The sequence below is a fragment of the Rahnella sp. PD4 genome (assembly GCF_049199325.1).
Lineage (GTDB): Bacteria > Pseudomonadota > Gammaproteobacteria > Enterobacterales > Enterobacteriaceae > Rahnella > Rahnella perminowiae.
In genome coordinates, this window is record NZ_JBLZQF010000001.1 from 1 (window position 1) to 230,686 (window position 230,686).

Sequence of the window (230,686 nt, forward strand, 5' to 3'; positions counted from 1 at the left end):
TTTCAGGACGGCGATGATCTGGTGCTCAGTGAATCGGATCTTACGCATAGCGATCTCCTCAGGGGACATAATCAGTATGTCGGAAGATCTCTAAAAGTGAATGGGCCGTTTTGGTGGGATACTTACAGGTCAGTTTCTCTATTCATTCTGGAGTCCTGTCTGTTCTGATTTTGGGTGAGTATTTCGAGGGGTATTATTTCGGTCGTTGCGCTGCTGGTTGGGTGGGGTGGGACTTTAAGTGATACAGAAGAACTATATGCCGTGGTCTAAATCGAGCCGTTGCAACTCGTCGAACGTATAGATGCGGAAGACATTCCGGTGGCGGGTTTCCAGCGGGATGTGCTGGTGGTTAACGATGACGTGCCTGATGCTGTCAAATAGCCGTTCAAGACCGCGCTTTTTCTGCGGGTCCGGCACGATATAAAAAACGTAAATCCAGTCTTTACGGGTTCGGGCAAGCAAATGGCTGGCGATGATCGACTGATAACGGGCTTTGGTTTTCAGACGACGCTCGGTCTCAATGGCGATCACGGTGCCGCCGGGCAGAGTGACCAAGCCGTCAGGCCGGTGACTGACCTGATAGCGGCTGAGGAAGGTTGTGCGATCGCCGTTTATCCACCCGGATACGCCTTTTTGCTCAAGGATGATACGGGCGGTCTGATTATCAAGGTGATGCTCCAGCGTCCAGCCGGTGATTTTTGACGGCTCAAAGCGCGCCGGGAAAAGCGCATCGTCTGGGGTTAACACTACGGCCAGTCCGTTACTGGTTATGCCCCACAATGAAATTTTCATGGTGCGCGATACCAGGACGTGCTTTTGTATTAAGCCCATGTCCTCGACTTTTGAAAGCAGGGAATACATCGATTTATGATCCCTGAAGCCGAACAGCAGCATCAGTGTTTTAAAATCACTGTACGTTTCTTCCTTCAGAAAATTCAGCAGTCGTTGTATTTTTTCGCGATGTCGCGCCTGGCGTTCGCTGTATGCGGTGATGAGCATCATTCCCCCTTTAGAAATCCAGCAATGACGGGTTTTCCTCTTTATCGGCATTCGGTATTGTCGTGTCTTTTTCGCCCGAATCATTAAAAAAAAGATCGGGCCGCGTTGTGGTGATATCCGGCGTTGATGACGGTCCGGGGGATGTTTCCTCCTCGCTAAAATCCAATGCGATGTTTATCGTTGCGGCGGTGGCGGCAATCGCGGGCGACACGGCACAGATCTCCAGTTCGCGTTTTTTCACCCTGATGGGCGAGATCAGAGAAGCAGAGGGGAGTGTTTTTGTCGTAAAAATGAAGCTGACAAAATCGGGGAGGTTCAGGATCATATTGCTGTCGGTAAAGAAACGCTCGGCCTGCCTGATGGTGCGTTCACTGTCGATGGTCTCTGTCAGCACGGCGTCGGTTTTCGCTTTGCGGACCTCATCATCCACTAATATAGTACCGGACATTCTAGCCACCCATTCAGCGGTGTCCGGATCCATGACACGATAAACCAGTTTGAATTTGGCGTTCTCAACGACAGCGCCGACAACGGCGTCACCTTTCAAATCTGCCGGGCAGTCTTTTAAATCGGCAATCGACTGATGGTCCATAATAATATGCACGCCTTTATCGCGTGCCGCGCCCAAACCTTCCAGCGCTGGCCGGGATAAATGGTATTTCAGTTCGGAAAGATAAATAGCAATGGGGCGGGGCACATTTTTCACTCGCTCGCGCCTTTCTGCCAGCTGGTACAGGCGAACCAGCAGCATGCGCTGCGCGGTAATGATTTTGCTGTTGCGCATTGAGCCAATCACATAGCAGCAACCGCCTTCCTTAAATATCGTATTAAGCGAAAATCCTGTCGGCGCATTAATGGCATTGAGCAAGGCCAGCTCTTCAATTTTCCCGAAAAAGGCTTTTATCTTATCTGCAATACCCTGAACATAGTCGCCGTAATACACATCCCGAATGGTTGCGGTGGTATTACGGGTGACGAACTGCGCGGCTATCCGGGCCGCTTTCCGGTCGTCAATGCGATAGAAGTCAGACTCTTGGCCTTTTTCCGCCAGGCTGAACCCGGCAACAAAAAGCTCTTCCAGTTCATCGGCGGTGATCTCTTCAATCAGGTTTAACTGGTATTGCGGTTTTCGCAGGTCAATTAAGGCGAAAGGTTTTCCTGCATCCTCGCAGGCTTTACGGTAAAGGTGGGGTGCCCATTCATCATCCTTGGGGTCCATCACAAATACGCCTTCACCAGCCAGAATGCTTTGATATAGTAATATGCCGGTGGCAACCCCTTTGCCGGCCCCGGTGGTGCCGATAATATCCGCGTGTTGTTTTTGCCAGTCTTTTAAGGGCAGGTACATCGGCTGAATATCGCGGTCCATGCCGATAAATAACCCTTTGTTCAGGTCGATATAATCCAGCGGGTCATAATGCAGTGTTTCCGGCAGCAGGGATTTCACCGTGCGGACATCGGTGCGTAATTCCCGTTCAAGCGTTGTTTTTCTGACGAGGCGTTTCTTTATTTTGTCTAATTCAGGGGTTAATACCCTGCGCAGCAGAATATGCAAAATAAAACCCGTTACGGTAAAGCCAATCAGCACCGGCCATGCCAGAACGGGAATACTGGCGACTACACGGCCTTTATAAAGCCACTGGAAAATCCATATAACAACCGGGGCCATCGTACCGGAAAGAAAACACAGCATTGAAAAAGCAATAATCAGCTTTTGCCACAACGGGGCTTTTTGCCGTTCATCGCTTTTCATCGACGCGAAAAACGGCATCGTCAGCCCCGATAACAGCGCCAGCATCAGCTGATGCTGTTGTATAAAAGCAATGAAGGTCAGCGCGTCATTCACTATCGGCGACAGTGAAACGGCCAGCTTATTCAAAATCACGATGCCTCCTTCGTCAGCGGTTCGCCCCATGACATCGCCCCATCAGTTCGCCCCGCGGTGTCGGGCGAAAAGGCGGGGCGAACGTCCGGGGTAAAGAAGGTAGCCGCTGTACGGCCATGTGCAGGAAAGCATGCTTCCCTGCACGACACGGCGTGCGCCAGTTCATGCGGGCTGGACGCCCTTATGATATGTCGCATGGGGGTAATGTCGCAGCTGGACGCCACGCCAAAACCCCCAACGTCAACGGCGGCACACCGTCGCCCGCTACGCGCGACCACCCCCTTTAAGACGGTCGCTTTCGCCTTTTTCTTCCCTTAGCTCGTTCCTCGCAGCGGGAATAAAAGGGAAGCTGACCTTTAAAGAGGGTGGTCGCGCCACGCTACCGGCTTTTGGCCGGAGACTTAGCCGCGACGGTGTGCGGGGCGATGCCCCCCAAATAAACCGCTGTCGTGGGCGACAGCTTTTCGCTCGCCGGGGCGGCGAAATTTATTCGGCTCCCCCCGGCCGGCAAAATCCGCGTGGGCGCGGCTGTTTGCCGATGAGACGCGGTGCCTGAACTATTTTCGCTCCTTAACCCGCGAAAATAATTCTGTCCGCTGCCTCATTTTTACGGCCCGCATTTCTTCACGCCTTAATTCGCGAAAAATGTGCTGGGCCGTAAAAATCTGAAAACCGCCAGGTCTTTAACCGGACTCGGCTGAAATATTTTGGCGCTATAGGAGACGTGCGAATAAAATTAAGGGAGGGGTTAATAGTGGCTCTCGCGGATTTCCCTGATGATGTTGGAATAACACTGACGACTTTCTTTAATGCTGGTTTCATCAAGCGTAAAGCCACGCCGGTTAGCTTCTTCTGTCAGCGTTACTCTGTCGGTGGCGTTCAGCGTTTGCAGCAACTGCAATAACCGGCATATAACTCGGTAGTGATAAATTTCATAATAAAGGCCGCATCCGCACATTGCCTCATTTTCAATGTGCTCAATAACACAGGCTGCGCTCATGGAATCCCCACGTTGACGTGTCCAGGGATGCTGAATAAAACCCGGTTTGGTCATAAACATAACCTCGGCTAATTAACCACGCATGCGGCCAAATTTACTGATTATCTGGCTGATAATTTTCGGGTCTGCCGAGTCACATTCAAGTAAAAATGATTTTCTGGCATCGGCAGTGTGGTCGGGCAGAAAACCGTGCCTGTTCTTTTTGACGATATTAAAGAATGTGCGTTCAGCAGAATGGCATTCATTTCCGCCGCCGTTACCGGTGGCTTTACCGTACATGCATAACACCACTTCACAGGCGTCAGCGGCCATGACGGAGGTTGAATATGACGCCATAATGCAGAGTAATAATGCGGAGGATATTGCTTTTTTCATTTCGGTCACCTTCATATTCAAACGAGTATTGCGTAATTCGATAAGTTATTTATTGAAGTTCTTTACTGAATACACCTCTCATGCCATTAAGATTAAGGGGTTTAAAATAAATATCACTCATGCGGCGTATGTCACCGTGAATATCAATGCTGACTATCACATCAATGCTCTTAAGCACCTTGCGTAACAGCACGTCGAAAGGCATGTTCCGGCAGTCGGGGTTTTCATAGCAGCGGTCAATTAACCCTTCAATACATTCTTCCGGGCTGCCCGCATGCAGGGAGGTTATCAATCCCTCATGCCCGGAACCGACGATTTTCAGTGCATCCCAGGCTTCTTGTCCGCGAATTTCAGCCAGTAATATCCGGTCAGGGTTCATACGATAATTGGCGCGTATCAGTCTGCCGGGCGTGACAATGGCATTATCCCCGGCATCAGCCGGATAAAAGAGATGGACATAGTTGGTGTGGCGATAGAAGCGGATTTCGGGATTATCCTCGATGGTGGTCAGCCTGAGGTTCCGGGGAATAGAGTGCAGCAGCGTTTTCATATAGGTGGTTTTACCGGAGCCGGTTTCACCGACGATAAAAATCGTCTTGCCGTATTCCACCGCTTTTTCCATAAAGCGGGGAATATCCTCACTCTGATAGTAGCGGGTCAATTCAACATCTTTGCCTTCCGTTCGCTCCTTACCGGTCACCCGGTTATAAAATCCCGCATCAATCCATGACTGATGTGTTTTCTGCCCAAATGCGGGCTTGCGCAGCGTAATAGACACGGTGTTACGCTCACAGGCCGGGGGAATAATGGCCTGAATGCGCTCGCCTGATTCAAGCGTGGCGGAAAGGATCGGCGAGGTGTCGTCGATATTATCGTCCTGCCACGACGCCAGCGCTCTGGCAAAGGCGTAACACTGGCGCAGCGTAATGGGGGCTTCATGTCTTCGCCATTTCCCCCGAATTTTGGTATGCAGTTCACCCGGCCGGTTAACGGCAATTTCCGTCAGGCCGTCCTGCGCAATAAAATCACCAAACAGCTGGTTTTTCATAAAATCCAGCGACAGGTTTTCAGCGTTCATACCACCTCTTTTTCAGTCGCAGCTGCCAGACGGATGAGAAATCAATATCGGTACCGGTCATGATGCCAATGACATCACCCTGATTCAGGTACAGGGTGGGCGGGATATTGATGCTGTTGTCCAGCGTCGTTTTCGCCATTTCCGCCGTGGCGGCGCGGGTGTTCTCGGTGTAGTCGGTATTGCGGTCTTTCCCCGGGGCAGCATCCGACGCCGCCGCAGCCACGTCCTGCACGGTACTGAGCATCAGGGCATTGCCGAAGCGCTCCCAGAAGTGATTGTCGATCCAGCCTGAGATCCCCGCCTCGCCGAGCGGGCCGCTGGCCTGCGTATTGCTGAGCGGGATTTGCAGGCTTCCGGGCTCAGGCGTACGCAGCTCCGTCCACAGCACAAACATCCGGCTGCGTCCGTGTTGCAGCGCCCCGGTGCGGTAGATGCCACGGGCGACCGTTCCCGCCGGGATCAGCGTCACATGGTTGCTGGCGCTGTAAACATCTTCACTGATCAGGCAGGAAATATGCCCCCCGACATCGGACACGAAGCGCCACATCATCGAACACGGGATATAACGGTCCACCGGGATATAGAGATCAGGATCGAGACCCAGCCGTCTGACGCCGGTGACACGGGCGACGCCCGGATTGTCGTTATTACCCGTTTCCGGCGAGGCAGTCTCCGGGCAGCGCAGGCGGCCATCTTTACCTCTGGTCAGTACTGACGTACAGGATGTGTACGTCGTGGATGATGACGGACTGTCGGACGTTTCTGCGTTGCTGCGCGTTTCACCCGGGGACGTGCGTACATTATCGCCCTGCATTGTTCGGGCGTTGTTCAGCCCGTCTGCCAACGCAACTGCCTTGTTCAGGGCGGGTGGTGCCGGTGGCTGCGTTGGTGCGGGAGTGACGGCCTGGCTGACAGGTGCTGTTCCGTCCTGTGTGTGCGGCCCGAACAAGCCAAACGGGTTACTGTCCATGCCCAGATTTTGACGCTCATGCAGAGTCTTCCCGGCGGAGGGCGGCAGCGCGGTGTCGGCTTCTTTCTCATTACGCCCTTTCAATGCACTGAAAATCCGATCGCCGCCGGATGCCAGGGCGATCACCAGAGTCAGACTCAGTACGGTGACGATCAGCGTGCGGCGGCCGGATGTCTTACGAAAACGGGTCACTTCCGGCTGGCCGGGCGGTGTTTTCTGCTCCGGCTCCTGATACGCCATTGCCGCACGCGCGCGTTCGCGGGCTTCCGCTTCCCGCTCTGCGGTGGTTTTTTCCGGTTCATCCGGGACAGGTTTATCGGTCATCTGGCCTCCAGCGTAACGGACGGTGAAACAGTGTCGCTGCGGGTTATTGGGATGCGCCCGAATCCGTCGTTTTCGATCCCCACCACCGAGGTGCCGTAACGCAGCACCAGTTGTGGTGATGCAGGCACCACCATCACGGTGTAATTACCCTGCTTAACCGTCCGGGGCGTGACTGCCTGCTCCCGTCCGTTAACCACCCGGAAAACGGAAGGCAGGGTTCTGATGGGGGAAAAACCGATATAAGCAAAACGACCATCATCCCAGGCAAAATCCGGTGCGATGGAGGCTGAACCGGCGGCGACCCGTTTGGTGTAGCGCCAGTTGCGTGGCGTGCTGGCCTGTCCGAATGCCGCTGCTATCTGCTGCTTCTCCTGTCTTTCACGCTGCTGCGTCTGACGTGCGGCGCTGGCGGCGGCGGATTGCTGGCGAGCCTCGGTCGGATAGTGGTAACGGATAACGAACGCCTGCGCGGGTGAATCGTGATCCAACACATTCAGCTCCAGACTGTAATCACGCTTTGAGGTCACCACGAAGAGGTTGGTCTTCCAGTCCTTCGCCGTGGGCAAAAATACCTGACTGACGTTGTTGCCGCTGGCGTCCGTCACCGGCTGGGTGATGGGGTTCGGGCTGACGCCGACCCGGTTATCACTTTTCGTGACCGTCCAGCCTTTTGGAAAACCCGCTTGCGCATCAATCACAGCTTCATCGTCGTCAAACAGCAGCGTGGTGACGTAGCCGGGGCGGGTGTTCACCACGGTGGCGTTCTGGCTGTTATACGATACGTTCTGCATCCGGCTGTCATAGCCGCTGCCGCGCGGGGTGGCGGCGCTCCATGTCGCGCATGACGCGAGTAAGCCTGTCAGGAGCAGGATGTTTTTCAGCATCATTCGCTCCTCAGTTCTTTATCGCGCTGGTAGCTGGTGACGATAAAGCCCAGCGGGTTCACTTCACGCTGACTGTCCGTCAGTTGCTGATGCGGGACATAACGATAAGTGAGGCGGATATTCCAGAAGTCCGTTTTCACTGAATTATCAGAAATACGACGAAGGGTGCGCTTAATACGCAGTGTTGCCAGGTTGTCCGGTCCGGTGGCAGGCGCATGCACATTAGAAATAATGTCGATATAGACGACATATTCGGTTTTATTAAAAATAACGTCCGGTGCCTGGTCGCCGTTAAACCCATCCAGATAATCCCGGTTCACGCTGTCGCTGTTAAATAACTGTACGTCGTTGTAATCACGCTGGAGGGAGAAATAATTATACCCTTCGCGGAGTCTGACATAGTGTGCCGCCAGTGAATGGGCCAGCGCTTTTTCAGACGCAATATCCCGCTCTTTAATACGGGTCATATACTCATAACGACCGGTCTGTTTATCCACCGACCACAATTCAATGTCAGTGGTTTTCAGCGGCAGCAGAATAATAATGGCCGTGATCGTCAGTGCAGCCAGAATCAGCCCGGCAGCGGCCACCCGCCAGGCAGTTTTGCGGGAACGCTCTTCCTTTTCCAGCAGGATGGATTCAAAAGAGCGCGAGACATTGATGATGCGCTGAATATCAGACATGGTGAGTAAGCTCCTGAATTATGGCGGGGGAATTAACCGGCTGGGGATCGCCGGACACCGGCGGGAGGTCGCCCTGATGCTGCGCGCAGCCCGTAAGCGCGCACAGCACCAGAAGCAAGATGCTGAATTTCATGGAAGCCTCTTATCGGATAAATGCAGGAAGGCCTCACCGCTGGTAGAGGCCACGGCGTGACGGAGAAAAGAAATTAGCGGTCGGGAGGATTAACGATGACGCTGCTGATTCTGGCGTTTCATGCTTTCAATGGCGGTGGCACGTTTCTGCCAGGCGCTCACGGTTTTGCCCGCCCCTGCGGCAATGAACCTGCCGGTTGTCGCGGCTGCGGCCATGCCACCTTTGGCGGTCAGTCGGCCCCCGGTCTTTATGCCGGGTTTGGCGACGTCGGCAGATTTGCTCGCCAGCCCGCTCAGTCCGCTCATAGCTGCACCCTGTAACACGGCCTGCACGGCGGCACCGCTCAGCGAAGTGGCTATTTTCGCTGAAAAATACACCACGACGCCTGCGGCAATCCCGGCCAGCAAACATTGCGCCGCCAGGGTCACCATATTGCTTTCTGCAGACGTTGCTGTGGCGGCATCCAGTATTTTATTCAGGTAGTTGATGGCGATCCGGACAGACAGGGCAGAGAACATGATCGTTAAGATTGCGGTAAATAGTGTTTTCAGCCAGTTATCAAACATGGGTTTAAGAAAACCGTACAGCAGGCAGAAAATAAAGAGTGGGGCGGTGGTGGTCATTAACAGAATGGTGATTTCGGCGAGCAGGTTGACAAAGGTTGCAGCCAGTAACAGAACGATTGCACCGCCCCAGACCAGCACCTCGGCAAAGCCGCCATTCATTTTAACGTAGGTAGAAGTGTCCAAATTGAACAGCGTTTGCCCCAGCGCTTGTGCCTTTTCCCACACCGTGTCGAGCAGCGCCCAGACATTATCATCGCCACTGATGCCGTCCTTAAGCCCTTCAATGGCCGCAATGATGGCATCCAGCCAGCCATCGCGGTTTAAAACAAAGGTGGTGATCAGCAACATGCGGCCCACATCCCAGACAACATCTTCAACAGGTGTCTGGAGTTTGCCGCCAAGGGTCTGATACCCGCGATACGTAATAAATAGGGTAAAGGAACTGACGATAATCACACTGATTAGGGTGCCGTACGTAGAAGACTGACCTTCTAACAAGGCATTGAGTCCATCCATGATGTTTTTGTCCATACCAACAAAAATACCACCGGACATGGTGCCTCTCATTAGTCAGGAACAGACAGGGGATAAAAACAGGGAAGGACCCCTGTTTTTGTTGGTGGGGATCTTACTGAGTGACGGATTTTCTTTTTTGGGCTTCCTGCTGAAACAGTGTCTCGAATTTTTCCCTGATGCCGGGTTTGCCTGTCTGGGCAAACATGAGTGCTGCCCGGTGCGCAAACTCGCAGTTGCCGCTTGCCTCACCATCCATGAGGCATTGCGTATAGACTGTATAGGTTTCATCGGGATGTTCTTTATACCAGGCTTCTGATTTCGTCTCTTTACAACCGGATAAGACGAGAATGCCTGACATGATGCATAAGGTTAATACGGGTTTTAACATGTTAACCTCCCTATAGAGAGTTCAGATCGGCAACGGGCGCAGTTAATTGCTGTTGCTCAAAGGCTTTCTGTTTTTGCTGTTCCAGCAGCGTTGTTCGCTGTTCAGCCTGTTTGACTGACATTTCCCACTGGCTGGTCAGCGCATTTAATTGTACGCTTTTGGCCGCGATGGCGTTAGCCAGGTCCTGCGACTCTTTCGAATCCTGCGCATTAGCAATACGGTCTGATAAATCTGATATATCGCCGAGCGTGCCCGTGATCTTGTTTTCAACCTCGGACGTATTTTCTATCGCTACGGCCTGATTCAGGATCATCTGTTTGCAGCTGTCCAGATAGCGTTGTGAAGCGCTGGACGGGTTACAGGTATCGAACGTTTTATATTTGTTATACAAGCTATTAAGTTCAGACGAATATGACCCGCTTTGGTTGCTCAGCAGGTCATCCAGTGAAATACCGTGCTGACGAAGATTATCAATATCGGTTTTCAGACTTTTGGCCTCGCGGAGAAATGCCTGAACGTCACGCACGCCCGTTGCCGTGGCTAATTGCTGCTTGTAGGCATCAAGTTCACTTCTATAGTGGGTAACGGTTTCCTGCCACTGCTGGAGTTTCTGGATCCACTGATTCATGGATTCGGTATTCTGTACGGCGTCGAATACCGGTATTCCGGCGCTCATCGCCTGGGTGGACATCAACAGCGAGAATGCCAGTATGAGTTTTCTGAACCGCATTTTCATTACCTCCGTCATGAATATTACAGGGCTTGTTCAAGGAAGGAGGCTTTCCAGTCATCAGGCGGCATTCCCTCCTGATACAGGGTGTCGAACAGTCTCAGGTTGTCTTCGCTCCCGCTCAGCATTTTGGTGAGTTCCCCGAGGCCCGATAAATCCATTTTCGCCATCGCCACAAAAGGCCGGGTTTCACCTGTGCGTAACGGCGTTTTCAGGACCACCATAGAGCGCTCACCCGGATCGAGGTTTCTGACGATGTCGTACACGCTTTCCGGCACTTTCATCTTTTCCACGTAATCACCCCGGCTGGCCTTCGGGTTGGCGAGAAAAATCTGCGTGCTGCACTGCTCGATAATCGCCGGGGCAATCGGGTGCTTGACGATTTCGTCAGGCGACTGCGTGGCGGGGACGAAGATGCCGTTCAGTTTGCGGATCACTTTCAGCATATTGAGCGAGAAGCGGGAGAATTCGACATCGGCCAGCCATTTCCAGAACTCGTCCATGAACATCACCAGCCGGCGACCGTCCAGCAGGCTGGTGACGCGGTAAAGCAGATAAAACGTGATGGGGCCGCGAATGTTGTCATCATCGAGAAATTCCGTACCGTCGATACCAAAATTTTCGACGTCGCTGATATTGAAGGTGTCCTCCTCATTGTCGAATACCCAGCCGAACTCGCCGCCCTGCGCCCACTGTTTAAGGCGAATACGTAGCCCGTTGATGCGGGCGTCGGGGGTTGGCGGCTCCGGCAGGACTTCCAGCAGCCGGGTGATACCGAACTTGCGGTATTCCGGCGGGTAGTCGAGCATAATGGTATCTACGGCGGCACTGATCCGCTCCTCATCGCGCGGATCGAGCGGCTTGCCGTTGCGGCCGCACAGCATGCGCACCAGTCGTTTGATAAAGCTGATATTCCGCCGGGTCGGCGCAAGCTTAAACGGGTTAAACCCGGTGGGCGTGCCGGTACGGATACGGAAGTAGCGTCCGCCCATCTGGCGTATCGCCATCTCCGCCGCCCGGTCCTTGTCGAAATACACGGTGGTTAGCTGCTTACGGGGGGCTGATTCAGAGAACGTCGCCGGATTGCGGTACTTCTGCATTAGTTGCTGCATCATGGTCATCAGCATCGTTTTCCCTGAGCCGGTTTTACCGATAATCGCCGTATTACCCGGCGTTTTTTCGTTGAAGTCATCCCGCCCGCTCTGGCTGTCGTGCAGGTTCAGGTAATACCCGCCACCGCCAGGGGATTTGAGTATCGCGATGGCATCGCCCCAGGGATTGCCGTTTCGTTTATGAGGATGAAAATTGTGCAGGCTCGCCAGGTCGGCAAAGTTCTGGCTGCTGACGGCCACCAGACGGGGGCGCAACATATACACCCCCGGCAGTTGCGCCAGGTACGCGGCGGGCAGCGACAGCGTGGACAGCGTCGTCATGATGCCGAGGTCGGCGAAGGGCTGCGCCAGCGCGTTGGTGTCTTTGACCACCTGGTCGGCGCTGTCTGAAGATACCAGCAGGGAAAAGTGGTATTTTCCGCAGGAGACATGCCCGGACTGGAGCAGGTCACGCAACACAATCAGCTCTTCGCGCTGCGAAATGGCGTCGTCATCCGCCGAAGTCAGGCGCTTTTCCGCCAAACGAATATGCTTCTGCGCCTCATCGCGGGCCATGCAGGTGAAGGACTGCGTCAGCACATACTCGCTTTCGGCATACAGCAGCGCGTCCAGCAGGCCGGTCGCGGTTTCAGGCGAGTAATCTTTGATTTCCAGACTGCGGAAAAAACGGGAACTGCCGACGGTCTGGCACTCGGCGGTGTCGGTGGTAAAAAAGACATCCGGCGTGCTTAATGTTTCATAAAACGGCGCAGGCGTGACCGCCACCTTTTGCCACTTGCCGGTGAGCAGGCGGTGATAAAAGGACAGCTGGGCGGAATACACCCGCCCGTTGCCTTCATACATCCCCAGTGGCGTCGCCGTATAGCGGGACAGCGCCGAAGCCAGCGCATCCCGGTGTTCCAGCATTACTTTCAGGGCATCATCCAGCACCGCTTTGCGTTTACCTGACGGCTGCGCCTTCATGGCCTTTTTCTCCAGCGGAGAGAAGGGCGCATAGCAGACGGTGAAAAACAGCCGGTGCCGCCAGAACGGCTTTTCGTTGATCGGCTGGGAATACACCCGGGTCACTTCATCAGAAAAGGGAATACCTGAATTTGCATCAAAGGCATCGTGGTATTTTTCCCGGATACGGTGAAGATAGAAAGTAACCGGCAGGCCTTCATATGCACGAATCACGTTATTGAGATGCGTCGCCATTAACGTCAGGTGATGTTCGTCCTCGCATTCAAAAACGGTGCCCTCCAGCTCCCAACTGGCAACCAAATCACCCTGGCGGTTTCTTATTACCTGGGGATGGATATGGGAGGAGTAGGGAATATGCTTATCCAGCGTAACGCGCTCGTTTAACTTCATCTTTTCAATAAACTCCGAAACGTCGATGGCGTCATAGCGGTTTGCCAGCAGGGCATTGGCACCAAAATGTTTATTGGTGCCAAACCGGCCACGGGTTTTAAAGGCCAGCCAGAGCAGCCCGAAATAGTGAATATCGGTTCTGGCCTTTGCCTTCATCTCCAGCCAGGCGGGAATAACCAGTAATATCAGGTAATAGTTGACATAGACCGCCAGCAGGACGATGGCCCCGCTGACCATCACGAACGGCACGAGGGGAATACCGGCTATGGCGGCAGGTCGCGTCAGCGCTTTGTTCAGCGTAGCCATCGTTGCCTCCCTTATGACGCCCAGTAGGCACCGAAACCTGACGCACCGACGATAAGGATGGCGCCAATGATGACGTTGCGCATGTCATGGAGGCTCTTGCCGTCAAACAAGACTTTGTATCCCACCCACATGGTGGCCAGCGTGATGGTGACGGCGGCCAGTCCGAGCAGGCCGGTAGAGGTGTTGCTCAGCGTCTCATTGGCTTTATTAAACCCGCTGTCTGCTGCCAGCACCGGGGTTGTCATTAACAAGGAAGAGAGGACGGGCCAGTCATACTGTATTCGTTTCATCATTGTTCCTCCTGGGGGCCGGGGATGGGTAACGCGCCGCGTATCACGGCGTTGGGGTAGCGCAGGGATGTCAGAACTGGCGTGGCGTTATCGGTAACCTCGCCACGCATGACGGCGGCGGGGTAATGGATTTCCGGCAGGGCCTTTTCGGCTGGAGGTCGCTGCCGGTCTTGCCGCGTTGACGGTACGGCGTACCCGATGCGCTGGATGTAGCTGGTCTGGTTAAACGCAGATTCCGGCTGTTGGCCGGTCGTGAAATTTCCTGAGTAGTAGCAACTGAGCGCACGCTTGAGGGAACCGCCGCGGCGGTAGCAGTCGGTGAGGATGTGCTCAAAGACGGACAGGTTGGTACAGGGGGCAAGAAGGTCACGGGCGGTCAGGCCGTAATGACGGAAATTGGTGCTGGTGATTTGCATCAGCCCGACCGAATAGCGTCGGCCCTGAGCCTTCAGCCGTCCGGCGAGGCTGATGGCCTCATTCCTGCTGGCGGGAAAATGTGAAATCACGCCTTTGCCACCGGGCAGGATTTCAGCAATGGCATACGGATTCAAACCGGATTCGACCCGTGCCACATCAAGTGCCGTAGACGGGTGAACGCTGGCGGCGCACTGCATGGCCGCCGCCAGAAATACGGTTGGGGAAAGCATGGTGGCCTCGGAACGGTAAACCGGGCAACGCGTACCGCCATCAGACGGCGCAGGGCCGGGAAAAGGGATAAGGGCGGTTAAATGGCCTGAGTATCCTGTGTCGCCTCGCCGTCATCCCTGGGCTCAAGGAGCACCAGCTTTCCGGAAACGGCAATGCCGGGTGTCAGTACCACGTTCAGGCCGGGTTTACCGTGATGGGCAAAAGCCACGCCGACTTTCGTCCACCAGGTGTTTTTTTCACCCAATGGGTCGGGCTGACTTCCCTGGGTGACAAATACGTGATAAATGGGTTTTCGCATGTGGCCTCCTCTAATAAAAACAACGATGAGTTAAATAAATGTCACATCCCAATTCTGCATTCCGGTTTTAACGGGTCAGCGAGAACATTCAGCGGCACCCTGAATTGTGGTTTCGTGACAGCCCGAACCTTATTTTTAAAGAGCAATGCCTGATTCAGGCGAATTAACGTCAATACGGGTAACTATTATGTAATGACGCTTTCAGGATCAGATATCCGGTGCGGTATATAAACGATAAATTCAAAGTTAAAATGAGAGAGATAAATTAGCGGTGGAAGGGGATAAGCTTTGGGGTAAATAAAAGGAAGTGAAATATATAATAAAGACGACTGTGGATTTATAGTTAATGATAGAGACATGCAGGAGAAATATTCCTGCATGTCTCTGTGACCATTATTAACGTCTTCGGCGTTCAAGTTTTTCCTGACATTCCGTGCAGGTGGTTATGCCCGGAAGTGCCTGCCGTCGCTTTTCAGGAATGGGCTTTCCGCATATACGGCAATGGAATAATGATGGTGTAGACCCTGGCTTAAAACGACTCTGTTCAATCATCTCTTCCAGTCGTTGCTCATTAAATTCCTGATCGCGGTCGATCTCATCCGGCATGTGTGGCCCTCCGGTCTGACGCCTCCCGTTCGCAAAGTGCGATACGCTTCCAGACGATGGTCAGTGACAACCCTTCGACTTTCGGCAGCAGGGTTTGCGTTACCTGCATCATGGCGACCAGCGCATCGGTCGATTCCAGGTTGGCCACCCGGCATTGTTGCCATTGCAGCCAGATGGCTGCATCCGTATCTTCGTCCGGCTCTGGCGTCCGGCCATAAGGCACACGGACGCCCAGTAACCGGCGGCGAAGGCAAACTTCGTTGGAGGTGAGGCCAAAATACTTGTTGAGTAGCGCAATTGACCCACCCAGCCGGATTGCGTGGTTGATACGCTGTTGCTGCAGAACCTCTTCACGGGATTTAGCCAGAAGCAGGCGTAATGCGTCGTGATGAACCGTCACAGCCAAAAACTGCGCAGACTCCCGACTGATGATAAACAGTTCGTCAAGTGACAACTGGTTAAGGGCATTCATTTCGTCGAAAGTGAATCCTAGCGATTCACAGTAACGAATGTTGCCATCCTTCAATGCATGCAAGGCATCGGTTAAAACGGCGTAATTCAGTGACGGGATAATCATGGTGTTTTCTCCCTTCAGCCTATTGAGCGGCGAACTAATTTAATATTGATCCATTCGTCAATTTCCGATTCGAGCCAGGCGACACTGGCTGGGCCAATCTTGATTGAGCGAGGGAAGGTACCGTCTTTCATATACAGATAGATTTGAGAGCGCTTCAGGCCCGTTTTTTCTTCAACCTGTTTCAGGCGTAATAACTGATGAGATGTCACGGTATTCTCCTGTGGCAGATATAGCACTAGCCGGGAGAACACACGACAACACAAAGTCGTGGAGTGGATAAAGTTGATGAGCCCGTATTACGGAAAATACAATCCTTAATACGGGTTTTCATAGCGAAGGGCATCATCTTACTTTTGTGTTGGTAGGGAAGGGGGCGAGCCGCGCTCAAGCGCAGTTTTGAGCGTGTCGCCACTGAATCGATCGGTAATGCCTTCCTCTGATGCCCATTGTTCAAAAATGGACAATAGTTTATACGGTTGCATGATTAACGGACTGATAGTTTCATTATTTTTGCAGGCAAGCCAGAAGAGGCGTGATAGAGGGGTGGATATTCGAGTTGGAGACGGTTGAAGTATTTCTTTTTCGATCGGTTTGTTGATCAACTTATCAAGTTCACTTTTTCTGAGGACAAAGCAGGCATCACTCGGTAATTCATGCATAGGAAAATAATATTTATGCGAATCTTTCTTTGTGGCGTTTAGTATTATATCTTCGTAATCATCTGATGAAATATCTTTAGGTAGCCTTTTTACGTGTCGTTCGATTCTTTCATGCCATGTCATCTTTTCGAAAAGTTGAAACGTTTCCCCCAATAAACAAACAGTAATGCCATAATTATTCGACTTTGCTCCTGTTACAGGTGATGGTATCTTTAATGAATGTGCAAGTAAACGCTGTATAAGGACATATTCATAGCCGAGCAATGTTGTGTCAATGACTCTTTGTACAGGGTGGATATATCTTCCTTCAGTACTGAAAGTTAAATTGTTTTCGCTGACAAAGGAACTTTCGGCAAGCGTGAATGATTTCATCATTGACGAACTTTTTATTGGTCTTAGCTTTAATTTATGATTTTGTGATTTAATTTTCCTCAATATTACAGGGGATTGAAAATATATTGAAAACCGAATTTTCCCTTGCAGAGCAAATCGATAAAAATCACTTTTTCTTATTTTACACCCATTCAATCCACTGAGAAGTCTTACCGCCTCCCTGATAGTTATCCAGTCTGGAATTCCATCTCTAATGTTTAGGCAAGTTGGATTGTCTGACATAATACATCTCCTTTCACACAATGATATTGCTGATGAATTTCGCTGTGCTTTTGAAAGATGTTTAAAGTTCTGATTGATATGAAATAGATCAGAATGATATAGGCTGATTTTATAAAATAAAAAATAACCTGTGTTTGGTTGTGACATTTTTCAAAGAGGTAAAATAAAATGGCTCAGTGATTTGGTGTTCACTGAGCCATTTTAAATGCTATGTGTACTATCAGGAGTAATCTGAGGTGGTGCGTCTTTTATTAGAGTTTATTTGTAATAACATCCACAAAATACCAACGATTACTACTCCGCCTCCAACCCAAGTAGGGCTTGTAAGACCAGTAACATCCAGTGCTACACCCCCCAATAGCGACCCTAATGCAATTCCTCCGTTAAAACCGGCAATATTCAGTCCTGCTGCCACAGCTGGAGCTTCAGGTGCATGTATGTGAGATAGCCCTATCACTCTTGCTTGCATTGAGGGGACCGCTGCGTATGTCAATGCTCCAAGCAACCCAATAAACAGTGCCATTAACATTAAGGATGAGACAGAGAACCACATAGCAAAGAGGACGATCGCCAGACCAATAAGAATTGTCATCACGGCACGGTCTGCACCTTGCTTGTCAGTCAGGCGACCACCCCAGACATTCCCGATAGCGGCCATCACGCCGTAGACCAACATAAGCAAACTACTCGTACGCTCGTCTACATGCGTTACCTGAAGTAGAATCGGGGAAATATACGTATACAGGGCAAAAGATCCTGCATAGGCCAAAACTGTAATTCCTGCTCCCGCAAGCAGTAGTGGGTTGAACATGGCTTTTAAACCGTCCATGGCTTTTGCTTGCAAGGAGGGATCATTTTGATCCGTGGGCATCAGCATTGCCAATCCAATGAAACCGATCGCTCCACTTGCCGTTACTGCCATGAATATAGACTGCCAACTCAACAGACTACCGATGTAGGTACCAAGTGGTACGCCTAATGCCAACGCAATTGTAAGACCGCCAAAAACGACCGAAACAGCGGCGCCAGCACGATGTCGCCCAGCCAGTTGGGTTGCCACACTTGAAGCAACAGCAAGAAACACTCCGTGCCCTAAACCGGAAGCAAATCGTGCAATCAACATAGGCGTTAGGGACTCAGACGCACTGACGATACCATTGCCAACTGTAAACAGGCCCATAGCAACAAGTAATAATCTTTTACGAGGCCATCGTGTTGCCAACGCAGTTAATCCCGGAGCACCAATTACGGCACCGAGGGCGTAGGCTGTCACCGCTGTACCTATATGACTGACACTGACGTTTAGATCAGCTGATATCCTGGAAACTAAGCCGATCGTGACAAATTCAGTGAATCCCAAAGCAAAAGCGCAGAGTGCAAAGACATATATAACAAAAGGCATGCGTTCTTTCATAACTCAGGCTCTTCTATTTTCAATAGAAGCCAACAAAGGCAGCATTGCCTCAGCGACTCCTTTTGCGGAAGCGGGATTCTGTCCGGTCACTAATCTCTCGCTGACAATCACCTGTGGCTGAAAATTTGCGGCTGCAAGATGCTCAGCACCTCTTTGCTTCAGCGTGTCTTCAAGTAAGAATGGAACAATGTCGTACAACCCTACAGCACGTTCTTCATCGTTGGTAAAAGCTGACACCTTTTTGCCCGCAACCAGATATTCATTATCGGAAAGCCGAATATTCACCAATCCGGCGGGGCCATGACAAACCGCAGCGACAATGCCACCCTTTTCATAAATTCGTGATGAAACACCCGCCAACTCTATATTGTCAGGGAGATCCCACATCGTCGCATGCCCTCCTGCATAGAAGACGGCGTCATAGACGTCAGGATCAATCTGCGAGGGTTTTAATGTGGTTTTAGTTGCCTCGCGTAAGGAATCATTATTCCAAAAGGAGGCGTTAACCGGATCACTGAGGTCTAAACCGTCAACATGTGTCTTGCCCCCCTTGGGACTCACGAAATCAATTTCATATCCTTCTTTTGTGAGTACATCGTAGGGGTGAGACACCTCAGAAAGATAGAAACCACTGGGTGCGGCATCTTTACTCTCGGCTTGACCTTTACGGTCATGGCTGGTCAATACAAACAGGATACGTTTAGGCATTTTAACTTCCTCTATATGGGGGGACTTAAAGCAAAATTCTTCTGACTGCATGCGACATAACAGACTTGTCATATTGAGTCTTATTGTGGAACAATCTATTTATCCTTTAAATAGACCTAAACGGACAAACACTTACCCCAAAATGAACAAAATAAACTTGAGAAATGACGACCTTGAAGTGTTTTTACACGTCGTCGACAGAAACAATTTCTCTGCCGCAGCACGAGACCTACAGATACTCCCCAAGATGGTGAGCAAGCAGATAGCCAGGCTGGAAACTGCACTTGGCACTACCCTTTTTGAAAGAAACACCCGTAATCTACGTATTACAGACGAGGGCAGAGCTATAGCTGAGAAGGCTCGCGTAGCGTTGGCCGTTCTGGATGAGATGAAGGAACTTTCCCGAGGGGATAGTGAGGAGTTAAGCGGAAATATTCGTTTGACTGCGCCCGCACCGTTTGGCCGAAAATATGTTGCTCCTGCGATAGCTGCATTCTGCCAAGTACATCCGAGGGTGGGCTTTGATTTAAGGTTATCTGACCAAATCCAGGATCTTTACAGTGGTGATTTCGATCTGGCTATTCGTATGGGGGATCTGGCTGATTCTCGCCTTCTGGCCAGAAAAATAGCAAATAATAGACGTATTCTCATCGCATCGTCCGAATATCTGAAGAATCATCCACCCATTGAGCGACCAGAAGATCTTTTAAATCACAACTGCTTAGTATTCGCTTACCCGGGTTTTTTACACAATTCATGGACTTTACGTAAAGCCGGTCATGAAAGAAGCATCAGCGTTACTGGCAACCTTATCAGTGACAACGGAGATGTATTGCATGCCTGGAGTTTGGCGGGGCTTGGCATATCTCTTCGAGAAACTTGGGATATTCATGATGAATTGAGGGCTGGGAAATTTTGCCGAGTTCTGCCTGATTGGGAAGCAAACACATCTCAGATCAGTGTTGTCCGGGCGCGGCGAGAACCTATACCCCGTAGGCTAAGTGTATTTATCGATTTCATGACTGAAAAATGGAAACGGGCACCATGGGATGATGATTAATGTTCCGAAAGATAGTCCGAACCGGTCTAACAGAAGCTAACCGCTTCGCTGACCAACGGAATTTGTGATAACTCGATTTGAGTTGAGGTTGTCAACGTTAATAGATAAAAATACAATGATTGTTTAGCCAATTTAAAGGTTTAGCGACTATCAATCCCCAGAGTATATTATAGAGAATAACACGCCAATCCGAACCTTATGGCATGCGTGAAACCTTAATGCTAACCAGATATAATACACATAAAATATAATAATATCAATGTGTTATATTGCTGTATGCTATCCGTACCCTATAAGAACCTTTAATTGTTAAAATAAGTTAATATGTGTAGAAGTATTAACGAAACATGTTTATAACATAATACTGTGCAGGCTTTCGATTTTATGCCGTAATCGGAGAGCTTCAAGCTCTTAAGGGTGCGCAGTATGAGCTATCTGGTTCAGTTACGAAGTTTTGTTGAAGTATACAAAGCTGGTTCGATTTCAAAAGCGGCAATGCGGTTGGGCATAAGCCAGCCTGCAATGTCTGCCCACATTCATTCACTTGAGGCCTTTACCGGGTGTGTTCTCTTTACTCGTCGTTCACATGGTGTGGTGGCTACAGTGGATGGGGAGGAATTGGCGAGATTGGTGGCTTCAGATTTAGAAACGATTGAACTGAAGTTGTCGATGCTTAGATCACGTACAAGAAAGTCCTCGGGGACAGTATCTTTCATCGGGCCAGCAGAATTAATGTGGTCAAAATTACCGTACTTGGTGAAAATACTATTCAATGAAGGTATTAAATTTAAAGTTTTGACAGGAAATAGGAAGCGCATATACAGCTGTCTTCTGGACGGAAGTTGTCAATTAGGTTTCACGACTTCTATACCGGATAAACAAAAGTTTGGATATGCTGAAATTGGAATGGAAAAGTTAATAGTTGTGGTAGCGTCACTTATAGCAGATAACTTCAAAGAAAACGAGGACGTGATTGATACGCTGTCGAAGCTTCCTCTAATAGCTTACGATGAACAGTTACCCTTGATAAGGGAGGTTTTCCAGGATTCTTCGCGATTTTTTGCACTGCTTCGTCCGTCTATTACTGTACCGGATTTGCGGATTTTAGAAAGAATGATCCGAGAAAATATTGGTTGGACTGTGATGCCTGAGTATTTATGCGCCCAAAGCATAGCAGGAGGTCAGATCGTTGAAGTCAATGTCCATGAGAGACTCCCCGTAAATTCAATCTATTTGGTATGGATTGATAGCTCATTACGTAACCCACTCGTTTCAGGAATCAGAGACAGAATCCTCGAACTATCAAAAAATAGCGGATTTATGGTTTGAGATACATAAAATAGGCAGCCTTATCGGCTGCCGTGTCATTATTTTATCCGTGGCGATCGCTTGGCATAGTCATCTGCAATGTCATTCAATTTTAGGAATTTCACCCCTGGATGACCAAGCATATGAGTTAAGAGGCGTTCGAGCATCATTAATACGTGCGGGCGTCCAGATACGTCCGGGTGAATCGTAAAAGTAAAGATCGCATATTCATGCTCACGGTAGACCCAATCGAATTGATCCCTCCACAACTGTTCGATGTCCCTGGGATTCATGAAACCTTGGCTGTTGGGTTTTGTTTTCATGAACATGAAAGGAGGAATATCGTCGATTGTCCAACTGGCTGGTAATTCAATGAGGTCCGTCTCTTCTCCGCGTACCAGCGGTTTCATCCATTCGGTCGGTGTCTTGGAATAATCTATCTTGGTCCAGGAATCACCTTTCCTGACATAATAAGGCTGATGATCATGATGCATTAGTGAATGGTCATATTTGATGCCATTTTCTAATAGAAGATCTGTGGTTACAGGAGAAAATTCCCACCATGGAGCGACATACCCAGTAGGTCTCTTCCCTGTTAATTTTGTGACCATGTCAATGCCTTTTAGAAGGACTTCTCTTTCTTGGTCAGGCGACATAGATATTGGGTTTTCATGACTGTAATTATGAACCCCGACCTCATGTCCAGCATTGACAACTGCTTCCATTTGCCGAGGAAAGGTTTCAATGGAATGACCAGGCATAAACCAGGTTGTGGGGATATTAAACTGGTCAAATAGATTCAGAAGACGCGGAGTACCTACTTCGCCAGCGAACATACCGCGAGATATATCGCTTGGAGAATCTTCTCCCCCATAAGAAGATAGCCAGCCTGCAACGGCATCTACACCCACTCCAAAACCACATAGTATTTCTTTCGCCATGAGTTATTACTCCTCATACAGAAAAATTGAAATAATATTGCGTTAAGAGGATTTCTTGACTAATTTCAAGAGAGCCTCGGTATCTAATTCATTAATTCCTTTTTTTAGGGCCATTAATTTATGCTCAGGGATGTTGTATCCCCAATTAGCCCAAAATGATTGAATGCCATGATCTAATGCATCAATAACATTTTGGATATTGTCATCAATAAATAGAATATCCTCATTTTTATCGAAGGCTATTGATTTTAGCAAGGTAAGAGTCTTGTTTTTGTCGGTCACCCTCCCATATATTTTATTTGCGGGTATGTTTAAACCATATTTACTTAGAATGAATAATATAGACTCTTCATCCTTTCCTGATACAATATAGATATCATTAGCTGTTTCAAATAAATTTGAAACATCCAATAGCGGACGGTGTAGTTCAGCCCAAAAACCAGGGTAGATACTTCTTGCCAGCTTCCTATAATGAATGAACTTATCCCTGAATATTTTCTTATCTTCAGTTGGAATTGATTCATATATAGTAGTGAATCTGTCATTATCTATAGCTTCGTTACCAAATTCAGTGAATGAGGCAATAAAGTGACCGTCATGGCGTACAAAATTCCTTAATTTCCTGAACCGTTTAGCCATCAGGCGTGGGATGTTTTGAAGTACATCTTGGTTAAAATCACTGAGAGGTCTGTCATGTAATACATTCCATGTAATTAGCATGCATTCGTCTACTCCATCAACCACGACCCCGTCGAAATCCATTGCTATTAACATCGAATTATACCACCAGCGGTTCTTTAAGGGTTTCGCCGCGCTTCCATCTATCTATTGCATCGAATGTCTGACGCATAAATTTTCCACATTCGGCATAATAGGAGCAAGTTATGATATTCCCGTCGACAACTACATCTGCTTCAATTACATTGGCGCCGGAATTAACCATATCGTCTTTCAGACCAACATAAGCGCAGGCGAGTTTGTCTCTTAGAATACCGGCAGAAATCATAATCCAGGGACCATGGCAGAGCCCAGCCACAACTTTCCCCTGTATTACCATCTGCTTTAGAAAATCTTTAACTCTCTGATCTTGGCGAACTCTATCAGGCGCTTCATGACCGCCAGTGAGAATAACAGCATCAAAATCAGTGGCGTTGAGTTGATCGAAATTAATATTGTCTTTGGATCTTTTATCCATAGGAACAGTGATGCCATATTTCCCTGTCACTGCACTTCCATCCTTTGTTGCAATAGATATATCGTATCCTTCCTCTTTAGAACGATAGTAAGTATAAACTACATCGTGATCCTGAAAACCTGGACCAGTGATTATCACTACTCGTGTCGGATTAGACATGTTATTTTCCTTCTTATTGCGTTACGGGACGTTAATTAAAAATACATTCTGACCACAGTACATTTCTGAGATGGCATCTTTAGCTCGTAGGATATGAATCTTTCCCATTAGATGGCTTTTTACATCTAATGAAATAAAAATAAAATCATCCTCGTCATTCAACATTTTTCTATCAAGATTTTTGACGGAAAAGTATGCTAATTTGTGTAGGTCATGTTCTCTGATCAATGTGCCTGCAGCTATCTGTTGCAAAGGAGGTAAAAGATCATGTTCCTGTGATTTCTTTTCATATGCCATATTTTGCCGGCCATAATTATCTTTAAGTCTGAGTAAGTCGAATTTGTTTCTTGGATTTTCAACTTCAATTAACTCGATACCTGATTTTCCCGAAATAGTCTGATGGAATACACCTTTTGCAATATATATGCTGTCGCCAGATTTTAACGCCTGATGTGTACCATCAAGAAATCTGGTCTCGCCATCACCATGTAGGCATATAAGGACGGTGTCTTTCAGTATATGACAATGCATTGAAGTGGATTGATTCTTTGATATATGAAGGCGCCATACATCAAAAATAGAATCACAATAAACTCTATACTCATATCCCCATGGTTTTTCTATGAATCCATTGAGATGTAAGTCTTTCTCAAATGACTCACCATTATTTGAAGTTGAAAGTAGGATTTTGTTTATTTCAAGCAAGTCATATACATTTGGAGTCCGGTTGTGGATTTCCATATGGTCGCTCCCCCGCTAATTGAATTGCTGAATGTTGATTTCACTTCGGTCAATCGTTCTGTGATTTCAGTCTATAACGGTTATTTAGTTCGAGAGAAATAACTTTTATGATGATTACCTATATTGTTTCTTTTGATCAGTCCTTCATACTCAATAATTACTGAAAACTATGCTTCTATACTTGGGTACTGTTAAAGATGCATAGATTCTATGCCGTCAGGAGGTCATAGCTCACAAGCGATTAAGATGCTCAGCAAGATGCCGAACTCGGACGTCAGCACGATACAGCTCATGATATATGTATTCGATGTTTACCAGAGGCCGCTTTATGTGATCCGGTAGGGACGGGGTACAGGTCAGTAAACCAGTCTGTCTCCATCAGTAGCATGCATGCCGAACCTGGGGACATTGTGGAGGTCGATACCAGCGGAGTGGTGATTGTCCTATGCGCAAAAGCTGAAGATGTCGCCAGAGTCTCTCATGAGATCGAGAAAACGAAGTCGCGGATAAGTGCATTGGACAATGAGGGTACCAGAGCGAATACGGAAAACCTGACGCGCCTTTTATGCCAGCTCAATGCAAGGTGCTTAAAGAATTTTCCTGGGGGGTGGGTAGTATGTTCTGGCCAATAACTTAAGTATGGCATCACGTTGATGCCGGACGTCAGCCAGAGAAACATCGGAATAAGCGCTTAAGGCACCGGAGCATGAAAAGCAAGAAGCCCGTTTACTAGACGTGCTTCTGAAATTTGGCCTCACTGATCGGGATCATCTTTGAAAGTAACTGGCTAATAAGTAAGCTAAAACTAAGTTTCCTTTCTGTTAAGACCACGAATTGTTGCGGGTAACATAAATCTGGGTTGAGCAATCCCTGGCATGTGTTGATCGTTTCTATCGTGTTCTTTGAAAAGGAAGCGTAGCTAGAGCGAACATTGAAGAGTCTGTTCTAAGATAAACTGTGTCCATAGAGGTTTGACTATCTGCTCCGTGCCAGAAGCGGACGTTTTCTTTGAGCCTGAACTGCCAAATTTCTATCAGTATCAAAACCATTAAACTGTGTGTGCCGCAAAGCGGTTTTCAGGTAATCCGGGACTGAGATCAGATTTAGCTTTGAGCAATGCACCGTCATATTCAGACAGCGTAGTGAGTCCCACTGTAGCCGTAGTGCAATAGAGACGGGTAAAACCCTCACCGGCGAGTGTCGGACAGGTGCTCTGGATTCCAGGTGACGTCAGAATAGCGTCTGTGGTCCCATCCGGGCGGTAACGGACAACACGGTTCCCCCCCCATTCAGCATTCCATAGATAGCCCATCTCATCCACGCAGGAGCCGTCAGGCGCGCCGCTGCCTTCGCTTTCGGCGAACACGTGCTGGTTCTGCAGCGAGGGGTAATCACAGCACATTATCCGACCCTGCATCGAGTCACAGTAATAGAGTGTGAAACCATCGGGGCTGAAACAGATGCTGTTCGGTATAGCGACATCGGGCAGTCCAAGCGTCTCAACAGTCAGCGTTGCCGCGTTGAGTCGATGAAACTTACCGATGACTTTAACGGGATAACCGTCATCCATCGTCCCGAAGACAAAATTACCGGCACGGTCACATCGTCCATCACCTATGCGGTTGCCGGTGTCTCCCGGTGAAGCGGCCACTGGGGTAATTAACCCGCTGTTGAGATCATAGAAAGCCAGCCTTGACGCGAATCCCATCAGCAGAATGTGACTTTGTTCAGTCAGTGCAAAGGAGCCAAGGCGTTCAGGCAGCGACCAGCGCATCACAGCATCATTGCCTTCTTCTATGGCGAGCAGTTCACTGGCTTCAATGTCCGTCCAGTAGAGCCTGCGGGTTCTTTCACACCACAGCGGGCACTCTCCGAGCGTATTCCTGACCTCAGCTGCAATTGAAAACATGATAATCCTCCGGATATAAAGGTCGTACTGCACGATGGCAAAAGTGGATAACGCAGTTACTGTAGAAAATGTGCAGAGAGCCGATCGCCGAAAAGCATGACGGCAAGTCCGATCAGCATGACAACCATTCCCCCCAGCCTGAGTAACGAAACCGGACGCCGCACCGCGCCCAGCAAGCCAAAATGGTCAATCATCTGCGAGGAAAGTAACTGTCCGACAATCGCCAGCCCGAGCAGAGCTGAAAACCCGATTTTCGGCGCAAGCACGACATAGCTGAACAGGGCACATGCGCCTATCATTCCGCCCGCCAGACTCCAGAGGGGTTGCGACGGGATCGCCGCCAGCGATGTCATCAACCCACCCCGCAGCAGCGCGTAAATCCCCAGACTGAACGCGCCCGCCGTAAATGAAAACAGCGCCGCAGTGACCGGGTCGCCGCCCAGTCCCTTTGCCAGCTGGCTGTTCAGGGTCGTCTGCAGGGTGATCCCCAGGCCTGCGGCAAAAGCGATTACGTAATAGATCATACCCATGCTTTTCATCCTGGTCAGTCGGCCTGCACCAGCGGCAGGAAGGTGTCAGCAAAAATGTCAGGCTGGTAGCCAGAGGCTGCAAAAAGGTGCTCACGCGACTCATCAATCGCCGCACGTAGTCGCGCGCTGTCTACGCCCAGCACCTTACCGTTCTGTTTAACGATGCGTCCGCCGATCATGACGGTGTCGATGTTGCTGCGCTCGGCGGCATGAACCACCGTGCCAAAGGCATTGCCGGACGGGTAAAGATTGAGATCACTGACGTTAATCATCACCAGGTCGGCTTGTTTGCCTGGCGTCAGGCTGCCCACTTTGTCCTGCAGCCCTGCACAGGCAGCGCCATCAAGAGTCGCGGCTTTAAGGAGTTGCGCCGCCGGAAGCGTTTTCAGCGCATGTTCAGAATCGCAGCACTGCTGCTGATGCATGCCCATCACGCGCTGCAGGTAAAAGGCGACGCGCATCTCCATAAACATATCGGTGCTGTACGACGTTTCATTGTCTACGCTCAGGCCAGGGTTGATGCCATGACGCTGCGCGGCCTCAATGGCGAACATCCCGCTTTCGATGCCATAGTGCGAATCTGAGCGCGGGCAGACGTTCACCCTGACACCGGCCTCCCGCAGAATTTTCCATCCCCGGTCGGGCAGCGCCGTGCAGTGATTGAAAATATTGTCCGGACCCAGCAGCCCCTGCTGATGCAGCAACTCAAGTTCAGACCCCATCTCAGCGCCAAAGAACTCAGTGACAATCGACAGTCCCAGCCTGCGGGCCTCGGCCCACAACTCCGGCTCCAGCTGGGCCATGACGGCGAGAGAGACCAGGCTTTCAGGGTTGTCGGTGAAATACTTATCCTGCAGACGCTGCCAGTTTCCCGGCCAGTGCGCTTTATCCCATTCGCCAGCTACCGGTGCGCCGGAAGCATGAATGGCACGAATGCCGGTATCAAGCAGGGCCTCGACGGCGGCATCGGAATGCGCTGCGGTTCGGCTGTTGTGCGAGTTATCGATCATCGTGGTGATGCCCGCGTCAATAGCGCCCAGCGCCGTCAGCAGGTTGCCAACATAGATATCGGCAGGACGGTAATATTTAGCGAAGGAGAAGTGCGTGGCGTTGCTGTAGTCGTCCAGGCAGGTGGCGTTTGGGTTAATTCGGCGCAGCTGTCCTTCCCATGCGTGACGATGAGAATCGACCATTCCCGGCATGGCGATCATGTTGGTGGCATCAATGACATGCGCACCCGGCACATCAAGGTTCTGGCCGACGGCGGTAATCGTTGAGCCGTTGATGAGAATATCGCCGCGCTCAATGTTACCGACGTTCCCGTCCATGCTCAGTATCGTCGCGCCACGAATCAACGTAGCCTGTGAAGTGACATTCTGATTGTTAACAATATTTCGGATGTAGTCGGTCATTAAACCTGCCTCTTTCCTGATTAATGGGGGAACGATACGCCACGTCATTAGCCTGAAAAAGATGCTTAAAGCGTTTTCATAATTCATAATTCGCGAATAATCAGACTCACTTTTACCCAGGAGCAGGACGATGGATCGGATTCAGGCTATGCAGGTTTTTATAAGGGTTGCTGAAGCCGGAAGCTTTGTGCGCGCGGCAGAGACACTGTCACTGCCAGCTTCCACCGTCACCAGCACGATTAAAAATCTGGAGAAATACCTGCAGGTGCGTCTGCTTAACCGGACGACGAGGCGGGTCAGACTCACTCCTGAAGGCCTGCAGTATCTTGCGCAGTGCCGGGAAATCCTTTCACTGATTGAACACACGGAATCCAGCCTGACCGATTCCGTCAGGCGGCCCCAGGGGCGACTGCGGATAGATATGCCCGGTGGGATCGCCCATTTTATCGTCATGCCGAATCTGAAAGATTTTTACCGGCTCTATCCGGATATTTATCTGATGATTGGCGTCAGCGACCGGCAGGTTGATCTTGTTCAGGAAGGTGTGGATTGCGTCATCAGAACCGGGGAATTAACCGACTCCACGCTGGTTGCCCGTCCCCTTGGCCGGTTTCGCTGGGTGACCTGTGCCTCGCCGGACTATCTCAGGGAGTACGGTATCCCTGAGACGCCGGAAGCGTTGTCACAGCATCGGGCAATCCATTACTTTTCCGGTTCGGGAAGACGGACCAATGAACTGCGTTTTACGCGTGGCACTGAGATGCTTTCAGTTCCGGTAGAAGGAGACGCAGCCGTTAACGAAACGGGACTCTATATCAGACTGTGTCTTGAGGGTTTTGGGCTGGCGCAGCTTGCTGAGAATGTGATTTCGGAGAATCTGCAGCAAGGCAAGCTGGTCGAGGTTCTGGCGGACTGGCAGCCACCTTCAGTGCCGGTGACGATGCTCTATCCGCATCAGCGTTTTCTCTCTCCCGCAGTGCGTGCTTTTGCTGACTGGGTCGCCGGGCTTTTTAACGATGGCGCAGGTCAAAAACGGTCTTCTCTGTAAAAGGTCGCCTTAAGTAGCAGGGATATTTATGGGAACGATAATGGAGAGTATCCGCAGCAGGAGAACAGAGCGCTCTCCTGCTGTGTCGGCAAATTCAGCCCGGCTGCTGTGCCGGTTCCAGGTGTGCATTTCGTCCGGCCGCCATTCCGGTGCAGGCACCAGCGACCGCGATTGCTGCGGTCATCAGTAATGGCAATGTCCAGCCTCCGGACAACACCTGTACTTTGCCCAGCAGCAGCGGCCCCATCGCCGCCATCAGATAACCGACGCTCTGCGCCATGCCTGACAGCGCGGCAGCGTCACCGGCATTTTTGGTACGTAGCCCGATGAAGGTCAGGCCCAGCATCATACTGGCACCCGAGCCGAAGCCGAGAAGAGCAGCCCACAGCATCCCCAGATTCGGCAGGTACAGGATGCCGATAAAGGACGCAGCGGTTAACAGGCTGACGCCGGCAGCGGCTGCTTTCTGATCGTTGAGGCGACGCAGCGTGGCCGCCAGAATCAGGCCGGGAATGGCGGTGGTCAGCTGAAGAATGCCGTGTACTTCACCGGCCTGGGCTGAGGAGAGTCCACTGTCCGTTAGAATGGCGGGCAGCCAGCCGACAGCAACATAAAACGGCATCGCATTCAGGCCCATAAACAAGGTGACCTGCCATGCCAGAGGCGAGCGCCAGACCGCGATGGTCGCCGTTTTTTTCTCACCCGCTGCTGGCAACTGATGCTTCATCTTTAACTGGGGCAACCATAAAAGCAACGCAAGCAGCGGTGCAATAACCAGCATGGCTAACGCGATGTTCCAGCCCCAGCTCTGCGTCAGAGGAATGACAACGGCTGAACCAATAGCACCAGCCGCGCCCATGGTGATGGAATATGCCCCCGTCACGGAAGCCACGTTGCCAGAAAAGTCGCGTTTGATAAGGCCAGGCAACAGGACATTGCCGAGCGCAATCCCGATACCTATCAATATGGTCCCGCCATAAAGCGCCCAGACACTGCCTGTGGAGCGAAGCAGGATGCCCGCTGAAATCACGACCAGGGCACCAAAAAGGGTGCGTTCAAGACCGTACTTGTGTGAGATGGATGCGCTCAGCGGTGAAAAGGCGGCAAAGGCCAGTAAAGGCAGCGAGTTAAGCAACCCAACGGCAGTAATACTTAGCCCAAAATCATGGCGAATAGACTCTAAAACGGGTGCGATAGCGGTAAAAGGAACACGCAGGTTGATAGCTATAAAAAGGATGCCGGTCACAAGTATGATTGAAGACCACTTGTTCGTAGTGTGGGACATAAATTTTGCTTTCTCTGGTAAAAAGAGAGACTTTAAAGGACGCATGAGTTACAGAATATAGATAACCTGACAACATATAACTAAATCATGCCAGTTAATAAAAAACCGGTGACCTCACCGGATGAGTTTAATGCCGATGCTTTCAGTCAGGCTGCTATCGCGCTGCATGTATCATCGTCAGGCGAGTATGCAGGTCAGAGTCCGCACGCTCACCGTAAGGGACAACTTATTATCTCTTTGCGCGGTGCAGTGAGCTGTGAGGTTGAGGATGCGCTGTGGCTTGTTCCACCGGGACATGCTGTCTGGGTTCCGGGTGAAATATCCCACAGTTGCCGGGTCACGAAGAATGCAGATACCTGCTTTCTTTTTATCGAACCCGGCGCGGCAGCGATGCCGGAAATCTGCTGTACCCTGGCGATTACTTCTCTGGTCCGCGAGCTTGTTCTGTATCTGGCAGAGCAGGGACAGGCTTATTCACCTGACAGTAAAACCGCCAGGCTCGCAGCGGTGCTGCTGGAGCATATTCCGGATGTGCCGGTTGAAGCGCTCCATCTTCCCGTATCCGATCATCCTAAAATCCGGAATATGGCTGAGGCACTTTTTAATGAGCCTGATGATCGGCGAACGTTAAAGCAGTGGGCTGCACATCTGGTCACCAGCGAACGATCGCTGGCCAGGCTGATAAAAGAGGCGACAGGAATGAGCTTTGGTCGCTGGCGTCAGCAACTGCATTTGATGATTGCCCTGAGCCATCTGGCTGAAGGTCAATCCGTGCAGCGCGTAGCCGGAACGCTGGGATATGATTCTGTCAGCGCGTTTATTACGATGTTCAGAAAAGCGCTGGGGAAATCACCGACGCAATATTTTTCGTCTCTAAACTAATGCAAAACAACACAAACCGAATTTTTATAAAGAATGCCAGCGTCCGCTGTTCGCTCATAACTGACCTAATCCGTTTCCGTAGATAGTTCTAAATGATAAGCGGAACTCACACTTTCGATTCACGCAGGTCAATTCGGTTGAAGATGCTCATAAACGGCTTAACAATTTATATGAACTGAAGCCAGAAAAATGCCGTACCAGTACAGACTGATACGGCTATTTTTGTGGTTTATTTTGTCAGAGGGGTTATCCCATTGTGCAACTGATTTCCTTCCCACAAATATAAGGTGGGGCATACGCTCTCCGGCACATATCCAGATAATCCGACCACCATTGCATCATCGCTTTACGGGCATCAAGATATTCTGCTTTATGGATGTAAGCCGCTCGAACGCTGTTACGCTCCTTGTGACTCATCTGCCGTTCAACCGCATCCTGTGCCCATAGGCCAGACTCCATTAGGGTACTACATGCCATTGCCCGAAATCCGTGGCCGCAGATTTCATCTTTTGTGTCATAGCCCATCAGGCGTAGCGCCTTATTGACTGTGTTTTCGCACATCGGTTTATACGGATTATGATCGCCGGGGAATACCAACACCTGATGTCCGGATATTTCCCGTATCTGTTGCAGAATAGCAATAGACTGGCAGGAGAGTGGAACGATATGTGGAGTGCGCATTTTTGCACCACGGCCAGAGTAGCGGACGCCGGGGATGGACTCGCGAGTGGCAGGAATGGTCCAGATTCTATTTTTGAAATCGATCTCAGACCAACGGGCGAAACGCAGTTCGCTGGAACGGATGAATAGGTGAAGGGTGAGTAATACGGCCAGGCGGGTTAACTCTCGTCCTTGCTGGTAGTCCTCAATGCGAGCTAACAGTTCCGGTAGCCGCTCCAACTGAAGGGCGGGGTAGTGACGTTTAACGGGCGGGGCAATGATACCCTCCAGATTTGCTGCCGGATTGTGCTCTATCAACTCCTGATGTACGGCATGACGCATGATGTTGCACATATGCTGCCGGGTACGTGCTGCGACTTCCAGCAGACCTTTTTGCTCAATGCCTTTCAGAAGGTCGATAAAGTGACGAGGTTTCAGTTCAGCTACCGGCAAGTGTCCAATCACAGGGAATATATGATTGTTCATGCTGGCAAGCAGACGGGAGGCGTGGTTCTCTGACCATGTCCGGTTGCTTTTATGCCAGTCCAGTGCCACATACTTGAAAGTTTTTTCTGGCGAGTAAGTGGCTCTTTCAGCAGAGCGCTGTTGTGCTGGATTGATATTATGCGCCAGCAATTTACGGATACCATCACGCTGTTGACGAGCATCAGCCAAAGACACGTCGGGGTAGGCGCCTAAGCCAAGTCGAGATTCTTTTCTACTGATACGATATTTGAGATACCAGAGACGTGAACCGCCTGGATTAACCAACAGGTACAGACCATGGGAATCGGAAATTTTGAAGGGTTTAGCGGATGGTTTTAAGCTGCGGATTTTTGTGTCGTTAAGAGACATTTGGGGGTCACTCCGTCATCGAACCAACATGACCCCAAATCTGACCACCAAATTCTCCCGATGCGGAGAGAAAACTAAAAATGCATCGGGAAGATTTTTCACACTAACTCGTTGAATCTAAATCGTATAAAGATTCGTGAAGATGCATGAAAACATAAATTTGGCTCCTCTGACTGGACTCGAACCAGTGACATACGGATTAACAGTCCGCCGTTCTACCGACTGAACTACAGAGGAATCGTGTGAACGGGGCGCATAATATCCAGAGGGCTCCGGAGTGTCAACGCTAAATTCGTTAAAAACATCCGACTGCTCAGCAACTAATCAATATGGATGCAAAAGGGCAGGTTAGTGCGAAAAAAAGTCCTTCAAAACGGGATTTAACAATCGCAACGCTGACCGCGCAGCTGCCTTGCCAGCGGGTCTTGTTGGTAAAAACGGGTAAAATGGCCGTATACCAGCGGAAAACGCTCTGAAAGTAATTCTGGTGCACTGAAGAAATATTCGGATAGCACGGCAAAACATTCGGCAGCATCGGTCGCAGCATAGGCGTCCATGCTGGCAGCGTCTTCACCGACTGTATCGATTTCATCCTGCAGGTTTTGCATCGCGGCGTGTAAATCGTGCTCCCACGACACTACTTCACGCAGCGGAATAGGCGGAATACCACTGACTTCACCGCCGTTGCGCATATCCAGTTTATGCGCCGCTTCGTGGATGATCAGGTTAAAACCCGAGTTGTCGAATGAGTCCTCGATGTCCTGCCAGTTGAGGACAATCGGCCCCTGATCCCAGCTTTGTCCGGCGTGAATTTGTGAACCAGCATGTACCAGCCCGTTTTCATCCTGCCAGGGAGCATCAACCACAAAAGGGGAAGGGTAGAGCAGGATCTCGTGAAAACCGTCGAGCCAGGCGGCGCCCAGTTCCATGACAGGCAGCGCAAACAGCAGCGCGATACGCGCCTGCATCAGCTCCGTCAGGTCAACGCCTTGCAAAGGAACCAGCCGTTTTTGTTGCAACAACTGGCTGGCAACCTGAATCAGACGCAATTTTTCATCTTCGTTCAGGCAAGACAAAAGTGGGATATTCAGCGCATCGTTCCATACGTCTGATTTCTCAATTTTCAGTTCATTCGCTTTCCACGGCCACTTAATCATCATCTTGCTCGCAAAGTGATCAATCGGATTGTCAGCAGTGTTCTCCGCCAGAGTACTCCAATACAAGTAACTTCAACAAGTTAGCTTTGTCACAGGACTGAATCTGTATGGATGTTACACACCAGTGGATTTTTAGCAAAAAGCGCACGCATCTTATAAGACGTAGCTCACGTTATTAGTCTAGTCACAGAGTCACGAAAGTGCCCGCTGCCTGAAGAGGATAGCACCTGCCGCAGGCGGTCTGAGAATCAAAGCCATTTCCCGATAAAAATCTCCGGTGGTACGGGCTTGCCGAAAAAGTAGCCTTGCAGGAATTCCAGCTGGTAGGGCGCGAGATAATTCACCTGCGTCTGGGTTTCAATTCCTTCCGCCACGATGATCATTTGCAGGCGTTTAGCCAGATCAATCACATTATCGACGATATGTTCGGCCAGCGCATCGGTGCCAATCCGGCCGATGAAGCTCTGATCGATTTTCAGAATATCGATATGGAATTTTTGCAGGTACGCCAGACTGGAATGCCCGGTGCCAAAGTCATCCATTGCGATCAGTACGCCCATCTGGCGCAGCGTGCGAAACAGGCTGTAGGTGATTTCACCCGGTTCGATTAATTCACGCTCGGTCAGTTCGAGTACCAGATTGATCGGATTCACCTTAAAAGCATCAATAAAAGCTTTGCAGTCTTCAGCCAGTGAGTGGTCTTTGAAATGACTGGCGCAGATATTGAAACCGAAATGGAAATTTTTAGGCAACTGTGCCGCCAGCGGGCCGAACTGCTCACGCACCTGTGCCATGATGAGGCGAGTCATGGGCACAATCAGGCCGCTCTCTTCAGCCAGCGGAATGAACTGATAAGGCGGGATCAGACCTGACTGCGGATGTTGCCAGCGCATCAGGACTTCAGCCCCCGTCACCTGATGGGTAGTGCCGTCCACGACGGGTTGCAAATACGCGATGAACTGTTTTTTCTCCAGCGCCTCTTTCAGGGCAGCTGTCGGGCCGCCCACGCGACCGAGCAGAATATAAGTCATGAACGCGATAAATAAGCTGAGCAGCGGAAATAGCACCAGACTGACGGTTGCGTAATCGAAGACATAACCCCAGTGATCACTTTGGCGGATCACTAAACGTATAGCGTAAGGATAGTGCTGAGAAGTCAGCTCCATGCGTTCGCCGGCCGGCCAGTCTTCACCGCGGTGAATGATGCCGTTACTGTCCATCCACTGGTCGCCAACCTGTAACGCCAGATAAGCATGGGTACTGAGCAATGACAGAATGTTATGCAGAAAATAGCCATCGACACCGACCAGCACACCGCTGCTGTTAACATCATGACGATAGGCAATAAGGGGGTGATTAGGCGTGACGCTGTTACCGCTCATCAGCATCAGTCTGCCACCCACGAATTTGTCGGTCGAGATAGTGTCAGAGCGCGGGCCAAACAGGGAAGTGCAGTAAATCGTATCCTGGTGATAAAGATTGACCGTACGGACATTGGGCACTTTCGCCACCTGCCAGCGCAGCGCTTGCAGAATCCTGGCATCACAGGGCATGCCAATCAGATTTTCAACGGCACTGGTTGCAATGGCGGCATTATCCAGCGTCATATCCACCAGCCTCACGGATTGTTGCAAATTTGCAGCGGTATCACGTCGTAATCCCTGAGATGTTTGCCATGAGATTGCCAATGTTCCGAGTGCAGCGACAACAACGAAGGCGAGCAGTGAAACGCATATCCGGACAGAGCGTCGGTTTAACCAATTTAAGGTCAAGGGTAACCACCAGTGAGAGCCTGAGAGCGACGATTCGCCCCGTCAATATAACCTATAACGGTGTTATTCACTGCCACAAGGCAAATAACAAGGCCAATCTGAGAGTGCTGATAATCTCATTTTTAATTCATATTATGAATAGTTATGGATTCAACTGTAATAAGTTTAAATCAAAACCGGCCCCCGGCGGCCAGGATGAGTATTTACCGGACATACCGTTACATTTTGCAAACGAAAGACTGAATCAGCCGGTCTTAAGTGGTTTTTCTGAAGGCGTAAATTTTGTAGCATAGTGTTTTACGCCGTCTGTTCAGTGAACGCCACCAGGACAACCCGATGCTTCCCCGTTTTAAAGTGCTCTTTTATGCGGCTGTTTTATCCTTTTCTTTCTCCGGCTCAATAATGGCGGCAGACGCTCCCGCTTACGGCCCGCAATTGCAGGGATTTGATTATCCGTTCCCGCTGAAGCAATTTTCCTTTAGTTCCCAGGGTGCACCGCTGCAAATGGGCTATCTGGACGTTGCCCCTGCCGGGCATAAAAACGGCCAGACTGTGGTGCTGATGCATGGCAAGAATTTCTGTGCCGCAACCTGGGATGACACTATTTCGGCTCTGGTAAGTCATGGCTATCGGGTTATCGCGCCTGATCAGGTCGGGTTCTGTTCATCGACCAAGCCTTCCCATTACCAGTACAGTTTCCAGCAGTTGGCGACCAACACGCATGAGTTGTTGAAAAACCTTAAAATCAGCAAAGCCGTTATTGTCGGGCATTCGACTGGCGGCATGCTGGCGACACGTTACAGCCTGATGTATGCGCCGGAAGTGACGAAACTGGTGCTGGTGAACCCGATTGGTCTGGAAGACTGGAAAGCCAAAGGTGTTCCCTATCGTACGGTCGATCAGTGGTATGATCGCGAACTGAAAACCTCAGCGGACAGCATTAAACAGTACGAATTAAAAACGTATTACGTGAATAAATGGAAACCGGAATATGACCGCTGGGTCGATATGCTGGCAGGCCTGAATAACGGTCCGGGGCACAAGCTGGTAGCATGGAACTCAGCGCTGATTTACGACATGATTTTCACTCAGCCGGTCTTTTACGAATTCAAAAATCTCCGCGTACCCACCACCCTGATAATTGGCACGGCTGACACCACAGCCATTGGCAGCGATATTGCCCCGCCTGCGGTGAAAGCCAAAATCGGCCATTACAACGTGCTGGGCAAACAGGTTGCGAAGCTTATTCCGCACGCGAAACTGATCGAGTTTAAAGGCCTTGGACACGCACCGCAGATGGAAGAACCGGAAAAATTCAATGCGACGCTGCTGAAAACGCTGGCACGCTGACGGCCTGTATCTCTGACCCCTGTTCATAAAAAACCACAGCCATTACGGACTGTGGTTTTTTATGTCTGTGGTTTAGTGATTAACGCAGATTGTCCGGGAAGTTAGCCGGTAACTCGCTGGCCGGGCAGTCGATCACCGCGTTATTGTCGGCGCCGCAGTCGCGGACGAAAGTTATGGTCGCGAATTCATCAATGACTTCCGTCGGATAAGCCGGGCCGGCATCGCGATATGAATTCATCAGCGGAATATGTTCGTTCTGGAAGCAAACGGTTTTTTCCGGATTGTTCATGATCCAGCGTGGAAAGAAAATCGTGCCGTGGAACACGTTGTCACCCAGGTTGACTATCAGGCTGACATCGGTACCGGTCGGCTCTGTCCAGGAAATTTTGTACACATCAGAAGCCACACGCACGATATAAGCTTGCTGATCTTTCACCCAGCGGTTGCCAACCAGCCCGCTATGAATGCGGTAATCCAGCGTTCCGGCATTTTTCACATAGATTTCATAATTCCAGCCATTGTCATAGGTGTAAACCACGTGTTTGCCGATGAAATTGCTCAGGTCGTGTTTATCAAAGCTGCTCATAATAATTCTCCTTATTAGTGCGCCGTATGTCAGTGCTGTTTCGATAGAGAGAGAGTACACGCTAAAAAATTGATAAAAAAACGCTCTTTTCTGATAAAAAGCATCTAAAATTCCGATAAATTTCTCCGAAGGAAAAAAGCATGGCACTTCCACGAACCACTCTTGAGCAGTGGGTGGTGTTGCAGACGGTCATTGAACAGGGGAGTTACGCGCAGGCAGCGCGGGTGCTGAACCGCAGCCAGTCTTCTGTCAGTTATGCGCTGAGCGGATTGCAGGAACGGCTTGGCCTGCCGTTGCTGGAAATTCAGGGTCGTAAAGCGACCCTGACCGGGCAGGGACGGGCGTTGCTGACGCAGGCAATGCCGCTTATTTCAGCCTTTTTGCAGCTTGAGCACCGCGCTGCCGGGCTGAAAGGCGGAACACGCACCGAACTGAGCCTGGTGGTCGACAGCGTCTTTCCGAAATACCGGTTGTTTCGCGCGCTTAAAAGTTTTCAACAACAATTTCCCGATACCCGGGTGCACCTGACGGAAATTTTGCGCGGAGAAAGCCTGGAGCAATTAAACGAACGGTCTGCTGATTTATACATCACCACGCTGGCACCGGAAAATGCCATACAGGGACGCTTTCTGCTGGACGTGGATTTTGTCCCGGTGGCGAAAAACGATCATCCGCTGATGAGCCTCGCCGTTCCGCTGACCGCAGAGGACCTGGCACGCTTCCCGCTGATCAGCGTGGCCGACCGGCACTCGCCGCGTAATGAAAATGCACCATCCGGCACCCGTGCCAGCTGGACCTTCACTACTGTCGGGGCCGCGATGGAAGCGATTATGGTGGGCGTAGGATACGGCTGGCTGCCGCTGGAAAGTGTGGAGAAAACGCTGGAGAGCGGTTTGCTTCGCCGTCTTGAATTAACAACCAGAACGGTGCGGCAAACGGCACTGTATATGGTGATGGATAATCAATCTGAGCAGTTCGATAAAACGGTCAGCGCACTGGCAACAAGCATTCTGACAGAGTGCGGTTTGCTGCCATAACATTCTGGCAGCAAACCCTTTCAGCTACGGGCGTGACTACTTCTGAGATGGGCGGCAGGCCGCCAGAATATCCAGTTGTGGATCACGTTCTGAGGTCTGTACGTTCATCGCGCTCAGCACGGTGTGGAACAGGTTATCCTGCGAAACGTCTTTGTTCGCAGCATTGGATTTCAGGCATTGCATATCTATTCCCTGCGCTTTGACATAGCCATCAGACAGCCAGAATAGCATCGGCACATGGGTCTGTTGCGCCGGTGCCACGCTGTAAGGCGTACCGTGCAGATACAGGCCATTTTCACCCAAGGATTCACCATGGTCGGAAAGATAAATGACGGCCACATTGTACTTATCCTGATACTGCTTCGCTTTTTCAATCACCTGCGACACCATGTAATCCGTGTAAAGCAGCGTATTATCGTAGGTATTCACCAGTTGTTCTTGTGAACAGTTTTCAATGTCGCTGCGCGGGCAGTCAGGCATGAACTTGCGGAATTCCTGAGGATAGCGTTTGTAATATGTCGGGCCGTGGCTGCCGATCAGATGTAAGCTAATCAGCGTATTTTTGCCGTCAGCCTTGATGTCATCATCAATATTCTGCATCAGTGCCATGTCGTAGCAGGTATCACCATCACAATATTTACCGTCTTTTTGGGTATTAATGGTGACATTCGGCACACGGTCGCAGACCCCTTTACAGCCTTCGTCATTGTCTTTCCAGAATACTGAAACGCCGGCCTTATGCAGAATATCCAGCAAACCTTCACTGTTACGGGCGCGGTTGGCGTCGTAACTGGTGCGTTTCATGTTTGAGAACATGCACGGCACAGAAATTGCCGTTGCCGTACCGCATGACGTCATCTTCGTAAAGTACACCACGTCCGGAATGGCTTGCGTGTACTGATTGGTTGGTTTGGCGTATCCCTCATACGACTGATTTTGCGCCCGTGCTGTTTCCCCGATCACCAGAAACACCAGATTGGGTTTTTGCCCCGGTTGTTGTACCAGTTTTGCATCATTACCAAGAGTCCGGAACGGCATTTTCGGTGTGAAGTAACGGTGATTCATGTACTGGAACGCACTGTAAAGATAGTTGGTCGGTACGATTTCCAGATTCAGAGTGCGGTTGTTACGGCCAACGGAAGCATAATCTTTGTAAAAAACGCCGGCAATGGAAGCAACGACCAGCAATGAAATCACCATTGACACCAGGCGTACTCCCAGACGGCGCAGCGGTGTTTTTTCATAGCTGACCGGTGTCAGGAAAAGCAAAATCGCGGGCAAAACGCCGGTGAAGACAAACCACAGCACCACTTTCAGATTCAGGTATGAAGATGCTTCAGCAGATTGCGTCTCGAGGATATTCTCGATCATGCCGCGATCGAAAACGACCTGGAAGGTCATCATCGCGAAACTGGCGAGGGCACTGACCGGGAGCACGATAATGAAGAATGGCTTAAGCAACGGGCGAAAACTGAAAGGGGTGAACACAAAGTTCAGTGCGGCAAACAGCGCGACCGGAATGCTCAGGGCGAAAGCCAGATTGTATGCGGGCAGTGCATTTAAGATGCGGTAAAAATGCAACAAAATAGGTAAGTTAACCACAAAGGTAAAATACAGGGTCAGCAATAAAGTCAGCGTAAAGTAGCTGATCTTCGGAAATATATAGCGCAATGAAAACTCCCAACAAAATGACGGTAGCAGGGTTAATGTGAGGGAAAGATAACGTACGGAAATGAATATTCATAAGAATATTCATCCAAGCTTAAGAAAGCCTTAATCTACCCGTCATAAATCCTTCATCCTGCAGCGTTTCTGAAAAAGTTCAGAAAATATATAAAATATAAGAGACCGCCTTTTCTTGCATGAAGCCTTATGCTCACCGGCGTAGCGATGTGGATGTTCAACGAAACACCCTTTGTTTAAACCTCTCTGAGCGCGTTTCCCTCCGCTCATTTTGTCTTTCCCTGATTATGCCTGACCGGTTTAATTCATCACTGACTGTCTGCGGGCTGTCAGAAGGATATTCGTGTTGATCTCATCTTCGGCCATCATTGCGGCCAGCAGCATTATTGAACCCGGTGTGATTATTGGGCCGCGAGTGGTTATCGGGCCTTTTTGTGTTATTTCAGCGGGTGTGCAAATTGGCGAAGGAACATGCATTTCTTCGCATGTCATCATCAACGGCAATACCAAAATAGGTAGGGATAATCAGATTGGCAGAGGCTCATCCATTGGCGAAATCAGTCAGGATTTGAAATACGCCGGAGAACCTACCGGGCTGGAAATCGGCAATGGAAACCAGATTGGCTGCCATGCCACATTACATCGAGGCACTGTACAGGGCGGCGGTATGACCCGGATAGGGCATCTGAATATTTTTGAGCGGGGTGTCCATCTCGGCCATGACTGCCAGGTGGGAAATGCCACGTTCATTGGCGAACATAGTGCTCTGGCAGGGCATGTTTTATTAGGTAATGATGCGCGGATTGATGCCCTGAGCGCAGTGCATCAGTTTTGTATTATTGGTGCGGGAGCCCGTTTGCTTGCCAATACGTGTGTGGTGCAGGATGTGCCGCCGTTTGTGATGGCAGGCGGAAACCGCGCGGTACCTAAAGGGATAAACGAGCAGACAGCAGAATTTTGCCGGGCTGGCAGTACGCAGCAAAATATCATCCGCTATCTGTACGATTTGCTTTATCACCGGCAGGAAACGATTGAACGGGTAAAGTCAGAAATTGAGCGGCTCAGCACGGAATATCCGTTACTGTGCCACTTCAATGCTTTTTTCCTTCATTCAGCGCGCGGGATCATTCGTTAACGGGTTTACGGTAATCCTGCGGCTGAACAGAGGTGACGGGCTGTCAGGCTTCGAGTGCTAACAGGGCAAAGGTTGCCAGCCAGTGCTCGCCCATATAGGTGCTGTCGAGATGGTTCAGCGCGCTGTGCAGATGGGCTTCTGCCGTCTGACGTAGCAAGACCGCACGCGGATCACCCGCTGGCAGCGCAGAGGCCAGCGAACGCTGACACCAGGCACGGCTGAGATTCAGCCCGTCCAGATGGCCAATTTTACCGTCGCTGCGGTCAGTGACCGTGGCGGGGATAAACAGTGTCGCAGGCTGGCTGTGCGCCAGATCCGGTAAAAAACGGCCAAACCAGGTCACAAATGCTTCGGGCGGTAAAACGCGGCGCATCAGTTCAGCTTCCATCAGGGAAGGTGAAAGGAATTCATCACCGCCCGGTTCCCATGCCTGACAATGCACATCTTCAAGATGCCAGCGCAATGCCGTTTCTTCGATCAATTCTGCCAGTTTGTGATGCTTAACACAGCGGGCATAATCCAGTGTTAACGCCAGGGCAAAAGCTGTGTTGAAATGGCTGCCGACCCGCAGGGGATAGGTTGCCTTTGGCAGAAACGTGCTAAAACTCTTTTCGAAGAACCGGCTCATGGGCGCGAGCGTTTTCGCCCATTCCGCAGCCTGTGGCAGGGTCATTTCATGCAATTGCTGGCTCAGCGCCAGACACCACGCCCAGCCATACGGCCGTTCAAATCCGGCATGTTGCGTCTGTTGCAGATAGGCCATTTCACCGGCGACATTTTCTGCCGTGAAATGCCGGCCGGCCACCTCAATGATTTTTTCTGCTTCCGGCAGTTGTGGAAAACGATCCAGCAGTCGCAGCAATAACCAGTATCCGTGCACACAGGAATGCCAGTCATAGCTGCCGTAAAAGATCGGATGCAACTGGCGTGGCGTTTGCGCATCCGCTGCGCTGCTCATGGCATGCATGAGTTTATTCGGGTATTCGCGTGTTAAGTGATTCAGTGCCAGTGAAGCAAAACGGGATGCCATCTCTGCCGTCAGTACACTATGTTGTTGCGTCGACATCGTCTTTCCTTATCAGAAACGGAACACAAAGAAATACATAAACGCGGTATTGACCAGCAACAGTAATACACCGGTTTTCCACTGCGCTTTAATCACGCCATTCTTATCCTGCAATTCCAGCAGCGCCGCGGGGACGATATTAAAATTGGCTGCCATCGGGGTCATCAGGGTGCCGCAGAAACCGGATAACATGCCGATCGCGCCCATAATCGCCGGATTTCCGCCCAGCTGGTTGACAATAAGTGGCAGCCCGATCCCCGCCGTCATGACCGGGAAGGCGGCAAAACCGTTTCCCATGATCATCGTGAAAAGCGCCATGCCGAAGGTATAGGCAATCACAATCGCCAGCGGTGAACCGAGCGGAATGATATTTTTGACCAGGTCCGACACCACGCCGCCGACTCCCGCCAGTGCAAACAACGCGCCAAGAGCGGCCAGCATTTGTGGCAAAATAGCTGCCCAGCCAACGGTATCCATTGTCTGTCCCCCCGCTTTCACTGCTTTGACCGGCGAATCACGCAGCATAATCAGCGCCACGATGAAGGCCACCAGCGTGCCGATTACCAGCGAAATCAGCGTGACGTTTTTGGCTTCCACCAGCGGCGTGTATTTCAGCGTCAGGGTGCCAGCCAGGGTCACCAGGGGGATCAACAGGGCAGGAATAAACAGTTTATTGCCAAAACGTTTTGAGCCAGCTTCACGCTTTTCAACCTGATCAGGCTGTCCGCTTTCTGATTTGCCTTTCCCCAGTTTTCCGCTCCCGGCGATGATCGCCAGCAGAATCGCCATACAACCGGTAATGAAGTGTGGCAATTGCGCACCAAACAGGAAAGTTATGCCGTAAATCCCCCAGAACAGCGCATTGACATAACGGCGTGAGTGGCTTTTGTCGCGTACGTTGAAAAATGCATAAGCACAGAACATCAGTCCCGCAAGAATATAAACAGTCTGCAAGGTGATCATTTCGCCGCGCTCCCGTGTTGCACGTCAAAGCGCTTAGCCAGCGAACGGTCAAGTAACCACAGACGAATAAAATGGATAATCAGCGCAGCAATAGCCGTCGGGATCGCCCAGACAGACAGGTGCAACGGTTCAACGTTAATGCCGTACTGTTCCAGAAAGCCTTTAATCAGGAGGATAGATTGCACCGCAATGAAAATGTCCTCGCCGAAGAAAACGGCCACATTATCGGTTGCGGCGGCATGAGCCCGGATCTTCTGACGGATATCATTGGGCAAATCGCCGTATCTGGTGGTGGCTGCGGCTTCAGCCATCGGCGCGATCAGCGGGCGTACCATCTGCGCATGACCACCGAGCGAGTTAAGCCCCAGTGCGGCGGTCATCTGGCGCAGGAAAAAGTACAGCATCAGCACGCGACCGGTGGTGGCAGCATGTACTTTGGAAATTAAATGACGCGCCTGTTCTTTCAGGCCGCTGCGCTCGAGGATGGCAATCACCGGCAGTGTCAGCCATATCAACCCCATATAGCGATTATCGGTGAACGCTTTGCCAAATGCGCTGATGATATCAACGGTATGCATTCCGCCCGCCAGGCCGGTCGAAATACCGGCGACCGTCACCACCAGTAAAGAGTTAAACCGCAGTGCAAAACCCAGCACAACGATCGGAATACCTATTAATACCCACATATTTTGTCCCTCAATAATGACGTGTTTGCTTTATATTTTTAATGAACCTGAATAATGTTGATACACCTGTAATAACCGGGTGTTATTGCTTATGTTAAATACATATATATATAAATATGAGACGGAAAGTAACAAGCAACAGTGGTGAATACAAGGCACAAAGGCGGGGCAGGTCATAGGAAATTATTCTAGAAAACTCAGGCTTAAGGGGCTGGCAAAATAAATAACTAACGTGTCAATTATGACTGGCGAATCTGACAGGAGGCGGGCGAAATAACAGAATAATTAACCCGGCCTGTTGACCGGATATAACAAAAAGAGAGGGTTCAGGCAGTTTTATTCGTTGTCTTCGTCGCCGTAATATTTGACGCCGAGTTTGATCAGCCCACGGCCTTGTGCTTTGCGGTGTAAGTTACTGTCGCGCAAGGAATAAACACAGCCGCAGTATTCCTGTTGGTAAAAGCGTTCGCGCTTGCTGATTTCAATCATGCGCGCCGATCCGCCTTTTTTACGCCAGTTATAATCCCAGTAAATCATGCCCGGGTAAGGTGCCGCGGCACGTTCGCCGCTGCCGGTGATTTGCTTCATGTCTTTCCAGCGGGAGATACCCAGACAACTGGTGATGGCGCTGAAACCATGTTCAAAGGCATATAATGCCGTGCGTTCAAAACGCATATCAAAACACATGGTGCAGCGCACACCACGCTCAGGTTCATTTTCCATTCCCTTTGCCCGCGCAAACCAGTTATCGGTGTCATAATCGGCATCGATAAAAGGAATGCCATGCTGTTCGGCAAAACGCATATTTTCTTCTTTACGTAGCAGATATTCTTTCTGCGGGTGAATATTAGGATTGTAGAAGAAAATCGTATAGTCGATCCCCGATGCCTGAATGGCTTCCATCACTTCGCCTGAGCAGGGCGCACAGCAGGAATGCAGTAATAATTTATCGTGTCCGGCAGGCAGGGCCAGTTTCTCGCGAATTACTTCAGACATATTATTCTCCAGACTCTCGGATTTTCTTTACGGTCTTTTCAGGGGGAGATGATAGAAGAACCTCTCTGTCTGTCAAAATTTTCTTAACGGGTTAAGTTGTCAGAGGATTGTGCGCCGGACTTCAGTGCTATGATATGACCCGATCCGGGGGAAGCCCGGTACACAGAGATCTAAGGATACAGGCAATGCAAATTATGAGATCGAATCAAATTCGCTGGCTCAGTGTGGTGATTGTGACGGGCGGGTTGTTACTGATTCTTCCTCTTCATTTACTGGCATGTTTTATTGCCGGTTTTTTAGTGTTTGAACTCATCAATGCGCTTACTCCGTACTTTCAAAAAATTATCAGTGGCGAACGTGCACGCTGGCTAGTGGTGGCCATTATTGCGACCCTGGTTATCAGTTGTCTGACGCTGGCGATTGCGGGCATTGCCGATTTTCTGATGGAAGATATGCGTAATCCCGTGGCATTTAACGCCATGGTATCGCGTCTGCTGACAGACGCGCAAAGCCGCTTATCGCCCGTGTTACTGCATTATTTACCGGCGAATATTGAAGAGTTGCAGCGTAGTTTCCTGCTGTGGTTGCGTGAGCATATTGTGATGATTCAGGCCGTTGGCAAGAACGCCGCCCATGTTTTCCTGACCATGATTATCGGTATGATCCTCGGGGCGATTATCTCGCTTCAGCAGCCGCGTAAGGGGGAACTGCACGCGCCTCTGAAAAAAGAGTTATTGCAACGGATGCATTTATTGGGCGAAGCCTTCCGTAACGTAGTCTTTGCGCAGTTCCAGATTTCCCTGATCAATACCGTACTGTCCGGCATTTTCCTGTTCGGTATTTTACCGTTGTTCGGCATTCATCTGCCGCTGGCGAAAACACTGGTTGTCGTGACATTCGTCTGCGGACTGCTGCCGGTTATCGGTAATCTGATTTCGAATACACTGATTTTCATTGTCGGCCTGTCGCTGTCATTGTGGGTCGGTGCGCTGGTGCTGGCATATCTGATTATCATTCATAAAGTGGAATACTTTCTTAATGCCCGTATTGTGGGCAGCCGTATCAAGGCGAAATCCTGGGAAGTTTTACTGGCGATGCTTATCTTCGAGGCGGCGTTCGGTATACCCGGCGTCGTCGCGGCGCCTATCTATTACGCTTACCTGAAAAGCGAACTGAAAGAAGCGGGTCTGATTTAATCCTTTCTGAAAACATGGCGCTTTGCGGGCAGAGCGCCATTGTTTAGTCTCTGTACAATCCATGCTAAAAATCCTGAAAAAAACAGATTCAGGCAAGTAATGGCGAGGATCGTTATATCAGTGAGTCACCTTAAGCCGTCATAATTTTACGGTGCCTGCCTTTTCTGCGGGCATGCAGTATTCCGTAATCCAATCAGGAGATAAAAATGACGCTTAACGTTCGTGGTTTCGCTGCACTTTCAGCGGATGCGCCTCTTGCGCCTCATAATTTTGTTCGCCGTGACCCGCGTGATACTGACGTTGTGATCGACATTCTGTACTGCGGTGTTTGTCACTCCGACATCCACCAGGCGCGTAATGAATGGCATCAAAGCATTTATCCGATGGTTCCGGGGCATGAAATTATCGGACGCGTGAAACAGATTGGTGCGAAAGTCGCGGGTTTCAAAGTGGGCGATACCGTCGGTGTCGGTTGTATGGTCGATTCTTGTCAGCATTGTGAATCCTGTGCAGAAAGCCTGGAACAGTACTGTGAAGAAGGCGCTACCATGACTTATAACAGCCATGATCGTCATGACAACATGATGACCTATGGTGGTTATTCTGAACAAATTGTGGTTTCAGAAAAATTTGTTCTGCGCGTTTCTGAAAAGCTGGACATCAAATCTGCGGCACCGCTGCTGTGTGCGGGTATTACCACTTACTCTCCGCTGAAACACTGGAAAGTCGGTAAAGGTCACAAAGTGGCTGTGGTGGGGCTGGGCGGTCTGGGCCATATGGGTCTGAAGTTTGCCAAAGCACTGGGCGCAGACGTTACGCTGTTCACCCGTTCCAAAGGTAAAGAGCAGGAAGCTTACCGTCTGGGCGCTGACCACGTCGTGTTGTCAACCGATGAAGCGCAAATGGCGGCAGTTAAAAGCCACTTCGATTTCATTCTGGACACCGTACCTAACCCACATGATCTGAACCCGTACCTGGATACGCTTAAACGTGACGGCACCCATATCTTGGTCGGTCTGATCGAACCAATCGAACCTGCGCTGCACAGCGGCAAACTGATTATGGGGCGTAAAACGGTTGCCGGTTCCCTGATCGGTGGTATCGCTGAAACCCAGGAAATGCTGGATTTCTGTGCCGCCCATGATATTTCCTGTGATGTGGAAATGATCGACATGCAGGATATCAACGGCGCGTATGAACGTATGCTGAAAAGCGACGTGAAATACCGCTTTGTTGTTGATATGGCGTCACTGAAAAACGCCTGAAGGCCGTATTGAATCACATGGATTAAATAGCGACCTGATGCGCCTGCCCGGTTTATCACTCTTTGAGTGAAAGAACACGGCAGGGCGGGCGCATTGTGGCGAAATTTACTCTTTACACGTTTCTGTGACTTCTCGGCTTGAAAGCGCGGTGGTATCCTGCTGCCTTTCGCCGGGCGAAGGAAAACCAGTGGCTAAGAGTTTTGACGAACTCATCAGAGATATGGATCTGATGATTGAACATGTGGACAGGCTGAAAAACTTGCCCCCACAGGCTGCTCAACCAGCGGCCTCTGACAAACCTGCGTACGATTCTTTCGGTGAGATTTTCGCGCTGAAGGCTGTCATGCGGGCTTTTATCTCTTCAGTCGACACCATCGTAAAAGTGCAGATTGCGAAGAAAGTTGAGCAGGATATCGGCCATCTCGAGAATACCGTGCGGTCGATTGGCGGCGGCAGTGCGGACGCAGAAGACGTCGCGCAAATTACGGCGTATGTTCGCCACGCGGTATCTGAATTAATGGATTAATGCGTCGTTCCGCCAGCAGACCCGCCATTAAAAGCCGGTCACACAGTGTATTGCACCAATACTTTGTGTGACCGGCTTTTTTATGGGCTGTTTGTCCGTAGGCGCGGCAATGAAAAGCGTCTATTCTTGCCATAATTCCTTTTTGCCGGTGCCGGTTATGTCTCAGGATTATCGTTTTTTCGCGTCAGCCCGACGCCGTTGTTATGCCCTTTTATTTGAACACCGCACCCGCACTGGACGACGGATGGAAATATTTTGGATCCTGTTGTCACTGCTCAGCGTGCTGGTGTTGTTTATCGAATCCAGTGCTCGTGACTTATTTCCGGCGACACCTGAGATCATCCCGTTGTTCGGCCTGGTCGAAATGGGGTTTACCGCGCTTTTTACGCTGGAATACGTTTTACGGGTGATCTGTTCGCCGCGCAAAACCCGCTATCCGGTGAGTTTTTTTGGCATTATTGATCTCTGCACCATTCTGCCCATGTACATCCTGTGGATGCTGCCTTCTTTTGCGGGGGCGGGGAATCTGGAGATCCTGATCCGCCTGCTGAGAATTTTACGTGTGCTGCGGGTGCTGAAGCTGCTGCGCTATATGAGCGACGCCGGGGTTTTATGGCGCAGCGTGATGCGCGCGAAACGTAAGCTCAGCATCTTCTTTGGGTTTGTCGCCATCATTCTTTGTCTTTTCGGCGGGCTGATGTTTGCAGTCGAAGGCGGCGGTGACGGATTCACCTCGCTGGGCGCATCTGTTTACTGGGCCGTGGTGACACTGACGACAGTCGGATACGGTGACATTACGCCGCATACCGCGCTGGGAAGAATGCTTGCGTCGGTGCTGATCCTGCTGGGGTACTCTATCATCGCCGTGCCGACCGGGATTTTAACGGCTTATATGTCACAAGAATTGGAAAAAGGGCGTGCTGCCCGTTCCTGTCAGACTTGTCTGCATTCCGGCCACGAAATTGATGCAAAATTTTGCGCGCACTGTGGAGCGGTTTTGGCAGCAGATAATTCACAACCCGTTGAAAAGTAGCCTGATAATTGTACGCCAATTGTACTGTCTGGTACAAAAAATGACTAATTTCACGCTTTACCGCCCCATTGCATTAAAAAGAGTTGCTATTAAGGGGCAGTCATGAGTAAATACATACCGGCCTGTGGTACAGACCTATTTATGCACGACATCCTGAGTAAAGTTGTTCCAATTTAAAGCGTTATCCATGATAACCCTGCTCTGACGAATTTCCTTCTTAGTGCCTCCATAAGTAACGACTGAAATCCGGCTATAACATGCCCATGGTGGCGAAATTTATTTTTAAAAGGTAATTCCTATGTCAATGATGAAAGGTCAGGTTAAGTGGTTTAACGAGTCTAAAGGCTTTGGCTTCATCACTCCTGCTGACGGCAGCAAAGATGTGTTCGTACACTTCTCCGCTATCCAGGATCAAGGTTTCAAGACCCTGGCTGAAGGCCAGAACGTACAGTTCACTATCGAGAACGGTGCTAAAGGTCCGTCTGCGGCTAACGTTACCGCTATCTAATCTTACTTTACCGCTGGTTCAGCGATAAAAGTACAGATGACAAAAACCCGCATGCGCGGGTTTTTTTACGCCTGTTGTTTGCCCATTCACTCTTTGCTGATAGGTCTTTTGTCATTTTCGCGAGCGTCTGCTGTCTTAACCGGCGGTCGCTGGCTAAAAGATAAAAAAAAGCCCGCACAGAGGCGGGCAAAATATTTCTTATGACATTCATTCTGCACTCCCTCGGGGGTGAGCACGCAGCCAGTATAGAAGAAATGAAACTCAGGATTCTTGCCCGAATTCGTTAAGAAAGTGCAAATGATTTCCACCGGGTTATTTTACCGTTTCGCATCATCTTTCCTGTCAGGCATGCCTTTGTGCGATGGTCTGTACTACAATAATCATAATTGAAAACCATGGGATAACCTGATGAAAGTTAATGATCTTGTGACAGTAAAAACTGACGGCGGACCGCGCCGTGAAGGTAAGGTATTAGCCGTAGAAGAGTTTTATGAAGGCGTCATGTATCTGGTTTCGCTGGAAGATTATCCGGCAGGTATCTGGTTCTTCAATGAAGGCGATACTAAAGATGGCACATTCGTTGAACCCCGCGAAGGTTCTGAATAATATTTATGCGATGTCTGTCGTGAATAAAAAAAACCGGGGCAAGATTTTTGCCGCCGGTTTTTTTTACTTATTGCCTGCCGGTAATGACGCTGAGGCCGTTATCAGAACGTTTCCCAGTTCGGTTCATCGTTTCCCCCTTTAGGCGAACGGGAAGCCTGGCCGGGCAGGGAGCGGGATGATGCCGGGGGTTGTGGTTGCGCACTGCGGATGCTGCCATCGAGACGGAACACAGCCACAGCCTGTGTCAGGCGGGCGGCCTGCTCTTCAAGTGACGCGGCGGCGGCAGATGCTTCCTGCACCAGCGAGGCGTTTTGCTGCGTGACACCATCCATTTCTGACACTGCCTGGCTGACCTGACTGATCCCGCGACTTTGTTCATCCGATGCGGAAGCGATTTCGCCCATAATGTCCGTCACATGGCTGACAGCGGTAACAATTTCTGACATTGTGTCTCCCGCGTCACCCACCAGAATGCTGCCTTCACCAACGTAATCGACAGATTCTTCAATCAGTGCTTCAATTTCTTTCGCTGCCTGTGCGCTTCGTTGCGCCAGATTGCGCACTTCGCTGGCCACCACCGCAAATCCACGTCCCTGCTCACCGGCACGTGCTGCTTCCACAGCAGCATTGAGTGCCAGAATGTTTGTCTGAAAAGCGATACTGTTGATCACATTAGTGATTTCGGCGATTTTGGTCGAACTCCGGGAAATTTTATCCATGGTACTGACCACGTCCGCCACAATATTCCCGCCTTTTTGCGCTTTGTTTGAAGCGTCTGCAGCCAGTTTACTGGCGTGATGGGCATTTTCGGAGTTCTGTTTCACCGTAGCCGTTAGCTGTTCCATACTGGCAGCCGTTTCTTCCAGTGCCGCGGCCTGTTGTTCGGTCCGCGAAGACAAATCGGTATTACCTGAAGCAATTTCCGTCGAGCCCTGATAAATAGACACCGCGCCTTCACGAACAGTCAGAACCGTTGATGCCAGCGAGCGTTGCATTTGATCCACATTATTACTCAGTACGCCGATTTCATTGCGGCCCTGCACTTGTGCGGGTTGCGTCAGGTCTCCCTCAGCAATTTTCTGAATGCGCATCACCAGTCTGTTCAGCGGATGAATAATGACTTTACGCATCACCAGGTAAGTGATGAAGGTCAGCACCAGTGCCAGCAGGAAACCGCCACCCATCAGGGTATAACCGAGCACGGCATTATGCTGCGCTTTATCATTGATGGCATTAGCCGTTTCGGTACGATAAGCAATTGCCGCCAGCAGAGGGATATTATTGGCGAGATCCAGACTACGTACCGTTTCTGCTTCCTGAGAAATGACTTCCTCGAAATGTGCCTGTCTGGCCGATTCCAGCATCGGTGCCATGCCTTTGGTCAGATAATCGTCATAGGCTTTTTTCAGCGGTTCATCAATTTCCCGATCTTTATCGGTTTTATTCGGCCGGTTGATATAAGCCTCAAACGAAGTTTGTGACTGTTTAATTCGGCTGGCAGCGTCTTTCAGGTTTTGGTTAAACACATCCTGGTCACCAATACGCGCCGCTGCGGCGGCCTGAATCAGCAACAAACGTGCGGTACGCAGATGGTTTGAACTGTTGGAAAGAGCCAGACGGATTTGCAGCTCCTGGGTAGCATTTGCCAGCGCGGCATTACTTTGCTTTAGAAAGAAACCGGAGGTGCCGACGGCAACAGCAAAAAGGAAAAGTATCCCGGTAAGAATCAGGCTAATCAGGGTGATAAGGCGAATGTTGCTGATAAAAGAGGTTCTGGTCGTTGAAAATGTAGGAGTATCCATTTTATTTTGTTCCGCTCAATTGATCCTGTATACCGCCTGTTCCGGGCGGTCAGTGACAGCGATAAAGGCATTGCCAGCGGGCAAGTCCGGCCGTGACGAAAAAGACGCCATAAGGAGTCATCGGCATTCCGGCGGAGGGATTCAGTTTATATTTGTGGCGGAGATCTCATTTTCAGAGATTAACGAAGATTTCTACAGGCTGCGCCGTTGCGTAACCTGTAGCCGAAAGAGAAGAGAGGTGATTAATTCACATAAATACCATTGGTGAGCTGATCACATAAACGAACGACGTGATAAATAATATGTTTATTCGGTGATTTTATTTTCCTTTTAATATTTCCCTTATAGGAAGACACCGTTTTGGTTTTAATTTGTAACTTGTCGGATATTTCAATGGTGCCGTTACCGGACATCCACATTCTGAGCATCGCTGATTCAGAACGACTGAGCATCACAGGCCGGGTATCGAGCATTCCACTCCCGGCGGGATCCTTCGCCTGAGGTAATAACGGATGATTTATTAATTGCTTCAGTGTGTCGGCTTTAATGGATTTGGAGGTAATAATCACGTTTTTACGAACAAAAATATACTCTTCGAAATGAATACGTGTACGGGACATAAAAATAAAAAACAGCGTATCAGGGGAGCCGGTGATCAGTTCTCCGAGACGTTCTTTATTGCCTGAATGAGGTGATATGCAATCCTCGTTAATAAAAACAATCGAAGGATTCAGTTTGTTGCAACCATTAAGAAACTGCTCAAAATGGCTGACGTAACTGACATCTTGTTCACTGGTGAGAAATTGTTGCAATCCGAGACGCGTATACCGGCATGGATCCAAGATTATCGTATGCATAGTAAGTCCTCATAGGACGTCCCTGTTCTGCATAATGATTGGATTTTTTTGTGTCAGCACAGCAGGCACAAACTGCGCGCTGATTCTACTTTTTGCATGAAAATCGGACAGTTGGAAGTGATTTTTTTACCCCTTAAGGGGCAGGGAAGGATTTGATAAATTTGCTTTATGTCACAATTAAATTTGTAACTGTACAAAAAATGGCCCGCATTAAGACTATTCTTAATGGTTGTAATGACATAGAAAAAAAACTAATTGATTAGGATGTTACGGTAACACGCCGGTACCTCTGTCAATACGATGAAGACCCTGCTTATGCTTAAAAACAATTCACGAATGAAAAAGGGCAGAAAAGCAGACGCAGTGCGTAAACACTGCGTCCCGGTCATCACCAGTAGGATTGCCAGCACTGCGTCACACGGGTCAGGGCTTCGACATAAAAGTAGTCACCCCAGCTGCAACACTCATCAACACCTTTACCGCTGGCCATATGATAGACAGAATGCTTAAGTAAACCGTCACAATCTTCGTCCTCACGGGTAAGATAATTCTCGGTCAGTGAATCCATAATGCGCAGCGCCATTTCTTCATAGCACACCCGTTTGTCATCGGTGGCTGGCAGCGTGGTCGCAAGCGTCAGCAGACCGCAGACCCCAATCGCCGCAGCCGAACTGTCGCGAACGGCATCGGTGCCGAGCAACGCTAAATCCCAGTGGCAGACATCGTCTTCCGGTAAGCGGTTAAGGAAATAATGTGCCAGACGCCGTGACAGCTCCACCTGATCTTCATCGCCGGTATAACGATAACTGAGCAAAAAGCCGTAGATACCCCAGGCCTGGCCGCGTGACCAGCATGAGTCATCGGCATATCCCTGATGCGTATTACCAAAACGCGGTTCGCCGGTCACAGTATCCATGTAATACGTGTGATAGGTGGAGGCGTCCGGGCGCACAATATATTTCGCCGCCTGTTCTGCATGCGCGCGGGCAGCATCGGCGAAGCGCGGTTCACCGGTTTGTTCACTCGCCCAGTACAACAAGGGCAAATTCATATTGCAGTCGATAATCATGCGGCCGGCCTGTTCCGGGTCATGCAAATCGCCCCACGCCTGTATGATTTTCGCCCGGCTATTAAAACGTTCCATCAGGGCTTCTGCTGCCAGCAGTGCAAAACCACGAGCCTGCCGGTTGCCGGTCAGTTTGTAGGCGCTGACGCACGAGAGGCTGTAGAGAAAACCGAGGTCATGCGTCGCGGTATCAATGCGGTTGGCGATACGGTTACCAAACGATGTCACTTGTTTTTCTGCTGCCAGACGGTAACGGTCATCGCCGGTCATTTCCCACGCCAGCCAGAGCTGGCCGGTCCAGAAACTGGTAGTCCATTCCACATTCTCTGTCAGCGGGTAATGGCCGTTTTCGCAGGTTTCTGCCGGGAATTTATCGCCGAACTTTTCCAGATTACGGGAAATTTTGCTGAGTACCGTCTGGCGCGCCCGTTGCATCTTTTGTGCAAAAGCGATTTTATCCAGCTGATTCAGTTCCACGGGTAGCAACGTCTCTTTCGCGATGGTGATCGTCATACTTTCTCCCTTTCCATTCCAATTGTTTCAATTTCAACCTGCACCGCAGGCACGGGGGTGCCTGAGCGCAGGCTGTGACAGGCGGATAATGTGAAGGCGGAAATCAACGTAAAGCACAGCGCGATACCGCCCATAATCAGATAAGTGTGTTCAAAACCAATACGGTCGTAGAAGTAACCGGCAGGCGGGGCGACCACAATGGAGCCGACGTATATCATGGCCTGATAACCCAACAGATACATGGTGGCGTTGACGCGTTTGCTGAAATGCTCGGCGATGTACTTGAACACTGACACCAGCAGCAACGCGATTTCCAGCCCGTAGAACGGTTTGATAATTGAAATCAGCAGCGGGTCGTGGGTCAGCCCGGAGGCAATCAGGCGTAATCCCACCAGTGCGCCGACCAGCAGCAGGCTCTTCTTGGCACCGAAGTAGTTCACCAGGAAAGGGATAACCATCATCATCAGAAATTCGAGACCGGACTGCACCGTGCTCAGATAGCCGTACCAGGCGTTGCCTTGCTCTTTGGTATCGAAGAAGGTGACGAAATAGCGTGAGAATTGTTGTTCGGCGACAAACATCATCCACGCGACACCAGCGACATACAGCGAGAACATCCAGAACTTGCGGTTTTTGAGCAGTAAAATCACATCGCTGAACACGATCTTTTGCTGTGAAATGACGTCGTTATTTTTAAGTTCTTCATCACCAATTTTCAGTGAAAGCAGCACCATCAGCATGACCAGCGAGGTCGCGCTGCTCAGGCCAAAGTTCCATGCAGGGGAGAGGTTAAACAGCACGCCGGAAAACGACGCGGCCAGTGCCCAGCCCAGTGACCCCCACATGCGAACCTGGCCAAACTCCATATGATACAAGCGACTGAAACGGTCAGCATACGATTCGGATGCTGCCACACCGGCGTACCAGCCGAGGCTCAGATACAGCGCACCGACGATAATCCCGACCATCAGGTGGCTGTTCAGCAGTGGCTGGTAAACGAAAATAAAGAACGGTGCCATCAGGGCGGAAACCAGCACCACAAAATACAGCAGAGATTTGCTCATGCCGATTTTGTCCATGATATAGCCGTAAACCGGCTTCATGACCACCGCGAAAACGCCGTTAATGGCAAACACGGTGCCGATACTGACACTGTCGAGCCCGGCTTTTTGCCCCAGCCATAAGGCATATAGCCCGAAGCTCGAAGACCAGGTGAAGAAATACAGGAATATAAAGCTGCTCATTTTGTAATAAGCCGTTTTACTGGCTGTTTTTATGGCTTTCATCGTGACTCCTGAAACGGCTATTGCGGTTAAGCTAAAATGATTTGTCCGTTATGACCCGGATATTGCCAACGTAGCTGCTGTCCTTCGCGGGAGACTTCCGGTAAAGGGAGGCTGCGGATATCCGTGCTGGCCGAGGCCGACACGGCAGTGATCAGCCAGTGAGATCCCACCGGCAGGGCATTTTTCAATACGGGTATGGCGGCGGTTTCGGCGAACATAATGCTGCTATTGGGCGGGGTGATAACGGTGGACGCTTCGCGCGACGTATTATCTTCCAGCGCGGCAATCCGGCTGATGCCGTTACCGGCTGTGACTGTCACCGCCTGTTTTTCTGCCGGATGCAGTATTTGCGTTGAAGGTGTCTGCATCACTGCAAAACCGCCTTCGGCCGTCTCCAGCGGACGCTGATTCTCAATGTGATGGACCCGCAAATGCCAGTCACCGCAGGGGATCAGCCAGGTGCGTACTGCTACGTCGTGCCACGGCAGCCAGCGGGAATAAATCATCCCGACGGTGATGCGGGTGTCGGCACAGTCGCGGCGTCCGCGATAATAGCCGTCGCCCTCAGAGAACATCAGCATCGAATCGCAACCGGCATGATTCAGACCGTACCGGCCGCGATCCAGGGTGAATCCGAACTGACTGGAATAGGCGAATTTGGTGTATTTGGCTTCGGTATTCACAAAATTATTCAGCTCAAGCTGACCGGACGTGAGCATCACAACATGCTGACCTCCGGCATCGCGGGTCAGGATCTGACTGGCATGAGGAATGCAATGAGTGTCGGGCAGTGCCGGAAGGGGCGCCTCTTCTGCCGCCCAGAAGGCATCGTCCGGCGGCAGTGCCAGCACCAGGAACAGTTTGCATGCCCAGTAAGGTGAGCCCGGTGCGTTATAGTCTTCCGCCATCACCAGGTTCGGTGTGTGATAACCGATACTGAGCACGCCGTCGCGGTCGAAAATCGGCTCTTTCAGCCAGTGACGCAGATGGCGCAAAATCAGCCCCTTGATGATGCCCGGAGTGAACACGTCCAGTTGGCTGTACGCTGCCGCACTCCAGAACGCTGCTTCGGCAAAACGGTAGGTCAGGCTGCGTCCGAAAGGCACCGCTGCGCCACCCGCGGAAAACATCGTAATGAAATCCTGTGCGAAACGTTGTGCCCGTTCACGCAGCATGGCTGCACGTGATGCATCCACATCAGCCATATACTGAGCGTACAGCAGGCCGTAATAATGAAACGCCATCGAAATGTAGTAATCACGCGGCCTGCCGGGACCGTCGGAATACCAGCCATCGCCCAGATAATAATCTTCCATCAGCGCAAAACGGGCTGCCACGGCTTCCTGATCCCAGGGTAATCCGGATGTTTTAAAGCCCATCTGCACCATAACCGGGAAGAAATTCCAGTTGTTATTCGGGATGGTGGCATCACGCCCCTGATTCAGCCAGTCCGCCAGATTTTGTTGTTCCTGAACGCTGAAATGCTGCAACAGTTTTGTGTCAAGCAGCGTCAGCCCGACACCAAACGCTGCCATTTCCACACAGCGCTGATCAAAATCGCGGATATCTCCCCAGTATTGCGGATGCTGCGGATCAGTGCCGAAACGAATGGCATCCAGATAAAAAGATAAATCCTCACATTCACCCCCACCGGCCAGCAGCGGGAAAATGCCCCACAACATGCGCGACAGTGCTTCCATTTCGGCAATTTTTTTTCCGTAATGGGTGGTGGAATTTCCGAGGTTGATTCCGCTTTTGCCTTCTTCCGTATAAGGCGACACCGCCGAGAGCAACTCTTTCAGCAGATGCTGCACATCATCGCGGGTCTGTAACGGATTATTAATGTTCACTTTTTTCAGCGTCATAAAAATTCTCCCGGTGACGTAAGGGAAGCAAAAAATAAGGGTTTATTAATTTGAAATATTATTTCAATTCTCTGTGCTGCGAGTGAAATATAGAGAAATGAAAAACACTGATTGTTACGTGCTTCACAAAATGAGGTGATTTTTGAAATTGTGATTATTAAATCGCAACTAAAAGGGCTTAAATTATAAAAAACTGACTGAAAATTGTGTTTTGTTGTCCTTGTCGTTTTACGGTGCCAAATGAAAATGAGGAAAACAGGTATGCCCGTATCTGATTATCTGGAGCGTATTGCCCTTAATGAACGTCAGGTTTCCTTTAACCGGATGAACCGCGGGAGTGCCAATTATTTTCACTGGCATCAGTGTCTGGAATTACTTTTTGTCAGTCAGGGCTACGGGATTGTCATTGTGGATAATCAGCAATACACACTGCGTCCGGGGCGCTTGTTCGTTTTTCCGCCTTTTAAACTGCACAAAGTGTTTGTCGAATCCGGTGAAAAGAACCTGTATTTACGCACCACCATCCATCTGGATCATCAGTTGCTGGATGGTTGCCTGCAATCATTCCCGCAACGCCGGGCGAGGTTCGCAAATTTGTGGGATGCTGATCGTGCAGCACATATTTATGATCTCAGCGAACATGCCAGCCATATAGAAGTCATTCTCGAGCAGTTCAATCAGTTGTCCGAACCGCAGGCCGATCAGTGGGAAGAAATTACCCTGCTGATCTTGCAACTGATGGCATTTATGCCAGCGGAAGACGTGTTGCCAAAAACTGTCAGCCGGACAACAGCTTCTAAAGTCATGCAATGGATTGAAGAAAATTACGTGCAAAAATTTTCGCTGGCGGAACTCTCTGTGGCCCTCGGATTGTCAGAAAGTTATATCTCGCGGGTATTCGGGCAGGAAACCGGTGGCTCAATTCAGGATTATCTCGCCACCCGGCGGGTTAAACGGGCATGTGAATTGCTGCGTTCCACAGACCGTTCGGTCGAAGCGATCGGGCTGCAATGCGGATTTACTGACGCGCCGTATTTCATTACCCGTTTTAAAAAGATGATCGGCAAAACGCCGTTGCAGTATCGCAAGGCGGCGTTTTCCCTGACGACTTAACGCCAGCTGGCGGGTGCAGAACCGAGCGGGGAAGCGGGGAGGCGCCACCTTAAGGTTGTGTTTTCCAGGTGAACGGGAGGAAGCAGCCGCCGGGCATTGCCCCAGACCGTGCGTTCCGGCTCGGATGAAAAATCGTCCTGTTCTGCAGATTCAATCAGCGGTTCGTGACATGCTGCTGATGCGCCATTTTTCATCAGTTCACAGGCAGTGCGTGCCAGTGAAAGTCTGCATTCACTGCCCTGACCGGTTTGCATACGTTGCGCCAATCCGTGGAGCACAGCGGCAGCCATCAGATAACCGGTCGTGTGATCCAGCCCCTGAACCGGCAACGGCACCGGTTTGTGACTACCGGAAAGCCGCATTCCCTGTGCTGCAATCCCGCAGCTCATTTGTACCAGACTGTCATATCCGCGCCGTTCGCGCCATGGCCCGCTCCAGCCATACGCATTCAGACACACATCCACCAGCCCCGGCGCAATCGCACGACGCTTTTCACTGCCATATCCCAGTCTGTGCAGCGCGCCCGCGCGATAACCATGAACCATCACATCCGCGTCCCGCAGCAATTCTTCGAAACGGTGCCGGTCCTGCGGGTTATGCAGATTCAGCCGTGCGCAATGTTTGCCGAGTGTGATATCCGCTTCCTGACTGGCTTCATCCCAGCCGAAAGGATCAATACGCAATACCTCGGCGCCCAGTCCGGCGAGAAAACGCGTGGCCACCGGACCGGCGAGAATTCTTGTCAGGTCGAGCACTTTCACGCCTGCCAGCGGCTGTAGCGGGGACAATTCCCATTGCGGCAGTGCAGCCTTAGCTGACACCGAATGTTGAAAAAGAGGTTCCGAAATCAGCGACTTTCCCTGTACATGCTGCTGCCATTCTTCCGGGCTGAACATCTGCGCGGCACATCCACCCGCCCGCACAACGGCTTGTTCAAGTTCTGCTTTTTTCCACATCTTCACCCGCAGCGCCAGCGCCTCATGGTTTTCCGCTTTGCCGAGCAGTGTCTCTACGACCTTGCGGTGGACGGGGGCATTAGTATGCAAACGGATCCAGCCGTCCGCAGTGGCGTAATCCCCCGCCAGGCTGTCCCAGGCGGGTGGTATATCCCAGCCTTCAGGCCGGATACTGGTTTTGCACCACAGCGAGGCCAGGCGACGATCCACAGTCACCGTATCGTGTTTATCGTTTTTAAGAGCAACAAGCTGTGAAACGGCAATACCCGCCAGCGCCACAGAGGCGGCAATCAGTGGCGTGACCGGATAATAAGACGGAAGATTGCCGGTACCGCTGACATGGAGCGTACAGGGAAGTGAAATTTTGCCGCTTAACTGTGCGTATAGCTCACGCGCTTTCTCCTGAATCTGTTCATCGGACATGCGGGAATCTCCATGCAATAAACAAAAAAATCACCAAACTATAAGCATTCAGCATAGCAGGACGGGCAAAAGGCGCGCTATCTGGCGAGAATGACTCGATGAGGGAGAAATAACAGTAACCTTCCGGTAACAGAATGCTCCTAAAGTCAGCCGTGATTTGCGCGCCAAAACAGGGCAGGAATAGCGGCTCAAATCCGGGTTTCTGAAAACCGGCTCAGCCCCTGTCATACGGGGAACGGGCGCGGTAAGAACTGATGACTTTTACAAGCAAAATATTAGCTGAATGCATTCAATTTCTTGTACGCGGCTTGTGAATTTTACGTTAGCCTTAGGGTCGAAAAATTCTGAATACGCGGGGACGGCGTCACAGCACGATGTCTCCAGATTTTTGCCCAGTACAGGAAACGATTCTGGCATGGAACGAAGAGCATTTATTAAAGCATCTATGGCACTCGCCGCCTGGTGTGGTGTGCCGGCTATGTCCACACTGTTTACCCGTTCCGCTGAGGCGGCAGAGGCGAATGTAGCGGACGGCGGCGAACTGCCATTTGATTTCAATGCGCTGAAAAAGATGGCGAAAGATTTAGCGGATAAGCCTTATGGTGGCGCGCCGCAGCCGTTACCGAAAACGCTGGCTGAACTCACGCCGCAGGCCTACAACGCGATTCAGTATGATCATGCACATTCCCTGTGGAATGGTCTGCCTGACCGCCAGCTTGATGTGGAACTGTTCCACGTTGGTATGGGTTTCAAACGCCGCGTGCGCATGTATTCCGTGGATCCGGTGAAACATCTGGCGCGCGAAATCCATTTCCGCCCTGAATTGTTTAACTATCACGATGCCGGTGTTGATACCAAACAACTGGAAGGTTTCTCCAACCTTGGTTTCGCCGGTTTTAAAGTCAATAAAGCCCCTGAGCTGACGCGCCGCGACGTGGTGTCTTTCCTCGGTGCCAGCTATTTCCGCGCGGTCGATGATACTTATCAGTATGGCCTGTCAGCGCGCGGCGTGGCGGTTGATACCTTTACCGATCAGCCGGAAGAATTCCCTGATTTCACCGCGTTCTGGTTTGATACACCCAAACCTGGTGACACAACGTTTACGGTTTACGCTTTGCTGGACGGCATGAGCATCACCGGCGCGTATAAATTCGTGATCCACTGCGAACCGACCCGCGTGGTGATGGAAATTGAAAACCATCTGCATGCCCGCGAAGACATCAAACAATTGGGCATTTCCCCAATGACCAGTATGTTCAGTTGCGGCACCAGTGAACGGGGCCGTTGCGACACAATCCATCCGCAAATCCACGACTCAGACCGTCTGGAGATGTGGACCGGCAGCGGCGAATGGATTTGTCGCCCGCTGAACAATCCGCAGCGATTGCAGTTCAACGCTTTCAGCGACAACAGTCCGAAAGGTTTTGGTCTGTTGCAGCTCGACCATGACTTTGACAATTATCAGGATGTGATCGGCTGGTACAACAAGCGTCCGAGCCTGTGGGTGGAACCGGTCGGAGACTGGGGGAAGGGGGCCGTTAATCTGATGGAAATCCCGACCACGGGTGAAACGCTGGATAACGTTGTGTGCTTCTGGCAGCCGGAAAAACCGGTGAAATCCGGCGCGGAATTCAGTTTCAGCTACAAATTGTACTGGAGTTCTGAACCTCCTCACCGCAGCCCGATGGCGAATGTGCTGGCGACCCGTACCGGTATGGGCGGTTTCCCGGAAGGCTGGGCACCGGGTGAGAATTATCCGCAAGTCTGGGCGCGCCGTTTTGCTATCGATTTTATTGGCGGTGAGCTGAAAGCCTTTGCTGATAAAGGCATTGAACCGGTGATCAATGTCTCGGCAGGTAAAATTAAAAACATCGAAATTTTGTATGTGCAGCCGTTCGACGGTTACCGCATCTTATTTGACTGGTATCCGGACAGCGATTCAGTCGCACCGGTCGAGCTGCGTATGTTCCTGCGCAACGGCCAGACTGCGCTGTCTGAAACCTGGCTGTATCAGTATTTCCCGCCAGCGCCGGACAAACGCAAATATATCGATGACCGGCAGATGACCCAATAATCCCGTCATCCCTCAATACAAAAAGCCCCGAATATTCGGGGCTTTTGCTTTTTTACATTATTTTTTGCAGATGAACCGGACACAGGAACATGCAAGATACTTCAAAGGTAACGCAAGGGTAACGCACGGCACTCAACTGATGAAGGCCAAGATGGCAATCAAAACGCCTTCACCAGCATTCCGTTTTGCGGCTGTTGCTGAGGATGTCTCAGCGCCGCGTCGAAAGATTTTTCAACCTCTTTCAACTGTTGTAAAAATTCGTTCGGCGAAAACTCATGTGGTTTGCTGCTCATATAGGCAAGCGCCAGTTCTTTGGCGTTGTAGCGCTGAAAGTTATACATGCTGTTCCTTATTAATCTCAGAAATATTAACGGAATGGCTAACAGCGAGCTGGCTAATGACCACTGCTTACGACGTGCTGCCAATGCAATGAATTCTACGGGTTTCCTTATTAAGCGAAAGTCGCTTTTATTGATGTATTCAATAGCTAAAAGCTAACAATCTGCCTATACGCTATCGGTAATGAATTATGTGGATTTTAATAATCCTTATGGGGTATCAGAACAGGCGAAAGGAATTTCCCCGATTATTTTAGACATCCGCACCTTTTGGAAAAATTCTTTGCGAGTCATGTTGTTAAAGTGAATCAAATCAGTTGGGCTCGTTGTTGCACTGCGGTACGCTCGGGCAGTTATTCACATCCACATTATCCACGAAAAGAGGTTTTTATCATGAGTAAATTTATCTTTTCTTCGCCAAGAAAATACGTCCAGGGCAGCGGTGTGCTGGATGAGTTAGGAGATTATCTGCCCGCACTGGGAGGGAAATCATTCCTGATTGCTGATGATGTTGTTTGGGGAATTATCGGCGAGCGCGTTCAGCATTCATTAAAAAAAGCTGACGTGGCATTTCATTATGAGCGCTTTAACGGCGAAGCCTCTGCCAGCGAAATTACCCGTCTGGCCGGCATTGCCCGTCATGCGGGAACCCAGGTCGTGGTGGGCCTCGGTGGCGGTAAAACACTGGATACCGTGAAAGCGATTGCCGATGAACTGAAACAAAACGTCGTGATCGTGCCGACCGTGGCCTCAACCGATGCACCGTGCAGCGCGTTGTCGGTTATCTACACCGATGAAGGTGTTTTCGAATCTTACCGTTTCTACAATAAAAATCCGGATCTGGTGCTGGTAGATACCCATGTGTGTGCTCAGGCACCGGTACGCCTGTTTGCCTCCGGGATCGCTGACGGCCTGGCCACCTTTGTCGAAGCACAGGCGGTATTGCGTTCGCATTCTCAGTCAATGGTCGGGGGTGACCCGACTATCGCCGGGATGGCGATTGCCGAAGCTTGCGAGAAAACGTTGCTGACCTATGGTTACAGTGCCTATACGGCGGTTGAGCAGAAACTGGTGACGCCAGCCGTTGAAGCCGTGGTGGAAGCCAACACGCTGCTTTCCGGTCTGGGTTTTGAAAATGCCGGTCTGGCAGGTGCGCACGCGATCCACAATGGTTTTACGGCGATTTCAGGTGATATTCATCATCTGACCCACGGTGAAAAAGTGGCCTACGGTACACTGACGCAGATGGTGCTGGAACAGCGCCCGGACGAAGAAATCGCGAAATACGTCCGTTTCTACCGTGCCATTAAAATGCCAACCACGCTGAAAGAAATGCATCTGGAAAACGAATCTTTTGCCAGTCTGGTGAAAATCGGTGCGCTGGCAGGCGGCGAGGGCGATACGCTGGGTAACCTTAACCACAATCTTTCCGCCGAAGACGTGGCGAACGCTATTCTGGCGGTGGATGCATTCAGTAAAACGGTGAAGTAATTGCTGTAACGGCTCCCCCGTGTGCAGGGGGAGCATTAACACTTAACCAAACATCGCATGGTATAAATTGCGCTTTTTCAGATGGCCGAAATAATGCATTGTGCGAATAATTTTCTGTTGTGTATATTAATTATGTATGTGCTTGTCTGTTTTTTAATAATAAATGCCATTTCAAAATGAAGTCTTTGTTTATTGCTGAGGAAAAGATAAAAATATATTTCCCGTGATTCAGGATGAAAGGAAATGAACAAACACTTCCAGAATAAAGATTCATTAAACCGGTATTTGTTATGCTTTCTATTTAACGAAAAAATTAATGCAGATGTCTTATCGTTTACCGCGACCGAACACCTGAGTAAACCCTACAAATACATGATTAAATTCACGTGCCAGGATAAGAGTATCCCTATAGAACAGGTTCTTAACACGAACGCCTCTTTCCTTTTTCGTGCCCCCAATATTCATGCATTTCTTGAATCTGACCAGAAGTGGCTGGAAATGAAGCAGGTAAACGGTGTAATTACATCATTCTCACGTATTGATTCTTCATCAGATGAAGCTCTTTATGAATGTGTTTTAGAAAACGAATTAGCGCTTCTTGATAAAACCCGTAAGTCTGCTGTCTACCTCGGCATCAGCGTTCCTGAGCTGGTAAAAAAAGTGATGCTGGAACACAAGCAGATCCAGAGTTACAAAATTGACTTTGAAACACTCCAGTCAACTTACCCGTCACGCGCAATGGTCATTCAGTGGCAGGAAACAGACTTACAATTTATTCTGCGATTGCTCTGCGAAGTTGGGATTTGGTTTCATTTTGAAAATCATCCCAAAATAACCACTGAAACCCTCATTATATTCAGTGACAGTGGTACGGGTTATCAGTTTTCTGACAAGAAAATTCCCTTTGTCAGGAACTCTGGTATGACCAATGAGAAAGAATACATTACCGATCTCAGGGAGTTCTACAACGTCGTTTCTGATGCCGTTAAAACCCGTAATTATAATTACCGTGACCCGTCTTCCCCTCAGGCTGATAAATCTGTCTACGTACACAATGTTTCAGAAAGCGTTCGTGCAGGTCAGGAATATCGTTATGGCGATAATCAGCTTACTTCCGGCGATTACTATGGGACTGAGGGCGAATCGGCGTCATTTTATGCCCGTGTGCGCCACGAATATTTGCTGAATCACCAAAGTATTTTTACCGCAGTGACCAATGATCCTCAAATTTCACCGGGTGTGATGTTCTACCCCACAGGGAATGTCCCTGAGGGTTTTAAGCGCGGTTTTGTCGTCTGTCAGATTGAAATCAGCGGCAGTCGCGCAGAGCATTTTACTTCGACACTCAGCGGCATCCCTTACAGTGAGGTGTATTGTTTTCGCCCTGAACGTCTTCCCCGTCCGGTCATTTCCGGCACAGTACCCGCGAGGGTATCAGCCAGAACACGTAATGCCCTTTATGCAGAGACGGATGTGCAAGGCCGTTACATCGTTAAATTCGATTTTGATGTCGATGAGAAAAAGAAAGGTTACGAAAGTGCTTTTGTCAGGCTTGGCAGACCTTACGCTGGCGATACCTTCGGTTTTCACTTCCCCTTACTGGATAATACCGAGGTCGCGGTTGCCTTTGAGCTGGGCGACCCTGACAGACCGTTTATTTCCCATGTGCTCCATGATGGCGCAAATCCTGATCTGGTCACCATCAAAAACGACACACGCAACATTATCCGCACGGCCTCTTTCAACAAGATAAGACTCGAGGATAAGCGCGGGCAAGAGCATATCAAGCTGTCCACCGAGTACGGCAAAACACAACTCAATACCGGTCATCTGGTCGATGCCGAACGCCAAAAGCGCGGAGAAGGTTTTGAGCTACGCACTGATAAGTGGGGGACGATACGTTCCGCTAAAGGGCTGATGCTCACCACGGAGCCACAGCCAGGCGCACAGGGAAAACAGCTTGATATGACGGCTGCCATCAGTGCATTGCAAAGCGCCTTAGCACTCGCCCGGACATTACAGCAAACCGCCACCACAGCCGGTGCCGGTGCGGTTGATACAGGCGCACAGCAGCAGTTGAGTAAGGCGCTTAACCAGCTCACGTCATCCTCACTTTTAGCCTATTCAGGCCAGGGACAGGCATTCATCACTCCCTCGGCGCTTCAGCTTTCAGCGGGTGAAGATCTGATTGCCACCGCAGGCAGCAATGCCAGCCTGAACATTGTTAAAAAATTCTCATTAGCCGTCGGCGAAAAGTTGTCTTTATTTGCTCAGAGACTGGGGATCCAGCTGATTGCCGCAGCGGGCAATGTCGAAGCCCAGGCACAGCGTGGCGAAATGCATTTACTGTCACAGCAGGATTTCACGCTGTCATCCACAGACGGCAAGATGACCGCCAGTGCCAAAAAAGGCATCCAATTTTCCTGTGGCGGCGGTGGTATCCGCATTAACGCCGACGGCTCTGTTGAAATATTCTCTCCGACCGGTATTGAACTGAAAGGACCGAATCTGGCTTTTATGGGGCCGGAACGTGTTACGACGACAGCCCCCGTTTTTGAAAAAGGCACCTTTAAGCGGCGATTCAAACTCCATTCTTCTGATGATCCTGATCAGCCTGTCTCTCATCAAAAATTCCGCTTAACCGGCACAGACGGAACGGTTACCGAGGGGATGACGGATGGTGAAGGACATTCATCCCTGCTTGATGCTGATGATATTCACATGTTCAAAATGGAGATTTTACATGACTGATCAGAAGGGTAGCCCTTATCAACCCCGCGTCATTGCCACCCATGAAATTGGTGTACATCACTCACTGGGTTTAGCGGCACAGACCTGTAACATCGGGATTAAACGGCCTATGCCGTGCATTGTCATTCTGGTACACGGTGTGAATGACGTCGGCGAGGCGTACCAGAATCAGGAAAAAGGCATCATTGCCGGTTTGAATAAGCGTCTTGACCGCGCCGATTTATACGCGCACGAATGGCGGGATTTTATGCTGATGCATAATGAAAGTGCGCAGCAAAAAATCAAAGCTCCCGGCCGCTCACCGGTAATTCCTTTCTACTGGGGCTATAAGCCCGTTACCCATGACGACTACATTCAAGATCAACAAAAGTATCGTGATGAACTGAAGACTTTACACGACGACGCCAGACTCCCCTATGACGCTTACCAGGAAGATGATCCTAAAAAAATGGCGGCTCAGGGGAATGACGGCGGCAATTCTGTCAAATTTCAGAACGACAGTTTTAAAAATGCGCTGGATGCCAATTTTGCAAAAAATGGTGGTACGTTTGCCAACGCGACCACCAGCATACCGGATATGTTAGGGCCGGGTTCAGGGGGCGCGGTACTGGCGCCGGTAGGCTTCGCCACGCTGTATATGAACGGCGGCGATTACACTCACCCGATTTACCCAAACCCGCACCGCATCTATCAGTTTTTTGCCGCACAAAGGCTGGCGGATTTAATTATGCAGATCCGAAGCAACCAGGCCACAAGAAATGATGTGATAAACGTCGTCGCCCACAGCCAGGGAACCATTATTACCATGCTGGCGAACATGCTGGTTAAACAGGCAGGCGGAGAACCGGCAAACTGCGTGATCATGAACCACTCTCCGTATTCTCTGGAAAGCCGGATAAGTGAAAACATTCAGGAAGGAAATCAGCAAACCACCGAGGCCAGACAGAAGACTTTTAGAAACTTCTGCAACCTGATGGCGACGCAATACCAGGGAACACAACACACGGAGGAGGAAATAACGGCCATTGAGACATTATGTGCGCTGCCGTCGGCCAGGAAAAACCAGTGGCACACTGACCCGCGCTACAGCCGGAATAATAACGGCAGAGTGTTTAATTATTTCTGTGTCGATGATGACATTGTGTCATTACAAAACGTTCAGGGGATCGGCTGGCGGGGAGTGCCACAGGCGATTGCTCAGGATATCCCTAATCTTTATCAGCGCGTCTTTGTCCAGCATGGTGAGGTAGGCAAAGCTCCGGACGGACAACCTTTTGTTTATCCCATCAAGAAATCCGGCGATTTCAGCACCGCATCAGGCATCAATGCCGCTTATTATTTCCGCGACGTGATACCCAATGCTGAGGAGTTGCCGGAACCCTTTAAATTTGTATTGCAGGGACAGAACACAAATTACGAACACGCCGTTGATCCGGACAGCCCCGATCAGACGATTTCCTATTCTGCCAAAGCGGGCGCGATAAGCCGGACAGGCAAGGCCATCTATCAGCTGGATAAATATGATTACCGCGACCTTATGCCGGGTTCGGTGCTCAGTGAACAACAACTGATTATCGAAAGTATCTACCGTGAAAAGAAAATCATCAAAGGGGTGATCACAGGAACGCCTGAATATCGCGGTATTCAGTTTACCTGGCTGAAATCACGCGAGGAACTGGAAAAGGAATGGCTGAAAACGGATCCGGTGGGTTACAGCCAGCATTCCTCCATCGTGATGAGTGAATTTGCGCCCTCACATGCCATGGCATTTGATCTGGCCATTGGTCAGTGCAAGTCATTCGATTATCAGGAAGGCAAATTCTGGGAAAGTTTGCTCCATCGGGCTGACTGGCGGGATCCGTTGAATCCATTCTTTGATGCAAAGGAATACTACAGGAGTGGAAAGCTTCCCTATGACAATACGAAGATACATATGAGTAAACCCGAGCAGGTGCTTCCGAAAGGTGATTTTGGTGTGGACAATGGTTATGGCCCACGTGAAAAACCTTATGTGCGCAGCCGTATTGAAATCGAAATGGAGCTTTTCCTGGCGGGAAGTTCAGGAATGGTAGCAATCAAACAATGGGAAATGCCGCAACCATTAAGTGACAGCCAGTTGAAGTCATGAAGTCATAAAGGAGACGTGATGAACGGAATGAAATTATTAACAGGCTTACTACTGATTGCTGCAGCCAACACCGTACAGGCCAAAAAAGTGCCGACGCAGGTGGTTTATCGCTTTGACGATCACCGGTATCTGGAACTTAAAGGCTGGAATTGCGAAGGGGAACTTTGGTACATCGATACCAAATTAGGGATACGCTCGGAAGTGGCCAGCCAGTTTTATCGTATTTTTACCCATAAATATGTCCATCCCTCTGAACGTTATATTGCTATCCCCTGGTGGGGAGCAGGGATAAGTGGCTTTACAGTGTCGAAAGACTATGGGCAAACCTGGGAGAGCGGCGGTGGACGGATGTCTCCTGGCCCAAATGAGCCTAATGGGGATAACGCCCCCCCTTATGGCGATGCAATTTCTTTCACCGTCGTTAACGATCAGGGTTTTTTACTGACTAAAAAAAGCCTCTATATGTCGTCCAGAGGATTTGATGATCCGCGCATCCTCCCTGGCGGGCCAGGTATCACTTTTACAGCACCAGATGGCACCCTCGATACAATAAAACCAAGGTCCCCGGGATGGTCCTGGGGAATGGTTTATATGACCAAAAGAGGGCTGGCAGATGCAACTAATCAATATAGAACTGAATGGATGAACTTGCCGGATAACGTCCCGGAAGTGAAGAACTATCAGGGATGGGATCATATGCGCTGCGATATGGATGCAGGGAAATAAAAGGGAGCAAGTAATGAAAGGGCTAAAAGTTTTAGGCGGATTATTGATGACGCTGGTGGTGGTCGCAGCGCAGGCAAAAGAGCCTCCGACGCAGGTGGTTTATCGCTTTGACGATCACCGGTATCTGGAACTTAAAGGCTGGAATTGCGAAGGCGAACTTTGGTACATCGATACTAAAAGGGGGGTTCGTTCAAATCCTGTGGGTCAGTTTTATCGCATATTCACCCGAAAACTTGTACATCCCTCTGAGCGATATATTGCCCTAACAGGATGGAGTGCAGGAGGTTTTAGAGTGTCTAAAGATTATGGGCAAACATGGAGTACAGCTATGTTTTCTCCAGGTCCTAATGAACCTGACGAAATGAATCAACCCCCGTCAGAAGATGTCATTTCTTTCACCGTCGTTAACGATCAGGGTTTTTTACTGACTAAAAAAAGCCTCTATATGTCGTCCAGAGGATTTGACGATCCGCGCATCCTTCCTGGCGGGCCAGGTATTCCTTATACGGCGTCTGATGGCACATTTCACAAAATCGAACCGCGTGCTCCAGGATGGGCATGGGGCATGGTGTATATGACCAAAAGAGGGCTGGAGGAATCAAAAAGTCAATTCAGGTCTGAATGGATGAACTTGCCGGATAACGTCCCGGAAGTGAAGAACTATCAGGGATGGGATCATATGCGCTGCGATATGGATACAGGGAAATAAAAGGGAGCAAGTAATGAAAGGGCTAAAAGTTTTAGGCGGATTATTGATGACGCTGGTGGTGGTCGCAGCGCAGGCAAAAGAGCCTCCGGCGCAGGTGGTTTATCGCTTTGACGATCACCGGTATCTGGAATTAAAAGGGTGGGATTGTGTCGGAGCGCTTTGGTATACCGATACTCAAAAAACGATTCATACTGAAGTTGTTAAGCAATTTTACCAGATTTTTACCCAACCATTTATTCATCCATCAGAAAAATACATCGCCATTCCCGGATTGAATGTTTCTGAATTTGTTGTATCGAAAGACTATGGAAAAACCTGGCAAATAGCGGTATTTGCGCCTGAGAATTTAGAGTGGCGCCTTAAGCAATGGTCAAATCAACCCGTGCATCCTGACAGGGAAAATACGATATCTTTTACCGTCGTTAATCAACGGGGTTATTTACTGACCAGACCCTATAACAATCCTCGCGAGAAGCAAAAGAAGTGGATATTTATGTCGTCACAACCTTTTGACGCACCAGAAATGAATACAGATAAGCCAATCAATATTGACGTAGGTCCTGATTATAAACCCGTCGCGATGCCGGGTGGTTTTCGTAGCTGGTCCTGGGGGACATTATATATTACCGCAGATGAGCTGCGGCAAACGTCACTCAGGGGGCAAACCAACTGGCAGGACTTACCCGATAAGGTCCCTGAAGTGAAGAACTACCTGGGATGGGAACACATGCGCTGCGATATGGATGCGGGGAAATAATATGAAAGGCGTTATTCGTTTGAACGATCCTCTGGTCAACGGGGGATATGTTAATCAGGCCTCCGGATCGCAGTTTATGGGCATCGCCGTTGCTCTCAAAGGTGATACGGTCATTTGTCTGGCACACAAAGGGACATTTCCCATTACAGAGTGTTGCGAAACCTGGACGATGAACGGGCGTGGCGTTGTTGTCGATGATTGCAGGGCAGCCTGTGGTTGCGCAATTAAAACCACGCTGCAAATTGCCGGAGCCTGTCAATGAGTCAGTGGAAACTATACCCACCCCTTAAAAAGAGAGAAAAGTTTCGTTTCCCCTGGCTCCCTATCTTACTGATATATATTGTGGTCATTGTTGTAGCGGTATTGATAAGGGCTTTGTCCTGGCCTGACAATAAACCCGTTGAGGACATATTTTTTCTCCAGTCTGTGGTGGTGCCTTTTGTCATTATTACAACATGCTTATGCTATGCGGGTATGTTTCTCTCTGTTGAGGGATACTATTATGATGTTAAAAGGCAGTGCGTGGAGTGGGATTTATATTATCTGAAAAAGTTTTCTCAGAGACGCCTGGTGATTGTTGGATCCACTTCCGTCGCTCCTGTAGATAACCTTGCGGTGCAATTGCTTAAATTAGAGGGGCAATTCCCCCTTGCGCCGAAAACCCCGCTAAGGATAAAAATGGCGGAAAGATTTGAGGTGACGAAATCACAGTATATTTTTAATCAGCTTATTGAGACTCTGGCGGATAAAATAATTAAATATCCTGAGGTAGAGGTATTCTATTGGTTGCGTGAAGGTGATAATACAACAACCGAAGAATTACGCAGAGTATTAGATGAACATGGTCTCAAATTTAAAAATGAAATAACGCAGCTCTGTGAATGTCCGGATTACAGCGTGCTGGCAGCAATGATCGAAGAGTCAGGTAATCAATGGCAATATAGCCGTTTAATTATTATTGCCGATCTCTACAATGATGAAACGGTGAACAGCATGGAAAGTGCCACAGCCTTATTTATTTGCAAAGAATATCCGGTGAATGAAAAGCCCAAACCTGTTTATCTTTACCAGCCTTTAACCGGCGACGCTGATCTTGCTGATTCGGTACCTGTGTATCTGGCAGGTGAACAAACAACTGCCCCCAAAATACTTTGGCATACCGGATTAGCACAGACAGAAAAATATCCACTTCTGAATGCATTGAACGAATGCAAAGTGGCAGCGGAAAGAATCGATCTTGAACTGGCTTTTGGTGAATATACCGCAGGTTACAGGTGGCTTGCACTGGCAGTGGCTTCTGATGCTGCGAGGTATGGGCAAGGAGCACAGCTTATTGCTGCATCAGAAAAGGGTAAAGCTGCTTTAACGGTATTATCGGCGACACAGCCTTCAGCGTTAAAACTCCCCGAAGGGGATTATGTTGCTATGCCGCTTTTGTGGTCTTTTCCGGCCCTTGTGATGTCAATAGTCGCTTTTGTTTTTAGCTGGGGGGTTTATTTCGGCGTGCCAGAGGGATGGTCAGTCATCATATTTATCGCGATAATTTTTTTAATTACCCCGGTATTGGGCGTTTTACTTACCCGATTTGCAGTGAGATCTGCTGAAAATGATGTGCAATATCCGCAAGAATAATATAAACGGGTCTGAAAAAAGGACCCGTTTGCTCTCCGGAGGGTAAATTTTTAAATCCGCGCCATCACCCAGGGAATAGCCACCGGCAGTTGTGACAACAGATACAGCATAAGCCCGATAAATGCGCCGACCAGCGTGCCGTTGATGCGAATAAACTGTAAATCCTTGCCGATGTTTAACTCAATCTGGCGCGACATATCACGCGCATCCCAGCCTTTAACCGTGTCACTGATATGGCGTGTCAGGAATTGCGCGAACTCCGGCGCGACTTTCTCTGCAATACTTTCCATCTGCTGATTCAGCGAGAGGCGCAGCTTTTCATCCTGCGCCAGCGCATTGCCCAGCCATTGCCCGGATTCGGTGACTTTAGCGAATACCCGCGAATCCTCGCTTTCCAGATCTTCTTTCAGCCAGTTGCGCATATCGCCCCATAACTGCAATACGTAGATATTCAGTTTCTCGTCATCTTTCAGATATTGCTTGATCTCTTCCGCTTTCTGCGCGGTGGCCGGGTCATTTTGTAACTTCCAGATAAAGCGCTGAACGGACTGATCAAAGCCTTTGCGGAAGGCATGGGTTTTGTCGTTGCCCATATCATCGAGCACCGAATTTACCGCATTGGACACCATATCCGCGCCGTTGCGTCCCAGCCAGCCGGTGGGCAGCAATTTGGCGGTCAGCGGATGTTCGCGTTTCATCCAGCCAACAATCTGCGCGGAAATAAACTGTCGCGTACTGTCTTTGGCCAGCAGAATTTCCAGCTGATCCATCGCCTGATCCAGCAGTTCCTGATGGCGGCCATTTTTGGTCAGACTTTCCAGCAAGGTGGCAACCGAGGCTGACAAGTCAATTTTGTCGATCACACGGTACAGCGCACGGCGGATAAGTTGTGCGATGAGCTGATCGTCCGTGACATCGAGAAATCCGCGGATCATCTTCACGGCATATTTCGCAAACCGCTGCGCGTTGTCCGGCGCGTTCAGCCAGTCGGTCAGCATGCGTGCCGGGTCATGCTGGCGAATGAGCGTAATAAGCGTGGCGGGCGCAAGGAATTTCTCCTGCACGAACACTGCCAGATTATCGGCAATTTTGTCTTTGTTTTTAGGGATGATCGCCGTATGCGAGGCGACGAAGGGCACCGGTACGCGACGAAACAGCGCCACGACGGCAAACCAGTCGGCCATGGCACCGACCATCGCAGCCTCAGAAATGGCTTTCAGCCCGGACACCCAAAAGTTGGGCGGCAGGAAAAGGGTGATGATAAACAGGGCAGCGGCCACCAGCAGCAGCCCCAGCGCGTTACGTTTACTTCGGTGAAGTTCTTGTTCTTTATCCATTACCTCAGTTTAGGAAGCGTGCGTCGGACTGTCAGCTTTTTTCTTGCGCCGGTGAGTAACGGAAACGGCGTTCTAAAATTTCGTAAAGGGTCAGCCCGTTCTCCAATGCAGATCACAAAATGAACGATAACACTTTGCGGAGACCTGAATGTTTCTATAAAAGAAACACTGAAAGATAAGTGAACGTCATCCTGCCGCAGCCTGGCGGGTCGTGAGAATAAATATGAGAGAACATTCTTATGTCAGAACAACCACTTACCCGCGTTAAGGCAAAAAGCACCGGGCGCGTACGCTTTATGGTGCTCGGTCTGGTGTTTATCAACATCATTATCAATTACATGGACAGAACCAATCTGTCGGTGGCGGCCACGCAAATGGCCGGTGAATTACAATTTACACCATTGCAGATGGGGCTGATATTTTCAGCATTTGGCTGGATTTATGCCGCATTGCAAATCCCCGGCGGCTTTATCATTGACCGCTTTGGCGCCCGCGTAGTGTATGGCGTGGGATTGTTTCTCTGGTCACTGATCACCGCGCTGCATGCCGTGGCCAGCAGTTTTGGCGCACTGATTGGTCTGCGTCTCGGCGTCGGGGCATTTGAGGCACCGGTGATGCCTTCCAATAACCGGGTGATTTCCAGCTGGTTTCCTGAAGAAGAAAGGGCCAGCGCCATCGGCATCTATTCTTCCGCGCAATTTGTCGGACTGGCCTGCATGACGCCGGTGTTATTTCATGTGCAGGATCTTTACGGCTGGCGAGGGTTGTTTCTGATCACCGGTGTGGCGGGCATGGTCTGGGCGCTGGTGTGGTATTGCCTTTACCGTGAACCGCTGGAGCATAAAGGCGTTTCTCAGGCAGAGCTTGACCATATTCGTGACGGCGGCGCGATCCTTGAAAGCCGGCAGGAAGCGGCGAAGCGCAAATTTGTCTGGAGTGACCTCGCGCTGATGTTCCGCAGCCGCAAGCTGGCCGGCATTTATTTCGGTCAGTTCACCATTTCAGCCACCTTCTGGTTTTTCCTCACCTGGTTCCCCACCTATCTGGTGCAGTACCGGCATATGGATTTCATCAAATCAGGCTATATCGCCTCGGTACCTTATCTGGCCGCTTTTGTGGGCGTGTTGCTGGCGGGATTTGTCTCTGACCGGTTAATCAAACGTGGCGTCAGCGCCAGTTTTGCCCGTAAAGCACCGGTGATTTTGGGTATGGCGCTGACCCTGTTCATTCTGGGTGCGAATTACACCAATGATCCGACGCTTATTATCGTCTTTATGTCGGTGGCGTTTTTTGGCAACGGCCTGGCGACCATCACCTGGGTATTCGTCACGGCACTCGCGCCGCGTCACCTGATCGGGCTGGCGGGTGGGGTGTTTAATTTTACCGGCGCGTTGTCATCGATTGTGGTGCCGATTGCCATCGGTGCGTTGATAAGCGGAGACAACTTCGCCCCGGCGCTGGCGTTTATTGCTGTACTGGCGGGGCTTGGGATCTGTTCTTACCTGTTTGTGGTGGGGCGGATCAGTCTTGACCCCCCGGAACACCCTACACAGGATGAGGAACGAGCTGCGCGGTGAGCTGGCGTAAGCCGGTCAGGCGCGTTGCGATGTCAGCTTCACCGGTATTCCACATGCCGGCGAAGGCCAGCGCGGCGTTATGTGCACCCAGCGGTTGTGCCATCGACACCTCGCCGTCGTCATGCTGCCAGACGACATAACCCTGCTCACGCTGCTGCGCCAGATAAGGTGCCATCGTCTGCCACTGTTCCTGTGTGAACCGTGCCTGCAATGCGTCATCACTTTCAGCCGCAAGCAGCGACATACCAATCACAGATTGCCATGCGGGCAGCATATGAAAACCGGCCAGTGCCTGACTGACCTGAAGACCCGGTTCAGAGTGATAAATATAAGTGACCTGATCCTCCCACAGCACGCCCATTGCCACCACGATGTCTTTAGGGGCGTGGCGCTCAAGCAGCGGCAGAGCCTGCGAAAACAGTGCGGAGCCGCGGATAGATTGCGCGGCAAGGGCGTGGATGCCCGGACCGGGAAGATAGCGCCGCTGATCATCCTGCTGGGTCAGCCCCATGGCCGCCATGGTCATCAGCAGCCGGTTCACCCGGGTCGCGTTGATATCCATCAGGCGTGCCAGTTCGCGACAGCCAATGGCACGGTCACTGGAAACCAGATATTGCAGACAGCGTATGCCGTCGATAAGGCTTTGATTCGGTTGTGATGACATGGCGCGCTTCAAATGAAAATACGTAAAACGATTTTATCGTCAGTTTTAGAGGAAACAAACTTTATGCAAATTTTTCCGCAAACCGGTGCCCGTGAATTTCCGCAACAACAGATGCACACTGATTTTCTGGTCGCCGGTGGCGGTCTGGCCGGGCTGTGTGCTGCACTGGCCGCTGCACGTGACGGGCTGAAAGTCGTGCTGGTTCAGGACCGGCCGGTGCTGGGCGGCAATGCCTCGAGCGAAGTCCGCTTATGGGCGAACGGCGCCACCTCGCATATGGGCAACAACAACCGCTGGGCACGCGAGGGCGGTATCATGGGCGAAATCATGGAGGAAAACCTTTACCGCAACAAAGAAGGCAATCCGGTGATGTTTGATCTGGTGTTACTGGATATGGCCAGAAGCGAGCCGAACCTGACATTGTTGCTCAATACCGCCCTGTTTGAGGTGGAAACTGAAGGGAGAAAAATCATACGGGTGAAAGGTTTTAACGCCATCAACGAAACCTTCTACAACATCAGCGCCACACAGTTTTGCGATGCGACCGGTGACGGCGTGCTCGGGCATCTGGCCGGAGCGGAATACCGTGTTGGTGCGGAAGATCCCGGCGAATTCGGTGAAAAAATGGCACCGGGTGATAACTTCGGTCATAAGCTCGGGCACTCGATCTATTTCTACACCAAAAAAGGCGGGGCGCCGGTGGATTTCGTTCCGCCGTCTTTTGCCCTGCAAAATATTGAAGAGATCCCGCGCTATACCCGTCTGACCTCCACGCTCAACGGTTGTGATTTGTGGTGGCTGGAATGGGGCGGGCGGCTGGATACCGTCCACGACAGCGAAGAGATCAAATGGGAGCTGTGGAAAATAGTTTGGGGCGTGTGGGATCACATTAAAAACTCCGGCCAGTTTCCGGAAGCCGCCTGCATGACCATCGAATGGGTCGGCGCCATTCCCGGCAAACGCGAAAGCCGCCGGTTTGTCGGCGACCATATCCTTTGCCAGCAGGACATTATTGAACAGCGCGACCACTATGACGCGGTGGCTTACGGTGGCTGGTCGATCGATTTGCATCCCGCTGATGGCGTTTACAGCAAACATGACGGCTGTCGCCAGTTTCACAGCAAAGGCACTTACACCATCCCTTACCGCAGCCTGTACAGCCGCTCGCTGGAAAACCTGTTTCTCACCGGACGGCTGATCTCGGCTTCCCATGTGGCGTTTGGCAGTGCGCGGGTGATGTGTACCTGCGGTTTACTGGGCGAAGTGGCCGGTCGCGCCGCTGCACTGTGCCATCGCGGGCAACTGAATGCGCCGCAACTGGCGGAGAAAAACCGCATCGGCGTGCTGCAACAGCATCTGCAACAGACCGGTTGTTATATTCCGCGCCAGTGGCTGGAAGACCCGGCACAGGGCGCGCATGTCTCGGTCAGCAGCGAACTGTTACTGCGTGAACTTGCCGCCAGCGGGGAATGGACGTCCCTTGACGCGCGGATGGCATTGCTTCTGCCGCTGAAAGCCGGGGAAACGCTGCCGGTAATGCATTTTACGTTGCGTTCCACGTCGCCGCAGCCGCTGAAAGTCAGCCTGCTGGGATCAGCGCGTGTGGGGAATTTCACGGCGGATACCCCGCTGGATGCGTGCGAAATTCAGGTCAGCGGTCAGGGGGAATATACGGTGAAATTTACTCATCAGAGCCTGCGCGACGAATACCTGTTTATCGCTTTTGAAAGCAATAAACAGGTGGATATCGCCCTGAGCGGGAAACTTCTGCCCGGCATCATGACCGTTTTCAACAGCCTGAATGCACGCGTGGCAAAACACACGCGGCAGATTGCAGACGGCGATTATGGTGTGGATGAGTTTGATTTCTGGCTGCCGCGCCGCCACCCGAATCAGATCCTCCCGGCACTGCGCTGCCAGCCTGCGCTGCGTTGTTACGCTGCCGGTAATCTGCTAAATGGCCGTCTGCGTCCGGAGCAGCAAACAAACGCCTGGGTGCCTGACCTGAATGATCCTGCGCCTTCCGTATGCTGGCACTGGGAAACGCCGCAGAAGATACAGGCGCTGACGCTGATATTTGATAACGATTTTGATAATGCGATGGAAAGCGTGCAGATGGGGCATGCGCTGGCGGTGACGCCGCATTGCGTGACGCATTACCGCCTGTGGGCAGACGATGAGTTGCTGGCGGAAGTGACGGGTAACCGGCACTCAGTCTGTGAGCATAGTGTCCCGTCCGGCCGGTCTGTCCGCCGGATCCGTCTTGACATCGTCAGCACCGCAGGCGGTGTGCCGGCGCTGTATTCGCTTAATTTACGCTGATTTTTGAGCACGGGGCTTACGCCGCGGCGCAGGTATATTCTGCGCCGCGCTATGTGCTGTCACCATTTGTCTGAACGCCAGCAGCGCGGGGGTTTCACCATCCTGACGCCACGCCATATGGATTTCAGCGAAGGCGTCCGGGTGGCTGAGCGGGCGGAATTCGATGCCTGAAAAGGCCAGCTGGCGGGCACTTTCCGGCACAATCGCCAGCCCGACACCGGCGCGCACCAGCCCGAGAATGGTATGGGTCTGGCTGCAATGTTGAACGTAATGTGGCACGACATTAGCCTGCGCAAACAGCCCGGCGATACAGTCGTAAAAATATTTACCTTCGCTGGCGGAGTACATAATGAATGGCTGTCCGGCGAAGTCACGCAGACGGATGCGCGGTTTTGCGGTCAGTGCGGATGAGGCAGGCAGCGCAACGCATAATGGCTCGCGCAGCACGCAGTGATAGGCCAGCGGAAATAACGCCACAGGCTGGCGCACAAAGCCGATATCCAGCGTGCGTGCCGCCAGTGCCTGAAGCTGCGCTGACGACACCATTTCCTTCATCACCAGCGTGATTTCAGGTAATTCCTTTGCAGCCAGCGCAATAATCTGCGGGATCTGCCAGTAACCACTGACCGCTGTGAATCCCAACGTCAGCCGGCCAATTTCTCCTTTTTCAACCCGTTTTACCGTCTCCTGTGCCTGCCCGGTAAATTCGAGGATCAGTTTTGCATCGCGCAAAAATGTCTTGCCCGAGGCCGTCAGGCTGACGTGCCGGTTGGTCCGTTCGAGCAAACGCGCACCCAACGCATGCTCGAGTAACTGGATCTGACGGCTCAGCGGTGGCTGCGTCATGAACAATCTTTTTGCCGCCCGGCCGAAATGTAATTCCTCCGCGACCGCTACAAAACAGCGCAACTGGTTTAATTCAATCATTCAATTTTTGACTTGTTCCATTGTCTTTTTAACTTAGACCGTATCGTCAAATGTTTCTACTCTGTTAATTAATTTGGATTTTTTAGATCTAAATGGCGTGGCCGAAACGCCAAAAACTGTGCATCCGGTCACAAAAAGCAGGGAATGCAATCATAAGTCTGGAGAGAAAATATGACGTCCCCTACAGATGTGTCAGATAACGCAAAGCCGGTCATCCGTGAGTCAGCGGCTGAAGCGGCAAAACCGGGTCATTTCCGTTACGTGGTTCTCGGGATGATTTTTGCCATCACGGTGATTAACTACGCCGACCGTGCCACGCTGTCGATTGCCGGTACCGAAGTCTCGCGGGTGCTGAATCTGGATCCGGTCATGCTCGGCATGGTTTTTTCGGCGTTCGCCTGGGCGTATATGATCGGGCAAATTCCCGGTGGCTGGCTGCTGGATAAATACGGCGCACGGCGGGTGTATGGTTGCAGTCTGGTGTTCTGGTCCGTGTTTACTTTGTTGCAGGGCACGGTGGGCTGGTTCGGGGTCAGCGGGATTTCGGCGGCAATCATGCTGTTTTTCCTGCGCTTCATGCTCGGGCTGGTGGAGTCGCCGGCGTTTCCTGCCAATGCGCGCATCGTCGCCTGCTGGTTCCCGACCAACGAACGCGGCACCGCCACTTCACTGTTTAATTCCGCACAATACATGGCGATCGGCGTGTTTACGCCGATCATGGCGTGGCTGACCCACGCGCTGGGCTGGGAACATGTGTTCCTGTGGATGGGCTGCGTCGGGCTGATTGCCGGGATCCTCTGGTTCGTATTGTACAAAGAGCCACACAGCAGTCCGCACATTAAACCAGCCGAACTCGAACACATCCGCGCCAACGGTGCGCTGGTTGATCTGGAACTGAACCGCCGAGCCTCACGTCAGCGATTCACCTTGCGTGAAGTGATGCAACTCTTCCAGAGCCGGACGCTGTGGGGCATTTATATCGGCCAGTACTGCATCACCTCGATGAGTTACTTCTTTATGACCTGGTTCCCGATTTACCTGATCAAAGGGCGGGGGATGACGGTCATGGAAGCCGGATGGGTGGTGGCGTTACCGGCCATCTGTGGTTTTACAGGCGGTGTACTCGGTGGCGTAATGTCAGATTATATGATCCGCCGCGGTGTCAGCCCGTCGAAAGCGCGTAAAACGCCGTTTGTGCTCGGGATGTTCTTCGCGGCGATGCTGGCCATGGCCAATTTTGTCACCACTGATGCGGCGGTGATTGCGCTGATGACGCTGGCATTTTTCGGCAAAGGCTTATCGGCCATCGGCTGGGCGGTGATGTCGGATACCGCACCGGAGAAAATGATCGGCCTGAGCGGCGGGGTGTTTAACTGCCTGGGCAACGTTGCCGGGATTATTACCCCTGTCGTGATCGGTTATATCGTCGCGGTAACCGGCTCCTTTAACCTCGCGCTGTGGTTTGTCGGTGCGCACGGTTTGCTGGGCATGTTTGGCTATCTGGTGGTTGCCGGCAAGTTCGAGCGCATGGTGATCCGTCAGGATACGCGGGTAAAATGAGAATTGTTCTTGATATGGCAATGCGTGTCATTAAACTGCGTGCAGCATTATTTCCCTGCATTCAGAATGAGAAAAATTCATGGAGTTGTTACGTGTTGTCTTTAAGCAATATCGCTGGCCGTTTTTAGGCGTTATGGCGCTGAGCCTGCTCAGCGCCGTTCTGGGTATCGGGCTGATCGCGTTTATCAATCTCAAGCTGATTGAAACCACACAAGGCTCCCTGAGTGTTCTTCCGCAATTCCTCGGATTACTGCTGCTGCTGATGGCCGTCACGCTGGGCTCACAGCTGGCACTGACTGTGCTGGGTCATCATTTCATTTACCGTCTGCGCGGCCAGTTCATTAAACGTATCCTTGATACTGATATCGAACGCATTGAGCAAATCGGCAATGCGCAACTGCTTGCCAGCCTCGGCAGCGACATCCGTAATATCACGCTGGCGTTTGTGCGCTTACCGGAGCTGGTGCAGGGGATTATTCTGACCCTTGGCTGCGCCGGTTATCTGGCGTGGTTGTCGCCGGAAATGCTGCTGGTGACGGTGATCTGGCTGCTGATCACCATTTTCGGGGGTTTCAAACTGGTATCACATGTTTATCGCCATCTGGCGAAAGTGCGCGATGCTGAAGACAAGCTGCAAAGCGATTATCAGAAAGTGATTGAAGGGCGCAGGGAACTGGCGCTGAACCGCGAGCGCGCCCGTCATTTGTTTGATGATGTGTACCGTAAAGATGCGCAGGAGTACCGGCATCACATTATCCGCGCTGATACCTTCCACCTCAGCGCCGTGAACTGGTCCAATATTATGATGCTTGGCGCGATTGGCCTGGTGTTCTTCATGGCGAACACGCTGGGCTGGTCGGATACCGACGTTGCCGCGACCTATTCCCTGACGCTGTTGTTCCTGCGTACGCCGATGTTACAGGCAGTAGGCGCATTGCCGACGCTGCTCAGCGCGCAGGTGGCTTTCGATAAACTGAAAGCGCTTAAACTGGCAGAGTATAAAGAAGCCTTTACACCTGCCCTGGCCAGCGGAAAATGGCACATCCTTGAACTGCGCGACCTGACGTTCAGTTACGCCGGCAAAGAAGAAGGCGAAGGTTTTGGCGTAGGTCCGCTGAACCTGATACTCACCCGTGGCGAACTGGTGTTCCTGATTGGCGGCAACGGCAGCGGTAAATCGACGATGGCGATGCTGCTGACCGGTTTGTATCAGCCGCGTTCCGGGCAAATCCTGCTTGACGGCGTGCCGGTCACTGCTGAAAACGCCGAACAATACCGGCAGATTTTCTCGGCGGTGTTCACTGATTTCCACCTCTTCGGTCAGTTGCTGGGTCCGCAGGGGCAGAAGCCTGATCCGCTGCTGGTGGAAGACTGGCTACAACGCCTGAAAATGAAAGAAAAACTTCAGTTCAGCGGCCATGAGGTGACTAACCTGCAACTGTCTGCCGGACAGCGTAAGCGTGTGGCGCTGTTGCTGGCGGCAGCCGAAGGGCGAGATTTCCTGTTGCTCGACGAGTGGGCTGCCGATCAGGATCCGCAGTTCCGCCGTACGTTCTACCGTGAGCTGTTGCCACAATTGCGTGACATGGGTAAAACCGTGCTGGCAATCAGCCATGATGATCACTATTTTGAACACGCCGATCGACTCCTGGAGATGCGACAGGGCAAATTACACGAACTGCACGGACAGGCACGTATTGATGCCAGTCGTGATGCGGTCGCACAGATTGGAAGTCACTAAATTTTTTTACTGAAGGCAATGGAAAATGAACTGGAATGAAGTGATGGTGTGGGGCATCAGTGGCGCAGTGATGGGATCGCTGATTGGCGCATTACACAAAAAAGGCAAAATTGGCCGGGTACCTGCGGTGACCTTATTTCTGGTGCTGATCATCGGTGGCAACCTGTTGTGGGGCGGTGTGATCAAGCCGCGTCTGGCAGGCAACAGCGAAGAGCAGAAAATTGATCAGGCGCTGGCTGCATTGCCGTTGTATAACACCATCAGAATGCAGGAACCGGCCCTGTATGCGCAGATCCGCAGTCATATTCTGACGATGAAGAAAGAAGGAAAACCGCAGCAGGAAGCCATTGATACCGTTAAACCGATGGTGTCAGCGCTGCTCTCGCAGCGTATCAGCCATGCACCGGACGCCAATGTGAACCAGGCGATGCAGGTGAATCTGGAAGAAATGCAGACCCTGCAGGCGCGCAAAGACGGCAGCTGTTTTAAATTTCTTTATCCACAAGTCAGCGGCGGTGTGAACACCGCGCAGGTGCTGCCGCCGGAACTGTTCCGCAAAGATCTCGACACCATGAATGATTTACTGCTGGCAACCGGCAGCGGGCAAACTGCTATGCCAGCACCTGTAAGCACGGAGAAAGTGGTGCAGATGATGGCACCGGTGCGTGAGGCGCTGGCCAGTATGTACGGCGAGCAGTTACAGATGTTCAATGATCTGACCCAGCCGGATGTCGATCGCGAAAAAGTGTGTGAAATCTCTGTCAGCCTCTATTCCGGTATCCTGGCGCTCAGGCCTGCAGAGTCTGCGGCTATACTCAGAGTGATGTTAGGTAAAAACAACTAAATCCCAGGCTCTTTTCAGAGAGTTAAACGCTATTTTTCCGGCTGAGAAAGCGTATTCTTAGCCGGATTTTTCAAACAATAATTTCCTGAACTCCCGGAATCATCCTTCTATGCAAAAAATGTTAAGAGTGCCGTTATTGCTGGCATTGTTGTCATGTCTGCTGATAACGCCGGTGCTGAGCCAGGCCGACGAAAGTACAGGCCAGCCCGCCACGGCGGAACAACCGGTTAAAGTTAACGCCACGATTGCGCTGCCGGCATTACAAAAGCGTCTGGATCAGCTTAAACAGCAGGTCTCTTCGGCAAAAACCGATAAGAAATTTACCGGACTGACTGATGCAGCGCAGAAACTGGCCGAAGATGCCGACAAGCTGACGGCCGCGCTGACACCGGAACTGGCGCAGGTACAGGCGCAGCTCGACGTGCTGGGTCCGGCACCTGCGCCGGGTACCATCACTGAAACGCCGCAGGTGATCAGCCAGCGTAATAAGCTCAACAACAGCAAAACGCTGCTGACTACGCAAATTGAGCAGACCAAAGCCATCTCCGTTGGCGCGCAAAACCTGTCTTCGCAAATCGCCGGATTACGTCGCGATGCGCTGAAAACGCAGATTGCGCTCAATACCGGTAGCATTCTCGGTGGCAATTTCTGGACACCGCTCATTACGCCAAACGCTGACGATGCGGCGCGTTTTGATGATTTCGGTTCGCAGGTTAAGGACGCCTGGGCGCAGGCGTGGAGTGATGACTGGCGCATCGGCACCGCGATTTACCTGTTACTGGCGCTGGCGATTGGTCTGGCGGGGCGTCGCGTACTCGACAGACCGATAAACTGGATCCTGCCGCGCTGGTTACCGCAAGGGCGTTTTCGTCGCAGTTTCCTGGCTTGTTTCACTACGCTGAGCACCACGCTGACGCTCGGCATCAGTGTTCAGTTGCTCGGGTATATTTTCACACGTCTGCCGGATACCTCACCGTGGGTGACAGAGTTCGCTGAACAACTGGTCGAGCTGACCTATTTCTCCGCCGTGATCGCAGGCCTGGGCATTGCGTTACTTTCCAACAATCATCCGTCATGGCGTTTGCCGGGCATTGCTGATCCGCTGGCCAAAACACTGGCGTCGTTCCCGATCCTGCTGGCGACCTTTATCTTCCTGTTCGGCATTATTGAACAGCTAAACAATCTGGTCGGTGCCAGCGTTTCGGCAACGTTATTTGGCAACGGGCTGGCGGCGTTACTTGTGGCGCTCAACTGCCTGATCGCGCCGGTGCGTATCAACCGTATGCGTCGCAAGATGAAGGCCGAAGGCGAGCAGACCGAAGCACGCTCCACGCTGGCCGGGCTTATCCACCTGGTAATAAGCCTGACGGCATTTGTCATTCTGATGGCGCTGCTGATTGGCTATATTCCGCTGGCCCGTTTTGTGACCTTTGAACTGTTGTGGATAGGTCTGGTGGTCAGTTGCCTGTATCTGCTGATCCATTTTGTGGTTGACCTGTGCGAAAGCCTGTTTTCTCCGACAACACACAGCGGCAAAATCCTGAAAGGCACGCTGAGCGTTAATGACCGTCATCTGTCCCTGGCCGCAACCTTATTCTCGGCAATCGGCAAAACCGCACTGCTGCTGATGGCCGCCGTCGCGCTGCTTAACGGGACTTTCGGGACGACAACCCCGCTGGAACTGCTGGCCAAAATCGTCGATATCTGGGGCGGAAAAGGTCTCGAAAGCATGAACATCATTCCGGCGCATGCGGTCAACGCAGTGCTGTGTCTGGTGATCGGCTGGTATATTTTGCGCTCGGCACGCCGCTGGCTGGATAACGATTTCCTGCCCAAAACCATGATGGATCGTGGTATGCGTGCGTCGCTGGTGACACTGTTCACCAACGTCGGCTACGTGCTGATCATCCTGCTGACGCTGTCGTCGCTGGGCATTGAATGGAATAAACTGGCGTGGATCGTCAGCGCCTTGTCGGTCGGTATCGGTTTTGGTTTACAGGAGATTGTGAAGAACTTTATCTCCGGTCTGATCCTGCTGACCGAGCGTCCGGTAAAAGTCGGGGATTTGATCAGCATCAGCGGTGTGGAAGGGGATATCCGTCGCATCAATGTGCGTGCTACGGAAATTCAGCTCGGTGATAAATCAACGGTGATTGTGCCGAACTCACAGCTGATTTCACAGAACGTACGCAACGCCACCATGGGTAATGCGCAGGGCGTGGCGACCATCACGCTGACGTTCCCGCTGGATATCGACCCTGAACAGGTACGCACCTTATTACTGGAAGCCTACAATCTGCATGAATCCATTCTGGAAGCGCCTGCGCCATCGGTCAGTTTTAAAGAACTCGGCCCGACCGGGATCGTGCTGAGTGTGACCGGCTACGTGAACAGTCCGCGCATGGTCAGCGCTACGCGCAGTGATTTGCTGTACGAAATCCTCAAAATGCTGCGGGCAGCGGGGATCAGTCTGAGTCAGACGCAGACGATGATCCTTGAGAAAACGAATGATCGGGTCGTTCCGGCAGAAGAATGATATGTGTGGGATTACGGTCCCACACGCCGTTTTAACTTCAACTTCAAGGTCGTGGGCGTCGGCCCACACCGACAAAACCTTGGGTTGCCACCCAAACTGGCCTTAAGAGGCGCCTATCGCCGCGCCTCTTAAGAATCTCCGGCTCTTTCACTGCGCGCTCCGCTTGCTGGCTATGTTTCAGGCATCACAGCGATAGCCGCAAAATCCCGCCGCTGCGCGGTTCCCTCCCTTCGGGTTACAACCCGCGTAATAAAGACACGCGGTTTTCCACCTCTCATCCGGCGTGATTTTGGAACCGGCCTCAGGCTTCTACTTCACAACCTCACTGATTTTGATATGAAAAGCGGATTGGTTTTGAATTTAAGATCGTGCGGGCGATTCAGAAGTCTTGCTGAGCGGAGCGGCCTGGAGACCAGAGGCTCCAGGACCGAGAGAAGGCACCGCGTAGCGGCAAGATTTCCAGCCGGTCACTGATGTACCTGAAACATGGCCGACTGCGATAGCGCGCAGTAAAAAAGCGGAGGGAGATCCAAGAGGGAGAAAGCACTTCTCCCTCTTGGGCGGTTTCGGCGCAGCGCGTCAGGTAAGCACCGCACGTGAGAAACCGAAATTTTCTCGATCAGGCCTGCACTGCAAGTGCTAATTCCGCCTCCGATGTATCAGCAAATAAACCGCCGGGATCACCAGCATCGACAGCAGCGGGGCACTCACCATGCCGCCGATCATCGGCGCGGCGATGCGCCGCATCACTTCTGAACCGGTGCCGCTTCCCCACATGATCGGCAGTAAACCCGCCATAATTGTGGCGACGGTCATGGCTTTTGGCCGGACACGCAACACCGCGCCATGATGAATGGCGTCGCACAGTTCTGCCTCACTCATCTCCTCACCGGCTTTCTGCTGGCGCTGCACCGCCTGATTCAGATACAACACCATGATTACCCCGAATTCAGCAGCGACACCGGCCAGGGCGATAAAGCCGACGGCGGCGGCGACCGACAAATTGAAGCTGAGCAGGAACAACAACCAGACGCCGCCGGTCAGGGCAAACGGCAAGGTCGCCATGATCAGCAGCGCGTCACGGACACTGCTGAATGTGACATATAACAGTACGAAGATAATCAGAAGGGTCACCGGCAGCACTATTTTCAGTTTTGCCGTAGCGCGCTCCAGATACTCAAATTGTCCCGACCAGCTGACCGTCACGCCTTCCGGTAATTTTACCTGCTGGTTCACCGCCCGTTGCATGTCGTCGACCGCAGATTTCAAATCGCGTCCGCGCAAGTCAACATAGATCCAGTCAGAAAGACGGGCGTTCTCACTTTTCAGCATCGGCGGACCGTCGGTGACGCTGACCGATGCCAACGCCGACAACGGTACCTGTGCACCGGAGGCTGTCAGCACCGGTAAGTCACGCAGCGCCTGCACGTTGTCCCGCAGTTCACGCGGATAGCGCAGGTTGATCGGATAACGTTCGCGGCCTTCCAGGGTTTCACCGATATTTTCTCCACCGACCAGTGTCGAGACCAGCGATTGTAGTTCAGCAACCGTGACACCGTAACGTGCAGCTTCGCGCCGGTTGATTGTAATATCGACGTAACGGCCGCCTTCCAGCCTTTCGGCCAGCGCTGAGGTTACACCCGGCACTTTTTTCACGATATGCTCGATCTGCTGAGCAATCTGCTCGATTTGCGCAATATTATTACCGTTCACCTTAATGCCTACGGGGCTTTTGATGCCGGTGGCCAGCATGTCGAGACGGTTGCGGATAGGCGGTACCCAGACATTGGCGATACCCGGTAATTTCACCGCATTGTCGAGCTCCGTCACCAGTTTGTCCGGTGTCATACCCGGCCGCCACTGGTCGCGCGGTTTAAAGCGGATCGTGGTTTCGACCATCGTCAGGGGAGCCGGGTCAGTGGCGCTGTCTGCCCGTCCGGCTTTGCCAAATACACTGGCGACCTCCGGCACTGTTTTGATTAACCGGTCCGTTTGCTGCAACAGCCGCGCCCCTTCCCGGGCTGAAATCCCCGGCAGCGTCGACGGCATATACAGCAGGTCGCCTTCATCGAGCGGCGGCATAAATTCACTGCCCAGTTTTGCCAGCGGATACAGGGACACCAGCAGGAACAGACCGCTGCATAACAGCGTGATTTTCGGGCGTTTCAGCACGGCGGAAAGGGCCGGCTGATAGACAGCGACCAGCCAGCGGTTGAGCGGGCTGGCATTCTCATCAGGAATTTTGCCACGGATAAAATAGCCCATCAGCACCGGTACCAGCGTGATGCCCAGCCCGGCAGACACCGCCATCGCATAAGTTTTGGTGAATGCCAGCGGGGAAAACATCCGGCCCTCCTGTGCTTCCAGCGAAAACACCGGAATAAACGACAGGGTGATGATCAGCAAACTGCAAAACAGCGCCGGACCGACTTCCGTGGCAGCCCGCTCAGACACTTTCCAGTAATCTGCCGGTGCCGGTTGCTGACCGGGATGCTCATGCCGCCACTGTTCCAGTACCTTATGCATATTCTCGATCATCACAATCGCGGCATCGACCATCGCACCGATGGCAATCGCGATGCCGCCCAGTGACATGATATTGGCGCTGACGCCCTGATAATGCATGACGATAAATGCACCGAGAATGCCAAGCGGCAGGGTGATAATGGCCACCAGCGCAGAGCGGAAGTGAAACAGAAACAGCGCACAAACCACCGCAACTACCACAAACTCTTCCAGTAATTTATGGGATAACGTGTCGATGGCATTTTCGATCAGTGGCTGACGATCGTACACCGGTACAATCTCCACGCCCGCCGGCAATGTGCGGGCGAGAGCATGTAACCGCTGTTTGACCGCTTTCAGGGTTTCCAGTGCGTTTTTACCCGAGCGCATAATAATTACGCCGCCCGCCACCTCGCCTTCACCGTTGAGCTCCGCCACACCGCGCCGCAGTTCCGGGCCGGTACGCACGGTAGCAACATCCGCCAGCAGCACCGGGATCCCGCTGTTAACCGTCACCACCACGTTGTTGAAGTCCTCCGGACTTTTGAGATAGCCGGAGGTGCGGACCATATATTCAGCCTCACCCATTTCCAGCAGTGAACCGCTGCTTTCCTGATTGGCGTTTTGCAACGCGGTCACCAGTTGCTGGTGTGTTACGCCACGGGCGCGCATTCGTTGCGGATCGGCCACTACCTGATACTGACGCACCATGCCACCGATGCTGGCGACCTCAGAGACATCCGGCACCGTTTTCAGATCGTAACGCAGCGTCCAGTCCTGCAGGGCGCGCAGTTGTTCGAGGCTGTGTTTGCCGGTTTTGTCGGTCAGTACATACTCATAAATCCAGCCGACACCGGTCGCATCCGGCCCCAGCGAGGCTTTTGCACCTGCCGGCAGTGAGGACTGCACCTGGCTCAGATATTCCAGCACGCGGGAGCGCGCCCAGTAAGGATCGGTGCCGTCATCGAACAGCACGTAAACATAGGCATCGCCAAACATTGAAAAACCGCGCACGGTTTTCGCACCGGGCACCGACAGCAGGGTAGTCGTCAGCGGGTAGGTCACCTGATCTTCGATGATTTGCGGTGCCTTACCCGGATAACTCACGCGCACAATCACCTGCACGTCAGAGAGATCCGGCAGGGCATCGAGCGGGGCTTTTTGTAATGACCAGATGCCCCATCCCGCCATCATCAGCGCGGCGAGTAACACCAGCAGCCGGTTTTTCAGCGACCAGCGGATCACGGCGGCAATCATAAATCCCCCCCGTGCTGATGCGTGTCTGACAGCGGAGTTTCTGTCGCCGGCAGCGCGCTGCGCAGGCTGGCTTCGGAGTCGATCAGGAACTGTCCTGATGTCACCACCGCCTGGCCTTCATCGAGGCCGGATAGTATTTGTGTCCAGCCATCACGCGTCGCGCCCGTGGTGACCGCTTGCGGGGTGAAATGCCCGTTACCGTCGTCGAGCAGCACGGTATTGCGGCTACCTGTCTGGATCAGCGCTTCCTGGGGAATGGCCAGAACCGCAGCCCCGTCACCGACATCCGGCGACAAATTCAGGTACATGCCGGGACGCAGGGTCTCCTGCGGATTCTCCATTATTACGCGGGCTTTCAGTGTCCGGCTGACGGCATCGATATCCGGCAGCAATTCACTGACCGTGCCGTGAAAAACTTCGCCCGGCTGACTGTCGGCGCTGGCCGTGACTTTGCTGCCGATCCGGATCTGGCTGGCGGCGGAAGGCGGATAATCCATCACAATCCATACCTGCTTCAGACTGGTCAGTTCGAATAACGGCTGCGAGGCGCTGACCTGCGCACCTTCACGTACGGCAAGCTGACTGAGATAACCGTCTTCCGGCGCCACGACGTCGATGCGGGTTTGCGGCTGACCGGTTTTATCCACGCGGCGCAAAATGTCTTCCGGCATAAACTGTAAGGCCAGCCGCTGACGGGCGGCGGTGGTCAGGCTGCGGTCGCCAAGCTGACGCACGGCCAGGTATTCCTGCTGCGCGGCGGTCCAGTCGGGGATCCACAACGTGGCCAGTTTCTGGCCCTTTTTCACCCGCTGCTGACTGGCGGCAACGTAAAGTTTTTCGACTAAACCGTTCGCACGCGCGGCGACGGTGCGCAGGCTGCGTTCATCGGCGCTGACCGTGCCGTAGACATTCAGCGTGGCGGATAACACCCGGCGTTGCACTTTCTCACTGCGTAATCCCAGATTCTGTTGCTGGCGGGCACTGACCGTCACACCGTCGTCACCGGTGACTTCATCGGCGTAACGTGGCATCAGTTCCATATCCATAAACGGCGATTTACCCGGCTTATCAAAACGCTGGCCGGGTGTCATCGGATCATACCAGTACAGCACTTTGCGCCCGGCGGGCGCGGCAGCTGTCTGCGTTGGTTCCGGATGACTGTGGCGGCCGGCGACGTAACCGGCGCTCAGCGCGGCCACGATCGTGATGGTCAGCAGGCTATAAGTTTTAGCATCAGTCATTAATGAATCTCCTGTGGGGCCAGATAACGCAGGGCGACCCAATAACGGGCCACTTCCAGCGCGGCATTACGTTCGGCAATCTGGCTGTCGATCAGGTTACGGCGGGCGTCGAGAACCTCATTCAGGCTGCTTTTCCCGGCGCGATATTGCGCCTGAATCACGCTGATACGCTGCTGTTGCAGCGGGATTACGTCATTTTTTTGCCGCTGCCATAATGTCGTGGCCGCCTGATATTGCGTCAGCAAGCTGGTCAGCTGCGCCTGATGATCGCGTACCCGTTGCGCCAGCCGGTCATTGCTTTCCATTGCCATCGACTGATCGGCGGCGTGATCTTTATCCTGACGTGAGGCGGTAAACAGGGGCAGATCAACGGTAAACATCACGCCCGCCAGATCTTCATAGCCGTCAGCGCGGTGGCCGTAATACACTTCCACACCGACGTCGGGCAGTGCCGCAATGGCCGACTGTGAGGATTTCGCCTGCGCCACCTCGGCTTCGCGCCTGGCCTGAATAATTTCAGGATGCTGTTCGACGCTTCCGGCCTGTAACGCCTGCGCCGGAAGTTCGGTGAAAGGCGGAATGGCGCCGTTAATTTCAGGCTGACCGATACCTGTCAGCTGACTTAAACGGGTGCGGGCCAGCTGAACATCGCGTCCGGCCTCAGTCAGTTTGTCCTGCATGCTGATAAGTGTCAGGCGTGCGTCCAGCACCGAGGCGGGCAGCGAACTGCCGCCACTGACGCCACCCCGCTGAACACCAATCTGATGCTGACTTTCGTCCACCAGTTTTTGCAATTGCGAGACAGTTTGCCCGCCGATCGCCATCTCCATCCAGGCCAGGGCGGCCTCGCGCTGCAAACGTGCCCGGATACTTTGGCGGGTAGCCGCGACTTCCCGGGACTCCGCCCGCAGCGTGTCCGCTTTGCGCTGACGTTTATCACTGCTGATGTAATCCTGCATGATGCCGATACGTTGCATTGTCATGCCTTCACGGGTAAACCGGTCGGTGTTGCCGCCGCTGACCGGCAGATTTTCGATGCCAAATTTCAGCTTCGGATCCGGCAATTGCATGGCCAAACCGGCGCGGTTATCCAGCGCATCTGCCTGGTGACGGCTGGCAGAAAGCTCGGCGGAATAATCCTGCGCAGCAATCAGTGCCTGCGGCAGGGTAACGGGTGTGGCAAACGCGCTGACGGGCACAAAAGCCAGCAGCCATTGCCACGTCACCCGGTGGTGACGCGGTAAAACAGACATGGTGAATCTCCCGGTCAGCGTTTCAGGGGTGACAGTGTCTGCAACTGATAAGCGGAATCAGTTTTGACAAAGCTAAAGGTGACCGGTGTACCGGCGGGCAGGGAGCGGGCGGCAATTTCTGGCGGCAGACGGAAATTCATGGTCATGGCCGGCCATTTCAGCGCAGGGATGGCGTGATGGGAAATCCCGACACGATCAGATTGCCATTGGGTGATCACACCTTCGGATTCATATGTCTGCACATTCTGCTGCATCGTCATATGATCATGATCCGTACTCATCGGCATGGACTCTGCGGAGGAATAAAAGGGAATAAAGAAAAGACTAGCGAAAATTAAATTAAAAATTGCACGCATGGGGAATACTCCGATACTGTCATCAGATAAAAATAGCCATTGTTCTGGAAAATAAATGGCAAATAAATTTCATTGAATATTGAGTGCTGGAAAACACTCAGGACAGCAGAGGCTATTCTCTGTATCGGCAGAACTGAACTTCGGCAGGAGGGGGAGTGACCGGAGGGGCAACCCAGTCTGCGGTAGTGACCGCTGTGCTGGCATCGACGGTGATCATGGCTAATGCCGGAAGGACCGGCAGTGCTACCAGCGGCACGGAACCACTGTCAGACGGGGTTCTTTCAGGGACGCAGTGCTTCTCACACAATACGGACTGACTTTGCATATACTCAGGAGAATCAGGCATTTGCATAGTCATGTTGTGCGCCATGGGGGTATTTTCCACCGGCGGGCGCATATCGCACTGATGGCTGGCAAGCGCCAGCTGGGAATTGAGAATAAGCCAGCACAACGCGAACAGCAACGCACTGACCCGCTTGCCGGGCAAGCGCAGTGAATGCATAAACTGTGAAATCGCGAAACGGACTGACATGATCAATATTATTTCCGTAAGAAAGATGCGACTGAGTATATAAGGAAATAATGCGAAGAGGAAAGGGCAAACAGAATAAGTCAGGATTAAAATTGTCAGGATAATTAAAGAAGGCGAATAACGACGGGTTCTGTTATTCGCATGTTAATTAACGTGTGGCTTCAGGTAATAATTAACTTACAGCCAGCCTGATTTTTTAAGCTTCCAGTATAGCCACGCACAACCGGCGACAGTGACGCCCAGCGTCAGCGGATATCCCCACCAGTCATCCAGTTCCGGCATGTTTTTGAAGTTCATGCCGTACAGGCTGAAAATCACCGTCGGGATCGCCAGGATCGCGCCCCAGCCCGCCAGCCGCTGCACCACTTCGTTCTGATGCACTGACACCAGTGCCAGATTCACATGCATGGCGTTCGAGAGCATTTCGCGGAGATCATCTGTGGTGCGGATGACCTGATTGGTATGATCCTGCACATCACGCACATACGCGCGCAGGCTTTTGGGCATCAGCTCCTCAAAGTGATGACTGAGCTGATTACAGATATCTTCCATCGGCACTGCCGCATTGCGCAGCGACAACAGATCCCGCCGCAGGCTATACACCTGCTGCACCGCCTGCTGATTAAAGGTGTTACGGAACATCAGTTTTTCGATGGCAGCAAACTGTTCAGTGTACTGATGCAGAATTTCCAGATAGTTATCAACAATGGAATCGAGCACGCAATACAACGCATAACCCGGTCCTTTATTCATCATTTCAGGGCGTTCTTCCGCATGTTTACGGATCTCTTTGTAACTCGATGATGCGCCATGACGCACGGTGATCAGAAAGTTTTTGCCAAGGAACAGGTGTGTTTCGCCGTACTCAATGGTTTCATTCACTTTCTGCGCGGTGTGCGTAACAATAAACAGTGACTCACCGTACTGCTCGATTTTTGGACGCTGATGCGCCGTCAGCGCGTCTTCAATCGCCAGATCATGCAGGCCGAATTCTTCCTGAATGCTGCGCATGTAGGCATCTTCAGGCTGCCATAATCCAAGCCAGACAAAGGTATCGGGTTCTTTCAGCACTTCGCTGATGTCTTCGACCGTCACATCCTGTAATCGCTTACCGTCACGGTAAGCCACGCTGTTGATCACTGAATCACAGCTGGGTTTTTTCTCTTCGTTGGAAATGGAGTTCATTGTTTTACCCGATTGTTATTCAGACGAAAATCCTGCCCGCAGGCAGGATGAATTCAGTGTCTGAACAGAATAGCGCAGTCTCCGGGAAATGCGCTGTCGGGATATTTAAAAGAATGTTTCAGCCATCGGTGGACTGGCTTAGCGCTTCCCAGGCATCAATATCGGTATTCATTTGTTGCAGTTTTTCCCTGACAAATTTTACCGCGTCACTGCCGAGTAACAGCGAGGCAGGCGGTGCCGGCGAATTAATCAGTTGTAAAATAGCCTGGGCGGCTTTTTGCGGATCACCTGGCTGGTGGCCGCTGCGTTTTGCCCGGGTTTCACGCACGGGGCCGAAACTGGCGTCGTAATCACTGATCGTGCGCGGCGAGCGTACCATTGAACGTCCTGCCCAGTCAGTGCGGAACGATCCGGGCTGAATGGCCGTGACGGAAATATTGAACGGTTTAAGCTCTTTGCTCAGCGTTTCAGAAATCCCCTGTAAGGCGAACTTGCTGCCACAGTAATAACTGATGCCGGGCAGAGTGATAAAGCCACCCATTGATGTGATATTGAGCACCTGCCCGGCGCGGCGTTGACGGAAATAGGGCAGAAAGGCTTTGATGACGGCCACCGCGCCAAAGACATTCACATCAAACTGATGCCGCGCTTCACTTAACGGTGATTCCTCCATAATGCCTTCATGTCCGTAACCGGCATTGTTAACCAGTACGTCAACGGCACCGATTTCCTGTTCTACGGCAGCGGCCAGCGGGGTGATAGCCTCGAAATCCGTGACATCCAGCACGCGGCCAAAACTGCGGCCAGGGGCCAGCGCCTCGAATTTTTCACGAGCCTGCGCATTACGTAATGTGCCGACCACGCGGTGCCCGGCTTGCAGAGCCTCCTCTGCCAGCGCGCGGCCAAATCCGCTGCTTACACCTGTGATGAATAATAATTTTGACCGGCTCATACACACTCCTCAATAAAAAACGGACTTGTAGCATAGGGCGTGCAACCCCGGAGCTGTAGCCCCGATCCTCTCTGATGTTTGCCTGTTCCTCTGAGTCATCTGGACACGGCGGGTTCTGGGTGCGACACTTTATTCACTTTTTGCCAGGTATTTTCAGGGTGATATGACGCATCTGACGTTGAGTGTGACTGAGCAAATGATCGCGCTTTTGGACCGGCTTACGCCCCGTGAAGGCTACAACCTCACGGCTCTGGCGGATGTGCGTTTTCTGCGTTCCGATCGTCCGCTTTTGCGTACGCCGGTTTTGTATGAGCCGGGGATTGTGATTGTCGTGCAGGGAAGTAAACGCGGTTTTTTAGGCAATAATGTCTATTTGTATGACGCGCAACATTATCTGGCCGTCTCAGTGCCGGTGCCTTTTACGATGGAAACCGACGCCAGCGTCAGCGAACCGATGCTGGCGATTTATCTTCGGCTGGATTTCACGCTGGCGGCAGAACTGATGTTGCAACTGGATGCGTATGACCCCCCACAGGTAGACGCGCCCAAAAGTATGGTGTCGAGTTTAATGGACGAAGCCATGCGGGCGTCAGTCTTGCGATTTTTACAGGTCATGGCGTCTGCGCAGGATGCTGAAATTCTGGGCAGGCCGATGATGCGGGAGCTGTATTATCGCGTGCTGACAGGCGCTCAGGGCGGTACATTGCGCAGTGCGCTGGCCCTGCAGGGGCAATTTGGCAAGGTGATGAAAGCCCTGCGGAAATTGCACGCAGAATACCCCATGCATTTGGATGTAAATGCGCTGGCAAAAGAGGCGGGGATGAGCGTGCCGACGTTTCACAGTCACTTTAAAAGCATTACTGATACATCGCCGATGCAATACCTCAAGTCCACCCGTTTGCATCAGGCCAGATTACTGATGTTGCGTAATAATCTGACCGCCTCAGCAGCCAGCGCGCAGGTGGGTTATGAAAGTGTGTCGCAGTTCAGCCGCGAATTTAAACGCTTATTCGGGCTGACTCCGGTGAGTGAAGTGGCGCGCATGAGGCAGAATTTTTCATTACCTGCCCCGGCCACGCCTTCTGATTTTATCTCTTCGCATTAAGCCGTGATTACGGCGTTACGCCCGCGGTGGTGTTGACTTTTACATCCGGTGTAGCCGCCGGGCCAAACACGGTGTAAGTCGGTAATTCTACATTCTGATAGGGCTCCCAGCCGCCGCCTAACGCTTTATACAGCGAGACCAGATCGGTGCTGGTTTTCACTTTCGCTTCGGCGGATTGCTGATGCGCCTGTGCCAGCTGACGCTGGGCATCAAGCACGTTGATAAAGGTGGAAAGCCCCTGACGGTAGCTGTCGCTCGCCAGATCAAACGCGGTCTGCAACGCTGCCGTAGTCTGCTCAAGTCCGTTGACCTGATCCTGATCGGTGCGGTAACTGACCAGCGCGTTATCCACATCCTGTAGTGCGGTCAGCACGGTCTGGCGATAACTGAGCGCGGCATTAGCCTGTTGCGCACGGGAAAGATGCACGCCGGAAACCAGACGTCCGCCCTGGAAAATCGGCAGGGAAATCTGCGGGCCAAAGGAGTAGAAATGGCTGCTCCAGTTATCGAGATAGCTGGCGTCGGTATTACGCATGCCAAACTGGCCGGTGAGCGAAATACTTGGGAACAACTGCGCGACGGATACACCGATATTTGCGGTTGCCGCATGGAGATCGGCCTCAGCCTGGCGCACGTCAGGACGACGGCGTGCCAGCTGTGAAGGCACACCGACCGGCACCGCAGCGGGCAGGGCTGGCAACGGTTTCGGCGCGGAGAGTTCAGCATCAAGCGAACCCGGCGTCTGGCCGAGCAGGACGGCCAGACCGTTCATTGCCTGACGTTCCTGCGCCTGATATTGCGGCAACTGAGCACGCAGAGAGCCTAACTGTGCGCGGGCATTTTCAACATCAAGCTGCGGTGACAGACCGTTTTGCTGACGGTTTTGCGTCAGGTCTAAGGTTTGCTGCGCCACGTCGATTTGCGTTTCGATAGCGGCTGTCACGCTTTGCGCACCACGCAACTGGAGATAAGTACGGGCAACTTCGGCTTCCAGCGACACTAATGCATCGTTGCGCTGTTCAACGGACGACTGCGTCTGGGCATTCGCGGCTTCGACCTGACGTCGTGTGCCGCCGAACAAATCCAGTTCCCAGCTGGCATCGAAATTGCCCTGATACAAATTCACCGGTCGCGTGGCCGCGCCGATGGCACCGGAAGCTTCCGGACCGAGCTGATCAATCTGCTGCGATGCACCGCTCGAATCGATAATCCCTTTCAGCCCGAGTTGCTGACGCGTCACTTTAGCGCTGCCCTGAACCGACGGTAACCAGGCACCTTCCGCCTGTTTTACCTGTTCACGGGCACCGGCAATGCGCAGCACCGCCTGTTGCAGGGAGATATTACCGGCAATCGCCCGGGTGATCAGACTGTCGAGCTGCGGGTCATTAAACGCTTTCCACCATAACGGATTGGGTTCCGAAGGCAGCGCAATAGACGCGCCATCTTTATCTTTCGGTTGCGTCATGTCGTTATAGGCCGGTGGCGTTACCGGGTTTGGCTTCTGATAATCAGGGCCAACGGAGCATGCAGCTAATACCAGCGTTAATGCCGAGAGTGTCAGGAAACGGGTGCCTGTATTTAAAACCCTCTCCCGGCCTCTCCCTTCGCAGGAGGAGGAGCAGGGCGGCATCATTGATGGCTGATTTCTCAGAGTAGAGCTTTTCTTGTTCAACTTAATGTGCTCCGGCATTACCTTCGCTCTTAACCGGCGAAAGCAGGAAACAAAATGGGATCAAAATAACGGCGACGATGGCGCAGTAACCGAACACGTCGATATAGGCCAGAATGCGCGATTGTGAAATCATTTCCTGATACATCCTCGCAGTCGCCAGTTGTATCGGGTCGCCGGCGATGTGGGCAAAATCACGGATCGCCGCCGCGCTTTTACTGACTGCCTGATTAAACTGTTCATCGAGCGGTGACATGTTGTGCACCATGTGCGCACTGTGCGCCTGAGTACGTTCGGTGACACCGGCTGTTGCCAGCGAGATGCCGATCGAGCCGGCGACGTTACGGAACATGGTAAACAGCGCGGCAGCATCAGCGTTCATCTTTTGCGGGATCGTAATAAACGCAATGGTGGTCAGCGGCACAAACAGGAAACCGAGCCCTATCGACTGCGCACTGCGGAAAAGCACCAGTGTTTCAAAATCCACATCCGGGGTCAGCGTGGCCGAATAAATAAACGAAGCCGCCAGCAGGAAGAAACCGAAGGCAATGATGTAACGCGTCTGCACCACGGGCATCAGCTTGAGCACCAGCGGGATCGACAGCACGATCAGCACCGCGCCGGGCGACATCACCAGCCCCGAGAGCGTGGCAGTGTAACCCAGTTGCTGTTGTGCCAGTTGCGGGATCACCACCGAACTGCCATACAAAATCATCGCCATTCCGGCCATCAGCAAACCGGCGACTGCAAAGTTTTTATCCTTAAGACAACGCAGATCCACCACCGGCTTTTTGGCGTAAAGCAGCCAGTAAACTGCGCCGACAATCCCGGTGACCGCCAGTACGGCAAAGGTGACAATGAAACCGGACTGGAACCAGTCGTCGTCCTCGCCACGGTCCATCATCACCTGTAAGCAACCCAGACCCAGTGCAATCAGCCCGATACCAATGTAATCAATACTGAGTTTCCCCTTGGCTTTACGTTCCCACGGCGGGTCTTCCAGCAGCTGATAAATCGCCAGTAACGCGATGATCCCCACCGGAATGTTGATCAGGAATACCCAGCGCCAGCTGAAGTTATCAGTGATGTAACCGCCGAGCGTCGGGCCAACTACCGGCGCAACAATGATGGCAATCGAGGATAGGCCAAACGCCTTGCCCCGGTCTTCCGGTTTAAAGTAATCGAGCAATACCGATTGCTGAATCGGTTGCAAACCCCCACCGAAAAAGCCCTGCAGGATGCGGAATAAGATCATCTGCCAAAGTTCAGTGGCGACCCCGCACAGGAAGGAGCAGACGGTGAACATGCCGATACATATCAGGAAGTACGTTTTGCGGCCCATCACACGGCTGAGAAACGCTGAAATCGGCAGCACGATACCGTTCGCGACCAGATAGGACGTCAGGACCCAGGTCGATTCGTCATAACTGGAAGACAGCGAACCGGCGACGTGCGGAAGCGCCACGTTAACGATGGTGGTGTCCAGGATTTCCATGAACACCGCGATGGTCACGACGGCGGCGACTGCCCATGGATTAGCCTTGGGTTTCCAGTAGCTGCGATCTTCATTCATTCGACGGTCACCGTCGGTTCAACAGACAGCCCCAGTGGCAGGTGGTGATTTTCATCCAGTCCGCTGTCGATGATGATTTTCACCGGCACGCGCTGAACGATTTTCACGTAGTTTCCGGTGGCGTTTTCAGCCGGGAAGGCCGAGAAGCGTGAGCCGGTGCCTTGCTGAATACTGTCAACGTGACCATGAAGTTTGATGTCCGGGAAGGCATCGACGGTGATTTCCACTTTGTTACCCGGGCGCATGCGTTCGAGCTGCGATTCTTTATAGTTCGCGGCAATCCAGATATCTTTCGACACCACTGAGAACAGCGAGGTCCCGGCCTGCACCAGCGTGCCGAGCTGCACATTACGCTTGGTGACGTAACCGTCGAACGGGGCGCGTACCTGCGCATATGACAGATTCAGCGTCGCCGTTTCCAGCTGGGCTTTCGCCTGTTCAACCTGTTGCTGGCGGGCTTCGACGTTGGTTTCTGCCTGACGAATATTCAGCTGGACCTGCGCGGCCACCTGCACCTGCGCTTTGGCATTTTCCAGATCAGCGGTCGCAGACCGTACCTGCGCATTGGACGTATCGATATTTTGTTGGGTGGTGGCACGAGGATCGACGCCGCGCTGACGGCGGAAATCGGCGGTGGCATTAAGCAAATTGGCTTCCGCGCGCGTCTGCTGGGCTTTTGCCTGAGCAAGCTGCGCCGGATATTGCACTTTCGCCAGATCGTACTGCGCCTGTGCCTGATGTAACTGCGCGATGGCCAGACCCAGTTGCGCCTGTGCCTGATCGCGCTGCGCGGTGGCGTCACGCGGATCGATTTCCACCAGCAAATCGCCTTTTTTAACAAACTGGTTATCTTTCACGGCAAGACTGGTGACATAACCGGCAATTTTCGGGGCGATGGTCACGGCATCACCTTCGGTAAAGGCATCATCAGTACTGACCTGATCTTTTGTCATCAGCCACCAGACCAGTGCCACAACCACCATGATGACCACGACAATCCCGAGGATGATTAGCGGCTTCTTGCCGGGGCCTTTACGCTTTTCATCGTTATCCTGCTTGCCGTCATCAGGTTTTTTCTGGTCTTTGGGTGCTTGCGTGTGACCTTCTCCAGATTTTACCTGGCTGGAATCGAGTTCAGTGTTTGCGTCATCGGACGCGGAAGGCTGTGCTTTGTTATCGTTTGTCATAGTGCTCTTCTGATTATTGGCGGCCGCGCGCCTGAACAAAGAAATCTTGTCTTAAGCTAGAACGTATTGATGTAAATGCAAGTAAATCCATGTCAATTAACCTTAGTGAAGGCACAAAGATCCAAACCATAGGGAACGTCTTAAAAGTGGGAAATGGGTTATAATGCCGGGCTGGCATTGGTTTTTTAAAATAAGTAGTTCTCTGCTTCAGGAAATTCGTGTGAAAGATTCCCAACAACAACTGCTCCTGTGGGGCAAACCATGACCCGTCCTGCACCGTCTTATAAAGGGCTGACACGTATTGCCTCGCTGGTGTCGCTGTGTGTCGCATTAATCCTGGTTTGCGTCAAAGTTTGGGCATGGGCCGCCACCGGCTCGATTGCGCTGCTGACTTCTGCGGCTGACGGTCTGGTGGATGTGCTGGCCTCAATGGTGACGCTGATTGGTGTGCGTTATGCCGGACGTCCGGCCGATAAAGGCCATCGTTACGGACACGGCAAAGCCGAAGCTGTGGCGGCGTTTGTGCAGGCGCTGTTACTGGGTGGCGCGGGGCTGGTGCTCGGCGGGGAATCCATCGGGCGGATCATCAATCCCGAACCGCTGGCGCAACTCGGTCTGGGCATCTGGGTGATTATCGGCAGTTCCCTGGCCGCGACCGGCCTGGTGCTGATGCAAACCTATGTGGTGAAACGCACCGGTTCAACGGCCATCGCTGCAGACCGTGCGCACTACATCACAGATGTGGCTGTGAATATCGCTGTATTACTGGCGCTGATTTTCGAACGTTACTTTGGCTGGACGCGTTCCGACTCCATCGGCGCGCTGTTGATTTCCTTCTACATGCTCTGGAACGCGCGTGGTATGGCGGCCGATGCCTTAACTCAGTTGCTGGACAGGGAGCTGAGTGCTGACGATCGTAAACGCGTTAAAGCGGCAGTATTAAGTGTGGAAGGTGTGCGTGGCGTGCATGACATCCGCACCCGCAACGGCGGTGACCGTGTGTTTGTCGAGTTCCACCTTGAGGTGGATGGCAATCTGACGGTGGATATCGGACACGATATTGGTGATGCTGCTGAAATGGCGGTCAGTAAATTATTCAAGTCAGCGGATGTGACAGCGCATCTGGAGCCGGACGGGATTGATGACGACAGACTGGATAATATCCTGAGCTGATTGCTTCAAATTCAAGGTCGTGGGCGTCGGCCCACACCGACCAGAGACCCGGTAACGCGCGGGCCTCTGGACTCCGCGCTTTTTAACTGCGCGCTGCCGCTGGAGGCTATGTTTCAGATAGGTGTGTGATAGCCGCAAAATCCCGCCGCTGCGCGGTGCCCTTCGTTCGGGTTACAACCCGCGCAAACAGATGCGCGGTTTTCCACCTCTCCCTCCGGCGGTATTTTGGAACCGGGTGATACCTGAAACATAGCCAGCGAGCAGAAGCGCTTGTTGAAAAAGCGAAGGGAGATCCAAGAGGGAAAAGCACTTTTCCCTCTTGGGCGGTTTCGGCGCAGCGCGTTAAGTGAGCCTCGCACGTAAGAAACCGAAAGTTTCTCGATCAGGCGTTCAGTGCAACTGAGAAACCAAAACTTACCCAATCCGGTTTCGAAGGGTTCCAAAGGGACATCTCCCTTTGAAAAACTATCACTTAATCGCCATGGCATCCCGCATCGTATAGAACAAATCCGTCTGGTCGGTCAGACCGACCACATTCGCTGCATGCGGCCCGAACGCGGCGATACGCAGTTGTGTCCCGGTGTGCCCCTGTGAATCCTCTTCTGAGTTGCCGTAACTGATAGTCATCGGCGCACCGTCTTTGGTGGTCAGTGTTTGCGTCAGGCCGGGCGCTTTGGCATCGGTTTCGATAATCTGGCTGGAATGGGCATGATCGGCGGTGACGATAACCAGCGTGTTGCCGTCCTGTCGGGCGAACGCCAGCGCTTTTTGCACCGCTTCATCCAGATCCACTGTTTCCCCGAACTGGCCGCATGGATTAGCGGCGTGATCTTGTTTATCAATCGATGCGCCTTCAACCTGCAGGAAGAAACCGTTCTGATTCGTTTTCAGCAAGTCGATGGCTTTTTCAGTCATAACGGCCAGCGTCGGGATGTCTGCGGTGCGCTGCGGATTGGCTTCACAGGTAACAGCCGGTTTATCAATGTTGCCGTGATAAGTGGCCTTCGGACCCTGCCAGCGTACCGGCATGTTGCCCTCGGAGAACAGGCCAAGAACCGGTTTCTTCTGGTCTGCCTGCGTGACAGCACTGAGCTGCTCCGCGTTTTCCACCCACACGTAACCCTGTGCCAGTGCCTGATCTTTCAGGGATTTACCCTGGAACTCACCGGCTTTAGCCAACTGGCTGAAAGATTTTCTGCCGCCGCCCAGCGTGACGTCTGCGCGGGTTTGCAATAACTGTTCGGTGATCGAACCACGTCCGCCGTTTTCCAGCCCGTTGCTGGCACATTTTTCCGCCGTTTCTTCCGGACCGTAGCACTTACGTGAGGTTACGTGGGCGATTTGCGCAGCCGGGGTTGCATCCTGCAATTCGGCAGTGGAGACGTTGCCGGTGGCCTTGCCTGCGGCTTTGGCGATCTCAAGAATAGTCTGGTGATCTTTACCGTTAACATCTACACCAATCGCGCCGTTATAGCTTTTAACACCTGTCGCCCAGGCGGTGGCGGATGCTGCAGAATCGGTCACGTAACTCGGTTTCTGCGTTTTCTTATCCAGAGAATAATGGGTGTACTGACCGGTCAGCGGCAGGGCATCGATACCTTTAAAATAGCCGCCGGCGCCTTCTGCATAGTTGCGGGCGGAGGTGATTTCAGAATCCCCCATACCGTCGCCAATCAGTAAAATCACGTTTTTCACCGTTTTGTCTGAAAGTGACGCTTTCAGCGCGGCGGTCTGGTCACCGCTCAGGCGACGCGCGCCACCCGGTTCTGTCAGCACACCTTTTGCTGCGCGGTCAGTCAGCGAGTCAGTTTCAGTGGCGAGGACAGTGGCAGAGGTGGAAAGCAGCAGGGCGGCAGTCACGGCGCGGGCCACAAGAGATACGGATTGTTGCATTGTCAAAACTCCTTTTCATAAACCATCGGAAATAAAAATACACATATAGATATTTTTTGTTACCGAAAGGTTAAGTCAGAGTTGTGACATTTTAATGACAGTGATGGAGAGGATGTTGCTTTACTCCTTCCCTTCGCAGGGGAGGGAGTTATCCGTAGTCTCCTTTTGCGTTTGCAAAAAAAAAGCCCCGATGAACGGAGCTTTTTCACTAAAACGTCAGGGACGCAATTAATTAACCTGAACCGGCATCCCTGAACGCATCTCAATAGCGCGCTGAACCACAGTCTGGTTGACCGCAGGATCCATCGATACGCTGCTTGCGTTACCGGTCAGAGTGATTGGCAGCGGCTGCTGGGAATCAAACTCTTCCTGGTTAGAGGACAGCGGGTTATGGATCTCAATATAACGTTTACCGTCCGGCTCAACGGTGGCTTTCACCGGCTCGTTGATAAACTGAACGCGGGTGCCTTGCGGAACGTTGTCGAACAGCCATTTGATGTCGGCATCACGCAAACGTACACAACCGTGGCTCACGCGCAGACCGATACCGAAGTTGGCGTTGGTGCCGTGAACTGCATACAGACGGCCAACATACAGTGCGTACAGCCCCATCGGGTTGTCCGGGCCAGCAGGGAAGACGGCGGGCAGGAATTCACCACGGGAAGCATATTCTTCATGCATTTTCGCCGTCGGGGTCCAGGTCGGGCCAGCTTTTTTACGCTGAACCGTAGTCACCCAGTTCATCGGGGTGTCTTTGCCCAGTTCACCGATACCGATTGGCAGCACGACCACAGTATTGGTGCCTTTCGGGTAGTAATACAGACGCATTTCAGCACTGTTGATCACGATGCCTTCATGCGGGGTATCAGGCAGGATTAATTGCTGAGGGATAGTCAGCACGGTGCCCGGGGTTGGCAGATAAGGATCAACGCCAGGGTTAGCTTCGAGCATATTGCTCAAACCCATCTGGTATTGCGCTGCAAAATGTTCCAGCGGCAGGCTGCTGCCCTGCGGAACGGTAACTGTGATGTTTTCACCGACCAGACGACCATTATTGGCCGGAAGAGGGTAGACCACAGCAAAAGACGCCTGGCTATATGCAGCAACTGCCAAAACCAGGGTAAGGATTGCGCGAATGCTCATTTTCATATTTTCGTTGGTCGTTAATGCCACACTGGCAGTTGTCAGGATGTTAATTCCCCCCGATCCGATCGTAACCGGCCGGAGGAATAGTGTACTTGCACATAGCACTTGAAAGGGACACGGTATGTGTAACGAATCGCATTTCAGGGCCGCTAATTATAAGGATTTATTTCAAACAGGCCAAAGCTTTCTCATCTTGTTCGAAAAGTTCCCTGCCACAACCGCATTTTTTGCGGCAGCCTGCACATTTTCTTCACATTCCTGACTTTATTTACGGCAAAACGGCACCATGACCAGCGCGGCAACAAACATCCACGCCATGACCTGAAAGATGTCGTTGAACGCCAGTGTCAGGGATTGCGCCGCGACTTTCGCGCCAAATATCCCTTTTGCCATCAGCAATGCCTGAGCGGTGTCCGGCGTCAGGTAGACAATTTTTTGCGCCAGCGAATCTATCATCTCCTGCGCATGATCCCCATAGTGTCCCAGCGATTCGCCGAAACGTGCAGCGTGCACGCGGGTCCAGTCCTGCAGCCAGGTATTCACCGTGGCAATACCAATCGCGCCGCCGAGATTACGCATCAGATTAAACAGCCCTGAGGCGTAGCGCAGTTCCGGCCCCTGAAACGCGGTCAGGGCCATGTTCACACTCGGCACGATGCACAACATAATGAACAGGCCGCGCACCACCTGCGGCCAGAAGAACTGTTCTGCTCCCCAGTAGGTTGTGACCGTCGTCGTCAGCCATAAACTCAGTGCGAAACCGGATAAACCCACCGTAATCAGGACCCGCCGGTCGACACGGCTGATTAATCGGGCGGCGATAATCGTACTGAAGAATTGCCCGACGCCGACCACAAACACCGTTGTGCCAATTTCCAGGCTGTTGAAATCTCGGATGCGGCCGAGGAAAACCGGCGTCAGATATGTTGAGGCATACAGACCAAAACCGACCACCAGATTGAACAGACAGGCAAAGGTGAATGTGGGGTCACGGAAGGGGCTCAGGCGTACGATCGGGTTTTTTGAATAAAAGGATCGCTCGAGAAACAGTACAAAGGCCACCAGCGAGAACCACGCCGAAATCTGGATTTGCGGTTCGCTGAACCAGTTTTTTCGCGGGCCTTCTTCCAGCACATACTCCAGACAACCGAGAGCTATCGCCATCGACAACAAATGTACCCAGTCGATACGTTTAAGCATCGGGAAATCGGCTTTATCCACATGAATAAATAACACGGCGCCGGTGGCAACCAGAGCGCCTGGCAGGATATTGATGAAGAAAATCCATCGCCAGTCGAGTAATTGCGTCACCACGCCACCCACCGTCGGTCCCAGTGTGGGGGCCAGCACGCTGACCATGCCGAGGATCGCCGGGATCAGCGCCTGCTGTTTACCCCGAAACATCGCGAATCCGGTCGCGAATACTGTCGGCACCATCGCGCCGCCGGTAAAACCCTGCAATGCGCGAAAGAAGATCATCGACTCAATATTCCACGACAATCCGCAACCGATGCTGCTGAGGGTAAACAACGCCGCCGATGCGCTGAACAGCCAGCGGGTAGAAAGCGCCTGCGCCAGGAATGCGGAGAAGGGGATCATCACCAGTTCGGCGATCAGATACGAGGTTTGCACCCAGCTGATTTCATCTGGTCCGGCGGAAAGCCCGGCCTGCACATCGTTTAACGAAGCGGCGACGATCTGGATGTCGATCAGCGCCAGAAACATACCAAACGCCATAATGCTGAAAATCAGAAACTTGCGTGATGTCGGGTAATCCGCAGGCGAGAGCGTCGCGGCTGGCGTCAGGTTGGCAGACATATTGTGAAATCCCGGAGCTTGTTTGTATGATGGGTATCATATTAATATGATGTTCATCATGCAATGAGTGGAATTAAAAATGAGCGAAGCAACGACAGGAGATGGGATGCCGGTCCCGGTAGAGAAGGTCAATAAACGATCTAAGCGGATCTTCGTGGTCAGCGGTATTGCGCTGGTGGTAGCCCTTGGCGGTGCGGCATGGTTACTGGCTGCACCCGCGTCAGAATCGACGGATGATGCGTATCTGACAGCGGATGCGACCCTCGTTGCGCCAAAAGTAAAAGGCTTTGTGTCGCAGGTGCTGGTGAATCATAACCAGCGGGTGCATGCCGGCGATAAACTGGTACTGATCGATAGCGAAGAGTTTACGGCGCGTCTGGCCGCTGCGCAGGGGGAACTTGAAGATGCCCGCGCGCAGGTGGCACAACAGGAAGCCGCATTGCTGAGCCAGCAGGCGCAGGAGCAGCTGGCGCTCACCCAAATCGAGGCCGCGCGCACGGCGATCCGGTCCTCGCGTGCTGAACAGCAACATGCAGAGGCCGAGCAGCAGCGTTATCAGTCGCTGGCGGTTAGCGGGGCCACGTCACGTAACGATGCAGACCGGTATAAAACGGTGGCGGTGACGGCAGAGCAAACCTCTGCGCACGCCGCAGCTATGCTGGATGTCGCCCAAAATCAGGCAGCGGTAACACATGCACAGCGGGCAGAAATTCAGGCGGCACTGGCGCTGGCGAAGGCTGCTGTGGTGAAAGCGCAGGCAGCAAAAGCGCTGGCGCAGCAGGATCTCAATCACACCACTATTTTTGCCGCTGTTGATGGCGTGGCGGGCAACCGGCAGGTACAGATAGGCGATTACGTCACACCCGGTCAGCGTTTGATGACACTGGTACCGGAGCAGGGCATTTATGTAACGGCCAACTTCAAAGAAACGCAGACCGGCAGAATGCAGCCGGGACAACGCGCGGATGTGCATGTGGATGCGTTGCCGGGCGTGACATTTCACGGTGAAGTCGACAGCCTCGCGCCGGGTTCTGGCTCAACGTTCGCATTGCTGCCGTTTGAGCCGGGCACGGGTAATTTCACCAAAATTGTTCAGCGGGTGCCGGTGCGCATCCGTCTGGACACCGGTCAGCCTGATTTAGCGGCGCTGCGCCCCGGATTATCGGTGGATGCACGCGTTTCGCTAACTGATCCTGTCAGGTAAACTATGACGGCAATTTTCTGATTATCAGGGTGTTACTATGCGCTACGAAAGTGAACATAAACCTAAAATCCGTGAGCGGATCGTGAAGGAAGCGGCGAAAGCCATCCGCGCCAAAGGGCCATTGCAGGTCAGCGTGGCAGGTGTGATGAGCAAAGCCGGCCTGACGCACGGTGGGTTTTATGCGCACTTTGCCTCAAAAGAGGCGTTGATTGAGGCGGCCATCGGGCAGATGTTTAATCAGGTTATGGCCCGCTGGGATAAAGAAAATCAGGGACTGACGGCGCAGAAACAACTGGCAGGGTATATCGATTTTTATTTGTCGCCGTGGCACCGCGATAACCGTGCGCAGGGTTGTCCGGTATCGGCGCTGGCCTCTGAAACCCCCCGTATGTCGGCACCCTGTCAGGCAGAGTTTGCGCGTGGTATCGGACGTATCCGTGAAATGATTATCCGTCAGATAACAGAGATGGGTGTCGATGATCCGCAAACGCTGGCGATTTCGGTGAGTGCGGAACTGATGGGCAGTTTGTCACTGGCACGCTGTGAGCCGGACCGGCAGGTATCGGATGCCTTGCTGGAAAGTGCAAAGAAAGCGCTGAAGGCGCGGTTAAATTTGCCGGGATAATAAACTCTCAGAATCGCTCCCTCCCCTGCGAGGGGGAGGGTTGTGGTGGGGTATTACTTCGCAGGGGGAGGAGCTGAAAAATCTATCAGAAATCGTAACCTACTGTAGCCACCACCGTCCGTTCCTGACCCCAGTAGCAGTAGCTGGTGCCGTAACAGGCTGCGACATATTTTTTGTCGAACAGGTTGTTAGCGTTCAGCTGCACATAGGCGCCTTTGAGTTGCGGATTGAACTGCACCAGATTCATACGCAGTGACGCGTCAACCAGCGTGGCGGAAGGCATGTGGCGGGTGTTTTCGTTATCCGCCCATTGGGTGCCGATGTAACGAACACCTGCACCCATATCCACACCAATCGGCGTGTTGTACTGACCCCAGATGGAAGCCATTTGCTTTGGCGTCACATACGGTGTGTTACCGTTGTTCTCAGCCGCATCACGGATACGCACTTTGTTGTAGGTGTAACCGGCCATCACGTTGAAGCGTTCGGTAACCTGTTTCTTAGCTTCCAGCTCCAGCCCCTGTGAGCGGATTTTACCCGCCGGCTCGTAGTAGCTGCCGACCACCACGCGGTTACCCACGTCTTTCTGAGTCAGATCATACAGCGCCGCGGTGTACATATCAGAAGTACCGACAGGCTGGTATTTGATCCCGGCTTCGTATTGCTCACTCTGCATCGGTTTCAGCAGCGTGCCGTCAGCGCCCGGCAAGGCAGATGGCGTCATCGCCTGGCTGTAGCTGACGTACGGAGAAATCCCGTTGTCGAAGGCGTACAGCAGGGAAGCGCGGCTGTTAAAGTGGCTGTCTTTACGTTCGCTGTTGCTCTGCGTGCCGTAAATGCTTTCGTAGCTGCGGCTGGAGGTTTTCAGCGTGTCGTAACGGCCTGACAGGGTCAGATACCATTTGTTCCAGTTCATCTCATCTTGCAGATAGGTACCCATCTGCTCATAACGGTTTTTACCGCGTTTAAGGCTGTAATAATCCAGTGCATCACCGCCCACGCCGGTGTACGGGTTGAGGTTTTCAGCGTAAGCAGCGTCAGATTTCACATCATTGATAAAGTGGGAATAGTCAAAGCCCAGCACCACTTTATGCGCCAGTTCGCCGGTGGCGAAATCCGCTTCAAGCTGGTTATCGATCGCGAAGGTATCCAGGGATGATTTTTCACCGGAATAATAACGGCTCATCTCGGTACGATCCGCATTCCAGCCGGCCTGATACACCTGATCCAGTTCGGTATTGGAATGGGTGTAGTTGGCGTTCTGGCGGAATGACCATACATCGTTAAATGCATGCTGGAATTCGTAGCTGTAGATTTGTTCCCAGCGTTTGAACTGATTGCGCGTGCTTTCACCATCAAAGAAACCGCGGCTCAGTTTCTGTCCATAGAGGCTGCCGTCAGCCGGAACGGCGGCATGGTAGCCACCGGACGGATCTTTTTGCAGATACGCGCGAAGTAACAGCGAGGTGTTTTCATCCGGCGTCCACAACAGTTGTGGCGAAATCGCGTAACGCTCTTCACGCTGATGATCATACTGCGTATCGCTGCTGCGGGTCATACCGGTCAGACGGAACGCCAGCTGATCATTGATGGCGTTGGTGTAGTCGAACGCGCCGCCTTTAGTATTTTGCGTGCCACCGGAAAGCTGGAAATGACCCTCTTCAGCAAACTGCGGGCGCTTGGTCGATTCCACCACCACGCCGCCAGGAATGCTCTGACCGTAGAGGGCAGAAGAGGGGCCTTTCACCACATCAATGCGTTCCAGGAACCATGGGTCAACCTGGATGGAGTTGTAGGTCGAGCCATCGCTGAGGATACGCAGGCCATCGAGGAAGGTGTTGTTGACGTCACCGCCATGGAAACCGCGCAGGGAGATGGTGTCATAACGCGTTGCGCCGCCGGCAAAGTTGGTGAATACGCCCGGTGTATAGTTCAGCGCAGCGTTGACGGTGGTGGCATTCTGATCCGTCATTTGCTGACGGGTCACGACAGAAACAGCCTGGCCCGTGGTAATCAGCGGCTGATCCGTTTTGGTCGCGCTTTTACTGGTTTTCGCGCTGTAACCCTGGGTCGGCGCATCGGCGGTATCCGCAGGCGCGGCTTTGACAATGACGGTGTCTTCAGCTGCCATTGAGGCAACCGGCATTGCCAGCGCGCACATGAGCACCGAGCGTTTGAGGGGGAAAGCCAACAACATATTCATAATCCCTATAAATAACTCAATAAATTATTGAGTGATTAATTGATGCATGTGTAATAAACCCAAAAGCCAACATTTGTTCCGCCTAAAAACGGCTATACGTGACAGACGGTAACGTAACCAAACCTGGCAAATGTTAAACTTAATGATAATTGTTATCATTATTATTTTGTAAATTCAAGGGAACTTTCTTCAAAAAGTGTGAGGTGACGCATTTTTAACCTGATGAAAACGAGGGTTTTTTGAGAGTGGCACTAAAAATTCGGGCAAAAATGGCCGCGAGTGATTACGGTTAATAGGGCATTTTTAAATATTTTCATTACCTAAAATTCACTGCCGGGAGGCGAAAATGAGTCAGGGGAGTCAGGAGGAGTACAACGGGAAATGGGCTGCGGTCGATGATTATCTGGTAAGTCATCTCGTGGAAAGCGATCCGGTTCTGGAACAGGTGCTGAAAAATAACCATCAGGCCGGTTTACCCGCGCACGATGTGGCACCCAATCAGGGGAAATTACTGGCGCTCCTGGCACAAATTACCGGCGCGCAAAAAGTTTTGGAAATCGGCACGCTCGGCGCGTACAGCACACTCTGGCTGGCGCGGGCATTACCGGCGCTCGGAAAAGTCGTGACACTGGAAGCCGATCCGCATCACGCCCGTGTCGCAAAAACCAATATTGAACTGGCCGGTTTGCAGGACAAAATTACCTTACACGTCGGTCCTGCCGCCCAAACGCTGCCAGGGCTTCAGGCAGAAGCCCCGTTTGATCTGATTTTCATTGATGCAGACAAACCGGGTAATCCGTTGTATCTCGAGTGGGCGCTGAAACTGTCGAAACCGGGTACATTGATTATTGGCGATAACGTGGTGCGGGAGGGTGCGGTGGTGGATCCGCACAGCGACGACGCCCGGGTACAGGGCGTGCGTCGCTTCATTGAGATGATCGAACAGGAGCCGCGTTTATCTGCGACCGCGCTGCAAACCGTCGGCAGCAAAGGCTGGGACGGTTTTGTGCTGGCACGGGTCACCGGTTAACCGGGCTTAACGCGCCAGCCCGAAGCCAATGTCAAACAGCGGGTTTTCGCTGTCATGCGGCATATCGGATTGTTGTCTGAGCACCGCTTCCTCAGACGATGGCAGTTCAAACGGTAGCTTTCCGGTATAAGCTTCAGGGCTGGTCAGACGGGTAAACAGCACGGTATCGCTGACACCAAAATTACCGATAACCGCTTTCGCTTTGTCTGTCACATTGGTCAGGATCGCCGGACGGTCGAGATAAACAGTCACGATTGTCGGCACCGCTTTGCTGGCTTTCACAATGGCCTGATAATCCGCATTGTCGCCGGTAAAGGCCAGTGAACCTTCATGATGGCGTTTGCCGAAGAACCAGGCTTTATGTGGTTGTTCATACGGCGCATGGGCGCGGATCAGCGCAATATCGGCTTTCTCCGGCGTATCCACCACGGTAAAACCGGCTGCTTTTGCGGCCTGCGGTCCGATGCCATACAGCCAGATTTTTTTGCCTTTTTTCAGCGGCAGCACGTCGCCGGTGTTTTGCAGCAGTACCAGCGAATGTCCCTGAGCCGCATCGGCTTCTTTTTGCCAGTCAGCCCGCCCGACGGTCCGGGTGGCGTACTGCACATCGACATACGGATTTTCAAACAGACCGGTCCTGAATTTTTGTTCAAGAATACGCACGACAGATTCGTCCAGACGCTGTTCAGTCAGCTGCTTTTCATTCACCGCATTGACCAGCAACTGCGAGTCGGTCACGCCGCCAAACTGATCAACACCCGCCTGCACGGCTTTCACGAAACGCTGCTGCGGCGTCAGGTTTTCAACGCCCCATGACATGCCGCCCGGCACCGGTTCTTTGCCTTGCGGCGAACCGTTCAGGCAATCATTTTCACAATTGCTGGTGATCAGCCAGTCGCTGAGAATGACGCCTTTGAAACCGTATTGTCCGCGCAGAATATCGGTCAGCAACTGATGGCTGAATCCGGCTCCGACCTGTTCGAGCGGTTTACCGTCCACGGAGACATTTTTCAGGATCGAATACGTCGGCATTACGCTGGCGACATTGGCTTCAAACGCGCCGGTAAAAGGATAAATGTGTTCTTTGAGATTGTTGCCGGGGAAGACGGCGTTTTTGCCGTAAACATTGTGACTGTCGAAACCGTTTTCAGCCGCACCGTACCCGACCCAATGTTTGACCACAGCGATCACGCTGCCCTGATTGAGCCCGTCGGCACCGTTTTGCATCCCTTCGATATAACCGCGCACCATGTTGTGCACCCGCGTCGGATCTTCGCCGAAGGTACCGCTGATACGTGCCCAACGTGGCTCTGTTGCCAGATCAGCCTGCGGTGAAAGTGCCTCACGAATGCCGACGGCCAGATATTCCTGACGGACAATATCGGCGTAACGACGGGTAAGTTTTTCATCCCCAATCGCTGCCAGTCCTAAAGTTTCCGGCCACCGGGTGAATTTACCGGAAGAGGTACTCGCGCCGACCAGATATTCAAATGAGTTACGCGGATCGCTGCTGATGGTGACCGGAATGCCGAGTCGGGTGTTTTCGGCAATCTGTTGCAGTTTATTGTTTTCCCGGGCCATCACGGCCGGATCATCCGCAGAAAGCCGGGTGATCAGACTGTTCACTTTGGCGCCGGCAATCATCTTTTCCGCCGCATCTGTATCATAATACGTCCCGGCCCCAACCGGACTGCTGGCGGTCGGTGCGGAACCGTGCATCATCACACCGGCTTTTTCTTCCAGCGTCATGCGTTTCACCAGATCCGCTGCGCGTGCCTGCGGCGTCAACCGCCAGTCTTCATAAGGTTCCAGTTTCCCGGAATGATTGAGATCCTTGAACTGCAATCCGTCAACGGTCAGCCGTGTTACGTCACGCTGGCTGAGGTCAGGCTGGATAGGGGTGGCGGAGGCAGTGGCAGAAAGCAAAAGGGCAGCACTGGCAAGGCTCAGAGGTTTACTTTTCATTATCATCCTTAACGTTTTTTATATATAAAAACTCAATGAATTATCAATACGCTATTTATCGGACAGATGCTGAGAGCGGCTTCTCAATTAAAAACCACAATAAACCGACTTTTTTCACTCTTTAGCCTACATTTTTTCGTCAATCTTCCGATAACCCCCTTTGGATCTGTTGGTTCGTCCCGTTTCGTTATGGGGCATACCTGCAGACGGCTACTGAGGCTTAATGGCCATTTAAGGTCTTCTATAAGGGATTGTCATGAAAAAGGTGATTTTTGCTGCGGCTGTTGCCGTACTGTTATCCGGCTGTGCACAGCAAACTTTCAACATGGGCCAGGGTATTGCGACCGCGCCTAAGCAAGTGACCACGCATCACTTCTTCGTCAGCGGTATTGGCCAGAAAAAAACCATTGATGCGGCTAAAGTTTGCGGTGGCGCAGATAAAGTGGTTCGTGTTGAATCACAACAAACTTTCGTCAACGGTCTTCTGGGTGTCGTGACGTTTGGTATCTATACCCCGCGTGAAGCCCGCGTGTTCTGTTCTTAATCGCGCCGGATATCACGCCAAGGCTGCCTTATGGCAGCCTTTTTCGTTGTAAGGACGCTTAACCAAAGGCCAGACCCAGCACCGCACCGGCGCTCAGCACCCACAACGGATGGATTCGCTTACTCAGCGACAGCAGCGTGCACAGCGCGATCACCCCAGCCAGGGGCAGTGTGGTCGCTGACGCTTTGGCGATCAGTAATCCGCTTGATACCACCAGCCCGACGGTTACCGGTACCAGCCCGCGCTGCACAATTTGCCGCCAGGGACGGTCTTTGTAACGTTTCCAGCCGCCCATCACAATAAGCGTAATAATCGAGGACGGGCCAAATTTTGCCAGCGAGGACACCAGCAGGCCTGACCATCCGGCAACCTGCCAGCCAATCAGCGGCACGATCATCATATTCGGGCCGGGAGCGGCCTGCGCCAGAGCGAACAGGGCGCTGAATTCCTGCGCGCTCATCCAGTGATGCACCTGTACCACCGCCCGTTGCATCTCAGGCAGAATGGTATTTCCGCCACCAAATGCCAGCACGGAAAGTTCGGTAAATAACAGGGCAAGAGAAAGCAGAACCGGCATCAGAATTTACTCCTCGCGCAGATGAAAATACTGACCGGGGCCAGCACCAGCATGACGGGCAGCATAGGCATGCGGAACGCAGCAATCGCCATCACACCGACAGCGACCAGCGCCAGTTGCAACCATTTACCCCGTAACGGGGCGAGCATTTTGATGCCGGTCGAGAGCAGTAAACCGGCGGCGGCGGCCGCCATCCCGGCGAACAGATGTTCCACCAGCGGTTGGTTCTGATAACGTGCATACACCAGGCCGAGCAGCACCACGCAAATCGTCGGTGCGAGGATCAGCCCGAGCAGCGCCGATAATGCGCCACGTAACCCGCGAAACTCCATCCCCAGGGCGACCGACAGATTAATAATATTACCGCCGGGTAAAAACTGGCACAGTCCGAGCAGTTCGGTGAACTGATCTGCAGTCAGCCAGCGGCGTTTTTCCACCAGCATGTGCCGCGCCATGGGCAATACGCCACCGAAACCGGTCAGGCCAAGGATGAAAAAACCCATAAACAGTTGCCGGCAACCGGGCTGCGGCGCGCTCTGAACCTCTGTATCAGTCATTAATTTATCCTGCGTTTGTGCTGACATTTTCACACACCCCCTTAAAGTCATTCAAAGCCACCTGAGACGTAAAATTCTGTTAAGGATCATGCGCGTGGATGTGCCATGATGTCTAATGCATTTATTAATGGCGAAAGATACTCTGTAGGTATGGATATGATTGAACTGAAACGTCTGAATGCGTTTGTCACCGTGGTGGAAGCGGGCAGCATTACCCGCGCCGCAGAACTGCTGTTTATCCAGCAGCCACCGCTGACGCGCCTGTTACAGGGACTTGAACAGGAATTTGGTATCTCTTTATTAGAGCGCCTGCCGCGCGGTGTTGTTCCGACCGAAGCGGGTGAAGTGTTATTACAGGAGGCCCGTGCCGTGCTGGCGCGCGCCGCTCAGCTCAGTGCCGCCATGCGCCGCGCTGCGCAGGGCGAACAGGGACGGATCCGCATCGGTTTTACCAGTTCCGCCGCGCTGCATACCTTCGTCCCCGCACTGCTGCGCCGCTATCGGACAATTTATCCGGCGGTCAGTACTCAGCTTGAGGAAAGTGGCAGCGGCGAGTTGCTGTCCGCCGTGGTGGCGGGGGAGCTGGATGTCGCTTTTGTGCGCATGCGGGTCAAAGATATGCCGGAATTAGAAATGGAAAAAGTGCTGGATGAACCGATGTGGGTGGCCGTGCCGGCGGGGCACAAACTGGCGTCGCAAACGGCCGGTCAGCCGCTCAGACTTGAAGATCTGAGTAACGAACCTTTTGTCTTATACCGGCGGCGGGCCGGGCAGGGGTTGTACGATGCCATACTCGGGGCATATGTCCGCGCCGGTTTCAGTCCGCACATTGTGCAGGAAGCGCCGCGTTTAACTTCCTGTCTGAGTCTGGTCGGTGCCGGACTGGGGATTTCTATTGTGCCGGAATCCATGACCCGGCTGGGCGGAGACGGCGTGGTATTTTTGCCGCTGGACACCGCCACACAACTTAGCGCACCGTTGTATCTTGCGCGGCGGGAAGACAGTCATTCATCCGCTATAATCAATATGTTTTGCGATCTCGTGAAAACGCAACTGAAGGCAGATTAAAGATGTTGCCCGGAAATGTGTTTGCGGGTGGATTCCAGCGTAATGCCGTCAGATTCGATGGCATTCAGCAGAGAATCGAGCAGGCCGGGGAAGCGCGCGTCCAGATCGTCGCGGCGCAGTGAAAGCAAATTGGCGCGGCCGTCCGGGCGCTGCCAGATGACACCGCTGTCACGTAATACACGCCAGTGATGGGTCAGCGTCGATTTCGACAAACCCTGCAATAACGTGCCGCAGGGATGCTCGCCACCTTTGGCCAGCGTGCGCACAACGGCCAGGCGTAACGGATTTCCCAGCGCAGTCAGAACATTTTCGAGGCGGATCTGCTCCCGCTCAGGGTGGTTGGCTATCATATTGTTCCTTTACGTTAACGACGCTCATCGGCGGCCGCGCAATATAGCCTATCCCTCTGCTGCTGTACAACGCGACGGCCACTGACCGATTTCATCGATAGAATAAAATAATTGTACGATTATACACGTACAATTGTAGTATACTCTTCGCATTAAGAATTTTAGTACCCATTACTTTGTGACGGGACGTGAAAACCACTCTCCGCCAACTTAGCCATCAACCAGTAAGGACGTTATATGGCTCGCAAAACGCCAATCGAGCGCTACCGCAATATCGGTATCTCAGCACACATCGACGCAGGTAAAACCACCACCACCGAGCGTATACTTTTCTACACCGGCATGAATCATAAGCTGGGAGAAGTGCATGACGGCGGTGCGACCACAGACTGGATGGCTCAGGAACAGGAGCGCGGCATTACGATTACCTCTGCCGCCGTGACCTGTTTCTGGCGCGGGATGGATCACTCGTTCGATGAGCACCGGATTAACATTATCGATACCCCTGGGCACGTGGATTTCACCATTGAGGTGGAACGTTCCATGCGTGTACTCGACGGTGCGGTGATGGTGTACGACGCCGTGGGCGGTGTGCAGCCACAGTCTGAAACCGTCTGGCGTCAGGCCAATAAATACAACGTGCCGCGTCTGGCGTTCGTTAACAAAATGGACCGTCAGGGTGCAGATTTCTTTCGTGTCCGTCAGATGATGGTGGACCGTCTGAAAGCCAATCCGGTGCCGGTTGTGATCCCCATCGGTAAAGAAGAACATTTCACCGGTGTCGTAGATTTGCGCAAAATGCGCGCCATTTTATGGGACGACGCGACACAGGGTATGACCTTTACCTATGAAGCCATCCCGGCAGAATTGCAGGCACTGGCGGAAGAGTGGCGCGAGAAAATGGTCTCGGCAGCCGCCGAAGCCAATGACGCACTGATGGATAAATATCTTGAGGAAGGCTCGCTGACCGAGGATGAAATTACCGAAGGATTGCGCCTGCGCACCATCGCCGGGGAAATCCAGCCGATGTTGTGTGGCAGTGCATTCAAGAATAAAGGCGTGCAGCGCATGCTCGATGCCGTGATCGAACTGATGCCTTCTCCGCTGGATATTCCACCGGTTGCCGGCACGGATGAAGACGGTAACGAAGCCTTCCGTCATTCCGATGACGGTGAGAAATTCTCGGCCCTGGCGTTCAAACTGATGACGGACCCGTATGTCGGCCAGCTGACGTTTGTTCGCGTTTACTCCGGCGTGCTGAAAAAAGGCGACAGCGTGTATAACCCGGTACGCGGCAAGAAAGAGCGCATTGGCCGTATCGTGCAGATGCATGCCAATGATCGTATCGAGATTGACGAAATCCGTGCCGGTGATATTGCCGCCTGTGTGGGGCTGAAAGATGTCACCACCGGGGAAACGCTGTGTGACCCGTCGGATATCATCACGCTGGTGCGCATGGAATTCCCGGATCCGGTGATTTCGCAGGCCATCGAGCCAAAGACCAAAGCTGACCAGGAGAAAATGGGCATCGCGCTGTCACGACTGGCGTCAGAAGATCCGTCGTTTCGCATCCGTACGGATGAGGAATCCGGCCAGACGATCATTTCCGGCATGGGCGAACTGCATCTGGAAATCATCGTTGACCGTATGAAGCGTGAGTTTGGTGTGGAAGCCAACATCGGCAAACCTCAGGTAACGTACCGTGAAACGGTGCGCAAAACGGTCACCGACGTCGAAGGGAAGTTTGTGCGTCAGTCCGGCGGTAAAGGTCAGTATGGTCATGTGGTCTTCACCCTCGAACCGCTGCCTGCGGGAACGGGCTTTGAGTTCGTTGACGCCACCAAGGGAGGTGTGGTACCGCGCGACTATATCCCCGCTGTCGAAAAAGGGGTCACGGAAGCGCTGAACAACGGCATTCTGGCGGGCTATCCGGTGGTGGATGTGAAGGTGACGCTTACCTTTGGTTCTTACCACGAGGTCGATTCCTCAGAAATGGCGTTCAAAATGGCGGCGATCTTTGGTTTCAAAGAAGCCGCGAAACGTGCCGATCCGGTGATTCTGGAACCGATGATGAAAGTGGAAGTGGAAACACCGGAAGAGTATGCCGGTGGCGTGATGGGAGATTTATCATCGCGTCGCGGTACGGTGCAGGGCATGGAAGAGATCGCGGGCGGTGGCGGTAAAATTATCAAAGCCGAAGTGCCGCTGTCTGAAATGTTCGGCTACTCCACCGTTTTGCGGTCGATGTCGCAAGGCCGTGCAACCTACAGCATGGAGTTCAACCACTATGCCGAGGCACCACGCAATGTGGCGGAAAATATCATTGCATCGCGTGGAAAATAAGCATAACAGGCGTACTCTCCGCCAGAGACAAAACGGTCCGCAAGGGCCGTTTTTTTGGTTTTTGAAAAGGATGCGATAGATTATGGCTTCATTGTGTGACACTCTTATGCGCATGTCATGTACGCATAAAGAGGGTGTTATGTTATCCATAGCAGGAAATAAGAAGCGAACCAATGTCACATTGAGTGCCGATCTGCTTGAACAGGCCAAAGCATTCGGCATTAACCTGTCAGCCACGTTTGATAAAGCATTAGGAGAAGCGGTGAAAGAGAAACAAAGGGCACTGTTTTTAGAAGAAAATCAGCAAGCAATGGATTCATGCAATGCCTTTACTGAAAAGGCAGGACTCTTCTCTCAGGGACGCGGAGTATTGTAATGGCGCAATTTGATGTGTATGAAAACAGGGGGGATGGCAAAAACCTTTATCCCTATTTTATGGATATTCAGAATCCATTATTTGAAAGACTGAACGAACGGGTAGTGATCCCGCTGACTTCACTCAGTAATCTGAGGCCCGTCAGGCATCTTCACCCTCTGGTGCGTATACAAAATCAACAATATGTGCTGATGACAAATCTGCTCACCAGCGTCAGTACAACGCAGTTGCGACATGAGCCCGAGTTTAATGCCGATATTCATCGTGCGGATGTCGTGGCTGCTCTGGATTTACTGGTGACAGGAATTTAAGGCGCAGACATTTGCGCCTTATTTATACACGCCGAATTAGCTGACCAGTTTACTGACGATGTTCGCGACGTGTTTGCCCTGATGTACGGCAATACGCAGTTCTTCTGCGCTCGGCTGTCGTGAACCATCGCCACCGGCAAGCGTGGTTGCACCGTAAGGGGTACCGCCGCGAACCTGTGAAATATCAAACAGTTCCGGCGTAGTGTAACCAATCGGGACGATAATCATGCCGTGGTGGGCGAGGGTGGTCCAGGTCGAGGTGATGGTCGTTTCCTGTCCGCCGCCGGTGCCGGTTGAACTGAATACGCTGGCGACTTTGCCTGCCAGTGCGCCTTTAGCCCATAGCCCGCCGGTTTGATCGAGGAAGGTACGCATTTGTCCTGACATATTACCAAAACGGGTCGGTGTCCCGAAAATGATGGCATCGTAATCAGCGAGCTCAGCGGGCGATGCCACTTCCGCAATCTGGTCAGTTTTACCGCCAGCGGCTTTAAAAGCCTCTTCAGGCATGGTTTCGGGTACGCGTTTTATCGTGACTTCAACCCCGGGTACGCTGCGTGCACCTTCTGCAACACTTTGTGCCATCGTTTCAATATGACCATACATGGAATGATAGAGAACCAGTACTTTTGCCATTTTTAACTCCTCATGAGGTGATGTTTTTTCCGTATCGGATGCGGGCTTCTGTCCGGTAATACGGGCGAAAAATCCGCTTAAAAATCCCACGTTTTCTCCTCCACCAGTCGGTGATTGTAATGAGCGGGAAAGTCCATCGTCCGCGCATCATCGGGGAGTTACAAACGCAAATTTTTGAACAGTCTCTTCAATTAATTAGAGCAATGGGTCGGATAAACGCATTGCCTGATTAATAAGAAACAAGTGGAAGGAACGTTTCACTCATCTACATACTAGAACAGATGTGCGCATTTCGCGGGAGGGGAGATGAAGCCCTGTCAGGGGGCGCTTTCCCAACTGACCAATATGGAGACTTCATCCGGTTTGGCAATAAACTTACTGAGCGTGGCAGTGTGACCGTCTTTCATTATCACCGAGACGGCAACGCCCGTCACACCCTCGGTCAGAGGGGTTTCCTCGACGCGCTGTAACATTTTCAGGCAGACATATTGCTGCTCCGGCGGCAGGTGTTTGAATTTATCGCTATGGCGTTTTTTCATTTGTGACTGGCCTTGAAAGAGATGAAGAGGCTGAAACGGTCAGCCTCTTTTTAATCGTGCGATTACCAGCCAACGCTCATGCCTGCGCCATAACCCACGTTATTCTGTGAGTCGTCGGAGACTGACATTTTTACGATGGTGGCCCTGCCCGCGTGGAAGGAAGCACCGACTGACAGGGCATTCTCTGAATCATAACCGCCCACACCAGCACCCACCGCGAACTGCTGAGATTCCTGCACCTGCGGAATATTGGCCTGAGCCATGGCAGAGGCTGAACCGGCCGCCGCTTCTTTTTTGTTGTCATCAACCCGCGTTTTCAGATCAGAGAATCTTTTATTGGTGTAGTCATTTGCCTGAGCCAGTGTACGGGCATCGCCCGCAGTCCGGCTGTGGGATTCCGCTAAGACTTCGGCGTGAGCTCCTGCGGCTAATTGCTGGATTTGCTGATCGTAGTATATATGTTCGATCTGCTGTTCATGGGCAACTTTAGCCTGAGCGGCGGCGATCGGTTTTTTCGTTTCTGCCTGCGTTTTCTGTGTTGAGTCCTGAGCTGTCTGGGCGAGAGCAACCACATCCACATGTTGCATCGAAGTCCGCTGACGATTCGCTTCTGCCATTTCATCACCCTGGATAGCTTCGCTGTTGGCATTAACTTTAGACATGTCGGCATCTTTTCCGTCAGTACCTGCTAAGCCGGTATCGCCCTTAGCGCCATCTTTGCCATCGATTCCATCTTTACCATCAAGGCCATCATGAGGGGCATTCGCCGCCGCATAACGCAAAGCAACCTGTTCAGCTTGTTTTTTTTGCATCTGTGTCTGAACGTCTACCGGTATACCTGTGGGATCATTTTTTATGGGGGTGAGTAATACCGGCGTTCCTGTTGGATCATTTTTGACAGGTGGTTGCGCAACCGAAATCGTGTGTTCCGCCGGAGTCAGGTTGGTCATGGGAAGAGTGGCTGTCTGTGTCATCGGCGTTTCCATTCTTGCCAGGGGATCAAAAACAGGCATCTGAACATTGCTTGAACCATTCCAGTAGGTGTTGTTTTTGAGATAGTCGGAAACCTGAATAAGGTCGTTTTTCCGCAAGATCTCATTCTGCTTATCTGAAGGAATTTCCGGATTATTGGCAAAGTAGGCTTTGGCAGCCTCCAGGTCATCCCCCGAAAGTTGTGCATGAACAGCCGGAATAACACTTGTTGAGAGCACCACACCAAGGCATATGCGCTGAACGGCTATGCGTAGTGCCCGGAAGTCCGCCGGAGCCTGAAGCCTGTGTTTCTTACCGGCTTTACCAGCGGCGATGATCTGAATGTTGCGTTCTGTAAACTGAGTGTTCATTTGTTTTTTCCGATCTTGAAATAAGTATCTACTAGCGACAAATAAGAGGTGTTATCAGGATGATATTTTTGTCTCTTCAACAAAATCATACATACAATGAATGTGACTTGCTTCACACATCAACCGGTCATTTGACTTATGTCAAGAAACGTAAAGTTATTGCGCTACATGAGTTTGTTTCATCCAGAGCCATCTTTGGTGGCTAACAGACACGAGTTTTTGTTTCTGTAACTATCAAAAGGAGCGTTTTTAGTCGCCAGTAGCGACCAGATGAAATATCTATAAGATTCTTGTACAATATGCGCGGGTTTAAGAAATTGGGGATAAGTGAATGGCAGATAACGCAAAAGAATTCCTGGACTATGTCCGGAGGCTGGATATTGATCAGCCCGCGTTGTGTATTCTGCTGGGACTGCCACGCAGCACGTTAAATAAGTGGATCAATGGTACGGTGACACAGATCCCTCAGGTGGCGGTAACCGCAGTGAGAATGTTGTGGTTTATACGCAACAGTGATGAAGCCCTGTTTGAAAAGTGGGCGATGGTGCAGGACTTTGGTGTGACTGCCGATTATGCCGTCAATGACAAAGCCCAGGAGTTTTTACATACTATTAAGCGCGAACCGAGTGCGCCCATCAAAAAGTTGCTGACCCAATAATTACGCTGACAGGACGTGGTGTGCGAGATAAAGAACGCGAAAAAAGGCGATTACCCAGAGAGGTTAATCGCCTTTTTTACGATCAGGGCTGGGTGGAAACGTCAGACCACAACGTCGAAAATCATCTTCACCGGTTCGATATTAGTGAAGTTCGCCACGTCGGCGACGAAATCTGCAGCATTGCCTTGCATGCCTTTTTCGAAGTCTTCCATTGAGTTGCAATAAATATGGCAGGCGGCGATGAAGGGCGCCTCCGCCGGTGCATCTGCGGGTATTTTATCGATGGCGTAAGAATGGCAAAACTCCCCCATCCGGCGTTTGATCAAGGGTAAATGTACATCCCGATAATAATCATGATCAAAGGTTCCGTTTTCAATATTTGGATACAGCACACTGTATTTAATCATTTTATGTCTCGTCTTATTCCCGGATAAAAATCAATTTTAGCTTACCGGCTAATGATATGCCGCGCCATTTGTGCCCGATGTTATTTATCTGAAAAATCATTCATCTGCATACATGTACTATGCTTAATGAACTGATATTTAGCATGGGATAAACATGGGATTTTTAGGTTGGACAGCGGCGGTCGGAGGACTGCTATTGATTATGTCGCTCGCATCCGGGTGGATTTCCCGCGGTCCGGTGACAACGTTCGGTTTGTATCTGGCTGCGGGGATCGTTTGTGGTCCCTGGGTTCTGAATTTATTGCATATCGATCTGGTGGCGTATTCCACGCTCACCGCGCATTTCACTGAAATCGCCATGGCGGCGTCATTATTTATTACCGGACTGAAACTCCGCTTGCCTTTTCGCGCACAAAGCTGGCGTGTTGGTGTGTTACTCGCTTTTCCTGCCATGTTACTCACCGTCCTGTGCGTCGCCGCTATTGCTCATTACATTACCGGTATTTCCTGGCCGCTGGCCCTTGCATTGGGTGCCATTATCGCGCCGACGGATCCGGTGCTGGCCAGCATGATTGCCGTGAATGATGCCAATGATGACGACGGGCTGCGGGTTGCGCTTTCCAGCGAGGCAGGGATGAACGATGGTTCGGCGCTGCCTGTGCTGATGCTGGCGCTGATGCTGTTCACGGCGCAGGACGGATTATCTTCACACGAATGGTGGCACTGGGCATGGCGCGATGTGGTCTGGGCGTTGCTCGGCGGGTTGGCAATTGGTTTTGCGATGGGGAAACTGGTCGGGCTCAGTGCGACGCGTTTTCACAGCCGTCAGCGTACGGTTGCACCGAGTGATTTTCTGGCGCTGTCGCTGATAGCGCTCAGCTATGCGGCCGCGCAATCTCTCGATGCTTCCGGTTTCCTTGCGGCATTTGCCGCCGGTGTCGGGCTTCGCAGCGCGGAAGTACGCGTCGTTTCCCTGCATCCGCCGGAAGATCTGAGTGAGGGGTCGCGTCCGCCACCCGCTGAAGTCATGGTCAATCCTCACCAGCGTCACTCGATGCAAGCGGAAATGCCGCGCAATTCGATCGGACTGATGGTGGGTGATGCACTGTCGTTCGGCGATACCATTGAGCGGATTTTTGCTGCGGGAATTGTCATGGTGCTTGGAATCACGCTGGCAGAACACTGGGAACCGACGGGACTGCTGATCGCCGCGCTGCTGTTTATTGTCATCCGTCCTCTGGCTGTTTATATCACGACAATCGGCGTACATGTACCGAAGGGGAGACGGCTGATGCTCGGCTGGTTTGGTATTCGCGGTATCGGCAGTATGAATTATATCGCTTATGCCTGGACGCACGGACTGCACGGTGCGGACGCCAACTATATGACCAACATTGCGTTCACGGTGATTGTCGCCAGCGTGGTTATCCACGGCATAACGGTATCACCGGTGTTGCACTGGCGGCAGGCGAGGCAGGAGGCGGCGCAGGAAGAACGGGAGGCACGGGAAAAAAGGCAGCAGGAAGATGCATAAAAAAACGGACGCTCAGGGCGTCCGTTTTTGTCTCTGGCGTTGCGGTCAGGCAATCTGTTTTTTACTGAGGCTGAACATAAATAACACCGCGGCACACAGCACGACAGAAGGGCCGGCAGGTGTATCATAGAATGCCGAGAACGTCAGGCCGCCGGTCACGGCAACAATGCCCGTTATCACCGCCACATACGCCATTTGTTCCGGCGTTTTAGCGAAGCGCCGCGCGGTCGCGGCGGGAATAATCAGCAATGAGGTGATGATCAGCGCACCGACGAATTTCATCGCCAGACCGATGGTCAGCGCCGTTACCAGCATCAGGATGATGCGCGAACGTTGCAGGTTTACGCCATCGACATGCGCCAGTTCCGGACTGATGGTCATGGAAAGCAGCGCCCGCCATTGCCAGCACAGCACTGCAATCACCACCGTTACGCCAACGCCAATCATCCAGATGTCGCTGTATGTCACCGACAACAAATCACCGAACAAATATGCCATCAGATCCACACGCACGCCGGACATCAGGCTGACGACCACCAGCCCGAGTGACAGTGCGCTGTGCGCCATAATCCCGAGCAGGGTATCGACAGCCAGGTGCGGTTTACGTTCGAGCAATACCAGCAATACGGCCAGCAATAAAGTGACGGCGATAACGGTATAAAAAGGATTAATATTAAGCAGTAAACCAAAGGCTACGCCGAGGAGTGACGCATGAGCCAGCGTATCGCCGAAATAGGACATACGACGCCAGACGACGAACGAGCCCAGCGGGCCGGCGGCAATTGCCAGTAAAACACCTGCCAGCCAGCCAGGTAATAACAGCGCGATCATGCGTCACGACCTCCGGTGTTGCGCAAAATTATCTTTCCCTTTAAATCATGACGATGGTTATGGTTATGTCGGTAAATAGCCAGCTGTTCTGCGCCACGATTACCGAACATCGCAATAAATTCAGGGTGCGCAGAGACCACTTCCGGCGAGCCGGAACAGCAGATATGCTGGTTCAGGCACAACACTTCATCCGTTTTCGCCATCACCAGATGCAAATCATGCGAAACCATCAGCACGGCGCAACCCAATTCGCAGCGCAGGCTGTCGATCAGGTTGTACAGCGCCAGTTGTCCGTTGACGTCAACGCCCTGGGTCGGCTCATCGAGTACCAATAACTGCGGGCTGTTCATTAACGCACGCGCCAGCAGAACACGCTGGTTTTCGCCGCCGGAGAGTTTTTGCATCGGTTGATCCAGCAGATGCGCGGCCTGTACGCGTTTCAGGGCGGGCAAAATATCGCTTTTCTTCACACCGGGCTTCAGTCGCATAAAACGGCTGACGGTCAGCGGCATGGTAGGATCGAGATGAATTTTCTGCGGAACATAGCCGATACGTAAACCGGGTTCGCAGTTCATCTTGCCTTCTGTTGGCGCAATCAGGCCAAGCACAACGCGCACTAATGTGGACTTTCCCGCGCCATTCGGGCCGAGAAGGGTCAGAATTTTCCCCGGTTGCAGACTTAACGAGATGTTGGACAACACCCGTCGTGCACCGAAAGTCACTGAAATATTTTGGAGCGTAGCTAATGTGGACATGTCATAGGGTCTTGCAGAACAAATCGGATGTTATAATATTGCGTTTCGCTAAAAATAACCAGTTTTCCCCCAACCCGAAGATGAGTTCACTCAGCATGATACAGAAAAAAAGCGTTAAACGGATGTTTCTGGCCGCCGCAATATTAAGTTCAGGTGCGGTTTTCAGCACGCAGGCCGCTGTTCTGGCTTCCGTACGCCCGCTGGGTTTTATCGCATCCGCTATTGCCGACGGCGTCATGCCGACGCAAGTGTTGCTGCCGGACGGGGCGTCGCCTCATGATTTTGCATTACGCCCTTCCGATATTCAGCGTATGCGCAGCGCCGATCTGGTGGTATGGGTGGGGCCGGAAATGGAAGCGTTTATGACCAAGTCAGCAGCGCAACTGCCACCAATCCGTCAGGTCGCCATCGCGACGTTACCGGCAGTGAAACCATTGCTGATGAAAGGCAGTGATGACGATGAACATGACGAGGCTCATGAGCATGAGGCGGATGAACACCGCCATGGCGAATATAATATGCACGTCTGGTTGTCACCGGAAATCGCCCGCGAAGCCGCCATTGAGATCCACAACAAGCTCGCAGAGCTGGTTCCGCAGAAAAAGCAACAATTAGATGTAAATTTGGCACGTTTTGAAGACGGGCTGACAAAAACTGACAAAAATATTGGTACTATGCTGCAGCCTGTGCAGGGTAAGGGATATTTTGTTTTTCACGACGCTTATGGCTACTTTGAAAAACACTTCGGCCTTTCGCCACGTGGTCACTTTACGATCAACCCCGAAATTCAACCTGGTGCACAGCGATTACATCTCATTCGAACACAGTTGGTTGAGCAAAAAGCGACCTGCGTTTTTGCTGAGCCACAATTCAGGCCAGCCGTCATAACGGCTGTTGCCCAGGGAACAAAAGTGCGTATGGGCACATTGGATCCCTTGGGGAGCAGCATTGCACTCGGTGCGGACAGCTACGTGAACTTTTTGTCACAGCTGGCGAACCAGTACCTGAGCTGCCTGAAGTAAGCTAAAAGGACAGAATTTAAGTGCAGCTGATAGCCCGATCTATCGCTCTGGCGTATAGCAACCTTCCGCGGCCCCATCGCATTATGCTGGGGTCACTTACCGTCGTCACACTGGCTGTGGCCGTATGGAAACCGTTAGCCTATCACCCGGACAATGACCTTTCCGATACCAAACCGCTGGTTAAAAATATCACCCTTGATAACCAGCAATTACGTTCACTGCTTCCTGAAGCCAGCGAGCCTATCGACCAGTCTCCCCCCGCCGATGATGACATTCCGCAAGATGATCTTGACGATAAAACAGTCAATGAAGCCGGCGTACATGAATATGTGGTTTCTACCGGCGATACGCTGAGTAGCATTCTGAATCAGTACGGCATTGATATGTCAGAAATCGCTGCACTTTCAGATGCCAACCGTGATTTACGTAATCTGAAAATCGGTCAGCAAATTTCGTGGACGCTCAATGATGCCGGTGATTTGCAACGCCTGACATGGGAAAAATCACGTCGCGAAACTTACACCTTTGACCGTTCGGGCAACACGTTTAAATCCTCTCTGGAAACCCTGAAAGGGGAATGGAAAGATTCAGTATTGAAAGGGACGCTGAACGGCAGTTTTGTCACCAGCGCCAAAGCCGCAGGGCTGAGCAGCGCTGAAGTCAGTGCTGTTATTAAAGCACTGCAGTGGCAACTTGATTTCCGTAAATTGAAGAAAGGCGACGACTTTGCGGTGCTGATGTCCCACGAAGTACTGGACGGTAAGAATGAGCAAAGTGAATTGCAGGCCGTGCATATGCGTACCGGCGGCAAAGACTATTACGCTGTCCGGGCTGAAGACGGCAAATTTTATGACCGCACCGGCAGCGGGCTGGCGAAGGGCTTCCTGCGTTTCCCGACCGGTAAACAATACCGCGTTTCTTCTAATTTCAACCCGCGTCGTCTGAACCCGGTGACCGGGCGCATAGCACCGCACCGTGGCGTCGATTTCGCCGTACCTGTCGGTACGCCGGTGCTGGCGGTGGGCGATGGTGAAGTGGTCGTTGCCAAGAATGGCGGCGCTGCGGGTAACTATGTTGCCATCCGTCACGGTCGTCAGTACATGACCCGTTATATGCATTTGCGTAAGCTGTTGGTGAAACCCGGTCAGAAAGTGAAACGGGGCGATCGCATCGCACTGTCCGGCAATACCGGCCGTTCAACCGGCCCGCATTTGCATTTTGAAATGTGGATTAACCAGCTGGCTGTGAATCCGCTGACGGCAAAACTGCCGAGAACGGAAGGGCTGACAGGTAAAGATCGCAGTACTTATCTGGCCACTGTTCGTGAGGTTGTTCCTCAACTGAAGCTTGACTGATCTCTTCGCGCTTAATTTTCCAAGGCAGTGATTTATTGCAAAATAAATCACTGCACTTATCATTAAGGCAGAATTTGTCATAAGAGCCTGAGCATGCAGCCAGAAAAAGAAAAACGATCGACTATTGAATTTATTCCGCAATTTCAGAAAACCTTCTATCATCCGCGCTACTGGGGCGTCTGGCTGGGCGTCGGAGCGATGGCCGGAATGGCATATCTGCCGGCGAAGGTTCGCGACCCTATTTTAGGCAGCCTTGGCCGTCTGGCCGGAAAATTTGCGAAAGGCGCACGTCGTCGTGCGCAAATTAATCTGCTGTATTGTCTGCCCGAAACACCTGAAGCTGAACGTGAACATATCATCGATGAGATGTTTGCCACCGCTCCGCAATCTATGGTGATGATGGCTGAACTGGCCCTCCGTGATCCTAAAAAAATCATGCAGCGTGTTCACTGGCACGGCAAAGAAATTGTCGACCAGATGCATGCCGAAGGTAAAAATGTGATTTTTCTGGTGCCACACGGATGGGCTGTGGATATCCCGGCGATGCTGATGGCCGCTGACGGACAGCCGATGGCCGCTATGTTCCATAATCAGAAAAACCCGCTGACCGATTATCTGTGGAATACCGTTCGCCGTCGTTTTGGTGGTCGAATGCATGCGCGTAATGACGGCATCAAGCCGTTCATCAGTTCAGTGCGTCAGGGGTACTGGGGTTACTATCTGCCGGATCAGGATCACGGCGCTGAGCACAGTGAGTTCGTCGATTTCTTTGCCACCTACAAGGCGACATTGCCTGCGGTCGGACGTCTGATGAAAGTGTGCCGTGCGTCGATCATCCCGCTGTTCCCTGTCTATAATGGCCACGAACAAAGGCTGGATATTTATGTGCGCCCGCCGATGGATGATCTGGCCACTGCCGATGACAATCGTATCGCACGGCGGATGAACGAGGAGGTGGAAGTGCTGGTCGGACCGAATCCGGAACAGTACACCTGGATCCTCAAACTGCTTAAAACCCGAAAGCCGGGTGAACCTGAGCCTTATTCGCGCAAAGAACTTTATCCCAAAAAGTAACCGTTAAAAATTTCAAAGGCTGAGGCTCACACCTCAGCTTTTCTGTATGTTTTTTTCAGGGATACGCCTGAGGAACGCGGCAATCAGCAATACGCCGGTCGCGCCGGAAATCATACCCGTCAGCATAAACATGCCGCTGCCGAGTACGAAATACAACTGCTTTGCCACTTCGATGCCCGCCGCAAATACCACAATTGTGATCAGCCCCAGCGTCGCCGCAACGGTGCCTTTGCCGGTCGGGCTGGAAAACAGTGTCAGACGGTAAAGCCCGGCATTTACCAGCCCTGAGCCCAGCGCATACAGGCTGAGCCCGCCAATTATCCAGCCCCAGGCGTGCACCATAAACAGCGCGGCACCGGCGCTGACCGCCAGACCGAGCACTATTGGGGCAATGCCTATCCAGACGGGCGTGCGGATATTCACTTTCCCACTGATTTTGCTGAGTGTGATATTACCGATAATCAGCCCGGCGAATACCGGCACCTGTAACCATCCGTACTGTAGCGGCGTCATACCGGCATCCTGAATCAGTAATACCGGTGACTGCGCCACCCACGCCAGCAGCGGAAGGGTGATCAGCCCGATGGACAGCGACCCGAAAATCACGCCGGTATTGCTGAACACTTCGCGGTAATCGGTCAGTAAGCGGCGTATTGAAAATCTTTCCCCGCGTCCGGTGGCAGTTTCCGGCATGCTGCGCCACAGACCCCAGAATGAAAATGCAGAGACCAGCGAGAACAACACAAACATGGCTTTCCATGGCGCATAATGAATAAATACCGCGCCAGCCAGCGGCCCGAGCAGGGGGGCTATCAGCGTGATGTTAGCCATCAGCGCCATCAGTTTAACGCTCATTGTTTCACTGAATGCTTCCTGAATGGCGGCATAACCCACTGCACCGATAAAGCACAGACTCATGCCCTGTAAAAAGCGCATCAGAATGAATTGTTCAATGTTTTGGGTAAAAACTGTCAGCAGGCACGTGGCGGTGAAGAAGGCCACGCCTGCCAGCAGGACAGGTCTGCGTCCGAGCCTGTCGGAAAGCGGACCCAGCAGCCATTGCAGCAAAATACCGCCGCACAGATACGCGGTCAGTGAGGTGGAAACCCAGTCGGCACTGGCACTGAAATCACTGACCACCCGCAACATACCCGGCTGGATCATATCGTGGGCGATATAGGTGGCAAATTCGAATAACACCAGCGACAGCGGGAACAACCTCTGGCGAAAATTCAACCGCGAAGCGGGTTCGGAAACGGACGACATAACGTTAATACTCCAGGATTTCACATCAAAAAAGCGCGGCCTGTGAAAGCCGCGCTAAAATTCTGCAGATTAGAAAAAGGGGTTTCAGTAACGGTTGGCGTAGGCGGCAATCGGATTTTCCAGCGTGCCGGCGAACTTAAGATTCTGCGCCGGATCTGAAAGATTGATCATTTGCTGATTATTCGCCAGTTGCAGGCGGTTCAGACACGAGTGCGTAAACTCGGCACCGAACATATCATACCGGGCAAATTTCCCGGCCAGTTCCGGATACTGAGTCTGATAATCGCGGACCACTTCTGCCACCACCTGCCAGAACTGCCCGGCAGGATAATCGCCATGCTCTTCCAGAATGCGGGCAATAAACCGGAATACGCCGGCAAAGACGTCAGTGAAAATCGACAAAATTTTCAGATCATCCGGCACATCTACCGCCAGACGTTTGGCTTTTTCAGGCAGACAGGCATCCGGGTTCATCACTGCAATTTCCTCGGCGATATCCTTCATGAAGGCATTGATCGGGATATTGTTTTCGAAACGCAGAATCAGGTTTTCGCCATGCGGCATGAACACCAGATCGTACTGATAGAAACAGTGCAGCAGCGGGCTGAGATAGGCGTGCATGTAACGTTTAAGCCAGTCTCCGGTGGCCAGACCGGATGATTTGATCATCTCGACAATCAGCGCATCGCCATGTTTGTCGGTATGCAGCAGGGCAGCCATGGTCATCAGGCGCTGGTTGGGTTGCAACAGGGCGACCGGATTTTCACGCCACAGCGCCGCAAACATTTTCTTGTATGCGCTGTCACCTTTTATGGCGTCTTCGAAATAGTGATTGTGATAACCGAGCGACGCCACTTCCTGCAAAATGCTGAAACCGGTGGATTGCAGATACGAATCGTTTTCCACCAGATCCGCCAGCCATTCATTGATGCCCGGCGTCGTCGCCATATAGTACGGCGAAAGCCCGCGCATAAAGCCCATATTCAGGATCGACAACGCTGTTTTAACGTAACGCCCTTGCGGACGGCTGGTATTGTAGAAGGTGCGGATTGACTGCTGCGCCAGATAGTTATCCTCACCTTCACCAAGAAAAATCAGAAACTGACGGGCAATATCCGGTGCGAAAACGGTCAGTAATTTGTTCTGCCACTGCCACGGATGCACCGGCATGAAATAGTAATTTTTCGGATCGACACCTTTATCAATCAGCTTCTGCGTGAAAGCACAAATCTGCGCTTCGCCCAACTCTTCTGCGATCAGCTTTTCATAGGGCAAACCTTCGACACTGGCGAAATGTGCTTTGTCATGATGAACCGCAACCCAGACCAGTTGCAGTGGGCTGGCCGCTTCCGGTGCATAGCGAACATAATCACCGGCATCAAAACCGATACGGCCATTGTTAGCGATAAAGCCTGGATGGCCTTCAGTCATGCTGGTTTCGACAGTCTGGAAATCGGCTTCTGACAGTTGCTTTGCTGTCGTGTGATTATTCGCCAGTTTATAAGCGCTGCTGTAAAGCGTGCTGCTGATTTCTTCCAGATAAGTCGGCAGCATGGCTTGTGAGATACCAATATGTTCTGCGAATTCAATGATAAATTTAACGGCATCCAGGGGTTGCACGGTAAAATTATCCAGACGCTTAATGCTCTTGAGATCAATCATCCAGTCATTGAGTGGCAGCAAGCGTGCCCGGAAATGGTATTCAATTTCCGAGGCGGGAACCGTCAGCTGATAATCCGTCCAGGTGCCGGTTGTTTTTAATGCCTGAGGTGTGAGCAGACGTTCATGGGTTAGCTCGGACAGGCATTTACGCAGCAGCAGGGCATTCGCTTTCGCCCAGATTTCAGGTTGCAGGTGCTGCCCGGTTTGCAGATTAGCAGGGGTCATGGTGTGTTTTTCCTTCTGGCTGGCCTGAAAAAAATCTTCGCGCTGGCAAAATGCCAGCCATGCAGTTTTGTGTGTCAGTTGGATTTGTTTCTGATAGCGGAAACCGGCGCGTTTATTCAGTTTATGAATTTTTTCATTGCGAACATCCGGCTCGACTACCACGCGCCGGACATCGGGCTGGCTGAACAGGTACTCCATCACCGCTGAAAACACCTGCCAGCTGAAGCCAGTCACCGGTTTTTCAGCCGGTGACAGCAGAATATGCATGCCCATATCACCGGGTTGTACAGCGTAATGCTCATGCAACGGGTCATCCTCAACCGGATAGCATTCGATGAGAAATTGCGGCTGTCCGTCGATTTCGCCCATCAGCGCTGCCAGCGGTTTATCCTGAGTCAGGTCGCGATAGAAATTGCTGACTTCTGTAATGCTGCTGTTTTGCATCCCCCAGAAATGCGCGTAGGGCTGCGTCATCCAGCCATGTAAAACGGCGGCGTCTTTTTCCGGAGACAGCGGGCGTAAAGACAGTTTCCCTGCATCGCGCAGGCAGGAGAATACGGCGGTAGAAATGGCATCAGACATGAGTAAATCTCCGTTAGTTTGCATCAGAGCTGAGGGTGCCAAAGGTCTGGAAAGCAATGGTTTTTTCCACCGGATACACTTCATGGCCGAGCATTTCGCGGATAATAGTGCTGTTGCGGTAGCACGCCATGCCCAGATCCGGTGTGACGAAACCGTGCGTATGAAGCTCGGCGTTTTGTACGAAAATCTGGTTGTGCGCATCGATGCTGTAATTGCGGTTGACGGCGTAACGACCGGCTTCATCCCACTGAATGCGGTTATAAATGCCCTCCACAAACTGCGGTGGCTGATAGCCGTACCCGGTCGCGAGGATCACTGATTCCGTGCGGTGCCGGTATTGCTGTTGCTGTTCGTGGTGGAACAAGGTCATTTCAAGTTCGCCGCTGCGGCTGCGGGTCAGCGCTGTCAGTTCCGAATGTGTGTACAAATCGACACTCAGCGGGCCGTCGAGGCGTTTGACGTACATCAGGTCATAAATATCGTTGATCAGACTGATGTTAATGCCCTTATACAGACATTTTTGTTCCCGATTGAGCTGATCGCGCTTGCTTACCGGCAGCGCGTGGAAATAGTCGATATATTCCGGTGAGGTCATTTCCAGCGTCAGTTTGCTGTATTCCAGCGGGTAGAAACGCGGTGCACGGGTTACCCACGTCAGATGATAATTGTGCGTGTCGATGTCGGAGAGCAGGTCATAGTAAATTTCTGCGGCGCTCTGGCCACTGCCGACTACGGTAATGGATTTTGAATTTTGTACCTGCTGTTTATTCGGTAAATAGGCCGAGGAGTGATGCACGTTTCTACCGGCATCCCGCGCACAGGCAGGCATCCACGCTGACGGCCCTGTGCCGAGAACCAGCCTTCGGGTACGGTAAATCTGTTTTTCGCCGCTTTTCGTCGAGCGCGCCTCTATCCGATAGCATTCCTGTGCCGCATCCCAGGTAACGCCCTCCACGCGCGTGGAGAATTGCAGGCTGGTCAGCTGGCTGCATGCCCACTGACAATACTGATTGAACTCTTTACGCATCATGAAGAAATCTTCACGGATGTAGAATGAGTAGAGTTTTCCCTTTAATTTAAGATAATTAAGAAAACTGTAAGGGCTGGTCGGATCGGCAAGCGTCACCAGATCGGCCATAAACGGGGTCTGTAAATGTGCGCTTTCCAGCATCATGCCGGTGTGCCAGTCGAAGCTGTCATTCTGGTCTAAAAACAGGCCGTTCAGCGCTTTCAGTGGTTCAGTCAGACAGGCCAGCCCGAGGTTAAACGGACCGATTCCTACGGCGATAAAATCATACATAGGGTCGTTTGGGTGGGTATTCATGGTGTGGCTCCTTTTACCGGTTTTTCGCGGCGCTCAGCGCACTGGCAGTGAGTTCTTTGCCGTAATGAGTAATCAGGCTAAGCACATCGGCAACGTCTTCCGTGGTGGTGGCTGGGTTGAGTAAGGTAAATTTCAGATACTGGCGCTGATGTACTTTGGTTCCGGCGATAACGGCGCTGCCGTCGCGGAAAATGGCCTTACGGATCCCGGCGTTGATGTCGTCAATCTGTTCATGCGTCATGGATAAACGCGGTACGAACCGAAACACCAGCGTGCTCAGCTCCGGCTTATGCAGCACTTCAATATTCAGATTCTCTTCCATCATCTGATGCGTTTGTGTCGCGCGGGCCAGCAGCACATCAAAGGATTCTCCTAATGCCTGCTGACCCATAATGCGCAACGTCAGCCACATTTTGAGGGCATCAAAACGTTTGGTGGTCTGGATACTTTTGTTCACCAGATTCGGCGTGCCTTCCAGTTTCGCACTCAGCGGATTCAGATATTCGGCGTGATGTGTCACGTGCTCCAGATGACGGTGGTCATTAACCAGAAACGCGCTGCAGCTTACCGGCTGGAAGAAGGATTTGTGGTAATCCACGGTGACGGAATCGGCCAGATGGATGCCGTCAATCCGCTGACGATGCTGTGGCGAAACCAGCAAACCACAGCCGTATGCGGCATCTGCATGCATCCAGATTTTTTCCTGGCGGCAGATTTCAGCGATCTCATTCAGCGGGTCGATACTGCCAAAGTCAGTCGTACCGGCGGTTGCCACGACGGCAATCGGAATCAACCCTTCAGCGTGGCAGCGCTCAATTTCCTGACGGAGTGCGGCAATATCCATGCGAAAAGCGCTGTCGCAGGCGACCGGCACCACGGCGTCATAACCCAGGCCGAGCAGGGCAGCGGATTTCTGAATACTGAAGTGGCTGACCTGTGAACTGAAAATACGCCAGCGGTTGGCTTCCGGCGGCAGACCCTGATATTTGATGCTGTGCTGCGGTCGGGTGCGTTTGCAATGGCTGTCGCGCGCCAGCAGCATGGCCATCAGGTTGGACTGGGTCCCGCCGCTGGTGAAAATACCGTCTGACTGTGCGCCAAAACCGATACGGGCGAGTGTCCAGTCAATGACTTTTTGCTCGATGAGCGTGCCGCCTGCGCTCTGATCCCAGGTATCCACCGAGGAGTTGATGGCACTGATAAACAGCTCCGCCAGTTGGGAAGGTAAGACGGTCGGACAGTTGAGATGCGCCAGGTATTTCGGATGATGGAAATAGACCGCGTGCTGAAGATATAAATCATCCAGTTCTTCCAGCGCCAGCCGCGTTCCGTCCAGAGGTTTAGTCAGGTCAATATGGCGAAATTGCTCGGCTAATTCAGCCGGAGAAACACCGGAAAAGGGTTTCTCAGTATGGTTAATATGGGATTTAATTAATTCAACGCCTTGTTCAATCTGCGCCTGCCATTCAGGGATATTGTGGTGGTTAAAAATATAACCCTTATTTTTGCTTATATTTGCCTGGGCTGGGGTGAGATTTTGGCTACCGGATTGCATTAATTCCCAGTTATTTATCTGGCTCATTCTGTATCCTTTGGGTTAGTCCTTTTCATCCTCAGCAGGCGTGGGGCGGCCGCCCGGATAAAGTCAGGATTTAGCAGTGAACGTAAGCATTAGCAGGCAGGGCTGATGGCCATGCCTGTAAAGTGTATGGTTAAATATTTTATCTTATGGAAAATAATAAGTGTTATGTCTTGTTTGATTTCCTTAGTACGGATTTATGCAATGTTTTAACGATTGAGAATCATTATAAATGCAAATCATTATCATTCAACAACGAGAGTAAACATTTGCGCATAACAGAACTTTTTGATTGTTTAATGTGATGTTCGTCACATAAATAAGCGGGTGAATATTAAGCTCTTAATATTCCTATGGGAAGAATCTGTATTTTTTATACATTATTTTGTCTAAGTGGGGGCGTATTTTACTATCAAAAGTTATATTTAGACGCAGTATTTGTAAGTGTAATAACTTTTACCGACGGAACGTTTGCACGCCGCACCTGATTATTTCAAAACAAGGGCAACAATAATATTCGCATTAAGCGTTTGGGCGGATATGCAAAAAGGGGAGTAAATTTTCGGGCAGGGGAGTAAATAAATAAGAAGGCCGATCATCATGATCGGCCCTATATTTATATCTTATTACATTTTGCCATTATTCTACACGCAGTATACGGCTGGTATTGGTGGTGCCGATGGTACTCATGACATCACCCTGGGTGATGATCACCAGATCGCCGGACAAAAGATAACCTTTATCACGCAGTAAATTCACGGCATCTTGTGCACCCGCTACCCCGTCATTTACGCTGTCGAAGAAGACAGGGGTGACGCCACGGTAAATCGCGGTCAGGTTCAGGGTGTGTTCGTGACGTGACATGGCAAATATCGGCAGACCGGAGCTGATACGGGACAACATCAGCGCAGTACGACCCGATTCAGTCATGGAAATGATGGCTGTCACGCCTTTCAGATGGTTTGCTGCGTACATGGCAGACATCGCAATGGCTTCTTCGATATTATCGAATTCCACGTCCAGGCGGTGCTTGGAGACGTTAATGCTGGGGATTTTTTCTGCACCCAGACAAACGCGTGCCATGGCCGCCACGGTTTCAGCCGGATACTGACCCGCTGCCGTTTCCGCTGACAGCATCACCGCATCGGTGCCATCGAGCACGGCGTTCGCCACGTCCATCACTTCTGCGCGGGTTGGCATCGGGTTGGTGATCATTGATTCCATCATCTGGGTCGCCGTGATCACCGCGCGGTTTAACTGACGTGCACGACGGATCAGTTTTTTCTGGATACCGACCAGCTCAGGGTCACCGATCTCGACACCCAGGTCACCACGGGCCACCATGACAACGTCGGAAGCCAGAATGATGTCATCCATTGCTTCATCTGTCGCTACCGCTTCAGCACGTTCAACTTTAGAAACAATCTGCGCATTACAGCCTGCATCGCGGGCCAGACGGCGCGCATAGTTAAGATCTTCGCCAGTGCGTGGGAATGAAACTGCCAGATAATCTACGTCCATTTTGGCCGCAGTAATAATGTCTGCTTTATCTTTCTCAGTCAGGGCTTCGGCAGAAAGGCCACCGCCCAGCTTGTTGATGCCTTTATTATTAGAGAGCGGGCCGCCCACGGTAACTTCGGTGAACACTTTCATGCCCTGAACTTCCAGTACTTTCAGCTGCACACGGCCGTCATCAAGTAACAGAATGTCACCGGGCACCACATCGGCCGGCAGACCTTTATAATCGATACCTACTTTTTCTTTATCGCCTTCACCTTTACTCATATTGGCATCAAGCAGGAATTTGTCGCCGATATTGAGGAAAACTTTACCTTCCTTAAAGGTTGATACGCGGATTTTTGGGCCTTGCAGATCGCCAAGGATCGCGACGTGGCGGCCGAGACGCGCGGCTATTTCACGGACTTTGTTAGCGCGGAGGATGTGATCTTCAGGGGTTCCGTGGGAGAAATTCATACGCACAACATTTGCACCAGCAGCAATGATCTTCTCAAGATTATTGTCGCGGTCAGTTGCAGGGCCGAGTGTGGTAACGATCTTCGTTCTTCTGAGCCTTCTGGACATGCCTAACTCCGTTAACTGATGAAAAATGGTAATGCAAAAAACAGCGAGCCCACATTAGGTTTAGGTGTAATTGTAATACAAAAGGGTTTCACCTGTGTGACCCGCTGACCTCATGTCTGACATTTACCCTGCGCACTTTGCGCGTAGATTTCCCGCCAGACTCCCTATTAAATCAATGGTGCTGTGTTCATATGTTCTGTGAATGATTTGATGTGCCGACCCGTGGGCGAGCTTATTCTGACAGGTTAGGGACGACTATCCCCTTATCAAAGCGCGATTCTTTCAACGCTTCTTTGACCCGCTTCAGGTTATCTCTGAATTTTGTCCCACGGCGCAACGTAAACCCGGTAGCCAGCACATCAATCAACGTCAGTTGTGCGATACGCGAAACCATCGGCATATAAACGTCGGTATCTTCCGGAACATCCAGTAACAGAGCCAGCGTTGCCTCATGCGCGAGTGGCGTATTAAAGGAGGTGATGGCAATGACCGTGGCGTCATTTTCGCGGGCAAGTTGCGCCAGCTCGACCAGATTTTTAGTGCGGCCCGTGTGGGAAATCAACACCACCACATCGCCTTCGCTGGAATTCATGCAACTCATGCGCTGCATAACAATGTCATCGAAATACACCACGGGAATGTTAAACCGGAAGAATTTGTTCATGGCATCATGCGCCACGGCGGCTGATGCACCCAGTCCGAAGAAGGAAATCTTTTTTGCCTGGGTGAGTAAATCGACCGCGCGGTTGATAGCTGTAATATCGAGGGTGTTTTTCACCTGATCGAGGCTGGCCATGGCTGATTCGAAAATTTTACTGGTGTAAGCGCTGACGCTGTCGCTTTCATCCACGTTACGGTTCACATAAGGTGTACCGTTTGCCAGACTTTGTGCCAGATGTAATTTAAAATCTGGAAACCCTTTTGTGTCGAGGCGACGGCAAAAACGGTTTACAGTAGGTTCACTGACGTCCGCCATGCGGGCGAGAGTGGCAATACTGGAGTGAATGGCAATGTGCGGAGATGCCAGAATAACTTCGGCGACTTTGCGTTCTGACTTACTCAGAATGTCAAGGTGGGTCTGGATTTTTTCCAATGTATTCATAAGCATGACACTCATAGGTTTCAACGATTTCTTTGAAAAGAGGAAATCGTAGTGATTTGATGAAAATATACTACGCGCTTAATGCCGTTGGCAGCGTCAGTCAGACGAAAAAACCGCTTTTTTTGTCAGAGTTTGACCGAGATCTAACTTTCAGTATGGTAAATTCTGTTCAGTTTTGTCATAAAATTACAGAATGTTGTGGGTTTTGACAGCAGCTGAGATACTTATGATAAAAACAAGGTTTTACGCAGAGTTATCCCCTTGTCAGATCATGGTTTACGGCTCACAGGCAATCAGAGTACATTGTTGCTGAAATAAAATTACAATATGTACCCGAGATAATTCGAGTTGCAGCTCACGCACAGCAACCAGAAATATGTTAGGTATTCCTGCATTGAGGAGAAGAACATGGCGGTAACTCAGACAGCCCAGGCGTGTGATCTGGTAATTTTCGGTGCAAAGGGCGATCTTGCGCGCCGTAAGCTGTTGCCTTCCCTGTATCAGTTAGAGAAAGCAGGTCACATTCACCCCGACACCCGCATCATCGGTGTGGGACGTGCGGAATGGGATAAAGCGGCCTATACCGAAGTGGTTAAAGAAGCACTGACCACCTTCATGAAAGAAAAAATTGATCCGGAACTGTGGGATAAACTCAGTGCCCGTCTTGATTTCTGTAACCTTGATGTCAATGATGTTAAGCATTTCAAAGTGTTGGGCAAAATGCTCGACCAGCAAAACCGCGCTACCATTAACTACTTTGCGATTGCGCCAAGTCACTTTGGTGCGATTTGCCGCGGCCTGGGTGAAGCAGGACTGAACAAAGAGCCTGCGCGGGTCGTGATGGAAAAACCACTGGGACACTCTCTGGAGTCTTCTCAGGTCATCAACGATCAGGTGGCTGAATACTTTGCTGAGTCCCAGGTTTACCGTATTGACCACTATCTGGGTAAAGAAACGGTACTGAACCTTCTGGCGCTGCGTTTTGCTAACAATCTGTTTGCCAGCAACTGGGATAACCGCACGATCGATCATGTGCAGATCACGGTCGCTGAAGAGGTCGGTATCGAAGGCCGCTGGGGTTACTTCGATGACGCGGGTCAGATGCGCGACATGATCCAGAACCACCTGCTGCAAATTCTGACCATGATCGCCATGTCGCCTCCGGCTGATCTGAGTACCGACCGTATTCGTGATGAAAAAGTCAAGGTGCTGCGTTCCCTGCGTCGTATCGACCAGTCAAACGTGCGTGAAAACACGGTGCGCGGACAATACACTGCAGGCTTTGTGCAGGGCAAAAAAGTTCCCGGTTATCTGGAAGAAGAAGGGGCGAAAAAAACCAGCAGCACCGAAACCTTCGTGTCTATTCGTGTGGATATCGACAACTGGCAATGGGCTGGAGTGCCGTTCTATCTGCGTACCGGTAAACGTCTGCCGAGCAAGTGTTCCGAGGTCGTGGTGTATTTCAAAAATCCTGCGCTGAACCTGTTCCGTGATTCTTACCAGCAACTGCCGCAGAACAAACTGACCATTCGTCTGCAACCGGACGAAGGTATTGAGATCGAAGTGCTGAACAAAGTGCCAGGTCTTGAACACAAGCATCGTCTGCAAACGACCAAGCTGGATCTGAGCTTTACTGAAACCTTTAATGAACAGCATATTGCCGATGCTTACGAGCGTCTGCTGCTGGAAACCATGCGCGGGATCCAGGCGTTGTTTGTGCGTCGTGATGAAGTGGAAGAGGCCTGGAAGTGGGTTGACTCCATCATGAACGCATGGGCGGCAGAGAGCGAAGCACCAAAACCGTATCAGTCCGGGACCTGGGGACCCGTCGCTTCTGTGGCGATGATCACCCGCGACGGGCGTTCCTGGAACGAATTCGAGTAACGGATAATGTAGGGAGTCTTGACTCCCCCAAATAAATGAAGTCGCCGCAAGGCGGCAAGTAAGTGAGACCCGGTGAGCTGACATGCGTCCTTGATTCGGGTTAACACGCACAGCCGCTGCGGCTTCAGATATGACGGGGAGAGAAATATCGTCCAATCGGGTGTGGTCGGTTACTGGCGGAGAAAGTCTCTGCCGGTCCCTGTGGCAGGGGCGCGCCATCAATCACAACGGTGCCTGCGGGCATAAATGGAGAAAAAGATGAAAAACTGGAAAACAAGCGCGGAACAAATTCTGACCTCAGGGCCGGTTGTTCCTGTGATTGTTATCAACAAACTGGAGCATGCCGTTCCGCTGGCCAAAGCACTGGTCGCTGGCGGCGTACGTGTGCTGGAAGTAACGTTGCGTACCCCATGCGCAATGGATGCGATCCGCGCCATTGCCAAAGAAGTACCGGACGCTATCATTGGCGCCGGGACTGTGCTCAATCCTGAGCAACTGGCTGAAGTGACCGAGGCGGGTGCCCAGTTTGCGATTAGCCCTGGCCTGACAGATGCTCTGCTGAAAGCAGCCAATGCCGGTTCTATTCCTTTAATTCCGGGGATCTGCACCGTATCCGAACTGATGATGGGGCTGGATGCCGGTCTGCGTGAATTTAAATTCTTCCCGGCTGAAGCCAATGGCGGCGTGAAAGCGTTGCAGGCGATTGCCGGTCCGTTCCCGCAGGTGCGTTTCTGCCCGACCGGCGGGATTTCACCGAAGAACTATCGTGATTACCTGGCGCTGAAAAGTGTGTTGTGTATCGGTGGTTCATGGCTGGTGCCAGCTGATGCGCTGGAAAGTGGTGATTACGCACGTATCACTGAACTGGCAAAAGAAGCGGTTGCTGGTGCTACGATCTAAAACTGCGACGTACGAAGAATGAAAACCTCCTGCGGGAGGTTTTTTTATATCTGCTGATCAGCAATTAGCGTGCGGCAATGATTTTAATTTCAATTTTATACTTCGGGTTCATCAGGTTGGCCTGCACCGTACAGCGCACCGGTGCATTGCCCGGCGATACCCATGCGTCCCAGGCTTCATTCATTGCCGGGAAATCATCTTTATTGACCAGAAACAAGGTGGCATCAAGAATTTTGCTCTTGTCTGAGCCTGCTTCCGCCAGCGCGGCGTCAATGATCGCCAGCGTTTCCGCTGTCTGATCTTTTGCATCCGCGTCCAGATTTTCCGGTACCGCCGTATAGTAAATGGTGTTGTTATGGATAACGATGTCGGACATCCGTGGCTCAGGGCGGATACGCTCGATGGTCATGTTTATAGCTCCCGTTAGTGACTTTTTTATGATGCCGCTAAGGGTATCACAAAGCATGAATACGTTGGATTGACAGATGGCGGTGGTAGTCGGGCCGGGGGATTGGCATAATCACTGCTGATCCGTACAGGCAGAGAGACGCAGTGACAGACGATTTCGCAACAGACGGCGCACTGGCGCAGAAAATTGAAGGTTTTAAACCCCGTGAACCTCAGCGCCTGATGGCGCAGGCTGTCAGCAAAGCCATCAGCGGTAAACAAGGGCTGGTGGTGGAAGCCGGAACCGGGACCGGTAAAACCTATGCGTATCTGGCACCCGCATTGCGTTCCGGCAAAAAAGTCATTATTTCCACCGGTTCGAAAAACTTACAAGATCAGCTCTATTCCCGCGATTTGCCCAAAGTTGCCAGTGCGCTGAACTTCAAAGGCCGTCTGGCCCTGCTGAAAGGGCGCTCAAACTATTTGTGCCTGGAACGGCTGGAGCAGCAATCGCTTTCCGGCGGCGATCTGGCCAGCCAGGCACTCAGTGAACTGGCGCATCTGCGTCACTGGTCAAGCAGTACGGAAGAGGGTGATATCAGCACCTGCACCGTGGTGCCGGAAGACAGCTTTGTCTGGCCGTTGGTAACCAGTACTAACGATAACTGTCTGGGTAGTGACTGCCCGCTTTACAAAGAATGTTTTGTGGTGAAAGCCCGCCGTAAGGCGATGGACGCCGATGTGGTGGTGGTAAACCATCATCTGTTTATGGCGGACATGGTGGTGAAAGAGAGCGGCTTTGGCGAGCTGATCCCCGAAGCTGACGTGATGATTTTCGACGAAGCCCATCAGATCCCAGATATTGCCAGCCAGTATTTTGGTCAGCAAGTCACCAGCCGCCAACTACTTGATATGGCGAAAGACATCACTATTGCTTACCGGACTGAGGTCCGTGACTCTGTGCAATTGCAGAAAAGCGCTGACCGGTTAAGCCAGAGCACGATGGATTTCCGTCTGGCGCTCGGTGAGCCCGGATTTCGCGGCAATCTTCGTGATGTCCTTAGCCAGCCGGCCATTCAGCGTGCCTTACTGTTGCTTGATGACGCGCTGGAACTTTGTTATGACGTGGTCAAACTCTCTCTCGGCCGTTCTGCGCTGCTGGATGCCGCTTTCGAGCGCGCCACGCTTTACCGCAACCGTCTCAAGCGCCTGAAAGATGTGTCGATCCCCGGTTACAGCTACTGGTACGAATGCAATTCACGTCATTTCGTCCTGGCGCTGACGCCGTTGTCGGTGACTGACAAGTTCAGCGAAATGATGAAAGAAAAACCGGGGGCATGGATTTTCACCTCTGCAACGTTGTCGGTGAACGACCAGTTGCATCATTTTACGGAACGGTTGGGTCTGGATGAGGCAGAAACGTTGTTGCTGCCGAGCCCGTTTGATTACGCCAGACAGGCTCTGTTATGTGTTCCGCGCTTTTTGCCCGAATCGAATGTGCAGGGCGGTGCAAAACAGCTGGCACGTATGCTGCGCCCGCTTATCGAAGCCAACAAAGGCCGCTGTTTCTTCCTGTGCACGTCTCATAAAATGATGCGCGAGCTGGCAGAAGAATTCAGGGCCAGCCTGACGCTGCCGGTTTTATTGCAGGGTGAAACCAGTAAAGGTCAGCTGCTGGCGCAATTTGTCGAAGCCGGTAATGCGTTACTGGTTGCCACCAGCAGTTTCTGGGAAGGCGTGGACGTGCGCGGGGACACGCTGTCATGCGTGATTATCGACAAATTGCCGTTCACGTCCCCTGACGATCCGTTGCTCAAAGCCCGTATTGAAGATTGCCGTCTGCGCGGCGGAGATCCGTTTAATGACGTACAACTCCCGGATGCTGTTATCACCCTTAAGCAGGGCGTCGGACGTTTGATCCGTGATACGGATGACCGCGGTGTGATGGTGATTTGTGATAACCGGTTGGTTATGCGCCCTTATGGCGAAGTTTTCCTCAACAGTTTGCCGCCCACACCACGTACCCGTGATCTCACACACGCGATTCGCTTTTTACAGAACGCCGAAGAGCAGAATTAGCCCTTTGTTTATGCTAAGATGCCGCCCCGAAAAAGGCTCTTATACCCGTCACATTTCACGTTGCAGATGCGTTGACTGCGCTCGCTCACCCCAGTCACTTAGTTATCTAAGTTCCCGGGGATTCACGAGCTTGTGGTCTCCCTGCAACTCGAAGTATTTAGGGTATAACTTATTAATCTCCCCGCCTGAGGTCTGGCATGTCCACGCGAATTTTAGCAATTGATACGGCGACAGAAGCCTGTTCGGTTGCGCTTTACAATCAGGGCGAAACGCTCGCTCATTTCGAACTCTGCGCCCGCGAACATACGCAGCGTATTTTGCCGCTGGTGCAGCAAATTCTCGCCGAAGCGGGACTTTCCCTGAAACAACTCGACGCACTGGCTTTCGGCCGAGGCCCGGGCAGTTTCACCGGCGTGCGCATCGGTATTGGTATTGCCCAGGGCTTATCGCTTGGCGCGGAACTGCCTTTGTTACCTGTCTCAACGTTGCAAACGATGGCGCAGGGTGCTTATCGCCAGACCGGCGCTGATCGTGTGCTTGCCGCCATTGATGCACGTATGGGCGAAGTGTACTGGGGGGAATTTACCCGTGATGTACAAGGTATCTGGCACGGCGAGAATACCGAAAAGGTCATCAAACCTGAACAGCTTCTGGCGCGTGCAGGTGAGTTAACCGGGCGTTTTGCCACAGTAGGCACCGGCTGGGAAGCTTACCCAGATTTACTGGGTGAATCGCCGGTGGTGGAATTATTTGATGGCAAAATGTTACTGCCACAGGCGGAAGACATGCTGCCGCTGGCGCTCCGGCTCTGGGAAAACGGTGTTCGCGTTAATCCGCAAGACGCTGAACCGACTTACCTGCGTAATGAAGTTACGTGGAAAAAGCTGCCGGGCCGATAAACGATGGCAACTTGTGCATCAAAAGACGGTCAAAATGAAGAGTTTGCACAGGAGTCATCGTAATGCGTAAGTGGTCTGTTGTTCAGCAGTTATCAGGTATTGCGGGTAAGAAAATGGCGCTGAGTGCCGTGGCGCTCAGTGTGCTGGTATTATCCGGTTGTGTCACGGTACCCGATGAGATTCGGGGTACTACGGCTACGCCGCAAATGAATTTACAGGCCGTACAAGGTGCGCCTGGTTTGTATGTCGGCCAGGAGTCGCGTTTTGGCGGAAAAGTAATCTCTGTGACCAACCTGCAAAACAGGACGCGTCTGGAAATCGCCACCGTTCCGCTGGATGACGGTGCTCGTCCGATTTTAGGGGCGGCATCGCGCGGGCGTATCATGGCCTACATTAACGGCTTTGTGGATCCGGTGGATTACCGTAATCAACTGGTGACCGTCGTCGGGCCTATTACCGGTGTGGAAAAAGGCACCATCGGCCAGACGTCTTATGATTTCGTCACCGTTAATGTCAACAGCTACAAACGCTGGCGGATACAGCAACAAGTCGTTATGCCTCCGCAACCTATCGGTCCGTGGGGCTATGGTTTTGGTGGACCTTATGATTCCTGGGGGCGAGGGTTTGGTCCCGGCTGGGGGCCAGGCTGGTATAACGCTGCACCGGCACGGGTCGAAAACGTCGTCACCGAGTAGACCGCCTCCGCCGCACGGCGCACCGCCTGCTCGTGGCGCACCACGCCCGGCGGCAGTAAAACCGGCAGCGGCACATGGGGTTGTGCTGCTGCCAAAGAAATGACATGAAGAAAAGATCGTTGTTAAGGCGGCTTAATTGCCGCCTTTTTATTTTTCGCCATGGACGGTTTGGCAAAGTCAGGGCGCAGAAAAAGTGACCCGCCTCTCAACCTCGACATTGTTTGAAACGCAACTGGTAAGCTGAGTTAAAATATTGTTAAAGACGTGATAAAACTCGTCGAATAGAGACGGCAACAGAACATGATTTCAGGAGTGATACCTTGGAAAAGGTTTGGCTAAAACGATATCCGGCAGATGTTCCTGAGAACATCGATCCAGACCGCTACAGTTCGCTGGTCGAGATGTTTGAAAATGCCACACTGCGTTACGCAGACAACGCGGCATTTATCAACATGGGCGAGGTGATGACTTACCGCAAGCTCGAAGAGCGCAGCCGTGCTTTCGCCGCCTATTTACAAAATGAACTGGGACTCAGAAAGGGCGATCGCGTTGCCCTGATGATGCCTAATTTGCTGCAATATCCGATTGCCCTGTTTGGTGTATTGCGCGCCGGTATGGTGGTGGTCAACGTCAATCCGCTGTATACGCCGCGCGAACTTGAGCATCAGCTTAACGACAGCGGTGCCAGTGCCATTGTGATTGTTTCCAACTTCGCCCATACCCTGGAAAAAGTGGTGTACAAAACCCAGATTAAGCATGTGATCCTCACCCGGATGGGCGATCAGCTTTCTGCGGCGAAGGGTACCCTGGTTAACTTTGTGGTGAAATATATCAAACGGCTGGTGCCGAAATACCACTTGCCGAACGCGATTTCCTTCCGCACCGCCTTACAGCGCGGGCGTCGTCTGCAATACATCAAACCTGAAATCATTAATGATGATCTGGCGTTCCTGCAATATACCGGTGGAACCACAGGGGTGGCGAAAGGGGCGATGCTGACTCACCGTAACATGCAGGCGAATCTGGAGCAGGCGAAAGCAGCCTATGCGCCATTGTTACAGCCGGGGCATGAGCTGGTAGTGACCGCGCTCCCGCTGTACCACATTTTCGCCCTGACAGTGAATTGCCTGCTGTTTCTTGAACTGGGGGGTAAGAGCCTGCTTATCACCAACCCGCGCGATGTCGCGGGGATGGTCAAAGAGCTCGGTAAATATCCGTTCACCGCCATCAGCGGTGTAAATACGTTGTTCAATGCGTTGCTCAATAATGAAGATTTCCGTGAGCTTGATTTCTCCTCGCTGCGTCTTTCGGTCGGCGGCGGAATGTCGGTTCAGAAATCAGTGGCTGAGAAGTGGGAAAAACTGACCGGTAAACATCTGCTGGAAGGTTACGGGCTGACAGAATGTTCACCCCTGGTGGCGGGCAATCCGTATGATCTGAAACATTACAGTGGCAGTATCGGCCTGCCGGTCCCGTCCACGGAAGTCCGTCTTGTGGATGATAACGGACAGGATGTTGCACCGGGCCAGCCTGGAGAGCTGTGGGTCAAAGGTCCACAGGTTATGCTGGGTTACTGGCAACGCCCTGCCGCCACCGACGAGGTGCTAAAAGATGGCTGGTTATCGACGGGCGATATCGTTACAGTGGATGAGCAGGGCTTCTTACGGATTGTCGATCGTAAAAAAGACATGATTCTGGTTTCCGGTTTCAATGTTTACCCTAACGAAATTGAAGAGGTGGTTTCACAACATGACAAGGTACTCGAAGTTGCCGCCATTGGTGTGCCGGATGAGTCGTCGGGTGAAATCGTCAAAATTTGCGTGGTGAAGAAAGACGCCTCACTGACCAGCGAAGAGCTACTCGCACATTGCCGCCGGTTATTAACCGGTTACAAAGTACCGAAGATTGTTGAGTTCCGCGATGAGTTGCCGAAGTCAAATGTCGGTAAAATCCTCAGAAGGGAACTTCGTGACGAGCAGGTGAAACCTAAAGCCCGTCCGAAGCAGGATGCGGCATAGCAGATTGCCTGTTCAGTCAGAAAGAGTCAGATTCATAACGCCGGCGCTGTCCGGCGTTGTCACGTTATAACGCAGTAATGATTAAGAGAATGACGTTTTGAATTATCAGTTGATCACCACCAATGACGCGCTTGAGCAAGTTTGTCTTCAGGCAAAAGCGCACAGTAAAATTGCGCTGGATACCGAATTTGTCCGCACCCGCACTTACTACCCGCAACTGGGGCTCATCCAGCTATTTGATGGCGAACGTCTGACGCTGATTGACCCTTTGCCGATCACCGCCTGGCAACCTTTCATCGATTTGCTGGTTAACCCTGATGTTATCAAATTCCTTCACGCAGGCAGTGAAGACCTTGAAGTGTTTCTGAATGCCTTCGGGGTGATGCCTTCGCCGCTGATTGACACGCAGATCCTCGCCGCCTTCAGCGGGCGCCCATTATCCTGTGGTTTTGCGCGTCTGGTGGCGGAAACCACCGGCGTCGAGCTGGATAAAAGTGAATCGCGCACCGACTGGATCGCCCGTCCGCTGAGCGAAAAACAGTGCGTCTATGCCGCTGCTGATGTGTGGTATTTGCTGCCGCTGGCCGATCAACTGATGCGCGAAACCCGGGAAGCAGGGTGGATGGACGCTGCACTGGATGAATGCCTTGCCCTGTGCCGGCGTCGTAAAGAGGTGCTGCAACCGGAACTGGCTTATCTGGAAATCAGTAACGCTTTTCAGTTGCGTCCGCGTCAGCTGGGTTGCCTGAAATTGTTAGCCGCGTGGCGCCTTAACCAGGCCCGCCAGCGTGATCTGGCCGTTAATTTTGTCGTACGTGAGGAAAACCTCTGGCAGGTGGCGCGCTATCAGCCAACGTCGCTGGGGGAGCTGGAAGCGCTGGGTCTGAGTGGTCCGGAAATTCGCTATCACGGACGTACGTTGCTGGCGCTGGTGGAAGAATCTCATGCACTGGAGGAAACTGAACTCCCCGCACCGGTGCTGAATCTGATTGACCAGCCGGGTTACCGCAAAGTGTTTAAGGATATTAAAGCACTCATTCAGACTGTCAGTGAGGAAAGCAAACTGAGCGTGGAAATGCTGGCTTCACGTCGCCAGATTAATCAGTTACTGACCTATCACTGGAAGTTAAAAGATAAAGAATCACAGCCGGAATTAATCAGTGGCTGGCGGGGGAAGTTGTTAGCCGAAAGACTGAAAGAAATTTTGAGTAATTACTGATCCTTCTTTTATGAAAGAAAGTGGGTAAGCGTTAAAAAAAGAGCGGGCATATGTCCCGCTCTTTTAATTTTATATTATCCCGATAACGCTTAAGCATAAAAAATGCGTATTAGGCAGTGTAGAGAGAGTAAATTCCAGCCTGAATAAGATGAGTCTTAATCAAATTTATCAATAATAAAAACAAACAGAGGGGAAATGAGCTTCTTGCATGGATATATATACAGTGATTATTTACGGCGCAGAGACAATAACAGAAGGGATCGAGATAAAGGACAGTAGCCCCCTGCGGTAACAGGGGGCGCTATACTGAAAAAAACACCTGCAAACAAGCTGCTGTCATTTAGGCGCTTCTTCTGATTCAGGCAGGGTGACGTTAAGTTCCAGTACGGAAATATCGTCACCTTTTTGCTCGAACTGAACCTGCAGCATTTCGGGGTCAATCTTAATGTACTTACAGATGACCGCCAGAATGTCTCGTTTCAGTTCAGGCAGATATGATGGTTCACTATCCCCTCGACGCCGTTCGGCTACGATGATCTGTAGCCGTTCCTTGGCTATATTGGCTGTCGATTTTTTGCGGGACAGAAAGAAATCTAACAATGCCATGGTTTATCCCCCAAAAAGGCGTTTCAGGAAACTCTTCTTCTCTTCCTCAATGAAACGGAATGCGCGTTCTTCCCCAAGCAGACGGCTGACAGTATCGTCATACGCTTTCCCTGCATCAGATTCCTGATCCAGAATGACCGGCTCGCCCTGGTTGGACGCACGCAGTACAGACTGATCTTCCGGAATAACGCCGATCAGAGGAATACGCAAGATTTCCAGCACATCTTCCATGCTCAGCATGTCGCCACGGCTGACACGGCCCGGGTTGTAACGGGTAAGAAGCAGATGTTCTTTGATAGGCTCTAAGCCTTGTTCCGCACGACGGGATTTTGAAGACAAAATGCCCAGAATGCGGTCGGAGTCACGAACGGACGAGACTTCAGGGTTAGTAGTAATCACGGCTTCATCGGCGAAATACAACGCCATCAGTGCGCCGGTTTCGATGCCCGCCGGAGAATCACACACGACGAAGTCAAATTCCATTTCGGCTAAATCGTTGAGGATTTTCTCTACGCCTTCGCGGGTCAGTGCGTCTTTGTCGCGGGTTTGCGAAGCCGGAAGAATGAACAGGTTTTCGGTGCGTTTATCTTTGATAAGCGCCTGATTCAGCGTGGCATCACCCTGGATCACGTTAACGAAATCATAAACCACCCGGCGCTCACAGCCCATAATCAGGTCGAGATTACGCAGACCGATATCAAAATCGATAACAACAGTCTTTTTGCCTTTTTGAGCTAAACCGGTAGCAATGGCCGCGCTTGAAGTGGTCTTGCCAACGCCCCCTTTACCCGATGTAACAACTATGATGCGTGCCATGAATGGATTCCTTGTCAAAAGGGCTTAGTTTAAAGGTTGTATGGTTAACACATTATTTAACAGGCTAAGGCGTGCAGCCTGACCGAGATAATCGGCCGGGATTTGATCACTCAGCCAGTATTGCCCTGCGATAGAGACGAGTTCAGCGCCTAGCTGCGTGCAAAAGATCTGACAATTTGCATCGCCTGCGGCGCCAGCCAGCGCTCTGCCTCTCATCATGCCGTAGATATGGATATTGCCATCGGCAATCAGCTCCGCACCTGCGCTGACACTGTTGGTTATGATGAGGTCGCTGTTACGGGCATAAATTTGTTGGCCGGATCTGACCGGTGTACTGACAATGCGGGTTTTAGCCGGGGCATTGTCGGGCACAACAGGAGCCGGTGGTTCTGAGGCGATACGCTGTGCACGGCCTTCACTCAGCAGCGGTAAGCCGGTGCGGGAAAGTGCGCGTTTTTGCGCTTCATCTTTGCAACCACTGATGCCAACAATGCGAAAGCCTGCAGAAGCGACAGCCTGTTGAATGTCTTTCCAGTTTGCTTCACCGTTCAGCGAGGCAACGTTGATAACAACAGGGGCATTTTTCAAAAAAGCAGGCGCTTGCTCCACTTTTTCCTGTAATGCCTGATAAATAACCTCAGGTTGTGAACTATGTAAATGAACAACCGATAAGGTAAAACTGCTGCCTTTTAGTTCTATTGGCGATTGTGACATCTATCCTGACTCAGTCTCAGCAACTCTAAATCCCCGGAATACCACTCGGGGGGCGATATTCCGATGTACGATAAGCATGTTATAGTTACAGTTATATCTAGGCAAGCCACCGTTTCAATAAAATAGAGTTAAAAAAATGCTTTGTGTGATCTATAGAAGTACTAAACGCGACCAGACTTATCTGTATGTCGAAAAAAAAGACGATTTTTCCCGTGTACCTGAAGAATTACTGAAAGGTTTTGGCGTGCCACAATTTTCAATGATGTTAAACCTGGCGAACCGTGAAAAACTGGCCACGGCGGATATTGCTAACGTGCGTCAGTCGCTGGAAGAACAGGGTTATTATCTGCAAGTTCCGCCGCCAGCAGAAAGTTTATTGAATATTCATCTTAACGACGCCAGTAAATAACGTATTCCTGACATTTGTTACGGCAATCCTCGAACTTTCGGACGGCATGACTTGCATTCATGGTTGTCGTGCTCAAAGCTTAGAGTGATGAATCACTTGCAGAAGTCAAAAGGAAGAAATTGATGAAATTGTCGGCACTGGCCGTGTTAACACCGCTGATCATCCTCAGCGGTTGTGCAGCACAGAAAGCTACATCAGAGCAAACTCCCGCCCCGTCCACTACGGCTAACCCGCCAATTGCCGCCGCACCGGCAGCGCCTTCAGGCAAAACATCCCTGGCTGAACAGGGGCGGGATCCTGCTGAATTTCCGGCTTATGTCGAACAACTCAAAGCACAAGCCCGCACACAAGGGATCAGCCAGCAGACAATAGACAGCACCTTCGCCAACATTCATTTTGTTGACCGCGTGATCAATTCAGATCGCAATCAGCTCGAAAAGAAAATTACCCTCGACGATTATCTGACCCGCGTTCTGCCTGAGTGGAAAATTAAGCAGGGACAGGAGCAGTTTCAGCGTAATTTGCCTGCGCTGACCCGCGTCAGCGACCGCTATGGCGTTCAGCCGCAGTACATTGTGGCGTTATGGGCTATGGAAAGCAGCTTCGGGAAAATACAGGGTAAAGAAGATGTCTTCTCCGCGCTGGCCACACTGGCTTTCGAAGGGCGTCGTGAAGCGTTCTTCACGAAAGAATTTATGTCTGCGCTTAAAATTGTCGATTCAGGACACGCCACCAGCGATATGATGAAAGGTTCCTGGGCAGGTGCGATGGGACAGTCGCAGTTTATGCCAAGTTCTTATCTGACCTACGGTGCTGACGGTAACGGCGATGGCAAAATAGACATCTGGAAAAATACCGATGATGTTTTTGCCTCTACAGCCAATTATTTAGCAAAAGAAGGTTGGAAGGGCGATCAGGGCTGGGGTCAGGAAGTGAAATTACCGGCTAACTTTGATGGCGCTCTGGCAGGGCTGAAAAACAACCAGATGCATCCTGCCAGTTACTGGCAGCAGCGCGGCGTAACGCAGGTTGACGGCAGCCCGCTGTCCTCGACAGCCACCCGTGCATGGATTATCACACCGGATGATACGCAGGGGCGCGCATTCCTGGTTTACGATAACTTCCGCACGATCATGCGCTGGAACCGTTCAACCTATTTCGCCCTGAGTATCGGCATGATGGCCGATGCCATTACGGGCGCTCAGGTGCCGGTGATTTCCGGCGATTCCGCTCCGGCACCTGCTGCACCGTTAGCGCCGGCACCGCATAACCCGTTCAGCGGCTGAAATTCCTAACCTCAGGGAGGGGCTGTATGTACCAACACAGAGACTGGCATGGCGCGTTACTGGATTTCCCGGTCAACAAAGTAGTGTGTGTCGGCAGTAACTATGCCGATCATATTAAAGAGATGGGCGGGAAGAAAGCGGCGGAACCGGTGCTATTTATCAAGCCGGAAACCGCCTTATGCGATTTTCGTCAGCCCATTGCCATTCCGAAGGATCTGGGTTCGGTACATCATGAAATCGAGCTGGCAGTGCTTATCGGCACACCGTTGAAGCAGGCGACGGAAGATCGTGTCGCCAATGCTATCGCCGGTTACGGGCTGGCGCTTGATCTGACGCTGCGGGATTTGCAGACGGCGTTCAAACAAGCCGGACAACCCTGGGAAAAAGCCAAAGGGTTTGACGGTTCCTGTCCGATGAGCGGATTTATTCCGGTGAGCGAATTTGGTGATGCACAACAGGCTAAACTCCGGTTAGAGATCAACGGAGAAGTCCGTCAGGCCGGGAATACCCGCGATATGCTGACACCGCTTCTGCCGCTGATTGCCTATATGAGCCGCTTCTTTACGCTGCGTGCGGGTGACATCATTCTGACCGGTACGCCACATGGCATCGGCCCGTTAAAAGCGGGTGACGAAATTGTGGCTACACTTAATGGTAAACAGGTTAACTCACGCGTGATCTGACGGTGTTTCTCCTCTCCGCCGGAGCTGTTTTCCGGCGGCTTTACTTGCATCTGCAGGCTAAAGCGTCTATATAAGCACCCTCATTTTCTCTATACCGGATGCACATCATGACTGAACCCGCTTTTTGGCAGCAAAAAACGCTGTCTGAAATGACCGACGAAGAATGGGAAGCATTGTGCGATGGCTGCGGACAATGCTGCTTGCATAAGCTGATCGATGAAGACACCGATGAAATCTACTTCACCAACGTTGCCTGTAATCAGCTCAACATCAAATCGTGCCAGTGTCGCAACTACGAACGTCGTTTCACGCTGGAAGAAGATTGCATCAAACTGACCCGCGAAAATCTGACAACCTTCGACTGGCTGCCGCCAACCTGCGCCTATCGTCTGATCGGTGAAGGACGCCCGTTGCTCCCGTGGCATCCGCTGCTGAACAAAGCATCAAAATCAGCCATGCACACGGCACAGATTTCCGTACGCTACATCGCTGTGCGTGAAGATGACGTGGAAGACTGGCAGGATCACATCCTGAACAAGCCAAGCTGGGCGAAATAAGCTGATTTTGTCCGTCATCAGAAAGCAAAAAGCCCCGGCAATTTATGGCCGGGGCTTTTTTATTACCGATGCTTTTACACTAGATCCCGGAGTCGGGTGTGACACCGTTCATGGCACTCAGTGCTTCAGCATCCAGCTCCGGATCGGCTTTATCAATCAGCCGGGTTAGTTCAATAAGTGCCTGGAATTGTTCGAACAAAATCGTCGCGTCTGATTTAAGCATCTCATCAGCAGAATCGAGCACTGAATTGATGGCTTTATTGACGCTTTCGATAGTTTCCTGGGGGCCGCCATTTTTACCAAGCGTTAAAAATACAGCACTCAGCAAAAGGGACTGAGCCTCAACCTGAGCGGTAAGTTGCTTGGAATCAGCTTCCATCCTGGAGATCTTTGCGACCATACTTAAGATGATATTTTTCATTCATTGCCCCTTCAGACAAAGAGTATTTGTTGCTTCTTATTTCTACGCCAGGTTATGAAAACTTCATAATCATATTTGGTAAAACTCAGCGGATTGTCGAAGCCGCTGAGAACATCAGGCATCAGGACGCTTTTTCCCTTCTTCGATAAAATCTTCATCAATCTCATCGGTATTATTCTGATGATCTCTGCCGGAAAGAATGTTCCAGCAGGCGATGAATAATGCTGCGATCAGCGGACCAATCACGAAGCCATTGATGCCATACACTTCCATGCCACCCAGGGTGGTGATCAGGATAAGGTAATCCGGCATTTTAGTGTCTTTACCGACCAGTAACGGACGTAAGACGTTATCCACAATGCCAATCACCACAACGAAGAAGACCACAATAAAGATCCCCTGCCAAAGCATGCCGGACGCGAAGAAATAAATCGCTGCGGGTACCCAGATAATGGCCGATCCCACTGCCGGAATGATCGACAGGAACGCCATCAGCGCGCCCCAAAGCAGACTTCCGTCCAGACCGGCGATGTAAAATGCAACACCGCCCAGCGCACCCTGTACAATCGCCACCACAACGGTCCCTTTTACTGTCGCGCGCGAAACTGCTGCAAACTTCATAAACAGGTGATGCTTCACATAGCGTGACAGCGGCAGCGTGGCGAGAGTCATATTGACCAGATAAGCGCCATCTTTGATCAGGAAGAACAAGATATACAGCATGATGCCGAAACCTACGACAAAGCCGAACGTGCTCTTACCTATCACGAAAACACTCCCGGCAAGATACTGGCTGCCCTGAAGTGCTGCATCAGAAAGTTTTTTCTGGATCTCCGCCGTGCTGTCGAGATCGTTATCCGACAGGAAGTGTCGTGCCCACCGTGGTAAATGGTGGATAAAATCCGCCAGGATCACGGGTAACTGTGTCTGATTTCCCTGCAGTTTGGTGTAAACCGTATTGAATTCAAGCGCCAGCGACGAGGTTATAATCGCCAGCGGTGTGAAGACAATCAGACAAATAATCAAAACGGTCAGCAGAGAGACGATACCGTTACGATCGCCGACAACCTGTTTAAGCCGGTTTTTTAGCGGATTGAAGATGACAGCAAGAATAATTGCCCATAGTACGGAAGAATAGTAAGGCCTTAATACATCAAAAAAAGCCAAAGTTACGATAAGAAGAATCGCAATGAAAAAGCCTTTTGAAAATCCCTTAATGAACATGTTTTTTCCTCTGATAAATCTTTTAGCCCTCGTAGCATAGAATGCATTGAGAAATTTACAAAGGTAGGTTTCTTTTTATGCAGCGCAGCGTGCCGGGAAGGAGAAAATGTGACCTCTGATCAAAACCAACGTCGGGATTAATGGGACTCCGCCATTGCCCCCGCGTTAATACCTTGTCATTCCATTTCCCTTAAATGCCACTGCTGCCTTCTTCCCTGATGTTTAAAGTTTATTTAAACAGGCCGTATAACACGAAACCAGCGACGATCCAGAAGGCGACGCAGGCTCCAACACAAATGACCCAAATGGCCCAGACGGGAAGATTTTTCATTGCACGTTCCAATAATGGTAATAAAACTCACAGAGGCAGAAAGCCCGTGTTGATCGGGCGCTGCAGATAATACATCACGTCTGTTAGGGATAACATCTTCTCCTCCACAGACATAAAAAAAGCGCCATGATAGGCGCTTTTTTGTTTCAACGATAGTTTAATTAACGACCAAATAAATCGCGGCGTTTGGGTTTGACGAACTGAGCCAGCAGCACCAGAACAGCAATTACCATGAACACGCTGAAAATCACAACCAGCCACTGGGGCATGCCCAGTGACAGGAATTCCCACTGTTTTTCTGCACAATCACCGCTGGCGATAAACATCCACGGGAACCACTTGTCCAGTGGTAACCATGTTGGGAAACGCGCGGCAAAATCACAGGTGGCGAACGGAGAAGGGTGCAGCTGAATCATGGTGTGTTCCCATGACAGGCGGATACCTTCGTAAGCGCTGTAGATCCAGATAAGGATCCCGGCATAACGCAACCACGTAGAAGGCGCGATAGCACCGACGAGGCCAGCCAGCAGAATCCCCATCAGGGCACAACGTTCATAAATACACATGACACAGGGCTTAAGTAACATCACGTGTTGGAAATACAGTGCAACCAGCTCAAGTGCCAGTGCAGTCAGAGCCATCAGAAGCCATGCACCGCGGCCTTGTGAACAGCGGTTAAGATATTGCAACATAGAAAATTTTTCCCTGCAGTGAGCTACTGACACGCAGTGTAAACCAATTGCTTGCCGCTGCCAGCCTGTCCGATTAAATATTCGGTAAATAATTAATATAAATCGGACAATTCGACTTTAAATTCTGTAATTTTCTGAGTGAAGCCGTTTAGAGGAAATTACTGACTCACGCTTACCCCGATCAATGCACCGTCATGATTTGCGTTACCGGGGGCAAACTCAGCCATCCCATGTCGTTAAACCACTGCGTCATATCGGGCAGCAGATACTGAACACACAACAGGCCAACCAGCGTCATGACGACGGTGTATGGCAATGCCATCCAGACCATTCTTCCATAAGAAAGCCGGATCAGCGGTGCGAGGGCAGAAGTCAGCAGGAACAGGAATGCCGCCTGACCATTTGGTGTCGCCACGGAAGGCAGGTTAGTACCGGTATTAATCGCCACCGCCAGCATCTCAAATTGTTTCAGATCGATGATGCCATTTTCCAGCGCCGATTTTGCTTCGTTGATGTAAACCGTACCGACGAAAACGTTATCTGACACCGAGGAAAGCAATCCGTTGAACAGGTAAAATAGCGAAAGCTGGCTCGATGGCGCAGCCTGAAGCACAAAGTGAATGATAGGGCTGAACAGATGTTGTTCTACGATCACGGCGACAATGGCAAAAAACACCGTCAGCAGGGCGGTAAACGGCAGTGAATCCTGGAATGCCTTGCCGATCGCATGTTCATCCGTGACGCCGCATAATGCGGTTGCAAAGATAATCACCGTAAGGCCAATCAGGCCAACTTCAGCCAGATGGAATGCCAGCGCAACAATCAGCCACACGCCAATCAGCGCCTGTATGGCCAGTTTAATACGTTCCTGCCGGGTGCTGTTCTCGCTGTTCTTTTGATCAAACTTTTTAAGTACTTCATACACCGGGTGTGGCAGTTGCGCACCGTAGCCAAACCAGCGGAAGCGTTCTACCAGGGCACATACGATTAATCCACAGATAAAAACGGGCACGCTGACGGGCGACATGCGGATCAGGAAATCGGTGAATTGCCAGCCTGCACTTTTCGCGATGATCAGGTTTTGCGGTTCGCCAACCATCGTCATCACGCCGCCGAGTGCCGTACCGACACCGGCGTGCATCATCAGGCTGCGTAAAAATGCGCGGAATTGTTCAAGTACCGCCTGGTGCTGCTGATTACCCGTAAACGAACTGTCATCGGTGATCTCAGCATTTTCGTTCTGATTTGAAGCAACGTTGTGATAAATCGAATAAAAGCCCGCTGAAACGCTGATCACCACGGCAATCACGGTCAATGCGTCCAGGAAGGCGGAGAGAAATGCCGCAGCAAAACAGAAAGCCAGTGAAAGGGCGATTTTGTTGCGCAGATTCAATAACAGTTTGGTGAACACGGTTAACAGTAACTGCTTCATGAAATAGATGCCAGCAACCATGAAAATCAGCAACAAGATGACTTCCAGATTAGCAGAGACTTCTTCGCGGATGCGCTCTGCGCTGGTCATGCCGATCATCACGGCTTCGATGGCGAGCAATCCACCCGGCTGCAGCGGGTAGCATTTAAGCGCCATGCCTAATGTTAAAATGAACTCGACGACCAGCAACCAGCCCGCGATAAAAGGACTGACCAGGAAGAAAATCAGCGGGTTAATGATCAGAAAAGCCAGAATTGCTATTTTGTACCAGGCTGGCGACTGACCGAGAAAATTCTTTATAAATGCACGACTGTAGGTTGTTTCCATATTCCCTAAAGATCCTTTATATAGCTTGTCAATATGTCAAAAAGATAAGTAAGTTTAATCGTCTGACTGGATTTTTCCAATGCCAGGGACAAGGTAATAAACGCTTGAAAAAGGTGAAATTCTGTAAGCCCTTCCACAGTTTCAGCATTAGTTCCCTGCGGACGCTATAACAGGGCATTTTCATCTGGTATGATGAGCAGAACTATATCCCTAATAAAAGCCCCACACGGAACGACAAACACATGGTTATTAAGGCACAAAGTCCTGCCGGTTTTGCCGAAGAGTATATCATCGAAAGTATCTGGAACAGCCGCTTCCCTCCGGGCTCCATTTTGCCTGCTGAGAGAGAGCTTTCAGAACTCATTGGCGTGACCCGAACCACATTGCGTGAAGTGTTACAGCGGCTTGCCCGAGACGGTTGGTTAACTATCCAGCATGGCAAGCCGACGAAAGTGAATAATTTCTGGGAAACATCCGGCCTGAATATTCTTGAAACGCTGGCGCGTCTGGATCACGACAGCGTACCGCAACTGATTGATAATCTGCTGTCCGTGCGTACTAACATCGCGACGATTTTTATCCGTAAAGCGATGCGTACCAACCCGGAGGAAACCCAGCAGGTTCTCGCTAAGGCTACAGAGGTGGAAGATCATGCCGAAGCGTTTACGGCGCTTGATTACGGTATTTTCCGTGGTCTGGCATTTGCTTCCGGTAACCCGATTTATGGTCTTATCATCAACGGGCTGCGGGGTCTTTATACCCGCGTCGGACGCTATTACTTCTCCAACCCTGAAGCGCGCAAATTAGCCATCAGCTTTTATAAAAAACTGTCAGAAATTTGCCACGAAAAAAGCTACGAACAAATTGTGGATTGTGTGCGCAATTATGGACGTCAGAGTGGTGAAATCTGGCACAGCATGCAGGGCGCGATGCCGGGTGATCTGACTGAGCAAAAGCATCGTTAAGAGTGAGATAGACAAATATCAGAAAGGGCGCTCAGCGCCCTTTTTTAATGCCAGAAGCCTATTCAGTTACAGCGGCGTCGGACGTGGCGGGCAGCGCTCCAGCAGTTCAACGCTGCCATCTTCATTGAGTTGCTCGATGAAGACATCGAAGCCCCACAGACGGTGGACGTGTTTCATGACTTCACGACGGCTCTTATCAAGCGGCGCGCGATCCTGAGGAATATAGCGCAAGGTCAGCGAACGGTCTCCGCGCAAATCCACATTCCAGACCTGAATATTCGGTTCGTGATTGCTCAGATTGTATTGCGCCGATAATTCCTGACGGATTGCACGATAACCTTCCTCATTATGGATGGCGGCGATTTCCAGGTAGTTATTGTGATCATCATCGAGCACCGTAAACAAACGGAAATCACGCATCACTTTCGGTGAAAGAAACTGGCTGATGAAGCTTTCGTCCTTAAAGTCACGCATCGCAAAATGCAGCGTGTCGAGCCAGTCTGACCCGGCGATATCCGGGAACCAGTAGCGGTCTTCCTCCGTCGGCTCCTGACAGATACGCTTGATGTCCTGCATCATCGCAAAACCCAGAGCATACGGGTTGATGCCACTGTAATACGGGCTGTTATAAGGCGGCTGATACACCACATTCGTGTGACTGTGCAGAAACTCCAGGATGAAACGGTCGGAGACTTTTCCTTCGTCATACAGATGATTCAGGATGGTGTAATGCCAGAACGTCGCCCAGCCTTCGTTCATGACCTGTGTTTGCTTCTGCGGGTAAAAATACTGGCTGATTTTACGCACAATACGCAAAATTTCCCGCTGCCAGGATTCCAGCAGAGGGGCATTTTTTTCCATAAAATACAGCAGATTTTCCTGCGGTTCCGGCGGGAAACGGCGTGCCTGTTCTGGTGTGTCTACGCTGTCTTTGCGCGGCAATGTTTTCCACAGGGAATTCACCTGGCTTTGCAGGTATTCCTCGCGGCTTTTTTGCCGTGCCAGTTCCTCCTGCAGCGATATTTTTTGCGGACGCTTATAGCGGTCAACCCCGTAATTCATCAGCGCATGGCAGGAGTCCAGCAGTTTCTCGACTTCATCGACCCCGTAACGCTCTTCGCATTCGCTGATATAACGTTTGGCGAACAGCAGGTAATCGACGATGGAACTGGCGTCGGTCCAGCTTTTAAACAGATAGTTATTTTTGAAGAAAGAATTATGCCCGTAGCAGGCGTGCGCCATCACCAGCGCCTGCATGGTGATGGTATTTTCTTCCATCAGATAGGCGATACAGGGATTGGAGTTAATGACGATTTCGTACGCCAGACCTTGCTGCCCGTGTTTGTACAATTGTTCGGTTTCGATGAATTTCTTCCCGAACGACCAGTGTGTGTAATTGATCGGCATGCCAATACTGGAATAGGCATCCATCATTTGTTCGGAGGTAATGATCTCGATTTGATGCGGATAAGTTTCCAGCCGGTAGGACTTTGCCACCCGGTCAATCTCTTCAAGATAGGTTTGCAATAACTCAAACGTCCAGTCCGGTCCATCGCTAAGACGTTTGTCCTCAGTTTTTTGCTCATGGGTCACTGTCGTCATAAGCCGCACCCTCATTCAGTTATGGACGTTACAGAGTGTTTGATTCACAACCTTTTCTTAAGATTTCGTACGTCCATTGATAATCGTAGCTCAATCTGAGTGTGTCGTTAGATAAACACCTTGAATCCCTTCCTCAACAAATCTATATCCTTATGGCAGGACACTGTCAATCGGGGGCCATGAAGAACCCAAAGCCGCAGGCAGTCAGGCTTTGGGTGAACAACCGGAGAGAATAAAACGAACGGCGGGGATTAACTGCGGATAAATTCTAACAAATCTTGATTTATCTGATCTTTATGGGTGCTGCACAAACCATGAGAGGCACCCGAATAAACTTTACGTTTACCATTCGGTAACAATTTAAGCGCGGCTTCGCTGGAGGATGCCGGTGGCACAATCTGGTCATCATCACCGTAAATCACCAGCGTCGGGATAGTCATTTTTTTCAGATCTTCGCGCTGGTCGGTTTCAGAAAACGCTTTGACACAATCATAAAGTGCCTTGATTGAACCCTGCATACCCTGCAACCAGAAGCTCTGACGCAAGCCTTCGGATGCCTGCGCACCCGGGCGGTTAAAGCCATAAAAGGCATCAGGCAAATCGAGGAAGAACTGTGAACGGTCTTTCCGTACGCCTTCACGGATCCCGTCGAAAACAGAAAGCGGCAAACCGACCGGGTTGAATTCAGTTTTGATCATAATCGGTGGCACCGCGCCAATCAGCACCGCTTTTGCCACACGTGAAGTGCCATGCCGGCCGATATAACGGGCCACCTCGCCACCGCCGGTGGAGTGCCCGACGTGAATGGCATCCTTAAGGTCCAGATGCGCTGTCAGCTCGGCCATATCATCACCGTACTGGTCCATATTATTGCCCTCCCAGGTCTGGGAAGAACGTCCGTGGCCGCGGCGGTCATGGGCGATAACGCGATAACCTTTATTCGCCAGAAACAGCATTTGATCTTCAAAAGCATCAGATGACAGGGGCCAGCCGTGACTGAAAACCACCGGCTGGCCGCTGCCCCAGTCCTTATAAAAAAGTTGTGTACCCTCTTTAAGCTTCAGAAAGTTTGAGTTATTCACAGGCGACTCCTTATGGCTGAAATGAACAGTGCGGATATGAATCCACTCGAAGTGTAGGTCAGTAATTAAACAGTTGCGATGTGCATCACATTTTAAACTGACAATATCGCAGGACTAGGTGGCAAAAATTAACCGATGTTGAACGCGGGGGGATATATTGAAACCTGGTGTCCCGGTGACGCCGCCAGAATTTTGCTTATTAAGGGCACTATTCTCCCTGCTCTCTGCGCCTTACGGATCAGCTTCTGCTTTGCCTCGTTTATAAATCCCCGTTCAACCGGAACGTCAATTTTCTGTCCGGGACGAGGGAATATCACACTTGCGATGGTTTGTGGTGTTTTGTTCTTTAAATGTAACGATATAAAAGAATAAAAAACTAAAACAAAACGCCGCCTGAAGTCCCGGATATCTTCTGATTTCAATGAAGTCATTGCTGTCATATCGCCATAAATTTCTTCCCGGATGGCCAGAATGTTGCGAAATATCATTATTTATTTGTGGCTATTGAAAAAAATGCTGTCATGAACGATAAATAAATGTGAAAGACCTCACGGTTATGAGTGGCTGTGTTGGTGATTTTTCTTAGTCAGGTTAATTTCCTGTCATCAGAATATTATGCTTTGTTTTGTCGCGGAGTGGAGTCGATATGCGTGTGGTGATTTTAGGCAGTGGTGTGGTCGGTGTCGCCAGTGCATGGTATCTGGCTAAAGCGGGCCATCAGGTGACGGTCATTGATCGTCAGCCAGGCCCGGCAGAAGAAACCAGCGCGGGCAATGCGGGACAGATCTCACCGGGCTATGCCGCGCCATGGGCGGCTCCGGGTGTTCCGGTCAAAGCCGTTAAATGGATGTTCCAGAAGCATGCGCCTCTGGCGATCCGTCTCGACGGAACGCAGTTTCAGCTGAAATGGATGTGGCAAATGTTGCGTAACTGCAATATGGACCATTATCAGACTAACAAGAGCCGCATGGTTCGTCTGGCGGAATACAGCCGTGACTGCATGAAAGCGCTGCGTGACGACACCGGCATTCAGTACGAGGGCCGGCAGGGCGGCACATTACAGCTTTTCCGTACCGCACAGCAGTTCGAAAGTGCAGCGAAAGATATTGCCGTGCTGGAAGACGCCGGTGTGCCGTATCAGTTGCTCGAATCCAGCCAGCTGGCGACCGCAGAGCCGGCGCTGGCACAGGTCGCGCACAAACTGACCGGTGGCCTGCGTTTACCTAATGATGAAACCGGTGACTGCCAGATGTTTACCCGTAAACTGGCCGATATGGCGCGTCAGGCGGGCGTTGTTTTCGAATTCAACCGCACGGTAGATAAGCTGCATGTTGAAAATGGCGAGATCACCGGCGTGCAGTGTGGCAATGAGATCGTCAGGGCGGATGCTTACGTTGTGGCATTCGGTTCATATTCGACTGCGTTGTTGCGCGATCTGATCGCCATTCCGGTTTATCCGCTGAAAGGCTATTCGCTGACCATTCCGATTACCGATCCGGCCTCTGCACCGGTGTCTACCGTGCTTGATGAAACCTACAAAATTGCCATCACCCGTTTTGATAACCGCATCCGCGTGGGGGGGATGGCGGAGATTGTCGGCTTCAACCTGAAGCTGGCGCAGGCGCGCCGTGAAACGCTGGAGATGGTGGTGAAAGATCTCTATCCTCACGGCGGTAATGTCGGCCAGGCAACCTTCTGGACGGGGTTACGACCGATGACACCGGACGGCACGCCGATTGTCGGACGTACGCGCATTAAGAATTTGTATCTCAATACCGGCCACGGGACGCTCGGCTGGACGATGGCCTGTGGCTCCGGGCAGTTGCTGTCGGATATTATGTCCGGCGTGACGCCTGCGATCCCGTCCGATGATCTGTCGGTTGAGCGTTACAGCCCGGATTTCATCGCCCGTCCGGCAGGTCCGCATAACATGCATCCGGTAGGCTGAATCTGCTGTATTCCCATCCCATACGGTGACTGACATTGTATGGGTTTTACTTTGCTTATTGCCGGAGCCGGTATGCCACGCCCGATTTCAGCCACATTATCCCTGTCTGCATTAACCCATAATTTACACCTCATTCGCGGCTTTGCCCCTCGCAGTAAAGTCTGGACGGTGGTGAAAGCGAACGGTTACGGTCATGGTATTTCCCGTATCTGGCGCAGTTTATCGGCCACCGATGGTTTCGCCTTGCTTGATTTCAATGAAGCCATTTTATTGCGTGAGTCCGGCTGGCAGGGGCCGATATTACTGCTCGAAGGTTTTTTTACGGCTGAGGATTTGACGAGGGTTGATCAATATCGTCTGACCACGTCCGTACACAGCGAATGGCAAATAAAAGCCCTTGCACATGCCAGCGTCAGCCAGCCGGTCGATATCTACCTGAAAGTAAACAGTGGTATGAACCGTCTGGGTTTTGCGCCGGAACGTGCCGGGGATGTCTGGCAGCAGTTACGCGAGCTGAAGCAGGTGGGAGAAATGACGCTGATGAGCCATTTCGCCACTGCTGACAGCGTGGAGGGGGTTGACGCGCAGATGGCTGCGATTAACCTCGCCGGGCAGAATATCCGCGGCCCGCGATGCCTGGCGAATTCCGCTGCGACGTTGTGGCATCCGCATACGCATCATGACTGGATCCGCCCGGGAATTATTATCTATGGTGCGTCGCCGAGCGGTGAGTGGAAAGATATTGCGCATACCGGCCTGCAACCGGTGATGACGCTTAACAGTGAGCTGATTGCCATACAGGAGCTTAACGCCGGCGCACGAGTGGGTTACTGCGGGCGTTACAGTGTCACGCGTCCTCAGCGCATCGGCGTGGTGGCCTGTGGTTATGCAGATGGATATCCGCGCCATGCCACTTCCGGTACGCCGGTTTGGGTTGATGGCGTGCGAACAACGACGGTCGGCACGGTTTCAATGGATATGCTGGCCGTGGATTTAACACCCTGTCCGCAGGCACAGATTGGTTCGCCGGTTGAGTTGTGGGGAAATAATTTACCGGTGGATGAAGTGGCAACGGCGGCCGGTACGCTGGGCTACGAATTGCTGAGTGCGCTGGCACCCCGCGTACCGGTATCGACAATCGGTTAGAAAGTATTACGGTTCCAGGCGGGTCAGACGGCCCGTCGATTTTTTGCTCGCACGACGTGCCAGCACTGCCAGACATCCGCCTGCCAGCATCACCAGCGACAGGCTCAGTTTAGGCTGTAACGGTAATGCCATGGCGATAAAACCGAGTAGTGCACCGCCCGCCATTTGCACCGAACCTACCAGGGCTGAAGCAACGCCTGCTTCGCCGGAGAACGGTTCCAGTGCATAACTGGTGGCCGGACCCACCAGAAACGCCAGACCGGCACAGGCGCTGGCGACCGGCAGCATATACAGCCAGGTGGCGGTTTGGTCTGCAGGTGAAACCAGCGTAATACCGGCAATCAGCCCGAGGCAACCGGCAAACATAAGAATGCCGCCGGCAGTCAGACAAACCGGGCGTCCCACTTTATGAATAATGCGGTTGGCGATAAAACTCACCGCCATAATCCAGAAGCCGTTCGCCCCGAATACCAGCGAAAATTGCAATGGCGTCAGCCCGGCGATGTTCATCAATACGGTCGGTGCCAGCGATACATACGTCAGCGCCATCCCCATGGCGCCGGCATTTACCAGTGCAAAGGTCACGAAGCGGGCGTTGAACAAAATGCGGGCATACTGACGGAAAGGCAGACCGCTGTTGGTCTGGGTATCAGCAGGGCGTGTCTCCGGTAGTTTGAATATCACCAGCAACATCACCGCCAGCGTATAACCGGCCAATGCCCAGAAAGGTGCACGCCAGCCATAATACTGGGCGATCAGGCCGCCGATCAGCGGGGCCAGTGCAGGGATAATATTCAGTGTGCCGTTGAGAAAACCATATGCGCGGGCGGCCTCATTGCCACTCATCCGGTCGCGCACGCTGCTGAAAATCACCACGGACGTGCAGCAGACAGCCAGCCCCTGAATGACGCGGGATAATAAAAACATCCACGGTGTGACGGACGTCGCGGCAACGATTGCACCCGCCAGATACACCACAACGCCGATAATGGCGATCTGGCGACGACCCCATTTATCAACCAGCGGACCGGCCACCAGCTGTCCGAGCCCCATCACCAGAATAAATAATGAAATTGAGGACTGGATCACCGCCTCGGTGCTCTGTAAACCGAGTGCAATGGCGGGAATGGCAGGCAGGTATAAATCAATACCTAAAGGGCCAAGCAGCACCATACTCAGCAGCAGGAAAAGAAATTTTTGCATTGAAAACATCACTGTCAGTCATCCGGAAGGACGCTAAGGGTAATGATTTCGTTAATGAATGGAAAGAAGCTTGTGATAATCAGACCGGTGAGCACGGTGAATAAATCCGGACACCCGCAGGTGCCCGGTAGCTAAGCCATGACGGAAGGCTTATTTTTTCTTCCAGAAATCATCAAATACGGTTACCGGCAGCTGACGTTTATGCTCAGTGCGCAGGTACCAGCCCTCAATAATGGCGGCATATTTATCGTCGATTTTCTTGCCTTCCAGATAGTCGTCGATCAAATCATAGGTTACACCGAGCGCGGCTTCATCCGGCAAGGCAGGGCGGTTGTCTTCAAGATCCGCCGTCGGGGCTTTTGTATACAGATGCGCCGGGCAACCCATTTCCCTGAGCAGTGCTTTCCCCTGACGTTTATTCAGACGGAAAAGGGGATTAATATCCGTACCGCCATCGCCATATTTGGTATAGAAACCGGTTACGGCTTCGGCGGCATGATCCGTCCCGACGACCACGCCTTTTTTCATCCCGGCGATGCTGTACTGCGCTTTCATGCGCTCACGGGCTTTTTCGTTCCCTTTAATAAAATCGCTCAGTTCAATGCCAATTTCACGTAAGGTCGCTTCGCTCGCCAGAACAGCATTTTTGATATTGACGGTCAGAACCTGATCCGGCTGAATGAACGCAATGGCATCCTGACAGTCCGATTCATCCGCCTGCACGCCATACGGCAAGCGCACGGCAATGAACTGGTAGTCGCCATCATGGGTTTGTGCACGTAATTCATTAATTGCTGTTTGGCAAAGTTTGCCGGTAAGAGTAGAATCTTGCCCGCCGCTGATACCCAGAACCAGTGTCTTGATGAACGGGTGGGCCAGCAGGTAACTTTTGAGAAAATCAACGCTGACACGAACTTCCTGTGCGGCATCGATGTGGGGTTTAACGTGCAGAGCCTGAATAATCTCTTGTTGTAAAGCCATGACTACTCCTCCTGAAGGCTGCCTTCGAGGAACCCGAGGCAAAAATAAGACGTTATCAGGGTAAAACTACCCCGCATTACTCAAAAGGACAAGATTCAGCGACGAGTTAGGCGGAAATCTGTACGCTGCCGGCTCGCAATATTTCGAACCAAAGCGGCAGGAAGAAGTAAAGTGTGGCGCGTAATAAATCATTTTCGCCCCTCATTGGAATAAAAAATCAATGAACAGGATTGTAATGATTTCGTATGTTTCTATTGCCGGAAATATATGTCACTCGGAACTATCCAAAAAAGCCGCTTTATTAAGATATCCTGGGCTGAGTGCGTTATATTTGTTGCGGTAGAAATATTTGTATGCATATGCCATCGAAATGGAGTTGCCAGGCTTGATTAACGGATCCTAATTTATGGCATAAATCGTGTGGTTCCAGTGTCGTTATTTGCCTTAAGTCCTATTGGGGAAACAAAATGTTTTTTCGGGTTGTTCGTCGTTTACCAGCTTGTGCCGTAGTCTGCGGTGCAGCGCTGTTCAGTATTTCAAGCCTTGCAGACACCACCATTTTCACCGCGTTAGATGACCCTGCTCAGGCGAAAAAGCCGTTCGAGGGCAATGTTCAGGCGGGTTACAGTGCGCAAACCGGTAACACCAGCAACTCCACGCTGAATGCTGATACCACCATGACCTGGTTTGATACCAACACGGCATACAGCCTGTGGGGCTCTGCGCGTAATACCTCTTCTTCCGGTGTGCGTTCCTCCGAGAAGTATCAGGCCGGTGGCCGTACACGTTATAACCTTGACAACGCGAACTATGTTTTCGGTCAGGGCAGTTGGCTGAGTGACCGTTATAACGGTTACCGTTCACGTACTGTGGGTGCCGTCGGTTATGGACGTCAGATCTGGAGCGGTCCGGTTCATACACTGAATCTGGAAGCCGGTCCGGGTGTACGTCATGATGAGTTCGAACAGGGCGGTAACACCACCCGTGCGCTGGCTTATGCCTCAGGCACTTACGGTTATCAGATCAGCGATACTGCGCGCTTCACGCAGGGTGTGTCTGTATTAGCGAACGACGAAACGACGCTGAACTCAGAAACCGCGCTGACCGTTGCGATCAACTCCCACTTCTCGTTGAAAGTGGCGTATGACGTCACCTATAACACCAAGCCACCAGCCAGCGCGCCGGATAAAACCGATACCGTGACGTCTGTAAACCTGGTGTACGGTCTGTAACTTCCTTTCGGGACGTTATGCCAAAAAGTCAGAGGAGAAATCCTCTGGCTTTTTTTATGGCTTATTTTGCCAGAATATTAAACTGGATTTTAAATAAGCGGAGGGCTGTTAAACGAAACGTCTGACTTTCATTGTCTGAATTCTGTTTTTTTTAAGCATACGAAAATACCTGGAAAAGACCGGTAACCCTGCAGGCAGCATAAACGGGATGAATACCCCTACAAATCATAATTTCTTATGATTCAATTTTTTCTCTTGTAGAATTTTTTACGGAAATTTAAAAAAATGCCTAAAGTAAATTTTATCCCTGCCGATAGGAGGTGAATGTTTAATCTTAGATCAATGCCATAGCCATTTCTGATGCTGTGTTTTTGAGGCATACAGCAAAGTGGTGCAGGCCCGAGAAAACAGCGGATATGGAAATCATAAGCACTGTTACACCATTAGCCCGCACTGTTTCAGTGTACGTGCGTCTTACCCAGCGATGGCGCGTTTCCTGTCTGCTGGTGCTACCGGTGATATTTTCCCTTGCCGCGCAGGCCGCGCCGCTCAGCCCCGCCGACCGCGACAGTATCGAACAGCAGCAGCGGCAACTTCTGCAGCAGAACCAGCAGCAGCGTCAGGAACTGGAGCGCAGCACGTCAGTCGCCCCCGCGCCGCAAACTCCCGTACACTCCGGCGGCCCGTGCTTTGATATTCACGACATTACCCTCAGCGGCGCAGACCATATGCCCGCGCGCATCCGGCAAAAACTCACTCAACCCTATCTGCAACAGTGCCTCGGTATTGGCCAGATTAATGCCCTGGTGAAACAGGTCTCTGACTGGTATATCGGCCAGGGTTACATCACCAGCCGCGCGTTTCTCACCGAACAGGATTTGTCTTCCGGCACGCTGCAACTCACAGTGATGGAAGGCAAACTCGAAGCCATCAAAATGGAAAACCAGCGCGGCGCAATGCTGGCGATGGCGTTTCCGGGGCTGACCGGTAAAATTCTTAACCTGCGCGATATCGAGCAGGGGATGGAGCAGATTAACCGGCTGCGCAAAACGCCGGTGCAGATTGAAATCCAGCCCGGCAGCCAGCCAGGATACTCCATCGTCAACCTCACCTCAAAGCCTGAGCTTCCCCTGCAGGCCAGCGCCGGTTTTGATAACTCAGGGCAGAAAAGCACCGGCACCGGACAGGTCAGCGGCTCGCTGACCGGCAATAACCTGCTCGGGCTGGCGGACCAGTGGTTTGTCAGCGCGTCACGCAGCAGCGACGGCGCAAGCGACCACGACGCGAAAAGCGTGCAGGCGGGCGTCAATCTGCCTTACGGCTACTGGCTGTTTGATTACAACTACAGCTACAGCGACTACCTGAGCACCATTGAATCGCAGGGCTATCTGTGGCGCTCCACCGGCGACAGCCAGGCGCACCGCTTCACCCTTTCCCGCGTACTGTTTCGCAACGGCGACATGAAAACCGCCGCCAGTCTCGGGCTGACGCACCGCCTCAACCGAAATTATCTCAACGATGCCCCGCTGGAAAGCAGCACCCGCAGCCTGACCAGCTGGACCGCCGGTATCAACCACAGCCAGAAACTCTGGGGCGGATACGCCACGCTTAACCCGGCGTTCAGCCGTGGCGTGCCGTGGTTTGGCGGCGAGAGTGATGAAGATAAAAACCCGGATGCCCCGCGCGCGGAGTTCTCTAAATGGACGCTGTCCACCAGCTATTACCGGCCTGTCACGCAACGCATTACCTGGCAGACCAGCGCCTACGGCCAGTGGGGCGATGACCGTCTTTACGGCAGCGAACGCCTGACGATTGGCGGCGAAAGCTCGGTGCGCGGGTTCAAAGAGCAATACCTCTCCGGCGACAACGGCGGCTACTGGCGCAACGAGCTGGATACCCAACTGTTCGCGCTGCCGGTGCTCGGACAAATCAGCGCCGTGACCGCGCTTGACGGCGGCTACCTGCAACGCAGCAATCACGACACCAATGCGTCCGGCACCTTATGGGGCGGGGCGGTGGGTTTATCGAGCAGTAACGCACATTTCTCCAGCCAGTTTACCGTCGGCTGGCCGCTGAGCTATCCGGACTCACTGGCACCGGATCGCGTCACGGTCTACTACCGCATCGGCTTTGCACTTTAGCGTTGTACCTCTACATAAGAGAGAAGGAATTCGGCGATGAAATCGATCACAGAGCAACCGGTCGCGTTATGGCGTAAAGCGCTGGCCTACGGGCTGATGGGATGGCTGGTCTGGCAACCGGTGATGCCCGCATTTGCGGCGGGTATCACGGTAGCCGAAGGCAACACCCGCACCGATCAGGCGGGTAACGGCGTGCCGGTGGTGAACATCGCCACCCCGAATCAGTCCGGGATTTCGCATAACAAATACAATGATTTCAACGTCGGCCAGCAGGGCCTCATCCTCAATAATGCCACCGGTAAACTGACCCGGACTCAGCTGGGCGGGCTGATACAGAACAACCCCAATCTTACGGCAGGTCAGGAAGCGAAGGGCATCATTAACGAAGTGGTGTCGTCGAACCCTTCGCAGCTTAACGGCTACATGGAGGTCGCCGGTAAAGCCGCCAACGTCATGGTCGCCAACCCCTACGGCATCACCTGTAACGGCTGCGGCTTCCTCAATACCCCGAACGCCACGCTGACCACCGGTAAACCGGTGCTGAATGCGGACGGCTCGCTGCAGTCCCTCGAGGTCACGCAGGGTGCGATCACCGTTGAAGGTCAGGGGCTGGATGCCCGCACGAGCGATTCTTTTTCACTGATTTCCCGCGCCGCGCAGATTAACGCCGGGCTGTACGCCAGAGACCTGAACGTCACCCTGGGTGCCAATCACGTCGATGCGCAGGGCAATGCCACGCCGATATCCGGCGCCGGCGTACCGGCGGTGGCGATTGACACCGGCGCACTCGGCGGCATGTACGCCAACCGCATTCATCTGGTCTCCAGCGACAAAGGCGTCGGGGTCAACCTCGGCAACCTGAACGCCTCGGTCGGCGATATGCAGATTGATGCCAGCGGCAGGCTGACGCTGAGTAATGCGACCGCCACCGGCAAGCTGACGGCGAACGCGCAGGCCATCGCCCTTAACGGTACCCAGCAGTCGGGCGGCGATATGGCGCTCACATCGGCGGGTGACCTCACCAGCAACGGCACACTGGTGGCGGGCGGTAACGCACAATTGCGGGCACAAACGCTGACCAACGGCGGGCTGATCCAGGCGCAGGGCGCACAGACCGTCAGTGCGTCGGCCCTGAACAACAGCGGCAAAATGCAGTCCGGCGGCGCGCAAAACATCACCGCTAATACCCTCAGCAATCAGGGGCTGATCGGCTCGCAGCAGGGGCTGGATTTACAGGTTGCGGACCAGATGACCGTGGGTGAACAAGGCTCGCTGTTTGCCGGTGACCGGCTGAACATCGGCGGCGGTCAGATGAACGTGGACGGTACACTGACCGGCAAAAATGGCCTGACGCTCAACAGTACTTCCCTGAACGCCGGGCAACACTCGCTGATCACCAGCCTCGGCGATATTCAGCTCAATGCCGCGCAGCAGGCGCTGGGCGGCCAGCTGTCGACCTCCGGCAACGTGGGCCTGAACGCTACGGATCTGTCCGTCGGGGCGCTGGGGTCCGTTCACAGCGATAAAGATTTATCCCTGACGGCAACCGGCAGTGCCACGCTGGCCGGTGCGCTCGACGGCAACACGCTGGAAGCCGGTGGCGGTACATTGCAGGTGACCGGCAGCGGTTCGCTGGCCTCCACGGGAGATATGCAGTTATCCGCCCGCCAGCAGCAGCTCGACGGCACCACCAGCGCGGGCAATACTCTTTCGATTAACGCTGACCGGCTGAATGCCGCGCAGGGCGGTAAAACCTCGGCGCAAAATGACGTGCAGGCCACGGTTGCCAGCGGCGGGCAGTGGTCCGGCAGCCTGATTGCCGGGCGTGACCTGGCCTTTACCTCGAACAACTTCAGCAACGGCGGCACGCTGGCCGCCAACCGCAACGGTCAGTTCAGCTTCGGCACCCTGACCAATAACGGCCTGCTGCAGTCTCTCGGCACGCAGCAGCTTGACGGCGACACCTTCAATAACAACGGCACGGCGCAGTCCGGCGGTGACCAGACGCTGACCCTCAGTCAGTTCAACAATCAGGGGCTGACCGGTACCCGCGGCGACTTAGCGCTGACCGTGCGGGACGGCGTGACCAACGGTGATACGGCAACCTTACTGGCCGATGGTCAGTTTACGCTCAATACCGCCCAGGCAGATCTGGGCGGCACGCTGACCGGCACGCAGGGGGCAACACTTAACGCCACCGCGCTGACCACCCGCGCCGGATCGGTACAGTCCAGCCAGGGCGATGTGGCTCTGAAGACTGATACTGCGAACTTAAACGGTTTTCTCTCCGCCGACGGCAACGCGGCGCTGACCACGCAACAGCTCACCACCGGCAACGGCTCGCAGACGCAGGGTAAAAACGCGCTGGGGATCAGTGCGTCTGAAAAAGCCGATCTGGCCGGGAAACTGGTGACACCGGGTACGCTGACGGTTCAGGCCGGTACGCTGACCAACGGCGCGGCGCTGGGCGCGGACAATGTGGATATCACGGCCACCTCGCTGACCAACAGCGGTGCCATCACCGCCGACGACGGCCTGCATGTGAAAGCCGGTACCTTGCAGCAGCAAGGCAGCCTGTCTGCGCAGAGCCAGATGACGCTGGAAGGCCAGACGCTGGTCAATCAGGGCAACGTGTCGGGCGGTGACGTCGTCGTGAATGCTACCGGCAGCCTGACCAATCAGGGCACCGGTGTGATATCGGCGGGCAACGGCCTGACCGTGACGGCACCGGTTGTGACCAACAACGGCCAGCTTCTGGCACAAACGGTCGGCGTGAATGCCACAGGTATCAGTAATAACGGGCTGATGCAGGGCAACGGCGGTACCACGCTCACCGCCACTACCTTAACCAACGGTGCGCAGGGGCAGGTATTGTCCGGCGGCACGCTGGGTGTGCAGGCAGGCGATACGCAAAATCAGGGCAGGCTACAGGGCAGCCAGCTGACCCTGACCGGCAACAGCCTGACCAACGGCGGCACGGCATTAGGCACGAATGGCCTGAACGCACAGATGCAGGGGGATCTCACCAACAGCGGCAGCCTGCTCTCATCCGGTGATGTCACGGTGAACGCCGCCACGCTGGAAAACAGTGGCCAGTTGCTCAGCGATAAAACCGCCACGGTGACGGCTGACCACGTCAGCAACACAGGGCAAATCCAGGGCGACACGCTGGCACTTACGGCGAACAACGCAGACAACAGCGGCAACCTGATAGGTCTGAAGGGCCTGACGGCGCAACTGCAGCAGGATTTAACCAACGCCACCTCCGGCAAGATGCTGACGCAGGGCGCGCTCACCGTCACCGCCGCGCACGTCACCAACAACGGCAACTGGCAGGCCGACAGCGCCGATGTACACGCCGGTCAGTTAGATCTTAACGGCGCGATCCAGACCGCCTCGCTCGCCAACCTCGACCTGACCGGTGCGCTCAACACGCAGGCGCAGGGCAAAATCATTTCCACCGGTCTGGCTATTTTGCAGGCGGCGAACCTGAATAATCAGGGGAGCTGGTCGGCGGATAACCTGACTCTGACCGGCGGTGCGCTGACCAGCAGCGGCAGCATCAGCGGTGTCAGTCAGCTTGCGGCCACGCTCAGCGGGCAACTGCAGGTTCAGCAGGGCGGCACATTACTCAGCGGCGGCAGCGCCACGCTGAACACCGGGAATATTGCTAACAGCGGTACGCTTCAGGCCGGTAATCTTGTGCTGACCACCAACAGTATTAGCAACGCCGGGCAGTTACAGGGCCAGCAAAGCCTGCAGGGTACGGTCCAAAACGGCATCACTAACCTGAGCGGCGGCACCGTGCGCAGTCAGGGCACGTTAGATTTGGGCGCACAGACGCTGCTCAATCAGGGCCAGATGCAGGGCGACGGCGTCACTCATCTGACCCTTTCCAATAATCTCAATAATCAGGGCACCTTACTGACCGGCGGCAGGCTGACGGTGTCTGCACCGGTGCTGACCAACAGCGGCACGCTGCAGGCGCAGGGCCTGACCATGACCGGCGGCACGCTCAACAACAGCGGTACGCTGACCGGACAGGGCGACAGCGCGCTGAACGTCACGCAGATGACCAATCAGGGCCAGCTTCAGGGCGACCGGCTGGCGCTTACCGGTAACGAACTGCATAACACCGGCACGGTATTGGGCAGCCAGTCGCTGGGGCTTAACGTGCAGAACGCCGACAACCAGGCGGGCGGCAAACTCTACAGCGCAGGCAACCTGACGCTGGTGACGCCGGTGCTGAATCAGGCGGGCAGCCTGCTGGCGCTGGGGGATATGACGCTGCAACTCGGTTCGGGCTTTACCCAGACCGGCACGCTGGCAGCGGGGCAGAACCTCAATCTCAGCACGCAGGGCGACCTGAACGTGCTCGGCACCCTGCAGGGCAACGGTATCCAGCTCAGCTCGACCGGCAACTTTACCAACAGCGGTCAGCTGCGCGGTGGCGGCGGTACGGTGGGCGTGGACGCCAGCAACATCCAGCTCAACGGCAGCGGCAGCGTGCAGTCCGGCGGGGATATACGCCTGGCCAGCCGTGGCGTACTTAACAACAGCGGCTTTGTCGGCGGGGCAGGCAACGTGGTGATGTCCGCTGGCGGCCAACTGACGAACAACGCGCTGCTGTACGCCGGTAACAACATGCAGTTGCTGGCCGACAGTATTCACAATAACTACGGCGATATTCTGGCGGGCAACAGCCTGTGGCTGCAGCGGGACGCGGCGGGCAACGCCAACAGCGAAGTGGTCAACACGTCGGGGGATATCGAAACCACCAACGGCGATATCACCATCAATACCGGCCATCTGCTGAATCAGCGGGACGGGTTGAGCACGTCGAGTTCTTATCAGGCGGCGAATAGCCCGGCATCGCTGGGGCAGGCCACGATGAGCATTCAGCTCGGCTTGTTAGATGATGATGAAATTGGGGTTTATACCGGAACGGGCTGGCGTCACACCGGTGGGAGCAATGGCAAAGGAGACGGCGCTGAAGAAGAATATACTTTTGTTGGTTTAGCGCCTACGAAAGCTGCCTCTGACAGAAAATTTCTTGTAGGTACTTCCACTGTAACCGCCATTGCCAGTGGCGGGGCGGGCCGCATTGCCGCAAACCGCAATTTAACGATATCTGGCGACACGTTAGATAATATTGCCAGTACTGTTCTTGCCGGAAGCAACATAACGCTTTCCGGCACCAACCTGAACAACCAGTCCTATGAAAACAGCATTGAGAATGAGTACCTGACCTATCAGTACAGTGGCACAACAGGGGTGCAACCGGCCGATGCCACCGTTATCCCTGATATCCGGAAAGGGAAAAGAAGGGGGGTAGACTACAGGACGGATTTAGGGGATAAGTTTACCTACACATTAACCGGTGGACCCGCTTACGAAACCCTCAGCACCGGCGAAGGTCTCCGCGCCGTTATTCAGGCCGGTGGGGCGGTTAACGCCAGTTTCAGTAATAACATCAGCAATACCACGACCTCCGCTAATGCAGGCGGTTTATCCCATGCGATAAGCGCCCCGTCTCTGAACGGTACGTCGGGCCTGCAACAGGTCAGTGGTTTGCAAAGCAAACAGCTGGCATCCGCACAAAACCTGACCGTCGGCTCCGTTCAGTGGAACAATTCCGTCACCGATGCGTTAAAGCAGATTGGCAATCAGGGCGCTGCGCTGACGGATTACCCGCTGCCGACCGGCAATAACGGTTTGTTTGTGGCGAGCACTAATCCTGCCAGCCCGTATCTGATCACTACCAACCCACAACTGGGCGGGATCGGTAAAACCGATCCGTCACTGTTCAATGCGCTGAACGATTACCTTGCGCGACCGACGTCTGCGATATCTGCCGTGGGCAAACAGGCCACCTCGGGTGGTACCGGCCTGAGCTCTGCGGCCTTTTCTGCAACGCCGGTGGCAGGTCAGGTTGTCCATCCTGCGGTTCAGCCGGGCACACCTTCCGGCCCGCGTATTGAAACGGCACCGGTCTATACCGACGAGAGCAAATTCCTCGGCTCGGCCTACTTTATGGACCGGCTGAAGCTGACGCCGGATTACGACTACAAATTCCTCGGCGATGCCGCCTTCGATACCCGTTATGTCGATAACGCCGTGCTCAGCCAGACCGGGCAGCGCTACGTCGGCGGCACGGGGTCAGACCTCGCGCAGATGCAGTATCTGATTGATAACGCCGCCGAACAGCAGGCCGGTCTGGGCCTGCAACTGGGCGTCAGCCTGTCGCCGGAACAGGTCGCTGCGCTGACCAAAAGCATCGTCTGGTGGGAAAAAACCACCGTCAACGGCCAGACGGTTCTGGCACCTAAACTCTATCTTTCTGCCAACGACACCCACGCGGTGACCGGCAGCGTGATTTCCGGGAACACCGTCAATCTCGACGCCGGACACATCGTCAACGCGGGCAGCACCCTGCAGGCCGAGACGCAACTGGCAGCAAAAAGCAGCAGTTCGCTGGATAACCTCAATGCCGGGCTGATTGCCTCTAACGGCAGCCTGCAGCTGAGCGCGCTGGGCGATATCAATAATATCGGTTCTTCGATTAGCGGACAGACCGTGGCACTGGCTTCGGTCAGCGGCGATATCAATAACGTTACGCAGGCGCAGCAGTGGACGGCCGCGCCGACCACCAGCAAAAGCAAAACGTCTCAGCTGACCTTCAGCCAGACCCAGACCGGCGACGTGGCCGGTATCTCGGCCACTGACGGACTTTCGCTTACCGCCGGTCACGACATCAACAACACCGGTGCCCGGCTCACGGCGGGCAGTGACCTGCAACTGGTGGCGCTGAACGACATCAGCATCACCGGCAACGCGCTCAGCACCAGCAAAACCACGGCGAAAAGCAGCGCGCAGACCACCGACAGCCAGGCCAGCACGGTCAGCGCGGGCGGTAATTTATCGGCCAGCGCGGGGCACGACCTGACGGTGGCGGGCAGCGCCGTCACCGCCAAAGGCGATGCCACGCTGGCGGCAGTTAACGACATCAACCTCAACACGATGGACCAGAGCAGCCATCAGACCAGCGGAAAAAATCAGGCTGACAGCAACAACGCCACCCGCACGGTGGTGAGCAGCGGCGGCGACCTGACGCTCAGCGCAGGCCGGGATTTGAACTCGCAGGCGGCGCAGCTGACCGCCGACCTTAATGCCTCACTCAGCGCCGGTCGCGACGTCAACCTGAACGCGCAGCAGACCAGCACCTACAGCGAAACCCACGGCAGCAAAAGCGTGAGTATCCGTGAAAATGTCGGGCAGGAAGGGACAGCAGTGGTGAGCGGCGGAAGCACCAAAATTAAAGCGGGTCAGGATGTTAATGCTAACGCAGCAACTGTTACGGCGAAGCAGGACATTGCCGTCAATGCTGGCCGAGATGTCAATCTTGATACCGCCACAGAGAGCAGTTATGCCTACGATGAGAAGACCAGGACCAGGAAGCACCTTTTCTCGAAAACCACCACACACACAATCAGTGAAGACAGTTCCACTCACGAAAAAGGTTCGCTGCTAAGTGGCGATAATGTTGCCGTTACGGCGGGCAATAATTTACTGGTGAAAGGTTCTTCGGTGGTCGGCGATGGTGATGTGACGCTGAAGGCAGGGAGCAATGTCGATATTGTCGCGGCTACAAACACGGATTCAAGCTGGCGGCTGAGCGAGACCAAAAAAAGCGGGCTGATGGGCACGGGTGGCCTTGGCGTGACGATTGGGTCATCACAGACACGCCATGAACTGAAAGAGCAGGGAACAACGCAAAGTCAGAGTGTGAGTACCGTGGGAAGCACCGCTGGCAATCTGAGTATCACCTCAGGGAGACAAGCGCATATTGGTGGCGCAGACCTTGTAGCGGCTAAAGATATGTCGATAACTGGCGACAGCGTCGTTATTGATCCCGGACACGATAAACGCAGCAGTGATGAAAAATTTGAACAGAAATCAACAGGACTTACGCTTGCACTTTCCGGTGCTGTTGCTGATGCGGTGAATTCTGCTATTGCCGCAACACAGAGTGCAAAACATGAAAGTGATGGCCGTCTGGCCGCATTGCAGGCGACCAAAGCAGCACTTTCCGGTGCTCAGGCCATGCTCGCGAAACAGCAGGCTAATGTCAGTGCAGATCCGAATAACGGCGTAGGTATCAGCATTTCGCTAACGTCGCAGCAGTCAAAATCATCGCAACATCAGCAAAGTGATACCGTCAATGGCTCCACGTTGAATGCGGGGAATAATTTATCGATTACTGCGACAGGCAAAGGTAACGACGCACACAGTGGTGATATTGCTATTGGCGGCAGTCAGCTAAAAGCGGGCGGTAATACGTCTCTGAGTGCAGCTAATGATATCTTGCTGACCGGCGCGGCAAATACCCAGGAAAGCACGGGCAAAAATAGCAGCAGCGGCGGCGGTGTTGGCCTGAGTTTCGGGGTAGGCAGCGGGAGTGCCGGACTGAGCATATTTGCCAGCGTTAATGGGGCAAAAGGCAATGATAAAGGTAATGGCACCCGTTGGTCGGAAACCACGCTCGACAGTGGTGGTAAAGTAACCCTCAACAGCGGACGTGATACCACCTTGTCAGGCGCGCAGGTGAACGGCAATAAAGTCGTGGTTGATGCTGGCCGCGACCTGACCATCACCAGCCAGCAGGACAGTGATGACTATAAATCGAAGCAAACCAGCTTCGGTGCAGGCGGCAGTTTCACCATTGGTTCCATGAGCGGTTCCGGCTATATCAATCTCAGCCAGGACAAAATGAACAGCACCTACGACAGTGTTGTCGAGCAAAGTGGTATTTATGCGGGCAGGGGCGGGTTTGATATTAATGTGGGCAGCCATACCCAACTGAATGGCGGTGTGATTGCCAGTCAGGGAACGGCGGACAAAAACCTGCTGGATACCGGTACGCTCGGGTTCAGCGATATCGGCAACGAAGCAGATTATAAGGTCAGCCACAGCGGCATCAGCCTGAGTGGTGGCAACGGCGCCAGCATGGTGGGCAACGCCATGTCGAACGTGGGTAACGTTCTGGCCGGGCTGAACGGTAAAGGCCATGCGGATGGCACCACCCAGTCGGCGGTGGCAGACGGAACCATTATCGTTCGTGATACCGCTAATCAGCAGCAAAGCGTGGCCGATTTAAGCCGTGACACAGACCATGCAAATGGCAGTATCAGTCCGATTTTTGACAAAGAAAAAGAGCAGAAGCGCCTGCAGGCGAGCCAGCTGGTGGGTGAGATTGCGGGTCAGATGACCGATATCGTCAATACGTATGGCGATATCCAGGCGTTGAAGGATCTGGGCGGTGTGCCTGAAGGGATGTCTGCCAATGACAGAGAAAGTTATCTCAAAACTCTGCGAAACAGTGATGCTTATCAGGCCGAAATTAGAAATTACGGTATTGGCAGCAATAACCAGATGGTGGTACAGGCACTCAGTGGCGTATTGCAGGGGATTGTCAGCGGCAACATCAGTGGAGCAATCGCAGGGGGAATAAGCCCGCTGATTGCCCGGGAAATCAAAAGTCACACGCTGAATGACGACGGTACGACCAATGTCGCGGCTAATGCGATGGCCCATGCCGTCTGGGGCGCTGTAGCAGCGCAAATGTCCGGAGGCAATGCAGCAGCGGGGGCTGCCGGCGCGTTCAGTGGTGAACTTGCCGCGCGTTATATAGCGGAATATTATTACCATGCGACCACTCAGGCGGATATAGATAAACTTTCGCAGAGCGACCGGCAGGAAATCAGCTTACTGAGTACGCTGGCGGCGGGTGTTGCCGGAGCAACAGCGGGCAATAACCTGTCTTCTGCGACGACAGGGGCGCAGGCGGGGAAGAATGCGGTTGAGAATAATGCACTGGCATTAGGCAGCACTGCATCTGCACTGAATGCAGCAATCTCTGGTGCAATTGGAAATGGAAGCCAGCAACAACAGGATAATAAAGAAGATCAAGGTGCGGGATATACTTGTGAAGGTACCCGTGAACAGTGCGCCGTTCGCGATCCTAACCGTGGACCGGGAAGAGTATTAAATGATGATGGTTCAGATCCTGAAAATCAGCCAAATTTAGGCAAGGATCTGACGGATGCAGAGAAGGCCGAACTGGGTGGAGCGGGTTCTGGCACACCAGATGGTTGGGGGCCGGAGGATGAGGAAAATGCGCGGAATAGCGAGTCTCAACCAAATAGATCTGATGCCAATAATATTTCGTCCCTGCCTGTTGAAGAACAAATAGGTATATTGAGAGATGCAGCAAGTGGCAAAAAAGGTAACTTTGGTCTGGGGCAAGCCACGGCTAAAGATGCTAACACATTAGGGGAAGCATGGGTTGGCCCAGGATATAGAGTTTCTAGTGATGGTACATCATGGGTCAGTTCTGATGGATTGAGGGTTTATCGTCCACCTACGTCTAAACCAAATAGTTCGCAAGCAACAACCGGAGTTCAGGCTAATTTTGAACAAAAATTGACGCCAACAGGAAGACCTATTAGTAACGGGCATCTGGATATAACTAAATGAATATTGATTTAAAAGGGCTACGATCATTGGAGCTTGAAGATGGCTTAATAAATTATTGGCCAACTGATCCTTCAAACTTTAGTTGTTGGATCCGGGCAATGATTGGGCCTAATGATCAAGATGGTGCAGAGTGTTTCGACATGCTGGTATGTACACCGATCTGGCTTCAAGGTGAGTTAGCAACGAATAAAGTTCTGTCAGGTAGAGGAATGATCATTGTCGAAAAGTATAATTATGATCAAATTGTTATCTATTTAGAAAAACTGATTGCTACATGTAATGATAATGATTGGTCACAAACAGCACTTAAGCTAAGTAGATTCAGCTTTTGGGAGTATGAAGATTATCAGCCCAGATAAATAATCCCGGCTGAGTCGCCGGGATCTTTTTATTCATCATTCACCCTCAGTCCATCATTACGTACCCGTCAGCGCTCAGGACGCTCAGGAAAGGTGAGGTTTGAGTCAGGAAAACCTGGCGCTGTGTTGATGACCCTGACCCAAAATCCTGCCCCATTCAGAAACAGGATTCCGGCATGATAATGACTCCCCTGAACGGAGGATGTGCCGATGAAAAAGTCACGATTCACCGAAGAGCAAATTGTTTTTGCCCTAAAACAGGCCGAGCAGGGAACACCGGTACCTGAAGTCTGCCGTAAATCGCAGGGGGAATAAGCCTGCTGATTGCCCGGGAAATCAAAAGTTACACGCTGAATGAAGACGGCACGCCCAACGTTGCGGCTAATGCGATGGCTCATGCCGTCTGGGGTGCTGTAGCAGCGCAAATGTCCGGAGGCAATGCAGCATGCCGGCGCGTTCAGTGGTGAACTTGCCGCGCGTTATATAGCGGAATATTATTACCATGCGACTACTCAGGCGGATATAGATAAGCTTTCGCAGAGTGACCGGCAGGAAATCAGCTTACTGAGTACGCTGGCGGCGGGTGTTGCCGGAGCAACAGCGGGCAATAACCTGTCTTCTGCGACGACAGGGGCGCAGGCGGGGAAGAATGCGGTTGAGAATAATGCGCTTGGAGCGGTTATTCAGGGCGGGAAACTGGCGATTCAAGGTTGCGCCGAAGTCACGGTATGTCGAAATGCGCTGGTTGAGAAAGGGATGGGAGCCCTGCTCGGTATAGGTGCAGCTAAAACAGTATTGGATAATCTCTCTTCAACTGAAAGGGATTATGTCTTTAGTGTGGCGATGTCGGGTAAGGCTGACCTGATAGAGAAACTGACGCCTGAACAACGGGCTGCCTATAATTATATGGTAGGTCAGGATCAGAAAGGGACGGCGTTTGTTACGCCAGATCAAAGTGGTAGTCAGGGTGCCAGTAACACAGGTAACAACGCAGGTGTGCCTGATGTGGGTAGTAATACCACGACTACGCCGATTGCAGAGCAGAATCCGGCTGATTTGGCTTATACATCAGAGAAAAGTAAATATGTTCCTAGTCCCAAACATGCTGCTGGAGGTTGGGGAATTCCTATGGACTTAAGTGATTCGAAGGCTCAGGAAGTATTAAATAACTCCATTCAAGGTGGTAAGCAAAAATATGGTGTTAGTGATGGTAAAATCTATGAATTTCAACCTGATAATGTTGGCGGATGGCATGGTTATCCAGTGCCTGGGACAGAAGCACCACCAAAAGTATTACGTGAGTTTCTTGCTAGAGGTGATATTAACAAAGCCGAATACAATAAAATGATTAAAGGTAAATAGTTATGAATAAGCTGAATATCATTTTGCTTAATTCTGCTGAATCGAAAAAAGCACAAGCTGTTGAAATATCGATAAAAAACAATGGCGTTTTGCATGCATTGTTTACCGGGATAGTCGATTTTCAAGCATTAATTGAGTGGTTAAAAGAAAATGAAGATGCAATTCGAAAAGCGGACTTTCCGATAGTTAATTTAACTCAAGACTCTTTAGCAAAAAAAGTCCATTGCTTTTATGAGAGTGTGGACGTTGATGACGATGATCTCATTGATGCAATGTTTGATTATAGAACATCCCATTGCCTCAGATTTGCATGTCGTGGAGTGGATTTCCCTGAGATTTATATTGGGAAGTTAGGAAGTAAACATGAAATATCTTTATTTACAGACAATGAAACTTGGCGATATTTTTTTGATGTTGATGATTTTTTTGGCAAATTGAAATGCTGAATAAGTCCCGACTCTAGAGCCGGGATTTTATTCTATAGCCTCAGCTATGATGCTGATTCTGTAGTCCCTCCGCTTTCTAGTACCACCGCCAATGAGGATCTCCGGCCAGTTTTTGCCTCGCATAGATAACGGGTGGCATATCACCCAGTGAGCTATGCGGACGTTCTTCGTTATATTCTGCGCGCCAGTATTCTGTTAGCACACGGACTTCTGACAGTGTTCTGAACAGATACATATCGAGTATTTCTGTTCGTAGCGTTTTGTTAAATCGCTCAATAAATCCGTTCTGCATTGGCCTGCCTGGCTGAATAAAATCGAGTATCACGCCGTGCAACTCTGCCCATTCAGCGAAAGCAGCGGCTGTAAGTTCTGGCCCGTGATACCTATTGAATGCATCTGGTTAGCGTTTAAGTCAGCCATTTTCTACAACTTGTAGTGTCTGTCACAAGTGGAGAAAATCAATGAACACTCCTGTTAGCAATGTCAGCATGTCGGGGACACTGATTGCCCTGGATATCTCTAAAAAACATCATGATGCAAAAATTCGGTAGCCGGATGGACGAACGTCTTATCTGCGTATTGAAAACACACTGGAAGGGTTCAACCGACTGCTTGCTCTCACCGCTTCACCCCATGACAGTATTATCGCCGCCTTTGAACCTACCTCTGATTATCATCGCAACATCGCATGGTAGTTACATCAGCAGGGAGTAAAGTGCCATCTTGTTTCATCTGTCAGATGTGCTCGGGCCCGCGAGATGCTGTTTAAGACCTGGGATAAAAATGATCGTAAAGATGCCAGTGTCATCATGTATTTGCTGGAACAGGGTTTATCTTCGCCATTTTATGATCCTCTGGCGAATGGCGTTATCGATATACAGGAAATATCAAACACCTACCATCAGGTTACGCTGGCACGAACCTGCTGTCTGAACAGCCTAGTGAATCGCTATCTGACCCTTTATTTTCCCGAGGCTGAACAATTTCTGCATATGTCCCGGGCAGAGTGGTTCTGTCAGTTTTTACTTCAGTTTCCCACACCGTCCTGTATCACATCACTGAACCGGGATTTGTTTGTAAAACAGGCATGGGATGTTGTTGGCCGGAAGCAGTATAAACAGCAGTTTCTTGAGCACCTCTATGATATTTCAGCGAATTCCATTGCGTTACCGTTGTCGGATGGTTTTCTGGCAGTAACGACGTTCAAATTACAGCTTCATCGATATGTCGAGCTTTCGGCTCAACGGTTGCAGCTTGAGAAACAGGCAGAAAATTATTTACAGGAACGGAGTGATTACCAACATTTACGTACGATCCCGGGTATTGGCGCAGTCATTGCCCTGATGATAATTGCTGAAAGTGGTGATTTGACACGTTTCGCGCATTACCGACAGTATCTCAGCTTCTGCGGTTTTAACCTTTCCGCCAGCCAGAGCGGGCAAAAACACAGTGGTTACCGATTGTCAAAACGTGGAAACGCACGGTTAAGATATGCCTTCTGGCTTGCCGCCACCGTAGCCGTAAGAACGAGAGAAAACAGCTTCCGGTACAAATATGAACGTTATATCCGGGAAAATGGAGATAAACCCGATCAGAAAAGAAAAGCCATGACGGCAGTGGCAACCAGGATGCGTACAACGCGATGAGCAGGTATATTCAAATCAACCTCGATTGCCAGCGCTTCCCGATTAAAATCATCGACGACATTAAATAACCTGAATCGCCGCCCGTCGAGCAGGGCATCACTCATAAAATCAACTGACCAACAGTGGTTCATTTTATGCGGAATAACCAACGGCTGTGGATGCCTGTCAGGTAAGCGTTTTTTCCTTTACGCCGAAGGTTCAGTTTTAATAATCGGTAGATCCGTAAACCCGTTTTGCATTCCACAGTCATCCTGCCTGGCGTAAATTATTGAACATGAGGCCAAAACTCTAAGCCGGATACTGATGCGCCAATTTTTGCAGTGCCTCGACCACGGGCAGATCCCGTGCCGTGTTCGGGGAATAATGCAACAGGCTTCGACTTATACCGATAATCCGGCACCCGCGTCGTTCGCTGGCCTGATGTTCCGTCATGACGTAACGCACCAACTCACGCTTTTCGGGCACCGCTAAAGTTTTTTTGAAACAACATCCTCAAGAATTTCATGATCTAAGCTCAAGGAGGCATACATCTGCTTTAACCGGCGGTTTTCCTCTTCCAGCTCTTTCATTCGTTTGAGATCAGAGGACTCCATACCGTCGTATTGAGATTTCCAGTTGTAATAGCTGGCTTCCGACACGCCGTTTTCGCGGCACACATCCTTAACGTGCCGACCCCCCTTCAACTTCTTTTAGAACTCGCAGGATCTGAGTTTCAGTGAAACGCGCTTTCTTCATGATGAGCCTCCTTTGGTAGTATTTTAACCAGAGAACTCTATCAAGCAGTAAGACTAAATTCAGGAGGGACTACAGTCAACGACGGCTAAAACGGACGAAAACGGGAAGGTCATCCGTGATTAGGAGGGCAAAACCGATCAGATAAATCAGATGATCCTGCCGATCCCGACGATGGCGATTAGCAGCGGTAATGCCAGTGGTACGACCCGCTCTGCTGTAGGTAACGGAACGATCACAGTACGTGATACCAGCCAGCAAACGCAGGATGTGGGTACGTTAAGCCGAAATACCGACGATGCCAATGGTCATATCAAGATTTTCGATGAGAAGAAAATTGCCGAGCAGCAAGAACTAGCGTCGGTGTTCGGGCAGATGGCGAACTCAGCCGCTGGTGATCTTGGTGAGGCGATGGGCTGGGGACCGAATAGCCCCGAAAAAGCCGCAATTCATGGTGTGATAGGGGCAATCCAGGCGAGTTTCGGTGGCGGCAATGCGTTAGCAGGCGGGTTGGCCGGGATGAGCAGCGAAGCGTTTGGTCAGATGGTCGATACTTATCTGAGTAACAACACACAACTGGACCGCAATGAAAGAGGAGCTATCACCCAGTGGGCCGCCACGTTAAGTGGTAGTGCAATTGGCGGAATTATTGGCGGAACGACCGGTGCACAGTCCGGCGCAGCCGTCTCACTGGATGCTGAACGCTATAACCGCCAGTTACATCCGGATGAAGTAGCCCGGATCCAGCAATTGTCCGGTGGGGATAAAGAAAAAGAAGCGCGTCTGAAAGCGGCGGCCTGTGCGCTGGTGAAATGTTCTGCTGAGTTTACGGTGGGTTCTGCGGATTATGTGAAAGCGCAGGCGCTGGAGCAGTTGGGTAACTCCGATGCGTATGCCACTGATCGAGCGCAACTGGCATCCCAGTCGGGTAGCCAGCTGGTTTATGCGATGGGCAGTTATGCCAATGCCAATTTGCCGATGTTCGGGTATTCGATCAGCGATCAGACCGGGGATGCGCTGTCGCGCTACGGTGTGGGGACGCGTTTAGGTGGCCTGACGCAATTTACCGCCGGGGAACTCCAGGCGGTGGGTGGGGCAGCAATATGCACGACCACCGCGGGTGTAGCTTGCCTGGCAGGCGGTTATCTGGCAGCCTCAGGGATAGATACGGCTAATGCAGGCTTTAACACCTTCCTGTCTGGTGTCAACCAGAAAACCAGCGGTGCGTATTTGCTGGAAGGGTTGGGAGTCTCTCCGGATTATTCTGAGGGAATTTATGGTCTGACTCAGGTGGGCGCGGCTGGGATTGGCGGAGTAGGAAAAGCGACGTCAGTTACTGCCGATGTAGGTGCAAAAGGCGCTGGCAGTGTCACATTCCATGCGGCTGATGATATTCGGTTCTCGCAAAATAGCTTTTCATTCAATAAAACTGACCGAGACACGGGTAAAAATTACACATACGACGATTTGGTACAAAGCATGCGGACTAATGGTTGGAAAGGTGATCCAGTTGACGTCGTTAAAATGCCTGATGGCAAGCTGACTAGCATGGATAACACTCGAATTGCCGCGGCCAGAGAGGCGGGGATCGACGTTAAAGCTAGCGTCCGTGGATTTGATGATCCATTGACGCCAGCTATTCAAGAGGCTAGAGGGTGGCAGAATTTTAATACTTGGGGTGAGGCCATTACTGGTCGTATAAACAAACAGTCAGGGGGGTTTTCTACTTCTAATCCTTACGGTTCAACAGAACCACCACGTATTTCTGGAGGTGCTAAATAATGAAGCCTTTTTTGTACGACCTTCCAATTTTACCCAATAGTTTTGAATTCCCTGTTGATTATTTAGATGTGGTTTTAGCTGATGAGTTTTTAGATATAGAGCCTTGGCGGCTTCTATCGAAAGATATGGCGACATCTCTTTTTTATTACAGCTCGATGCTTTTGAAGTTTTCGGGGGCTGCCCTGGTTCCCTTTGCAATTATTCAAGATGAGTCAGGGCTGTATAATGATGGCTGGGTTGTTCTTGCTTGTTTTGATGGGGGAGGTAAGGATGGCACTACGGGTGTCCGGATTTATGATTATTCAAAACCGAAGTTAAGTCCTTGGGATAATTTGTCTTATTCTGGTTTCTCTGAATGGTTTAGTGCTGCCAAAGAAGAGTCTTCCCGCTATAAAGCCGAGCAAGTCGAAGACAAAGACAATGGCTATTCCTGATATATGAAATAAACGGGGACATGACTCGTTAACCATACGTCATTTTCAGCCTGAAAAAACGGGAATCCCTGTTGGTGCATCCGCAGGGCTTCAACTTTTAGCACCGCAGGCTTTCCATATCGCTGTCCGACAGCTACGGCTGTGGTTATGTCTTGTGATAGATGCACATGGTGACGTGAACCTGCAATCAATCCTTGCTGAAGAATAGATTCAAGAAAGCGTGTTGCAGTGCCATGGTAGAGGAATTCTGGCGGTTTTTTCTCCATATGTTGAAGGTTCACGTCTGGTGTAGAATGTCCCTGAACTGCACGAATACGCTGGCCATCTTCGGAGAGAGTAAAACGTTTCTTATCACTGCTATTTACTACTGTCTGAATTATTGCCTGATCAAGTATGCGGCCTTCTTTCGCCGCGCCGATAATCAAAGAACTGATGTCTGCCCAGCCTTCTACATCAAGTTGCAATCCGATGGTGTCAGGTTTATGACGTAATATATAACTTAGAAATTTACTTATTTCGTTAAGCATCTTGCTGTCCATGATTGCCCTAATTATGTTTGCCATGGGTGTGATGCTTGAGATATTAGCACACCCAAAACACGTCTCTTCCACGTTTATGACCCTGACCCCGAATATTGACCTTACCCCAAAATCCTGCCCCATTCAGAAACAGGATTCCGGCATGATAATGACTCCCCTGAACGGAGGATGTGCCGATGAAAAAGTCACGATTCACCGAAGAGCAGATTGTTTTTGCCCTAAAACAGGCCGAGCAGGGAACACCGGTGCCTGAAGTCTGCCGTAAATCGCAGGGGGAATAAGCCTGCTGATTGCCTGGGAAATCAAAAGTTACACGCTGAATGAAGACGGCACGTCCAACGTTGCGCTAATGCGATGGCCCATGCCGTCTGGGGCGCTGTAGCAGCGCAAATGTCCGGAGGCAATGCAGCAGCGGGTGCTGCCGGCGCGTTCAGTGGTGAACTTGCCGCGCGTTATATAGCGAAATATTATTACCATGCGACCACTCAGGCGGATATAGATAAACTTTCGCAGAGCGACCGGCAGGAAATCAGCTTACTGAGTACGCTGGCGGCGGGTGTTGCCGGAGCAACAGCGGGCAATAACCTGTCTTCTGCGACGACAGGGGCGCAGGCGGGGAAGAATGCGGTTGAGAATAATGCGCTGGCATTAGGCAGCACTGCATCTGCACTGAATGCAGCAATCTCTGGTGCAATTGGAAATGGAAGCCAGCAACAACAGGATACTAAAGAAGATCAAGGTGCGGGATATACTTGTGAAGGTACCCGCGAACAGTGCGCGGTGCGTGACGGCACCCGTGGACCGGGGCATACGGAGTTACCGATAGCGGATAAAGATCCGACCGGCGGTAAGCTCGAAAATCCGGCCCCGGCGGAGAGCACAGCCACCACGCTGACGACCCCGGATCAGTCGGATAAGAACGGAGCCAGTCATACCGGAAATACCGATGGCGCACCGTCTACTGCCGGAAATACCACCACGACGCCGATCCCGGATGGGCCGAATAAGGATGACTTGGCTTATTTGGCTGATGGGCATATGTTGGGGGCCAATGGAGTTCAGACGTCCAGTAAAACTATATGGAAAGGTGCCGGTAAGGAACGAATAGATGTTGAAAATCCTGCACCAGGACAAAGAGCGGGGCAACTACATTATCAAGATAATAAGGATAATAAATATCTTTATGATCCCAAGACGGATTCATTCCCCGATGCACCTAAGTCGGTAAATAATCTATTGAATGACCCATCATTTAAGAAGGCGATCAATAAAGGGTTGACTCAGTATTTAGGAGAGAAGAAATGAAGTGTAATTATTTGATGGAAAAGGAAATGAAGGTTGCAGATTGGAGGGGGTTATCTCTTCCTGATGATTTGCAGTCATGGATTAATGGCGGTTTTTTAGAAGATAACGGCTGTGTTTTTTTACGCTCTCTATACAAAAATTACCAAGGGTTAGATAATTTCCCTGATAGGACAGGGGTTGAATGTTTTGTAAACTCTTTTCATATTGATGATTATGTATCCGAACGGTATCTGGATTACTCATTTTTATTTTGTGAGCAAATATTAGCTTGCTGGAAAAAATACAATCAGTCCCAGAAATTAAATGTGATTATTTCTCATGATGAATTTGGTGCAGTGGTTAAGTTTCATGTGAAGCGTCAGAACGAAAATTGGTTAAGTAGTAATCTTGAAGGATATAAGGAAGCAGTTTTAGAAACAAGTGAACCTATTTAACGTTAAAAACGTCCTAGCCCTCGCGCCGGGAACGTTATTTTTACCGGTCAGACTCTCCGTGCTGCCTTCATCCCATTGCTCTTGTTCGTGATCTTTGGCGGTTGCCTGGAAATGCTTCAGCAACCGGGCTGGAAATGTTTTGTCATTACCGTCATGCCGACGGTATGACGAAACCATCCGGTCAGGGCCATGCCCCGACACCCTAGCGTTAAAATAAAAACCCCGGCGCTGGCCGGGGATGAGGGTGTGATTACTCGGCAAACATCAGGCCGCCGGGGTAATGCTTCATCCATTTCGCTGCCGCGTCCGTGTCAAAGGCTTCGCAAAAGCTCAGTTTTATTTTTCAGCCTGTAAAAGCATCTGTAGGTGACTTACTGGCGGGCAAAGACGATCTGTAAGCGCCCCGCATATCAAGACAATCGGGAATTGTTAGCTATAAATATTTAAAATTCAGTTGGTGCTAAGAAACTGCTGGAGTTGTTCAAGATATTGCGCAGTCTGGGGGCGATGAGTGCCTGAATCTAAATAAGTCTCTGGCGAGTGAAGCGCAGTGGGCTGGTAATGGCGTTAAAGATCCGTTATATGATGCACCTAGTTAGCAGCAGAATGTGCTTACAAGGACGTAATATTTTCATTCATACACGTCATGGCCTCATAGGCAATCGTAAGAAAAGATTTTGCAGAGAGGAGCGCTTCCCCAGAATGAAGGGTAAATATCTGCTCTCATTGAAAAGGGAAAGGCGCTTGGGAAGAGGAAAAACAGCTGGATAATGCCACTTAACCAGCTGTTTTAAAGGCTAAACATCAGCGTTCTTGAACTTGTTTATGAAACAGCTCCCTGAATACCGGATAAATATCTTCCTGCTCGCGGATATGCTGCATAGCGAAATTATCGAATTTCTCCTGTAGCACTTCGTATTCACGCCACAGCGTCTGGTGGGCGCGGCGGGTGATTTCGATATAGCTGTAATAACGCACCATCGGCAGGATCTTCTGTGCCAGAAGCTGGTGACAGAGCGGGGAGTCGTCAGCCCAGTTATCGCCATCGGAGGCCTGCGCGGCATAAATATTCCACTGCGCCGGGTCGTAGCGTTCCTGAATGACTTCATCCATCAGTTTCAGGGCACTCGACACAATGGTGCCGCCGGTCTCCTGCGAGTAGAAGAACTCCTGTTCATCCACTTCTTTAGCTTGTGTATGGTGACGGATATAGACCACATCGACGTTTTTGTACGTCCGGCTCAGGAACAGATAAAGCAGGATATAGAAACGTTTGGCCATATCCTTGGTTGCCTGATCCATCGAACCGGAGACATCCATCAGACAGAACATCACCGCCTGGCTGGAAGGCTCGGGGCGACGTTCGTAGTTACGGTAACGTAAATCAAAGGTATCGATAAACGGCGTTTTGGCGATTTTTGCCCGCAGCTCAGCAATCTCTTTGCGCAACCGTTCTTCTTCCAGTAACTGTGCCGGTTCGCTGTGCTCGACCTCGGTCAGCGTCGATTCCAGTTGACGCAGCTCCCGTTTTTTACCCGCGGTCATCGCCGTACGGCGTGCCAGCGAGTTTTGCAAAGAACGTACCACACTGATATTGGCCGGCACGCCATTAGACGTGTAACCGGAGCGGTGGGTTTTGAATTCATTCAGCTGCTTGTGCTGGTTTTTTCTCAGGTTTGGCAGCGCCAGATCTTCAAACAGCAGATCGAGATATTCGTCTTTGGAGATCTGGAATGAAAACTCATCTTCGCCTTCACCGTCCTGACTGGCTTCGCCCTGACCACTGCCGCCGCCGCCGCCCCCCTGCGGTCGTTCGATGCGGTCATTCTGTACAAAGTGGTCGTTGCCGGGGTGAACACGGTGGCGCAAGCCACCGCGGCCCTGATGAAACATGGGCTCGTTGATATCGGAATTGGGGATCGAAACCGACTCCCCACTATCCACGTCGGTGACCGAACGCTTGTTGATGGCCTCGGCAATCGACTGTTTGATTTGCGACTTATAGCGGCGCAAAAAGCGCTGGCGGTTCACCGCGCTTTTATTTTTGCCATTCAGCCGGCGGTCAATAAAATACGTCATATTTCCCCCAAACGACGTTGCCAACGATCTTCTGTTATGAGGATTTTCTCACGCGCAGGTACCATTCACACAGCAGGCGGACCTGTTTACGTGTGTATCCTTTCTCCATCATTCTGTCGACAAAATCATCATGTTTTTTCTGTTCATCAGTCGACGTCTTGGCGTTAAACGAGATAACTGGCAGTAATTCCTCGGTATTTGAGAACATTTTTTTCTCAATCACCGTGCGCAGTTTTTCGTAACTGGTCCAGTTTGGATTGCGGCCGCTGTTATTAGCGCGGGCACGCAGCACGAAGTTGACGATTTCGTTACGGAAATCTTTTGGATTACTGATCCCGGCCGGTTTTTCAATTTTCTCCAGCTCGGCATTCAGCGATTCACGATCGAAGAGTTGTCCGGTATCCGGATCGCGGTATTCCTGATCCTGGATCCAGAAGTCAGCGTACGTGACATAACGGTCGAAAATGTTTTGTCCGTATTCTGAGTAGGACTCAAGATAAGCGGTCTGGATCTCTTTGCCGATAAACTCAGCGTATTTTGGGATCAGATAACCTTTCAGGTGCTCCAGATATTTCTCGGCGATATCCTGCGGGAACTGTTCACGCTCGATTTGCTGTTCCAGCACGTAGAACAGATGAACCGGGTTGGCGGCCACTTCGGCATGGTCAAAGTTGAAAACACGGGAGAGAATTTTAAATGCAAAACGTGTCGACAGCCCGTTCATGCCTTCGTCCACGCCCGCATAATCGCGGTATTCCTGATAGGACTTGGCTTTCGGATCGGTATCTTTCAGGCTTTCACCGTCATACACCCGCATTTTGGAATAGCTGCTGGAGTTTTCTGGTGTTTTCAGACGCGAGAGAATCGAAAAGCGCGCGAGCGTTTCCAGGGTTCCCGGTGCGCAAGGGGCATGCGAGAGCTCACTGTTGCTGAGCAGTTTATCGTAGATTTTCATCTCTTCAGACACACGCAGGCAGTATGGCACTTTGACGATGTATACACGGTCAAGGAACGCTTCATTATTCTTGTTGTTACGGAACGTCACCCATTCAGATTCGTTGGAGTGCGCCAGAATAATGCCATTGAACGGCAGGGCGGAGATCCCCTCCGTACCGTTATAGTTACCTTCCTGAGTCGCCGTCAGTAACGGATGCAGCACTTTAATCGGTGCCTTAAACATTTCGACGAATTCCATTAAACCCTGGTTTGCGCGGCATAATGCACCGGAATAACCGTAAGCATCCGGATCGTTTTGCGCGTGGTTTTCCAGTTTACGGATATCCACTTTCCCGACCAGCGCGGAAATGTCCTGGTTGTTTTCATCGCCCGGTTCCGTTTTAGCGATGGCGATTTGTTCGAGAATCGACGGCCAGACTTTCACGACTTTAAACTTCGTGATGTCGCCCCCGAATTCATGCAGACGTTTTGCCGCCCATGGCGACATGATCGTGCCGAGATAGCGCGGCGGAATGTTGTATTCTTTTTCGAGAATATGCGCATCTTCCTGCGGGTTAAACAGGCACAGCGGGTGATCGTTTACCGGGCTGCGTTCGCCGTTGGCGCTCAGCACGTAAATCGGGACGCGTTGCATCAGGGATTTCAGCCGTTCGGCCAGTGACGATTTACCACCACCCACCGGGCCCAGTAAATAAAGGATTTGTTTCTTTTCTTCCAGACCCTGCGCGGCATGTTTCAGGTAGGAGACAATCTGTTCAATAGCCTCTTCCATGCCGTAAAATTCTTCAAATGCAGGGTAACGTGCAACAACACGGTTCGAGAATAAACGCGACAGGCGTGGTTCAAGCGCGGTATCTACCATCACTGGTTCACCGATTGCCATCAACAGACGTTCCGCCGCATTGACATAAGCACTGCGATCTTGCCGTGCAATGGTAAGAAATTCCTGCAGTGTGAACTCTTCGTCCTTGGCAGCCTCATAGCGCTGGCGATAGTGGTCAAATATGTTCATACGATGCCCGTCCTTCGTTATTTTACCCTTCGTCTCTGGAACCACCAACGTGCTGTAATTCCAAATATTCGGGTAACGCACAGGTTAATGAGAGCTTTTTCAGCGCTCCCGGAAGAAAGATCTCCCACCTGATTACAGCAACCCTTATGCCAACTTGCAGAACCCTTCAAAGCTGACAGTCTTGATGATGTGTCACTGTCAGACCCGGTGGGACGGGCAACCGTTCAGGCTAAGTCTTTCATCTATTTATAAGCGTAGTTTGGCATTAAGAAAATTTCCTCTATGGTTTAGGCGTTTTTTAAGTCATATCAATGACTCAGTTATCAGGAATGCTCTGAAAAGCCTTACAGGACGTGCTCTGCAGAGCGGAAGTTGTTTCTTTAGTCATTTTTATTTCATATTTTGCAGTTAAATTGTGCGATCGCCACGGTTTTTCCGGAGATGTCTTTTTATAGGCCGAAAATTGCTAAGCGCGACGTTTACGGTTCATTTAAACTAGCGATGATTTTTTACTTAATGGAATTAAGACAATGAAAATGATTAATCTTAAAACACTGTCACTCGCCGGCGCGGCAGTGCTTTGCAGTCATGTTGCCGTTGCAGGGACCTGGCAGCTGGGTGCTTCAGCGTTAGTTGCCCCTGATCCGTATCGTGGGAATAACGATCATGTTTACCCGGTGCCGATCATCAACTACGACAATGATGACTTCTACTTCCACACCCTGATGGCGGGTTATTACTTGTGGAATGATGACGTCAACAAACTCAGCATCACCGGCAGCTACTTTCCATTAAGCTTCGACCCAAGTGACAGCGATGATAAGCGCATGAAGCGACTTGATAAACGTCACTCAACACTGATGGCTGGTCTGGCTTATTCGCATAACGCTGAGTGGGGGACTGTCCGCGCCAGCTTTAATGCCGATACGCTTGACACCAGCAACGGCATGACCGCTGATCTGGGTTATCTGTATGCGATTAAAGGGGCTAACTGGGCTGTGGTGCCGGGCTTTGGCGTGACCTGGTTCAGCTCGAATCTCAATGAGTATTATTATGGCGTCACCAAAGACGAATCTCGTCGTAGTGGCTTCGAAAGCTATTCCCCGGGCGACAGCTTTAGCCCGTACGTCGAAGTTTCCGCTAAATACAACTTCACGCCTGACTGGCAAGGATTCGTGACCGGCCGCTACCTGCGCCTGTCCAGTGAAGTGACTGACAGCCCGATCATTGAAAAAGAATGGACAGGCGTACTGTGGACGGGAGTGACTTACACCTTCTGATCTGATGCACTGTTCTGGTGAGTGATGTGCACAGTAATGGGGCGATTCGCCCCATTTGCACATTTATGGTTCAACGGGCTTTTCACCCATGACCCAACCGGAGGAAACAGATGAAAGCGAAAACCGTGCAGTTGCCTGATGGCACGACAATACCCGCAATCGGACAAGGTACCTGGTATATGGGGGAACGGAACAGCGACCTCCGTGCCGAAGTGAAAGCCTTACAGCAAGGGTTGGATAGCGGTATGACGCTGATCGATACCGCAGAAATGTACGCCGATGGCGGCGCGGAGAGGGTGGTAGGTGAAGCCATCGCCGGTCGTCGCGATGATGTGTTTCTGGTGTCAAAAGTCTATCCGCACCATGCAGGTGGTGCGAAAGCGATTGCCGCCTGTGAGCAGAGTCTGAAGCGATTAAAAACCGATTGTCTGGATCTGTATCTGTTGCACTGGCGTGGTTCGATTCCGCTACATGACACTGTCGCGGCGATGGAAACATTGCAGCAATCGGGCAAAATTCGCCGCTGGGGTGTCTCTAATCTGGACACTGACGATATGCAGGCGTTGTGGAAAATCCCCGGTGGCAATGAATGTATGACCAATCAGGTGCTGTATCACGCGGCGGCCCGTGGCATTGAGTTTGACCTGCTGCCATGGTGTGAGGAGCACAGTGTTCCTGTGATGGCCTATTGCCCGCTGGCACAGGCAGGAAAGTTACGTCACGAGGTGCTGACGGCACCGGTGATCCAGGAAATCGCCCAAACACGGGGTGTCAGCGGTGCACAGATTGCACTGGCCTGGGTAATACGCACGGGTAATGTCATCGCCATTCCTAAAGCGGTACAACCCCAGCACGTGAAAGAGAATGCGGCGGCGTTGACGCTTAGCCTGACGGAAGAGGAAATAGCACGAATTGACACAGCGTTTCCGGCGCCGGATCATAAAACGCCGCTGGACATGGTCTGACATCAGCCCTTCATATCAATCATCTGACGACAAAAAGGGGCAAAATTGCCCCTTTTTCGTCTTGATTACCCCCACAAACCGGTTATTTCCGGATTGAGAAGGTCACCGCCAGACGCGCCGGGGCAGCATGTGTTGATTTATGTGTCTGGGAAACCTGCGCTGTTTCCACACACACCATGGTTTTATACCCATCATCCGGCATATCAGCCATGCTCACCGAGAGTGCTGAACCCGGGTTCCAGGCCACTACATCAGCATTATTTTCATGCGCAACAACCAGCGTACGTTTCAGAACCGGATCAACGATTTCGCTGGTGGCTTGTGGCTGGGTATAGATGCGGTCAGTCTGGCCCGTGAAGGTCAGGTCACCTTCTTCCTGCTTGGCTTTTGCGCCATCGACTTTATCGATAAAGCTGTTGCCCAGACCTTTGATGCTGACACCGGCGATATCACCAATGTTGAAATAAGTGTGCAGGGCGCTGTTGGCTTCGAAATCACCGGTAGATTCCAGCTCGATATGGCAGGTTGAGCCGAGTGTGAAGCGTGCGGTCAGCGTGAACTCATGCGGCCACAACTCCAGCGTTTCAGGGGAGCTTTTCAGCGTTAAAGTCAGTACTACACCTTCAGCAGTTTCCTGATGATCAGTCAGTTCCCATGCCACGTTACGCGCGAAACCGTGGGAAGGTTTGCCTGCCGGACCAAACCACGGCCAGCAAATGGGAATACCGCCACGAATCGCGACGCCTTCTTTGAACGCACTGGCGCTGCTCATCCACAGTACAGGTGCTTCGCCTTCAGGCTGCCATGACAGCAGATGCGCGCCTTGCAGGGCAATCGCAGCACGTACTTTAGGATGGGTAACCACGAGCACCGGCAGTTCGTCGATAAGACGCTGGCTGACGGAGGTAGAGATCTGATTTACGACCGGAAGAGAAAAGAGTTGTTCTGTCATTATCTAAAGTCCTGTCAGGGTTAAACAATTTCGATTTTGAACCAAGACTACACATGAACCAAACCTGTCTGTTTGATCGCACTCATGTGCTGATAAAAAAGTGCATCCGACAGAAAGCAAAAGGGCGACTTGCGTCGCCCTTCAATCAGTTCATCCACATTACCAATTATTTGGAAACGTGAGCGATCAGATCCAATACTTTGTTTGAGTAGCCAGTTTCGTTATCGTACCAGGAAACCAGTTTCACAAAGTTGTCGTTCAGCGCGATACCTGCTTTCGCATCGAATACGGAAGTCAGTTTTTCGCCGTTGAAGTCGGTAGATACTACGTCGTCTTCGGTGTAACCCAGAACGCCTTTCAGATCGCCTGCTTCAGAAGCTGCTTTGATTACTGCGCAGATTTCTTTGTAAGAAGCTGGTTTTTCCAGACGTGCAGTCAGGTCAACAACAGAAACGTTAGGAGTAGGAACGCGGAACGCCATACCTGTCAGTTTACCGTTCAGAGCCGGGATTACTTTACCTACAGCTTTAGCTGCACCGGTAGAAGAAGGGATGATGTTCTGGGATGCGCCGCGGCCGCCGCGCCAGTCTTTATGAGACGGGCCATCGACAGTTTTCTGTGTTGCGGTAGTTGCATGCACGGTGGTCATCAGCGCTTCAACGATACCGAAGTTGTCGTTGATAACTTTAGCCAGTGGTGCCAGGCAGTTAGTGGTGCAAGATGCGTTAGAAACGATTTCCTGACCTGCGTATTCTTTATGGTTAACACCCATAACGAACATTGGCGTGTTGTCTTTAGAAGGACCAGTCAGAACAACTTTCTTAGCGCCCGCAGTGATGTGTTTACGCGCAGTTGCATCATCCAGGAACAAACCTGTCGCTTCAGCTACAACGTCAACGTTAACTTCGTTCCATTTCAGGTTAGCTGGATCACGCTCAGCGGTAACACGGATGGTTTTGCCATTAACAACCAGGTGACCGTCTTTAACTTCAACAGTACCGTTGAAACGACCATGAGTTGAGTCGTACTTCAGCATGTATGCCATGTAGTCCGCGTCTAACAGATCGTTGATTGCTACGATCTCGATGTCAGAACGTTCTTGAGCAGCACGGAAAACAATGCGACCGATACGGCCAAAACCGTTGATACCTACTTTGATAGTCATATATTCCACCAGCTATTTTTTTAGTGAATAAAAGGTTGGTTGTAAAATTACAAAAACCTTGCTGAGCGTCAAGCGGAATCGTGTCAATTATTGCTGTAAGTCAAAGCGACGACCTACTGCTGCTCGCTTATTGCACGTTCCGGTTTTTTAATCGGCTCACAACCACATGGGGGCGAAAAACAGAATATAAAGAGCCGGATGAACAAGAGTGTGATCGCCATCACAAGTTGTAAGCTGGCTAACGCTGATGCCATACAGTTTAGGACAAAACAGACAGACTCGTTGTTAATTTTTTGTTATTATAAACTGTTATTTACGTTGATTTTTATATTCGTCAGAGAACGAAAACTATGGGCATAGAAACTAAATCCTCCTGTACACTCGAACAACTCACTGAAATACAACGTTATGTCACACAGAAACGCGGCACTGAACCCCCGTTCACCGGCAAGCTGCTGCACAACCGCCGCGAAGGGATTTATCATTGCGTGGTCTGTGACTCAGCCTTGTTCTACTCTGATACCAAATACGATTCCGGATGTGGCTGGCCAAGTTTTTATCAACCCGTTCACCCGGATGCGATAAATTATCTCACTGATAATTCGCATAATATGGCGCGTATTGAAATCCGCTGCACCTGCTGCGGGGCCCATTTGGGACATGTTTTCCCGGATGGCCCGAAGCCGACGGGTGAGCGTTACTGCATAAACTCTGCTTCAATGAGCTTCACTGATGGCAAAAGCGGCGATAAAACCGCCGGTTAATGCGTATGAAAATGGTGATGTAATCTTACCGACAAAATCGATTCAGCTATTATTCAAACCGTATGAATAATCGCGCACGAAAACGAGGGGCCCAGATGGAAATTAATCAACTTATTGATGTGATGACGCCGGAAATTTATTCACGCCTCGCCCTGGCTGTTGAACTCGGGAAATGGCCCGATGGTGTCGCACTGACACCGCAACAGAAAGAACACAGCCTGCAGGCCGTAATGCTGTACCAGTCGCGTCACAATGTTGATGCCCAGCATATGAGCATTGGCACGGACGGGCAGATCGTTACGAAAAGCAAGCAGGAACTGAAACAGCAATTCGCGCAGGATATGCTGATTAAGCTTAAGCCTGAGTGAGTGCCCTGCTAGCGAAAGGGGGGTGACTGATAAAAGGCGCAGATGAGCGCCTTTAAGGATGAATTTTTTAAGGCAGCGGGAAGATATTGGCTCTATTTGACGGCACCTTCCGTCACGCCGCTGATAAATTTGCGCTGAAATGCCAGAAATACCGCCACGATGGGCAGAATAGCAATCATGGCACCGGCCATCAGTTCCGGAATATTTAAGGTGTTTTTATTCTGGAAAAACATCATGCCGATCGGCAAAGTGCGCAGTTCATCTTTATTGACCAGGATCAGCGGGATCAGAAACTCGTTCCAGGTCCAGATAAACAGTAACAGCGACAGCGTTGACAGCGTTGGCCAGATAGCCGGTACCAATATCCCCCACAAAATCTTGCTGCGGCTCGAACCGTCCATCACAGCCGCTTCGACCAGCTCTTTCGGCACCTGCTGGAACGCAGTGGCGACCATTAGCGTGCTGAAGGGGATCGAAAGCGCAACCTGCGGAATAATCAGCGCCAGATAAGTGTTTGTCATGCCCATCCAGTGCAACTCATGATAAAGCGGAATAATAAAAGCTTCCGAAGGTAAGACCATGCCCAGCCCCAGCAAAAATGCCAGGAATTTTTTCCCCGGCAGGCGCAAAAAAGCAAAACCAAATCCCGACAAAATCCCGGCAAAAATGCTGATGACGATCACCGGAATGACCACAATCACTGAATTCAGAAAGTAAACATTAAAATGACCTTCCCGCCAGGCGGAAAGATAGTTGCCGAGTTGCAGGCTGCCCGGCAGGGTGAAGGCTCCCTGAAACAGTTCTGCCTGGGTCTTGAAAGAGGTCATCAGGGCCAGCAAAAAGGGCAGAATAGTCATTATTGCTATCAGCCAAATCACACTGCGCGAGAAAAGAGAAGTGCTACGCATTAACGACGCTCCCTGAGTGCCAGATGGATGAATCCATTTAGAATAAACACCATCACCATACCGATAATCGCCACTGCGGAGGCATAGCCAAAATGGCGTAAGTCAAAACCTTGTTGATACATATAAATATTAGTGACCAGAGTCGAAGTACCAGGCCCGCCATGGGTCATGACGTAGACCAGGTCGAAGGATTTGATGCCCGCGATCACTGTCAACAGCAGCGCGACGCGGATTTCCGGTTTTAGGGCCGGCAGCGTAATGCGCATGAATTTCTGCCGGCGGCTTGAGCCGTCAAGTTCCGCCGCCTCAAGCAGTGAGGGATCCATGCGTTGCAAACCAGCCATGAACAGCACCAGGCAGAAGCCAAAAAAATACCAGGTTGCGACGAAGCCCACCGCAGGCAGCGCCCAGTTAAAATCGCCCAGCCAGGCTACGGCGAGTTGTGGCTGTCCAACGGCGCGCAGCAATTGATCGATCGGGCCAAATGCCGGGTTGTACAGCCAGCGCCACACCACACCCAGCACCGCCATTGGCATGATATAGGGCAGGAAAAACAGAATACGCAGCATGCTGCGCTCAACGTGGTGACGGGTATCGTTAAGGAAACTGCACAGCGCGAGGCCAATGACTATCGGGCAAAGCGTATAAAACAGCAGCAGCAGGGCGTTGTTAGCAATGGAAGTCCAGAATGTTGCATCGGAAAACATACGAACAAAATTCTGTATGCCGATGAATACAGGCCACGAGGTTCCATCCCAAGCAGTAAAACTCGCCCAGATTGAAAACAGCAGCGGTGCCAGCAGAAATACGCCGTAGATCAGCAGCGACGGCAAAACAAAAAGCATATTTTGCAGCATTGATTTATTGAGCATGGATATGCCTCATGGTTACCCTCATCATGACCTTCTGCTTTACTGAGGTGACAACAGGCCGTTAGCCTGTTGTCACATTTTGGGCTGTCTTTTCGCCTTAATGCTTTAGGGTTTTAAGGTATTGCTGGTAATTTTCGTCAAGCTTTTCAGTCAATTGCTGAGGTGTTATGCGTCCGGCCAGCAGTTGTTGCACGTTGGCATTCAATACGTCACCCATGGTCGGCGTTGCCCAGTCGACATAATGGCCCAGTCCGTCATTAGCATTGACGGTAGTCCAGACTTGGTACACGTCGGCCAGCAGCGGATTGTCAGCGGGAAGTTTGGCATTTTTATCTGCCGAGGCGGGCAGGAAACCGGCTTTAAGCCAGGCTTCGGCAACCTTGTCAGAAACAATGTAATTAATGTATTTCGCCGCAGTGTCCTGCTGCGCTTTGGTTTTGGCGGTGACTGTAATAGAGAACGGTAAATCAGTTCCGCCCACCATCAGCGGTGCTTTTACGCCTGGCACGGCAGGCATTGCCGAGAAATGAATGTCTTTATTCGGTTTAAACTGCCCCATGTACCAGGTGCCACTGATGAAAAAGGCGGCCTGGCCATTCTGAAACAGTGAAGCGGCATCATCGCGACCCATCCCCTGATAACCCGGGAAGAAATAGCCTTGGGCATTCCAGTCCTTCATGATTTGAGCGGCTTTTACCAGCTTGCTGTCTTTAAACGAACCTCCCACGTCATAAATCAGATCGTCCAGCGTTTTGCGATCGCTGCTTTCAATTTGCTCTTCCCAGAGGGTTGAAAGCAACTGTGCACCCACAGAACCATCGAGCAGACCGAGCATGATGGGCACGGTGCCTTGTTGTTTTAACCTGGCCAGCGCGGCTTCAAACTCCGGCATAGTTTTAGGTACCGGTATTCCGGCTTTATCCAGCACGGCTTTGTTGTAGTACAAACCCACCATTTCGCCGAGGCTGGCTACGCCATAAAGATGACCGCTGCCAAAGTCTTGTGTATCAGACCAACGGTTGCGTTTGAGGATCGAACTCGGAAAACGCGTTTCCCAGCCGTACTGCTTGGCGTAGGCGTCCATGGGAAAAAGCAACTTCTCTTTGACCAGAGCCCCCATGTCACCGCCGCCCTGGTTAACCTGTGCCACCTGCGGGCCTTCGCCGGAGGAAAGCGCCAGCTTCAGCGGAATGCGCGTGTCGTCAAAGGAGTGAACACTGCGGGTGATTTTCTCACCCGGATTCTGGGCCTCGAAATCTTTGATGGCCTGATCAATGACCTCAGTTTGCGAAGGGTAGTTATAGATATCCCAGGCAGCGATTGTCCCGGCCTGTGCCGGCAGGATACTCAGTCCGAGGGAGAGAGCCAGCAGTGAAAGCAGGGCGCGTGGCGCACGATTGCCGACGGTGTGATGAAGATGTGGTGCATGCAAGGCTTTAGACATGGTGGTGCGTTCCTCTCAATCCAACACAAACAGGCATCCCTTTCTTTGGCGGCAAAGGCACATCCGGCACTTTGCATGATGTTTTGACTCAAAATTCACCCGACTATCAATACTTACTTTAATCATAAAATAAAGTCAAACAGCTTTTCGTATGACTTGTGACCGATTTAAAACCAGATTAATCACTGCTGTTAGGGCTAAATCATGCGGTTAAACACTGTACAATATGCTCACTGCAGTGTAATTATTTTAAATGTCAGTGAGAAATTCATATGAATATACTGAACAGTGATTTCCCGGCTAACTTATTGTCAGTCATAGGATAAATTTATGGTTATGTGCACGGAGTTGCGTAATCTTTACAGCGCGTTAGCCGGGTAATAAAGGATAGGATGTTAACGGGGAATGAGCCGGTAATCAGTTTTTCTTTTGGGTGAACCTGTGATCGTCGTCATAGGTTGACTGATTGCCCGGAATGGCAATTATTATATATTGCAAACTAAGTAGGCATTCTTTAGTTTAAAGACAGGTTTTATACAACCCTGGGGACTTTTTATGCCAACGCCGTCTGTTATTATTCGCCAGGCCACAACCGGTGACCTCGACGTCCTGTCCGCAATTTGTTTGAAAACGTCCGACGCCGGCCAGGATGGCACGGCGCTGTACAGCGATGCCACCTATCCTGGGCTGCGCTTCTCTGTACCCTATGCCGTATTAGAACCTGATTTAGCCTTTGTGCTGTGTCAGAACGATCAGGTTGTTGGCTATGTGGTCGGCACCCGGGATACGGTGGCGTTTAACCGGCGTCTCGAAACGCAGTGGTGGCCAGCCCTGCGTGAAAAGTTTGCCGGTCGTCAGCCTGTCGCGCCGCTTGATGACAAAGTGCTGGATGCCATTCGCCAACCTTCTCCTGCTTCCGATGAACTGACCGGCACTTATCCCGCACATCTGCATATTAATATCTTGCCCGCCGCACAGAAGGGCGGACATGGCCGGATGATGATTGAAACTGAACTCAATGCATTACGTGCAGCGGGCGTCAGCGGCGTACATCTTGGTGTCAGCCTGCAAAACGAGCAAGTTTGCGGGTTCTATTCCAGGCTGGGATTCAAATTTCTGATGCGCAGCAATGCCATTTATATGGGCTTAATCTTATAAAAGAGGACTTATGGCTAACCTACAGCTCAAGGCGATCAAGAAGTCCTATGAAAACGTCAATGTGATCCACGGCATCGATCTGGAGATTAACGACGGTGAATTTGTGGTGTTTGTCGGCCCGTCGGGCTGCGGCAAGTCAACGCTGCTGCGCATGATTGCCGGACTGGAAGAGATTACACAGGGAAGCCTCTGGGTAGACGGCGTAGATATGACTCAGCAACCCGCAACCGAACGCGGGATTGCCATGGTGTTTCAGTCTTACGCTCTGTACCCCAATATGACCGTGCGCGGTAATCTAAGCTATCCGCTGGAAGTGGCGAAACGCCCGAAAGCGGAGATCAAACGGCTGGTCGGGTTGACAGCACAGAAGTTGCATTTAAACGAACTGCTTGACCGCATGCCGCGCGCGCTCTCCGGTGGTCAGCGCCAGCGTGTCGCCATCGGGCGGGCGATTATCCGCGAGCCACGAATTTTCCTTTTTGATGAGCCGCTGTCGAACCTGGACGCCGAATTGCGTCTGCAAATGCGCATTGAAATTGCCAAACTCCATGAATCCCTGGGCAACACCATGATTTATGTGACTCACGATCAGCTTGAAGCGATGACGCTGGCGGACCGCATTGTTGTGCTGCGACAGGGCGTGATTGAACAGGTGGGTTCACCGCTCGGGCTTTACCATGATCCTGACAACATGTTTGTCGCCGGTTTTATCGGTTCTCCGCGGATTAACTTTATGTCGGCTGAGGTGGTGGCGGCCACCGGGGGGCACGTTCAACTACGTATTGCGGCGCTGGGTGTAGAAAGCCTGATTGTACCGCTCCTGCATCCACCGGGTGAGGGCGGAAAGGTCTGGCTGGGGGTCCGTCCTGAACATTTCGTTTCTCCGGACAATGCGGATTGCCAGTTCAGTGCCACATTAACCTTTGCTGAACGGCTGGGCCACACTAACTACCTTTATCTGGATTATGCGGACGAGAAAACGTTGGTTGTTGAACAACGTCAGCTGGAGTTGTGTGCCAACGGCGACACCGTCAGGTTTGGCATCAATGCAAAAGAGTGCCTGCTGTTTGCGCAAAGCGGTGAGAGAATTCGCTAAGTTTTTCCTGTCGGTTGCCTCCTCCCGACGGGAGGAGGCTCCGCTCAGTTACTCTTCGTCTGCCGATGCCGCTAAAATATCAATCAGCTTATTCACCGCAAAGCCCGCTGCGCCCAGCGCCCACATCCTGTTTGAATCAGTGAGAAACATCAGCGGCGTCAGTTGCGGCGTGAGTTTCAGGCGGTTTGCCTGAAAATTCATGGTGATGTTTTCCAGCAAGATCCGCGAGGCCATAGAAGGTTCCATCGCCAGATAAACAACATCCGGATCGAGTGCTATCGAGAGGTTGGCAAGTGAGATGCCGATGTACTGCCCGGCACTGGCCAAAATTTCAAGTGCGGCGGGAGAGGGATGTTGATCAATTTCAAGCAGATTGGTCATTTCAGGGCTATTAGTTTGTGCCGCCAGCGCCTTGAGAATAGCGCCTGAAGATGCCACTTCCTCCAGATTGGCTGATGTCCCGTCACCAATCAGGCCGTTTCCAATTTCTCCCGCCGTCCCGTGCCTGCCGCGATAGAGCTGGCGTTCGATAATGATCCCCGCGCCAATCCCCTTGCCGTAGGTGGCAATAATCGCCGACTGCGCATTGCCCAACTGACCGAACACCAGCGTGGCCAGTGCCATGGCGTTGGCATCGTTTTCGATATAAACCGGTATGTTGAAGCGCTCGGCCAGAATGTTGGCAATGGGCACATTTGTCCAGTCCAGGACTTTGGAGCGAACGCACGAGCCGCTGTCAGGGTCGACAATCCCCGATAACGCCAGCCCGATTGCTCCGACTTTGTTGGCATCTACGCTTTTAAGGAATTTCGCCAGCGCATCGCTGAGCTGTTTAGGCGTCATGGCGCCGCTCGGAATTTGCTGTTCGCCAATCAGCCTGCCGTTAAGATCGGTCATCACAATCAGATTGCGTTCAGCGTTAAGCTGAATACCCACTACGGCTGCCTGATCCGGATCAAGACCCAGTAAAATTTTGGGGCGTCCCATCGATTCCCGGCGCAAACCAAGTTCGTGGATGATGCCTTTTGCCAGCAGCCGGTTAGTGGCCTGAGAAACCGTCGACATACTTAATCCGCTGCGGACTTTCAAATCAGACTGGCTGATGGGGGCGTTTTCGACAATCAGACGCAGGAGGCGGGCCGAAACGTTAGGAGCAATTTTGTTAGCAGCGGTCATAATTTTAGGCGGTCATCTTTTGTGTAAGGGGGGCGTTGCGTTGAATTTAGCACAAGCGTTTGATGATGTGCTGCCAACAACAACGCGCCCTGCAGGGCATCACCCTGCGGTGCAACCAGTTGTTGCTGTAATTTGGGTGAAAGATAGGGAGTCACAGGTTGTGCAATGCCGCCCATCAGGCAAACTTTAGCCTGACTGGTGTTCACCAGAAAGGAAAGATGTTGCCCGATATCTGCGGCAAGGCGATGAACCAGCGACAGAGCGTTGCTGTCCTGACGCGCGGCATGTTCGAAAACCCACGGTGCAAATGTTCCCCATTGCGCGGGCGTTGCCGTAAGCGTCCACTGGAGCATATTTTCAGGGCTGTTGTCGAAATACGCCATGACGATATCTGTGAGCGGCGAGGGCGCGGAAAGACCCTCGTGGCAACGCAGGGCGAGCCGAAGTGCGCTGCGGCCCAGCTGCGCGCCGGAGCCGCCATCGGAAAGGGCAAATCCCCATCCACCGACGGAATGAAAATGCTGACCGTCGTAGGCTGTTCCCTGACTTCCGGTGCCGACAATCAGCACCGCGCCTGGCTGGCCCGCGTGTGCGCCGAGGCAGGCAATCTCCACATCGGAGGCGATGTCCCGTTGCAGAAAGGGCATCGGCCAGTCCAGCGCCTGCTGACGAATGCGGGTAACATTTGCACCGGCAAAACCAAAGGCGGCAGCGGTTTTTTGATGCGAACCTGCGGGGAGTTCAGCAATACTGAAGCAGTTTTCAACGGCGGCCAGCGCGGCGTCGATTGCGCCCTTAAAGTCGCTGAATATGTTGGCTGAGCCTGTGCTGCTATGTGCCAACACATTGCCCTGATGGTCGGTAAGTCGTGCCCGACATTGTGTTCCACCGGCATCAATTCCAACGAAGTATTCTGGTTGCAAAATTCCCCTCCTGCCTGACGCCGCAGCACAAGCCTTATAAGCTATTGAAACGGATGACCTGTGATGAGCCAAAAGATAGGGTAAAAAAACATAAATCGCAACAGTAAAAAACATCGAAAATAATTATAAAATTAATATCAATACATTCAATGATATAAATCAATAATGCTCTTTATGCGCTGTCAGGTTTGTTGACATTACTTTTATCACCGTAATAAGTTGGTGTTTAATCATTATACAATTGTATGCCGGGCGACCTTCCTCCGGCGCAGACCTTAGCATTGAGCTCACCTTATTAAGGCAGCCAGGGGATAAAACATGAAAGTAGGCATTGTCGGTCTCGGTTTTCGCATGTCCAATGTGGTTAATGAGTTTCATAAGGTAGACCCGGAATTTAGTATCGCCGGGTACGTTGACCCCGCGCCTGCCGGTCTGCCTAATCTTCATACCTTTGGTATCAAGCCGGGAGATGCGTATTCGTCGCTCGATGATCTGCTTAAAAATGCCGATTTCGACCTGTTAATGGTGGGCTCACCAAATTATCTGCATCTGGAGCATGTCAGGGCTGGCCTTGAGGCGGGTAAGCGAGTGTTTACTGAAAAGCCGGTGGTGATTAACGAAGAGCAAACCCTGGCGATGGCCGCGCTGATCAGGCAATACGGCTCAGACAATATTATTGTGGGTCTGGTGCTGCGCTATTCGCCGTTGTTTATTGATTTGATGCACGCCAGGCAGCAAGGGTTGTTGGGGGAGATTGCTTCGATTGAGGCCACCGAGCACATCCGCCCGTTCCATGGCGCTTTTTTCCAACGGGACTGGCGTCGCTATGAGAAATATGCCGGCCCGTACATTCTGGAAAAATGCTGCCACGATATCGATCTCTATCAGGGCCTGATGGGGGAAAGACCGGTGAGAGTGGCGAGTTTTGGCGGGCGAAAGTCGTTCACACCAGATCAGGAACCCCGGGGTGATTTTAACGCCAGTGCCGGGCTTTACCATAGTAAACCCAGCGGCTGGTCAGGTACCGATGCGGTATTTACCAGCGATGCCGACATTATCGATTACCAGACTGCGTTGATTGAATATAGCGGCGGTGCAACGCTGGCGTTTCACGCCAATCTGAACGTTCCTGATGAATTCCGTCGTTTCTGCGTGATTGGCTCACAGGGCATGGCAGAGGGGGACTTTGTACGTAATTTCTTCCGGGTTCATGATGCGCGTTCGGGGGATAAAGTAATTTCTACCGAATACGAAGGTAATGCCTATGACGGTCATTACGGTGCGGATGCACTGATGGCCGAACATGTAGTGAAACATCTTAAGACAGGCAGCCCGCTTAATGTCTCTGTGGTGGATGCACTTGAGGCCGGGTTAACGGCAATAAAAATCGACGAAGCGCGAAAAAAACGTTCAGTCATCGATTTAACAGAAAGCTGGCAGCGTTTCGATCAAGAGTTAGGCCGCGTATCATCATCTTGACCCCCGACACCAGGGAAACCTTTGCGGCAAACCGCCCTCCTTTTCGGGGCGGTTTTTTTCATAAGCCGGAAGACAGCGTCAGCCGGTAATATCCGCAGACGTACTGATTTTCGCACCCGCCTTACGCAGGGTCACAACCGCTTCAGTACTGTCTTCTGGCTGTAAGTTGACACCACGGCAGCCGTCGGTCAGCAGGGTCACCTGATATCCCAGTTCCAGCGCATCCAGCACGGTGAATTTCACACAGTAGTCCGTCGCCAGCCCCATCACATATAAATGCGTGATCTGCGCCGCTTTCAGCCAGTCATTGAGCACCGTTGCAGCACGATGTCCGTTGTCGAAGAATGCACTGTAACTGTCGATGTCAGGATTGGTGCCTTTCTGCACCACAAAATCCACCAACGGCAGGTTCAGTGCCGGATGAAATTCTGCGCCCGGTTCATGCTGAACGCAGTGAACCGGCCACCAGACCTGCGGCAGGCCGTTAAGCTCGCCCTGCGTCCAGGGCTCCGCGCGGGAATTGGTAGCAAAGCTGCGATGACCGGCAGGATGCCAGTCCTGCGACGCCACCACGGCAATATCTTGTTCTTTACACCACGTCATCATTTTATTGGCGACCGCAACCGTGGCGTCGCCGTCAGTCACGGCCAGTGCGCCACCGCGACAAAAATCGTTTTGCAGATCGACCAGCAACAAAGCAGATTTCATCTCGCTCCCCTTATTTATTCAGTCAGTTCACCGCGCAGATTTTGCTGCATCAGTTCGCGGATGATCTGCGGAGAATGCGACTGACTCAGCAGATAATGCAGTTTAGTCAGCGCCGCTTCTACGGTCATATCAAAGCCGCTGATCACGCCTGAATGGGCAAGGGCATTGCCGGTGGCATAGCCGCCCATGTTGACGCGTCCTGAGATGCATTGGGTCAGATTGACTACCACGATGCCACGCTCAGATGCGTCTTTCAGCACTTTCAGCAGATCACCTTTTTGCGGGGCGTTACCGACGCCGTAAGAACGCAGGATCAGCGCTTTCACCGGTTGCATCAGGAAATTTTGTACCACTTCGGCTGAAATGCCCGGATAAATTGTCACCACGCCAATGGGCTGCGGTGTAATGTGGTGAACTTTCAGTTTCGCCGCAGGCACTTGTGGCAGTGAGGGTGTGGAAAGGCGGCGGATGTGGATCCCGGCTTCCAGCAGTGGCGAAAGGTTCGGTGACGCAAAGGCATCGAAACCATCGGCATGCGCCTTGGTGCTGCGGTTACCCCGGTACAGGCGGTTATTGAAGAACAGGGTGACTTCGTTGACCGGATGATTCGCCGCGATATACAGCGAGTTCAGCAGGTTGATTTGCCCGTCAGAACGCAATGCTTCCAGTGGGATTTGTGACCCTGTCACAATAACCGGCTTGCTCAGGTTTTCCAGCATGAACGACAGGGCGGAAGCGGTAAACGCCATGGTGTCGGTGCCGTGCAGGATAACGAAACCGTCATAGTCGTCATAATGCGCCTGGATATCGTCGGCAATGTGTTGCCAGTCTTCCGGCGTCATGTCGGAGGAATCCATCAGGGGCGCATATTCCTGAATAGTGAATTCAGGCATTTCCGGGCGGTGGAACTCCGGCATCAGCGCCAGCTGGCGTTGTAAATGGCCGGAAACCGGAATGTAACCCTGTTCAGAACGCTGCATACCGATTGTGCCGCCGGTATAGGCAACGTAAATAGATTTTTTAGTCATCGAGAGGTTCTTTTTTTAGAAAGGTGAAAGCAACTGCCCTAAGTATAAAGACTTCGCGGCTGGCGTCCCACCATAAAAAAGCCCGGAGTTCTCAGCAAGAAGCTCCGGGCTGTATATTAGGGTGATTCTTTATCCCAACACTGAACCTTACTTCACATCCCCACAGGTCAGGCAAAGTGCGTAACGGTTTTGCGGGTCATTCATATTGCTGAACAGATCAGCCTGCGATTTCAACTCCGTCGCCATTTTGCTGACAGGCGCAGGCAAATAAGCCTGGATCGCAGCCGGTAACATGGCATGGACCGATGTGCTGACCTGCGAGAACACCAGGTCGCTCAGGCTTGGTTCACTGACATACCAGTTCAGTTGCCAGTTTGGTAGCTTCGCCAGTTCAGCGGCTTTCTTCACGGCATCATCGAAATCACCCAGCTCATCCACCAGACCATTGGCTTTGGCATCAGAACCGATCCACACATGACCCTGGGAAATCTGATCGATTTGCTCAGGTGTTCTGTGGCGGGAATCGGCCACCAGACCCAGGAAGGTTTTGTAACCATTCTCAATGTTCAGCTGCATCATCTGCGAGAATTCTGGTGGCAGCGCTTTGGTGGAAGCGATATCCGCCAGCGGCGACGTTGCCACGCCATCGGTATGCACGCCCGCATAATCGAGCGTGTTCTGATAGGTGTTGATCACGCCAAAGATACCGATGGAGCCGGTGAGGGTGCTCGGGCTGGCGATAATATAGTTGGCCGGGGTTGAAATCCAGTAACCGCCGGATGCCGCCATCCCGCCCATTGATACCACAACCGGCTTGCCTGCGGCTTTTGCGGCAGCCAGTTCAGAACGGATCACTTCAGAAGCACTGACGCTGCCGCCCGGGCTGTTAACGCGCAGGATAATCGCTTTCACTTTCGGATCCAGACGGGCATCACGAATTTGCTGTGCTGTGGTGTCACCACCGACGGCACCCGGTTGTTCCTCACCGTCGTTGATCGCACCGGTCGCAAAGATCACTGCGATTTGCGGATCGTTATTGTCCGGTTTTGGTTTCGGCGAGTAATCGTAAATGCTGGTGTAATTAAAGTCTTTGGTGTTTTTATTCCAGCCAAAGGCTTTTACCATTTCATTGTCGGCTTCGGTGCGTGACGCCAGTGCATCAACGAGTTTGGCTTTCAGCGCATATTGCGCCATGTCACCGCCGGTTGCCTGCATCCCCGCCAGCACGCCCGCTGCCCCCGGGAACAATTGTTCAGGGGTTATCTGGCGGTTAGCTGAGACGGTATTGAGATAGTTGGTCCAGAGTCCGCCGATCCAGCGGCTATCGGCCTCACGGGCGGCAGGGGACATATCATCACGGATCAATGGCTCAACGGCAGATTTATAGGTTCCGACGCGGAAGATATGGGTGGTGACTTTCAGCTTATCCAGCAGCGATTTGTAATACAGATTATTGGTTGCAAAACCGTGAAGATCGACCGCGCCCTGTGGCGACAGGTAAATTTTGTTGGCATAGCTGGCCAGATAATATTGCGACTGGTTATAACTGTCGCCGATGGCGTAAACCGGTTTGCCTGCATCGCGGAATTCACGCAGTGCTTTACCGATATACTGCATCGATGACTGATCCGTACCGGTGAAATCGGTCAGCTGTAACACAATCCCGGTAACGTTTTTGTCATCTTTTGCCGCGCGAATCGTATCGACGAGATCAAACAGTGAGTTTTCCTGCAGACGGCTGCTCGAGGTGCCGAGCAATTCGCGACCCCACTGGCGAATTTTATTATTCACAGAAGGTTTATCGACCACCGTTCCGCTCAGGTCAACCAGCAGCGCGCCTTTAGTCGCCTCAACCGGTTTGTCCTGTACGGCATACCAGATGCCAACACCGGCCAGAATGATGAGGATCAGAAATACGTTGAGAATAAATTCTCTGACGAAATTAAGAAGACGCCAGGTCCACTTAAAAAAACCGGCGATAATTCGCCACAATGTGCGCATGGTCTCTCCAACAAGACAGATAAGTCCCGCTATCCTAATGACCCGCCAGAAAAATGTCAGCTTTAAATCATGTCAGAATTTGGCAGTGATGCATTATCTGAAAGCCATCTGACTGTTGGAAAAAGGCGTTACGCTTATGTTAACGTAATCCGAATAGCAATTATTCTCAGGAGAACACCATGGACGCTTTGGATTTATTACTTAACCGCCGTTCTGCTTCCCGTCTGGCTGCTCCGGCACCGGCGGGCGAAGCACTGCAAAATATCATCCATGCCGGTATGCGGGCTCCGGATCACGGTGCGCTCCAGCCCTGGCGGTTTGTGATTGCTGAAAACGACGGTCTGACCCGCTTCAGCGAAGTGCTGCGCGCGGCAGCCATCAAAGACGGCGCCGATGAAAAAGCCATCGAAAAAGCCACGCAGGCCCCCTTGCGTGCACCACAAATTATTACCGTGATTGCTGCCTGCAAAGAAAGCCCGAAAGTGCCACAGTGGGAACAGCTGCTTTCCGCCGGATGCGCCGTGCACGCCATGCAGATGGCCGCGCTGGCGCAGGGTTTTAATGGCATCTGGCGTACCGGCGCGTGGACCGATCATCCGGACGTGCGCAAGGCATTCAAATGCGGTGAAAACGACAAAATTGTCGGTTTCCTGTATCTCGGCACGCCGCAGCTGAAAGCCAGTCTGCAGGTGATCCCGGCCGACAGCTCACCCTTCGTCACGCATTTATAAAACCAGAATGCTCACTGATTAACCGGTTTTGATCGGCCTTTTCCGATTAAACCGGTTTTTTGCTGCCTAAATGAGCGACCACTCTCGCGGATCCTTTTAACCATCTTACTAATTACGCCGCCAGCGGCTAACATAGCCATTCTGCATGATGAGGACGTAGTGAAATGAAGGGTGGGAGAATGGAAATTTTTGTCGCGATTACACCGCAAACAGGTGCCTGTTGATGCGTCTGTTCATTGCCGAAAAGCCCAGCCTTGCCCGCGCGATTGCGGATGTCCTGCCGAAACCTCATCGCCGCGGTGATGGTTATATTGCCTGTGGTAACGATCAGGTAGTGACCTGGTGCGTCGGGCACTTACTTGAACAGGCGCAACCCGACGCCTACGACAGCCGTTTTGCGCGCTGGTCACTGGCGGATCTGCCCATTATTCCTGAAAAATGGCAGCTTCAGCCGCGCGCTTCAGTCGCCAAACAACTCAACGTGATTAAGCGTTTATTGCTCGAAGCCTCGCAGGTCGTCCACGCCGGCGACCCGGATCGCGAAGGGCAATTACTGGTGGATGAAGTGCTGGATTATCTCGAACTGACGCCGGAAAAACGCCAGGCTACCCAGCGCTGCCTGATTAACGATCTCAACCCGCAGGCCGTTGAGCGCGCTATTGAACGTCTGCGTGATAACCGCGATTTTATTCCGCTGTGTGTCTCCGCGCTGGCCCGCGCCCGCGCCGACTGGCTTTACGGCATCAACATGACCCGCGCCTATACCATTCTGGGGCGCAACGCCGGTTACAACGGTGTGCTTTCCGTCGGACGCGTGCAGACGCCGGTTCTCGGGCTGGTGGTACGCCGCGACGAAGATATCGAAAACTTCGTGCCGAAAGATTTCTTTGAAGTGAAAGCCCACATTGTTACGCCTGCCGAAGAGCGTTTTGTGGCGCTGTGGCAGCCGAGTGATTCCTGCGAACCCTATCAGGATGAAGAGGGCCGTTTGCTGCACCGTCCGCTGGCCGATCACGTTGTGGCCCGCATTGCCGGACAACCGGCAATGGTCACCGGCTATAATGACAAGCGTGAGAATGACATTGCGCCGTTGCCGTTTTCGCTCTCCACATTGCAGATTGAAGGCTCAAAAGCCTTTGGCCTGAGCGCCCAGCAGATCCTCGATATCTGCCAGAAATTGTACGAAACGCACAAATTGATTACGTATCCGCGTTCGGATTGCCGATATCTGCCAGAAGAGCACTTTGCCGGGCGTCACGCCGTGCTGAACGCTATCGGTATTCACCGTCCTGATCTGATGCCACAACCGGTGATAGATACTGATTTGCGTAACCGCTGCTGGGACGACAAAAAGGTCGATGCGCACCATGCGATCATCCCGACAGCGCGCAGCAGTCACGTCAACCTGACCGATGACGAACGTAAGATTTACGGTCTGGTGGCACGTCAGTATCTGATGCAATTCTGCCCGGATGCGGTGTATCGCAAATGTGTGATCGACCTGGATATCGCGGGCGGTAAATTTATCGCCAAAGCGCGTTTCCTGGCTGAGGCAGGCTGGCGCACATTGCTGGGCAGTAAAGAACGCGACGAGGAAAACGAAGGTACTCCGCTGCCGGTGGTCGCAAAAGGTGATGAACTGTTGTGCGAGCACGGAGAAGTGGTTGAGCGTCAGACCCAGCCGCCGCGGCCTTTTACCGATGCGACATTACTTTCCGCCATGACCGGGATTGCGCGTTTTGTGCAGGATAAGGAACTGAAAAAAATTCTGCGTGCGACTGACGGACTGGGGACCGAAGCGACGCGTGCCGGGATTATCGAACTGCTGTTTCGCCGCGAATTTTTGTATAAGAAAGGGCGCTATATTCATTCCAGCGATACGGGGCGTGCCTTGATCCACTCGCTGCCGGACATCGCTGCCCGCCCGGATATGACCGCTGACTGGGAATCCACGCTGACGCGTATCAGTGAAAAAAGCTGCCGTTATCAGGATTTCATGCAACCGCTGGTCGCCACGTTGCAGAATCTCATCATGCAGGCCAAAACGAACCGGGTGTCTTCAGCATTCCGCAGTCTGCCTTCCAAACCAGCAGGCGCTGCAGCGAAAGGCAAAAGCGCCCCTAAACGACGCAAAGCGAGCACCAAAGGGAAGGACGCAAACAGTGATGAATAATATTTTTATCCGTAAAGCGCTGATGACATGGCTGATCAGTTCCGCATTGCTGGCTGCACCCGCAATGGCTAACCGCAGCAATATTGGCAACGGCGCGGATGTCGTGGTGCCCTTGCCGCCGCAAATCTGGGAGAACAGCGGCAACAACAATAACAGTGCGCCGACCTGTCACAATTGTTGCATCTACAATAACCAGAGTTACAGCGAAGGTGCGGTGGTTACGGCTGACAGCGTGGTGTTGCAATGCTCACGTGACCCGAACGTGGTGGGCACCAACGAGCTGAAATGGGAAGTGTTGAAGAAATAACACCGTCTCAATCTTCAGATAAAGAAAAGGCGCGTGACGGGCAACAGTCCGCGCCTTTTTGTTTGCAATAGCCGGTTACGTGGCAAATTTCATCAGATAAGCTTCGATCAGCGGAATATCTGCCGGTGCCAGTTCAAACGATAACACTTCGGCGGGCGTTACCCAGCAGATTTCAGAGTGACACTGTAACATTATTGTCCCGGTGAATCCGCTGACCCGCCAGCCGTGCAGACGGATCAGCCGTGCCGCGTGTTGTACCTCGCTGGTGGCGACAAAACCGGTCACCGTCGCGTTAATGCGCATTTCTTCCCACAACTCACGCACTAATGCGGCGGGCTGACTTTCCCCGGCTTCCACTTTTCCGCCGGGGAATTCCCACAAACCGGCCTGATCGCCGGACGCATCCCGTCGGGCGATCAGCAATTTGCCTTCGCACTCAATCAGGGCGGCGACCACCTCAATCGTCTTCATGGCATTATTTCAGATCGAACGTTGCCCAGATAGGCGCATGGTCAGACGGCTTTTCCATCCCGCGGATAGCGTAATCAATCCCGGTGGCGGTGCAACGCGCGGCCAGCGGCGTGCTCGCCATGATCAGATCGATACGCAGACCGCGGTTTTCATCGAAGCCACGCGAGCGGTAATCAAACCACGAAAATTGATCGGCAGTGTCCGGGTTCGCCGCGCGGAAGGTGTCTACCAGCCCCCAGCCTTTCAGGCGATCCATCCACTCACGCTCTTCTGGCAGGAAGGAACATTTACCGGTGCGCAGCCAGCGTTTACGGCTATCTTCGCCGATACCGATGTCCAGATCAGTCGGGCTGATATTCACATCGCCCATCACCACGACCGGATTATTCACCGACAAGCGGGTGGTCAGATAATCCTGCAAATCACGGTAAAATTTCTCTTTGGCCGGGAATTTGGTCGGATGGTCACGGCTCTCGCCTTGCGGGAAATAACCGTTGATCACCGTCAGAATACCTTGCGGCGTTTCGATATCGGTCATGATGATACGGCGCTGAGATTCTTCATCATCACCGGGGAAACCCCGGCGTACAGCGACGGGTTCTTGCTTCGTCAGCATGGCGACGCCGTAATGGCCTTTTTGTCCATGATAAAAGACGTGGTAACCATGCTGGCTGACTTCTTCCAGCGGGAACATATCGTCATGCACCTTGGTTTCTTGTAAACCAATAACGTCAGGCTGGTGCTGTTCGATTATTGCCGCAAGCTGATGTGGGCGGGCGCGCAATCCGTTGATATTAAAGGAGACGAACTTCATAGTCGGGAACCATTGGGCGATGAAATCAGAAGGGCGATAGTAGCAGAAAAAGGGCGAAGGGAGAAACCGGCATATGGCGGGTGCGGACAGCACAAATCACTGCCACAGCAAAATACAGACCGGATCATCAGGGTGGGCCGTGGTCATTAAGTGAATTATTTTGTCAACTTTTCGTGACAGTCTCTTCTTCCGCTGTACATGAAAGAGTATTATGCCTGCAGCGATTTCCGCACCGGCAGAAAAAGGTCAACACTGATGCGTCTGGAAGTTTTTTGCGAAGACCGCCTGGGTCTCACCCGTGAACTCCTCGATTTACTGGTTTTACGCAGTATCGATTTACGCGGTATCGAGATTGCCTCGATTGGCCGCATTTACCTGAATTTTTCCCAACTGGATTTTGATACTTTTCGCGCCCTGATGGCTGAAATCCGCCGCATCGATGGCGTAACGGATGTGCGGACCGTGCCGTTCATGCCTTCCGAGCGCGAACACCGCGCGCTGCGCGCTTTGCTGGTTTCCATGCCGGAACCGGTTTTTTCCATTGATATGAAAGGCAAGGTCGAACAGGCTAACCCGGCCGCGATGGCATTGTTTGAACTCGATGAAGACAAAATCCGCACCGTGACGGCAGCAAACCTGATCACCGGTTACAACGTCACGCGCTGGCTGGAAAGCGACAATGCCCAGCCACATACTGAACGTATTGTGATCCGCAGTCAGGATTTTCTGATGGACCTCACGCCAATCCACGTGGATGACGAAGACAAAAAAGGCGGGATTGCCGGCGCTGTTGTCATGCTCAAATCGGCCGCCCGCATGGGGCGCCAGTTGCAGGATCTGACCGTTAACGACGACAGCGAGTTTGACCACATCGTCGCGGTCAGTACCAAAATGCGTCACGTTTTAGATCAGGCGCGCAAACTTGCCATGCTGGATGCGCCGCTGCTGATTGTCGGTGACACCGGCACCGGCAAAGATTTACTGGCTCACGCCTGCCATCTGCGCAGCGCACGGGGTAAGAAACCGTTCCTCGGCCTTAACTGTGCCTCTTTGCCGGATGACGTAGTAGAAAGCGAGCTGTTTGGTTACGCTGCCGGCGCCTATCCGAATGCGCTGGAAGGCAAGAAAGGCTTCTTCGAACAGGCTAACGGCGGTTCCGTACTTCTCGATGAAATCGGTGAGATGTCACCCCGGATGCAGATCAAACTGCTGCGTTTTCTCAATGACGGTACCTTCCGCCGCGTGGGTGAAGAGCATGAAGTGAAGGTGGACGTCCGTGTGATGTGCGCCACCCAAAAAAATCTGGTGGAACTGGTGCAGCGTGGCGAATTCCGTGAGGATCTGTATTACCGTCTTAACGTGCTGAGCCTGACACTGCCACCACTGCGCGATCGCCCGGCGGATGTGATGCCACTGACCGAGCTGTTCGTGGCGCGTTTCTCTGATGAACAGGGCATGCCGCGTCCAAGGCTGTCCTCACAGTTGGCGAATTACCTGACGCATTACGGCTGGCCGGGCAACGTCCGTCAGTTGAAGAACGCCATTTATCGCGCACTGACGCAACTGGAAGGCGGCGAACTGCGCCCGCAGGACATCGTTCTGCCAGATTTTGATGCGGAAGTGACCCTCGGTGAGGAAGCGCTGAACGGCTCGCTCGACGATATCAGTAAACGTTTCGAACGTTCCGTGCTGACCCGTCTTTACCGCACTTATCCGAGTACGCGTAAACTGGCGAAACGTCTGGGGGTGTCGCATACGGCCATTGCCAATAAACTGCGCGAATACGGCCTCAGCAGCCGTCGGGGAGAAACGGGCGACAGCGAAGAGTAATTTGCTTCTCAGGGATCGCATACATAAAAAAAGCAACGGATTACGCCGTTGCTTTTTTTTCATCTGTTGCCTGTGAAGCGGTGATTACTTCAGCACAGCCAGCGCAGATTCATAGTCAGGCTCGGTGGTGATTTCATTCACCAGTTCGCTGTACAGCACGTTGTCCTGACCATCCAGAACCACCACGGCACGCGCGGTCAGACCCGCCAATGCGCCGTCGGTGATACCCACGCCGTATTCGGATTTGAAATCACCGCCACGCAGGGTGGACAATGTGACCACGTTAGACAGACCTTCCGCGCCGCAGAAACGGGACTGGGCGAAGGGCAGATCAGCCGAAATGCACAGTACCACGGTGTTGTCGATTTCGCCCGCCAGCTGATTGAATTTGCGCACAGACGTGGCGCAAACGCCGGTATCAATACTTGGGAAAATGTTCAGGACTTTACGCTTGCCTGCAAAGCTGCTCAGGCTGACATCAGAAAGATCTTTAGCGACCAGGCTGAAAGGCTTGGCGACATCGCCTTTTTGTGGGATTTTGCCTGCAACGCTAACCGGGTTGCTCTGAAAGTGTACTGTCTGGGTCATGATTATTTCCTATGTCCATTGGAGTCAAACGGCTTTCAGTTTAGGGTAACAATGCTATGTTGGATATAGATTATTTGTTAATAACTTGTATATGTTGATTGTAACCCGCAGGGCGCATTTCACCACTGGAGACGTTATGAGAAATGTTCGTTTTTATCCGGAAGCCTGGCCGTTACATACACCGTTCGTCATTTCGCGTGGCAGCCGTACTGAAGCGCGGGTAGTCGTGGTTGAAATTGAAGAAAACGGCATTCGTGGCGTCGGGGAATGTACGCCGTATCCGCGTTATGATGAAAGTGAAACATCGGTGATGGCGCAAATTGGCAGCGTGGCAACGGCGATTGAACAGGGCGCTACCCGTGAACAATTGCAACATATGCTTCCGGCGGGTGCTGCACGTAATGCGCTGGACTGTGCGCTGTGGAACCTTGAATCCCGGACGAGTGGCCTGAATTTATGGCAACTGACCGGCACAGAACCACTGGCATCCGTCAGCATGGCGCAGACCGTGAGCATGGGTACGCCGGAAGCCATGGCCGAAGCGGCGCTGGCCTTGCAACAGAAGGGGGCGACGCTGCTGAAAATCAAACTTGATGACCGGCTGATCGCAGAGCGTCTGGTGGCTGTGCGGGCCGCCGTGCCGAATGCCTCGCTGATTGTCGATGCCAATGAAGCCTGGCAGAGCGACGGGCTGGCGGCGCGCTGTCAGTTGCTGGCTGACCTTGGCATCCTGATGCTCGAACAACCGCTGCCCGCCGGTGAAGATTCGGCGCTGGAAAATTTTATCCACCCGCTGCCGGTTTGCGCCGACGAAAGTTGTCATACGGTGGAAGGCTTACCCGCGCTGAAAAACCGTTATGACATGGTGAATATTAAACTGGATAAAACCGGCGGTCTGACCGGCGCACTGCTGCTGGCAGCCGCCGCGCGTGAACAGGGTTTTGAGATCATGCCCGGCTGCATGTTGTGCACATCACGGGCGGTTCGCGCCGCTTTACCGCTGACGGCAGGGGCGAAGTTTATCGATCTTGATGGACCGACCTGGCTGGCACAGGATGTCGAACCGGCGCTGAAATTCCACTGCGGCGGCATTGATGTTGCCGGTTCGGACTGATTTCATCCGGCTTTTTATTCATCAAACCCGGCGGTTTTGTGCGTGAAGGCAAATCTGTAACGATTTCTTATAGGGGATTCTTACCGATAATGATAAAACTCGTGAATGTTTCAGGGCGTAGCCCTTTGTCAGTTCAGGAGAATTTATGCCGCAGGGAAATTCATTTCCGCTTTTATCCTATTCCGCATGCGCCGCACTGGTCGCACTGACTGCCGGTCAGGCTACGGCAGCACAGGTTCCCGCCGGTACCCAGCTTGCTGCGAAACAGGAAATTGTCCGTCATATTAAAGACGAACCCGCCTCACTGGATCCGGCTAAAGTTGTCGGTTTGCCTGAAGCGCAGGTGGCGCGTGACTTATTCGAAGGGCTGGTAAATCAGGATGCCACCGGGAAAAGTATTCCGGGCGTAGCGGAAAGCTGGCAAAACCAGAACAATCAGGTATTCCTGTTTACCTTGCGCAAAGACGCCAAATGGTCGAATGGCGATCCGGTGACTGCACAAGATTTCGTTTACAGCTGGCAGCGTCTGGTGGATCCGAAAGGGTCATCATCCGGCGCGTGGTTTGCCGGTCTGGCTGGTATTGCTAACGCTGATGCGATCATCGCCGGGAAAATGCCGGTGGATAAACTGGGCGTGACCGCTGTCAGCCCGACGCTTTTGCGCGTTACTCTGGATAAGCCGGTGCCTTATTTTGTCAGTCTGCTGGCGAACTTCAGCCTGTTCCCGGTACATAAAGCCACTGTTGAAAAATACGGTGATGACTGGACTAAACCGGGCAATCTGGTGGGTAACGGCGCGTATGTGCTGAAAGACCGCGTGGTCAATGAAAAGCTGGTGCTGGAGCCGAATCCGTATTACTGGGATCATGCCCATACGGTGCTGACCAAAGTCACTTTTGTGCCGATCAATAAAGAGTCCAACGCGACGAAACGTTATCTGGCTAATGATATCGATATCACCGAATCCTTCCCAAAAGACCAGTATAAAAAGTTGCTGCATGATCTGCCGGGACAGGTTTACACGCCGTATCAGCTGGGAACGTACTATTACGCTTTCAATACCCGTCGTGCGCCGACCGATGATGCCCGCGTGCGTCAGGCACTCTCACTGAGTATCGATCGTAAAATTATTGCTGAAAAAGTGCTGGGCACCGGTGAAAAACCGGCGTGGCGCTTTACACCGGATGTGACGAACGGCTTCAAACCGGCTGAAAGTGAGTTACAACAATATTCGCAGGAAGAACTGAACGCACAGGCGAAAAGCCTGCTGGCGGCGGCAGGTTACGGCCCGGCTAAACCGCTGCATCTGACGCTGTTGTATAACACGTCGGAAAGTCATCAGAAGATTGCCATCGCAGTGGCCTCAATGTGGAAAAAAACGCTGGGTGCCGATGTGAAACTGGTGAATCAGGAATGGAAAACCTACATCGACAGCCGCAATACCGGCAATTTCGATGTGATCCGTGCCTCCTGGGTGGGCGATTACAACGAAGCCTCCACCTTCCTGTCGCTGCTGACGTCCACGCACAATGGCAACATCAGCAAATTCAGCAACGCGGAATATGACAAAGTCATCAGTGACGCCAGCCGTGAAACGAATGACGCACGCCGCAACAATGACTACAACAAAGCCGAGCAAATTATCGCCGGACAGGCACCGATTGCGCCGATTTATCAGTACACCAACGGGCGTCTGATTAAGCCCTGGGTGAAAGGTTATCCGATTGATAATCCTGAAGACGTGGCTTACAGTCAGGAAATGTATATTCTGAAACACTGATCTGACTGACATAAAAAAGCGCCCGCAGCGAATAGCCGCGGGCGCTGATCTTTTATCCCACCCTTCAGCTTTTACGGCTGAACAGACGCAGCAAAAGTGCCGCACCCGCCGCAATCGTTGCCAACGCCACTACACCTGTCCAGCCCCCGGTTGCCAGCGCTTTACTGCCCAGCGCCGCACCGGCTGACATGCCGATAAAGACGACGGTGAACAGCAGGGCATTCAGACGACCACGGGCGGCCGGTTCAAGACCATAAACCAGCGTCTGATGGGCTACCAGCGTGGCCTGAATACCTAAGTCAAAACCGATGGCACTCAGAACAATCAGCGCGAGCTGAGCGTGCGGTGACAACAGCGGTAACAGAAACATTGCCGCAAAAGAAATCATCACCAGCGCTGATCCTATCTGAGTCACACGCGCCGGACCTTTCTTATCAGCTAACGCACCGGCCAGCGGTGCTGCCAGGGCGCCAGCTGCTCCTGCCAGTCCAAATGCGCCGGCCACCGCACTGCCCAGGTGGAACTGTTCGTTGAGCATAATCGCCAGCGTGGACCAGAAGGCGCTGAACGCTACGGACAATAACCCCTGAGCCAGCGCGGCATGGCGTAGTGTTTTATAGTTTTTCCACAGACCAAACATTGAATGCAACAGGCTGGCATAACTGAGGCGTGTGTCCGGCGTAAAACGCGGCAGAACCCGCCACAACGCGATGCCAATCAGCGCGACGCTCAGCGCCGCCAGCTGATACATCACCCGCCATCCAAAATACTCTGCCACAAAACCACTGAGTACGCGGGACAGTAAAATCCCGACCAGAAGTCCGGTCATCACGGTGCCGACCGTTTTCCCCCGTAGCGCGGCGGGTGCAATATGCGCTGAGGCGGGCACGATATCCTGCGCCATGGTTGCACCGATGCCGGTGATCAGGCTGGCTACCAGCAAGCCGTGAATGCCCGGTACAAAACCACACAGCAGCAACGCCGCGGCCAGCAGCATGCTTTTCAGCAAAATAATGGTGCGGCGGTCATGGCGGTCACCCAGCGGAATGAGGAACAGGATCCCCAATGCATAACCGGCCTGAGTAAGCGTCGGGATAAGGCCGACAGATGGGGGGCTGGCGTGCAGATTATCGCCCATAATGCCGAGCATCGGCTGACTGTAGTAAATCGAGGCGACGCTTAATCCCGCACCGGCGGCCAGCGTAAAAATGATTTTGCCCGACAGGGCGGATCCCTCAACATGGGATGTGCTGGTAAGTTCTGACATGGCCTGACCCCTGAATAATAAGTTTATAACTGCAAGTACGTGGAATGCATTCTTCACCCAAACGGTTATAAGTGGTAGCCTGCAGAAAGGTAAAACTGTTATACGTGAGGCGTATGAACAATCCCGGCACCAGTGGTATCGACCGCATCGACCTGATGCAAACCTTTGTGCGGATAGTGGAAAGCGGCAGTTTGTCCGCCGCCGCGTCGCAACTGAGCACCAGCCAGCCGACCGTCAGCCGCCGTTTGCAGTCACTTGAGCGTCTGCTGGGTGCGAAACTTATCCTGCGCACCACCCACGCGATGAAGCTCACCGACGACGGTCAGCGGTGTTATGAGCAGGCAAAATTACTGCTTGAGCGGTGGGTTTCGCTGGAAGATCAGTTAAACGGTGCGGGCGATGAACCGGTGGGGATCCTGCGGGTGCGTGCGCCGCATGCGTTCGGGCAGGACCAGCTGATCGCGCCGCTGACCCGTTATTTACAGCGTTATCCGAATCTTTCCGTGGACTGGATGCTGAATGACCGCACGCCGGACTTCATTTCGGAAGATATCGATTGCGCCATTCAGGTGGGGAATATTGTCGATCCGTCGATGGTCGCCATTTTGCTGGCCGAGGTACCTCGTATTGTGGTGGCGACACCGGAACTGCTGCAACAGCATCCGGTTAACCGGGTCAGCGAACTGCCACAATTGCCCTGGATTTCTTTAAGCACCTTTTACCGCAACGAATTCGCGCTAAAACATGATAACGACGGCAGAATGGAAAGTTGCAGCATCTCGCCGCGTATGGCGACTGACAGTTTATACGCCGTGCGAAAGGCCGTTCTGTCGGGATTAGGAGCCGGCATTGTGTCGGCATGGATTGTTAAAGAAGATATCGCTGAAGGGCGATTGCAGCGGGTATTACCCGGCTGGAACGCCTTACCGCTGCCGGTGTATCTGGTTTATCCGTACTCCAGTTATTATCCGGCGCGCCTGCGTAAATTCCTCGAAATGATGCGCAGCGTGATGCCTGAACTGGCCGAAATGCAGGCGCCCGGCGGAGAGACACACTCTGTGATATCACGACATATTTAACAGCATATGTGTAACATCTTTAGATAAATCCCGTGGCATGATCTGCTTTGGCAGGGGATGCCAGCCATGTTGGCCTGAGTCGGGTTTTTGAATGTCAGAGACTTAACGCCAGACTTAACACTGATAACGAAGAAAAAGCGAGGAACGTCGTGGAAGTCATTAAGGGAAAAGAATTACAGGTTTCAGATGCCGTTTATGCTTTCCAGATGGACGGACAGGGCGGTGTGAATGTCATCAGCCCGCAATGTGTCGCCAGTGAAGATAAACCCTGTTGGTTGCATCTCGATTACACGCTTCCCGCCAGCGAACAATGGATTAACAGCACCCCGGTGCTGCCGGATACCGTGCGTGAAGCCCTGGCCGGGGACAGCGTCCGTCCGAAAGTCATGCGCGTTGGCGAGGGTACGCTGATCACCTTACGTAGTATCAACCTTAATGCCGATGCACGGCCCGATCAGCTGGTCACTATCCGTGTCTATCTTACCGACAAAATGATTGTTTCCACGCGTCACCGGAAAGTGTTTTCCATGGAAGAGATGATCGGGGATATGAAACAAGGCAGCGGGCCGAAGAATACGGGGCGCTGGTTGGTGGAAATTTGTGATGCGCTGACTGAACACACCAGTAATTTCATTGAGGACCTGCATGATAAAATTATCGATATTGAAGATGATTTGATGGAGCAGCAGGTGCCGGAGCGGGGCGCAATGGCGTTGCTGCGCAAACAACTTATTGTATTACGTCGCTATATGGCACCGCAGCGCGATGTATTCTCGCGCCTTGCCAGTGAACGCCTGCCGTGGATGAATGATGATGACCGCCGTCTGATGCAGGAAATTTCGGACCGTTTAGGGCGCGGGCTCGATGATCTGGATGCCAGCATTGCGCGTACAGCGGTGCTCTCGGATGAAATCAGTTCACTGATGGCTGATTCACTGAACCGCCGCACTTACACCATGTCACTGCTGGCGATGGTCTTCCTGCCGGCGACGTTCCTGACGGGGCTGTTTGGGGTCAATCTGGGCGGTATTCCCGGTAATACGTCACCGTTTGGCTTCGGAATTTTCTGTGCCTGTCTGGTGGCACTGGGCGGAGGGGTGGCACTGTGGATGAAGAAAAGTCGCTGGCTGTAGAAGGTTAACCTGCTGAAAAAAAGCAAAAAAAAGCCGGTCATAAGACCGGCGTCGTTCGAATTAAATTGTGCTATGCATTAATTCTAAAAATTTGGAAATAAGACAATATGGAGCACAACGCCCATCGCTTGACGTTGCATTCACCTGCGGAATAGATATTGCACCGATCCGGCCTGTCTAATGTTGATTTCGCTCAATCTTTTTGGGGTTTCTCGCTGCGGAAGGCCTGCACAGGCATTTTCGCCTGACGATCTTATTTTCGATATAACAGGAGGTGGCTTTGCACACACGGGAAATTATTCATCAGGCGTATGAAAATACGACGGCTAAAACGTCAGCAATCTGGAATACCCACCGCGGAACGGGCGAAATCCGCACTGAACCTTTCTATCACCCGACACGGCTTGCTATCACCAGTGGCCATCGCGCAGGCTCCCCGATGGCAGCGTTACTGGACGAGTTAGCCACTGCGGCGCAGGGGGATCCGCTGGCCGATGTGGCACAGGTGAACGGAATGCATTTCACCTTTTTCGCCATCACGCAGGCGTTGTATGACAAACCGGAAGACGCGGAAGATCTCGCGGATCTGATCAGTATCTTTGAACAATATTGCCGCAGCCATGTTATGCAGATAAGCGATTTGCGGCTGGTGGCTTTACCGGATCAACTTTTGCTGGCGGGATTTCCGGATGCGGAAAGTTTGCGGTTGAGGCAGGCGCTGGTGGAGCATTTACTGAATACGTCCTGGGCAGTAAAAATCAGAGAGCGATATCCCAACACGGAAATCCCGCAAGTTTTCTGGCACAGCACGTTGCTGCGTTACAGCGCGCAATACCTGCCCGAAACGCTGCGTGTCTGGTTCCGGGAAAACCGGCAGAAAGACTTTGGCTCGCTGAGTCTGCCGGTGAAACTGGTCATGACGAATTACAACTGGACTGAGACGTTCACATTAGCCTGAAAAACAAAAAGCCCGCATTGCGCGGGCTATAAGATTCACAACGAACGCTGCGCCGGAGACTATTTAATTTCCAGTACGTTCAGGCGCTCAGCCGGTGCAGCGACTTCATCTTCTTCCGGTTGCCAGCCAGCCGGTTGCAGCGGAATATCTTCGCGATCAAAGGCCAGGTCGCCGCCGTCCACAACCTCGTCGCCGTGACGGATCCCTTTAAAATCGAAAAGATTCATGTCGTTAAGATGTGAAGGCACCACATTTTGCATTGCGCTGAACATGGTCTCAATACGGCCTGGATATTTTTTATCCCAGTCTTTCAGCATGTCGCCGATCACCTGGCGTTGAAGATTTGGCTGCGAACCGCACAGGTTACAAGGGATAATCGGATATTCGCGCGCAATCGCAAAACGCTCGATATCTTTCTCGCGGCAGTAGGCCAGCGGGCGGATCACGATGTGTTTGCCGTCGTCGCTCATCAGTTTTGGTGGCATCCCTTTCAGCTTGCCGCCGTAGAACATATTCAGGAACAGCGTCTGCAGAATGTCATCGCGGTGATGGCCGAGGGCAATTTTGGTACAACCCAGTTCTGTCGCAGTACGGTACAAAATGCCGCGGCGCAGACGTGAACACAGTGAACAGGTTGTTTTGCCTTCCGGGATTTTATCCTTAACGATGGAATAGGTGTCTTCGGTGACAATCTTATATTCCACGCCCAGTGTTTCTAAATACTCAGGCAGGATGTGTGCCGGGAAACCCGGTTGTTTCTGGTCAAGATTGACCGCCACCAGTGAGAAATTCACCGGCGCGCTTTGTTGCAGATTGCGCAAAATTTCCAGCATGGTGTAGCTGTCTTTCCCGCCGGAGAGACACACCATAATGCGATCACCTTCTTCGATCATACCGAAGTCAGCAATCGCTTTCCCTACGTCACGACGCAGGCGTTTTTGCAATTTATTGAGGTTGTACTGCTCTTTTTTATTAACTGTTTGATTATCTGACATTTTTATGTTCGATTCATCTGATGACGCAACAGGGAAAACCTGTAACGCGAGTTTCTTGTTCAGCATACCGGTCGGGTCGCTTTCATGCTTTACCGGCGGATGATAAAAGGCGGGTTCGTTCCCGCAGTCAGCATCCGGCATGCGTACGTGTGGCGCGTATGATACGGATTACGCCGTGAAAAGTCAGCGCGTTTTATAGCAGCATTCCAGCATGCGCCGATTGGGGAAAGGGAGTCGCCGGTCTGTTAAGGGTTTTTGTGCTTTTAATGACGCGCCGCTTATAAAGTGACGAAGGGCAAATACAGATGTTTCTGAATGAAGAGTCTGAAATGTTAACTAAGCTTACTGAAAACATTGTTAAATCAGGATCCCTTTCAGGAGAGAAAGTATGAACAGGAAAAACCTTATTGCCGCATCACTTGCTGCCGTATCCATTCTTTTTGTTGCAGGTTGTGCGTCTAATCAGGCGATTAAAACCACGGACGGGAAAACCATCGTCACGGACGGTAAACCTCAGGTAGATGATGATACCGGTCTGGTGTCTTATAAAAATGCCGAGACGGGTAAAACCGAGCAGATTAACCGCGACCAGGTTAAAAATATGAGTGAACTGGATAACTGATTTACCCTGAAATAACCCCTAAGGAGAGAACGATGAACAGGAATTTATTGCCACAAAAAATGTTATTACCTTTAGCTGCTATCATGTGTGTCGCTGCGCTATCAGGTTGCACCCGTACCAGTTATGCCATTCAGACCAATGATGCGCGAACCATTATCAGTGACGGTAAACCGAAAGAGGCCGATTCCGGCTTGCTCGAATACACTGATGCTAATGGTGTGAAACAGCAAATCAGCAAAACTGAAGTGAAACAGGTATCAGAACTCCCGAAATAAACCCGGTGCGTAATCTTTATTTTGTTTCCTATTAAAACCCGTCGTCAGGACGGGTTTTTTATGACATGAATACCGGTATCCGTTCCCCGCAATATGCTATTTTTCCCTGCTGAAAATCTCCGAT

Annotated in this window: 196 protein-coding genes, 1 tRNA gene and 6 pseudogenes; 90 read left to right on the plus strand and 113 right to left on the minus strand. The window is 52.0% G+C overall.

Annotation, left to right across the window (positions count from 1 at the left end):
• Positions 1–252: 252 nt before the first annotated feature.
• The 8 genes from mobC to ACOZIO_RS00040 form a co-directional block, all read right to left on the minus strand.
• Positions 253–999, minus strand: coding sequence for a MobC family replication-relaxation protein (mobC, locus tag ACOZIO_RS00005; RefSeq protein WP_421594995.1), 747 nt, complete (start codon positions 997–999; stop codon positions 253–255).
• 10 nt (positions 1,000–1,009) lie between these two features.
• The gene (locus tag ACOZIO_RS00010; RefSeq protein ID WP_421594771.1) at positions 1,010–2,884 is read right to left on the minus strand and encodes a type IV secretory system conjugative DNA transfer family protein; all 1,875 of its coding nucleotides are present in this window, start codon (positions 2,882–2,884) and stop codon (positions 1,010–1,012) included.
• Between the two features lie 748 nt (positions 2,885–3,632).
• Positions 3,633–3,938 (minus strand): hypothetical protein, encoded by a 306-nt coding sequence (locus ACOZIO_RS00015; protein ID WP_421594772.1) that lies wholly within the window; start codon positions 3,936–3,938, stop codon positions 3,633–3,635.
• A gap of 18 nt (positions 3,939–3,956) precedes the next feature.
• Positions 3,957–4,259: a TrbM/KikA/MpfK family conjugal transfer protein gene (locus tag ACOZIO_RS00020; protein ID WP_421594773.1), complete on the minus strand. Its 303-nt coding sequence runs from the start codon at positions 4,257–4,259 to the stop codon at positions 3,957–3,959.
• Between the two features lie 49 nt (positions 4,260–4,308).
• The gene (gene virB11 / locus ACOZIO_RS00025; protein ID WP_421594774.1) at positions 4,309–5,337 is read right to left on the minus strand and encodes a P-type DNA transfer ATPase VirB11; all 1,029 of its coding nucleotides are present in this window, start codon (positions 5,335–5,337) and stop codon (positions 4,309–4,311) included.
• A complete protein-coding gene (gene virB10, locus ACOZIO_RS00030) occupies positions 5,327–6,631 on the minus strand; it encodes a VirB10/TraB/TrbI family type IV secretion system protein (RefSeq protein WP_421594775.1) in 1,305 nt (434 codons plus the stop codon). The genes virB11 and virB10 overlap by 11 nt, the downstream gene beginning before the upstream one ends.
• Entirely contained in the window at positions 6,628–7,515 is an 888-nt protein-coding gene (gene virB9 / locus ACOZIO_RS00035) for a P-type conjugative transfer protein VirB9 (RefSeq protein WP_421594996.1), read from the minus strand. Before virB9 ends, virB10 begins: the two co-directional genes overlap by 4 nt.
• Positions 7,515–8,198: a virB8 family protein gene (locus tag ACOZIO_RS00040; RefSeq protein WP_264097323.1), complete on the minus strand. Its 684-nt coding sequence runs from the start codon at positions 8,196–8,198 to the stop codon at positions 7,515–7,517. The genes virB9 and ACOZIO_RS00040 overlap by 1 nt, the downstream gene beginning before the upstream one ends.
• Here ACOZIO_RS00040 and ACOZIO_RS00045 point away from each other — a divergent pair.
• Positions 8,197–8,391, plus strand: coding sequence for a hypothetical protein (locus ACOZIO_RS00045; RefSeq protein ID WP_421595005.1), 195 nt, complete (start codon positions 8,197–8,199; stop codon positions 8,389–8,391). The two genes, ACOZIO_RS00040 and ACOZIO_RS00045, sit on opposite strands and share 2 nt — an antisense overlap.
• Positions 8,392–8,420: 29 nt before the next feature.
• Here ACOZIO_RS00045 and ACOZIO_RS00050 read toward each other — a convergent pair whose 3' ends face one another.
• The 13 genes from ACOZIO_RS00050 to ACOZIO_RS00110 all read right to left on the minus strand — a co-directional run bounded on the left by ACOZIO_RS00050 (position 8,421) and on the right by ACOZIO_RS00110 (position 19,117).
• Positions 8,421–9,452 carry a type IV secretion system protein gene (locus ACOZIO_RS00050; RefSeq protein WP_421594776.1) on the minus strand — a complete coding sequence of 344 codons (1,032 nt, stop codon included), beginning with the start codon at positions 9,450–9,452 and terminating at the stop codon, positions 8,421–8,423.
• 73 nt (positions 9,453–9,525) lie between these two features.
• A complete protein-coding gene (locus tag ACOZIO_RS00055; protein ID WP_421594777.1) occupies positions 9,526–9,801 on the minus strand; it encodes an EexN family lipoprotein in 276 nt (91 codons plus the stop codon).
• Positions 9,802–9,811: 10 nt separating this feature from the next.
• Positions 9,812–10,531, minus strand: coding sequence for a type IV secretion system protein (locus ACOZIO_RS00060; RefSeq protein WP_264097320.1), 720 nt, complete (start codon positions 10,529–10,531; stop codon positions 9,812–9,814).
• Positions 10,532–10,554: 23 nt separating this feature from the next.
• Complete coding sequence (locus ACOZIO_RS00065; RefSeq protein ID WP_421594778.1) at positions 10,555–13,302, minus strand: VirB3 family type IV secretion system protein; 2,748 nt, start codon at positions 13,300–13,302, stop codon at positions 10,555–10,557.
• Between the two features lie 11 nt (positions 13,303–13,313).
• On the minus strand, positions 13,314–13,595 hold the full coding sequence (locus ACOZIO_RS00070) for a TrbC/VirB2 family protein (protein ID WP_395038432.1): 282 nt from the start codon (positions 13,593–13,595) through the stop codon (positions 13,314–13,316).
• Entirely contained in the window at positions 13,592–14,239 is a 648-nt protein-coding gene (locus ACOZIO_RS00075; protein ID WP_421594779.1) for a lytic transglycosylase domain-containing protein, read from the minus strand. Before ACOZIO_RS00075 ends, ACOZIO_RS00070 begins: the two co-directional genes overlap by 4 nt.
• A gap of 77 nt (positions 14,240–14,316) precedes the next feature.
• On the minus strand, positions 14,317–14,538 hold the full coding sequence (locus ACOZIO_RS00080) for a hypothetical protein (protein ID WP_421594780.1): 222 nt from the start codon (positions 14,536–14,538) through the stop codon (positions 14,317–14,319).
• Positions 14,539–14,934: 396 nt separating this feature from the next.
• On the minus strand, positions 14,935–15,144 hold the full coding sequence (locus ACOZIO_RS00085; RefSeq protein WP_224394182.1) for a TraR/DksA family transcriptional regulator: 210 nt from the start codon (positions 15,142–15,144) through the stop codon (positions 14,935–14,937).
• Entirely contained in the window at positions 15,134–15,721 is a 588-nt protein-coding gene (locus tag ACOZIO_RS00090; protein WP_264097316.1) for a DUF2857 domain-containing protein, read from the minus strand. The genes ACOZIO_RS00085 and ACOZIO_RS00090 overlap by 11 nt, the downstream gene beginning before the upstream one ends.
• Positions 15,722–15,735: 14 nt before the next feature.
• On the minus strand, positions 15,736–15,930 hold the full coding sequence (locus ACOZIO_RS00095; RefSeq protein ID WP_009635172.1) for an AlpA family transcriptional regulator: 195 nt from the start codon (positions 15,928–15,930) through the stop codon (positions 15,736–15,738).
• A gap of 138 nt (positions 15,931–16,068) precedes the next feature.
• The gene (locus tag ACOZIO_RS00100; RefSeq protein WP_264097313.1) at positions 16,069–16,995 is read right to left on the minus strand and encodes a hypothetical protein; all 927 of its coding nucleotides are present in this window, start codon (positions 16,993–16,995) and stop codon (positions 16,069–16,071) included.
• A 220-nt stretch (positions 16,996–17,215) separates the two neighbouring features.
• Complete coding sequence (locus tag ACOZIO_RS00105) at positions 17,216–18,409, minus strand: MFS transporter (RefSeq protein ID WP_264097744.1); 1,194 nt, start codon at positions 18,407–18,409, stop codon at positions 17,216–17,218.
• 3 nt (positions 18,410–18,412) lie between these two features.
• Positions 18,413–19,117 (minus strand): type 1 glutamine amidotransferase domain-containing protein, encoded by a 705-nt coding sequence (locus ACOZIO_RS00110; RefSeq protein ID WP_264097743.1) that lies wholly within the window; start codon positions 19,115–19,117, stop codon positions 18,413–18,415.
• Positions 19,118–19,259: 142 nt separating this feature from the next.
• Here ACOZIO_RS00110 and ACOZIO_RS00115 point away from each other — a divergent pair, with 142 nt between their 5' ends.
• Together ACOZIO_RS00115 and ACOZIO_RS00120 are read left to right on the plus strand one after the other, a co-directional pair.
• The gene (locus tag ACOZIO_RS00115; RefSeq protein ID WP_421594997.1) at positions 19,260–20,177 is read left to right on the plus strand and encodes a LysR family transcriptional regulator; all 918 of its coding nucleotides are present in this window, start codon (positions 19,260–19,262) and stop codon (positions 20,175–20,177) included.
• Between the two features lie 426 nt (positions 20,178–20,603).
• The gene (locus ACOZIO_RS00120) at positions 20,604–21,506 is read left to right on the plus strand and encodes a LysR family transcriptional regulator (RefSeq protein WP_421594781.1); all 903 of its coding nucleotides are present in this window, start codon (positions 20,604–20,606) and stop codon (positions 21,504–21,506) included.
• Positions 21,507–21,544: 38 nt separating this feature from the next.
• Here the strand turns inward: ACOZIO_RS00120 and ACOZIO_RS00125 are convergent, their stop codons facing one another.
• From ACOZIO_RS00125 to ACOZIO_RS00155, 7 genes are all read right to left on the minus strand, one after another.
• On the minus strand, positions 21,545–22,426 hold the full coding sequence (locus tag ACOZIO_RS00125; protein WP_180786675.1) for a polysaccharide deacetylase family protein: 882 nt from the start codon (positions 22,424–22,426) through the stop codon (positions 21,545–21,547).
• Between the two features lie 42 nt (positions 22,427–22,468).
• Complete coding sequence (locus ACOZIO_RS00130) at positions 22,469–23,200, minus strand: HAD family hydrolase (RefSeq protein WP_421594782.1); 732 nt, start codon at positions 23,198–23,200, stop codon at positions 22,469–22,471.
• Between the two features lie 4 nt (positions 23,201–23,204).
• A complete protein-coding gene (locus ACOZIO_RS00135; RefSeq protein WP_015689825.1) occupies positions 23,205–23,780 on the minus strand; it encodes a DJ-1/PfpI family protein in 576 nt (191 codons plus the stop codon).
• Between the two features lie 21 nt (positions 23,781–23,801).
• Positions 23,802–24,521, minus strand: coding sequence for a cupin domain-containing protein (locus tag ACOZIO_RS00140; RefSeq protein WP_024359926.1), 720 nt, complete (start codon positions 24,519–24,521; stop codon positions 23,802–23,804).
• A gap of 1,048 nt (positions 24,522–25,569) precedes the next feature.
• The gene (locus tag ACOZIO_RS00145) at positions 25,570–26,430 is read right to left on the minus strand and encodes an SMP-30/gluconolactonase/LRE family protein (protein ID WP_421594783.1); all 861 of its coding nucleotides are present in this window, start codon (positions 26,428–26,430) and stop codon (positions 25,570–25,572) included.
• Between the two features lie 56 nt (positions 26,431–26,486).
• Positions 26,487–26,960 (minus strand): DMT family transporter, encoded by a 474-nt coding sequence (locus tag ACOZIO_RS00150; RefSeq protein ID WP_421594784.1) that lies wholly within the window; start codon positions 26,958–26,960, stop codon positions 26,487–26,489.
• A 14-nt stretch (positions 26,961–26,974) separates the two neighbouring features.
• Entirely contained in the window at positions 26,975–28,372 is a 1,398-nt protein-coding gene (locus tag ACOZIO_RS00155; protein WP_421594785.1) for an amidohydrolase family protein, read from the minus strand.
• 130 nt (positions 28,373–28,502) lie between these two features.
• On the opposite strand from ACOZIO_RS00155, the gene ACOZIO_RS00160 reads away from it, so the two are divergent.
• A complete protein-coding gene (locus ACOZIO_RS00160; RefSeq protein ID WP_042569315.1) occupies positions 28,503–29,420 on the plus strand; it encodes a LysR family transcriptional regulator in 918 nt (305 codons plus the stop codon).
• 94 nt (positions 29,421–29,514) lie between these two features.
• On the opposite strand, the gene ACOZIO_RS00165 is transcribed toward ACOZIO_RS00160, so the two are convergent.
• Positions 29,515–30,705, minus strand: coding sequence for an MFS transporter (locus tag ACOZIO_RS00165; RefSeq protein ID WP_421594786.1), 1,191 nt, complete (start codon positions 30,703–30,705; stop codon positions 29,515–29,517).
• Positions 30,706–30,792: 87 nt separating this feature from the next.
• Here ACOZIO_RS00165 and ACOZIO_RS00170 point away from each other — a divergent pair, with 87 nt between their 5' ends.
• On the plus strand, positions 30,793–31,587 hold the full coding sequence (locus ACOZIO_RS00170; protein WP_129639815.1) for an AraC family transcriptional regulator: 795 nt from the start codon (positions 30,793–30,795) through the stop codon (positions 31,585–31,587).
• Positions 31,588–31,833: 246 nt separating this feature from the next.
• Here the strand turns inward: ACOZIO_RS00170 and ACOZIO_RS00175 are convergent, their stop codons facing one another.
• From ACOZIO_RS00175 to ACOZIO_RS00190, 4 genes are all read right to left on the minus strand, one after another.
• A complete protein-coding gene (locus ACOZIO_RS00175) occupies positions 31,834–33,102 on the minus strand; it encodes a tyrosine-type recombinase/integrase (RefSeq protein ID WP_421594787.1) in 1,269 nt (422 codons plus the stop codon).
• Positions 33,103–33,263: 161 nt separating this feature from the next.
• Positions 33,264–33,339: transfer RNA gene (locus tag ACOZIO_RS00180), tRNA-Asn, on the minus strand.
• A 143-nt stretch (positions 33,340–33,482) separates the two neighbouring features.
• On the minus strand, positions 33,483–34,259 hold the full coding sequence (mtfA, locus tag ACOZIO_RS00185; protein ID WP_129952102.1) for a DgsA anti-repressor MtfA: 777 nt from the start codon (positions 34,257–34,259) through the stop codon (positions 33,483–33,485).
• 248 nt (positions 34,260–34,507) lie between these two features.
• Positions 34,508–36,031 (minus strand): EAL domain-containing protein, encoded by a 1,524-nt coding sequence (locus tag ACOZIO_RS00190; protein WP_421594788.1) that lies wholly within the window; start codon positions 36,029–36,031, stop codon positions 34,508–34,510.
• Positions 36,032–36,367: 336 nt separating this feature from the next.
• On the opposite strand from ACOZIO_RS00190, the gene ACOZIO_RS00195 reads away from it, so the two are divergent.
• A complete protein-coding gene (locus ACOZIO_RS00195) occupies positions 36,368–37,381 on the plus strand; it encodes an alpha/beta fold hydrolase (protein WP_421594789.1) in 1,014 nt (337 codons plus the stop codon).
• A gap of 79 nt (positions 37,382–37,460) precedes the next feature.
• Here the strand turns inward: ACOZIO_RS00195 and ACOZIO_RS00200 are convergent, their stop codons facing one another.
• Complete coding sequence (locus tag ACOZIO_RS00200) at positions 37,461–37,970, minus strand: phenolic acid decarboxylase (protein WP_165383702.1); 510 nt, start codon at positions 37,968–37,970, stop codon at positions 37,461–37,463.
• A 137-nt stretch (positions 37,971–38,107) separates the two neighbouring features.
• On the opposite strand from ACOZIO_RS00200, the gene ACOZIO_RS00205 reads away from it, so the two are divergent.
• The gene (locus ACOZIO_RS00205) at positions 38,108–39,004 is read left to right on the plus strand and encodes a LysR family transcriptional regulator (protein ID WP_129951026.1); all 897 of its coding nucleotides are present in this window, start codon (positions 38,108–38,110) and stop codon (positions 39,002–39,004) included.
• A gap of 36 nt (positions 39,005–39,040) precedes the next feature.
• Here the strand turns inward: ACOZIO_RS00205 and ACOZIO_RS00210 are convergent, their stop codons facing one another.
• A complete protein-coding gene (locus tag ACOZIO_RS00210; protein ID WP_129951027.1) occupies positions 39,041–40,675 on the minus strand; it encodes a phosphoethanolamine transferase in 1,635 nt (544 codons plus the stop codon).
• Positions 40,676–41,033: 358 nt separating this feature from the next.
• On the opposite strand from ACOZIO_RS00210, the gene lpxA reads away from it, so the two are divergent.
• On the plus strand, positions 41,034–41,822 hold the full coding sequence (lpxA, locus tag ACOZIO_RS00215; RefSeq protein WP_238485999.1) for an acyl-ACP--UDP-N-acetylglucosamine O-acyltransferase: 789 nt from the start codon (positions 41,034–41,036) through the stop codon (positions 41,820–41,822).
• 43 nt (positions 41,823–41,865) lie between these two features.
• Here the strand turns inward: lpxA and ACOZIO_RS00220 are convergent, their stop codons facing one another.
• From ACOZIO_RS00220 to ACOZIO_RS00235, 4 genes are all read right to left on the minus strand, one after another.
• Positions 41,866–42,888 (minus strand): DUF2891 domain-containing protein, encoded by a 1,023-nt coding sequence (locus ACOZIO_RS00220; RefSeq protein ID WP_421594790.1) that lies wholly within the window; start codon positions 42,886–42,888, stop codon positions 41,866–41,868.
• A gap of 12 nt (positions 42,889–42,900) precedes the next feature.
• Positions 42,901–43,851 (minus strand): DUF979 domain-containing protein, encoded by a 951-nt coding sequence (locus ACOZIO_RS00225; RefSeq protein ID WP_129951030.1) that lies wholly within the window; start codon positions 43,849–43,851, stop codon positions 42,901–42,903.
• Positions 43,848–44,537: a DUF969 domain-containing protein gene (locus ACOZIO_RS00230; RefSeq protein WP_129951031.1), complete on the minus strand. Its 690-nt coding sequence runs from the start codon at positions 44,535–44,537 to the stop codon at positions 43,848–43,850. Before ACOZIO_RS00230 ends, ACOZIO_RS00225 begins: the two co-directional genes overlap by 4 nt.
• A 336-nt stretch (positions 44,538–44,873) precedes the next feature.
• A complete protein-coding gene (locus tag ACOZIO_RS00235; protein ID WP_217137815.1) occupies positions 44,874–45,533 on the minus strand; it encodes an epoxyqueuosine reductase QueH in 660 nt (219 codons plus the stop codon).
• A gap of 185 nt (positions 45,534–45,718) precedes the next feature.
• Between ACOZIO_RS00235 and ACOZIO_RS00240 the strand changes: the two genes are divergently transcribed.
• The 6 genes from ACOZIO_RS00240 (at position 45,719) to dsrB (ending at position 50,667) form a co-directional block, all read left to right on the plus strand.
• Positions 45,719–46,729, plus strand: a complete 1,011-nt coding sequence (locus ACOZIO_RS00240) for an AI-2E family transporter (RefSeq protein WP_129951033.1) — start codon at positions 45,719–45,721, stop codon at positions 46,727–46,729.
• Between the two features lie 206 nt (positions 46,730–46,935).
• Positions 46,936–47,994 carry an NAD(P)-dependent alcohol dehydrogenase gene (locus ACOZIO_RS00245; RefSeq protein ID WP_129951034.1) on the plus strand — a complete coding sequence of 353 codons (1,059 nt, stop codon included), beginning with the start codon at positions 46,936–46,938 and terminating at the stop codon, positions 47,992–47,994.
• A gap of 187 nt (positions 47,995–48,181) precedes the next feature.
• Positions 48,182–48,520, plus strand: a complete 339-nt coding sequence (locus ACOZIO_RS00250; protein ID WP_421594791.1) for a hypothetical protein — start codon at positions 48,182–48,184, stop codon at positions 48,518–48,520.
• A gap of 109 nt (positions 48,521–48,629) precedes the next feature.
• A complete protein-coding gene (locus ACOZIO_RS00255) occupies positions 48,630–49,553 on the plus strand; it encodes a potassium channel family protein (RefSeq protein ID WP_129951036.1) in 924 nt (307 codons plus the stop codon).
• A 298-nt stretch (positions 49,554–49,851) separates the two neighbouring features.
• Positions 49,852–50,061 carry a transcription antiterminator/RNA stability regulator CspE gene (gene cspE, locus ACOZIO_RS00260; RefSeq protein WP_013575246.1) on the plus strand — a complete coding sequence of 70 codons (210 nt, stop codon included), beginning with the start codon at positions 49,852–49,854 and terminating at the stop codon, positions 50,059–50,061.
• 408 nt (positions 50,062–50,469) lie between these two features.
• Positions 50,470–50,667, plus strand: a complete 198-nt coding sequence (gene dsrB, locus ACOZIO_RS00265; RefSeq protein WP_015697634.1) for a protein DsrB — start codon at positions 50,470–50,472, stop codon at positions 50,665–50,667.
• A 101-nt stretch (positions 50,668–50,768) separates the two neighbouring features.
• Here the strand turns inward: dsrB and ACOZIO_RS00270 are convergent, their stop codons facing one another.
• The 5 genes from ACOZIO_RS00270 to ACOZIO_RS00290 form a co-directional block, all read right to left on the minus strand.
• Complete coding sequence (locus ACOZIO_RS00270; protein ID WP_129951037.1) at positions 50,769–52,469, minus strand: methyl-accepting chemotaxis protein; 1,701 nt, start codon at positions 52,467–52,469, stop codon at positions 50,769–50,771.
• A 242-nt stretch (positions 52,470–52,711) separates the two neighbouring features.
• A complete protein-coding gene (gene rcsA / locus ACOZIO_RS00275; RefSeq protein WP_129951038.1) occupies positions 52,712–53,326 on the minus strand; it encodes a transcriptional regulator RcsA in 615 nt (204 codons plus the stop codon).
• Between the two features lie 388 nt (positions 53,327–53,714).
• On the minus strand, positions 53,715–54,905 hold the full coding sequence (locus tag ACOZIO_RS00280; protein WP_129990855.1) for a glycoside hydrolase family 88 protein: 1,191 nt from the start codon (positions 54,903–54,905) through the stop codon (positions 53,715–53,717).
• Positions 54,902–56,191: an oligosaccharide MFS transporter gene (locus ACOZIO_RS00285; protein ID WP_129990854.1), complete on the minus strand. Its 1,290-nt coding sequence runs from the start codon at positions 56,189–56,191 to the stop codon at positions 54,902–54,904. Before ACOZIO_RS00285 ends, ACOZIO_RS00280 begins: the two co-directional genes overlap by 4 nt.
• A 26-nt stretch (positions 56,192–56,217) precedes the next feature.
• Entirely contained in the window at positions 56,218–58,056 is a 1,839-nt protein-coding gene (locus ACOZIO_RS00290) for a DUF2264 domain-containing protein (protein WP_421594792.1), read from the minus strand.
• Positions 58,057–58,317: 261 nt separating this feature from the next.
• Between ACOZIO_RS00290 and ACOZIO_RS00295 the strand changes: the two genes are divergently transcribed.
• Complete coding sequence (locus tag ACOZIO_RS00295) at positions 58,318–59,169, plus strand: AraC family transcriptional regulator (RefSeq protein WP_129951042.1); 852 nt, start codon at positions 58,318–58,320, stop codon at positions 59,167–59,169.
• On the opposite strand, the gene ACOZIO_RS00300 is transcribed toward ACOZIO_RS00295, so the two are convergent.
• On the minus strand, positions 59,166–60,548 hold the full coding sequence (locus ACOZIO_RS00300) for a CoA transferase (RefSeq protein ID WP_129990852.1): 1,383 nt from the start codon (positions 60,546–60,548) through the stop codon (positions 59,166–59,168). The two genes, ACOZIO_RS00295 and ACOZIO_RS00300, sit on opposite strands and share 4 nt — an antisense overlap.
• A gap of 415 nt (positions 60,549–60,963) precedes the next feature.
• On the opposite strand from ACOZIO_RS00300, the gene ACOZIO_RS00305 reads away from it, so the two are divergent.
• Positions 60,964–62,622 carry a glucan biosynthesis protein D gene (locus ACOZIO_RS00305; RefSeq protein WP_129990851.1) on the plus strand — a complete coding sequence of 553 codons (1,659 nt, stop codon included), beginning with the start codon at positions 60,964–60,966 and terminating at the stop codon, positions 62,620–62,622.
• A gap of 158 nt (positions 62,623–62,780) precedes the next feature.
• On the opposite strand, the gene ACOZIO_RS00310 is transcribed toward ACOZIO_RS00305, so the two are convergent.
• The gene (locus ACOZIO_RS00310; protein WP_129951045.1) at positions 62,781–62,963 is read right to left on the minus strand and encodes a hypothetical protein; all 183 of its coding nucleotides are present in this window, start codon (positions 62,961–62,963) and stop codon (positions 62,781–62,783) included.
• Positions 62,964–63,353: 390 nt separating this feature from the next.
• On the opposite strand from ACOZIO_RS00310, the gene ACOZIO_RS00315 reads away from it, so the two are divergent.
• From ACOZIO_RS00315 to ACOZIO_RS00350, 8 genes are all read left to right on the plus strand, one after another.
• Positions 63,354–64,451, plus strand: coding sequence for a glycerol dehydrogenase (locus ACOZIO_RS00315; protein ID WP_129951046.1), 1,098 nt, complete (start codon positions 63,354–63,356; stop codon positions 64,449–64,451).
• A 243-nt stretch (positions 64,452–64,694) separates the two neighbouring features.
• Positions 64,695–67,202: a type VI secretion system Vgr family protein gene (locus ACOZIO_RS00320; RefSeq protein WP_129951047.1), complete on the plus strand. Its 2,508-nt coding sequence runs from the start codon at positions 64,695–64,697 to the stop codon at positions 67,200–67,202.
• Positions 67,195–69,330 (plus strand): T6SS effector phospholipase Tle3 domain-containing protein, encoded by a 2,136-nt coding sequence (locus ACOZIO_RS00325; RefSeq protein ID WP_129951048.1) that lies wholly within the window; start codon positions 67,195–67,197, stop codon positions 69,328–69,330. Before ACOZIO_RS00320 ends, ACOZIO_RS00325 begins: the two co-directional genes overlap by 8 nt.
• 18 nt (positions 69,331–69,348) lie before the next feature.
• Entirely contained in the window at positions 69,349–70,056 is a 708-nt protein-coding gene (locus ACOZIO_RS00330; RefSeq protein ID WP_421594793.1) for a T6SS immunity protein Tli3 family protein, read from the plus strand.
• Positions 70,057–70,069: 13 nt separating this feature from the next.
• Complete coding sequence (locus ACOZIO_RS00335; protein ID WP_129951049.1) at positions 70,070–70,765, plus strand: T6SS immunity protein Tli3 family protein; 696 nt, start codon at positions 70,070–70,072, stop codon at positions 70,763–70,765.
• A 13-nt stretch (positions 70,766–70,778) separates the two neighbouring features.
• On the plus strand, positions 70,779–71,522 hold the full coding sequence (locus ACOZIO_RS00340; protein WP_421594794.1) for a T6SS immunity protein Tli3 family protein: 744 nt from the start codon (positions 70,779–70,781) through the stop codon (positions 71,520–71,522).
• A gap of 1 nt (position 71,523) precedes the next feature.
• Positions 71,524–71,784, plus strand: coding sequence for a PAAR domain-containing protein (locus ACOZIO_RS00345; protein ID WP_129951051.1), 261 nt, complete (start codon positions 71,524–71,526; stop codon positions 71,782–71,784).
• Positions 71,781–73,154 carry a hypothetical protein gene (locus ACOZIO_RS00350; RefSeq protein ID WP_421594795.1) on the plus strand — a complete coding sequence of 458 codons (1,374 nt, stop codon included), beginning with the start codon at positions 71,781–71,783 and terminating at the stop codon, positions 73,152–73,154. The genes ACOZIO_RS00345 and ACOZIO_RS00350 overlap by 4 nt, the downstream gene beginning before the upstream one ends.
• A gap of 50 nt (positions 73,155–73,204) precedes the next feature.
• Here ACOZIO_RS00350 and ACOZIO_RS00355 read toward each other — a convergent pair whose 3' ends face one another.
• Positions 73,205–74,491: a DUF445 domain-containing protein gene (locus ACOZIO_RS00355; RefSeq protein ID WP_129951053.1), complete on the minus strand. Its 1,287-nt coding sequence runs from the start codon at positions 74,489–74,491 to the stop codon at positions 73,205–73,207.
• 239 nt (positions 74,492–74,730) lie between these two features.
• Here ACOZIO_RS00355 and ACOZIO_RS00360 point away from each other — a divergent pair, with 239 nt between their 5' ends.
• On the plus strand, positions 74,731–76,068 hold the full coding sequence (locus tag ACOZIO_RS00360) for an MFS transporter (protein WP_129951054.1): 1,338 nt from the start codon (positions 74,731–74,733) through the stop codon (positions 76,066–76,068).
• Here ACOZIO_RS00360 and ACOZIO_RS00365 read toward each other — a convergent pair.
• Entirely contained in the window at positions 76,037–76,732 is a 696-nt protein-coding gene (locus ACOZIO_RS00365) for an IclR family transcriptional regulator domain-containing protein (protein ID WP_129951055.1), read from the minus strand. The two genes, ACOZIO_RS00360 and ACOZIO_RS00365, sit on opposite strands and share 32 nt — an antisense overlap.
• Positions 76,733–76,795: 63 nt before the next feature.
• Between ACOZIO_RS00365 and ACOZIO_RS00370 the strand changes: the two genes are divergently transcribed.
• A complete protein-coding gene (locus ACOZIO_RS00370; protein WP_129951056.1) occupies positions 76,796–79,054 on the plus strand; it encodes an FAD-dependent oxidoreductase in 2,259 nt (752 codons plus the stop codon).
• Here the strand turns inward: ACOZIO_RS00370 and ACOZIO_RS00375 are convergent.
• Positions 79,046–79,981 carry a LysR family transcriptional regulator gene (locus ACOZIO_RS00375; RefSeq protein WP_129990840.1) on the minus strand — a complete coding sequence of 312 codons (936 nt, stop codon included), beginning with the start codon at positions 79,979–79,981 and terminating at the stop codon, positions 79,046–79,048. The two genes, ACOZIO_RS00370 and ACOZIO_RS00375, sit on opposite strands and share 9 nt — an antisense overlap.
• Before the next feature lie 171 nt (positions 79,982–80,152).
• Here ACOZIO_RS00375 and ACOZIO_RS00380 point away from each other — a divergent pair, with 171 nt between their 5' ends.
• From ACOZIO_RS00380 to ACOZIO_RS00395, 4 genes are all read left to right on the plus strand, one after another.
• Positions 80,153–81,541, plus strand: a complete 1,389-nt coding sequence (locus ACOZIO_RS00380; RefSeq protein ID WP_421594796.1) for an MFS transporter — start codon at positions 80,153–80,155, stop codon at positions 81,539–81,541.
• Positions 81,542–81,620: 79 nt separating this feature from the next.
• On the plus strand, positions 81,621–83,282 hold the full coding sequence (locus tag ACOZIO_RS00385; RefSeq protein WP_421594797.1) for a multidrug ABC transporter permease/ATP-binding protein: 1,662 nt from the start codon (positions 81,621–81,623) through the stop codon (positions 83,280–83,282).
• Between the two features lie 25 nt (positions 83,283–83,307).
• On the plus strand, positions 83,308–84,126 hold the full coding sequence (locus ACOZIO_RS00390) for a hypothetical protein (RefSeq protein WP_421594798.1): 819 nt from the start codon (positions 83,308–83,310) through the stop codon (positions 84,124–84,126).
• 109 nt (positions 84,127–84,235) lie between these two features.
• Positions 84,236–86,662: a DUF3772 domain-containing protein gene (locus tag ACOZIO_RS00395; RefSeq protein ID WP_129951061.1), complete on the plus strand. Its 2,427-nt coding sequence runs from the start codon at positions 84,236–84,238 to the stop codon at positions 86,660–86,662.
• A gap of 639 nt (positions 86,663–87,301) precedes the next feature.
• Here the strand turns inward: ACOZIO_RS00395 and ACOZIO_RS00400 are convergent.
• The 7 genes from ACOZIO_RS00400 to ACOZIO_RS00430 form a co-directional block, all read right to left on the minus strand.
• On the minus strand, positions 87,302–90,424 hold the full coding sequence (locus ACOZIO_RS00400; protein ID WP_421594799.1) for an efflux RND transporter permease subunit: 3,123 nt from the start codon (positions 90,422–90,424) through the stop codon (positions 87,302–87,304).
• Positions 90,421–91,665, minus strand: coding sequence for an efflux RND transporter periplasmic adaptor subunit (locus ACOZIO_RS00405; protein ID WP_421594800.1), 1,245 nt, complete (start codon positions 91,663–91,665; stop codon positions 90,421–90,423). The genes ACOZIO_RS00400 and ACOZIO_RS00405 overlap by 4 nt, the downstream gene beginning before the upstream one ends.
• Positions 91,665–92,918 carry a TolC family protein gene (locus ACOZIO_RS00410; RefSeq protein WP_377424968.1) on the minus strand — a complete coding sequence of 418 codons (1,254 nt, stop codon included), beginning with the start codon at positions 92,916–92,918 and terminating at the stop codon, positions 91,665–91,667. The genes ACOZIO_RS00405 and ACOZIO_RS00410 overlap by 1 nt, the downstream gene beginning before the upstream one ends.
• 14 nt (positions 92,919–92,932) lie before the next feature.
• Entirely contained in the window at positions 92,933–93,199 is a 267-nt protein-coding gene (locus ACOZIO_RS00415; protein WP_235174085.1) for a copper-binding protein, read from the minus strand.
• 187 nt (positions 93,200–93,386) lie between these two features.
• Positions 93,387–93,806 (minus strand): hypothetical protein, encoded by a 420-nt coding sequence (locus tag ACOZIO_RS00420; protein ID WP_421594801.1) that lies wholly within the window; start codon positions 93,804–93,806, stop codon positions 93,387–93,389.
• A 177-nt stretch (positions 93,807–93,983) separates the two neighbouring features.
• Entirely contained in the window at positions 93,984–94,991 is a 1,008-nt protein-coding gene (gene corA, locus ACOZIO_RS00425) for a magnesium/cobalt transporter CorA (protein WP_129951067.1), read from the minus strand.
• Positions 94,992–95,109: 118 nt separating this feature from the next.
• Positions 95,110–95,943: an oxidoreductase gene (locus ACOZIO_RS00430; protein WP_421594802.1), complete on the minus strand. Its 834-nt coding sequence runs from the start codon at positions 95,941–95,943 to the stop codon at positions 95,110–95,112.
• Between the two features lie 163 nt (positions 95,944–96,106).
• Between ACOZIO_RS00430 and ACOZIO_RS00435 the strand changes: the two genes are divergently transcribed.
• Positions 96,107–97,048, plus strand: coding sequence for an AraC family transcriptional regulator (locus tag ACOZIO_RS00435; protein ID WP_129951069.1), 942 nt, complete (start codon positions 96,107–96,109; stop codon positions 97,046–97,048).
• Positions 97,049–97,055: 7 nt separating this feature from the next.
• Here the strand turns inward: ACOZIO_RS00435 and ACOZIO_RS00440 are convergent, their stop codons facing one another.
• From ACOZIO_RS00440 to ACOZIO_RS00450, 3 genes are read right to left on the minus strand one after another with little or no spacing between them, the layout of a single operon-like run.
• A complete protein-coding gene (locus ACOZIO_RS00440) occupies positions 97,056–98,738 on the minus strand; it encodes an efflux transporter outer membrane subunit (protein ID WP_421594803.1) in 1,683 nt (560 codons plus the stop codon).
• Positions 98,722–100,290, minus strand: a complete 1,569-nt coding sequence (locus ACOZIO_RS00445) for a DHA2 family efflux MFS transporter permease subunit (RefSeq protein ID WP_129990831.1) — start codon at positions 100,288–100,290, stop codon at positions 98,722–98,724. Before ACOZIO_RS00445 ends, ACOZIO_RS00440 begins: the two co-directional genes overlap by 17 nt.
• Complete coding sequence (locus ACOZIO_RS00450) at positions 100,287–101,477, minus strand: HlyD family secretion protein (protein ID WP_129951072.1); 1,191 nt, start codon at positions 101,475–101,477, stop codon at positions 100,287–100,289. The genes ACOZIO_RS00445 and ACOZIO_RS00450 overlap by 4 nt, the downstream gene beginning before the upstream one ends.
• A gap of 261 nt (positions 101,478–101,738) precedes the next feature.
• Between ACOZIO_RS00450 and ACOZIO_RS00455 the strand changes: the two genes are divergently transcribed.
• Positions 101,739–102,650 carry a cation diffusion facilitator family transporter gene (locus ACOZIO_RS00455; protein WP_129990830.1) on the plus strand — a complete coding sequence of 304 codons (912 nt, stop codon included), beginning with the start codon at positions 101,739–101,741 and terminating at the stop codon, positions 102,648–102,650.
• A 468-nt stretch (positions 102,651–103,118) separates the two neighbouring features.
• Here the strand turns inward: ACOZIO_RS00455 and phoA are convergent, their stop codons facing one another.
• From phoA to ACOZIO_RS00470, 3 genes are all read right to left on the minus strand, one after another.
• On the minus strand, positions 103,119–104,543 hold the full coding sequence (gene phoA, locus ACOZIO_RS00460) for an alkaline phosphatase (protein ID WP_129990829.1): 1,425 nt from the start codon (positions 104,541–104,543) through the stop codon (positions 103,119–103,121).
• A gap of 228 nt (positions 104,544–104,771) precedes the next feature.
• Positions 104,772–105,692, minus strand: coding sequence for a L,D-transpeptidase family protein (locus tag ACOZIO_RS00465; RefSeq protein ID WP_129951075.1), 921 nt, complete (start codon positions 105,690–105,692; stop codon positions 104,772–104,774).
• Between the two features lie 261 nt (positions 105,693–105,953).
• Complete coding sequence (locus tag ACOZIO_RS00470) at positions 105,954–107,507, minus strand: DHA2 family efflux MFS transporter permease subunit (RefSeq protein ID WP_258453398.1); 1,554 nt, start codon at positions 107,505–107,507, stop codon at positions 105,954–105,956.
• A gap of 79 nt (positions 107,508–107,586) precedes the next feature.
• On the opposite strand from ACOZIO_RS00470, the gene ACOZIO_RS00475 reads away from it, so the two are divergent.
• Together ACOZIO_RS00475 and ACOZIO_RS00480 are read left to right on the plus strand one after the other, a co-directional pair.
• Entirely contained in the window at positions 107,587–108,711 is a 1,125-nt protein-coding gene (locus ACOZIO_RS00475) for an HlyD family secretion protein (protein ID WP_421594804.1), read from the plus strand.
• Between the two features lie 37 nt (positions 108,712–108,748).
• A complete protein-coding gene (locus tag ACOZIO_RS00480) occupies positions 108,749–109,336 on the plus strand; it encodes a TetR/AcrR family transcriptional regulator (RefSeq protein ID WP_129951078.1) in 588 nt (195 codons plus the stop codon).
• Positions 109,337–109,421: 85 nt separating this feature from the next.
• On the opposite strand, the gene ACOZIO_RS00485 is transcribed toward ACOZIO_RS00480, so the two are convergent.
• The gene (locus tag ACOZIO_RS00485; RefSeq protein ID WP_129951079.1) at positions 109,422–111,533 is read right to left on the minus strand and encodes a TonB-dependent siderophore receptor; all 2,112 of its coding nucleotides are present in this window, start codon (positions 111,531–111,533) and stop codon (positions 109,422–109,424) included.
• A gap of 352 nt (positions 111,534–111,885) precedes the next feature.
• Between ACOZIO_RS00485 and ACOZIO_RS00490 the strand changes: the two genes are divergently transcribed.
• A complete protein-coding gene (locus ACOZIO_RS00490; RefSeq protein ID WP_129990825.1) occupies positions 111,886–112,569 on the plus strand; it encodes an O-methyltransferase in 684 nt (227 codons plus the stop codon).
• A gap of 6 nt (positions 112,570–112,575) precedes the next feature.
• Here the strand turns inward: ACOZIO_RS00490 and ACOZIO_RS00495 are convergent, their stop codons facing one another.
• Positions 112,576–114,534: a glycoside hydrolase family 3 N-terminal domain-containing protein gene (locus ACOZIO_RS00495; RefSeq protein ID WP_421594805.1), complete on the minus strand. Its 1,959-nt coding sequence runs from the start codon at positions 114,532–114,534 to the stop codon at positions 112,576–112,578.
• 256 nt (positions 114,535–114,790) lie between these two features.
• On the opposite strand from ACOZIO_RS00495, the gene ACOZIO_RS00500 reads away from it, so the two are divergent.
• Positions 114,791–115,078, plus strand: a complete 288-nt coding sequence (locus ACOZIO_RS00500; protein ID WP_129951082.1) for a Bor family protein — start codon at positions 114,791–114,793, stop codon at positions 115,076–115,078.
• A 58-nt stretch (positions 115,079–115,136) separates the two neighbouring features.
• Here the strand turns inward: ACOZIO_RS00500 and ACOZIO_RS00505 are convergent, their stop codons facing one another.
• On the minus strand, positions 115,137–115,655 hold the full coding sequence (locus ACOZIO_RS00505) for a chromate transporter (RefSeq protein WP_129990823.1): 519 nt from the start codon (positions 115,653–115,655) through the stop codon (positions 115,137–115,139).
• A complete protein-coding gene (locus ACOZIO_RS00510; protein ID WP_129990822.1) occupies positions 115,655–116,239 on the minus strand; it encodes a chromate transporter in 585 nt (194 codons plus the stop codon). The genes ACOZIO_RS00505 and ACOZIO_RS00510 overlap by 1 nt, the downstream gene beginning before the upstream one ends.
• Before the next feature lie 123 nt (positions 116,240–116,362).
• On the opposite strand from ACOZIO_RS00510, the gene ACOZIO_RS00515 reads away from it, so the two are divergent.
• Complete coding sequence (locus ACOZIO_RS00515; protein ID WP_217219929.1) at positions 116,363–117,280, plus strand: LysR family transcriptional regulator; 918 nt, start codon at positions 116,363–116,365, stop codon at positions 117,278–117,280.
• Here the strand turns inward: ACOZIO_RS00515 and ACOZIO_RS00520 are convergent.
• Positions 117,277–117,630 (minus strand): ArsR/SmtB family transcription factor, encoded by a 354-nt coding sequence (locus ACOZIO_RS00520; protein WP_129951085.1) that lies wholly within the window; start codon positions 117,628–117,630, stop codon positions 117,277–117,279. The genes ACOZIO_RS00515 and ACOZIO_RS00520 overlap by 4 nt on opposite strands.
• A 237-nt stretch (positions 117,631–117,867) precedes the next feature.
• Here ACOZIO_RS00520 and fusA point away from each other — a divergent pair, with 237 nt between their 5' ends.
• From fusA to ACOZIO_RS00535, 3 genes are all read left to right on the plus strand, one after another.
• On the plus strand, positions 117,868–119,973 hold the full coding sequence (fusA, locus tag ACOZIO_RS00525; RefSeq protein ID WP_217137840.1) for an elongation factor G: 2,106 nt from the start codon (positions 117,868–117,870) through the stop codon (positions 119,971–119,973).
• Positions 119,974–120,112: 139 nt separating this feature from the next.
• A complete protein-coding gene (locus ACOZIO_RS00530; protein ID WP_129951087.1) occupies positions 120,113–120,349 on the plus strand; it encodes a type II toxin-antitoxin system CcdA family antitoxin in 237 nt (78 codons plus the stop codon).
• The gene (locus ACOZIO_RS00535) at positions 120,349–120,660 is read left to right on the plus strand and encodes a CcdB family protein (RefSeq protein ID WP_129951088.1); all 312 of its coding nucleotides are present in this window, start codon (positions 120,349–120,351) and stop codon (positions 120,658–120,660) included. The genes ACOZIO_RS00530 and ACOZIO_RS00535 overlap by 1 nt, the downstream gene beginning before the upstream one ends.
• 36 nt (positions 120,661–120,696) lie before the next feature.
• On the opposite strand, the gene wrbA is transcribed toward ACOZIO_RS00535, so the two are convergent.
• The 3 genes from wrbA to ACOZIO_RS00550 all read right to left on the minus strand — a co-directional run bounded on the left by wrbA (position 120,697) and on the right by ACOZIO_RS00550 (position 123,178).
• Positions 120,697–121,296, minus strand: coding sequence for an NAD(P)H:quinone oxidoreductase (wrbA, locus tag ACOZIO_RS00540; RefSeq protein WP_129951089.1), 600 nt, complete (start codon positions 121,294–121,296; stop codon positions 120,697–120,699).
• Between the two features lie 317 nt (positions 121,297–121,613).
• On the minus strand, positions 121,614–121,835 hold the full coding sequence (locus tag ACOZIO_RS00545; RefSeq protein ID WP_129951090.1) for a hypothetical protein: 222 nt from the start codon (positions 121,833–121,835) through the stop codon (positions 121,614–121,616).
• A 62-nt stretch (positions 121,836–121,897) separates the two neighbouring features.
• On the minus strand, positions 121,898–123,178 hold the full coding sequence (locus ACOZIO_RS00550; protein ID WP_421594806.1) for a YadA-like family protein: 1,281 nt from the start codon (positions 123,176–123,178) through the stop codon (positions 121,898–121,900).
• A gap of 331 nt (positions 123,179–123,509) precedes the next feature.
• On the opposite strand from ACOZIO_RS00550, the gene ACOZIO_RS00555 reads away from it, so the two are divergent.
• Complete coding sequence (locus ACOZIO_RS00555; protein ID WP_129951091.1) at positions 123,510–123,836, plus strand: hypothetical protein; 327 nt, start codon at positions 123,510–123,512, stop codon at positions 123,834–123,836.
• A gap of 101 nt (positions 123,837–123,937) precedes the next feature.
• Here ACOZIO_RS00555 and ACOZIO_RS00560 read toward each other — a convergent pair whose 3' ends face one another.
• Positions 123,938–124,243: an EthD family reductase gene (locus ACOZIO_RS00560; protein ID WP_129951092.1), complete on the minus strand. Its 306-nt coding sequence runs from the start codon at positions 124,241–124,243 to the stop codon at positions 123,938–123,940.
• Between the two features lie 154 nt (positions 124,244–124,397).
• Here ACOZIO_RS00560 and ACOZIO_RS00565 point away from each other — a divergent pair, with 154 nt between their 5' ends.
• Positions 124,398–125,777, plus strand: coding sequence for a cation:proton antiporter (locus ACOZIO_RS00565; RefSeq protein ID WP_129951093.1), 1,380 nt, complete (start codon positions 124,398–124,400; stop codon positions 125,775–125,777).
• A 45-nt stretch (positions 125,778–125,822) separates the two neighbouring features.
• Here ACOZIO_RS00565 and znuB read toward each other — a convergent pair whose 3' ends face one another.
• Together znuB and znuC are read right to left on the minus strand one after the other, a co-directional pair.
• Positions 125,823–126,608, minus strand: a complete 786-nt coding sequence (znuB, locus tag ACOZIO_RS00570; protein WP_129951094.1) for a zinc ABC transporter permease subunit ZnuB — start codon at positions 126,606–126,608, stop codon at positions 125,823–125,825.
• Entirely contained in the window at positions 126,605–127,363 is a 759-nt protein-coding gene (znuC, locus tag ACOZIO_RS00575) for a zinc ABC transporter ATP-binding protein ZnuC (protein WP_266059902.1), read from the minus strand. The genes znuB and znuC overlap by 4 nt, the downstream gene beginning before the upstream one ends.
• Positions 127,364–127,458: 95 nt before the next feature.
• Between znuC and znuA the strand changes: the two genes are divergently transcribed.
• From znuA to lpxM, 3 genes are all read left to right on the plus strand, one after another.
• Positions 127,459–128,385 (plus strand): zinc ABC transporter substrate-binding protein ZnuA, encoded by a 927-nt coding sequence (znuA, locus tag ACOZIO_RS00580; RefSeq protein WP_217137842.1) that lies wholly within the window; start codon positions 127,459–127,461, stop codon positions 128,383–128,385.
• A 20-nt stretch (positions 128,386–128,405) separates the two neighbouring features.
• Positions 128,406–129,740 (plus strand): murein DD-endopeptidase MepM, encoded by a 1,335-nt coding sequence (gene mepM / locus ACOZIO_RS00585; protein ID WP_129951097.1) that lies wholly within the window; start codon positions 128,406–128,408, stop codon positions 129,738–129,740.
• 93 nt (positions 129,741–129,833) lie between these two features.
• On the plus strand, positions 129,834–130,814 hold the full coding sequence (gene lpxM, locus ACOZIO_RS00590) for a lauroyl-Kdo(2)-lipid IV(A) myristoyltransferase (protein WP_129951098.1): 981 nt from the start codon (positions 129,834–129,836) through the stop codon (positions 130,812–130,814).
• A gap of 33 nt (positions 130,815–130,847) precedes the next feature.
• Here the strand turns inward: lpxM and ACOZIO_RS00595 are convergent, their stop codons facing one another.
• The 6 genes from ACOZIO_RS00595 to ACOZIO_RS00620 all read right to left on the minus strand — a co-directional run bounded on the left by ACOZIO_RS00595 (position 130,848) and on the right by ACOZIO_RS00620 (position 140,636).
• On the minus strand, positions 130,848–132,080 hold the full coding sequence (locus ACOZIO_RS00595) for an MFS transporter (protein WP_129951099.1): 1,233 nt from the start codon (positions 132,078–132,080) through the stop codon (positions 130,848–130,850).
• 84 nt (positions 132,081–132,164) lie between these two features.
• Positions 132,165–134,549: a GNAT family N-acetyltransferase gene (locus ACOZIO_RS00600; protein ID WP_421594807.1), complete on the minus strand. Its 2,385-nt coding sequence runs from the start codon at positions 134,547–134,549 to the stop codon at positions 132,165–132,167.
• Between the two features lie 13 nt (positions 134,550–134,562).
• The gene (locus tag ACOZIO_RS00605; protein ID WP_421594808.1) at positions 134,563–135,873 is read right to left on the minus strand and encodes a lysine N(6)-hydroxylase/L-ornithine N(5)-oxygenase family protein; all 1,311 of its coding nucleotides are present in this window, start codon (positions 135,871–135,873) and stop codon (positions 134,563–134,565) included.
• Positions 135,874–135,886: 13 nt separating this feature from the next.
• A complete protein-coding gene (locus ACOZIO_RS00610) occupies positions 135,887–137,455 on the minus strand; it encodes a pyridoxal phosphate-dependent decarboxylase family protein (protein ID WP_421594809.1) in 1,569 nt (522 codons plus the stop codon).
• A 636-nt stretch (positions 137,456–138,091) separates the two neighbouring features.
• Complete coding sequence (gene pyk, locus ACOZIO_RS00615; RefSeq protein WP_129951103.1) at positions 138,092–139,534, minus strand: pyruvate kinase; 1,443 nt, start codon at positions 139,532–139,534, stop codon at positions 138,092–138,094.
• 232 nt (positions 139,535–139,766) lie between these two features.
• Positions 139,767–140,636 (minus strand): MurR/RpiR family transcriptional regulator, encoded by an 870-nt coding sequence (locus tag ACOZIO_RS00620; protein WP_129951104.1) that lies wholly within the window; start codon positions 140,634–140,636, stop codon positions 139,767–139,769.
• A gap of 408 nt (positions 140,637–141,044) precedes the next feature.
• Between ACOZIO_RS00620 and zwf the strand changes: the two genes are divergently transcribed.
• Both zwf and ACOZIO_RS00630 read left to right on the plus strand, forming a co-directional pair.
• On the plus strand, positions 141,045–142,520 hold the full coding sequence (zwf, locus tag ACOZIO_RS00625) for a glucose-6-phosphate dehydrogenase (RefSeq protein ID WP_129951105.1): 1,476 nt from the start codon (positions 141,045–141,047) through the stop codon (positions 142,518–142,520).
• Positions 142,521–142,778: 258 nt separating this feature from the next.
• Complete coding sequence (locus tag ACOZIO_RS00630) at positions 142,779–143,420, plus strand: bifunctional 4-hydroxy-2-oxoglutarate aldolase/2-dehydro-3-deoxy-phosphogluconate aldolase (RefSeq protein WP_129990812.1); 642 nt, start codon at positions 142,779–142,781, stop codon at positions 143,418–143,420.
• A gap of 64 nt (positions 143,421–143,484) precedes the next feature.
• On the opposite strand, the gene ACOZIO_RS00635 is transcribed toward ACOZIO_RS00630, so the two are convergent.
• Positions 143,485–143,829 carry a RidA family protein gene (locus ACOZIO_RS00635; protein ID WP_129951107.1) on the minus strand — a complete coding sequence of 115 codons (345 nt, stop codon included), beginning with the start codon at positions 143,827–143,829 and terminating at the stop codon, positions 143,485–143,487.
• Positions 143,830–143,972: 143 nt separating this feature from the next.
• Between ACOZIO_RS00635 and ACOZIO_RS00640 the strand changes: the two genes are divergently transcribed.
• The 5 genes from ACOZIO_RS00640 (at position 143,973) to rnd (ending at position 150,717) form a co-directional block, all read left to right on the plus strand.
• Complete coding sequence (locus tag ACOZIO_RS00640) at positions 143,973–145,886, plus strand: ATP-dependent DNA helicase (RefSeq protein WP_129951108.1); 1,914 nt, start codon at positions 143,973–143,975, stop codon at positions 145,884–145,886.
• Positions 145,887–146,083: 197 nt separating this feature from the next.
• The gene (tsaB, locus tag ACOZIO_RS00645) at positions 146,084–146,785 is read left to right on the plus strand and encodes a tRNA (adenosine(37)-N6)-threonylcarbamoyltransferase complex dimerization subunit type 1 TsaB (RefSeq protein ID WP_421594810.1); all 702 of its coding nucleotides are present in this window, start codon (positions 146,084–146,086) and stop codon (positions 146,783–146,785) included.
• A 62-nt stretch (positions 146,786–146,847) separates the two neighbouring features.
• Positions 146,848–147,480, plus strand: coding sequence for a Slp family lipoprotein (locus ACOZIO_RS00650; protein ID WP_129951110.1), 633 nt, complete (start codon positions 146,848–146,850; stop codon positions 147,478–147,480).
• A 320-nt stretch (positions 147,481–147,800) separates the two neighbouring features.
• Positions 147,801–149,498, plus strand: coding sequence for a long-chain-fatty-acid--CoA ligase FadD (gene fadD / locus ACOZIO_RS00655; protein WP_129951111.1), 1,698 nt, complete (start codon positions 147,801–147,803; stop codon positions 149,496–149,498).
• Between the two features lie 97 nt (positions 149,499–149,595).
• A complete protein-coding gene (rnd, locus tag ACOZIO_RS00660; protein ID WP_129990811.1) occupies positions 149,596–150,717 on the plus strand; it encodes a ribonuclease D in 1,122 nt (373 codons plus the stop codon).
• Between the two features lie 336 nt (positions 150,718–151,053).
• Here rnd and minE read toward each other — a convergent pair whose 3' ends face one another.
• Genes minE through minC form a run of 3 tightly spaced genes read right to left on the minus strand, consistent with a single transcriptional unit; the run spans position 151,054 to position 152,853 of the window.
• Positions 151,054–151,323 carry a cell division topological specificity factor MinE gene (minE, locus tag ACOZIO_RS00665; RefSeq protein ID WP_112290033.1) on the minus strand — a complete coding sequence of 90 codons (270 nt, stop codon included), beginning with the start codon at positions 151,321–151,323 and terminating at the stop codon, positions 151,054–151,056.
• Positions 151,324–151,326: 3 nt separating this feature from the next.
• Positions 151,327–152,139, minus strand: coding sequence for a septum site-determining protein MinD (gene minD, locus ACOZIO_RS00670; protein WP_013575324.1), 813 nt, complete (start codon positions 152,137–152,139; stop codon positions 151,327–151,329).
• A gap of 24 nt (positions 152,140–152,163) precedes the next feature.
• A complete protein-coding gene (gene minC, locus ACOZIO_RS00675) occupies positions 152,164–152,853 on the minus strand; it encodes a septum site-determining protein MinC (protein ID WP_129951113.1) in 690 nt (229 codons plus the stop codon).
• Positions 152,854–152,989: 136 nt separating this feature from the next.
• Here minC and ACOZIO_RS00680 point away from each other — a divergent pair, with 136 nt between their 5' ends.
• The 4 genes from ACOZIO_RS00680 (at position 152,990) to ACOZIO_RS00695 (ending at position 155,788) form a co-directional block, all read left to right on the plus strand.
• Positions 152,990–153,262, plus strand: coding sequence for a YcgL domain-containing protein (locus ACOZIO_RS00680; RefSeq protein ID WP_129951114.1), 273 nt, complete (start codon positions 152,990–152,992; stop codon positions 153,260–153,262).
• 122 nt (positions 153,263–153,384) lie between these two features.
• Positions 153,385–154,548 carry a lytic murein transglycosylase gene (locus tag ACOZIO_RS00685; RefSeq protein WP_421594811.1) on the plus strand — a complete coding sequence of 388 codons (1,164 nt, stop codon included), beginning with the start codon at positions 153,385–153,387 and terminating at the stop codon, positions 154,546–154,548.
• 26 nt (positions 154,549–154,574) lie between these two features.
• Positions 154,575–155,231 carry a fumarylacetoacetate hydrolase family protein gene (locus ACOZIO_RS00690; RefSeq protein WP_421594812.1) on the plus strand — a complete coding sequence of 219 codons (657 nt, stop codon included), beginning with the start codon at positions 154,575–154,577 and terminating at the stop codon, positions 155,229–155,231.
• 107 nt (positions 155,232–155,338) lie between these two features.
• Positions 155,339–155,788 carry a YcgN family cysteine cluster protein gene (locus ACOZIO_RS00695; RefSeq protein ID WP_129951117.1) on the plus strand — a complete coding sequence of 150 codons (450 nt, stop codon included), beginning with the start codon at positions 155,339–155,341 and terminating at the stop codon, positions 155,786–155,788.
• A gap of 79 nt (positions 155,789–155,867) precedes the next feature.
• Here the strand turns inward: ACOZIO_RS00695 and iraP are convergent, their stop codons facing one another.
• The 4 genes from iraP to nhaB all read right to left on the minus strand — a co-directional run bounded on the left by iraP (position 155,868) and on the right by nhaB (position 160,215).
• The gene (gene iraP / locus ACOZIO_RS00700; protein ID WP_129951118.1) at positions 155,868–156,209 is read right to left on the minus strand and encodes an anti-adapter protein IraP; all 342 of its coding nucleotides are present in this window, start codon (positions 156,207–156,209) and stop codon (positions 155,868–155,870) included.
• A 114-nt stretch (positions 156,210–156,323) separates the two neighbouring features.
• Complete coding sequence (locus tag ACOZIO_RS00705) at positions 156,324–157,433, minus strand: AI-2E family transporter (protein ID WP_129951119.1); 1,110 nt, start codon at positions 157,431–157,433, stop codon at positions 156,324–156,326.
• Between the two features lie 492 nt (positions 157,434–157,925).
• Positions 157,926–158,456, minus strand: coding sequence for a disulfide bond formation protein DsbB (dsbB, locus tag ACOZIO_RS00710; RefSeq protein WP_015697193.1), 531 nt, complete (start codon positions 158,454–158,456; stop codon positions 157,926–157,928).
• A gap of 181 nt (positions 158,457–158,637) precedes the next feature.
• Positions 158,638–160,215, minus strand: a complete 1,578-nt coding sequence (gene nhaB / locus ACOZIO_RS00715) for a sodium/proton antiporter NhaB (RefSeq protein WP_129951120.1) — start codon at positions 160,213–160,215, stop codon at positions 158,638–158,640.
• 242 nt (positions 160,216–160,457) lie between these two features.
• On the opposite strand from nhaB, the gene fadR reads away from it, so the two are divergent.
• Positions 160,458–161,180 carry a fatty acid metabolism transcriptional regulator FadR gene (fadR, locus tag ACOZIO_RS00720; protein ID WP_129951121.1) on the plus strand — a complete coding sequence of 241 codons (723 nt, stop codon included), beginning with the start codon at positions 160,458–160,460 and terminating at the stop codon, positions 161,178–161,180.
• A gap of 66 nt (positions 161,181–161,246) precedes the next feature.
• On the opposite strand, the gene ACOZIO_RS00725 is transcribed toward fadR, so the two are convergent.
• The 3 genes from ACOZIO_RS00725 to ACOZIO_RS00735 all read right to left on the minus strand — a co-directional run bounded on the left by ACOZIO_RS00725 (position 161,247) and on the right by ACOZIO_RS00735 (position 164,304).
• Positions 161,247–162,782 (minus strand): SpoVR family protein, encoded by a 1,536-nt coding sequence (locus ACOZIO_RS00725; protein WP_217157259.1) that lies wholly within the window; start codon positions 162,780–162,782, stop codon positions 161,247–161,249.
• A gap of 251 nt (positions 162,783–163,033) precedes the next feature.
• On the minus strand, positions 163,034–163,864 hold the full coding sequence (locus ACOZIO_RS00730) for an alpha/beta fold hydrolase (RefSeq protein ID WP_421594813.1): 831 nt from the start codon (positions 163,862–163,864) through the stop codon (positions 163,034–163,036).
• 128 nt (positions 163,865–163,992) lie between these two features.
• Positions 163,993–164,304, minus strand: coding sequence for a hypothetical protein (locus tag ACOZIO_RS00735; RefSeq protein ID WP_421594814.1), 312 nt, complete (start codon positions 164,302–164,304; stop codon positions 163,993–163,995).
• A gap of 206 nt (positions 164,305–164,510) precedes the next feature.
• Here ACOZIO_RS00735 and ACOZIO_RS00740 point away from each other — a divergent pair, with 206 nt between their 5' ends.
• Together ACOZIO_RS00740 and dadX are read left to right on the plus strand one after the other, a co-directional pair.
• A complete protein-coding gene (locus ACOZIO_RS00740) occupies positions 164,511–165,812 on the plus strand; it encodes a D-amino acid dehydrogenase (protein WP_129990807.1) in 1,302 nt (433 codons plus the stop codon).
• 72 nt (positions 165,813–165,884) lie between these two features.
• The gene (gene dadX / locus ACOZIO_RS00745) at positions 165,885–166,958 is read left to right on the plus strand and encodes a catabolic alanine racemase DadX (protein ID WP_421594815.1); all 1,074 of its coding nucleotides are present in this window, start codon (positions 165,885–165,887) and stop codon (positions 166,956–166,958) included.
• 6 nt (positions 166,959–166,964) lie between these two features.
• On the opposite strand, the gene ACOZIO_RS00750 is transcribed toward dadX, so the two are convergent.
• Complete coding sequence (locus tag ACOZIO_RS00750) at positions 166,965–168,161, minus strand: multidrug effflux MFS transporter (RefSeq protein WP_421594816.1); 1,197 nt, start codon at positions 168,159–168,161, stop codon at positions 166,965–166,967.
• 150 nt (positions 168,162–168,311) lie between these two features.
• Positions 168,312–169,142, minus strand: coding sequence for an ammonia-dependent NAD(+) synthetase (gene nadE, locus ACOZIO_RS00755; RefSeq protein WP_129990805.1), 831 nt, complete (start codon positions 169,140–169,142; stop codon positions 168,312–168,314).
• A gap of 467 nt (positions 169,143–169,609) precedes the next feature.
• On the opposite strand from nadE, the gene ACOZIO_RS00760 reads away from it, so the two are divergent.
• From ACOZIO_RS00760 to ACOZIO_RS00790, 7 genes and pseudogenes are all read left to right on the plus strand, one after another.
• Positions 169,610–170,374: a DUF481 domain-containing protein gene (locus ACOZIO_RS00760; RefSeq protein ID WP_129951128.1), complete on the plus strand. Its 765-nt coding sequence runs from the start codon at positions 169,610–169,612 to the stop codon at positions 170,372–170,374.
• Between the two features lie 416 nt (positions 170,375–170,790).
• Positions 170,791–172,515, plus strand: a complete 1,725-nt coding sequence (locus tag ACOZIO_RS00765) for a ShlB/FhaC/HecB family hemolysin secretion/activation protein (protein WP_421594817.1) — start codon at positions 170,791–170,793, stop codon at positions 172,513–172,515.
• Between the two features lie 36 nt (positions 172,516–172,551).
• Positions 172,552–183,051 (plus strand): hemagglutinin repeat-containing protein, encoded by a 10,500-nt coding sequence (locus ACOZIO_RS00770; RefSeq protein WP_421594818.1) that lies wholly within the window; start codon positions 172,552–172,554, stop codon positions 183,049–183,051.
• The gene (locus ACOZIO_RS00775) at positions 183,048–183,410 is read left to right on the plus strand and encodes an immunity 8 family protein (RefSeq protein ID WP_336369359.1); all 363 of its coding nucleotides are present in this window, start codon (positions 183,048–183,050) and stop codon (positions 183,408–183,410) included. The genes ACOZIO_RS00770 and ACOZIO_RS00775 overlap by 4 nt, the downstream gene beginning before the upstream one ends.
• 210 nt (positions 183,411–183,620) lie before the next feature.
• Positions 183,621–183,710, plus strand: a pseudogene (locus ACOZIO_RS00780) (transposase); the annotation flags it as partial.
• Positions 183,711–183,848: 138 nt separating this feature from the next.
• The gene (locus ACOZIO_RS00785) at positions 183,849–184,772 is read left to right on the plus strand and encodes a VENN motif pre-toxin domain-containing protein (RefSeq protein WP_421594819.1); all 924 of its coding nucleotides are present in this window, start codon (positions 183,849–183,851) and stop codon (positions 184,770–184,772) included.
• A 2-nt stretch (positions 184,773–184,774) separates the two neighbouring features.
• The gene (locus ACOZIO_RS00790) at positions 184,775–185,218 is read left to right on the plus strand and encodes a hypothetical protein (RefSeq protein WP_015697205.1); all 444 of its coding nucleotides are present in this window, start codon (positions 184,775–184,777) and stop codon (positions 185,216–185,218) included.
• A gap of 76 nt (positions 185,219–185,294) precedes the next feature.
• Here the strand turns inward: ACOZIO_RS00790 and ACOZIO_RS00795 are convergent.
• Positions 185,295–185,597, minus strand: a pseudogene (locus ACOZIO_RS00795) (integrase core domain-containing protein); the annotation flags it as partial.
• An 82-nt stretch (positions 185,598–185,679) separates the two neighbouring features.
• On the opposite strand from ACOZIO_RS00795, the pseudogene ACOZIO_RS00800 reads away from it, so the two are divergent.
• A pseudogene (locus ACOZIO_RS00800) lies at positions 185,680–186,849 on the plus strand (IS110 family transposase); the annotation flags it as partial.
• Here ACOZIO_RS00800 and ACOZIO_RS00805 read toward each other — a convergent pair.
• Positions 186,843–187,599 (minus strand): annotated as a pseudogene (locus tag ACOZIO_RS00805) (transposase); the annotation flags it as partial. The pseudogenes ACOZIO_RS00800 and ACOZIO_RS00805 overlap by 7 nt on opposite strands.
• A gap of 150 nt (positions 187,600–187,749) precedes the next feature.
• On the opposite strand from ACOZIO_RS00805, the gene ACOZIO_RS00810 reads away from it, so the two are divergent.
• Both ACOZIO_RS00810 and ACOZIO_RS00815 read left to right on the plus strand, forming a co-directional pair.
• Positions 187,750–189,378, plus strand: coding sequence for a hypothetical protein (locus ACOZIO_RS00810; protein WP_421594820.1), 1,629 nt, complete (start codon positions 187,750–187,752; stop codon positions 189,376–189,378).
• Positions 189,378–189,812, plus strand: coding sequence for a hypothetical protein (locus ACOZIO_RS00815; protein WP_013575348.1), 435 nt, complete (start codon positions 189,378–189,380; stop codon positions 189,810–189,812). The genes ACOZIO_RS00810 and ACOZIO_RS00815 overlap by 1 nt, the downstream gene beginning before the upstream one ends.
• Here the strand turns inward: ACOZIO_RS00815 and ACOZIO_RS00820 are convergent.
• The gene (locus ACOZIO_RS00820; protein WP_421594821.1) at positions 189,803–190,351 is read right to left on the minus strand and encodes an RNA 2'-phosphotransferase; all 549 of its coding nucleotides are present in this window, start codon (positions 190,349–190,351) and stop codon (positions 189,803–189,805) included. The two genes, ACOZIO_RS00815 and ACOZIO_RS00820, sit on opposite strands and share 10 nt — an antisense overlap.
• 176 nt (positions 190,352–190,527) lie before the next feature.
• Here ACOZIO_RS00820 and ACOZIO_RS00825 point away from each other — a divergent pair.
• The 3 genes and pseudogenes from ACOZIO_RS00825 to ACOZIO_RS00835 form a co-directional block, all read left to right on the plus strand.
• Positions 190,528–190,617 (plus strand): annotated as a pseudogene (locus ACOZIO_RS00825) (transposase); the annotation flags it as partial.
• 88 nt (positions 190,618–190,705) lie between these two features.
• Complete coding sequence (locus ACOZIO_RS00830) at positions 190,706–191,656, plus strand: VENN motif pre-toxin domain-containing protein (RefSeq protein ID WP_421594822.1); 951 nt, start codon at positions 190,706–190,708, stop codon at positions 191,654–191,656.
• A complete protein-coding gene (locus ACOZIO_RS00835; RefSeq protein WP_015697206.1) occupies positions 191,653–192,090 on the plus strand; it encodes a hypothetical protein in 438 nt (145 codons plus the stop codon). The genes ACOZIO_RS00830 and ACOZIO_RS00835 overlap by 4 nt, the downstream gene beginning before the upstream one ends.
• An 804-nt stretch (positions 192,091–192,894) precedes the next feature.
• Here ACOZIO_RS00835 and ACOZIO_RS00840 read toward each other — a convergent pair.
• Both ACOZIO_RS00840 and yeaG read right to left on the minus strand, forming a co-directional pair.
• On the minus strand, positions 192,895–194,169 hold the full coding sequence (locus ACOZIO_RS00840) for a YeaH/YhbH family protein (RefSeq protein WP_129951130.1): 1,275 nt from the start codon (positions 194,167–194,169) through the stop codon (positions 192,895–192,897).
• A 34-nt stretch (positions 194,170–194,203) separates the two neighbouring features.
• Positions 194,204–196,138: a protein kinase YeaG gene (gene yeaG / locus ACOZIO_RS00845; protein ID WP_129951131.1), complete on the minus strand. Its 1,935-nt coding sequence runs from the start codon at positions 196,136–196,138 to the stop codon at positions 194,204–194,206.
• Positions 196,139–196,668: 530 nt separating this feature from the next.
• On the opposite strand from yeaG, the gene ACOZIO_RS00850 reads away from it, so the two are divergent.
• Both ACOZIO_RS00850 and ACOZIO_RS00855 read left to right on the plus strand, forming a co-directional pair.
• Positions 196,669–197,418: a MipA/OmpV family protein gene (locus ACOZIO_RS00850; RefSeq protein ID WP_129951132.1), complete on the plus strand. Its 750-nt coding sequence runs from the start codon at positions 196,669–196,671 to the stop codon at positions 197,416–197,418.
• A 110-nt stretch (positions 197,419–197,528) separates the two neighbouring features.
• Positions 197,529–198,383 (plus strand): aldo/keto reductase, encoded by an 855-nt coding sequence (locus tag ACOZIO_RS00855; protein ID WP_129951133.1) that lies wholly within the window; start codon positions 197,529–197,531, stop codon positions 198,381–198,383.
• Between the two features lie 82 nt (positions 198,384–198,465).
• Here ACOZIO_RS00855 and ACOZIO_RS00860 read toward each other — a convergent pair whose 3' ends face one another.
• Both ACOZIO_RS00860 and gapA read right to left on the minus strand, forming a co-directional pair.
• Positions 198,466–199,335 (minus strand): D-hexose-6-phosphate mutarotase, encoded by an 870-nt coding sequence (locus ACOZIO_RS00860; RefSeq protein ID WP_129951134.1) that lies wholly within the window; start codon positions 199,333–199,335, stop codon positions 198,466–198,468.
• Between the two features lie 166 nt (positions 199,336–199,501).
• On the minus strand, positions 199,502–200,500 hold the full coding sequence (gene gapA, locus ACOZIO_RS00865) for a glyceraldehyde-3-phosphate dehydrogenase (RefSeq protein ID WP_013575362.1): 999 nt from the start codon (positions 200,498–200,500) through the stop codon (positions 199,502–199,504).
• Between the two features lie 350 nt (positions 200,501–200,850).
• On the opposite strand from gapA, the gene msrB reads away from it, so the two are divergent.
• Positions 200,851–201,264: a peptide-methionine (R)-S-oxide reductase MsrB gene (gene msrB, locus ACOZIO_RS00870; protein WP_129951135.1), complete on the plus strand. Its 414-nt coding sequence runs from the start codon at positions 200,851–200,853 to the stop codon at positions 201,262–201,264.
• A gap of 95 nt (positions 201,265–201,359) precedes the next feature.
• Entirely contained in the window at positions 201,360–201,632 is a 273-nt protein-coding gene (locus ACOZIO_RS00875) for a YeaC family protein (protein WP_129990800.1), read from the plus strand.
• A gap of 92 nt (positions 201,633–201,724) precedes the next feature.
• On the opposite strand, the gene ACOZIO_RS00880 is transcribed toward ACOZIO_RS00875, so the two are convergent.
• The 3 genes from ACOZIO_RS00880 to ACOZIO_RS00890 form a co-directional block, all read right to left on the minus strand.
• A complete protein-coding gene (locus ACOZIO_RS00880; RefSeq protein WP_129951137.1) occupies positions 201,725–202,540 on the minus strand; it encodes a carbohydrate ABC transporter permease in 816 nt (271 codons plus the stop codon).
• Positions 202,540–203,412, minus strand: a complete 873-nt coding sequence (locus ACOZIO_RS00885) for a carbohydrate ABC transporter permease (RefSeq protein WP_129951138.1) — start codon at positions 203,410–203,412, stop codon at positions 202,540–202,542. The genes ACOZIO_RS00880 and ACOZIO_RS00885 overlap by 1 nt, the downstream gene beginning before the upstream one ends.
• 97 nt (positions 203,413–203,509) lie before the next feature.
• Complete coding sequence (locus tag ACOZIO_RS00890; RefSeq protein ID WP_421594823.1) at positions 203,510–204,856, minus strand: extracellular solute-binding protein; 1,347 nt, start codon at positions 204,854–204,856, stop codon at positions 203,510–203,512.
• Positions 204,857–205,411: 555 nt separating this feature from the next.
• Here ACOZIO_RS00890 and ACOZIO_RS00895 point away from each other — a divergent pair.
• Together ACOZIO_RS00895 and ACOZIO_RS00900 are read left to right on the plus strand one after the other, a co-directional pair.
• Positions 205,412–206,014 carry a GNAT family N-acetyltransferase gene (locus ACOZIO_RS00895; protein ID WP_129951140.1) on the plus strand — a complete coding sequence of 201 codons (603 nt, stop codon included), beginning with the start codon at positions 205,412–205,414 and terminating at the stop codon, positions 206,012–206,014.
• 10 nt (positions 206,015–206,024) lie between these two features.
• Complete coding sequence (locus ACOZIO_RS00900) at positions 206,025–207,110, plus strand: ABC transporter ATP-binding protein (RefSeq protein ID WP_421594824.1); 1,086 nt, start codon at positions 206,025–206,027, stop codon at positions 207,108–207,110.
• 48 nt (positions 207,111–207,158) lie between these two features.
• On the opposite strand, the gene ACOZIO_RS00905 is transcribed toward ACOZIO_RS00900, so the two are convergent.
• On the minus strand, positions 207,159–208,286 hold the full coding sequence (locus tag ACOZIO_RS00905) for an ROK family transcriptional regulator (RefSeq protein ID WP_129990795.1): 1,128 nt from the start codon (positions 208,284–208,286) through the stop codon (positions 207,159–207,161).
• Positions 208,283–209,209, minus strand: a complete 927-nt coding sequence (locus ACOZIO_RS00910; RefSeq protein ID WP_129951143.1) for a BadF/BadG/BcrA/BcrD ATPase family protein — start codon at positions 209,207–209,209, stop codon at positions 208,283–208,285. Before ACOZIO_RS00910 ends, ACOZIO_RS00905 begins: the two co-directional genes overlap by 4 nt.
• Positions 209,210–209,527: 318 nt before the next feature.
• Here ACOZIO_RS00910 and ACOZIO_RS00915 point away from each other — a divergent pair, with 318 nt between their 5' ends.
• A complete protein-coding gene (locus tag ACOZIO_RS00915) occupies positions 209,528–210,688 on the plus strand; it encodes a Gfo/Idh/MocA family protein (protein ID WP_129951144.1) in 1,161 nt (386 codons plus the stop codon).
• A gap of 78 nt (positions 210,689–210,766) precedes the next feature.
• Here the strand turns inward: ACOZIO_RS00915 and pncA are convergent, their stop codons facing one another.
• From pncA to sppA, 3 genes are all read right to left on the minus strand, one after another.
• Positions 210,767–211,396: a bifunctional nicotinamidase/pyrazinamidase gene (pncA, locus tag ACOZIO_RS00920; protein WP_129951145.1), complete on the minus strand. Its 630-nt coding sequence runs from the start codon at positions 211,394–211,396 to the stop codon at positions 210,767–210,769.
• A gap of 14 nt (positions 211,397–211,410) precedes the next feature.
• On the minus strand, positions 211,411–212,424 hold the full coding sequence (ansA, locus tag ACOZIO_RS00925) for an asparaginase (RefSeq protein ID WP_217138576.1): 1,014 nt from the start codon (positions 212,422–212,424) through the stop codon (positions 211,411–211,413).
• Between the two features lie 147 nt (positions 212,425–212,571).
• A complete protein-coding gene (gene sppA, locus ACOZIO_RS00930) occupies positions 212,572–214,425 on the minus strand; it encodes a signal peptide peptidase SppA (protein ID WP_421594825.1) in 1,854 nt (617 codons plus the stop codon).
• 179 nt (positions 214,426–214,604) lie between these two features.
• Here sppA and ACOZIO_RS00935 point away from each other — a divergent pair, with 179 nt between their 5' ends.
• The 3 genes from ACOZIO_RS00935 to ACOZIO_RS00945 all read left to right on the plus strand — a co-directional run bounded on the left by ACOZIO_RS00935 (position 214,605) and on the right by ACOZIO_RS00945 (position 217,636).
• Positions 214,605–215,156, plus strand: a complete 552-nt coding sequence (locus ACOZIO_RS00935) for an NAD(P)H nitroreductase (RefSeq protein WP_129951148.1) — start codon at positions 214,605–214,607, stop codon at positions 215,154–215,156.
• A 223-nt stretch (positions 215,157–215,379) separates the two neighbouring features.
• Positions 215,380–217,329, plus strand: coding sequence for a DNA topoisomerase III (locus tag ACOZIO_RS00940; RefSeq protein WP_165383681.1), 1,950 nt, complete (start codon positions 215,380–215,382; stop codon positions 217,327–217,329).
• Positions 217,322–217,636 (plus strand): DUF1496 domain-containing protein, encoded by a 315-nt coding sequence (locus ACOZIO_RS00945; protein WP_129951150.1) that lies wholly within the window; start codon positions 217,322–217,324, stop codon positions 217,634–217,636. The genes ACOZIO_RS00940 and ACOZIO_RS00945 overlap by 8 nt, the downstream gene beginning before the upstream one ends.
• A 75-nt stretch (positions 217,637–217,711) precedes the next feature.
• On the opposite strand, the gene ACOZIO_RS00950 is transcribed toward ACOZIO_RS00945, so the two are convergent.
• Both ACOZIO_RS00950 and xthA read right to left on the minus strand, forming a co-directional pair.
• Positions 217,712–218,107, minus strand: a complete 396-nt coding sequence (locus ACOZIO_RS00950) for a pyrimidine (deoxy)nucleoside triphosphate diphosphatase (protein ID WP_421594826.1) — start codon at positions 218,105–218,107, stop codon at positions 217,712–217,714.
• A gap of 4 nt (positions 218,108–218,111) precedes the next feature.
• Positions 218,112–218,921, minus strand: a complete 810-nt coding sequence (gene xthA, locus ACOZIO_RS00955) for an exodeoxyribonuclease III (protein WP_129951152.1) — start codon at positions 218,919–218,921, stop codon at positions 218,112–218,114.
• A 255-nt stretch (positions 218,922–219,176) separates the two neighbouring features.
• Here xthA and tyrR point away from each other — a divergent pair, with 255 nt between their 5' ends.
• Entirely contained in the window at positions 219,177–220,751 is a 1,575-nt protein-coding gene (gene tyrR / locus ACOZIO_RS00960) for a transcriptional regulator TyrR (protein ID WP_129951153.1), read from the plus strand.
• Positions 220,752–220,835: 84 nt separating this feature from the next.
• Here the strand turns inward: tyrR and tpx are convergent, their stop codons facing one another.
• Positions 220,836–221,339, minus strand: coding sequence for a thiol peroxidase (gene tpx, locus ACOZIO_RS00965; RefSeq protein ID WP_129951154.1), 504 nt, complete (start codon positions 221,337–221,339; stop codon positions 220,836–220,838).
• Positions 221,340–221,475: 136 nt separating this feature from the next.
• On the opposite strand from tpx, the gene ycjG reads away from it, so the two are divergent.
• Both ycjG and ACOZIO_RS00975 read left to right on the plus strand, forming a co-directional pair.
• The gene (gene ycjG / locus ACOZIO_RS00970; protein WP_129990790.1) at positions 221,476–222,453 is read left to right on the plus strand and encodes an L-Ala-D/L-Glu epimerase; all 978 of its coding nucleotides are present in this window, start codon (positions 221,476–221,478) and stop codon (positions 222,451–222,453) included.
• A 145-nt stretch (positions 222,454–222,598) separates the two neighbouring features.
• A complete protein-coding gene (locus ACOZIO_RS00975) occupies positions 222,599–224,233 on the plus strand; it encodes an ABC transporter substrate-binding protein (protein ID WP_129990789.1) in 1,635 nt (544 codons plus the stop codon).
• 64 nt (positions 224,234–224,297) lie between these two features.
• Here the strand turns inward: ACOZIO_RS00975 and ACOZIO_RS00980 are convergent, their stop codons facing one another.
• Positions 224,298–225,500 (minus strand): MFS transporter, encoded by a 1,203-nt coding sequence (locus tag ACOZIO_RS00980; protein ID WP_421594827.1) that lies wholly within the window; start codon positions 225,498–225,500, stop codon positions 224,298–224,300.
• 113 nt (positions 225,501–225,613) lie between these two features.
• On the opposite strand from ACOZIO_RS00980, the gene ACOZIO_RS00985 reads away from it, so the two are divergent.
• The 3 genes from ACOZIO_RS00985 (at position 225,614) to ACOZIO_RS00995 (ending at position 228,670) form a co-directional block, all read left to right on the plus strand.
• The gene (locus ACOZIO_RS00985; protein WP_129990787.1) at positions 225,614–226,579 is read left to right on the plus strand and encodes a LysR family transcriptional regulator; all 966 of its coding nucleotides are present in this window, start codon (positions 225,614–225,616) and stop codon (positions 226,577–226,579) included.
• A 149-nt stretch (positions 226,580–226,728) separates the two neighbouring features.
• A complete protein-coding gene (gene zntB, locus ACOZIO_RS00990; RefSeq protein ID WP_129951159.1) occupies positions 226,729–227,712 on the plus strand; it encodes a zinc transporter ZntB in 984 nt (327 codons plus the stop codon).
• Between the two features lie 274 nt (positions 227,713–227,986).
• On the plus strand, positions 227,987–228,670 hold the full coding sequence (locus tag ACOZIO_RS00995) for a hypothetical protein (protein WP_421594828.1): 684 nt from the start codon (positions 227,987–227,989) through the stop codon (positions 228,668–228,670).
• Positions 228,671–228,729: 59 nt separating this feature from the next.
• On the opposite strand, the gene ttcA is transcribed toward ACOZIO_RS00995, so the two are convergent.
• Together ttcA and ACOZIO_RS01005 are read right to left on the minus strand one after the other, a co-directional pair.
• Positions 228,730–229,665 (minus strand): tRNA 2-thiocytidine(32) synthetase TtcA, encoded by a 936-nt coding sequence (ttcA, locus tag ACOZIO_RS01000; protein ID WP_129951161.1) that lies wholly within the window; start codon positions 229,663–229,665, stop codon positions 228,730–228,732.
• A 101-nt stretch (positions 229,666–229,766) separates the two neighbouring features.
• Positions 229,767–229,898: pseudogene (locus ACOZIO_RS01005) on the minus strand (site-specific integrase); the annotation flags it as partial.
• A 155-nt stretch (positions 229,899–230,053) separates the two neighbouring features.
• On the opposite strand from ACOZIO_RS01005, the gene ACOZIO_RS01010 reads away from it, so the two are divergent.
• Both ACOZIO_RS01010 and ACOZIO_RS01015 read left to right on the plus strand, forming a co-directional pair.
• Positions 230,054–230,287: a YgdI/YgdR family lipoprotein gene (locus tag ACOZIO_RS01010; RefSeq protein WP_015689902.1), complete on the plus strand. Its 234-nt coding sequence runs from the start codon at positions 230,054–230,056 to the stop codon at positions 230,285–230,287.
• A 32-nt stretch (positions 230,288–230,319) separates the two neighbouring features.
• Complete coding sequence (locus ACOZIO_RS01015; protein ID WP_129951163.1) at positions 230,320–230,562, plus strand: YgdI/YgdR family lipoprotein; 243 nt, start codon at positions 230,320–230,322, stop codon at positions 230,560–230,562.
• Positions 230,563–230,686 lie beyond the last annotated feature (124 nt).

What these genes read in the sequence shown, in the direction of transcription:
- ACOZIO_RS00430 (WP_421594802.1), bottom strand. Translation starts at nt 95,943, where the DNA reads ATGAGCCGGTCAAAATTATTATTCATCACAGGTGTAAGCAGCGGATTT.
- ACOZIO_RS00830 (WP_421594822.1), top strand. Translation starts at nt 190,706, where the DNA reads ATGGCCCATGCCGTCTGGGGCGCTGTAGCAGCGCAAATGTCCGGAGGC.
- ACOZIO_RS00760 (WP_129951128.1), top strand. Translation starts at nt 169,610, where the DNA reads ATGTTTTTTCGGGTTGTTCGTCGTTTACCAGCTTGTGCCGTAGTCTGC.
- ACOZIO_RS00510 (WP_129990822.1), bottom strand. Translation starts at nt 116,239, where the DNA reads ATGTCAGCACAAACGCAGGATAAATTAATGACTGATACAGAGGTTCAG.
- ACOZIO_RS00605 (WP_421594808.1), bottom strand. Translation starts at nt 135,873, where the DNA reads ATGAATACCCACCCAAACGACCCTATGTATGATTTTATCGCCGTAGGA.
- pyk (WP_129951103.1), bottom strand. Translation starts at nt 139,534, where the DNA reads ATGTCCAGAAGGCTCAGAAGAACGAAGATCGTTACCACACTCGGCCCT.
- ACOZIO_RS00255 (WP_129951036.1), top strand. Translation starts at nt 48,630, where the DNA reads ATGAAAAGCGTCTATTCTTGCCATAATTCCTTTTTGCCGGTGCCGGTT.
- ACOZIO_RS00230 (WP_129951031.1), bottom strand. Translation starts at nt 44,537, where the DNA reads ATGTGGGTATTAATAGGTATTCCGATCGTTGTGCTGGGTTTTGCACTG.
- ACOZIO_RS00530 (WP_129951087.1), top strand. Translation starts at nt 120,113, where the DNA reads ATGTTATCCATAGCAGGAAATAAGAAGCGAACCAATGTCACATTGAGT.
- ACOZIO_RS00240 (WP_129951033.1), top strand. Translation starts at nt 45,719, where the DNA reads ATGCAAATTATGAGATCGAATCAAATTCGCTGGCTCAGTGTGGTGATT.
- ACOZIO_RS00195 (WP_421594789.1), top strand. Translation starts at nt 36,368, where the DNA reads ATGCTTCCCCGTTTTAAAGTGCTCTTTTATGCGGCTGTTTTATCCTTT.
- ACOZIO_RS00390 (WP_421594798.1), top strand. Translation starts at nt 83,308, where the DNA reads ATGAACTGGAATGAAGTGATGGTGTGGGGCATCAGTGGCGCAGTGATG.
- ACOZIO_RS01010 (WP_015689902.1), top strand. Translation starts at nt 230,054, where the DNA reads ATGAACAGGAAAAACCTTATTGCCGCATCACTTGCTGCCGTATCCATT.
- yeaG (WP_129951131.1), bottom strand. Translation starts at nt 196,138, where the DNA reads ATGAACATATTTGACCACTATCGCCAGCGCTATGAGGCTGCCAAGGAC.
- ACOZIO_RS00175 (WP_421594787.1), bottom strand. Translation starts at nt 33,102, where the DNA reads ATGTCTCTTAACGACACAAAAATCCGCAGCTTAAAACCATCCGCTAAA.
- gapA (WP_013575362.1), bottom strand. Translation starts at nt 200,500, where the DNA reads ATGACTATCAAAGTAGGTATCAACGGTTTTGGCCGTATCGGTCGCATT.
- ACOZIO_RS00375 (WP_129990840.1), bottom strand. Translation starts at nt 79,981, where the DNA reads ATGATTGAATTAAACCAGTTGCGCTGTTTTGTAGCGGTCGCGGAGGAA.
- ACOZIO_RS00950 (WP_421594826.1), bottom strand. Translation starts at nt 218,107, where the DNA reads ATGAAGACGATTGAGGTGGTCGCCGCCCTGATTGAGTGCGAAGGCAAA.
- ACOZIO_RS00505 (WP_129990823.1), bottom strand. Translation starts at nt 115,655, where the DNA reads ATGCCGGTTCTGCTTTCTCTTGCCCTGTTATTTACCGAACTTTCCGTG.
- ACOZIO_RS00690 (WP_421594812.1), top strand. Translation starts at nt 154,575, where the DNA reads ATGTACCAACACAGAGACTGGCATGGCGCGTTACTGGATTTCCCGGTC.
- xthA (WP_129951152.1), bottom strand. Translation starts at nt 218,921, where the DNA reads ATGAAGTTCGTCTCCTTTAATATCAACGGATTGCGCGCCCGCCCACAT.
- ACOZIO_RS00220 (WP_421594790.1), bottom strand. Translation starts at nt 42,888, where the DNA reads ATGTCGACGCAACAACATAGTGTACTGACGGCAGAGATGGCATCCCGT.
- fusA (WP_217137840.1), top strand. Translation starts at nt 117,868, where the DNA reads ATGGCTCGCAAAACGCCAATCGAGCGCTACCGCAATATCGGTATCTCA.
- ACOZIO_RS00330 (WP_421594793.1), top strand. Translation starts at nt 69,349, where the DNA reads ATGAACGGAATGAAATTATTAACAGGCTTACTACTGATTGCTGCAGCC.
- ACOZIO_RS00895 (WP_129951140.1), top strand. Translation starts at nt 205,412, where the DNA reads ATGCCAACGCCGTCTGTTATTATTCGCCAGGCCACAACCGGTGACCTC.
- ACOZIO_RS00155 (WP_421594785.1), bottom strand. Translation starts at nt 28,372, where the DNA reads ATGACCGACTACATCCGAAATATTGTTAACAATCAGAATGTCACTTCA.
- ACOZIO_RS00165 (WP_421594786.1), bottom strand. Translation starts at nt 30,705, where the DNA reads ATGTCCCACACTACGAACAAGTGGTCTTCAATCATACTTGTGACCGGC.
- ACOZIO_RS00115 (WP_421594997.1), top strand. Translation starts at nt 19,260, where the DNA reads ATGAACAAAATAAACTTGAGAAATGACGACCTTGAAGTGTTTTTACAC.
- ACOZIO_RS00325 (WP_129951048.1), top strand. Translation starts at nt 67,195, where the DNA reads ATGACTGATCAGAAGGGTAGCCCTTATCAACCCCGCGTCATTGCCACC.
- fadR (WP_129951121.1), top strand. Translation starts at nt 160,458, where the DNA reads ATGGTTATTAAGGCACAAAGTCCTGCCGGTTTTGCCGAAGAGTATATC.
- ACOZIO_RS00150 (WP_421594784.1), bottom strand. Translation starts at nt 26,960, where the DNA reads ATGGGTATGATCTATTACGTAATCGCTTTTGCCGCAGGCCTGGGGATC.
- ACOZIO_RS00810 (WP_421594820.1), top strand. Translation starts at nt 187,750, where the DNA reads ATGATCCTGCCGATCCCGACGATGGCGATTAGCAGCGGTAATGCCAGT.
- ACOZIO_RS00835 (WP_015697206.1), top strand. Translation starts at nt 191,653, where the DNA reads ATGAAGTGTAATTATTTGATGGAAAAGGAAATGAAGGTTGCAGATTGG.
- ACOZIO_RS00360 (WP_129951054.1), top strand. Translation starts at nt 74,731, where the DNA reads ATGTCAGAACAACCACTTACCCGCGTTAAGGCAAAAAGCACCGGGCGC.
- tpx (WP_129951154.1), bottom strand. Translation starts at nt 221,339, where the DNA reads ATGACCCAGACAGTACACTTTCAGAGCAACCCGGTTAGCGTTGCAGGC.
- ACOZIO_RS00405 (WP_421594800.1), bottom strand. Translation starts at nt 91,665, where the DNA reads ATGACTGATGCTAAAACTTATAGCCTGCTGACCATCACGATCGTGGCC.
- ACOZIO_RS00750 (WP_421594816.1), bottom strand. Translation starts at nt 168,161, where the DNA reads ATGCAAAAATTTCTTTTCCTGCTGCTGAGTATGGTGCTGCTTGGCCCT.
- ACOZIO_RS00415 (WP_235174085.1), bottom strand. Translation starts at nt 93,199, where the DNA reads ATGAGTACGGATCATGATCATATGACGATGCAGCAGAATGTGCAGACA.
- ACOZIO_RS00315 (WP_129951046.1), top strand. Translation starts at nt 63,354, where the DNA reads ATGAGTAAATTTATCTTTTCTTCGCCAAGAAAATACGTCCAGGGCAGC.
- ACOZIO_RS00850 (WP_129951132.1), top strand. Translation starts at nt 196,669, where the DNA reads ATGAAAATGATTAATCTTAAAACACTGTCACTCGCCGGCGCGGCAGTG.
- ACOZIO_RS00015 (WP_421594772.1), bottom strand. Translation starts at nt 3,938, where the DNA reads ATGACCAAACCGGGTTTTATTCAGCATCCCTGGACACGTCAACGTGGG.
- ACOZIO_RS00055 (WP_421594777.1), bottom strand. Translation starts at nt 9,801, where the DNA reads ATGTTAAAACCCGTATTAACCTTATGCATCATGTCAGGCATTCTCGTC.
- ACOZIO_RS00090 (WP_264097316.1), bottom strand. Translation starts at nt 15,721, where the DNA reads ATGATTATCCCGTCACTGAATTACGCCGTTTTAACCGATGCCTTGCAT.
- ACOZIO_RS00070 (WP_395038432.1), bottom strand. Translation starts at nt 13,595, where the DNA reads ATGATGAAACGAATACAGTATGACTGGCCCGTCCTCTCTTCCTTGTTA.
- ACOZIO_RS00905 (WP_129990795.1), bottom strand. Translation starts at nt 208,286, where the DNA reads ATGACCGCTGCTAACAAAATTGCTCCTAACGTTTCGGCCCGCCTCCTG.
- ACOZIO_RS00635 (WP_129951107.1), bottom strand. Translation starts at nt 143,829, where the DNA reads ATGACCATCGAGCGTATCCGCCCTGAGCCACGGATGTCCGACATCGTT.
- ACOZIO_RS00235 (WP_217137815.1), bottom strand. Translation starts at nt 45,533, where the DNA reads ATGTCTGAAGTAATTCGCGAGAAACTGGCCCTGCCTGCCGGACACGAT.
- ACOZIO_RS00875 (WP_129990800.1), top strand. Translation starts at nt 201,360, where the DNA reads ATGGAAATTAATCAACTTATTGATGTGATGACGCCGGAAATTTATTCA.
- ACOZIO_RS00120 (WP_421594781.1), top strand. Translation starts at nt 20,604, where the DNA reads ATGAGCTATCTGGTTCAGTTACGAAGTTTTGTTGAAGTATACAAAGCT.
- ACOZIO_RS00695 (WP_129951117.1), top strand. Translation starts at nt 155,339, where the DNA reads ATGACTGAACCCGCTTTTTGGCAGCAAAAAACGCTGTCTGAAATGACC.
- ACOZIO_RS00985 (WP_129990787.1), top strand. Translation starts at nt 225,614, where the DNA reads ATGAACAATCCCGGCACCAGTGGTATCGACCGCATCGACCTGATGCAA.
- ACOZIO_RS00305 (WP_129990851.1), top strand. Translation starts at nt 60,964, where the DNA reads ATGGAACGAAGAGCATTTATTAAAGCATCTATGGCACTCGCCGCCTGG.
- ACOZIO_RS00050 (WP_421594776.1), bottom strand. Translation starts at nt 9,452, where the DNA reads ATGTCCGGTGGTATTTTTGTTGGTATGGACAAAAACATCATGGATGGA.
- ACOZIO_RS00295 (WP_129951042.1), top strand. Translation starts at nt 58,318, where the DNA reads ATGCCCGTATCTGATTATCTGGAGCGTATTGCCCTTAATGAACGTCAG.
- ACOZIO_RS00270 (WP_129951037.1), bottom strand. Translation starts at nt 52,469, where the DNA reads ATGGATACTCCTACATTTTCAACGACCAGAACCTCTTTTATCAGCAAC.
- ACOZIO_RS00385 (WP_421594797.1), top strand. Translation starts at nt 81,621, where the DNA reads ATGGAGTTGTTACGTGTTGTCTTTAAGCAATATCGCTGGCCGTTTTTA.
- ACOZIO_RS00455 (WP_129990830.1), top strand. Translation starts at nt 101,739, where the DNA reads ATGACCCGTCCTGCACCGTCTTATAAAGGGCTGACACGTATTGCCTCG.
- phoA (WP_129990829.1), bottom strand. Translation starts at nt 104,543, where the DNA reads ATGCAACAATCCGTATCTCTTGTGGCCCGCGCCGTGACTGCCGCCCTG.
- ACOZIO_RS00100 (WP_264097313.1), bottom strand. Translation starts at nt 16,995, where the DNA reads ATGTCAGACAATCCAACTTGCCTAAACATTAGAGATGGAATTCCAGAC.
- ACOZIO_RS00475 (WP_421594804.1), top strand. Translation starts at nt 107,587, where the DNA reads ATGAGCGAAGCAACGACAGGAGATGGGATGCCGGTCCCGGTAGAGAAG.
- ACOZIO_RS00480 (WP_129951078.1), top strand. Translation starts at nt 108,749, where the DNA reads ATGCGCTACGAAAGTGAACATAAACCTAAAATCCGTGAGCGGATCGTG.
- ACOZIO_RS01015 (WP_129951163.1), top strand. Translation starts at nt 230,320, where the DNA reads ATGAACAGGAATTTATTGCCACAAAAAATGTTATTACCTTTAGCTGCT.
- znuC (WP_266059902.1), bottom strand. Translation starts at nt 127,363, where the DNA reads ATGTCCACATTAGCTACGCTCCAAAATATTTCAGTGACTTTCGGTGCA.
- iraP (WP_129951118.1), bottom strand. Translation starts at nt 156,209, where the DNA reads ATGAAAAATATCATCTTAAGTATGGTCGCAAAGATCTCCAGGATGGAA.
- ACOZIO_RS00885 (WP_129951138.1), bottom strand. Translation starts at nt 203,412, where the DNA reads ATGCTCAATAAATCAATGCTGCAAAATATGCTTTTTGTTTTGCCGTCG.
- ACOZIO_RS00085 (WP_224394182.1), bottom strand. Translation starts at nt 15,144, where the DNA reads ATGCCGGATGAGATCGACCGCGATCAGGAATTTAATGAGCAACGACTG.
- ansA (WP_217138576.1), bottom strand. Translation starts at nt 212,424, where the DNA reads ATGACTAAAAAATCTATTTACGTTGCCTATACCGGCGGCACAATCGGT.
- ACOZIO_RS00040 (WP_264097323.1), bottom strand. Translation starts at nt 8,198, where the DNA reads ATGTCTGATATTCAGCGCATCATCAATGTCTCGCGCTCTTTTGAATCC.
- ACOZIO_RS00935 (WP_129951148.1), top strand. Translation starts at nt 214,605, where the DNA reads ATGGACGCTTTGGATTTATTACTTAACCGCCGTTCTGCTTCCCGTCTG.
- ACOZIO_RS00350 (WP_421594795.1), top strand. Translation starts at nt 71,781, where the DNA reads ATGAGTCAGTGGAAACTATACCCACCCCTTAAAAAGAGAGAAAAGTTT.
- ACOZIO_RS00680 (WP_129951114.1), top strand. Translation starts at nt 152,990, where the DNA reads ATGCTTTGTGTGATCTATAGAAGTACTAAACGCGACCAGACTTATCTG.
- ACOZIO_RS00440 (WP_421594803.1), bottom strand. Translation starts at nt 98,738, where the DNA reads ATGCCGGAGCACATTAAGTTGAACAAGAAAAGCTCTACTCTGAGAAAT.
- ACOZIO_RS00500 (WP_129951082.1), top strand. Translation starts at nt 114,791, where the DNA reads ATGAAAAAGGTGATTTTTGCTGCGGCTGTTGCCGTACTGTTATCCGGC.
- ACOZIO_RS00785 (WP_421594819.1), top strand. Translation starts at nt 183,849, where the DNA reads ATGCAGCATGCCGGCGCGTTCAGTGGTGAACTTGCCGCGCGTTATATA.
- minD (WP_013575324.1), bottom strand. Translation starts at nt 152,139, where the DNA reads ATGGCACGCATCATAGTTGTTACATCGGGTAAAGGGGGCGTTGGCAAG.
- ACOZIO_RS00840 (WP_129951130.1), bottom strand. Translation starts at nt 194,169, where the DNA reads ATGACGTATTTTATTGACCGCCGGCTGAATGGCAAAAATAAAAGCGCG.
- ACOZIO_RS00395 (WP_129951061.1), top strand. Translation starts at nt 84,236, where the DNA reads ATGCAAAAAATGTTAAGAGTGCCGTTATTGCTGGCATTGTTGTCATGT.
- ACOZIO_RS00565 (WP_129951093.1), top strand. Translation starts at nt 124,398, where the DNA reads ATGGGATTTTTAGGTTGGACAGCGGCGGTCGGAGGACTGCTATTGATT.
- ACOZIO_RS00245 (WP_129951034.1), top strand. Translation starts at nt 46,936, where the DNA reads ATGACGCTTAACGTTCGTGGTTTCGCTGCACTTTCAGCGGATGCGCCT.
- minC (WP_129951113.1), bottom strand. Translation starts at nt 152,853, where the DNA reads ATGTCACAATCGCCAATAGAACTAAAAGGCAGCAGTTTTACCTTATCG.
- ACOZIO_RS00855 (WP_129951133.1), top strand. Translation starts at nt 197,529, where the DNA reads ATGAAAGCGAAAACCGTGCAGTTGCCTGATGGCACGACAATACCCGCA.
- ACOZIO_RS00160 (WP_042569315.1), top strand. Translation starts at nt 28,503, where the DNA reads ATGGATCGGATTCAGGCTATGCAGGTTTTTATAAGGGTTGCTGAAGCC.
- ACOZIO_RS00980 (WP_421594827.1), bottom strand. Translation starts at nt 225,500, where the DNA reads ATGTCAGAACTTACCAGCACATCCCATGTTGAGGGATCCGCCCTGTCG.
- ACOZIO_RS00790 (WP_015697205.1), top strand. Translation starts at nt 184,775, where the DNA reads ATGAATAAGCTGAATATCATTTTGCTTAATTCTGCTGAATCGAAAAAA.
- ACOZIO_RS00880 (WP_129951137.1), bottom strand. Translation starts at nt 202,540, where the DNA reads ATGCGTAGCACTTCTCTTTTCTCGCGCAGTGTGATTTGGCTGATAGCA.
- ACOZIO_RS00900 (WP_421594824.1), top strand. Translation starts at nt 206,025, where the DNA reads ATGGCTAACCTACAGCTCAAGGCGATCAAGAAGTCCTATGAAAACGTC.
- virB10 (WP_421594775.1), bottom strand. Translation starts at nt 6,631, where the DNA reads ATGACCGATAAACCTGTCCCGGATGAACCGGAAAAAACCACCGCAGAG.
- ACOZIO_RS00765 (WP_421594817.1), top strand. Translation starts at nt 170,791, where the DNA reads ATGGAAATCATAAGCACTGTTACACCATTAGCCCGCACTGTTTCAGTG.
- ACOZIO_RS00815 (WP_013575348.1), top strand. Translation starts at nt 189,378, where the DNA reads ATGAAGCCTTTTTTGTACGACCTTCCAATTTTACCCAATAGTTTTGAA.
- ACOZIO_RS00495 (WP_421594805.1), bottom strand. Translation starts at nt 114,534, where the DNA reads ATGAAAAGTAAACCTCTGAGCCTTGCCAGTGCTGCCCTTTTGCTTTCT.
- ACOZIO_RS00550 (WP_421594806.1), bottom strand. Translation starts at nt 123,178, where the DNA reads ATGAACACTCAGTTTACAGAACGCAACATTCAGATCATCGCCGCTGGT.
- ACOZIO_RS00365 (WP_129951055.1), bottom strand. Translation starts at nt 76,732, where the DNA reads ATGTCATCACAACCGAATCAAAGCCTTATCGACGGCATACGCTGTCTG.
- zwf (WP_129951105.1), top strand. Translation starts at nt 141,045, where the DNA reads ATGGCGGTAACTCAGACAGCCCAGGCGTGTGATCTGGTAATTTTCGGT.
- ACOZIO_RS00145 (WP_421594783.1), bottom strand. Translation starts at nt 26,430, where the DNA reads ATGTTTTCAATTGCAGCTGAGGTCAGGAATACGCTCGGAGAGTGCCCG.
- tyrR (WP_129951153.1), top strand. Translation starts at nt 219,177, where the DNA reads ATGCGTCTGGAAGTTTTTTGCGAAGACCGCCTGGGTCTCACCCGTGAA.
- ACOZIO_RS00545 (WP_129951090.1), bottom strand. Translation starts at nt 121,835, where the DNA reads ATGAAAAAACGCCATAGCGATAAATTCAAACACCTGCCGCCGGAGCAG.
- ACOZIO_RS00650 (WP_129951110.1), top strand. Translation starts at nt 146,848, where the DNA reads ATGCGTAAGTGGTCTGTTGTTCAGCAGTTATCAGGTATTGCGGGTAAG.
- cspE (WP_013575246.1), top strand. Translation starts at nt 49,852, where the DNA reads ATGTCAATGATGAAAGGTCAGGTTAAGTGGTTTAACGAGTCTAAAGGC.
- ACOZIO_RS00335 (WP_129951049.1), top strand. Translation starts at nt 70,070, where the DNA reads ATGAAAGGGCTAAAAGTTTTAGGCGGATTATTGATGACGCTGGTGGTG.
- ACOZIO_RS00105 (WP_264097744.1), bottom strand. Translation starts at nt 18,409, where the DNA reads ATGAAAGAACGCATGCCTTTTGTTATATATGTCTTTGCACTCTGCGCT.
- nhaB (WP_129951120.1), bottom strand. Translation starts at nt 160,215, where the DNA reads ATGGAAACAACCTACAGTCGTGCATTTATAAAGAATTTTCTCGGTCAG.
- ACOZIO_RS00290 (WP_421594792.1), bottom strand. Translation starts at nt 58,056, where the DNA reads ATGACGCTGAAAAAAGTGAACATTAATAATCCGTTACAGACCCGCGAT.
- ACOZIO_RS00890 (WP_421594823.1), bottom strand. Translation starts at nt 204,856, where the DNA reads ATGTCTAAAGCCTTGCATGCACCACATCTTCATCACACCGTCGGCAAT.
- ACOZIO_RS00345 (WP_129951051.1), top strand. Translation starts at nt 71,524, where the DNA reads ATGAAAGGCGTTATTCGTTTGAACGATCCTCTGGTCAACGGGGGATAT.
- ACOZIO_RS00560 (WP_129951092.1), bottom strand. Translation starts at nt 124,243, where the DNA reads ATGATTAAATACAGTGTGCTGTATCCAAATATTGAAAACGGAACCTTT.
- ACOZIO_RS00435 (WP_129951069.1), top strand. Translation starts at nt 96,107, where the DNA reads ATGACGCATCTGACGTTGAGTGTGACTGAGCAAATGATCGCGCTTTTG.
- ACOZIO_RS00125 (WP_180786675.1), bottom strand. Translation starts at nt 22,426, where the DNA reads ATGGCGAAAGAAATACTATGTGGTTTTGGAGTGGGTGTAGATGCCGTT.
- znuA (WP_217137842.1), top strand. Translation starts at nt 127,459, where the DNA reads ATGATACAGAAAAAAAGCGTTAAACGGATGTTTCTGGCCGCCGCAATA.
- ACOZIO_RS00080 (WP_421594780.1), bottom strand. Translation starts at nt 14,538, where the DNA reads ATGCGAAAACCCATTTATCACGTATTTGTCACCCAGGGAAGTCAGCCC.
- nadE (WP_129990805.1), bottom strand. Translation starts at nt 169,142, where the DNA reads ATGGCTTTACAACAAGAGATTATTCAGGCTCTGCACGTTAAACCCCAC.
- ACOZIO_RS00135 (WP_015689825.1), bottom strand. Translation starts at nt 23,780, where the DNA reads ATGTCTAATCCGACACGAGTAGTGATAATCACTGGTCCAGGTTTTCAG.
- ACOZIO_RS00020 (WP_421594773.1), bottom strand. Translation starts at nt 4,259, where the DNA reads ATGAAAAAAGCAATATCCTCCGCATTATTACTCTGCATTATGGCGTCA.
- ACOZIO_RS00490 (WP_129990825.1), top strand. Translation starts at nt 111,886, where the DNA reads ATGAGTCAGGGGAGTCAGGAGGAGTACAACGGGAAATGGGCTGCGGTC.
- ycjG (WP_129990790.1), top strand. Translation starts at nt 221,476, where the DNA reads ATGAGAAATGTTCGTTTTTATCCGGAAGCCTGGCCGTTACATACACCG.
- ACOZIO_RS00370 (WP_129951056.1), top strand. Translation starts at nt 76,796, where the DNA reads ATGCAAATTTTTCCGCAAACCGGTGCCCGTGAATTTCCGCAACAACAG.
- ACOZIO_RS00140 (WP_024359926.1), bottom strand. Translation starts at nt 24,521, where the DNA reads ATGGAAATCCACAACCGGACTCCAAATGTATATGACTTGCTTGAAATA.
- ACOZIO_RS00620 (WP_129951104.1), bottom strand. Translation starts at nt 140,636, where the DNA reads ATGAATACATTGGAAAAAATCCAGACCCACCTTGACATTCTGAGTAAG.
- pncA (WP_129951145.1), bottom strand. Translation starts at nt 211,396, where the DNA reads ATGAAATCTGCTTTGTTGCTGGTCGATCTGCAAAACGATTTTTGTCGC.
- mobC (WP_421594995.1), bottom strand. Translation starts at nt 999, where the DNA reads ATGCTCATCACCGCATACAGCGAACGCCAGGCGCGACATCGCGAAAAA.
- ttcA (WP_129951161.1), bottom strand. Translation starts at nt 229,665, where the DNA reads ATGTCAGATAATCAAACAGTTAATAAAAAAGAGCAGTACAACCTCAAT.
- ACOZIO_RS00170 (WP_129639815.1), top strand. Translation starts at nt 30,793, where the DNA reads ATGCCAGTTAATAAAAAACCGGTGACCTCACCGGATGAGTTTAATGCC.
- ACOZIO_RS00205 (WP_129951026.1), top strand. Translation starts at nt 38,108, where the DNA reads ATGGCACTTCCACGAACCACTCTTGAGCAGTGGGTGGTGTTGCAGACG.
- dadX (WP_421594815.1), top strand. Translation starts at nt 165,885, where the DNA reads ATGCCACGCCCGATTTCAGCCACATTATCCCTGTCTGCATTAACCCAT.
- ACOZIO_RS00400 (WP_421594799.1), bottom strand. Translation starts at nt 90,424, where the DNA reads ATGATTGCCGCCGTGATCCGCTGGTCGCTGAAAAACCGGCTGCTGGTG.
- ACOZIO_RS00320 (WP_129951047.1), top strand. Translation starts at nt 64,695, where the DNA reads ATGAACAAACACTTCCAGAATAAAGATTCATTAAACCGGTATTTGTTA.
- sppA (WP_421594825.1), bottom strand. Translation starts at nt 214,425, where the DNA reads ATGCGCACATTGTGGCGAATTATCGCCGGTTTTTTTAAGTGGACCTGG.
- lpxM (WP_129951098.1), top strand. Translation starts at nt 129,834, where the DNA reads ATGCAGCCAGAAAAAGAAAAACGATCGACTATTGAATTTATTCCGCAA.
- ACOZIO_RS00725 (WP_217157259.1), bottom strand. Translation starts at nt 162,782, where the DNA reads ATGACGACAGTGACCCATGAGCAAAAAACTGAGGACAAACGTCTTAGC.
- ACOZIO_RS00945 (WP_129951150.1), top strand. Translation starts at nt 217,322, where the DNA reads ATGAATAATATTTTTATCCGTAAAGCGCTGATGACATGGCTGATCAGT.
- ACOZIO_RS00060 (WP_264097320.1), bottom strand. Translation starts at nt 10,531, where the DNA reads ATGCGGTTCAGAAAACTCATACTGGCATTCTCGCTGTTGATGTCCACC.
- ACOZIO_RS00225 (WP_129951030.1), bottom strand. Translation starts at nt 43,851, where the DNA reads ATGATCACCTTGCAGACTGTTTATATTCTTGCGGGACTGATGTTCTGT.
- minE (WP_112290033.1), bottom strand. Translation starts at nt 151,323, where the DNA reads ATGGCATTGTTAGATTTCTTTCTGTCCCGCAAAAAATCGACAGCCAAT.
- ACOZIO_RS00520 (WP_129951085.1), bottom strand. Translation starts at nt 117,630, where the DNA reads ATGATAGCCAACCACCCTGAGCGGGAGCAGATCCGCCTCGAAAATGTT.
- ACOZIO_RS00285 (WP_129990854.1), bottom strand. Translation starts at nt 56,191, where the DNA reads ATGAAAGCCATAAAAACAGCCAGTAAAACGGCTTATTACAAAATGAGC.
- ACOZIO_RS00465 (WP_129951075.1), bottom strand. Translation starts at nt 105,692, where the DNA reads ATGAAAATGAGCATTCGCGCAATCCTTACCCTGGTTTTGGCAGTTGCT.
- ACOZIO_RS00770 (WP_421594818.1), top strand. Translation starts at nt 172,552, where the DNA reads ATGAAATCGATCACAGAGCAACCGGTCGCGTTATGGCGTAAAGCGCTG.
- dsrB (WP_015697634.1), top strand. Translation starts at nt 50,470, where the DNA reads ATGAAAGTTAATGATCTTGTGACAGTAAAAACTGACGGCGGACCGCGC.
- ACOZIO_RS00535 (WP_129951088.1), top strand. Translation starts at nt 120,349, where the DNA reads ATGGCGCAATTTGATGTGTATGAAAACAGGGGGGATGGCAAAAACCTT.
- ACOZIO_RS00940 (WP_165383681.1), top strand. Translation starts at nt 215,380, where the DNA reads ATGCGTCTGTTCATTGCCGAAAAGCCCAGCCTTGCCCGCGCGATTGCG.
- ACOZIO_RS00280 (WP_129990855.1), bottom strand. Translation starts at nt 54,905, where the DNA reads ATGACGATCACCATCGCGAAAGAGACGTTGCTACCCGTGGAACTGAAT.
- ACOZIO_RS00075 (WP_421594779.1), bottom strand. Translation starts at nt 14,239, where the DNA reads ATGCTTTCCCCAACCGTATTTCTGGCGGCGGCCATGCAGTGCGCCGCC.
- ACOZIO_RS00340 (WP_421594794.1), top strand. Translation starts at nt 70,779, where the DNA reads ATGAAAGGGCTAAAAGTTTTAGGCGGATTATTGATGACGCTGGTGGTG.
- ACOZIO_RS00380 (WP_421594796.1), top strand. Translation starts at nt 80,153, where the DNA reads ATGACGTCCCCTACAGATGTGTCAGATAACGCAAAGCCGGTCATCCGT.
- ACOZIO_RS00470 (WP_258453398.1), bottom strand. Translation starts at nt 107,507, where the DNA reads ATGTCTGCCAACCTGACGCCAGCCGCGACGCTCTCGCCTGCGGATTAC.
- msrB (WP_129951135.1), top strand. Translation starts at nt 200,851, where the DNA reads ATGGGCATAGAAACTAAATCCTCCTGTACACTCGAACAACTCACTGAA.
- corA (WP_129951067.1), bottom strand. Translation starts at nt 94,991, where the DNA reads ATGAACTCCATTTCCAACGAAGAGAAAAAACCCAGCTGTGATTCAGTG.
- ACOZIO_RS00515 (WP_217219929.1), top strand. Translation starts at nt 116,363, where the DNA reads ATGGATATGATTGAACTGAAACGTCTGAATGCGTTTGTCACCGTGGTG.
- ACOZIO_RS00860 (WP_129951134.1), bottom strand. Translation starts at nt 199,335, where the DNA reads ATGACAGAACAACTCTTTTCTCTTCCGGTCGTAAATCAGATCTCTACC.
- ACOZIO_RS00610 (WP_421594809.1), bottom strand. Translation starts at nt 137,455, where the DNA reads ATGAGCCAGATAAATAACTGGGAATTAATGCAATCCGGTAGCCAAAAT.
- ACOZIO_RS00595 (WP_129951099.1), bottom strand. Translation starts at nt 132,080, where the DNA reads ATGTCGTCCGTTTCCGAACCCGCTTCGCGGTTGAATTTTCGCCAGAGG.
- ACOZIO_RS00445 (WP_129990831.1), bottom strand. Translation starts at nt 100,290, where the DNA reads ATGAATGAAGATCGCAGCTACTGGAAACCCAAGGCTAATCCATGGGCA.
- ACOZIO_RS00820 (WP_421594821.1), bottom strand. Translation starts at nt 190,351, where the DNA reads ATGGACAGCAAGATGCTTAACGAAATAAGTAAATTTCTAAGTTATATA.
- ACOZIO_RS00410 (WP_377424968.1), bottom strand. Translation starts at nt 92,918, where the DNA reads ATGTCTGTTTTACCGCGTCACCACCGGGTGACGTGGCAATGGCTGCTG.
- ACOZIO_RS00735 (WP_421594814.1), bottom strand. Translation starts at nt 164,304, where the DNA reads ATGACAGCAATGACTTCATTGAAATCAGAAGATATCCGGGACTTCAGG.
- ACOZIO_RS00975 (WP_129990789.1), top strand. Translation starts at nt 222,599, where the DNA reads ATGCCGCAGGGAAATTCATTTCCGCTTTTATCCTATTCCGCATGCGCC.
- virB11 (WP_421594774.1), bottom strand. Translation starts at nt 5,337, where the DNA reads ATGAACGCTGAAAACCTGTCGCTGGATTTTATGAAAAACCAGCTGTTT.
- ACOZIO_RS00600 (WP_421594807.1), bottom strand. Translation starts at nt 134,549, where the DNA reads ATGTCTGATGCCATTTCTACCGCCGTATTCTCCTGCCTGCGCGATGCA.
- ACOZIO_RS00420 (WP_421594801.1), bottom strand. Translation starts at nt 93,806, where the DNA reads ATGTCAGTCCGTTTCGCGATTTCACAGTTTATGCATTCACTGCGCTTG.
- ACOZIO_RS00310 (WP_129951045.1), bottom strand. Translation starts at nt 62,963, where the DNA reads ATGTATAACTTTCAGCGCTACAACGCCAAAGAACTGGCGCTTGCCTAT.
- ACOZIO_RS00555 (WP_129951091.1), top strand. Translation starts at nt 123,510, where the DNA reads ATGGCAGATAACGCAAAAGAATTCCTGGACTATGTCCGGAGGCTGGAT.
- ACOZIO_RS00300 (WP_129990852.1), bottom strand. Translation starts at nt 60,548, where the DNA reads ATGTCCGATGAACAGATTCAGGAGAAAGCGCGTGAGCTATACGCACAG.
- mtfA (WP_129952102.1), bottom strand. Translation starts at nt 34,259, where the DNA reads ATGATTAAGTGGCCGTGGAAAGCGAATGAACTGAAAATTGAGAAATCA.
- ACOZIO_RS00630 (WP_129990812.1), top strand. Translation starts at nt 142,779, where the DNA reads ATGAAAAACTGGAAAACAAGCGCGGAACAAATTCTGACCTCAGGGCCG.
- rcsA (WP_129951038.1), bottom strand. Translation starts at nt 53,326, where the DNA reads ATGCATACGATAATCTTGGATCCATGCCGGTATACGCGTCTCGGATTG.
- ACOZIO_RS00355 (WP_129951053.1), bottom strand. Translation starts at nt 74,491, where the DNA reads ATGGATAAAGAACAAGAACTTCACCGAAGTAAACGTAACGCGCTGGGG.
- wrbA (WP_129951089.1), bottom strand. Translation starts at nt 121,296, where the DNA reads ATGGCAAAAGTACTGGTTCTCTATCATTCCATGTATGGTCATATTGAA.
- ACOZIO_RS00065 (WP_421594778.1), bottom strand. Translation starts at nt 13,302, where the DNA reads ATGGCTACGCTGAACAAAGCGCTGACGCGACCTGCCGCCATAGCCGGT.
- ACOZIO_RS00450 (WP_129951072.1), bottom strand. Translation starts at nt 101,477, where the DNA reads ATGACAAACGATAACAAAGCACAGCCTTCCGCGTCCGATGACGCAAAC.
- ACOZIO_RS00705 (WP_129951119.1), bottom strand. Translation starts at nt 157,433, where the DNA reads ATGTTCATTAAGGGATTTTCAAAAGGCTTTTTCATTGCGATTCTTCTT.
- ACOZIO_RS00915 (WP_129951144.1), top strand. Translation starts at nt 209,528, where the DNA reads ATGAAAGTAGGCATTGTCGGTCTCGGTTTTCGCATGTCCAATGTGGTT.
- ACOZIO_RS00485 (WP_129951079.1), bottom strand. Translation starts at nt 111,533, where the DNA reads ATGTTGTTGGCTTTCCCCCTCAAACGCTCGGTGCTCATGTGCGCGCTG.
- ACOZIO_RS00740 (WP_129990807.1), top strand. Translation starts at nt 164,511, where the DNA reads ATGCGTGTGGTGATTTTAGGCAGTGGTGTGGTCGGTGTCGCCAGTGCA.
- virB9 (WP_421594996.1), bottom strand. Translation starts at nt 7,515, where the DNA reads ATGCTGAAAAACATCCTGCTCCTGACAGGCTTACTCGCGTCATGCGCG.
- ACOZIO_RS00130 (WP_421594782.1), bottom strand. Translation starts at nt 23,200, where the DNA reads ATGTTAATAGCAATGGATTTCGACGGGGTCGTGGTTGATGGAGTAGAC.
- ACOZIO_RS00685 (WP_421594811.1), top strand. Translation starts at nt 153,385, where the DNA reads ATGAAATTGTCGGCACTGGCCGTGTTAACACCGCTGATCATCCTCAGC.
- ACOZIO_RS00110 (WP_264097743.1), bottom strand. Translation starts at nt 19,117, where the DNA reads ATGCCTAAACGTATCCTGTTTGTATTGACCAGCCATGACCGTAAAGGT.
- znuB (WP_129951094.1), bottom strand. Translation starts at nt 126,608, where the DNA reads ATGATCGCGCTGTTATTACCTGGCTGGCTGGCAGGTGTTTTACTGGCA.
- ACOZIO_RS00775 (WP_336369359.1), top strand. Translation starts at nt 183,048, where the DNA reads ATGAATATTGATTTAAAAGGGCTACGATCATTGGAGCTTGAAGATGGC.
- ACOZIO_RS00045 (WP_421595005.1), top strand. Translation starts at nt 8,197, where the DNA reads ATGGTGAGTAAGCTCCTGAATTATGGCGGGGGAATTAACCGGCTGGGG.
- tsaB (WP_421594810.1), top strand. Translation starts at nt 146,084, where the DNA reads ATGTCCACGCGAATTTTAGCAATTGATACGGCGACAGAAGCCTGTTCG.
- dsbB (WP_015697193.1), bottom strand. Translation starts at nt 158,456, where the DNA reads ATGTTGCAATATCTTAACCGCTGTTCACAAGGCCGCGGTGCATGGCTT.